234 protein-coding genes, 11 tRNA genes, 3 rRNA genes, 4 pseudogenes and 4 riboswitches (2 of these 256 only partly in view) are annotated in these 230,686 nt (G+C 42.1%); of the genes and pseudogenes, 180 read left to right on the plus strand and 72 right to left on the minus strand.

Annotation, left to right across the window (positions count from 1 at the left end):
* Window positions 1-881: the 5' portion of a DMT family transporter gene (locus ID12_RS06885; protein ID WP_050826938.1), read on the minus strand. It extends 34 nt beyond the left edge of the window; only the first 881 of its 915 coding nucleotides appear in the window; it begins with the start codon at window positions 879-881; its stop codon lies off the left edge, out of view.
* Between the two features lie 131 nt (window positions 882-1,012).
* Between ID12_RS06885 and ID12_RS06890 the strand changes: the two genes are divergently transcribed.
* Window positions 1,013-2,350 carry an aminotransferase-like domain-containing protein gene (locus tag ID12_RS06890; protein WP_050826939.1) on the plus strand — a complete coding sequence of 446 codons (1,338 nt, stop codon included), beginning with the start codon at window positions 1,013-1,015 and terminating at the stop codon, window positions 2,348-2,350.
* On the opposite strand, the gene ID12_RS06895 is transcribed toward ID12_RS06890, so the two are convergent.
* Window positions 2,337-3,038, minus strand: a complete 702-nt coding sequence (locus ID12_RS06895; protein WP_050826940.1) for a 4'-phosphopantetheinyl transferase family protein — start codon at window positions 3,036-3,038, stop codon at window positions 2,337-2,339. The genes ID12_RS06890 and ID12_RS06895 overlap by 14 nt on opposite strands.
* Window positions 3,039-3,181: 143 nt before the next feature.
* On the opposite strand from ID12_RS06895, the gene ID12_RS06900 reads away from it, so the two are divergent.
* Entirely contained in the window at window positions 3,182-4,042 is an 861-nt protein-coding gene (locus ID12_RS06900; protein ID WP_050826941.1) for an effector binding domain-containing protein, read from the plus strand.
* Window positions 4,043-4,067: 25 nt separating this feature from the next.
* On the opposite strand, the gene ID12_RS06905 is transcribed toward ID12_RS06900, so the two are convergent.
* The 5 genes from ID12_RS06905 to tcyA form a co-directional block, all read right to left on the minus strand.
* The gene (locus tag ID12_RS06905; protein WP_050826942.1) at window positions 4,068-4,658 is read right to left on the minus strand and encodes a hypothetical protein; all 591 of its coding nucleotides are present in this window, start codon (window positions 4,656-4,658) and stop codon (window positions 4,068-4,070) included.
* Between the two features lie 85 nt (window positions 4,659-4,743).
* The gene (locus ID12_RS06910) at window positions 4,744-5,388 is read right to left on the minus strand and encodes a YczE/YyaS/YitT family protein (RefSeq protein ID WP_048001285.1); all 645 of its coding nucleotides are present in this window, start codon (window positions 5,386-5,388) and stop codon (window positions 4,744-4,746) included.
* Between the two features lie 142 nt (window positions 5,389-5,530).
* A complete protein-coding gene (locus tag ID12_RS06915) occupies window positions 5,531-6,274 on the minus strand; it encodes an amino acid ABC transporter ATP-binding protein (protein ID WP_007498183.1) in 744 nt (247 codons plus the stop codon).
* A 12-nt stretch (window positions 6,275-6,286) separates the two neighbouring features.
* Window positions 6,287-6,979: an amino acid ABC transporter permease gene (locus ID12_RS06920; protein WP_035703879.1), complete on the minus strand. Its 693-nt coding sequence runs from the start codon at window positions 6,977-6,979 to the stop codon at window positions 6,287-6,289.
* Entirely contained in the window at window positions 6,966-7,781 is an 816-nt protein-coding gene (gene tcyA / locus ID12_RS06925; protein WP_007498178.1) for a cystine ABC transporter substrate-binding lipoprotein TcyA, read from the minus strand. The genes ID12_RS06920 and tcyA overlap by 14 nt, the downstream gene beginning before the upstream one ends.
* A 361-nt stretch (window positions 7,782-8,142) precedes the next feature.
* Here tcyA and ID12_RS06930 point away from each other — a divergent pair, with 361 nt between their 5' ends.
* Entirely contained in the window at window positions 8,143-8,763 is a 621-nt protein-coding gene (locus ID12_RS06930; RefSeq protein WP_050826943.1) for a dienelactone hydrolase family protein, read from the plus strand.
* Window positions 8,764-9,051: 288 nt separating this feature from the next.
* Window positions 9,052-10,485 (plus strand): amino acid permease, encoded by a 1,434-nt coding sequence (locus ID12_RS06935; protein WP_008347282.1) that lies wholly within the window; start codon window positions 9,052-9,054, stop codon window positions 10,483-10,485.
* A gap of 44 nt (window positions 10,486-10,529) precedes the next feature.
* Here ID12_RS06935 and ID12_RS06940 read toward each other — a convergent pair whose 3' ends face one another.
* Window positions 10,530-12,023 carry a peptide MFS transporter gene (locus ID12_RS06940; protein ID WP_008347279.1) on the minus strand — a complete coding sequence of 498 codons (1,494 nt, stop codon included), beginning with the start codon at window positions 12,021-12,023 and terminating at the stop codon, window positions 10,530-10,532.
* A 263-nt stretch (window positions 12,024-12,286) separates the two neighbouring features.
* On the opposite strand from ID12_RS06940, the gene ID12_RS06945 reads away from it, so the two are divergent.
* From ID12_RS06945 to ID12_RS06990, 10 genes are all read left to right on the plus strand, one after another.
* Window positions 12,287-14,071: a right-handed parallel beta-helix repeat-containing protein gene (locus tag ID12_RS06945; protein ID WP_035390468.1), complete on the plus strand. Its 1,785-nt coding sequence runs from the start codon at window positions 12,287-12,289 to the stop codon at window positions 14,069-14,071.
* 198 nt (window positions 14,072-14,269) lie between these two features.
* Window positions 14,270-15,595 (plus strand): LLM class flavin-dependent oxidoreductase, encoded by a 1,326-nt coding sequence (locus tag ID12_RS06950; RefSeq protein ID WP_035390466.1) that lies wholly within the window; start codon window positions 14,270-14,272, stop codon window positions 15,593-15,595.
* Between the two features lie 17 nt (window positions 15,596-15,612).
* Window positions 15,613-16,116 carry a GNAT family N-acetyltransferase gene (locus ID12_RS06955; protein WP_007498165.1) on the plus strand — a complete coding sequence of 168 codons (504 nt, stop codon included), beginning with the start codon at window positions 15,613-15,615 and terminating at the stop codon, window positions 16,114-16,116.
* Window positions 16,117-16,138: 22 nt separating this feature from the next.
* The gene (locus ID12_RS06960; protein WP_008347268.1) at window positions 16,139-16,933 is read left to right on the plus strand and encodes an amino acid ABC transporter substrate-binding protein; all 795 of its coding nucleotides are present in this window, start codon (window positions 16,139-16,141) and stop codon (window positions 16,931-16,933) included.
* Between the two features lie 24 nt (window positions 16,934-16,957).
* Window positions 16,958-17,632, plus strand: coding sequence for an amino acid ABC transporter permease (locus tag ID12_RS06965; protein ID WP_007498163.1), 675 nt, complete (start codon window positions 16,958-16,960; stop codon window positions 17,630-17,632).
* A gap of 12 nt (window positions 17,633-17,644) precedes the next feature.
* Window positions 17,645-18,391, plus strand: coding sequence for an amino acid ABC transporter ATP-binding protein (locus tag ID12_RS06970; protein WP_050826944.1), 747 nt, complete (start codon window positions 17,645-17,647; stop codon window positions 18,389-18,391).
* 33 nt (window positions 18,392-18,424) lie between these two features.
* The gene (locus ID12_RS06975) at window positions 18,425-19,582 is read left to right on the plus strand and encodes an amidohydrolase (protein WP_050826945.1); all 1,158 of its coding nucleotides are present in this window, start codon (window positions 18,425-18,427) and stop codon (window positions 19,580-19,582) included.
* Window positions 19,573-20,907, plus strand: coding sequence for an MmgE/PrpD family protein (locus ID12_RS06980; protein WP_050826946.1), 1,335 nt, complete (start codon window positions 19,573-19,575; stop codon window positions 20,905-20,907). Before ID12_RS06975 ends, ID12_RS06980 begins: the two co-directional genes overlap by 10 nt.
* Before the next feature lie 408 nt (window positions 20,908-21,315).
* Entirely contained in the window at window positions 21,316-22,011 is a 696-nt protein-coding gene (locus ID12_RS06985) for a response regulator transcription factor (RefSeq protein ID WP_050826947.1), read from the plus strand.
* Complete coding sequence (locus ID12_RS06990; protein WP_007498154.1) at window positions 22,001-23,428, plus strand: sensor histidine kinase; 1,428 nt, start codon at window positions 22,001-22,003, stop codon at window positions 23,426-23,428. The genes ID12_RS06985 and ID12_RS06990 overlap by 11 nt, the downstream gene beginning before the upstream one ends.
* A gap of 187 nt (window positions 23,429-23,615) precedes the next feature.
* Here the strand turns inward: ID12_RS06990 and ID12_RS06995 are convergent, their stop codons facing one another.
* The 5 genes from ID12_RS06995 to ID12_RS07015 form a co-directional block, all read right to left on the minus strand.
* Window positions 23,616-24,461 (minus strand): GAF domain-containing protein, encoded by an 846-nt coding sequence (locus ID12_RS06995; RefSeq protein WP_007498153.1) that lies wholly within the window; start codon window positions 24,459-24,461, stop codon window positions 23,616-23,618.
* A 152-nt stretch (window positions 24,462-24,613) separates the two neighbouring features.
* The gene (locus tag ID12_RS07000; protein ID WP_050826948.1) at window positions 24,614-25,990 is read right to left on the minus strand and encodes an aspartate kinase; all 1,377 of its coding nucleotides are present in this window, start codon (window positions 25,988-25,990) and stop codon (window positions 24,614-24,616) included.
* 174 nt (window positions 25,991-26,164) lie between these two features.
* Window positions 26,165-27,598 (minus strand): MDR family MFS transporter, encoded by a 1,434-nt coding sequence (locus tag ID12_RS07005; RefSeq protein WP_017366611.1) that lies wholly within the window; start codon window positions 27,596-27,598, stop codon window positions 26,165-26,167.
* Between the two features lie 16 nt (window positions 27,599-27,614).
* On the minus strand, window positions 27,615-28,481 hold the full coding sequence (locus ID12_RS07010; RefSeq protein ID WP_224562798.1) for a TetR/AcrR family transcriptional regulator: 867 nt from the start codon (window positions 28,479-28,481) through the stop codon (window positions 27,615-27,617).
* A gap of 138 nt (window positions 28,482-28,619) precedes the next feature.
* Window positions 28,620-28,994 carry a hypothetical protein gene (locus ID12_RS07015; protein WP_050826949.1) on the minus strand — a complete coding sequence of 125 codons (375 nt, stop codon included), beginning with the start codon at window positions 28,992-28,994 and terminating at the stop codon, window positions 28,620-28,622.
* 123 nt (window positions 28,995-29,117) lie between these two features.
* Here ID12_RS07015 and ID12_RS07020 point away from each other — a divergent pair, with 123 nt between their 5' ends.
* Window positions 29,118-29,429 (plus strand): ArsR/SmtB family transcription factor, encoded by a 312-nt coding sequence (locus ID12_RS07020; RefSeq protein WP_007498144.1) that lies wholly within the window; start codon window positions 29,118-29,120, stop codon window positions 29,427-29,429.
* Window positions 29,430-29,510: 81 nt separating this feature from the next.
* Here the strand turns inward: ID12_RS07020 and ID12_RS07025 are convergent, their stop codons facing one another.
* The gene (locus tag ID12_RS07025; RefSeq protein WP_050826950.1) at window positions 29,511-30,062 is read right to left on the minus strand and encodes a DUF4865 family protein; all 552 of its coding nucleotides are present in this window, start codon (window positions 30,060-30,062) and stop codon (window positions 29,511-29,513) included.
* Window positions 30,063-30,161: 99 nt separating this feature from the next.
* On the opposite strand from ID12_RS07025, the gene ID12_RS07030 reads away from it, so the two are divergent.
* Window positions 30,162-30,893: a LysR family transcriptional regulator gene (locus ID12_RS07030; protein ID WP_050826951.1), complete on the plus strand. Its 732-nt coding sequence runs from the start codon at window positions 30,162-30,164 to the stop codon at window positions 30,891-30,893.
* Window positions 30,894-30,959: 66 nt separating this feature from the next.
* Here the strand turns inward: ID12_RS07030 and gabR are convergent, their stop codons facing one another.
* Window positions 30,960-32,384, minus strand: coding sequence for a MocR-like transcriptional regulator GabR (gene gabR / locus ID12_RS07035; RefSeq protein WP_050826952.1), 1,425 nt, complete (start codon window positions 32,382-32,384; stop codon window positions 30,960-30,962).
* A gap of 108 nt (window positions 32,385-32,492) precedes the next feature.
* Here gabR and gabT point away from each other — a divergent pair, with 108 nt between their 5' ends.
* From gabT to ID12_RS07050, 3 genes are read left to right on the plus strand one after another with little or no spacing between them, the layout of a single operon-like run.
* A complete protein-coding gene (gene gabT, locus ID12_RS07040) occupies window positions 32,493-33,809 on the plus strand; it encodes a 4-aminobutyrate--2-oxoglutarate transaminase (protein ID WP_050826953.1) in 1,317 nt (438 codons plus the stop codon).
* Between the two features lie 21 nt (window positions 33,810-33,830).
* Window positions 33,831-35,219, plus strand: coding sequence for an APC family permease (locus ID12_RS07045; RefSeq protein ID WP_017358512.1), 1,389 nt, complete (start codon window positions 33,831-33,833; stop codon window positions 35,217-35,219).
* A complete protein-coding gene (locus ID12_RS07050; RefSeq protein WP_008347226.1) occupies window positions 35,194-36,588 on the plus strand; it encodes an NAD-dependent succinate-semialdehyde dehydrogenase in 1,395 nt (464 codons plus the stop codon). The genes ID12_RS07045 and ID12_RS07050 overlap by 26 nt, the downstream gene beginning before the upstream one ends.
* Before the next feature lie 45 nt (window positions 36,589-36,633).
* On the opposite strand, the gene ID12_RS07055 is transcribed toward ID12_RS07050, so the two are convergent.
* The 3 genes from ID12_RS07055 to ID12_RS07065 all read right to left on the minus strand — a co-directional run bounded on the left by ID12_RS07055 (window position 36,634) and on the right by ID12_RS07065 (window position 39,626).
* A complete protein-coding gene (locus ID12_RS07055) occupies window positions 36,634-37,230 on the minus strand; it encodes an NAD(P)H-dependent oxidoreductase (protein WP_050826954.1) in 597 nt (198 codons plus the stop codon).
* Window positions 37,231-37,360: 130 nt separating this feature from the next.
* Window positions 37,361-37,975 (minus strand): YcnI family copper-binding membrane protein, encoded by a 615-nt coding sequence (locus ID12_RS07060; RefSeq protein ID WP_048001278.1) that lies wholly within the window; start codon window positions 37,973-37,975, stop codon window positions 37,361-37,363.
* Window positions 37,976-37,991: 16 nt separating this feature from the next.
* Window positions 37,992-39,626, minus strand: coding sequence for a copper resistance CopC/CopD family protein (locus ID12_RS07065; RefSeq protein WP_050826955.1), 1,635 nt, complete (start codon window positions 39,624-39,626; stop codon window positions 37,992-37,994).
* Between the two features lie 503 nt (window positions 39,627-40,129).
* Here ID12_RS07065 and ID12_RS07070 point away from each other — a divergent pair.
* From ID12_RS07070 to ID12_RS07085, 4 genes are all read left to right on the plus strand, one after another.
* Window positions 40,130-41,572 (plus strand): PTS mannitol transporter subunit IIBC, encoded by a 1,443-nt coding sequence (locus tag ID12_RS07070; protein WP_025206755.1) that lies wholly within the window; start codon window positions 40,130-40,132, stop codon window positions 41,570-41,572.
* Window positions 41,573-41,667: 95 nt separating this feature from the next.
* A complete protein-coding gene (locus tag ID12_RS07075) occupies window positions 41,668-42,102 on the plus strand; it encodes a PTS mannitol transporter subunit IIA (protein WP_046527414.1) in 435 nt (144 codons plus the stop codon).
* A 1-nt stretch (window position 42,103) separates the two neighbouring features.
* Window positions 42,104-43,225: a mannitol-1-phosphate 5-dehydrogenase gene (locus tag ID12_RS07080; RefSeq protein WP_035390447.1), complete on the plus strand. Its 1,122-nt coding sequence runs from the start codon at window positions 42,104-42,106 to the stop codon at window positions 43,223-43,225.
* Window positions 43,226-43,321: 96 nt separating this feature from the next.
* Window positions 43,322-45,070: a methyl-accepting chemotaxis protein gene (locus ID12_RS07085; RefSeq protein ID WP_050826956.1), complete on the plus strand. Its 1,749-nt coding sequence runs from the start codon at window positions 43,322-43,324 to the stop codon at window positions 45,068-45,070.
* Between the two features lie 44 nt (window positions 45,071-45,114).
* Here the strand turns inward: ID12_RS07085 and ID12_RS07090 are convergent, their stop codons facing one another.
* The 3 genes from ID12_RS07090 to ID12_RS07100 are packed head-to-tail and all read right to left on the minus strand — an operon-like array spanning window position 45,115 to window position 47,396.
* Entirely contained in the window at window positions 45,115-45,981 is an 867-nt protein-coding gene (locus ID12_RS07090) for an RnfABCDGE type electron transport complex subunit D (RefSeq protein ID WP_050826957.1), read from the minus strand.
* Window positions 45,939-46,916 (minus strand): FAD:protein FMN transferase, encoded by a 978-nt coding sequence (locus tag ID12_RS07095; protein ID WP_050826958.1) that lies wholly within the window; start codon window positions 46,914-46,916, stop codon window positions 45,939-45,941. Before ID12_RS07095 ends, ID12_RS07090 begins: the two co-directional genes overlap by 43 nt.
* Window positions 46,917-46,931: 15 nt before the next feature.
* The gene (locus tag ID12_RS07100; protein WP_050826959.1) at window positions 46,932-47,396 is read right to left on the minus strand and encodes an FMN-binding protein; all 465 of its coding nucleotides are present in this window, start codon (window positions 47,394-47,396) and stop codon (window positions 46,932-46,934) included.
* A 350-nt stretch (window positions 47,397-47,746) separates the two neighbouring features.
* Between ID12_RS07100 and ID12_RS07105 the strand changes: the two genes are divergently transcribed.
* Window positions 47,747-48,139, plus strand: coding sequence for a RidA family protein (locus tag ID12_RS07105; RefSeq protein ID WP_050826960.1), 393 nt, complete (start codon window positions 47,747-47,749; stop codon window positions 48,137-48,139).
* Window positions 48,140-48,383: 244 nt separating this feature from the next.
* On the opposite strand, the gene ID12_RS07110 is transcribed toward ID12_RS07105, so the two are convergent.
* Genes ID12_RS07110 through ID12_RS07120 form a run of 3 tightly spaced genes read right to left on the minus strand, consistent with a single transcriptional unit; the run spans window position 48,384 to window position 49,354 of the window.
* Entirely contained in the window at window positions 48,384-48,626 is a 243-nt protein-coding gene (locus tag ID12_RS07110) for a DUF2651 family protein (protein ID WP_050826961.1), read from the minus strand.
* Window positions 48,627-48,657: 31 nt separating this feature from the next.
* A complete protein-coding gene (locus ID12_RS07115) occupies window positions 48,658-48,951 on the minus strand; it encodes a DUF5316 family protein (RefSeq protein WP_050826962.1) in 294 nt (97 codons plus the stop codon).
* Window positions 48,952-48,976: 25 nt separating this feature from the next.
* A complete protein-coding gene (locus ID12_RS07120; RefSeq protein ID WP_050826963.1) occupies window positions 48,977-49,354 on the minus strand; it encodes a VOC family protein in 378 nt (125 codons plus the stop codon).
* 184 nt (window positions 49,355-49,538) lie between these two features.
* On the opposite strand from ID12_RS07120, the gene ID12_RS07125 reads away from it, so the two are divergent.
* From ID12_RS07125 to ID12_RS07160, 8 genes are all read left to right on the plus strand, one after another.
* Window positions 49,539-49,805 carry an excalibur calcium-binding domain-containing protein gene (locus ID12_RS07125; protein WP_008347196.1) on the plus strand — a complete coding sequence of 89 codons (267 nt, stop codon included), beginning with the start codon at window positions 49,539-49,541 and terminating at the stop codon, window positions 49,803-49,805.
* A 103-nt stretch (window positions 49,806-49,908) separates the two neighbouring features.
* On the plus strand, window positions 49,909-50,688 hold the full coding sequence (locus ID12_RS07130) for a Cof-type HAD-IIB family hydrolase (protein ID WP_370539173.1): 780 nt from the start codon (window positions 49,909-49,911) through the stop codon (window positions 50,686-50,688).
* Between the two features lie 173 nt (window positions 50,689-50,861).
* Complete coding sequence (locus ID12_RS07135; RefSeq protein WP_008347192.1) at window positions 50,862-51,620, plus strand: LamB/YcsF family protein; 759 nt, start codon at window positions 50,862-50,864, stop codon at window positions 51,618-51,620.
* A gap of 24 nt (window positions 51,621-51,644) precedes the next feature.
* The gene (locus ID12_RS07140) at window positions 51,645-52,862 is read left to right on the plus strand and encodes an NRAMP family divalent metal transporter (RefSeq protein WP_008347191.1); all 1,218 of its coding nucleotides are present in this window, start codon (window positions 51,645-51,647) and stop codon (window positions 52,860-52,862) included.
* A 4-nt stretch (window positions 52,863-52,866) separates the two neighbouring features.
* Window positions 52,867-53,658, plus strand: a complete 792-nt coding sequence (locus ID12_RS07145; RefSeq protein ID WP_050826964.1) for a putative hydro-lyase — start codon at window positions 52,867-52,869, stop codon at window positions 53,656-53,658.
* Between the two features lie 19 nt (window positions 53,659-53,677).
* The gene (pxpB, locus tag ID12_RS07150; protein ID WP_050826965.1) at window positions 53,678-54,424 is read left to right on the plus strand and encodes a 5-oxoprolinase subunit PxpB; all 747 of its coding nucleotides are present in this window, start codon (window positions 53,678-53,680) and stop codon (window positions 54,422-54,424) included.
* The gene (locus ID12_RS07155) at window positions 54,421-55,425 is read left to right on the plus strand and encodes a 5-oxoprolinase subunit C family protein (RefSeq protein WP_048002385.1); all 1,005 of its coding nucleotides are present in this window, start codon (window positions 54,421-54,423) and stop codon (window positions 55,423-55,425) included. Before pxpB ends, ID12_RS07155 begins: the two co-directional genes overlap by 4 nt.
* Before the next feature lie 14 nt (window positions 55,426-55,439).
* The gene (locus ID12_RS07160) at window positions 55,440-56,213 is read left to right on the plus strand and encodes an IclR family transcriptional regulator (RefSeq protein ID WP_007498093.1); all 774 of its coding nucleotides are present in this window, start codon (window positions 55,440-55,442) and stop codon (window positions 56,211-56,213) included.
* A 34-nt stretch (window positions 56,214-56,247) separates the two neighbouring features.
* Here ID12_RS07160 and ID12_RS07165 read toward each other — a convergent pair whose 3' ends face one another.
* Window positions 56,248-56,883, minus strand: a complete 636-nt coding sequence (locus tag ID12_RS07165; RefSeq protein WP_024720223.1) for an FMN-dependent NADH-azoreductase — start codon at window positions 56,881-56,883, stop codon at window positions 56,248-56,250.
* A 414-nt stretch (window positions 56,884-57,297) separates the two neighbouring features.
* Between ID12_RS07165 and ID12_RS07170 the strand changes: the two genes are divergently transcribed.
* From ID12_RS07170 to ID12_RS07180, 3 genes are all read left to right on the plus strand, one after another.
* Window positions 57,298-57,924, plus strand: coding sequence for a GDSL-type esterase/lipase family protein (locus ID12_RS07170; protein ID WP_050826966.1), 627 nt, complete (start codon window positions 57,298-57,300; stop codon window positions 57,922-57,924).
* 92 nt (window positions 57,925-58,016) lie between these two features.
* Window positions 58,017-59,099: a C45 family autoproteolytic acyltransferase/hydrolase gene (locus ID12_RS07175; RefSeq protein ID WP_050826967.1), complete on the plus strand. Its 1,083-nt coding sequence runs from the start codon at window positions 58,017-58,019 to the stop codon at window positions 59,097-59,099.
* Between the two features lie 121 nt (window positions 59,100-59,220).
* Entirely contained in the window at window positions 59,221-61,308 is a 2,088-nt protein-coding gene (locus ID12_RS07180) for a BglG family transcription antiterminator (protein WP_008347174.1), read from the plus strand.
* A gap of 15 nt (window positions 61,309-61,323) precedes the next feature.
* Here ID12_RS07180 and ID12_RS07185 read toward each other — a convergent pair whose 3' ends face one another.
* Window positions 61,324-61,935 carry a class I SAM-dependent methyltransferase gene (locus ID12_RS07185; protein WP_017358489.1) on the minus strand — a complete coding sequence of 204 codons (612 nt, stop codon included), beginning with the start codon at window positions 61,933-61,935 and terminating at the stop codon, window positions 61,324-61,326.
* 155 nt (window positions 61,936-62,090) lie between these two features.
* On the opposite strand from ID12_RS07185, the gene ID12_RS07190 reads away from it, so the two are divergent.
* Window positions 62,091-62,960 carry an SDR family oxidoreductase gene (locus tag ID12_RS07190; protein WP_050826968.1) on the plus strand — a complete coding sequence of 290 codons (870 nt, stop codon included), beginning with the start codon at window positions 62,091-62,093 and terminating at the stop codon, window positions 62,958-62,960.
* Window positions 62,961-63,254: 294 nt separating this feature from the next.
* Window positions 63,255-63,677, plus strand: coding sequence for a pyridoxamine 5'-phosphate oxidase family protein (locus ID12_RS07195; RefSeq protein WP_008347166.1), 423 nt, complete (start codon window positions 63,255-63,257; stop codon window positions 63,675-63,677).
* A gap of 588 nt (window positions 63,678-64,265) precedes the next feature.
* Here the strand turns inward: ID12_RS07195 and ID12_RS07200 are convergent.
* Both ID12_RS07200 and ID12_RS07205 read right to left on the minus strand, forming a co-directional pair.
* On the minus strand, window positions 64,266-64,448 hold the full coding sequence (locus ID12_RS07200) for a hypothetical protein (RefSeq protein ID WP_008347162.1): 183 nt from the start codon (window positions 64,446-64,448) through the stop codon (window positions 64,266-64,268).
* Window positions 64,449-64,461: 13 nt separating this feature from the next.
* Window positions 64,462-64,680, minus strand: a complete 219-nt coding sequence (locus ID12_RS07205; protein ID WP_050826969.1) for a hypothetical protein — start codon at window positions 64,678-64,680, stop codon at window positions 64,462-64,464.
* 160 nt (window positions 64,681-64,840) lie between these two features.
* Between ID12_RS07205 and ID12_RS07210 the strand changes: the two genes are divergently transcribed.
* Entirely contained in the window at window positions 64,841-67,096 is a 2,256-nt protein-coding gene (locus tag ID12_RS07210) for a hypothetical protein (protein WP_234717170.1), read from the plus strand.
* Window positions 67,097-67,153: 57 nt separating this feature from the next.
* On the opposite strand, the gene ID12_RS07215 is transcribed toward ID12_RS07210, so the two are convergent.
* A complete protein-coding gene (locus tag ID12_RS07215) occupies window positions 67,154-67,450 on the minus strand; it encodes a DUF3817 domain-containing protein (protein WP_008347156.1) in 297 nt (98 codons plus the stop codon).
* Window positions 67,451-67,582: 132 nt separating this feature from the next.
* The gene (locus ID12_RS07220; RefSeq protein WP_050827671.1) at window positions 67,583-68,257 is read right to left on the minus strand and encodes a GntR family transcriptional regulator; all 675 of its coding nucleotides are present in this window, start codon (window positions 68,255-68,257) and stop codon (window positions 67,583-67,585) included.
* A 154-nt stretch (window positions 68,258-68,411) separates the two neighbouring features.
* Between ID12_RS07220 and ID12_RS07225 the strand changes: the two are divergent.
* The 18 genes and pseudogenes from ID12_RS07225 (at window position 68,412) to ID12_RS07310 (ending at window position 89,811) form a co-directional block, all read left to right on the plus strand.
* Window positions 68,412-69,232, plus strand: a pseudogene (locus tag ID12_RS07225) (AraC family ligand binding domain-containing protein).
* 32 nt (window positions 69,233-69,264) lie between these two features.
* Window positions 69,265-70,029: pseudogene (locus ID12_RS07230) on the plus strand (DMT family transporter); the annotation flags it as partial.
* Between the two features lie 228 nt (window positions 70,030-70,257).
* A complete protein-coding gene (locus ID12_RS07235) occupies window positions 70,258-71,313 on the plus strand; it encodes a tartrate dehydrogenase (RefSeq protein ID WP_050826971.1) in 1,056 nt (351 codons plus the stop codon).
* A gap of 72 nt (window positions 71,314-71,385) precedes the next feature.
* Window positions 71,386-73,572: a DNA topoisomerase III gene (topB, locus tag ID12_RS07240; RefSeq protein ID WP_050826972.1), complete on the plus strand. Its 2,187-nt coding sequence runs from the start codon at window positions 71,386-71,388 to the stop codon at window positions 73,570-73,572.
* A gap of 197 nt (window positions 73,573-73,769) precedes the next feature.
* Entirely contained in the window at window positions 73,770-74,852 is a 1,083-nt protein-coding gene (locus tag ID12_RS07245; protein WP_050826973.1) for a glycosyl hydrolase family 8, read from the plus strand.
* A complete protein-coding gene (locus ID12_RS07250; RefSeq protein WP_050826974.1) occupies window positions 74,833-75,684 on the plus strand; it encodes a GGDEF domain-containing protein in 852 nt (283 codons plus the stop codon). Before ID12_RS07245 ends, ID12_RS07250 begins: the two co-directional genes overlap by 20 nt.
* Window positions 75,674-77,389, plus strand: coding sequence for a DUF2334 domain-containing protein (locus ID12_RS07255; RefSeq protein WP_050826975.1), 1,716 nt, complete (start codon window positions 75,674-75,676; stop codon window positions 77,387-77,389). The genes ID12_RS07250 and ID12_RS07255 overlap by 11 nt, the downstream gene beginning before the upstream one ends.
* A gap of 37 nt (window positions 77,390-77,426) precedes the next feature.
* Window positions 77,427-78,650, plus strand: a complete 1,224-nt coding sequence (locus ID12_RS07260) for a glycosyltransferase family 2 protein (protein ID WP_407707997.1) — start codon at window positions 77,427-77,429, stop codon at window positions 78,648-78,650.
* A gap of 4 nt (window positions 78,651-78,654) precedes the next feature.
* Entirely contained in the window at window positions 78,655-80,736 is a 2,082-nt protein-coding gene (locus ID12_RS07265; protein ID WP_050826977.1) for a cellulose biosynthesis cyclic di-GMP-binding regulatory protein BcsB, read from the plus strand.
* A 66-nt stretch (window positions 80,737-80,802) separates the two neighbouring features.
* A riboswitch (cyclic di-AMP (ydaO/yuaA leader) is annotated at window positions 80,803-80,950 on the plus strand.
* Between the two features lie 113 nt (window positions 80,951-81,063).
* Window positions 81,064-82,890, plus strand: a complete 1,827-nt coding sequence (locus ID12_RS07270; RefSeq protein ID WP_048002370.1) for an APC family permease — start codon at window positions 81,064-81,066, stop codon at window positions 82,888-82,890.
* A gap of 70 nt (window positions 82,891-82,960) precedes the next feature.
* The gene (locus ID12_RS07275) at window positions 82,961-84,682 is read left to right on the plus strand and encodes a pyruvate oxidase (RefSeq protein ID WP_050826978.1); all 1,722 of its coding nucleotides are present in this window, start codon (window positions 82,961-82,963) and stop codon (window positions 84,680-84,682) included.
* Window positions 84,683-84,914: 232 nt separating this feature from the next.
* Window positions 84,915-86,516 carry a ribonuclease YeeF family protein gene (locus ID12_RS07280; protein ID WP_048002368.1) on the plus strand — a complete coding sequence of 534 codons (1,602 nt, stop codon included), beginning with the start codon at window positions 84,915-84,917 and terminating at the stop codon, window positions 86,514-86,516.
* A gap of 16 nt (window positions 86,517-86,532) precedes the next feature.
* Entirely contained in the window at window positions 86,533-86,832 is a 300-nt protein-coding gene (locus ID12_RS07285) for a contact-dependent growth inhibition system immunity protein (protein ID WP_048002367.1), read from the plus strand.
* Window positions 86,833-87,334: 502 nt separating this feature from the next.
* The gene (locus ID12_RS07290; RefSeq protein WP_048002366.1) at window positions 87,335-87,610 is read left to right on the plus strand and encodes a hypothetical protein; all 276 of its coding nucleotides are present in this window, start codon (window positions 87,335-87,337) and stop codon (window positions 87,608-87,610) included.
* 21 nt (window positions 87,611-87,631) lie between these two features.
* Entirely contained in the window at window positions 87,632-87,937 is a 306-nt protein-coding gene (locus ID12_RS07295; RefSeq protein WP_050826979.1) for a hypothetical protein, read from the plus strand.
* A 235-nt stretch (window positions 87,938-88,172) separates the two neighbouring features.
* Window positions 88,173-89,192: pseudogene (locus ID12_RS18825) on the plus strand (pre-toxin TG domain-containing protein); the annotation flags it as partial.
* Between the two features lie 14 nt (window positions 89,193-89,206).
* Window positions 89,207-89,518: a hypothetical protein gene (locus tag ID12_RS07305; RefSeq protein ID WP_017358411.1), complete on the plus strand. Its 312-nt coding sequence runs from the start codon at window positions 89,207-89,209 to the stop codon at window positions 89,516-89,518.
* Between the two features lie 71 nt (window positions 89,519-89,589).
* A complete protein-coding gene (locus ID12_RS07310; RefSeq protein ID WP_017358410.1) occupies window positions 89,590-89,811 on the plus strand; it encodes a hypothetical protein in 222 nt (73 codons plus the stop codon).
* A gap of 41 nt (window positions 89,812-89,852) precedes the next feature.
* Here the strand turns inward: ID12_RS07310 and ID12_RS07315 are convergent, their stop codons facing one another.
* The 4 genes from ID12_RS07315 to ID12_RS07330 form a co-directional block, all read right to left on the minus strand.
* Window positions 89,853-90,116: a hypothetical protein gene (locus ID12_RS07315; protein ID WP_008346966.1), complete on the minus strand. Its 264-nt coding sequence runs from the start codon at window positions 90,114-90,116 to the stop codon at window positions 89,853-89,855.
* A gap of 99 nt (window positions 90,117-90,215) precedes the next feature.
* Window positions 90,216-90,785, minus strand: coding sequence for a GNAT family N-acetyltransferase (locus ID12_RS07320; protein WP_008346964.1), 570 nt, complete (start codon window positions 90,783-90,785; stop codon window positions 90,216-90,218).
* A gap of 67 nt (window positions 90,786-90,852) precedes the next feature.
* Entirely contained in the window at window positions 90,853-92,130 is a 1,278-nt protein-coding gene (locus tag ID12_RS07325; RefSeq protein WP_008346963.1) for an Nramp family divalent metal transporter, read from the minus strand.
* Between the two features lie 229 nt (window positions 92,131-92,359).
* A complete protein-coding gene (locus ID12_RS07330; protein ID WP_003214275.1) occupies window positions 92,360-92,620 on the minus strand; it encodes a GlsB/YeaQ/YmgE family stress response membrane protein in 261 nt (86 codons plus the stop codon).
* Window positions 92,621-92,776: 156 nt separating this feature from the next.
* On the opposite strand from ID12_RS07330, the gene ID12_RS07335 reads away from it, so the two are divergent.
* The gene (locus tag ID12_RS07335) at window positions 92,777-93,607 is read left to right on the plus strand and encodes an EcsC family protein (protein ID WP_025206785.1); all 831 of its coding nucleotides are present in this window, start codon (window positions 92,777-92,779) and stop codon (window positions 93,605-93,607) included.
* 26 nt (window positions 93,608-93,633) lie between these two features.
* Here ID12_RS07335 and ID12_RS07340 read toward each other — a convergent pair whose 3' ends face one another.
* Window positions 93,634-94,731 carry a TRAP transporter substrate-binding protein gene (locus ID12_RS07340; RefSeq protein WP_050826980.1) on the minus strand — a complete coding sequence of 366 codons (1,098 nt, stop codon included), beginning with the start codon at window positions 94,729-94,731 and terminating at the stop codon, window positions 93,634-93,636.
* Window positions 94,732-94,798: 67 nt separating this feature from the next.
* Between ID12_RS07340 and ID12_RS07345 the strand changes: the two genes are divergently transcribed.
* From ID12_RS07345 to ID12_RS07380, 8 genes are all read left to right on the plus strand, one after another.
* Window positions 94,799-96,418: an ATP-binding protein gene (locus ID12_RS07345; protein ID WP_026050048.1), complete on the plus strand. Its 1,620-nt coding sequence runs from the start codon at window positions 94,799-94,801 to the stop codon at window positions 96,416-96,418.
* The gene (locus ID12_RS07350) at window positions 96,415-97,098 is read left to right on the plus strand and encodes a response regulator (RefSeq protein WP_050826981.1); all 684 of its coding nucleotides are present in this window, start codon (window positions 96,415-96,417) and stop codon (window positions 97,096-97,098) included. Before ID12_RS07345 ends, ID12_RS07350 begins: the two co-directional genes overlap by 4 nt.
* Before the next feature lie 124 nt (window positions 97,099-97,222).
* Complete coding sequence (dctP, locus tag ID12_RS07355; protein WP_007496516.1) at window positions 97,223-98,491, plus strand: C4-dicarboxylate transporter DctP; 1,269 nt, start codon at window positions 97,223-97,225, stop codon at window positions 98,489-98,491.
* A gap of 210 nt (window positions 98,492-98,701) precedes the next feature.
* The gene (locus ID12_RS07360) at window positions 98,702-99,724 is read left to right on the plus strand and encodes an AI-2E family transporter (RefSeq protein ID WP_007496515.1); all 1,023 of its coding nucleotides are present in this window, start codon (window positions 98,702-98,704) and stop codon (window positions 99,722-99,724) included.
* A 63-nt stretch (window positions 99,725-99,787) separates the two neighbouring features.
* Window positions 99,788-99,921, plus strand: a riboswitch (cyclic di-AMP (ydaO/yuaA leader).
* A gap of 77 nt (window positions 99,922-99,998) precedes the next feature.
* The gene (locus ID12_RS07365; RefSeq protein WP_026050049.1) at window positions 99,999-101,240 is read left to right on the plus strand and encodes a dicarboxylate/amino acid:cation symporter; all 1,242 of its coding nucleotides are present in this window, start codon (window positions 99,999-100,001) and stop codon (window positions 101,238-101,240) included.
* 126 nt (window positions 101,241-101,366) lie between these two features.
* A complete protein-coding gene (locus ID12_RS07370; protein ID WP_050826982.1) occupies window positions 101,367-102,293 on the plus strand; it encodes an ABC transporter ATP-binding protein in 927 nt (308 codons plus the stop codon).
* On the plus strand, window positions 102,271-103,038 hold the full coding sequence (locus tag ID12_RS07375; protein WP_050826983.1) for an ABC transporter permease: 768 nt from the start codon (window positions 102,271-102,273) through the stop codon (window positions 103,036-103,038). The genes ID12_RS07370 and ID12_RS07375 overlap by 23 nt, the downstream gene beginning before the upstream one ends.
* A gap of 117 nt (window positions 103,039-103,155) precedes the next feature.
* Window positions 103,156-103,491, plus strand: coding sequence for a hypothetical protein (locus ID12_RS07380; RefSeq protein WP_017366657.1), 336 nt, complete (start codon window positions 103,156-103,158; stop codon window positions 103,489-103,491).
* A gap of 98 nt (window positions 103,492-103,589) precedes the next feature.
* Here ID12_RS07380 and fbpB read toward each other — a convergent pair whose 3' ends face one another.
* Window positions 103,590-103,739: a Fur-regulated basic protein FbpB gene (gene fbpB, locus ID12_RS18830; protein WP_017366658.1), complete on the minus strand. Its 150-nt coding sequence runs from the start codon at window positions 103,737-103,739 to the stop codon at window positions 103,590-103,592.
* A gap of 340 nt (window positions 103,740-104,079) precedes the next feature.
* The gene (locus ID12_RS07385; protein WP_008346934.1) at window positions 104,080-104,400 is read right to left on the minus strand and encodes a thioredoxin family protein; all 321 of its coding nucleotides are present in this window, start codon (window positions 104,398-104,400) and stop codon (window positions 104,080-104,082) included.
* Between the two features lie 193 nt (window positions 104,401-104,593).
* On the opposite strand from ID12_RS07385, the gene ID12_RS07390 reads away from it, so the two are divergent.
* The 7 genes from ID12_RS07390 (at window position 104,594) to ID12_RS07420 (ending at window position 112,039) form a co-directional block, all read left to right on the plus strand.
* Window positions 104,594-105,676, plus strand: a complete 1,083-nt coding sequence (locus ID12_RS07390; RefSeq protein ID WP_050826984.1) for a D-alanine--D-alanine ligase — start codon at window positions 104,594-104,596, stop codon at window positions 105,674-105,676.
* 81 nt (window positions 105,677-105,757) lie between these two features.
* Entirely contained in the window at window positions 105,758-107,122 is a 1,365-nt protein-coding gene (locus ID12_RS07395; RefSeq protein WP_025206792.1) for a UDP-N-acetylmuramoyl-tripeptide--D-alanyl-D-alanine ligase, read from the plus strand.
* 26 nt (window positions 107,123-107,148) lie between these two features.
* Window positions 107,149-107,847, plus strand: a complete 699-nt coding sequence (locus ID12_RS07400) for an alpha/beta hydrolase (RefSeq protein ID WP_017366660.1) — start codon at window positions 107,149-107,151, stop codon at window positions 107,845-107,847.
* A 120-nt stretch (window positions 107,848-107,967) separates the two neighbouring features.
* Complete coding sequence (locus ID12_RS07405) at window positions 107,968-108,306, plus strand: avidin-fold protein (protein ID WP_017366661.1); 339 nt, start codon at window positions 107,968-107,970, stop codon at window positions 108,304-108,306.
* Between the two features lie 166 nt (window positions 108,307-108,472).
* Complete coding sequence (gene cshA / locus ID12_RS07410; RefSeq protein ID WP_017358400.1) at window positions 108,473-109,963, plus strand: degradosome RNA helicase CshA; 1,491 nt, start codon at window positions 108,473-108,475, stop codon at window positions 109,961-109,963.
* 110 nt (window positions 109,964-110,073) lie between these two features.
* The gene (locus ID12_RS07415; protein ID WP_008346922.1) at window positions 110,074-110,553 is read left to right on the plus strand and encodes a PH domain-containing protein; all 480 of its coding nucleotides are present in this window, start codon (window positions 110,074-110,076) and stop codon (window positions 110,551-110,553) included.
* Window positions 110,543-112,039 carry a PH domain-containing protein gene (locus ID12_RS07420; RefSeq protein ID WP_050826985.1) on the plus strand — a complete coding sequence of 499 codons (1,497 nt, stop codon included), beginning with the start codon at window positions 110,543-110,545 and terminating at the stop codon, window positions 112,037-112,039. Before ID12_RS07415 ends, ID12_RS07420 begins: the two co-directional genes overlap by 11 nt.
* A 56-nt stretch (window positions 112,040-112,095) precedes the next feature.
* On the opposite strand, the gene ID12_RS07425 is transcribed toward ID12_RS07420, so the two are convergent.
* On the minus strand, window positions 112,096-112,701 hold the full coding sequence (locus ID12_RS07425; protein WP_007496491.1) for a rhomboid family intramembrane serine protease: 606 nt from the start codon (window positions 112,699-112,701) through the stop codon (window positions 112,096-112,098).
* 93 nt (window positions 112,702-112,794) lie between these two features.
* Between ID12_RS07425 and acpS the strand changes: the two genes are divergently transcribed.
* From acpS to ID12_RS07495, 14 genes are all read left to right on the plus strand, one after another.
* On the plus strand, window positions 112,795-113,160 hold the full coding sequence (gene acpS / locus ID12_RS07430; protein ID WP_017366663.1) for a holo-ACP synthase: 366 nt from the start codon (window positions 112,795-112,797) through the stop codon (window positions 113,158-113,160).
* Between the two features lie 160 nt (window positions 113,161-113,320).
* Window positions 113,321-114,337 carry an outer membrane lipoprotein-sorting protein gene (locus ID12_RS07435; RefSeq protein WP_007496489.1) on the plus strand — a complete coding sequence of 339 codons (1,017 nt, stop codon included), beginning with the start codon at window positions 113,321-113,323 and terminating at the stop codon, window positions 114,335-114,337.
* 128 nt (window positions 114,338-114,465) lie between these two features.
* Window positions 114,466-115,644, plus strand: coding sequence for an alanine racemase (gene alr / locus ID12_RS07440; protein WP_050826986.1), 1,179 nt, complete (start codon window positions 114,466-114,468; stop codon window positions 115,642-115,644).
* A gap of 297 nt (window positions 115,645-115,941) precedes the next feature.
* Entirely contained in the window at window positions 115,942-116,223 is a 282-nt protein-coding gene (locus ID12_RS07445) for a hypothetical protein (RefSeq protein ID WP_012008995.1), read from the plus strand.
* Between the two features lie 4 nt (window positions 116,224-116,227).
* Window positions 116,228-116,578: a type II toxin-antitoxin system endoribonuclease NdoA gene (ndoA, locus tag ID12_RS07450; protein WP_003214169.1), complete on the plus strand. Its 351-nt coding sequence runs from the start codon at window positions 116,228-116,230 to the stop codon at window positions 116,576-116,578.
* A gap of 114 nt (window positions 116,579-116,692) precedes the next feature.
* Window positions 116,693-117,523, plus strand: coding sequence for an RsbT co-antagonist protein RsbRA (locus tag ID12_RS07455; protein WP_007496484.1), 831 nt, complete (start codon window positions 116,693-116,695; stop codon window positions 117,521-117,523).
* Window positions 117,524-117,527: 4 nt separating this feature from the next.
* Window positions 117,528-117,896 (plus strand): RsbT antagonist protein RsbS, encoded by a 369-nt coding sequence (gene rsbS, locus ID12_RS07460; RefSeq protein ID WP_003214235.1) that lies wholly within the window; start codon window positions 117,528-117,530, stop codon window positions 117,894-117,896.
* Window positions 117,897-117,898: 2 nt separating this feature from the next.
* Complete coding sequence (locus ID12_RS07465) at window positions 117,899-118,300, plus strand: anti-sigma regulatory factor (protein ID WP_019744214.1); 402 nt, start codon at window positions 117,899-117,901, stop codon at window positions 118,298-118,300.
* Between the two features lie 10 nt (window positions 118,301-118,310).
* Complete coding sequence (locus ID12_RS07470) at window positions 118,311-119,318, plus strand: PP2C family protein-serine/threonine phosphatase (RefSeq protein ID WP_008346904.1); 1,008 nt, start codon at window positions 118,311-118,313, stop codon at window positions 119,316-119,318.
* Window positions 119,319-119,377: 59 nt separating this feature from the next.
* Window positions 119,378-119,707: an anti-sigma factor antagonist gene (locus ID12_RS07475; RefSeq protein WP_019744215.1), complete on the plus strand. Its 330-nt coding sequence runs from the start codon at window positions 119,378-119,380 to the stop codon at window positions 119,705-119,707.
* Window positions 119,704-120,192 carry an anti-sigma B factor RsbW gene (gene rsbW / locus ID12_RS07480; RefSeq protein ID WP_019744216.1) on the plus strand — a complete coding sequence of 163 codons (489 nt, stop codon included), beginning with the start codon at window positions 119,704-119,706 and terminating at the stop codon, window positions 120,190-120,192. The genes ID12_RS07475 and rsbW overlap by 4 nt, the downstream gene beginning before the upstream one ends.
* Window positions 120,158-120,946: an RNA polymerase sigma factor SigB gene (gene sigB / locus ID12_RS07485; protein WP_012009000.1), complete on the plus strand. Its 789-nt coding sequence runs from the start codon at window positions 120,158-120,160 to the stop codon at window positions 120,944-120,946. Before rsbW ends, sigB begins: the two co-directional genes overlap by 35 nt.
* The gene (locus tag ID12_RS07490; RefSeq protein WP_017358391.1) at window positions 120,946-121,545 is read left to right on the plus strand and encodes a PP2C family serine/threonine-protein phosphatase; all 600 of its coding nucleotides are present in this window, start codon (window positions 120,946-120,948) and stop codon (window positions 121,543-121,545) included. The genes sigB and ID12_RS07490 overlap by 1 nt, the downstream gene beginning before the upstream one ends.
* Window positions 121,546-121,621: 76 nt before the next feature.
* A complete protein-coding gene (locus tag ID12_RS07495; protein WP_050826987.1) occupies window positions 121,622-123,781 on the plus strand; it encodes a Tex family protein in 2,160 nt (719 codons plus the stop codon).
* 19 nt (window positions 123,782-123,800) lie between these two features.
* Here ID12_RS07495 and cmpA read toward each other — a convergent pair whose 3' ends face one another.
* Complete coding sequence (gene cmpA, locus ID12_RS19245; RefSeq protein ID WP_008346893.1) at window positions 123,801-123,935, minus strand: cortex morphogenetic protein CmpA; 135 nt, start codon at window positions 123,933-123,935, stop codon at window positions 123,801-123,803.
* Window positions 123,936-124,034: 99 nt separating this feature from the next.
* Between cmpA and ID12_RS07500 the strand changes: the two genes are divergently transcribed.
* From ID12_RS07500 to ID12_RS19510, 10 genes and pseudogenes are all read left to right on the plus strand, one after another.
* Window positions 124,035-124,502: a SprT family protein gene (locus ID12_RS07500; RefSeq protein ID WP_050826988.1), complete on the plus strand. Its 468-nt coding sequence runs from the start codon at window positions 124,035-124,037 to the stop codon at window positions 124,500-124,502.
* Window positions 124,503-124,619: 117 nt separating this feature from the next.
* Window positions 124,620-124,694 (plus strand) — tRNA-Asn (locus tag ID12_RS07505).
* A 4-nt stretch (window positions 124,695-124,698) separates the two neighbouring features.
* Window positions 124,699-124,789, plus strand: a tRNA-Ser gene (locus ID12_RS07510).
* A gap of 9 nt (window positions 124,790-124,798) precedes the next feature.
* Window positions 124,799-124,870 (plus strand) — tRNA-Glu (locus ID12_RS07515).
* 24 nt (window positions 124,871-124,894) lie between these two features.
* Window positions 124,895-124,969: transfer RNA gene (locus ID12_RS07520), tRNA-Gln, on the plus strand.
* Window positions 124,970-125,001: 32 nt separating this feature from the next.
* Window positions 125,002-125,077, plus strand: a tRNA-Lys gene (locus tag ID12_RS07525).
* A 7-nt stretch (window positions 125,078-125,084) separates the two neighbouring features.
* Window positions 125,085-125,167: transfer RNA gene (locus tag ID12_RS07530), tRNA-Leu, on the plus strand.
* A 48-nt stretch (window positions 125,168-125,215) separates the two neighbouring features.
* Window positions 125,216-125,299: transfer RNA gene (locus ID12_RS07535), tRNA-Leu, on the plus strand.
* A gap of 623 nt (window positions 125,300-125,922) precedes the next feature.
* Window positions 125,923-126,468 (plus strand): HAD-IIIA family hydrolase, encoded by a 546-nt coding sequence (locus tag ID12_RS07540; protein ID WP_050826989.1) that lies wholly within the window; start codon window positions 125,923-125,925, stop codon window positions 126,466-126,468.
* A gap of 273 nt (window positions 126,469-126,741) precedes the next feature.
* Window positions 126,742-126,813, plus strand: a pseudogene (locus ID12_RS19510) (hypothetical protein); the annotation flags it as partial.
* A gap of 193 nt (window positions 126,814-127,006) precedes the next feature.
* Here ID12_RS19510 and ID12_RS07550 read toward each other — a convergent pair.
* Window positions 127,007-127,570 carry a GNAT family N-acetyltransferase gene (locus ID12_RS07550; RefSeq protein ID WP_050826991.1) on the minus strand — a complete coding sequence of 188 codons (564 nt, stop codon included), beginning with the start codon at window positions 127,568-127,570 and terminating at the stop codon, window positions 127,007-127,009.
* Between the two features lie 333 nt (window positions 127,571-127,903).
* Between ID12_RS07550 and ID12_RS07555 the strand changes: the two genes are divergently transcribed.
* The 3 genes from ID12_RS07555 to ID12_RS07565 all read left to right on the plus strand — a co-directional run bounded on the left by ID12_RS07555 (window position 127,904) and on the right by ID12_RS07565 (window position 130,043).
* The gene (locus tag ID12_RS07555; protein ID WP_050826992.1) at window positions 127,904-128,704 is read left to right on the plus strand and encodes an alpha/beta fold hydrolase; all 801 of its coding nucleotides are present in this window, start codon (window positions 127,904-127,906) and stop codon (window positions 128,702-128,704) included.
* Between the two features lie 397 nt (window positions 128,705-129,101).
* A complete protein-coding gene (locus ID12_RS07560; protein WP_050826993.1) occupies window positions 129,102-129,479 on the plus strand; it encodes a hypothetical protein in 378 nt (125 codons plus the stop codon).
* Window positions 129,480-129,839: 360 nt separating this feature from the next.
* On the plus strand, window positions 129,840-130,043 hold the full coding sequence (locus ID12_RS07565; RefSeq protein ID WP_003214229.1) for a cold-shock protein: 204 nt from the start codon (window positions 129,840-129,842) through the stop codon (window positions 130,041-130,043).
* Window positions 130,044-130,331: 288 nt separating this feature from the next.
* Here ID12_RS07565 and ID12_RS07570 read toward each other — a convergent pair whose 3' ends face one another.
* Together ID12_RS07570 and ID12_RS07575 are read right to left on the minus strand one after the other, a co-directional pair.
* A complete protein-coding gene (locus ID12_RS07570) occupies window positions 130,332-130,793 on the minus strand; it encodes a CarD family transcriptional regulator (protein WP_050826994.1) in 462 nt (153 codons plus the stop codon).
* Between the two features lie 250 nt (window positions 130,794-131,043).
* A complete protein-coding gene (locus ID12_RS07575) occupies window positions 131,044-132,093 on the minus strand; it encodes an NAD(P)-dependent alcohol dehydrogenase (RefSeq protein ID WP_050826995.1) in 1,050 nt (349 codons plus the stop codon).
* Between the two features lie 223 nt (window positions 132,094-132,316).
* Here ID12_RS07575 and ID12_RS07580 point away from each other — a divergent pair, with 223 nt between their 5' ends.
* Window positions 132,317-132,718 (plus strand): MerR family transcriptional regulator, encoded by a 402-nt coding sequence (locus tag ID12_RS07580; protein WP_046342750.1) that lies wholly within the window; start codon window positions 132,317-132,319, stop codon window positions 132,716-132,718.
* Window positions 132,719-132,760: 42 nt separating this feature from the next.
* Here the strand turns inward: ID12_RS07580 and bglS are convergent, their stop codons facing one another.
* Window positions 132,761-133,492, minus strand: a complete 732-nt coding sequence (gene bglS, locus ID12_RS07585; protein ID WP_047947368.1) for a beta-glucanase — start codon at window positions 133,490-133,492, stop codon at window positions 132,761-132,763.
* A 267-nt stretch (window positions 133,493-133,759) separates the two neighbouring features.
* Between bglS and ID12_RS07590 the strand changes: the two genes are divergently transcribed.
* The 6 genes from ID12_RS07590 (at window position 133,760) to ID12_RS07620 (ending at window position 140,197) form a co-directional block, all read left to right on the plus strand.
* Window positions 133,760-134,332 carry a TetR/AcrR family transcriptional regulator gene (locus ID12_RS07590; RefSeq protein WP_035390350.1) on the plus strand — a complete coding sequence of 191 codons (573 nt, stop codon included), beginning with the start codon at window positions 133,760-133,762 and terminating at the stop codon, window positions 134,330-134,332.
* A gap of 78 nt (window positions 134,333-134,410) precedes the next feature.
* Window positions 134,411-135,850, plus strand: a complete 1,440-nt coding sequence (locus tag ID12_RS07595) for a DHA2 family efflux MFS transporter permease subunit (protein WP_050826996.1) — start codon at window positions 134,411-134,413, stop codon at window positions 135,848-135,850.
* A 190-nt stretch (window positions 135,851-136,040) separates the two neighbouring features.
* Window positions 136,041-136,934, plus strand: coding sequence for an alpha/beta hydrolase (locus ID12_RS07600; protein ID WP_019743361.1), 894 nt, complete (start codon window positions 136,041-136,043; stop codon window positions 136,932-136,934).
* Window positions 136,935-137,083: 149 nt separating this feature from the next.
* Entirely contained in the window at window positions 137,084-137,464 is a 381-nt protein-coding gene (locus ID12_RS07605; protein WP_025206805.1) for an MmcQ/YjbR family DNA-binding protein, read from the plus strand.
* Between the two features lie 104 nt (window positions 137,465-137,568).
* On the plus strand, window positions 137,569-138,330 hold the full coding sequence (locus tag ID12_RS07610) for an SDR family NAD(P)-dependent oxidoreductase (RefSeq protein ID WP_050826997.1): 762 nt from the start codon (window positions 137,569-137,571) through the stop codon (window positions 138,328-138,330).
* A 718-nt stretch (window positions 138,331-139,048) separates the two neighbouring features.
* Complete coding sequence (locus ID12_RS07620; protein ID WP_046527098.1) at window positions 139,049-140,197, plus strand: type II asparaginase; 1,149 nt, start codon at window positions 139,049-139,051, stop codon at window positions 140,195-140,197.
* Window positions 140,198-140,231: 34 nt separating this feature from the next.
* Here ID12_RS07620 and ID12_RS07625 read toward each other — a convergent pair whose 3' ends face one another.
* Window positions 140,232-141,125 (minus strand): alpha/beta fold hydrolase, encoded by an 894-nt coding sequence (locus ID12_RS07625; protein WP_035390346.1) that lies wholly within the window; start codon window positions 141,123-141,125, stop codon window positions 140,232-140,234.
* A gap of 56 nt (window positions 141,126-141,181) precedes the next feature.
* Window positions 141,182-141,634, minus strand: a complete 453-nt coding sequence (locus ID12_RS07630) for a MarR family winged helix-turn-helix transcriptional regulator (RefSeq protein WP_007496431.1) — start codon at window positions 141,632-141,634, stop codon at window positions 141,182-141,184.
* 321 nt (window positions 141,635-141,955) lie between these two features.
* Here ID12_RS07630 and ID12_RS07635 point away from each other — a divergent pair, with 321 nt between their 5' ends.
* Both ID12_RS07635 and ID12_RS07640 read left to right on the plus strand, forming a co-directional pair.
* A complete protein-coding gene (locus ID12_RS07635; RefSeq protein ID WP_017358446.1) occupies window positions 141,956-142,561 on the plus strand; it encodes a TetR/AcrR family transcriptional regulator in 606 nt (201 codons plus the stop codon).
* Between the two features lie 31 nt (window positions 142,562-142,592).
* Complete coding sequence (locus ID12_RS07640; protein WP_050826998.1) at window positions 142,593-143,795, plus strand: MFS transporter; 1,203 nt, start codon at window positions 142,593-142,595, stop codon at window positions 143,793-143,795.
* A gap of 34 nt (window positions 143,796-143,829) precedes the next feature.
* Here the strand turns inward: ID12_RS07640 and ID12_RS07645 are convergent, their stop codons facing one another.
* The gene (locus ID12_RS07645) at window positions 143,830-144,246 is read right to left on the minus strand and encodes a hypothetical protein (RefSeq protein ID WP_048001232.1); all 417 of its coding nucleotides are present in this window, start codon (window positions 144,244-144,246) and stop codon (window positions 143,830-143,832) included.
* A complete protein-coding gene (locus tag ID12_RS07650; protein ID WP_008346719.1) occupies window positions 144,243-144,683 on the minus strand; it encodes a LytTR family DNA-binding domain-containing protein in 441 nt (146 codons plus the stop codon). The genes ID12_RS07645 and ID12_RS07650 overlap by 4 nt, the downstream gene beginning before the upstream one ends.
* 161 nt (window positions 144,684-144,844) lie before the next feature.
* Between ID12_RS07650 and ID12_RS07655 the strand changes: the two genes are divergently transcribed.
* Window positions 144,845-145,633 (plus strand): GNAT family N-acetyltransferase, encoded by a 789-nt coding sequence (locus tag ID12_RS07655; RefSeq protein WP_046342768.1) that lies wholly within the window; start codon window positions 144,845-144,847, stop codon window positions 145,631-145,633.
* On the opposite strand, the gene ID12_RS07660 is transcribed toward ID12_RS07655, so the two are convergent.
* Window positions 145,625-146,098 carry a GNAT family N-acetyltransferase gene (locus ID12_RS07660; RefSeq protein WP_008346715.1) on the minus strand — a complete coding sequence of 158 codons (474 nt, stop codon included), beginning with the start codon at window positions 146,096-146,098 and terminating at the stop codon, window positions 145,625-145,627. The genes ID12_RS07655 and ID12_RS07660 overlap by 9 nt on opposite strands.
* A gap of 51 nt (window positions 146,099-146,149) precedes the next feature.
* Between ID12_RS07660 and ID12_RS07665 the strand changes: the two genes are divergently transcribed.
* Window positions 146,150-146,419 carry a YesK-like family protein gene (locus ID12_RS07665; protein WP_035390333.1) on the plus strand — a complete coding sequence of 90 codons (270 nt, stop codon included), beginning with the start codon at window positions 146,150-146,152 and terminating at the stop codon, window positions 146,417-146,419.
* Between the two features lie 12 nt (window positions 146,420-146,431).
* Here ID12_RS07665 and ID12_RS07670 read toward each other — a convergent pair whose 3' ends face one another.
* The 3 genes from ID12_RS07670 to ID12_RS07680 form a co-directional block, all read right to left on the minus strand.
* The gene (locus ID12_RS07670) at window positions 146,432-146,956 is read right to left on the minus strand and encodes a GNAT family N-acetyltransferase (RefSeq protein ID WP_008346711.1); all 525 of its coding nucleotides are present in this window, start codon (window positions 146,954-146,956) and stop codon (window positions 146,432-146,434) included.
* Window positions 146,953-147,348: a VOC family protein gene (locus tag ID12_RS07675; protein WP_008346708.1), complete on the minus strand. Its 396-nt coding sequence runs from the start codon at window positions 147,346-147,348 to the stop codon at window positions 146,953-146,955. Before ID12_RS07675 ends, ID12_RS07670 begins: the two co-directional genes overlap by 4 nt.
* Before the next feature lie 68 nt (window positions 147,349-147,416).
* Window positions 147,417-148,040: a GNAT family N-acetyltransferase gene (locus ID12_RS07680; protein ID WP_048001231.1), complete on the minus strand. Its 624-nt coding sequence runs from the start codon at window positions 148,038-148,040 to the stop codon at window positions 147,417-147,419.
* Window positions 148,041-148,190: 150 nt separating this feature from the next.
* Here ID12_RS07680 and ID12_RS07685 point away from each other — a divergent pair, with 150 nt between their 5' ends.
* The 6 genes from ID12_RS07685 (at window position 148,191) to ID12_RS07710 (ending at window position 152,263) form a co-directional block, all read left to right on the plus strand.
* Window positions 148,191-148,742, plus strand: coding sequence for a TetR/AcrR family transcriptional regulator (locus ID12_RS07685; RefSeq protein WP_035704289.1), 552 nt, complete (start codon window positions 148,191-148,193; stop codon window positions 148,740-148,742).
* A gap of 115 nt (window positions 148,743-148,857) precedes the next feature.
* The gene (locus ID12_RS07690) at window positions 148,858-149,361 is read left to right on the plus strand and encodes a dihydrofolate reductase family protein (RefSeq protein ID WP_046344935.1); all 504 of its coding nucleotides are present in this window, start codon (window positions 148,858-148,860) and stop codon (window positions 149,359-149,361) included.
* A gap of 108 nt (window positions 149,362-149,469) precedes the next feature.
* Window positions 149,470-149,943, plus strand: coding sequence for a MarR family winged helix-turn-helix transcriptional regulator (locus ID12_RS07695; RefSeq protein WP_048002344.1), 474 nt, complete (start codon window positions 149,470-149,472; stop codon window positions 149,941-149,943).
* Window positions 149,927-150,550, plus strand: coding sequence for a nitroreductase family protein (locus tag ID12_RS07700; RefSeq protein WP_008346699.1), 624 nt, complete (start codon window positions 149,927-149,929; stop codon window positions 150,548-150,550). Before ID12_RS07695 ends, ID12_RS07700 begins: the two co-directional genes overlap by 17 nt.
* Before the next feature lie 17 nt (window positions 150,551-150,567).
* The gene (locus ID12_RS07705) at window positions 150,568-151,620 is read left to right on the plus strand and encodes an LLM class flavin-dependent oxidoreductase (protein ID WP_024719164.1); all 1,053 of its coding nucleotides are present in this window, start codon (window positions 150,568-150,570) and stop codon (window positions 151,618-151,620) included.
* 349 nt (window positions 151,621-151,969) lie between these two features.
* The gene (locus ID12_RS07710; protein ID WP_008346693.1) at window positions 151,970-152,263 is read left to right on the plus strand and encodes a hypothetical protein; all 294 of its coding nucleotides are present in this window, start codon (window positions 151,970-151,972) and stop codon (window positions 152,261-152,263) included.
* Between the two features lie 43 nt (window positions 152,264-152,306).
* Here the strand turns inward: ID12_RS07710 and ID12_RS07715 are convergent, their stop codons facing one another.
* A complete protein-coding gene (locus ID12_RS07715; protein ID WP_025206820.1) occupies window positions 152,307-152,861 on the minus strand; it encodes a helix-turn-helix domain-containing protein in 555 nt (184 codons plus the stop codon).
* A 114-nt stretch (window positions 152,862-152,975) separates the two neighbouring features.
* Between ID12_RS07715 and ID12_RS07720 the strand changes: the two genes are divergently transcribed.
* A complete protein-coding gene (locus ID12_RS07720; protein ID WP_007496397.1) occupies window positions 152,976-153,563 on the plus strand; it encodes a LysE family transporter in 588 nt (195 codons plus the stop codon).
* Between the two features lie 4 nt (window positions 153,564-153,567).
* Here the strand turns inward: ID12_RS07720 and ID12_RS07725 are convergent, their stop codons facing one another.
* Window positions 153,568-154,119 carry a GNAT family N-acetyltransferase gene (locus ID12_RS07725; RefSeq protein ID WP_017358427.1) on the minus strand — a complete coding sequence of 184 codons (552 nt, stop codon included), beginning with the start codon at window positions 154,117-154,119 and terminating at the stop codon, window positions 153,568-153,570.
* 126 nt (window positions 154,120-154,245) lie between these two features.
* Here ID12_RS07725 and ID12_RS07730 point away from each other — a divergent pair, with 126 nt between their 5' ends.
* Both ID12_RS07730 and ID12_RS07735 read left to right on the plus strand, forming a co-directional pair.
* Entirely contained in the window at window positions 154,246-154,431 is a 186-nt protein-coding gene (locus ID12_RS07730) for a CsbD family protein (RefSeq protein ID WP_008346686.1), read from the plus strand.
* A 149-nt stretch (window positions 154,432-154,580) separates the two neighbouring features.
* The gene (locus tag ID12_RS07735; protein ID WP_025206822.1) at window positions 154,581-155,243 is read left to right on the plus strand and encodes an O-methyltransferase; all 663 of its coding nucleotides are present in this window, start codon (window positions 154,581-154,583) and stop codon (window positions 155,241-155,243) included.
* Between the two features lie 35 nt (window positions 155,244-155,278).
* Here the strand turns inward: ID12_RS07735 and ID12_RS07740 are convergent, their stop codons facing one another.
* Window positions 155,279-155,599: an AzlD domain-containing protein gene (locus ID12_RS07740; protein WP_025206823.1), complete on the minus strand. Its 321-nt coding sequence runs from the start codon at window positions 155,597-155,599 to the stop codon at window positions 155,279-155,281.
* Window positions 155,596-156,321, minus strand: a complete 726-nt coding sequence (locus tag ID12_RS07745) for an AzlC family ABC transporter permease (RefSeq protein WP_025206824.1) — start codon at window positions 156,319-156,321, stop codon at window positions 155,596-155,598. The genes ID12_RS07740 and ID12_RS07745 overlap by 4 nt, the downstream gene beginning before the upstream one ends.
* A 294-nt stretch (window positions 156,322-156,615) precedes the next feature.
* Here ID12_RS07745 and ID12_RS07750 point away from each other — a divergent pair, with 294 nt between their 5' ends.
* A complete protein-coding gene (locus ID12_RS07750) occupies window positions 156,616-157,491 on the plus strand; it encodes a DMT family transporter (protein ID WP_050826999.1) in 876 nt (291 codons plus the stop codon).
* 79 nt (window positions 157,492-157,570) lie between these two features.
* Entirely contained in the window at window positions 157,571-158,590 is a 1,020-nt protein-coding gene (locus ID12_RS07755) for a S66 family peptidase (RefSeq protein WP_050827000.1), read from the plus strand.
* Between the two features lie 38 nt (window positions 158,591-158,628).
* Here the strand turns inward: ID12_RS07755 and gltP are convergent, their stop codons facing one another.
* The gene (gltP, locus tag ID12_RS07760) at window positions 158,629-159,879 is read right to left on the minus strand and encodes a glutamate-aspartate/proton symporter GltP (RefSeq protein WP_024719154.1); all 1,251 of its coding nucleotides are present in this window, start codon (window positions 159,877-159,879) and stop codon (window positions 158,629-158,631) included.
* Between the two features lie 370 nt (window positions 159,880-160,249).
* On the opposite strand from gltP, the gene ID12_RS07765 reads away from it, so the two are divergent.
* From ID12_RS07765 to tsaD, 12 genes are all read left to right on the plus strand, one after another.
* A tRNA-Arg gene (locus tag ID12_RS07765) sits at window positions 160,250-160,326 on the plus strand.
* Window positions 160,327-160,341: 15 nt separating this feature from the next.
* Window positions 160,342-160,415: transfer RNA gene (locus ID12_RS07770), tRNA-Gly, on the plus strand.
* 134 nt (window positions 160,416-160,549) lie between these two features.
* Window positions 160,550-162,098, plus strand: a 16S ribosomal RNA gene (locus ID12_RS07775).
* A gap of 183 nt (window positions 162,099-162,281) precedes the next feature.
* Window positions 162,282-165,212, plus strand: a 23S ribosomal RNA gene (locus ID12_RS07780).
* 61 nt (window positions 165,213-165,273) lie between these two features.
* Window positions 165,274-165,389: ribosomal RNA gene (rrf, locus tag ID12_RS07785) — 5S ribosomal RNA — on the plus strand.
* Together the 16S, 23S and 5S rRNA genes with 4 tRNA genes alongside form the textbook arrangement of a ribosomal RNA operon.
* A gap of 17 nt (window positions 165,390-165,406) precedes the next feature.
* A tRNA-Met gene (locus tag ID12_RS07790) sits at window positions 165,407-165,483 on the plus strand.
* A 49-nt stretch (window positions 165,484-165,532) separates the two neighbouring features.
* Window positions 165,533-165,609: transfer RNA gene (locus ID12_RS07795), tRNA-Asp, on the plus strand.
* Window positions 165,610-165,887: 278 nt separating this feature from the next.
* Entirely contained in the window at window positions 165,888-166,865 is a 978-nt protein-coding gene (gene thiL, locus ID12_RS07800; protein ID WP_035703481.1) for a thiamine-phosphate kinase, read from the plus strand.
* Between the two features lie 12 nt (window positions 166,866-166,877).
* Window positions 166,878-167,354 (plus strand): tRNA (adenosine(37)-N6)-threonylcarbamoyltransferase complex ATPase subunit type 1 TsaE, encoded by a 477-nt coding sequence (gene tsaE / locus ID12_RS07805; RefSeq protein WP_007496038.1) that lies wholly within the window; start codon window positions 166,878-166,880, stop codon window positions 167,352-167,354.
* Window positions 167,335-168,024, plus strand: a complete 690-nt coding sequence (gene tsaB, locus ID12_RS07810; protein ID WP_017366704.1) for a tRNA (adenosine(37)-N6)-threonylcarbamoyltransferase complex dimerization subunit type 1 TsaB — start codon at window positions 167,335-167,337, stop codon at window positions 168,022-168,024. Before tsaE ends, tsaB begins: the two co-directional genes overlap by 20 nt.
* 25 nt (window positions 168,025-168,049) lie before the next feature.
* On the plus strand, window positions 168,050-168,478 hold the full coding sequence (gene rimI / locus ID12_RS07815) for a ribosomal protein S18-alanine N-acetyltransferase (RefSeq protein ID WP_050827001.1): 429 nt from the start codon (window positions 168,050-168,052) through the stop codon (window positions 168,476-168,478).
* Complete coding sequence (tsaD, locus tag ID12_RS07820; RefSeq protein WP_017359857.1) at window positions 168,471-169,499, plus strand: tRNA (adenosine(37)-N6)-threonylcarbamoyltransferase complex transferase subunit TsaD; 1,029 nt, start codon at window positions 168,471-168,473, stop codon at window positions 169,497-169,499. The genes rimI and tsaD overlap by 8 nt, the downstream gene beginning before the upstream one ends.
* 439 nt (window positions 169,500-169,938) lie before the next feature.
* On the opposite strand, the gene ID12_RS07825 is transcribed toward tsaD, so the two are convergent.
* Window positions 169,939-171,861, minus strand: a complete 1,923-nt coding sequence (locus tag ID12_RS07825; protein ID WP_050827002.1) for an ABC-F family ATP-binding cassette domain-containing protein — start codon at window positions 171,859-171,861, stop codon at window positions 169,939-169,941.
* 138 nt (window positions 171,862-171,999) lie between these two features.
* On the opposite strand from ID12_RS07825, the gene moaC reads away from it, so the two are divergent.
* The 4 genes from moaC to tatC are packed head-to-tail and all read left to right on the plus strand — an operon-like array spanning window position 172,000 to window position 174,138.
* Window positions 172,000-172,491 (plus strand): cyclic pyranopterin monophosphate synthase MoaC, encoded by a 492-nt coding sequence (gene moaC / locus ID12_RS07830; protein ID WP_026050052.1) that lies wholly within the window; start codon window positions 172,000-172,002, stop codon window positions 172,489-172,491.
* A 15-nt stretch (window positions 172,492-172,506) separates the two neighbouring features.
* Window positions 172,507-173,160, plus strand: a complete 654-nt coding sequence (locus ID12_RS07835; protein ID WP_008355687.1) for a redox-sensing transcriptional repressor Rex — start codon at window positions 172,507-172,509, stop codon at window positions 173,158-173,160.
* Between the two features lie 27 nt (window positions 173,161-173,187).
* A complete protein-coding gene (locus tag ID12_RS07840; RefSeq protein ID WP_008344374.1) occupies window positions 173,188-173,367 on the plus strand; it encodes a twin-arginine translocase TatA/TatE family subunit in 180 nt (59 codons plus the stop codon).
* Between the two features lie 15 nt (window positions 173,368-173,382).
* Window positions 173,383-174,138: a twin-arginine translocase subunit TatC gene (gene tatC, locus ID12_RS07845; protein ID WP_050827003.1), complete on the plus strand. Its 756-nt coding sequence runs from the start codon at window positions 173,383-173,385 to the stop codon at window positions 174,136-174,138.
* 39 nt (window positions 174,139-174,177) lie between these two features.
* On the opposite strand, the gene ID12_RS07850 is transcribed toward tatC, so the two are convergent.
* The 3 genes from ID12_RS07850 to ID12_RS07860 are packed head-to-tail and all read right to left on the minus strand — an operon-like array spanning window position 174,178 to window position 175,787.
* Complete coding sequence (locus ID12_RS07850) at window positions 174,178-174,804, minus strand: NUDIX hydrolase (protein ID WP_050827004.1); 627 nt, start codon at window positions 174,802-174,804, stop codon at window positions 174,178-174,180.
* A 57-nt stretch (window positions 174,805-174,861) separates the two neighbouring features.
* The gene (locus tag ID12_RS07855) at window positions 174,862-175,056 is read right to left on the minus strand and encodes a YdiK family protein (protein WP_017366710.1); all 195 of its coding nucleotides are present in this window, start codon (window positions 175,054-175,056) and stop codon (window positions 174,862-174,864) included.
* Entirely contained in the window at window positions 175,053-175,787 is a 735-nt protein-coding gene (locus ID12_RS07860; RefSeq protein ID WP_008344365.1) for a CPBP family intramembrane glutamic endopeptidase, read from the minus strand. The genes ID12_RS07855 and ID12_RS07860 overlap by 4 nt, the downstream gene beginning before the upstream one ends.
* 229 nt (window positions 175,788-176,016) lie before the next feature.
* Between ID12_RS07860 and groES the strand changes: the two genes are divergently transcribed.
* From groES to ID12_RS07880, 4 genes are all read left to right on the plus strand, one after another.
* Window positions 176,017-176,301: a co-chaperone GroES gene (gene groES, locus ID12_RS07865; protein WP_003214120.1), complete on the plus strand. Its 285-nt coding sequence runs from the start codon at window positions 176,017-176,019 to the stop codon at window positions 176,299-176,301.
* Window positions 176,302-176,357: 56 nt separating this feature from the next.
* Complete coding sequence (groL, locus tag ID12_RS07870; RefSeq protein WP_007496015.1) at window positions 176,358-177,992, plus strand: chaperonin GroEL; 1,635 nt, start codon at window positions 176,358-176,360, stop codon at window positions 177,990-177,992.
* A gap of 375 nt (window positions 177,993-178,367) precedes the next feature.
* Window positions 178,368-178,820 carry a MarR family winged helix-turn-helix transcriptional regulator gene (locus ID12_RS07875; protein WP_050827005.1) on the plus strand — a complete coding sequence of 151 codons (453 nt, stop codon included), beginning with the start codon at window positions 178,368-178,370 and terminating at the stop codon, window positions 178,818-178,820.
* A gap of 25 nt (window positions 178,821-178,845) precedes the next feature.
* Window positions 178,846-179,457, plus strand: a complete 612-nt coding sequence (locus ID12_RS07880; RefSeq protein ID WP_035391498.1) for an FMN-binding negative transcriptional regulator — start codon at window positions 178,846-178,848, stop codon at window positions 179,455-179,457.
* Window positions 179,458-179,492: 35 nt separating this feature from the next.
* Here the strand turns inward: ID12_RS07880 and ID12_RS07885 are convergent, their stop codons facing one another.
* On the minus strand, window positions 179,493-180,371 hold the full coding sequence (locus ID12_RS07885) for a D-alanyl-D-alanine carboxypeptidase family protein (protein WP_019743784.1): 879 nt from the start codon (window positions 180,369-180,371) through the stop codon (window positions 179,493-179,495).
* A 205-nt stretch (window positions 180,372-180,576) separates the two neighbouring features.
* Here ID12_RS07885 and ID12_RS07890 point away from each other — a divergent pair, with 205 nt between their 5' ends.
* Window positions 180,577-181,002, plus strand: coding sequence for a hypothetical protein (locus ID12_RS07890; protein WP_050827006.1), 426 nt, complete (start codon window positions 180,577-180,579; stop codon window positions 181,000-181,002).
* 46 nt (window positions 181,003-181,048) lie between these two features.
* On the opposite strand, the gene ID12_RS07895 is transcribed toward ID12_RS07890, so the two are convergent.
* The 3 genes from ID12_RS07895 to ID12_RS07905 all read right to left on the minus strand — a co-directional run bounded on the left by ID12_RS07895 (window position 181,049) and on the right by ID12_RS07905 (window position 183,001).
* Complete coding sequence (locus tag ID12_RS07895; RefSeq protein WP_008344359.1) at window positions 181,049-181,399, minus strand: DUF4064 domain-containing protein; 351 nt, start codon at window positions 181,397-181,399, stop codon at window positions 181,049-181,051.
* A 138-nt stretch (window positions 181,400-181,537) separates the two neighbouring features.
* A complete protein-coding gene (locus ID12_RS07900; RefSeq protein WP_050827007.1) occupies window positions 181,538-182,005 on the minus strand; it encodes a hypothetical protein in 468 nt (155 codons plus the stop codon).
* A gap of 321 nt (window positions 182,006-182,326) precedes the next feature.
* Window positions 182,327-183,001, minus strand: a complete 675-nt coding sequence (locus tag ID12_RS07905) for a hypothetical protein (protein ID WP_050827008.1) — start codon at window positions 182,999-183,001, stop codon at window positions 182,327-182,329.
* A 209-nt stretch (window positions 183,002-183,210) separates the two neighbouring features.
* Here ID12_RS07905 and ID12_RS07910 point away from each other — a divergent pair, with 209 nt between their 5' ends.
* Together ID12_RS07910 and ID12_RS07915 are read left to right on the plus strand one after the other, a co-directional pair.
* Window positions 183,211-183,579 (plus strand): RlpA-like double-psi beta-barrel domain-containing protein, encoded by a 369-nt coding sequence (locus tag ID12_RS07910; RefSeq protein ID WP_008344356.1) that lies wholly within the window; start codon window positions 183,211-183,213, stop codon window positions 183,577-183,579.
* A 73-nt stretch (window positions 183,580-183,652) separates the two neighbouring features.
* A complete protein-coding gene (locus ID12_RS07915; RefSeq protein WP_050827009.1) occupies window positions 183,653-184,702 on the plus strand; it encodes a hypothetical protein in 1,050 nt (349 codons plus the stop codon).
* Window positions 184,703-184,920: 218 nt separating this feature from the next.
* Here ID12_RS07915 and ID12_RS07920 read toward each other — a convergent pair whose 3' ends face one another.
* From ID12_RS07920 to gabP, 3 genes are all read right to left on the minus strand, one after another.
* Window positions 184,921-185,295: a carboxymuconolactone decarboxylase family protein gene (locus ID12_RS07920; protein WP_007496965.1), complete on the minus strand. Its 375-nt coding sequence runs from the start codon at window positions 185,293-185,295 to the stop codon at window positions 184,921-184,923.
* 268 nt (window positions 185,296-185,563) lie between these two features.
* Window positions 185,564-187,093, minus strand: a complete 1,530-nt coding sequence (locus tag ID12_RS07925) for a multicopper oxidase family protein (protein WP_046526945.1) — start codon at window positions 187,091-187,093, stop codon at window positions 185,564-185,566.
* 97 nt (window positions 187,094-187,190) lie between these two features.
* Complete coding sequence (gene gabP, locus ID12_RS07930) at window positions 187,191-188,579, minus strand: GABA permease (protein ID WP_050827010.1); 1,389 nt, start codon at window positions 188,577-188,579, stop codon at window positions 187,191-187,193.
* Window positions 188,580-189,061: 482 nt separating this feature from the next.
* On the opposite strand from gabP, the gene ID12_RS07935 reads away from it, so the two are divergent.
* From ID12_RS07935 to ID12_RS07965, 7 genes are all read left to right on the plus strand, one after another.
* The gene (locus ID12_RS07935) at window positions 189,062-189,961 is read left to right on the plus strand and encodes a cation diffusion facilitator family transporter (RefSeq protein WP_008344349.1); all 900 of its coding nucleotides are present in this window, start codon (window positions 189,062-189,064) and stop codon (window positions 189,959-189,961) included.
* A 102-nt stretch (window positions 189,962-190,063) separates the two neighbouring features.
* Window positions 190,064-191,026, plus strand: coding sequence for an AAA family ATPase (locus ID12_RS07940; protein WP_046526943.1), 963 nt, complete (start codon window positions 190,064-190,066; stop codon window positions 191,024-191,026).
* Window positions 191,023-192,213 (plus strand): DUF58 domain-containing protein, encoded by a 1,191-nt coding sequence (locus tag ID12_RS07945; protein ID WP_050827011.1) that lies wholly within the window; start codon window positions 191,023-191,025, stop codon window positions 192,211-192,213. Before ID12_RS07940 ends, ID12_RS07945 begins: the two co-directional genes overlap by 4 nt.
* Window positions 192,214-192,224: 11 nt before the next feature.
* Entirely contained in the window at window positions 192,225-194,423 is a 2,199-nt protein-coding gene (locus ID12_RS07950; RefSeq protein ID WP_050827012.1) for a transglutaminase TgpA family protein, read from the plus strand.
* Between the two features lie 184 nt (window positions 194,424-194,607).
* Window positions 194,608-196,149: a glutamine-hydrolyzing GMP synthase gene (gene guaA, locus ID12_RS07955; protein ID WP_017359841.1), complete on the plus strand. Its 1,542-nt coding sequence runs from the start codon at window positions 194,608-194,610 to the stop codon at window positions 196,147-196,149.
* Between the two features lie 511 nt (window positions 196,150-196,660).
* Complete coding sequence (locus ID12_RS07960; protein ID WP_080987781.1) at window positions 196,661-197,506, plus strand: sce7726 family protein; 846 nt, start codon at window positions 196,661-196,663, stop codon at window positions 197,504-197,506.
* Window positions 197,507-197,516: 10 nt separating this feature from the next.
* On the plus strand, window positions 197,517-198,488 hold the full coding sequence (locus tag ID12_RS07965; protein ID WP_050827014.1) for a sce7725 family protein: 972 nt from the start codon (window positions 197,517-197,519) through the stop codon (window positions 198,486-198,488).
* A 401-nt stretch (window positions 198,489-198,889) separates the two neighbouring features.
* Here the strand turns inward: ID12_RS07965 and ID12_RS07970 are convergent, their stop codons facing one another.
* Window positions 198,890-199,456, minus strand: coding sequence for a GNAT family N-acetyltransferase (locus tag ID12_RS07970; RefSeq protein ID WP_050827015.1), 567 nt, complete (start codon window positions 199,454-199,456; stop codon window positions 198,890-198,892).
* A gap of 139 nt (window positions 199,457-199,595) precedes the next feature.
* On the opposite strand from ID12_RS07970, the gene ID12_RS07975 reads away from it, so the two are divergent.
* Window positions 199,596-200,165: a hypothetical protein gene (locus ID12_RS07975; protein WP_017359832.1), complete on the plus strand. Its 570-nt coding sequence runs from the start codon at window positions 199,596-199,598 to the stop codon at window positions 200,163-200,165.
* 44 nt (window positions 200,166-200,209) lie between these two features.
* Here the strand turns inward: ID12_RS07975 and ID12_RS19520 are convergent, their stop codons facing one another.
* Entirely contained in the window at window positions 200,210-200,383 is a 174-nt protein-coding gene (locus tag ID12_RS19520) for a hypothetical protein (RefSeq protein ID WP_050827016.1), read from the minus strand.
* A gap of 179 nt (window positions 200,384-200,562) precedes the next feature.
* On the opposite strand from ID12_RS19520, the gene ID12_RS07985 reads away from it, so the two are divergent.
* Both ID12_RS07985 and ID12_RS07990 read left to right on the plus strand, forming a co-directional pair.
* Window positions 200,563-201,108, plus strand: a complete 546-nt coding sequence (locus ID12_RS07985; RefSeq protein WP_047946429.1) for a sigma-70 family RNA polymerase sigma factor — start codon at window positions 200,563-200,565, stop codon at window positions 201,106-201,108.
* A complete protein-coding gene (locus tag ID12_RS07990; protein ID WP_050827017.1) occupies window positions 201,077-202,522 on the plus strand; it encodes a DUF4179 domain-containing protein in 1,446 nt (481 codons plus the stop codon). The genes ID12_RS07985 and ID12_RS07990 overlap by 32 nt, the downstream gene beginning before the upstream one ends.
* A gap of 18 nt (window positions 202,523-202,540) precedes the next feature.
* Here the strand turns inward: ID12_RS07990 and ID12_RS07995 are convergent, their stop codons facing one another.
* Window positions 202,541-203,728, minus strand: a complete 1,188-nt coding sequence (locus ID12_RS07995) for an MFS transporter (protein WP_050827018.1) — start codon at window positions 203,726-203,728, stop codon at window positions 202,541-202,543.
* Window positions 203,729-203,828: 100 nt separating this feature from the next.
* Between ID12_RS07995 and ID12_RS08000 the strand changes: the two genes are divergently transcribed.
* The 21 genes from ID12_RS08000 to ablB all read left to right on the plus strand — a co-directional run bounded on the left by ID12_RS08000 (window position 203,829) and on the right by ablB (window position 223,374).
* Complete coding sequence (locus ID12_RS08000) at window positions 203,829-204,707, plus strand: LysR family transcriptional regulator (RefSeq protein ID WP_017359827.1); 879 nt, start codon at window positions 203,829-203,831, stop codon at window positions 204,705-204,707.
* A gap of 126 nt (window positions 204,708-204,833) precedes the next feature.
* A riboswitch (purine riboswitch) is annotated at window positions 204,834-204,935 on the plus strand.
* Between the two features lie 145 nt (window positions 204,936-205,080).
* Entirely contained in the window at window positions 205,081-206,406 is a 1,326-nt protein-coding gene (locus ID12_RS08005; RefSeq protein ID WP_024719393.1) for an NCS2 family permease, read from the plus strand.
* 206 nt (window positions 206,407-206,612) lie between these two features.
* A complete protein-coding gene (locus ID12_RS19340) occupies window positions 206,613-206,774 on the plus strand; it encodes a hypothetical protein (protein ID WP_008344307.1) in 162 nt (53 codons plus the stop codon).
* 18 nt (window positions 206,775-206,792) lie between these two features.
* Window positions 206,793-206,975, plus strand: a complete 183-nt coding sequence (locus ID12_RS08010; protein WP_008344304.1) for a YezD family protein — start codon at window positions 206,793-206,795, stop codon at window positions 206,973-206,975.
* 217 nt (window positions 206,976-207,192) lie between these two features.
* A complete protein-coding gene (locus ID12_RS08015) occupies window positions 207,193-207,990 on the plus strand; it encodes a hypothetical protein (RefSeq protein WP_050827019.1) in 798 nt (265 codons plus the stop codon).
* Window positions 207,991-208,294: 304 nt separating this feature from the next.
* Window positions 208,295-208,849 (plus strand): DUF2179 domain-containing protein, encoded by a 555-nt coding sequence (locus tag ID12_RS08020; RefSeq protein WP_008344300.1) that lies wholly within the window; start codon window positions 208,295-208,297, stop codon window positions 208,847-208,849.
* A complete protein-coding gene (locus ID12_RS08025; RefSeq protein ID WP_008344299.1) occupies window positions 208,846-209,046 on the plus strand; it encodes an NETI motif-containing protein in 201 nt (66 codons plus the stop codon). The genes ID12_RS08020 and ID12_RS08025 overlap by 4 nt, the downstream gene beginning before the upstream one ends.
* 79 nt (window positions 209,047-209,125) lie before the next feature.
* Window positions 209,126-209,227: riboswitch (purine riboswitch) on the plus strand.
* A gap of 169 nt (window positions 209,228-209,396) precedes the next feature.
* Window positions 209,397-209,885 (plus strand): 5-(carboxyamino)imidazole ribonucleotide mutase, encoded by a 489-nt coding sequence (gene purE / locus ID12_RS08030; RefSeq protein WP_050827020.1) that lies wholly within the window; start codon window positions 209,397-209,399, stop codon window positions 209,883-209,885.
* The gene (gene purK / locus ID12_RS08035) at window positions 209,878-211,020 is read left to right on the plus strand and encodes a 5-(carboxyamino)imidazole ribonucleotide synthase (protein WP_050827021.1); all 1,143 of its coding nucleotides are present in this window, start codon (window positions 209,878-209,880) and stop codon (window positions 211,018-211,020) included. The genes purE and purK overlap by 8 nt, the downstream gene beginning before the upstream one ends.
* Window positions 211,017-212,312, plus strand: a complete 1,296-nt coding sequence (gene purB, locus ID12_RS08040; protein ID WP_017359822.1) for an adenylosuccinate lyase — start codon at window positions 211,017-211,019, stop codon at window positions 212,310-212,312. The genes purK and purB overlap by 4 nt, the downstream gene beginning before the upstream one ends.
* Before the next feature lie 72 nt (window positions 212,313-212,384).
* Complete coding sequence (gene purC / locus ID12_RS08045; RefSeq protein WP_007496901.1) at window positions 212,385-213,107, plus strand: phosphoribosylaminoimidazolesuccinocarboxamide synthase; 723 nt, start codon at window positions 212,385-212,387, stop codon at window positions 213,105-213,107.
* A complete protein-coding gene (purS, locus tag ID12_RS08050; protein WP_003214349.1) occupies window positions 213,100-213,354 on the plus strand; it encodes a phosphoribosylformylglycinamidine synthase subunit PurS in 255 nt (84 codons plus the stop codon). The genes purC and purS overlap by 8 nt, the downstream gene beginning before the upstream one ends.
* The gene (gene purQ, locus ID12_RS08055) at window positions 213,351-214,034 is read left to right on the plus strand and encodes a phosphoribosylformylglycinamidine synthase subunit PurQ (protein ID WP_017359821.1); all 684 of its coding nucleotides are present in this window, start codon (window positions 213,351-213,353) and stop codon (window positions 214,032-214,034) included. The genes purS and purQ overlap by 4 nt, the downstream gene beginning before the upstream one ends.
* The gene (purL, locus tag ID12_RS08060) at window positions 214,018-216,249 is read left to right on the plus strand and encodes a phosphoribosylformylglycinamidine synthase subunit PurL (RefSeq protein WP_008344291.1); all 2,232 of its coding nucleotides are present in this window, start codon (window positions 214,018-214,020) and stop codon (window positions 216,247-216,249) included. The genes purQ and purL overlap by 17 nt, the downstream gene beginning before the upstream one ends.
* Window positions 216,225-217,655, plus strand: coding sequence for an amidophosphoribosyltransferase (purF, locus tag ID12_RS08065; protein WP_017359819.1), 1,431 nt, complete (start codon window positions 216,225-216,227; stop codon window positions 217,653-217,655). Before purL ends, purF begins: the two co-directional genes overlap by 25 nt.
* 96 nt (window positions 217,656-217,751) lie before the next feature.
* Complete coding sequence (gene purM, locus ID12_RS08070) at window positions 217,752-218,792, plus strand: phosphoribosylformylglycinamidine cyclo-ligase (RefSeq protein ID WP_017366751.1); 1,041 nt, start codon at window positions 217,752-217,754, stop codon at window positions 218,790-218,792.
* Window positions 218,789-219,358, plus strand: coding sequence for a phosphoribosylglycinamide formyltransferase (gene purN, locus ID12_RS08075; RefSeq protein WP_008344288.1), 570 nt, complete (start codon window positions 218,789-218,791; stop codon window positions 219,356-219,358). The genes purM and purN overlap by 4 nt, the downstream gene beginning before the upstream one ends.
* 15 nt (window positions 219,359-219,373) lie before the next feature.
* Entirely contained in the window at window positions 219,374-220,912 is a 1,539-nt protein-coding gene (purH, locus tag ID12_RS08080) for a bifunctional phosphoribosylaminoimidazolecarboxamide formyltransferase/IMP cyclohydrolase (RefSeq protein WP_008344287.1), read from the plus strand.
* Between the two features lie 12 nt (window positions 220,913-220,924).
* Window positions 220,925-222,199: a phosphoribosylamine--glycine ligase gene (purD, locus tag ID12_RS08085; RefSeq protein WP_050827022.1), complete on the plus strand. Its 1,275-nt coding sequence runs from the start codon at window positions 220,925-220,927 to the stop codon at window positions 222,197-222,199.
* Window positions 222,200-222,318: 119 nt separating this feature from the next.
* Entirely contained in the window at window positions 222,319-222,513 is a 195-nt protein-coding gene (locus tag ID12_RS08090; protein ID WP_050827023.1) for a hypothetical protein, read from the plus strand.
* A gap of 15 nt (window positions 222,514-222,528) precedes the next feature.
* Entirely contained in the window at window positions 222,529-223,374 is an 846-nt protein-coding gene (gene ablB / locus ID12_RS08095; RefSeq protein WP_050827024.1) for a putative beta-lysine N-acetyltransferase, read from the plus strand.
* On the opposite strand, the gene ID12_RS08100 is transcribed toward ablB, so the two are convergent.
* A complete protein-coding gene (locus ID12_RS08100; RefSeq protein WP_050827025.1) occupies window positions 223,369-225,027 on the minus strand; it encodes a PucR family transcriptional regulator in 1,659 nt (552 codons plus the stop codon). The genes ablB and ID12_RS08100 overlap by 6 nt on opposite strands.
* 191 nt (window positions 225,028-225,218) lie before the next feature.
* Between ID12_RS08100 and ID12_RS08105 the strand changes: the two genes are divergently transcribed.
* From ID12_RS08105 to ID12_RS08120, 4 genes are read left to right on the plus strand one after another with little or no spacing between them, the layout of a single operon-like run.
* Window positions 225,219-226,583, plus strand: coding sequence for an aspartate aminotransferase family protein (locus tag ID12_RS08105; RefSeq protein WP_050827026.1), 1,365 nt, complete (start codon window positions 225,219-225,221; stop codon window positions 226,581-226,583).
* A gap of 12 nt (window positions 226,584-226,595) precedes the next feature.
* Window positions 226,596-227,282 carry a CoA transferase subunit A gene (locus ID12_RS08110; RefSeq protein ID WP_008344277.1) on the plus strand — a complete coding sequence of 229 codons (687 nt, stop codon included), beginning with the start codon at window positions 226,596-226,598 and terminating at the stop codon, window positions 227,280-227,282.
* The gene (locus ID12_RS08115) at window positions 227,258-227,923 is read left to right on the plus strand and encodes a 3-oxoacid CoA-transferase subunit B (protein ID WP_025206868.1); all 666 of its coding nucleotides are present in this window, start codon (window positions 227,258-227,260) and stop codon (window positions 227,921-227,923) included. The genes ID12_RS08110 and ID12_RS08115 overlap by 25 nt, the downstream gene beginning before the upstream one ends.
* A 14-nt stretch (window positions 227,924-227,937) precedes the next feature.
* A complete protein-coding gene (locus ID12_RS08120) occupies window positions 227,938-229,203 on the plus strand; it encodes a peptidase (protein ID WP_050827027.1) in 1,266 nt (421 codons plus the stop codon).
* Between the two features lie 25 nt (window positions 229,204-229,228).
* On the opposite strand, the gene ID12_RS08125 is transcribed toward ID12_RS08120, so the two are convergent.
* The gene (locus ID12_RS08125; protein WP_008344274.1) at window positions 229,229-229,450 is read right to left on the minus strand and encodes a YgaP family membrane protein; all 222 of its coding nucleotides are present in this window, start codon (window positions 229,448-229,450) and stop codon (window positions 229,229-229,231) included.
* Between the two features lie 125 nt (window positions 229,451-229,575).
* Here ID12_RS08125 and ID12_RS08130 point away from each other — a divergent pair, with 125 nt between their 5' ends.
* Window positions 229,576-230,686, plus strand: the 5' portion of a protein-coding gene (locus ID12_RS08130) for an adenine deaminase C-terminal domain-containing protein (RefSeq protein WP_007496880.1). The gene runs 632 nt beyond the window's last position; the window shows 1,111 of its 1,743 coding nt (coding positions 1-1,111); its start codon is at window positions 229,576-229,578; the stop codon falls past the right edge of the window.

The following is a 230,686-nucleotide window of genomic DNA, read 5'->3' on the forward strand; positions in this document are numbered from 1 at the left end:
ATCACTCCGCCAATGACGAGGACAGCCCCGATGAGGTGAACCATATCAATCGTTTCATGTAAAATAAGCACGCCAGCGGAAATGGTAATGAAAGCAGAAAGATTGTTAAAGATACTCACCTTTGCTGCTTCAAGGTGGGAAAGAGCATAGTTTGATAAATACGCTGTGAGCAGTGATGAGAGAATGCCTAAAAAGAGCATAGACCATACAAAGGATGGCTGCGTAAACGGACTGAAAAACTGCGGTAGTGTAGCATGTACCGAGTGCCGAATGAGAGCAGCAGCATTAAAGAAGACAAATCCAAAGAATGTCATCACGAAAGTCAGTTCAATGACATGGAATCGCCGTGTCATCACTCTGGCAAATACGCTGTAGGCACTGGATGATAAGGCTGAAAGTAAGATCAGCACATAACCAATGAGATGAGAATGTTTCACATCAATTCCCTTCACCACAAAGAGGAGCATCACCCCGGACACAGAAAGAATGGTAAACAGCACCTGAATCGAGGTAGGGCGTTCCTTTAAACACCATGCTGCAAGCACCATTGTCAAAATAGGGATGGTCGCCTGAATAATGCCGGCCTCTGATGAAGAGGTAAACATCAGCCCCCACACTTGAAATGCAAAAAACAACACAGGATAAAGTAAGGAAAATGGCACAATGTAAATGAGATCACGCCATTGAATGGAAAAACGGTACTTTTTTCGTAAAAATGGAAATAACAAAAGAGCCGCTGCAAAAGAAACAGTAAATCGGTGTGCCAATACATCAATTGGATTCGCTGATGCTAAGGCTACTTTGACAAACAAGAATGAAAAACCAATAATACAGGCGTATGCGATCGAAGCAGCATACGCTTTTTGTTTTGACATATCCATCAGAATTCTCCTTACACGAGCATGCATGCTTCAGTTGAATTGACCGGTTCTGTCTTTTTATCGTAAACGGATCAAGTAAAGTGTACAATAAGAGTTATTGATATCTGTACCGGTACAAGGAGGGTAGTGCTGTGAGGAAATATGATCAGCTTGTGTTGAATATAAAAAACAAAATCGAGAGCGGTGAATACAATGCTGGAATGAAAATCCCATCCATTCGTCACTTAGCGGCTCAATATGCTGTGAGCAAAAGCACTGTCATAAAAGCACTAGATACATTAGAGCGTGAACACTTGCTGTACTCTGTAGAAAGAAGTGGCTATTTTGTCGTGAAAACCAATCAGTCAGCCGTTAAGAAGGGCAGCACATGGATTGATTTTGCTTCCTCTGCGCCTGATCCCATTGTGTTTCCGTATGTCGATTTTCAGCACTGCATCAATCAAGCGATTGATCTGTATCAAAATGATTTATTTATCTATGGCACCACCAATGGATTACCATCTTTACTGCCAATCATTTCAAAGCGTTTAACGGATTATCAAGTGTTTGCCTCTCCAGAACAGATCGTCATGACTTCTGGTATTCAGTTGGCTTTATCGATTTTAAGCACCATCCCGTTTCCAAATGGAAAACAGACCATATTGGTCGAACAGCCAGGCTATCACCTATTCCTCCAATACTTAGAGAAAAACCAGCTGCCTGTCCGGGGGATTCAGCGGACGGAAAACGGACTCGATCTTCAGGAATTGGAGCGTATCTTCAGAGAGGAGGATATTCGCTTTTTCTATACGATGCCAAGGTTTCAAAACCCGCTTGGAACGAGTCTGTCGAAACAAGAAAAAATAGCGATTGCAGCCCTTGCCGAAGCATATGATGTCTACATCGTTGAAGACGATTATTTGGCTGATTTAGAATTCGATACAAAAAGAGACCCGATCTATTCATATGATCAGGCGGGGAAGGTCATTTATTTAAAAAGCTTCTCAAAAATCATTTTTCCGGGGCTTAGAACAGGTGCTGTCGTCTTACCAAACGAGCTGATTGGCCCCTTTAGTGAACATAAACGGCTGATTGATATCGACAGCTCGATGCTCTCGCAGGCTGCTTTAGAAATTTATTTGAAAAGCGGTATGTTTGAGCGTCATAGAGAAAGGATGCAGGCGACCTATAGAGCTCGATCCAAACAACTTGTGGCCTGTTTGAAAAATGATCAAGGCGCTTATGAGCTGGGAGAAGAGGAGCCAGCTACCCATACCCACGTTCGTGTCGACCGGTCCATTCCGATGAATCAGCTCATTCAGCAGCTAAAAAAGGCTTCTGTGATGGTTCAGCCGATCGACCGCCATTTCATTTCTACTTATCATAAGGAGCCTATACTTCAACTGAACATTTGGCATGTAAAAGAAGAGGAAATCGCACGAGGCGTCGATTTGCTAAAGTCATCACTTCAACAAATCACACGTTATTAAGGCGTGACAGCATGTTCTCACAAGTGAGTATCTCGACGTGCTCAGCCGCAGCGGGTTTTCTTGTACAAACCGCCATTTGGTAGGCAGGATCAAGTGAATATGTTTGGACAACGCAAGGGGCTTCGTGATCAGGTAACCTCAAAGTAGCCTGTCCATCCTCTGACAAGCGAGCGGTAAAGGATGAAAGACCATAGGGTATTCCCTTCCCTGTCAGCTTGATAAAAGCCTCCTTCATGGACCATAAATGAAAGAAATAGGCTTCCTGCTGTTCTGCCGGTTGTGAGAGTAAATCTTGATATTCGTCAGCTGAAAAAAATCGCTCGGCAATGGCTAAATCAATCGGTTTAATCTCTTCAATATCAATGCCAACAGGCGCATCATCTACTGCGCCGACGACCCAATCACCAGAGTGAGAAAGATTAAAATGAAAAGAAGGAATTTGCCGGACAACAGGCTTTCCATTCCCTTCTGTTTCAAAAATGATCTGTTCCATAGGCAGTGCGTACATCTCATGAATGATGTGACGAATTAGTACCTCACCCAAAAGCGTTCTTCTTGCATCGATCAAAAATCGAAAGCGCTCAGCGGCGGCGCGTTTTTCAAATGACACAAAAGGCTTCAGCTGTTCTATTTGTTTTCGTGCATTTTTATCATCTAAAGGTTGTAATTGAATAGCGAAAATCTTCATAACGGACCTCAATTTTTTACATTTATTGTACCATTGGATGAACACATGCAAAAGAGAAACAGACATCCTGTTCAATGAAAGCACAAAATGACAGGAAGGTGCGGGCGGTTCTCGATATAGTGGAAAAGGAAGGAGAGGGAAAAATGATTCACTTGATCATGGATAGTATCAATTATATGGAAGAGAGGCTGGATCAGCCTTTGCAGATCGAAGAAGTGGCAGAGGCCGCCTGTATGTCTAAATTTCATTATCAGCGGCTATTCCATATGCTGACGGGAATTGCAGTAGCAGAATATATTCGCAAAAGACGATTAACCCTTGCGGCAGAAGAATTCATGACCAAGCAAGTGAAAGTCATTGATGCGGCGGTGAAGTATGGCTATGAAACCCCAGAGTCGTTTGCGAAAGCCTTCAAGCGGCATCATGGATATACACCGGCAGCAGTGAAAACAGGCGAGTATACAGTGAAAGCCTACCCCCGTCTCTCCTTCGAACTTCAAATAAAAGGAGTCGAACCGATGCATTATCGAATTGTGGAAAAGGATTCATTTTCAATCATAGGCAGAAGACTAAAGACAACAACAAAGAATAGCCAAAACAAACAGGATATTCCCGCCTTTTGGAAGCGTGTCAATCAAGAAGGATGGACGGATTCACTGGCTCATGCAGCTGGAGAACTCGGATATATCGGTGTATGTGCGCATTTTGATGAAACGCTTGAAACATTTGACTATATCATTGGGATTGAGCAAGGTGAGGAACAACCAGATTCGACCATGACAGTCGAGCAGATTCCGGCCAGTACGTGGGCTGTATTTCAGGCAAAGGGGCCTGTCGAAACCGCTGTGCATTCAACATGGACACGTATTTTCACAGAATGGTTTCCTGCCTCAGGATATGAGCATGCTGGGGGAATGGAGATGGAAACGTATCCTTTAGATGGAGAGATACATTCTCCAGATCATGTGACATTGATTTGGATTCCAATCCGTAAACAATCATAAAAAAGGCAGCGTATCTCGCTGCTTTTTATCCTTGTTTGAGGACGTGAACACCGTTTGGATCGGTCGTATTCATCCCATGAGAATCTATCATCTTCACTTCAAGTAAAGAGAGACGTTCTCCCTTTTTCCAATGAATAGGTTGTGTCAAACCGTCCAGCAACTGATCGACCGCAGGTGTATGAGTCAAATCAGGTACTGTGATCGTCATCTCGGCAATTGCTTCTTCACCAGTTTCAATCACATCTGTCCGCCGCTGCAATTCAAGCCTTAAGCGCATCGGTGTAGAAAGAAACGTTCTTCGCTCCCCGGTCTGGATTGCACAGTTTCTCTTTTGTGCTTGTACCAGCAACTGATCATATTCATCGTCAGTCACAAGAAAGCCGATGTGATCAAAAAGGACTTTTTTACTATAACCAAATGTGATATTGATCTGTCCCTTTCTCATCTCAATGATTCGGAAAGAGGGCTTCTTCTCTCTAAAATCATCCCATGTCTGCGGAGGGGGAAAGGAACCTTCCTTTGCGAAACGTCCCTTTACTTCAAAGCCTAATGAGGTGTACGCCTTCTCTGTCTCCTCAACAAATGGTGTCCAGTAATGATAATGGAAAAGCTGCATCAGAGGATCATCTCCTGTTTTAAGAATATTGCGTCTATTTAGTTTAGCACAAAACAAGCCATTCATTTAGTAGAATGGCTTGTTCTTATCGGGTAAGGGTCTGAACAGGTTTCTCCGCTGTTTTTGTAATGAGCAGTTGCAAGAGCCGTGTCGATTGTGGCAATGAAAAGCGAAGGACGAGTCCGGTAAAGATGGCCGTCAGAATCGTTCCAATGCCAATCGGGCCGCCGAGCATCCATGCAAATAGGAGCACGGTTAACTCAATACCATTTCGAACCCACTGCACGTTCAGCCCCGTTTTTGCTGAGATGAGCAACATTAATGAATCCCTTGGCCCAGCGCCAAGGTTGGCTGAGACATAAATGCCAACGCCATACCCAGACACAATCACGCCCGTAATAAACACATATAAAGCAGGTAAATACCCATGTGGTGCAGGTAATACTGCATTAAAGAAATCAATAAACACGCCGATCAGCACCATATTGAGCAGGGCGCCGATCTTTGGAAAAGATTTCGTGAAAACAGATGTCAGTGTCACAATCAGTGCACCAATAATGATCGACCATTGTCCAATGGTTAAACCAAAATGCTGAAACAGTCCATAATGAAAAGCGTCCCACGGACCAATGCCAAGGATCTTTCCCTTCACTGTCAGCGATAGTCCAAAAGCAAGTACAACCAATCCAACAAAATAAAAAAACCAACGTAAAAGATGTTCCCGCTTCAAAAGCTTTCCCTTCTTTCTTAAACACTCGATTTCAATCGTAACATACTCGCACGCCCCTTTAAATGGCTTTGCTTAATGTAATCGCTTACTTTGAAAGAGGTAAAAAAAGGCTGTTCTCACATGATGAGAACAGCCTTTTTGATCACACTGGATTCAAAATCCGGTTTAAGAATTGTTTTGTTCGTTCTTCCTTTGGTCGTTTGAAGATTTCTTCCGGAGGACCTTGTTCGACGATGACGCCGCCATCAATAAAAATCACTTCGTCCGCCACTTCTTGGGCAAACTTGATTTCATGTGTGACAACCGCCATCGTCCAGCCTTCTTTCGCTAAATCCTTCATGACCTTTAAGACTTCCCCGACAAGCTCAGGATCAAGCGCAGAGGTTGGTTCATCAAAAAGCATAAGCTCTGGCTGAATGGCAAGTGCACGGGCAATGCCGACACGCTGCTTTTGACCGCCTGACAGCTGGAAGGGATACAAATCTTTTTTATCCTCAAGTCCTACCTTTTGCAGAAGCTGAATCGCTTCTTTTCGCACCGCTTCTTTCGGACGGCGCTGGACTTGGACTGGACCTTCCATCACATTCTCAAGAACAGTGCGATGTGGGAACAGATGATAATCTTGAAACACCATGCCTGACTTCCGGCGAAGCTTGAGCAAATCAGCTTGTTTATTTTTTTTAGAAAAATCAATCGAGAAATCATCGAAGGTAAAGGAGCCGGCATTTGGAATTTCAAGTGCATTTAAACAGCGAAGCATCGTTGTTTTTCCTGAACCTGATGGACCAAGAATCGCCACAACCTGCCCTTTGTTGATCGTAAAATCAATCGACTTTAAAATCTCATTTTCACCAAAGGATTTGTTTAAGCCTTTGACTGTTAGCATGTCGTTCCCTCCTTACCTTGCGACATATCGATCAAGTCGTTTTTCAATTTGGTTTTGAACGAGCGATAGAATGAAGCAGAATACCCAATAGATCAGGGCTGCTTCCATATAAATAAATAAAATTTGATCCAAGTTCGCCGCAGCAATTTCCTGTGATTTACGGAACATCTCTGCCACGAGGATTTGGGAGGCAAGCGATGTATCTTTCACCAAACTAATGAATGAATTAGACAGCGGCGGAATCGATACACGCACTGCCTGCGGTAAAATCACGCGGATGAGCGTTTTGCGATGGGTCATCCCAATTGAATAACCAGCTTCCCATTGTCCTTTAGGAACAGACAGGACGGATGCACGGATAATCTCTGACGCATACGCACCTACGTTTAATGAAAAAGCAATAATGGCACTTGGATATGGATCCAGTGTGATATTAAATGTCGGAAAGAAATAGAAAATAATAAACAATTGCACAAAAAGCGGCGTTCCGCGAACGGCCGACACATAGATGGAGAAAATCCATCTGAGGGCTTTGATTTTAGACATTCTAGCAAGAGCTGTCACAAGCGCGATAAAAAGACCAATAATGAAGGCAATGATGGCAAGGGGGATTGTATAATAAATCCCCTGCATCACCATTGGCCAAAAAGATTGCTGAAGAAGATCCCAAGGAATGACGACTCCTAGGGTATTACTTTGTAACATCTTCACCAAACCATTTCTTAGAAATCTTAGCGAGTGTACCGTCTTTCTTCATTTCTTTTAGTGCGCCATTCACTTTGTCAACGACTTCGCCGCTGCCTTTTCTGAAGGCAAAATACGTTTCTTGTGGATCTCCTGTTTCAAATGCAACTTTTAGGTTTTTGTTACCGCTTGTTTTCAAGTAATTCAAGACAGCTAATTTATCATTGAACGTCAAATCAGCACGCCCTTGCTGAATCAATTGAATGGATTGTGCAAGACCTTCAACCCCTTCAATTTTAGCGCCAGCATCTGTAGCTAATTTATTGTAGTTACTTGTTAATGATTGTGCTGCTTTTTTGCCTTTCACATCAGAAAGTTTCTTGATGTCATTGTTATCTGATTTTGTCACAACAATGGCTTGAGACGTTGTGTATTTATCAGAGAAATCATATTGATTTTCACGTCCAGTTTTACCAACTTGGTTCGCTACCACATCAAAACGTTTTGAATTCAGACCAGCAAACATGCTGTCCCATTGTGTTTCTTTGAATTCTGGTTTTAAGTCAAGACGTTTTGCGACTTCTGTGATGACCTCGACATCATAGCCAGTTAATTTATCTGTTTTTTTGTCATGGAAGGTGAAAGGAGCATATGTACCTTCTGTACCGATGGTTAATACGCCTTTATCCTGAATGGACTTCCAAAGGTCACCTGATTCCTTAGACCCAGATTGTTTATTTGCGCTGTCGTTTGCAGCTGATCCACATGCTGTGATCAATGCAACACAAGCGCCTAAAATAATGGCAAAGAACATTTTTTTCATTTTATTCCCCACTTTTCTTGTTGGTATTTACAACATATGATCTTACAGAGAAGCAACCTAAAAGTAAAGCATTTGAAACTAGCTTGAGCGAATCTCACCAACTTTATGCCTTGAACTGGTTGAACGGATAAACGATAGAACTATACCCAAAACAAAAGGTGGATAAAACCAAACGCATTCTCAAACGATGATGAAGAGAGTTCGATTGATGAGAATGTGAGATAGACTACTTAATGGTAAAATATGCTATGATTTTCACATCGAAAGAAGTTTATGTGGGTGTTGATCAGTCGACTTAAATGACTTTCTAAAGTACAAGATCCTCCAGTGAACAAACGGAATAAAAGGGAAGTGTGATCATTTGCATACATCGAAACAAAAACCTGTCATGATTTTAGTACACGAAATATACGGAATAAATGATCATATGAAGAGTATGATCGATCATTTTGACAAAGCTGGTTTTGAGGTTTATTGTCCTCATTTATTAGGACAGGCTAAACACTTCCCTTATGCCAGTGAGAATGAGGCATATGACTACTTTATGAATAAAGTTGGTTTTGATGAATCGGTAAAGATCGTATTGAATGTGGCAAAAGAGTTAAAAACGAAAAATGCAGAGAGAGACATATGTCTGATAGGTTTTAGTGTGGGGGCAACAATTGCTTGGCAATGCAGCCAATATGATCAGTTGTTTACCGGAGTCATTGGATTTTATGGTTCAAGGATAAGGGATTTTCTTGATATGACGCCTTCCTGTAAAACGCTGTTATTTTTCCCGGAAGTTGAAGCTTCTTTTAACCCTCGGGAGGTTGCGGATGTTTTGGAGAAAAGGGAAAAGCTTTGCGTGAAAATAGTAAAGGGGCAGCATGGGTTCGCCAATCCAGATTCTGCGACTTTTCACGCTGAATCTAAAAATCGCTGCTTTCAAGAAATCGATGGTTTTATCAAAGAGTGTCTACAAAAGGAAAATGACTCATGACTGTTTGAAATGAGACTCGAATAGAGGGAAATGAAACCAGTGTCTCATGTAAGTTTGCATGCTGGTTTTTTCGTACAATTCTGTTGGATATTAGGCATCCTATCAAATGATCAAAATCACCGTATAGTTGTGCGAACATTACTAAAATAAAGACTTTGTTACAGTGACGATAGAAGGAAGCATATTTATTATAAAAGATGTATAATTAGTAGGTTATTTTGAAAATGGAATAATCACATGGAGACATGTTTTGATAACAGAACATCTTAGAAGAAGGAGGGCATCATTGTGGATGTTGGACAAAATCAGCCCGAACAATTGAAAAGGGCGATGACCTCCCGCCATTTATTTATGATTTCTCTTGGCGGTGTCATTGGGACAGGCTTTTTCCTTGGAACAGGCTATACGATTGGGCAAGCAGGGCCAGTTGGAGCTGTTCTTTCCTATATTGTGGGCGGATTGATTATGTATTTAACCATGCTGTGTCTTGGAGAGCTCTCAGTCGCGCTTCCTGTGTCGGGGTCGTTTCATACGTATGCGACGAAATTTGTGAGTCCTGCAGCAGGATTTGCTGTTGGCTGGATTTATTGGCTTGGCTGGGCAGCCACTGTGGCGCTGGAATTTTTATCAGCAGGGCAGCTGATGAGACGCTGGCTTCCACAAGTGGATGTGTGGATTTGGTGTCTCATATTTGGGCTGTGTTTGTTCTTATTAAATGCCAGGTCAGCGAAAGCGTTCGGGGAGTCGGAGTTTTTCTTTTCAACCATTAAGATTGTTGCCATCTTACTATTTATTGGCGTAGGCGGAGCGGCGATGTTTGGTTTTATTCAAACGACGAGCGGGGAACCAGCTCCTTACTTTAGTCATTTTGTGAGTGACGGTCTGTTTCCGAATGGCTTGCTCGCAGTAGTCGTCACGATGATCACGGTGAATTTTTCGTTTCAAGGAACGGAGCTGATCGGGATTGCGGCAGGAGAAAGTGAAAATCCAGAGAAAACCGTGCCTCGCTCGATTCATCAGACGGTTTGGCGCACCCTTGTCTTTTTCGTTTTATCTATTTTTGTCTTAGCGGGCATGGTGCCTTGGAAGGAAGCAAGTGTGCTGCAAAGCCCATTTGTCACTGTGTTTGAGAGAACGGGCATTCCTTATGCGGCAGATATCATGAACTTTGTCATTATCATTGCTTTATTATCTGTGGCGAACTCTGGCCTATATGCCTCTACGAGAATGCTGTACTCTTTGTCGAAGGAAGGAATGGCAGGGAAGGCGTTTAGACGAGTCAATCAGCGGGGCATCCCGATGAATGCCTTACTGCTCACTTTCCTGTTTACAGGTATTTCGTTATTATCAGGATTCTTTGCAGAGAAAACCGTTTTTGCTTGGATCGTGTCTATTGCAGGCATGAGTGCCCAAACCGGCTGGATTACGATTACATTATCACAGCTGCTTTTCCGCAGAAGATATTTGAAAGCAGGCGGAAAGCTGGAAAACCTAAAATTTAAAACCCCTCTTTATCCGGTACTGCCGATCATTGCGATCACGCTGAACTCGATTGTGCTAATCAGCCTTGCCTTTGATGCCGAGCAGCGGATTGGGCTGTATGTCGGCGTACCGCTCATGATCATTGGATATGTTGTCTATCACCGCTATGTGAAAAAACATCAGGTGAAAAGTGAACCGCTCCAGTTGCAAATCCACGGAGATGATGAGATTCGGTTTTAATTCAAAAAAAGAAGCCTTCCCATTTGGGAGGCTTCTTTTTCAATTTAATGCACGCCTTTCATCGCTTTCTTAATCACCGGTGTAAGCAGAAGCATAACGCCACATAAAACGATAGCGAGCATGCCGATGATCCCGAAATAGACGGTTTCTGGCACTTTATCAAACAGCTTGACCACTTGTGCATTGATCGCCTGTGCCATTGCATTTGAAAGGAACCAAAGGCTCATCGTTTGCGCTGAGAAGGCAGCAGGTGCCAGTTTTGTTGTCGCTGACAGCCCAACTGGTGATAAGCAAAGCTCTCCGATGACGACAAGGAAGAAGCTTAAAACGAGCCATAGTGGGCTTACAAGTGTATGTGGTCCAGACATGTAAGCAGGAATGATCATGATGATAAAGGATAATCCTGCGAACAGAAGACCAAGTGAAAATTTAATCGGGGTAGACGGCTGTTTCTTACCGAGTCTGACCCATAACCAAGCAAATACTGGTGACAGGAGCACAATAAAGATCGGGTTCAATGATTGGAACCAAGAAGAGGCTAATGTCATGCCAAGGAAATTCAAGTTTGTTCGCTGATCTGCATATGTGGCTAAAATATTTGAGCCTTGTTCTTGAATGGCCCAGAACATCACCGCAGCTAGGAACAATGGAATATAAGCGAGGACCCTCGACTGCTCCACTGCACTCGTTTTTTTACTAAAATACATCACAATAAAATAAACAATTGGAATCAGCACACCAAGGACACTGACAAACCAAGTGAATAGATTAATCGTGAGCGCTCCTGTTTGAATGCCGATGACAGCAAAAACAGCAAGTACAATCACGATCAATGTACCGAAAATTTTGAAGTTCTTGCGTTCAGCAGCTGATAGTGGATTTGTGACATAAGTGCCGGCAAGTCCAAGATTCGGCTTTTTCGTGATGACAAACGTAATCAGTCCAACAAGCATACCAACGGCAGCGAGTGAGAAACCAAGGTGGAAATTCACTTTTTGACCGAGTGTTCCGACAATTAATGGGGCGATAAAACCACCCATATTGATCCCCATATAGAAAATACTGAATCCAGAATCCCTGCGAGGGTCTGTTTTTGTATACAGGTCACCGACTATGTTTGATACGTTCGGCTTTAGGAGGCCTGTCCCAATAATAATCAGCCCCATACTAATAAAGAGCGCTGTTGCTCCGCTAGGTAGTGCCAAAATGACATGACCAAGCATAATGAATACCCCGCCATAAAAGACCGTACTGGACGAACCAAATACCCGGTCGGCGAGCCATCCGCCAATAATGCCTGACATATAGACAAGGGCACCGTAGACAGACATGATCGAATTAGCGGTTGTTTGGTCGAAGCCGAGACCGCCTTTTGTCACCTCTGTGTACATATAATAAATAAGCAGTGCACGCATGCCATAATAAGAAAAACGCTCCCAAAATTCAGTAAAAAACAGTGTGTAAAGTCCTTTAGGATGTCCAAAAAACCCTTTTTGAGGAACACTTTTAACAATTTTATCGTGGTCAATTGTAGACATGGCATAGATCCTTTCTTAAAAAAAGAGATATGAGAAAAATGATATTCTTGTATAGTTCTTGTGTCAATATAAAACTATTCTAAAACAGGAAAATGTTAGTTCAATAGGCGTAAAGACTTAAAAAAATGAAAAATTCGCTCAAGTGAAAATCATCGGAAAGTTATTCCAGAAGAATTTATATAAAATTTGAAATATCGTACAAGCAAACCTTTTCCACATGCATAGGATGACAAGAGGACATGTGTAAAAAGGAGGGGTTTTCATTGGGGGATGTAAATGAATCTGATCTGAAGAAACCCATTGTCAATGTATTAGACTTTGGCGTGATTGCTGACGGGAAAACGGACTGTACAGCGAAACTGAACGAATGCCTGGAATGGACAAAAGCACAGGGCTACTCCCACGTCTGGCTGCCGAGTGGAACGTATCTAATAGATGCGGTGTACAGGGGGGATCAATTTTTTCCTTTTCGTAATGCCGGCATACGAGTGCCAAGTCATATTTGTATTGAGATGGCATCAGATGCCGTTATCAAAGTGAAACCAAATGATTCGTGGGGATATGCAGCCTTTTATATTGGAGAGGTAGAGCATGTGACCATTCGGGGCGGGCGGATTGAAGGTGACCGTGATGAGCATGTGTACAAGGCACTCCCGCCAGAAAGAAAAACACATGAATGGGGCTTCGGGGTGTGTATTGAAGGTGCTTCCCATGTGAATATCGATCGTGTTCAAATCAACAATTGTACGGGAGACGGCATCATTGTCAGTCCGCACGGTTTATTGACCCATATCGAATCGTACTCGCCTGCTTCGTCTATTCATATTTCTGGCTGCACCATCACTGACTCAAGGCGAAACAATATGTCTATTACAGGCTGTGATGGTGTCATTGTGGAAGACTGTTTGCTTGAAAGGGCAGGGGTAAATGGGGTCGAGCCAAAAATGGGCATTGATATTGAAGGATACGGAGAAAATGCGGTCAACTTGGAGGAACCGCTGAATATTCAAATTCGAAACAACATAGTCAGAGGCGGCGCAGCCAGCTCTATCTATAATTTCAATGGCTATGGTGTGATCATTGAAGGTAATCAAACGGACAGCAGTATCTCCTATGGCTTCGCCACTGAAATGATCATTGCGAATAATTTGATTCGTGCAGTGGGTGGGGGCGTGACAAAAGCAGGGATTACGAGCTTAGGCGTGCCGCTTGATCAATCGGAAAACAATGTGATCATTATTGGCAATATGATTGAAGGATTTGAAAAGGGGATTGATGTGAGGGGAGACAGCGTGCACATCACAGGTAATAAAATCAGTCTTTTTGAAGATGCGGCTGTGTCTGTCTATATGGCCAATCGTATTTTAATAGAAGGAAATCATATTGAGTCAGGGACAAACACACGGCTTAGAAGTACATCGCTGCGTATTTATCAATCAGACAGCATTGTCTTTTCAAACAATACCGTCTACTCTGTCATCGATGCGGCGATGGTCAGAGGAACGAATATTCTCATTCAGCATAATCAATTCAAGGAATTCAGCCGAGGGATATGGGTGCAGGAGGGAGAAGCGGGGATCAACGGCAATCACTTTATTCAAGAAGGACATTCACAGCTCGCATCTTCGTATACGATCAGCGTGACAGGAAATGCAAAGGCTTTCATATGGCAGAATCGTTTTAAGCACTATCAAAACTATGCCGTCTATAGCAATACGACCGCTCCTTTAGAGATTAAAGACAATTCCTTTGAAGAAACGTCCTTATATGTGGTGATGTATATTAAAAATGGCTCACCCCAAATTGGTGATAACCGCTTTTATTTAAATCGTTCAATCGGACAGCCGACAGCCGTTTTTCTTGATGAGGTTGTCTCAGCACGTGTGCTACGGAATAACATCATTAATCTCTCTCCTCAAAAAGCGATTGCCGTCCGCACCGTATCTTCCACTCATTCGGTGATTGCCCATAACGTACTGGAGCGCAGTCAATTGATGACACACTCCACCGACCGGCTCATCGGAAATATTGAAATTGATCCACCGTAAACGCCTGTAAATCCCTTTTTTTGGAGGTTCAGAAGGCGGTTGACAATCATGTAAAAAGGGCATATAGTAATAATTATTTTTCATTTTTCACAACATTTGCCCTTTTTTTATGGATAAAACCGATTAATTCAATCAGAAAAATGTATCTTGTAAAATAATAACTTGATACAAGGATGATATAGAAAGGATGAAGAACAAGTGTCACAGCCGAAACGGAAGCTCAAGCTAGGCGTATTCATCGCAGGAACTGGACATCATGTCGCCTCTTGGAGACATCCGAAAGCAGTACCAGACGCAGCCATGAATCTTGATTACTTTAAACAATTAGCGAAAAAGGCCGAGGAAGGGAAGCTGGATTTGCTCTTTTTAGCCGACAGCTTATCAATTAATCATACATCTCATCCAAATGTATTAACGAGATTTGAACCGCTCACCCTGCTTTCTTCGATTGCAGAGTCTACCTCAACAATTGGTTTAGCAGCAACAGCATCAACTACATACAGTGAGCCATTCCATATTGCGAGACAGTTTGCCTCACTCGATCATTTATCAGGCGGACGAGCAGCATGGAATGTGGTCACATCTTCTATTGAAGAAACAGCGAAAAATTTTAGCGGAGAAGAGCATTTAGCGCATCACAAACGATACGAACGAGCTGAAGAATTCGTCGATGTCGTCAAAGGTCTGTGGGATTCTTGGGAAGAGGACGCACTTATCAGAAACCAAGAAACAGGAGAATTCTTTGAGTCTAGTAAGCTGCATGAGCTGCAGCACAAAGGTGAATTCTTCTCCGTACGGGGTCCGCTTAACGTATCACGCACCCCTCAAGGACAGCCGGTGATCATTCAAGCAGGGTCTTCTGAAGATGGTCAAAAGCTTGCGGCTAAAACGGCTGAGCTCATTTTCACGGCACAAAACGATCTCGACAAAGCGAAGGAATTTTACCAAAGCTTGAAGGGGAAAGTAGAGGCTACTGGACGAGCGAGAGAAGATGTCAGCATCATGCCGGGCATATTCCCAATCATTGCCGATACAGTAGAAGAGGCAAAAGCGAAGTATGAAGAATTACAAGAGCTGATTGTTCCAGAGATCGGCCTTAGCATTTTACAAAACTACTTAGGGGGTATTGATCTTTCGAAGTATCCACTAGATGGACCGCTTCCAGAGATTGATCCAAGCGCGTCAAATGCCGTGAAAAGCCGCTTTGACCTTGTGATGAATATGGCGAGAAAGGACAACCTGACCATTCGCCAGCTCTACCAATCTGTCGCAGGGTCCCGTGGGCACCATATCTTTATTGGAACACCAGAGCAGCTAGCAGATGTGATGGAGACATGGCTCGTTGAGGAAGCAGCCGACGGTTTTAACGTGATGCCGCCATTATTGCCAGAAGGACTTGATGCCTTCGTAGACCGCGTCGTTCCGATCCTTCAGGAAAGAGGCCTGTTCAAAACAGAATACACAGGACAAACTTTACGAGAAAATCTCGGATTAAAACAGCCAAAAAATCGCTACACGACATAAAGGTGAGGTGACTAACGTTGGGATATACGTTTCGTCTGGCAACTGAGGATGATATAGAAGCGTTGCTTGAACTGACAACAAGAGCCTATGAGCCGATTCGTGAGCTCGGCATCCAGTTCCAAGCAGCACATGCAGATATCGCCCTCGTTCAGAAAAATGTACAAAAGAACCTTTGCTATGTAATGGAAGAAAACGGAGAGCTTCTCTCCACCTTATCACTCCGTATGCCTTGGGGAGAACAGCCAGGACCATTCGGCGTTCCGCATATATGGTGGTTTGCTTCAGAACCAGCGGCAAAAAAAGGCACAGGCTCAGCCTTGCTTGAGTGGGTTGAAACGGAAGTGCTAAGGGACACACTAAAGGTACCGTATGTCTCTCTCGGTACAGCTGATAAGCATCCGTGGCTCATGGACATGTATGAGCGTAAAGGCTATGTCAGAGCAGGTGAAAAGGATCTAGGCAAAGGCCATATCACCATTTATTTTAAAAAACAATTACGATCAGATATTACACAACCATAAGAGGAAAGAAGGGTGTACGAACATGAAAAACAAAAAGTGGCTAGTTGTTTTATTTGCGGCAATGCTTGCGGTGTTAGCGGCATGCGGCGGGGGTAATCAGAGTGAAGGCAAAGATGAGAAAGTGCTTAAAGTGGGCGCTACAGGCCAAAGCTATCCATTTGCTTATAAAGAAAACGGCAAACTAGTAGGATTTGATGTCGAGGTCACAGAAGCCATTGCGAAAAAGCTAGGCTACAAACTAGACTGGCAGCTGAGTGAATTCAGCGGACTGATGGGCCAGCTGACATCTGGTAAGCTGGATACCGTATCAAACCAAGTTGCGATTACAGATGAGCGTAAACAAACGTTCAACTTTACAGATACGTATGCATACGCAGGAACACAAATCATTGTCAAGAAGGACAACAAGGACATTAAAGGACTTGACGACTTAAAAGGAAAAACGGTGGCGGCTGTTCTTGGCTCAAACCATGCCAAAAACCTAGAGAGCAAAGACCCAGACAAGAAAATCAACATCAAAACATATGAAACACAAGACGGTGTCTTAAATGAAGTTGCAAATGGCCGTGTAGATGCTTACGTCAACGGACGCAGTGTCTTGTTAGCTCAAATTGAAAAAACAGGACTTCCACTCAAAATCGTCGGCAACCCAATCGTATATGAAGAAGTCGGCTACCCATTTGCCAAAGATGAAAAGCACGACAAGCTAAGAGAAGAATTCAATAAAGCGATCAAAGAATTAAGAGAAGACGGAACACTGAAGAAATTGTCTGAGAAATATTTCAAAGACGATGTCACAGTGCCGATTAAAAAATAACAACAGCGGCGGTGAAAAGCAGACATGAATCACATTGATTGGCAGTATATGGTGACGGTTTTTCCAACCTTGATTCAATACTTGCCGATAACGATCTTCATGGCGATTGTCTCCATGGTATTTGCCATTATCATTGGTGTGGTATTCGCGCTTATAACGAAAAACCGGATACCTGTCTTATACCAATTTGCCAAGCTGTATATTTCTTTTTTCAGAGCGGTTCCAACTTTGGTTCAGCTCTTTCTCATTTATTTTGGTCTTCCGCAGCTATTCCCTGCGATGACCTCAATGGATGCCTTAACAGCGGTCATTATCGGTTTAAGTATTAAAAACTCAGCGTACTTAGCAGAAATTTTTAGAGCGGCTCTTAATTCAGTGGATGAAGGGCAGCTTGAGGCGTGCCTGTCTGTCGGCATGACAAGATGGCAGTCTTACGTCAGAATTATTTTCCCGCAGGCCGTCAGAAATGCCATTCCAGCGACGGGGAATACCTTTATTGGTCTTTTAAAAGAAACATCGCTTGCCTTTACCATTGGGGTGGCAGAAATGTTTGCGCAAGGGAAAATGATTGCATCGGCCAACTATAAGTACTTTGAAACGTATTTAGCGGTTGGCATTGTGTATTGGGTGCTCACCATCATTTATAGTTTCCTGCAAGACCTATTTGAACGAAAAATCAGCAAACCTTACCGGAATTAAGGAGGTGTGGACATGATCAAGCTCACCAATTTGAAAAAATCATTCGGCGACCTTGTCGTCTTAGACGGAATTAATCTTGACGTGCAAAAAGGGCAGGTTGTGGCCATTATCGGACCTTCTGGCTCCGGTAAATCAACATTGCTGCGCTGTCTAAATCTATTAGAAACGCCAGATGAAGGTACGATTGAAATTGGCGATGCGAAGCTGAATACGTCTAAATATACACGTAAAGAAGCCCATCACCTGCGTCAGCAAACGGCTATGGTGTTTCAAAACTATAATTTATTCAAAAACAAAACAGCCTTGCAAAACATTACAGAGTCACTGCTTGTGACGAAAAAAATGACCAAACAGCAGGCAAATGAAATCGGTATGAAGCTATTGAAACAAGTAGGGCTAGAACAAAAAGCGGACAGCTACCCGGTCACACTATCCGGCGGTCAGCAGCAGCGGATTGGCATTGCCCGTGCGTTAGCGGTCGATCCACATGCGATTCTGCTGGATGAACCAACATCAGCACTCGATCCAGAACTTGTCTCAGGTGTGCTTCAAGTCATTAAATCCATTGCCATTCAAGAAACGACGATGATCATCGTGACACATGAAATGGCGTTTGCAAGAGAAGTAGCAGATCATGTGATTTTTATGGCAGATGGTCATATCATTGAGCAGGGAACGCCAACTGAACTATTTGACGAAACGAAGAATGAACGAACAAAACGATTTATCCAAAAAGAAGCAGCGGCTGAAGAAGCATAAGCTGCTTTTTACTCTTTAGAGGGGTGAGTATCAGTGAAATCATTAGGAAATCAAGCTTTAAACAAACGTTTAATTAACATACGCCGAGCGCTTCATGAGCATCCAGAGCTGGCATTTGAAGAATATGAAACGACCAAAAAACTACGAGGCTGGTTACAAGAGGAAGGGATCACAGTACTCAATTTCCCAGATCTTCAAACAGGAGTCGTTTGTGAAATCAAAGGAGAACAAGAGGGACCAACGATTGCTCTGAGAGCCGATATTGACGCACTTCCGATTGAAGAAGCATCTGGCGAACCATTTTCTTCAAAGATACAAGGGAAAATGCACGCATGCGGCCATGATTTCCATACCGCTTCGATTTTTGGTGCGGCCGTCCTATTAAACGAACGGAAACATGAGCTCAAGGGAACAGTCCGCATTTTGTTCCAGCCGGCTGAGGAAGTGGCGCAAGGAGCGAAACACGTCATAGAGGCAGGCGTCTTAAATGGAGTGGATGCGATATTTGGTATGCACAATAAACCTAACCTGCCAGTTGGCACCATCGGGATAAGAGAAAAAGCATTAATGGCGAGCGTCGATCGCTTTGAAATTGACATTCAAGGAACGGGTGGTCATGCTGGAATTCCAAATCACACAATTGATCCGATTGCCATCAGCGGTCAGATCACAAGCGCCCTACAGCAAATTGTCAGCCGCCGCATTAGTTCTTTGCATCATGCGGTTGTCAGCATCACACGTATTCAAGGTGGCACATCATGGAATGTGATACCTGATCGCGTCGAGATGGAAGGGACCGTTCGGACGTTTGAATCTGAAGTGAGAGCGATGATTCCAGATCTCATGAAACAAATCGTGAGCGGTATCGCAGAAGGGTTTGGCGCAAAGGCAGATGTGAAATGGCATCCGTATTTGCCTTCTGTGATGAATGACGAGCGTTTGACAAAGGTTGTGGAAGAAACGGCAGGAGCACTTGATCTCGCAGTAGTAGAGGCAGAGCAGTCACCAGGCGGAGAAGACTTTGCCCTTTACCAAGAACGCATTCCAGGCTTTTTTGTCTGGATGGGGACAAGCGGTACCGAGGAATGGCATCACCCTGCCTTTACGTTAAATGAAGAGGCACTCCCTGTTGCCGCTGCTTTCTTCTCCGAGCTTGCGGTTCGGGCGTTGGAGTCAAGAACATGGAACTAACGAAACAGCTCGCAGAGGAAGTGCTCTCTGCTGATCCGTTGCAAGATCAACAGGCCATTCAAATGGCTCGAAACGGTCTATTAGACGCTGCGGCAGCAGCGCTTGCTGCAAAAGAGGATGAAGGGATTCAGAAGCTCATGGCGCTGGTGGAACAAGAAGGCGGCGCGGCTCAAATTCCCGTCATTGGACAAGGGAAGAAGGTCAGCCGCCAAGCAGCAGCCATGCTAAATGGCTACTTGATTCACGCCCTTGATTATGATGATGTGCATTCAGATGTGAGAGGACATCCAAGTGCGGTGATCATTCCGGCCTTGCTTTCCCAGCTGACAGACGGTGAGGCATATGGTGATCGATTTTTAGCAGCCTACATTACTGGCGTCGAAGTGATGGCAAGGCTAGGTGAATCCATCGGTAAGTCGCATTATGAGCGGGGCTGGCATAATACCGGAACGCTCGGAGCCATTGCAGCGGTCTGTGCGATTGGTTATTTGAAACAAGTTTCACAGAAAGAGCTGGCGAAAGCGATCGGCTTTGCTGGTGCGCAATCAGCTGGAATGCGAAAGCAGTTTGGGACTGATATGAAACCATTACAAGCTGGACTCGCCGCTCAAACCGCCGTATGGTCCATGGATTTAGCTTGCTCAGGTTTTGGCGGGAGTGAATCGCTTCTAGATGGGGAGCTGGGCTTCTTTTCTCTCTATGGGGATCAGAAACTGGCGGAAAGACGTCTGCTAGAGGAATATGGCACTGCATGGCGTATCGTGTCGCCAGGTCTATGGTTTAAAGTGTATCCGTTCTGTTCAGCGGCGCATCATGCAGCCGATGCGATCGAGTCATTAGTACAAGAATACAATTCCTTACAGGAGAAGATCGAACAGGTCGACGTCATGTTTCCGCCTGGCGGTGATGCCGCACTCACGGAGCGGGCACCTTTGACGGGAGAAGAGGGACGATTTAGTGTCGAGTATGTCATCGCACTAGCGGTGTTTGGACAACCTTTATCACTGGATGCTTTTACGAAAAAAGCCATTTCACCAGAGCTGCGGACATGGATGAAGCGGGTAAATAGAGTATATGATCAAACGATAAAACCCCATCCAGACGCAGTGCCAAAAGGGCGATTTACGATTGTAAAGCTCAACTTATCTGACGGGTCCACCATCAGCAAACGGGTCGATATCCCTCGGGGAGCACCAGGCTGTGCGTTATCGACAGAAGACATCATACAAAAGTTAAGCAGCGTCACCAGCACATCACAGGCAAAGCAGCTTTTACAGGCGGTTGAAGAGGGGAATGACGCTGCTTACTTGCAACTGCTGGCATGACAAGGAAAAGGGCTCATCAATCAGATGAGCTCAGCGTGTAGACAAACCCTCGCATTCGCCCGCAGTCCTGCGTGCTGGTGCTCACGAATGTCAAATTCGCTCCGCGCCGGTACTCGTCCTTCCTAGGCTGCAAAGGTTTTCTATCACGCTGAAAAGAAGACAAAGGGCTAAAATCAAGTTCATTTTAGCCCTTTGTCAACAATTTGGGCTCATCAATAAGATGGGCTTTTTTTCATAACAAAAATCAATGAGGTTCACCTCGACACCCAGCTCCATCAAAAAGTATGAATAAAAGATGACCAAAGCATGATAAGTTCATGAAATCGTATCAATCCAATTGAGATTTGAGAAGGAACATGTAAAATAAAGCTACATAAAGAAAAACAAAGGCAACAGCGGAGGCTGATGATGAAAATATTAATGATTGAAGATAACCAGAGTGTTTGTACAATGACGGATATGTTTTTTCAACGAGAAGGATTTCAAGCGGAATTCGTCCATGATGGATTAGAAGGATTGAATCGATTTAAGCAAGAGGAGGATTGGGATCTGCTCATCTTAGATGTCATGCTTCCTTCAATGGATGGTCTGACCATTTGTCAAAAAGTACGCCAGATCAGTGATGTTCCGATTATTATGCTGACAGCAAAGGAAACGGAATCTGATCAGGTGCTGGGATTCGATCTTGGGGCAGATGATTATGTGACAAAACCCTTTAGTCCGCTCACCTTAATGGCAAGAATCAAAGCAGTGAAACGACGTTTTGCTCAAACAACATCTACTCAAGAAGGAGCGAAAGAGGGTGAACGGCTAGAGACCGAACATTTTCAGTTAGATAAAAAAACGAGAGAAGTGTTTCTAGAGGGGAAACCGATCGAAAATTTAACACCAAAGGAATACGATTTGCTGTGCTTTTTTATACAGCATCCTCGGCAAGTATTTTCACGAGAACAATTGCTTGAGCAAATTTGGGGATACCAATTTTATGGTGATGAACGAACGGTTGATGTTCATATTAAACGATTGCGCCAAAAAATCGGAGACGGGCCTAAGCCCTTTCTGTATACGGTATGGGGCGTAGGGTATAAGTTCGATGAAGATTAAATATTTTTACCAGTTGCTGATTAGTCACCTTGGGTTATTGCTCATTGCCATCATTATTATCAGCACCTTGATGTCTCATTTTGTGAAAGATATTGCTTATCAAAATAGGGTAGACGAAATGAGTTCGTATGGGAATGAAATTTTGGAGAATTTTAAACAATTGTCGAAAGCCGAGATGAACTTCCGTTTGCGTCCATTTGAAGACATTCTCTCTACGAGACAAATCCGTTTTTTCGTCTTTGATGAAAAAGGGACTGTGCTATCTCAGCAGCAAGAGATGCCGCCGCATGAAGCGTTACTCACAAAAGATTTGTGGGCCAAGCTCGCAAAAGGAGAAGAAATTATTGTCAAGCGAAGTGATTCACGCCGGCTTGATCAAGAAGCATCACTTGTGGCACTTCCTGTCATGGAAGACGGAAAGCTGAAGGGCGGGGTGGTGCTCATAGCTCCTATTCAAGGAGCAGAAGAGCTGATTGCTCAAATGAACCGGTATTTATATATCATCGTGTTTGTGGCATTGACGATTACCTTTATTCTCAGTCTGTTTCTGTCGAAGTTCCATGTGAATCGTATCAAAAAACTGAGAGAGGCAACTGAGAAAATTGCGCATGGTGACTACAACATTCATCTTGAAAACAAACACCTTGATGAAATTGGTACACTAGGTGAGGATTTTAATATGATGGCCAATCGTCTTCAACGGTCAAGAGAGGAAATTGACCGGCTCGAAAAGCGTAGGCGACAATTCATCGCAGATGTGTCTCACGAATTGAAAACACCGCTGACGACCATTCGAGGGTTGGTCGAATGGCTGAATACTGCGGATGTGCCGGCAGAAGAGAAAGAGAAATGCTATGCGCTCATCACTGATGAAACAAAACGAATGTTGCGTCTCGTCAATGAAAATATGGATTATGAGAAAATCAGGTCGAATCAAATCACTCTTCAAAAATTTCACTATCCACTCATTGATACGTTTGAAGTGATTAAGGAGCAGCTGAGCCGAATGGCTGAAGAGAAAAACAATCAGCTCATGGTAGAGGTTCACCCTGAACAAAAGGTATACGCAGATTATGACCGGCTCATTCAAATTCTCGTCAACATCACAAAGAACGCCATTCAATTTACAGAAGGCGGCCGTATTTCTTTGAGAGGGAAAGAAGAGAATGGGGAAACGATCATTGAAGTAGAAGACACGGGAATCGGCATTGCACCTGAAGAAGTCAAACACATTTGGGAACGTTTTTATAAAGCGGATATTTCGAGAACGAATACACCATATGGAGAATACGGACTTGGATTGTCGATTGTCAAGCAGCTTGTGGACTTGCATGACGGACAGATTGATTTAAAAAGCGAAAAACATAAAGGAACAACATTTATCATTCGTTTACCGCTACCACAAGAAAAGGGCTAAACTCCGTTTAGCCTCAGCGTGTAGAAAAACCCTCGCATTCGGTGTCAGTCCTGCGTGCCGGTGCTCACGAATGTGAAATTCGCTCCGCGCCGGTACTCGTCTTTCCTAGGGCTGCAAAGGTTTTCTATCACGCTGAAAAGAAGAGAAAGGGCTAAACTCAGTTTAGCCCTTTTTGGTGTATCATCACTTATTCTGTTTTGGAGAACGTTAGGCCGATATGAGCAAGTGCCTGCGGTAAATCCTTACGAATGGTGATGTCTTTAAATGAAATATTCGATTGAATCGCATTTAGCGCAAGGTCTTGCTTTATTCCTGTTAAAACAGCTGAAATGCCTAAAAGTCTTAACGTTTGCGCATAGCTGACCAAGTATTGAATGCTTTGTTCATTGAGTCGTTTTGTCCCTGAAACATCAATGACCAAATGAGAGAGCGACAGCCTGTAGCTTTCCTGCAAAATGGTTTCTAAAATATGCTGCGCACGTGTCTCTTCGATATCACCAAGAAGAGGGAGCACGGCGACACCGTCAACAACAGGTACGATCGGTACAGATAATTGCTGAATCTGCCGATTGGCCTGGTCGAGTTCTAAGACGTAACTCAACAAAGATGCCATCGTTTCAAACATATGAACATGCTCTTCTGTAAATTGCTGCGGCCTTAGATCAAGTCCACAAATGGTTCCATAGTTCGTACCATCAGTAAAATCGATGGGAACCCCAATAAATGATCCGCCTTGCAGCTGTTTCGTGACGTCTAAGTTTTTTGAACGCTCGTCCAAGCGGATATCAGGGATCAACAGCGTATCGCGATGATCGACCGCCAGCTTGCAAAATGTCTTCTCGTAAGGATTTTCTTCCCCTTCTTCAAGAAGCTGCTCGTCGTGATTTAGCACCTTCACAATTTGATTGGTGTTTTGATCATTTTTAGCAATAAACAGTGTATTCACATGAATGAATTGACTCATCATGTTTAAAATACTTGTAGAAGCATCATGAAAATTGCGAAACTGTTTTAATAGTTGTTGACGAGGCATGGATTAGGACTCCTTGTAGCTCCGATCAATGGCCGGAACAATAGTTGATTTGTCTCTATCATACAAAATCAAACGAGAAATAGATATACTTTAATGCGCAAATCGTGCGAGATCAAAAAGACTGCCGATCCGGAGATCTGACAGTCTGCTGATTAAATGGAGACAGGCACCGTGGACATAGAGAAAAATTCCTCATATAAGGCTTGAACGGCTTCTTTTTCTTGAGCCGCTTTGACGCCAAACATCATGCTCACCTCTGAAGAGCCTTGATTGATCATTTCAATATTCACTTTGGCTTTTGACAGCGCTTTTGCCGCTCTTGCTGTTGTACCAACATTATGACGCATCGCTTCTCCTACGACCATAATAAGCGAGAGGTTCCGCTCTAAAACCACTTCATCTGCATCAAGTACAAGCTTTAATCGGTCTAAAAGCTCTTGTTCAATCTGCTGCTCCTCCAGCTGATCCTGCCTTAAAATAATGGTCATATCATCAATGCCAGAAGGGACGTGTTCATACGTAAGTCCATATTCCTCTAACGTTTGCAGCACCTTACGTCCAAAGCCCACTTCTCGGTTCATCAAATACTTACTGATATAAATACTGCAAAATCCATTGTCTGATGCGATTCCCACAACAGGGCCATTCGTATGATCCCGTTGATTCACAATTTTCGTGCCTTTGGCCGCTGGATTATTGGTGTTCTTAATCTGAACAGGAATACCTGCCCGAAAGGCTGGAATAAGTGCTTCATCATGAAATACAGAAAAACCCGCATAGGACAATTCACGCATTTCACGATACGTCAGCTCTGTGATTTCCTTTGGCTCATGAACGATCGTTGGATTGACGGCATAGACTGCATCCACATCCGTAAAGTTTTCATACACATCTGCCTTCAGTCCATTTGCCAAAATGGAACCGGTAATGTCTGATCCACTGCGGGAAAAAGTGACGATATCACCCGCTAGACTAAAACCGAAAAACCCAGGGAACACAATGATGCCAGAGCGTTCTCTTAATTTGTACAAATGATCATACGATTCTGGGAGGACTTGCGCTTGACCAGGCTCGTCGCTGACAAATAGACCGGCTTCTTTTGGATTCACATAGTGCGCTTCGACGCCTTGATGCTGAAAGTAGGCTGCAATCAGCTTTGCATTATTATCTTCACCGCTTGCTTTAATCGCATCAAGATAACGCTCAGGATGAGAAGAATCAGCCTGTAATAACGTGTTTACATCTTGCCGGATGATGTCAATAATGTCATCACCTAACCCCAGCTCATCCGCAATCGAGGCATATCGCTCGATGACAGCTTCTTGTAAATCGTGTGCTTCACCTAAACGTAAATATTGTTCACCGCAACTAATTAATAGATCGGTGACCTTCGTATCCGTTGAATGCCGTTTTCCTGGTGCGGAAACAACGACTGCTTTTCGAGCTGGATCTGCTGTGACAATGTCAAATACCTTTTGCAGCTGCTTGCCAGAAGCAAGAGAACTGCCACCAAATTTAACGACCTTCAATGCATACATCTCCTATAGTAAAAATTTTCTCACAAATTGAATAGTTTCTATTATCAACTCTTTTCTTCAAATTATCAAGGTTTTTCTTCTCTATATGAACAAATGTGTTTTTAGGGAGGACGTTGTGTGTGAATATATGAAAAAAGAGCCGGCGATATGCCGAGCTCTTTGTCTTTATGAAGAAGAGGACGAAGAAGATAGCTCCTGCTTCATCACTTTGTTTTCACGTTTTTCTTTTAAGAAGAAGGAGAGGACGAGTCCAATGACCGCAATAGCACCAGACACGATAAATGACGTATTCATGCCATGAACGGCTGACTTCATTGGATCGGATAATGCTGCATTGGCAGCAGAGCTGCTCATAATGGAGACAAGCACAGCCGTCCCGATAGAGCCGCCCATTTGTCTCATCGTATTATTCATTGCTGTCCCGTGCGGAATCAAATGCGGTGGTAACGAGTTAATACCGGCTGTTGTCAGCGGCATCATGATCATCCCAACCCCGATTAAGCGAAGTGTGTAGGCCACTGTAATGAGGGCAATCGATGAATCAAGGTTCAGCATCATAAATGGCAGGGAAGTGACAGCTAATATCGTAAACCCGCCTAGAGCCAGCCCTTTACCGCCTACTTTGTCAAAAATTCGTCCGATAATCGGTGATAGGAATCCCATAAAGAGAGCCCCTGGCAATAAGATCAGCCCTGTATCAAGGGCAGATAACCCTCTGACATTCTGCGTATAGAGCGGCAGAATCGTCTCTGTTCCAATCAGTAAAGCAAAGACGAGCATACCGAGGAAGGTCGTTAAGCTAAAGATCGCAAACTTAAAGACGCCAAACTCAAGCATCGGTCTTTTCAAATTCGACTGACGCAGGATAAAGAAGAACAAGCTCACAGCGCCGACAATGAGTGAAATCAGAACGGTCGCACTCGTCCAACCATACGTTCCGACACTTGAAAATCCGTACAGCAGTCCACCAAATCCGAAGGAAGACAGGATCACCGATAAGACATCGATACGAGTGTCTCTTTGCTGTGTGACATTTTTCATTAAGAAGAAAGCAAGAATGAGATCAATAATACCGATTGGAAGAACAATATAGAATAAGAACTTCCAGCTAAAGGAATCGACAATCCAGCCGCCAAGTGTTGGTCCAAGCGCCGGTGCGAATGAAATCACTAGTCCGACCATACCCATGGCTTGCCCGCGTTTTTCTTTTGGGAAAATGGTTAAAAAGATCGTTTGCATGAGCGGCATCAAAATCCCTGCACCGGCTGCCTGCACGATACGTGCTGCAAGAAGCACCGGGAAATTCGTGGCGAACGAAGCAAGAATGGTACCTGCTGTAAAAATGCTAAGAGCCGTTAAGACTAAGGAACGGCTTGAAAATTTCTCAATTAAAAAGGCCGTAATTGGGATGAGAATCCCGTTTGTCAGCATAAAGGCTGTGGTCAGCCATTGGCCTTTACTGACATCAATATTGAACTCTTCCATGATATGCGGGATCGCTGGAATGAGAAGCGTTTGGTTTAAGATCGCAACGAACGCCCCAACGAGGAAAATCCCAACAATCACAGACCGGTTATACGATGTTGTTGATTGGTTCATATTATCCCTTCTTTATCTATAAAATAATGCTTTTCAGCTGTGACACGTTTTGAGATAAAACGCTGTGTTTGCCTAAATAATCAAGCAATGAGCTAATTAAAAAGGTTCTCGGTTGGTCCTTTGACAGTTCTTGACTCAGCAGTTCAAACGCAGAGAGGAGATCGTCCTTTTCTTCTCCATTTGAGAGTGTGTGAAGCTCTTGTTTCATCTTTGTTAAGTACGAGATGACAAGCTTTTCTTCATCATATTCTTCCTGTGTGGAAAGCAAATAAGAGTCCATCAGCTGATCTGTTAGCACAGGCTTAATGGAGCAAGGCTTTATTGATACACGGTCCATTACACCGATGATCATTTCGGCGGCATTTTCTAATTGGATGTTCTTGTGCTCAATCGCCAACATCAAGATGAATTCTCTCATTAATCCGTTGAGGACAATCACAAGATCCCACACATAAGGCGCAACAGATTCACCATATGTGCTTAAAATCATGTCTCTGTGCCGCTGCATGATAATGGAGCGTGTCTCACGTAAATGCTTAATGACGATGGGCGAATGCTGTGAAAAAGCTTCAAAGGACAGCATATTCAAAAATTTATGATTCTCTTTAAACTCTTCAAGCTCAAGCTTAATCTTTTTTGTGAATTTTTCCTTTTTGGACAGCGTCGTTTCGGAATGAATGATCTGAGAAATCTCTCTCATTTTGCGCTGATTGTATTTAATCAGTTCCAATAGAAGAGCTTCCTTTGAATCAAACAGTTTATAAATAGACGCTTTTGATATTTTACAGGCATCAGCAATTGACTGCATGGAGACACTCATATAGCCTTTTTGAGAAAATAATTTCTTCGACACCCGCAAAATCTCTTCTTGCTTTTCGTTCATCTTCATAAGTCCTTTCCGAATCGGCAAAACCATATGGTCACAATGGAAACCGAGTGGTCACTTTTGCTATGATAACAAAACCAATGGCACATGACAAGAAAATGAACTTAAAAAAATACCTGCCCCAATGACAGGTATTTATCCTTCCGCATGTGCGGCATATATGTGGATCTGTCCGTTACGTTCGACGATTAAAAGATCTTCCCGCTCCTTGACAGAGTAGATAGCGGTGCCTTTTTTCAACCGAGAAGCTGTTCCATGTTCAAAATGTGTGGCAGCTCTTTTCTGAATGACACCTACTTGCTGGTGTTTTGTTACATTTAATGATTTTGTCCAATCTATGTTTGTTTCATAGATCGTTTCTTCCCATTGAAATAAATCTGCCTGTGGATCGAGAGTTAATAACTCTTCTGCACTAGGTGGTTTTGACTCAAATTGCTGAACAGATTGGCAGGCGCATAAGCTCGTTGCCAATAAGAGCATGAATAAGCAAGTCCATATTGTACGTGTCAAATAAGGTTCTTCCCTTCAAAATAGTGTCTATGAGTCATAGTCGTTTCCATAGGTTGTCGCGTTACAATGTCATAGGCGAGTAACGAGATTGTATGTTAGAACAAAATACGATACATTTATCGTATGAATAATCCAAATCATCCAACCCAAGAAAACATGAGACTCATTTCTGTGCTGCAAGCATTGGCTGACCCTGTTCGGCTGGAGATTGTCCGCTGCTTAGCAGAAGCGGGTGAGAGGACATGTGGTACGTATCATATGAACATTGCCAAATCCACGCTGTCGCATCACTTTAAAGTACTAAGAGAAGCAGGCATCGTGAAAGTGAGAATTGACGGGAAGCACCGTTACTACTCTCTCAGAAAGGACGACATTGATACCGCTTTTCCAGGCCTCTTGTCATCCGTATTAGCTGTAGACAAGGAGCGGTGGTAAGAGAATCTTGCATCAACAAATGACAAATCCCCAAGGCATTGTAACCTTGGGGATTTGTGATGCGTCTCGTGTAAAACGGAATTAGGCCATTGAATGATCCATAGACAGATGGACAATGTCATAAATGTGAATCTGCTGCTCTATATTCTCTGGTAATGAGTCCAGAAAAGAATATTTGACGCATTTCCATTTATCGGGGTTATATACGATGACTTCACCCTTATTATTGTTAAAATGGGAAAAGAGATGGGCGATATCTAGATTTTCAAGGCAATCAGTAGGATGAATCGTCACATACTCTTCAAGAACGAATGTGCTACGATGAAAATCATCTGTTAAATGAACGGAATATGTGATGCCAATATTGATTTGTTTCCAGCCAAAAGAACGTAAAATATGATCAAATGACCCCTTAAACACAAAATCCGTCATGCCCTCAGATTGTTTCCAAATATACAATGGGCAATAGCCATTGTGTAAACTCCTATGTTTGTCTTTTTCAGTGATCAAATAAGCTTTAAATAATAAATCCTGATATCCATCTGTTTTCCATCCATTGTTTCGTACTCTTTTTCTAATGATATTCATATCATAATCCGCAGGCAGATCCACATGATATTGCATGGCATGCATAGAAACACTCCCTTTCAATAGCCATCATAATCGACTTCAAACCAGTTGAATAATACATATTTGTGTTATTGTTATCACAAAAAGTGATAGGTGATCATGATGAATATAAATGATTTGATTATTTTTATAGAGGTGTATCAAAAAGAATCGATTAATCAAGCGGCTAAAGCTTTAGGGTATGCGCAATCCAATATTTCTCAAAGAATCAAAGCGCTTGAAACTTTATATGATGCAACATTTTTTATCCGGCATCATCATGGAATCAGTTCAACAGGACAGGGGGATTTATTTTATCAATACGCTCAAAAAATCGTAAAAGAAACGAAGGACATTCAACAAAAATTGACTTCAAAGAAAAAGACCGTTTTATGCTCTGAACTTCTATTTAACGTTTTATATGAGCAGCATGTTTTAGAGGATATTCAAGCCACTGATTTTATCATTGCTTCATCAAGTACGATCAACAAAAAGTTAACAGAGGATGTGTATGATCAAATTATTTCTTTTAATCAAATGGAAAAAGCGGAATATCAATTAAAAGAGGTAAAGAGCTTGGCATTGAACGTATATGGAAAATCCAAAGAGATATACGATGATGATGTTTCATTGGTCGTGAATCGTGATCAGCTTTGCCCATTAAGACATGAGGCCAGACGTATGCTGGGTGATCGAACCCTATTTGAGTTAGATTCGTTTGAAGGAATGATCAAAATCGTTGAACAGGGAGATGGTATTGCGTTACTGCCAACCAACTTGAAAAGCCTTCAAACACTCGTGAAATTGCTAGAAAAAAATATTCACATCAACTATTACGTTTATGAAAGAATGTGATCGTAACACTCCTCTGTCGGTTTAGTCCCGTCAAAGGAGCGCCACGATTCATCTACATGAGCTGTTTCATTTCCCATAAATCGAGTCATACAGGCGTCTCACCGCTGGCTTAATATCCTCTGGCCGCATATGAGAGAAACCGAGGACGAGTGGGACAAAGCCTTCTTTGTGACCAGGCACATGCTCATCAAGGGTAAAACGGTCCATCCCGTACATTTTCAGCTTTCGGTCTTTGGCACGTTGTAAAATCTCATGCTGCGTCCGATCTGAGCGGAATTCTGCGATAAAATGCAGCCCTGCATTTTCCCCGATAATTCGTACGTTGTCACGAAAGACAGTGTCAAGCTCCCCAATGAGCTGTTTTCGTTTTTCCTCATATAGCCCATTCATTCTTTTAATATGCCGCTGATAGGCGCCATCTTTTATAAAATAAAGAAGGGTGTATTGTGTAAAAAGATTGGCCGTTTGAATAAAAAAGTGCTGTTCTTCTTTATAGCGTCTTAATAAATGCTGCGGCAGCACCATGTAGCTGATCCTCAAGCCGGGCAGCAAAGATTTCGAAAAGGTCCCCATATAAATGACTTTGTCATAGCGATCAAGGCTTTGTAGCGCCGGTATGCTGTCTGTGCCGTACTTAAATTCACTGTCATAATCGTCCTCAATGATATAGCGGTCTGGCTGATCAGCTGCCCAGTTTAATAGCTGTATCCGCCTAGAAATCGGCATGATCACCCCTGTTGGGAACTGATGAGAAGGCGTAATGATCAACACATTTGGCTCTTTCTTCTGGATATCGCTCATCCGCACCCCTTTTTGATCAATGCCAATCGTTTCAATCCGGTGATGATTGTTTTTCAGCATTTGATACAGTCTGCGGTAGCCAGGGTTTTCTAATCCATATATTTGATCAGCTGGAAGGATGCTAGATAACGAATGAATGAGCGACTGTGTACCTGCACTTAAAATGAGCTGTTCAGGGTAGCATTTGACCCCTCGTGCAAGTCCAATCAGCCGGGCAATCGTTTCCCGCAGCTCATAGACGCCTTGTGGGTGCGGCAGCTCACCAAAGGCGTCTTGGTGGAGATGAATCGCTTTTTGCTCACTTTTCAGCCAGCTTTTAAAAGGAAAATTGGCTGTATCAACAGAAATATGTGAAAAGGAATACCAGTCATCTCGCTCAATCGGATTTTCCTTTAAATCTGCTGGAAGGGAAGAGGGTTTCAGTTGACCTGATTCATGAAATGTTTCCAGTGATTCCACAAAAAAGCCTTTCCGTTCAACTGAATATAAATATCCCTCGGCAAGCAGCTGCTGATAGGCGCCATTCACTGAATTGACGCTGACGTTTAAAGTATCTGCTAACTCTCGTTTAGATGGTAATTGATCGTGTGGTTGCAGGTTACGGTTTAAAATTTCCTCTTTAATTTTTGTATAAATTTGATGATAAATAAATCCGTTTTCCCCTGTTTGATCTAGTTGAATTGTCAGCATCTCGTCATTCCATCCTCTCTGGTACCATGAAAAAAATGATATTGGTACTTTCTATCATACCAAAAAATATTCAGAATAATAAAAAAGACATAAAGGGGATGGATGACAATGAGTCAAACGACAACAAACCGTTTTTCAACAGAGGAATGGCAGGGGAAAAGAGATCAATACGTCGCAAGAGGCGTAAGTAATGGCAACCGTCATCTTGCAGCGAAAGGGAAGGGAGCCGAGCTTTTCGATATCGACGGCAATCGTTTTATCGATTTTGCAGGGGCCATCGGTACATTAAATGTAGGACACTCTCATCCAAAGGTTGTGGAAGCAGTCAAAGCGCAGGCAGACAGCCTGATTCACCCAGGATTTAATGTCATGATGTACGAATCCTATATCGAATTAGCAGAAAAGCTATGCCACCTTACACCAGGCGACCATGACAAAAAAGCCATTTTCTTAAATTCAGGTGCAGAAGCGGTTGAGAACGCAGTGAAAATTGCCCGTAAATATACGAAAAGACAAGCGGTTGTCTCATTTACAAGAGGGTTCCACGGAAGAACGAATATGACGATGAGCATGACAAGCAAGGTCAAGCCTTATAAATTTGGATTCGGCCCATTTGCATCAGAGGTCTATCAAGCGCCGTATCCTTATTACTATCAAAAACCTGAAGGATTAAGCGATGCAGCCTACGACGAATACATCATTGATCAGTTCAATCAATTCTTTGTCGCAACCGTTGCACCAGAAACGGTCGCTTGTGTGGTGATGGAGCCAGTCCAAGGGGAGGGCGGATTCATTGTACCATCGAAGCGTTTTGTCCAGCACGTCGCTTCATTCTGTCAGCAGCATGGAATCGTATTCGTGGCAGATGAAATCCAAACAGGATTTGCAAGAACAGGGAAATATTTTGCGATTGAGCACTACGATGTGGTGCCAGACTTAATTACTGTGTCAAAATCACTTGCAGCTGGCCTGCCGCTGAGCGGTGTTGTTGGCAGAAAAGAATTACTTGATGCAGCGGACCCAGGGGAGCTAGGAGGAACGTATGCTGGCAGTCCATTAGGCTGTGTGGCAGCTTTGGCTGTACTTGATATTATTGAAACAGAACAACTGAATGAACGATCTGAATACATTGGACAAGTCATTGAGGACAAAGCGAATGAGTGGAGAAGTAAGTACTCATTCATCGGGGAAGTCCGGCGATTAGGGGCAATGGCGGCCATTGAAATTGTGGAAGATCAAACAACGCGTACACCAGATAAGAAGACAGCCGCAGCGATTGCAGCCTATGCAAACAAGCACGGACTACTCTTATTAACGGCAGGGATCAATGGGAATATTATTCGCTTTTTAACACCACTTGTCATCACAGATGAGCTGCTGCAAGAAGGACTAGGGATTATCGAAGAAGCCTTCACAGCACGCTAAACAACAAAGGGGGATGGTTGTATGCAAAAACAACAAATGGCTAAAACCATGTCGCAGTCAGACGTACTGTTTTTATCCATTGGTGCAATGCTTGGCTGGGGCTGGGTTGTACTTTCGGGAGATTGGATTTTAACAGCTGGATTTTTAGGAAGTGTGATTGCCTTTGTCATAGGGGGCATTCTCGTCATTTTTATTGGGCTAACGTATGCAGAGCTTTCCTCTGCGATTCCAGAAACAGGCGGAGGACTCGTCTTTGTCCAGCGGGCATTTGGGATCAAATCAGCGTTTGTCTCCGCATGGGGCGTATTGTTCGGTTATGTGTCCGTGATTACGTTTGAAGCTGTCGCACTTCCGACAGTCATTGACTATGTCATTCCAACACAGCATGTTGGTTTCCTATGGAATATAGGAGGATGGGATGTTTACTTTACATGGGTATTGATTGGATCTGGCGGTGCACTGTTTTTAACAGCTCTGAACTACATTGGCGCAAAGCCTGCTGCCATTTTTCAATCGGTGTTCACAGTGGCCATTATCCTGACAGGTTTTCTTCTATTAGGCGGAGCTACATTTAATGGAGATTTTGCAAACCTTGAGCCGATGTTTCAGGGCGGGGTTGGCGGTCTGATGGCTGTGTTAGTGATGATTCCCTTTTTATTCGTTGGGTTTGATGTCATCCCGCAGGTAGCGGCGGAGATTAACGCACCTAAGAAGATCATCGGGAGAATTTTGATTATCTCCATTGTGAGTGCGGTTGTATTTTATCTGCTCATTGTCTTTGGAGTAGCGGCAGGATTGTCAAAAGGTCAGCTTGAGGCTTCATCACTGGCAACAGCAGATGCCATGGTACAGCTTCTTGGTCATCAGGCGTTTGGGACTGTGCTTGTCATTGGTGGTGTAGCAGGCATTGTGACGAGCTGGAATGCATTTATCATTGGTGCAAGCCGTATCCTCTATGCAATGGCGGAAAGAGGCATGATTTCCAAATGGTTTGCGTATATTCATCCGAAGTATAAAACACCGACAAATGCCATTTTGTTCTTAGGTGCACTTGCATTTTTTGCACCATTACTAGGCCGACCTGCCCTCGTGTGGATTGTTAATGCAGGCGGTGTGGGCATCATCGTTGGGTATTTGATTGTGTCCATTGCCTTTATGAGACTTCGCAAGACAGAACCTGAGCTTGAGCGACCATACCGCATTAAATATTGGCGGACGACCGGCGTTTTAGCCATTGGACTGAGTTTCCTTTTTCTTTCATTTTATTTTCCAGGGATGCCGGCCTCCTTATCATGGCCAGCTGAATGGATTTTGCTTTTAGGTTGGGCACTCATTGGGTATATACTATATGTAATGAATCCAAGAACGAAGGAGAAGGTAGAGCATGACAAACGAACTCAAAGTGTATAATCCTGCAACCGGAGAAGAAATTGCCTCAGTTGCTCAGCATACAAAAGAACAGATTGAAGATGCGATCACTCGCTCACACAAAGCATTCAAAACATGGGCAAAAACGTCAGCCCATGAACGTGCAAATATCATTCGCAAGTGGTTTGATCTCATGATCGAGCATAAAGAAAGACTTGCAAAAATCATCACAGAAGAAAACGGGAAGCCGTATCAAGAAGCATTAGGGGAAATCGTCTATGCCGCTGGATATATTGAATGGTACGCGGAGGAAGCAAAGCGGATTTACGGCAGAACGATCCCGTCTCATACGACAAACAAGCGCCTATTTGTCACAAAACAGCCAGTCGGTCCTGTTGCCGCGATTACACCGTGGAATTTCCCTGCGGCGATGATTACAAGGAAGGCGGCACCAGCGCTTGCAGCGGGCTGTACGTTTATCGTGAAACCTGCTGAAGACACGCCGCTTACGGCCATTGAGCTTGTCAAATTAGGCCATGAAGCCGGAATTCCAGAAGATGCCTTGCAATGGGTGGTTGGAGATGGAAAAGAAGTGGGGGAAATCTTCACAGATAGTCCATTGATCCGCAAGATCACATTTACTGGCTCAACACCAGTTGGAAAACATCTCATCAAAAACAGTGCGAGCACGGTTAAACACGTTTCTATGGAACTTGGCGGTCATGCCCCGCTGATCGTAGATAAGGACGCCAACCTTGAATTGGCTGTGAAACAAGCAGTGGCATCTAAATTCCGTAATGCAGGTCAGACGTGTGTTTGTGCCAACCGATTAATCGTCCATGAAGAAATTCATGAAGCATTTGCGCAAAGCTTTAGCAAAGAAGTGGAAAAGCTGAAAGTAGGAAATGGGTTTGAGGAAGGAACGTCCATCGGACCAATTATTAATAAGCGAGGCTTTAATAAAATTGTCGACCAAATTCAAGATGCTGTGGATAAAGGGGCGAAAGTTCTTGTCGGCGGCGATACACATTTTGACGATGAGAAGTCGTATTATTTTGTTCAGCCGACGGTGCTAACTCATGTCGACCCTTCCATGAACATTATGCATGAAGAGACGTTTGGTCCAGTTGCACCAATTACGACATTTAGCACTTTAGATGAAGCCATTGAATTAGCAAATGATACACCTTTTGGACTTGCGGCTTATTTCTTTACAGAGAATTACCGCAATGGTCTCTATATATCTGAGAATCTAGATTACGGGATTATTGGCTGGAATGACGGGGGACCATCCGCCGTGCAGGCACCTTTCGGCGGTATGAAAGAGAGCGGTATTGGCCGTGAAGGCGGCATCGAAGGCATCGAGCCTTATTTAGAAACAAAATATGTGTCAATTGGTTTAGACGAATAACATGTGAAAAAGACTGTCCGAGAAGCCTCGACAGTCTTTTTTATGTTAAACAGCCGGTGGGAAAAGTTGATCCACCGTTTCTTTTGTTTCTTTGAGTATCTCGTGGATGTCGTCTGCAGATGCTTGTTCCATGCTGCTGAACAAGAGCCGTTCGACTGGCTCAACGCCGATCAGATCGAAGGCGGCTGTATCTGTCGTCATGTGATGGCTGGGGGTGATGATCATATTTGAATCAAGAAAGGTCCTCGGTGCATCATGCGTATTAATAATGACCCCTTTTTTGTCTCGAAGCAGATTTTTCACCACTCCGTTTTCATTGATCTCATACGCAAACCCCTCTGAAAAAACGCGCTCCACATAACCCTTTAGCATCGCCGGCAAGCCTGTCCACCATATTGGAAAGATAAACGTGAGGACATCAGCTTGTTGAATCAGCTTCTGCTCTCTTTGAATCGGTGCCGGCACATGTCCGTTTCTCATGGCAACCTTTTCTGCTGTTGTCAGCTCTGGCGGAAAGCCAATGCTATACACATCACGAACCGTCACATGATGACCATTGTTCAAAAGAGTGCTTACAACAAGATCTAATAGGGTTTGATTTAAGCTTTGCTGGGGATGAGCAAATATGATTAGATGGTTCATCTCATAGCCTCCTAGGTGGTCATGTGTCTCATTATGGCACGCACAAGTATCCTATTCAATCCTATATTGGAAATGATAGGTTGGGAAAATAAAAAGCGACCGCTTGAAAAAACGATCGCTCATGTAAGGTTTATTTCTTTCTAAAAGTAAGTCCAAGTGCAATCAATGCCACAACTAAGGCTGCAATGGACAGACCAAGAACAAGTGGTGAAGAAGAAGCAGAGGCTGTTTCAGATGCCTTTTCTTCTTTTGGTTTTTCTTGACCATGTGAATCCGTTACGGTATTAGACGCAACAATGTTTGTGATCGAATGAGGCTTATCAGCGTCCTTGTCGCCAGTCCATTCAACAACTGTTCCATCCTTGTAATATTGATAGGCATCCCATGCCGCTTCGCTGGCTTTTTCAGGGTTTTTTGCGACAAACACGAATTGCTGGAACTGCCCAGCAAGAACACCATCGCCAGTTGCTTCCCAAGTGACTCTTGTGACTTTTCCGTTTTTCTCTTCAGTTGTTGTTTTCCAGCCAGGCACTGGTTCGTATTGCTGGAATTCTACGCCTTTAGGCATCGTGATGACAACCTTTGTTGTCGGACTGTCGCTTTCAGAAGGTACTTTTAACGTATAGGTTTCCCAAGCATTCGTTGCGGATGTATCAGGTTTGACTGTCACGTGTGCACTCACAGGAATCGCCAGTAAAAATGAAGCGAGAAGCATTGGTAATAAAGCTTTAACGTATTTTTTCATATGATATGAACTCCTTTTAGTTTCTTCTAATGAATGTCGTATCGATGTTGTCAAAAGAACCAGTTAATGCATGAATCTCAATTTTCCAAGTGCCTTTTTCATTTAGTAAGAGGTTTTCAGCCGAGAAGTGTCCATTCTTTAATCGTTTCAGCTGAAATTCGTTTGGCGTTTCATCACCGAACAAGGAGACTTTGTGGATCTTAGCTGTCACAGATTGAATGTCTGTGATCGTTTGTCCATCCTTCTTCGTAAATGCCACCTCGAACGTGTTTTTACCTGGAGCATTCGGGGTAATGCTCAAAGACACAAGGTCACGATGCTCCACCTGATTGGCTCCAAAGAATGGCTCTGGTGCAGGCGGCGGAGGGCTTGGGATATTGGTGAATACGGCTGTTAATAGTAAAATAGCGATCCCAATGATCCACTCTGCTCGTAAAGATACGTTTCGTTTCTGCTTCTTTTCCCATCTCAGCATCAAATAATGGACGAGCCCAAGGAGACCCATGATGATAAATAAACCAAGTTTGATTAAGAAGGTGCGTCCATAAGCTGATTGGAAAAGGGCATCAAATGATTGCAGAATAAAAATCGCATTCACAAACCCAGAAAACACAATCAGTCCAACTGAGAGCAGTGCCCACGGATGAAAAGCTGTCAGGGTGCTGCGTATGAGCGGCTGATCTTCATTCGGCAGTTTCTTCATCAAAAGAAGGACAATGGCTGTTAAGCCGCCGACCCAAATAGATGCAGAAACGAGATGAATGAAATCAAGTGACGTTGTCAGTATTTTATTATCTGTAGCGGCTGGATGACCGATTTGTGCTTTCAGCCAAAGGAGCACAGTGAAAATGAGCAGCGGGAATAGCCATACTCGAAAGGAAGTGAAGATTCCTTTTTTCATCGCCACAATCGTCCAAATCATCAGAAGAACAAATGACGCCATCAGCATCATCCACAGACTCCCACCCGAAGTCGACGCAATGGTTTCTTGTAAAAGCGATGGTTGAAATGCCCCTAAAAAGGACACGTCTGCCGCTGATTTTGTTTGAATCGGCAGCTGGAACAAGAGTGCTCCGCCCATCATGATCAGTGAAACAGTCAAAAGTCGCTTCATTCGCCGGGCTAAAACGTCGGTTATGGGCGCTTTAAACCATAGAAGCCCAAATAAAATGGTTCCAAGAAATAAGCTAAATGACGTATACAGAAAGGCTTTGTCAATGGTTGAAGCCATATCAATGGATTCACTTGATTGTCCTTGATCTAATTGATCAAATCCTCCATCCGCTTTTCCGATACTAAACGGAATCATGCCAGACACAGAGTGCCCATCGGCTGATACCGCATTCCACTGAATGGTGTAAATGCCTTTTGGTAAATTCTTTTTTAAAGCTGCTTCCATGATCTTTTGCTCTTTGATGACCGTATCTCCTTGATCCACACGATCCCCTTTTGCATTGAACACCTTAATGGCATGAAATCCGCTTTCGATTCCTTCACTAAAGGTGATCGAGACTGCAGGAGGCTGCTGATCCAGCTCTTCATTTGCTACTGGATTTGAGCTCACCACATATGCATGAGCAAATGCTTCTTTTGGCATGAAGAAGGAGAACATGAAGATGAGCAGCAAAAGCCACTTACTATATTTCAACAATGTGAATAACCGCCTTTCTACCTATGAAAATGTCTCATGTATCAGAAAGAAAGCGGCAGTAAACTGTGAGTCACAGAAAAACCGCTCTTTCTATTGTACCGCCCACTCTAAAAGGTAAACGAAACAAATAGCAAGATGGTTCACTTTTTCTGTGTCATGTCTTGTCTGCGCAGACGTTTCTTGAATGTTTGATCAATATAAGCCTATTCGATTTATGTAAAGGAAACAAGAAGTGACCATTTGAAAGTTGTGAAATTCCAATGAATTTTCGAGAAAATGCCGGCTGATTCACCTTTTCAGCCACTATCTTCTATGATCTGAAAGAGAATTCACATCATTTTTCAATTTTGTCACACACTAAGTGACAAAGTGACATTTAGTTTCAATTGAAGGGAAAGTGAAAGCGTTTTACGATAGGTATAAGGGCTTCACTGACTCTTGTTCTTATATCTTTTGACCTATAAAGCCCGAAATAAAGGGAGAGAAGAAAGGGGTTTTCACAGATGCAGGAAAAAAGCGGATTCCGCGTGAAAGTACAGCGCTTTGGAAGCTATTTAAGCGGCATGATTATGCCGAATATTGGTGCATTTATTGCATGGGGACTCATTACAGCTTTGTTCATTCCAAGTGGTTATCTTCCGAATGAACAATTAGCTACACTCGTTGGACCGATGATTAACTACTTACTACCGCTCTTAATTGGTTACACAGGCGGTAAACTCGTCTATGACCATCGAGGCGGAGTGCTCGGTGCTACGGCTACGATTGGCGTCATTGTTGGCTCAGACATTCCAATGTTTTTAGGTGCCATGATCATGGGACCGCTTGGCGGTTATCTCATAAAGAAAATTGACCAGCTGTTCAAAGACCGAATCAAATCTGGCTTTGAAATGCTTGTGAATAACTTTACGGCAGGTATCCTCGGTGCCATTCTCGTTGCCATTGCATTCTATGCCATCGGCCCAGTGGTACTAGGTCTGAATAAAGCCCTTGCGGCAGGTGTAGATATCATTGTCAATGCTCATTTACTACCGCTGGCAAGTATCTTCATTGAACCAGCAAAAGTATTGTTCTTAAACAATGCGATTAACCAAGGTATTTTAGGTCCGTTAGGGGTGGAGCAAGCAGCGAAGACAGGGCAGTCTGTTCTGTTCTTGCTTGAAACAAACCCAGGGCCAGGTTTAGGTGTTCTTCTTGCGTATATGTTCTTTGGAAGAGGAAATGCGAAACAGTCTGCACCAGGTGCCATTGTGATTCAGTTCTTAGGAGGAATCCATGAAATTTACTTCCCGTACATCTTAATGAAACCAAAACTTATTTTGGCTGTCATTGCAGGGGGAGCAAGTGGTGTCCTGACGTTCACATTATTAAATGCAGGATTAAAAGCTGTGCCGTCACCAGGGAGTATTATTGCGCTTATGCTGATGTCGCCAAAAGGCGGTCATCTTGCGGTTTTAGCAGGGGTTGTAGTAGCAGCCATCGTATCGTTCCTTGTTGCATCTGTCATTTTGAAAGCGTCTAAAGAAGTTGACGAAGACTTAACAGCAGCAACAGAAAAGATGCAGGACATGAAAGGCAAGAAAAGTGCAGCGGCCGCTGCTCTTACAGCACAAAATGAAAACGCTGAAGCAAACGAGCAAGCAGCATCTCCAAGTGACGTCAATCCAGATGACGTGAATAAAATCATCTTTGCCTGCGATGCAGGGATGGGCTCAAGTGCAATGGGTGCGTCCATTCTGAAAAACAAAGTGAAAAAGGCAGAGCTTGATATCGATGTGACAAACACATCGATCAGCAACATCCCAGACGATGCGGATGTGGTCTTTACTCATAAAGATTTAACAGACAGAGCCAAGGCAAAGCTGCCAGGCGCTGTGCATATCTCAGTGGATAATTTCTTAAACAGCCCGAAATATGATGAGCTGATTGAGAAATTGAAAAAATAACATGACGAAACGGGTTGAGTCCAATTTTTCCTAATTGAACTCCCCGTTTTGGTTGTTTTCCTGATTTTTATTCTAAAAAAGGTGTGTGATCATGTATGAAACAAGTACTTTCTAAAGACAATATTTTTCTAAACGAACAAGCAGGTTCTAAAGAAGAAGCCATCAAAAAAGCAGGCGAAGTCCTCGTAGCAAACGGCTATGTCACAAGTGATTATGTCGACAAAATGTTTGAAAGAGAAAACATCTCTTCTACATTCATGGGGAACGGCATTGCGATCCCTCATGGAACAGAGGATGCGAAAGCGGCTGTCCTTCATTCAGGGATTTCCATTATCCAAATTCCTGATGGCGTTGAATACGGTGAAGGAAATATGGCCAAAGTCGTCTTTGGGATCGCTGGGAAAAACAACGAGCATCTTGATATTCTTTCTCAAATTGCGATTGTCTGTTCAGAAGAAGAAAATGTAGAACGGATCATTCATGCAAAGGATCAGGATGAACTGATCGCCATCTTTAATGAGGTGAACTAATATGAAGGCACTTCATTTTGGAGCAGGGAATATCGGCAGAGGGTTTATCGGTTCTTTGTTAAAGGCATCAGGCTTTGAGCTTGTCTTTACCGATGTGAATGAAGCGGTCATCAATGAGCTGAATGAAAGAGGAGAATACACGGTTGAACTCGCAGCACCAGGGCAGAAGCAAGAAGTAGTCGGGCCAGTATCAGCGATCAATTCATCGCAAAACCCAGCGGCATTAACAGAGGCCGTTGCCACAGCCAATTTGATTACAACAGCTGTTGGACCAGCCGTATTGAAGATCATTGCCTCATCGATTGCTGAAGGATTAAAACAAAAAAAGCCGGACCATATCATCAACATCGTGGCATGTGAAAATATGATTGGGGGAAGTGCTCATTTAAAAGAAGCGGTGTTCTCTCATTTAACAGCAGATGAGCAAGCAGCGATATCACAAACCGTTGGCTTTCCGAACGCTGCGGTTGACCGCATTGTTCCGATTCAGCACCATGAGGACATTCTCAAAGTGTCGGTTGAACCATTTTTCGAGTGGGTCATTGATGAGACGGGCTTTATTGGAGATGTTCCTCAAATTGACGGAGCGACCTTTGTCCAAGATTTGACGCCGTATATTGAACGGAAGCTCTTCACCGTCAATACAGGACATGCACTAGCGGCTTATGTCGGGTATCAGCAAGGCGTAAAAACCATTAAAGAAGCTGTTGATACACCAGACATTCGTCAGGTTGTCGAAGGTGCCCTTCATGAAACGGGCAGTTATTTAATTGACGCATATGGCTTCCGAAAAGAAGAACATGATGCGTATATTCAAAAAATCATCAAACGATTTGAAAATGCTTTTATTTCCGATGAAGTGACTCGTGTTGCACGCTCTCCTCTTAGAAAGCTGGGAGCAGATGACCGTTTAATCGGTCCAGCGAAAAAGATCAAGCAGCCAGTGTACTTAATCAAAGGGATCGCTGCTGCTTTGGCTTACGACTTTGCAGAAGACGAAGAAGCGGTTCGCTTGCAGGCATTAAGGAAAGAAAAAGGCATTGAAGGTGTGCTTCAAGAGGTATGTGGACTCAAACCTGAAGACGATCTCTATCAAGCCATCCTCAAAGAAACCGAGCGATAATCAAAAAATCCCTTTCTAACGTGAAAGGGATTTTTCTATGACTTTTTTAATACTTTCCCCTGCATGACGATATATGTAGTAAGGGGGAATTAGAACATGAAAAAGAAAGCGTTTGCTTCAAGAAGTGTCTTTTTTCAATTGATGTCAGCCATTATCGTTATTACAATTTTAACAGGCGGACTTGTAGGAACAACGGGTTATTTTTTAGCGAAAAATGTCTTAATTGATGCAGGGAAAGCAGATTTAAAACACATCGTAAATGGAGCGATGGCCACTCTTGAACAATTGAACGACCGTGTGGAGAACAAAGAACTGACGCTTGAACAGGCGCAGGAACAAGCCCGTATTTACTTGAACGGGCCGAAGAATGACAACGGGAAAGGGTATCAATTTCAAAAATCAGATTTCATCTATAAAAATAAAGGCTACCTTGTCGCATATGGAGCCGATTATTCATCACAGGTTCATCCGGTTAACGACATCGGCGTCATCCCAGATAACACGACAAATCGTCAAAAAATGGTCGCTGGAGCCACAGCAAAAGGCGAGGATGCACACTATATCACCTATATGGATAAAGACGATGCCACGGGGGAAGAAAAGCAAAAACTCGCTTATATGAACCAGTTTACACCGTGGAATTGGAGTATAGGAATCGCCGTATTTCAGGATGAATTTTATAAAGAACTAGAGCAGATGAAGCTCTATATTATTCTCATTACAGCAGGTGTTGCTCTTTTAAGTATGGGTGTCTTTTATTTGGCAGCCCGAGGTAAAGTGAGACTGCTCAAGCAAGTCACGGCTGCTTCAAAAGAAATTGCGGCGGGCAATATTGAACGCACCAGCTTAAAAGAAACCTCGGATGAAATTGGACAGCTGGCAAAAGGCTTTAATCATATGTCAGGAGAGCTCAGAGCACTTGTGAGCGGTTTGCAGGAAACGAGCAGCCAGCTCGTCGAATCTGCGACAGATTTGTCCGCCATCTCTGAAGAAACATCCGCCAGCAGTGAAGAAATTGGCCGAGCAATTGGAGATATCTCAACTGGGACCCTTCATCAGGCATCAGACCTTGAGGTAGCCAATCAACAAATGACTCAGTTCAATCAATCCATTGAAAACGTCAAAGAACAAAGCGACCAGATCAAACGAATTTCAGACCAGTCGAACCAATCTTCCCAGCAGGGTCAGCAAATTGTCCAGCAATTAAAACAATCAAATGAGCAATCCATTCAGGCATCTCAAGGCATTCGATCAGGGATTGAGCAGTTAAGTACAAAAGTACAAGGTATTTCTCAAATCACAGATACCATTGAAAGCATTTCAAACGAAACGAACTTACTCGCCCTGAATGCGAGCATTGAAGCAGCTCGTGCAGGAGAGCATGGCAAAGGATTCTCGGTTGTGGCGAGTGAAGTGCGGAATTTAGCTGAACAGACAAAGCAATCAGCTGTTCAAATACAGCAGATGATTCAAGGCATTAAAGAAGAAACGACGTCTACAGCTGGCATGATGTCAAAAACAATGGATCGTTTTGCCGAGCTTGATGAAGCGGTTCACGCAACAGAACAAGAATTCAATTCCATCTCTACATCGATTTCACAAACCATCGTTGAAACGAATGCGATGGCAAAAGAGCTGAACACCTTACTAGAACAAAACGACCTCATCACAAAAGCGATGCATGGTGCAGCGCATATTTCTCAAGAAAATGCCGCAGCGATTGAAGAAATCACTGCATCTACAGACGAACAAGTCACCGCCATCTCCAATGTGGCGAAGGCAGCAGAAAGGCTCAATGAGCTAAGCATGCGATTGAATCAAGATATTGCACGTTATCGTTTATAAGGTATGGTCAAACGGACGTCGAAAAGTCGATGTCCGTTTTTTATTTAGACGACTTTCGTCCGTATTGCCCGTCGCTTTTGATTTGTTTGGTACGTTCGATAGGCTTTCCAAGCATTGGCACATAAAAGCCCTGTGAGTAAGTAAGATAAGCTGTTAAATAAATAGAAGTCCACACATGAAACGACAGCACACAGGATACCAAAGATGATTTGATCACGATTCTTTGCTGGTGAAGTAGGTGGATCAGTCAACATAAAGAACGCAAGGAACAAGACGGCATTTAAGTAGGGCGTCATAAAAGCAGATGAAGCATCCATTAAGCCAATGAATCCCAATATGAGGTGGATGAGTCCGTATGCGGCTAGAAAGGCGAAAACTTGCGGGAATTTTTGTACGCGGCTTGTCACCAAATAACCGCCGACCACCACAAGGATTATGGTCCACCAAGGTAGAAGAGACATACCGCCCCACCAGCTTTGATTGGAAGAAAATAAAATGACTGAGAGCCATAAACCAAATGCGGCTGGATTCAAAATTGGTTTCTTTTGATAAGTGATGACATGCTTAGATAAAATGGCCGCTGTGGCTGTGAAAACAGATACAGCAAAAGAAATGGCTGGACTTAGAACAATGCCAATAATCAGCCCTGTGAGCAGAGCTCCATCAGGGAATGTGTGTTTATTGTTTTTCAAAATCACTCTTGAAATAAAAACGTCAAGAATCAGTGCTGTCCCAATGCTGGTGGCAACTGTAGTGAGACCACTAAGAAATCCAGTGTGCAGACTCCCGGCGGCTAGAAGAATCAAAAGAATGGCGATGGCATACCGTTTCGGCGTCCGAATGTAAGTTTTTAGTGAGGCCGATGGTTTCAAAAGTGTTTGGTCTGTGGTCGGTGCTGGTTGTAATTCCATGATGGAACCTCCTTCATCTCCGGTGTTATGGTCATATCAGCATCTTGATCCACCATCACGGCAGGTATTTCATGTTCGGCTAAAAATGAATAACCCTCTTCTCGACCTAATAAAAAAGCAGCTGTAGAGAGACTATCGGCGAGCATACCGAGTGGTGCAATGACGGTACAGCTTAACAAACTTTGTTCAGACTGTTTCGTTTGAGGGTGAATCAAATGGTGCGTATGAGGATCATTACGGCTGATCCGTTCATAGCTTCCAGATGTACAAATCGCACAATTAGTCGTTTGAATGACCGAGATGTTGGTCTGTTTTTGAATGGGATGCCGAATCCCAATTGTCCACTCTTCTTGTTGTTCGTTAAATCCAGATACCAACACATCCCCACCAGCATTCATCATAAAGCCCTCCCATGCTTCAAGTTCTTTTGCTGCAAGATCGCATGCGAATCCCTTTGCAATAGAACCAAAATCCAAGATAAGCGGTTTGTTTAAATAAATCGTCCGATTCATCTCGTTTAACTGGACGTCACGGTAATGAACAGCTGTATGTGGTACGTCATCTGATGAAAAAGTCTGTCCTGTCGTGTACAACCGATTGAATCCTTTTTGTTCCATGACTTTCCCGATGGTTGGATCATACTTGCCATTTGTTAATTCAGCTAACTCTAACGCATAGGCTGTTAAATCGAAAAGCATTTCACTGACTAATACCTCTTGATTTGAGCGATTGGCTAACTTCATGACTTCCGAATCAGAGCGAAAACGGCTAAACCGATGTTCGATATCGTAAAAAATGGAAAAAGCGCGATTGATGTCTTCTAAAACAGCTCGTCGATCTTCTTCATAGGCAACCACTTGAATATTGATAACAGTTCCCATAGCCAGCATGGATTTTTGAAAAGTAATGAGTTTTTGTTGTCCTAACCATTTCATCACGGTGTCTCCTCTCTATGCCTTTGCCTGCTCTAAAGCCTGAGCAACGGCTGTTTCAAAATCCTGAGTACTTAATGTTGCACCGCTCACCGTATCTACATCAGCACTTTGTCTGATAACCACTTCATTAGGTAATGATGAAATGGAGCTTTGCCCGTATCTTGTGTTATCACTCGTAATCTCGACAGAAGTGATATTTCCTTGTTTGATGGTAACAGATACACTGATAGAGCCAATTTCATTTGATCCAGTACCAGAGAAAGTACCATCCTTGAGTTCAGTTTCTGAAGTGGTATCTTCTGTTTGAGTGGCGGTAGTATCTGATGTGAGAGATGTATCGTTTGAAGAAGCGTCTGCTTGTGTAGTTGATTGTGCTGTCTGAACGGCTTGCGCGTGATGGGTAGTTGCATAACCAGTGATGTATAAGCTGCTGATAGCTGCGGTGCAAAGACTAATCATTTTCTTATTTATTTTTGCCATGATGTATCCCACCTCCTATTACGATCTACTATATAGAAGAAATTTGAACAAACCATGAACAAGAAAAGAACGATTTTAGATAATGGGTATGAAGAATCATGATATTGCACGTTATCGTTTATCATTTATTTTTGACTGTGGTTCATTTATCAGGTAGGATGAAATGAATCTAAACCTTGCTCACGCAATCAAAAAGGAGTGTTTCGGCCATGAAAAAGAAAATATTGATGTTCTTACCTTGTGGCTACGGATACTCCACTGCTGTTTTCTTTTAGAATAGACAAAAATTGGTGAAGTCTGTCTACAGGAAGAAAAACACGCAGAAAAATCATAGTGAGTGAGGGATTTACATGGGAAAAATCACGAGAAAAAACCCAGAAAGTATGCCAAAACCCGTTGGCAACTACAGTCATATCACAAGGGTGCCAAAGGGTGCGGGGTTATTTGTGACATCAGGTCAAGTAGGGACAGGAGCGGATGGACAGATCCCATCAAGCTTAAACGACCAAGTCACCAATACGTTTGAAAATATAAAAAAAATCCTTGCATCAGAAGGATTGAATGAAGAACACGTCATCAAAGTCAATATTTGGGCAACAGAAGAAATTGATTGGGATCATCTATATCCACAGTGGGATGCAATCTTCAAAACCGCATATCCATCAATGACCGTTGCCTATGTGACGGCATTAGGGTGGCCAGAGCTGAAAATCGAAATAGAGCTATGGTGTGCGGATATTTAATCAAAAAAAGAACAGTGCAAACTGTTCTTTCAGCGTGTAGACAAACCCTCGCATTCGCCCGCAGTCCTGCGTGCTGGTGCTCACGAATGTCAAATTCGCTCCGCGCCAGTACTTGTCCTTCCTAGGGCTGCAAAGGTTTTCTATCACGCTGAAAAGAAGACAAAGGGCTAAAATAAAGAATCATTTTAGCCCTTTGTCAACAATCTGAAAGAACAGTGCAAACTGTTCTTTTTTTGATGAGTATTTATGAAACAACTTGGAATCGCTTTGTAATGAATGCACCGAGAAATGCACAGGCTGTGTAGATGATGACCCAAATGAGAAAGGTTTTATTTCCACCAATAGAGGTGAACATTAGAATCACACTCGCTACCAGCACAATCAATGTAGGAAACCAAATGTTCTTTAAAAACAATGTGCCGAAAATGCCAATCAGCACAGAGATCATAGGTAAACCAAATACAACGAATAAGACAAAAACAGCCATGTTAATTACTCCTTTGAACCAAATCAACTATTTACATAAAAACATATAATAGTGCAGCACCCATATGCGGAAGGGCAAAGATGATGAAAAGAAACGCCGTATCAAGACGCCACATCCTGTGTTCTTTTGTTTCAGAGTGATAGGCTGCTCGCGCCTCTTCCCCGTTGGTCCATGCACCCATAAGAAATCCAGACACGACGAACGCAATAATAGAGATTCCACCACTGACAAACCCAATCCATTCATGGTGCTGTAATATGAGCGCCGCACTGCAAATCACCAGCATGGAGCAAACACCAACAAAAAAAGCATGTTTCTTTCTCATTACGCTTCACTCCTTCGGACAGCTATTAGGAGACCGCATCACATATTTCAATGAAATGTCCATCAGGATCAGCCACATAACTGACCGTTTGTCCCCACGGCTTCTTAGCAGGTTCCTTGATGACAGGTACCCCTTTTTCCTTCAAAGACGCAATGGTTTCATTCACATCATCCACAACAAAGCCAATCTCAAACGTTTGTGATGAGCTGACTGCCTCTGGAACAGGCAGCCCAAGTGCCTCTTTCACATCTTGGCGTGAATTAATCGATAGGGTGACTTCTCCTGTATCAAACTCAACATAGGATTCAACCCTCAATTTAATCGGGAAACCGAGGATATGATGGTAGAACTGAATACTTGCTTCAACATCGTTTACATATAGAATGGTATATTTCATTTTCATGTGGAAAGCTCCTCTCTTCATATACGTGTCAAAACCGGAAAGGTTTCCCACTCATTTTACCACATAGGTCATAAGATTCATTGAATTCCAAAAAAACCAATATTTTCACCTCAATCGTCTTGAAAAACAAAATGTGGTGACATATGATAAAAATGTAAAATGAGAAAAAATAGGGGGAACTTACATGTTAAAAAAAATCATGGTCGCTGTCTTGTCTTTCGGTCTTTTACTTAGCTTTACACAAGTTGACACACACACAGCGGATGCAAAGACAGTCAAGTACAAAAACTGCAAAGCACTCAACAAAGTATATAAAGGCGGCGTGGCAAAAAGCAAAAATACGAAAAACAAAGGTGGAAAAACGAAGTACAAGCCTTATGCATCAAAAGCACTTTACTTAAAAAATAAACACCTTGACCGTGATAAAGACGGCATTGCGTGTGAACGTTAAGAAGAAGTAAAAAGACCTGTCACAAGGTCTTTTTTCTATGGGATCAAACTCGTCCCTTTGTGCCATCTTCATCTTTATATTAAAATAAAGATAGATTCAAAAAATGATACAAAGTGGGGTACTCAATTTGTCAACACAAGCTGATAAGAAAGACATCCGATTGATTGCCATTGATATGGATGGCACGCTGTTAAACAGTGAGCACGTCATTCCTGAGGAAAATAAACAAGCCATTAAAGAAGCAGAAGCCAAAGGGGTCCATGTGGTGATTAGCACAGGACGTACGCTGATGACATGCCGAGAGCTGGTCGAGCCGCTGAAACTCTCTTCCTATCTTGTCACAGCGAACGGAAGTGAAATTTGGGATTCAAACTTCCAGTTGATCGAACGAGAACTACTGCATCCCGATCACGTTCAGATGATGTGGGATCTAAAAAACAGATACGAAACCGATTACTGGGCATCTACTGTGGATAAAGTGTGGAGAGGAGAATTCCCAGAACGCATTCATGACCACGAATGGCTGAAATTTGGTTTTGATATTCATGACGATGCTGTTCGTGAGGAAGTCCTCCATACATTGAAAACAAATGGACAGCTAGAAATCACGAATTCCAGTCCAACCAATATCGAAGTCAATGCAGCAGGCATTAACAAAGCGGCAGCTCTTGCAAAAGTTGCAGAACGCATTGGCTGTACAATGGACAACGTCATGTCACTTGGCGACAGCCTGAATGATATGGCGATGATTCAAGAAGCCGGATTAGGCATCGCAATGGGCAATGCACAAGAAGTTGTGAAAGAAGCGGCTGATTGGATTACGGCTCCTAATACAGAGCATGGGGTAGCAAAAGCCATCCAGCATTGGGTGCTGTCTAAATAAATGAGTAGAAAAAGTGAGAGGATATGACCTCTCACTTTTTTTGTTTTCTACTAGTTCTATTGTTATATTTTCTGACAATTTCATGTGCAGTCTATCCAAAGTTGGTATAATCAATATAAATTCGAATATTCGGACTTTCTATTCCGTAATTCGGAACGACAAGGAGGGGTCCTATGTATCAAGTGGATATTAACTGTGATTTGGGAGAAAGTTTTGGTCAATACACCATCGGTTCAGATGAACAAATTCTTGAATATGTTACCTCAGCCAATATTGCATGCGGTTTTCATGCGGGAGATCCAACTGTGATGAGAAAGACGGTTAAAATGGCACTGGATAAAGGGGTTCAAATTGGTGCACATCCAGGTCTGCAAGATTTAGTCGGTTTTGGCAGACGTCCAATCGCTATCTCAGCAGAGGAAGCCTATGATCTTGTGATCTATCAAATTGGTGCACTATCAGCCTTTCTGAAAGCAGAAGGCGGTACGATGCAGCACGTTAAACCACATGGCGCCCTTTACAACATGGCGGCTAAAAATACTGAATTATCTGAATCAATTGCGAAGGCTGTGTATGATATTGATCCTAACCTTGTGTTATTTGCGCTGTCAGGCAGTGAACTTGCGTCAGCAGGGGAAAGAATCGGTCTTCAAGTGGCACATGAAGTTTTTTCTGATCGGACGTATCAACCAGACGGAACACTGACATCCCGGCGTGAACCTCATGCACTCATTGAAGAGGATGAAAGGGCGGTTCAGCAGGTCATCCGTATGGTAAGAGAGGGGAAAGTGCGGACAGTGCAAGGGGAAGATGTTCAGCTCAAAGCAGATACGGTGTGCATCCACGGGGATGGCAGTCACGCGCTTCAATTTGCAAAAACCATTACAGCGAAGTTAAAAGAAGCCACTATTCAACTCAAGGCCTTTCGATAAATCGTCATCAAAGGGGGAAACAGCATGAAAAGAGAGAAAGCCAAACAGATGAAAGCTCCAAAAGGGAACCGTTCTATGCTGATGGGCGCAGCCTTTTTAATGGCAACGTCCGCCATTGGACCGGGATTTTTAACACAAACAACGGTGTTCACACAGCAGCTCGCAGCTAGCTTTGGGTTTGTCATCTTGATTTCTATTTTGCTAGACATTTTTGCGCAAACAAATGTATGGCGTATCATTGCCGTCTCGGAAAAAAGAGGACAGGACATTGCCAATATGGTTCTGCCGGGGCTCGGATATGTGTTAGCCTGTTTGATTGTCATTGGGGGTCTTGCCTTTAATATTGGAAATATCGCTGGTGCGGGTCTCGGTTTTCAGGTCATATTCGGCGTCGATCCCCGCATAGGGGCTGGGGTCAGTGCAGTCATTGCGATTCTCATTTTTGTCATCAAAGAGGCTGGAAAAGCGATGGACCGATTCACACAAATTGCTGGTTTTGTCATGATTGGTCTGATGCTGTATGTGGCTATTTCCACAGCACCGCCAGTTGGAGAAGCGGTCATGAGAACTTTCGTGCCAGAGAAAATTGACATGTTATCGATTGTGACACTTGTCGGCGGAACGGTTGGCGGCTATATCGTTTTTGCTGGTGGTCATCGTCTGCTGGATGCTGGCATTAAGGGGAAGGATGCATTGCCACAAGTGACGAAAAGTTCCATTTTCGGTATTTTGATCACATCCGTGATGCGTGTGGCTTTATTTTTAGCCGTTCTAGGAGTTGTCTCAAAAGGCTTACAGATTGATCCATCGAACCCGCCTGCGTCTGTTTTTCAATTAGCATCTGGAAATGTTGGATATAAAATGTTCGGGATTATTATGTGGGCTGCCGCCATTACCTCAGTCATTGGAGCAGCATACACCTCCGTTTCCTTCTTTAAAACCTTCTCACCAAAAATCGAGAAAAATCAACGAGGCATTATCGTTGGATTCATTGCGCTCTCGACCATTTGTTTTATCACGATTGGAAGACCTGTGAACATATTGATTTTGGTTGGGGCCATCAATGCATTGATCTTGCCGCTTGCACTCGGAACATTGCTGATTGCTGCCTATAAAAAAGAAATTGTCGGTGATTATCGCCATCCATTCTTTTTGACAGCAACAGGTGCGTTTGTTGTTGTCATCATGGCAATCATGGGCGGATATACCATCATGAATGAAATTCCAAAACTATGGAGCTGATCACATGAAAGCATATCAAACCTATGAGCCGTCACAAATAAGGGAATTGATTCGTAAGCAGAAGATCACAGGACCAACGGCTGGCTTTGCTGAGGGATTTGCGCAAGCCAACTTAATGATCGTCAAAAAAGAGCTAGCCTTCGATTTTCTTTTATTTTGTCAGCGGAATCCGGCTTCGTGCCCTTTGCTTGATGTGCTCGACCCAGGTGATCCAGTGCCAAGGCGTTCAGCACCTGATGCGGATATTCGAACGGATTTCCCTAAATATCGTATTTACAAAAAAGGGGTTCTTCAAGAAGAGGTAACAGATATTTCTTCCTATTGGGAGGATGATATGGTGGGCTTTCTCATCGGATGCAGCTTTACGTTTGAGCATGCACTGATGCTGAATGACATTCCTGTCCGCCATATTGAAGACGGTCATAATGTACCAATGTATCAAACGAACATTCCATGTGAAAGGGCAGGTGTATTCCATGGTCCGATGGTTGTCAGTATGAGGCCGATCCCAGCGCATCAAGTCACAAGAAGTGTTCAGGTGACATCTAGATTCCCATCGGTACATGGCGGTCCTATCCATATAGGTGATCCAGCTGTGATTGGCATTGAACATGTAGATCAACCAGACTTTGGAGAACCATCTGTGATCAAAGAAGGGGAAGTCCCGGTGTTTTGGGCATGTGGTGTGACGCCGCAAGCCATTGTCATGCACACTAAGCCAGACATTGCGATCACCCATGCACCCGGTCATATGTTTATCACAGATGTAAGAGATCAAAAGCTCGGTGTCCTGTAGAAAGAGAGGTGTCATAAGAGTGGCATTTTCAACGATAAAAGATACGATCACGTTCCATCCGCTAGGAGACGCAGCCATTGTCATTCAAGCCGGGACTGACATAAGTGAAGACATTCATGAGCGTGTGAAGCAGCTGTTTTCATGTATTGAACAGCATCCATTTGACGGATATGTGGAAGCTGTTCAAGCCTTTACAAACGTGACCGTCTTTTATGAGCCCTATAAGGTGTATCAATCTGCTCAGCTTAAGCAACGTGCAATCTCTCCGTATGAATGGGTCAAAGACTATATTGAAAACCTCCTTGAAGACAACTGGCAGGAGGGGAATCAGGCAAAGCGCCGGATCGTCGACATTCCTGTATGTTATGGAGGAGAGCTCGGTCCTGACTTAGAAGAAGTCGCCCGTATCAATGGTTTGACGCCTGAAGAAGTTGTACGTATTCACACATCCGGGACGTATCTTGTCTATATGATTGGGTTTGCTCCTGGGTTCCCGTTTTTAGGCGGACTTTCTGAAAAAATTGCAGCTCCGCGTAGAGAAACACCAAGAATGTCGATTCCGAAAGGGTCTGTGGGTATTGCGGGGAAGCAGACAGGGGTTTATCCGATATCTACACCCGGAGGCTGGCAGCTCATTGGACAAACCCCTTTGTCCTTATTTCGGCCGAATGCTGAGAGACCTAGTCTACTAAAGGCAGGGGACGAGGTTCGATTTGTTCAACTGTCTGAAAAGGAATTTTTCAGCATGAAGGAGGAAGATCGTTGAGTATGCATGTCATCAAGCCAGGAATGTTCACCACCATTCAAGATAAAGGGAGAATAGGCTATCAGAAGTACGGTGTTTTAACGAGCGGCGGCATGGACTCGCTCTCGCTCCGAATCGCCAACATCCTCACCGGGAATCAAGAAAACGAAGCGGTGCTGGAAATCACATTAATGGGACCCGGCCCAGTGTTTACATGTCAGAAGGATCAGCTGATCGCTTTGACCGGTGCTGATGTGGAGGTTGAGATTGACGGGGAACAAGTGCCTCTATGGAAACCGCTCTTCATTCGAGCAGGAAGCACGATCACCTTTGGCCCTTGTAAGAGGGGATGCCGCTCCTACCTCGCTGTAGCCGGTGGATTTGATGTTGAGCCGGTGATGAAAAGTAAAAGTACGTACGTCAGAGCGAAGATAGGCGGGGTAGAAGGGCGTCCGCTAGAAAAAGGAGACGTCCTGCCGATTGGAGAACCGTCACCACTGGCGGTGAGCCTCGTTCACATGTTAAAAAGCAAAGGGGAACGTGCGCCAGACTGGACAGTCAATCATGCTCATTTTTTGCCTCTCGGGAAATCACCAGTCATTCGGGTGCTGGCAGGGAGACATCTGTCTCATTTTCAGGAAGAATCGCAGCAAGCTTTTTTCGAACGGTCTTATCAGGTCACTCCCCAATCTGATCGTATGGGATGCAGATTGAAAGGAGAACCGATACGTTTAAAGCAAAAGCTTGAATTGATTTCAGAAGCGGTTGCTTTTGGCTCTATTCAAATTCCTCCTGACGGCCAGCCGATTATTCTGCTCGCAGATCGCCAGACGACAGGTGGATATCCCCGTATTGGTGAGGTGGCAACAGTCGATTTGCCGCTCATTGCGCAGGCGATGCCTGGAGCGAATCTCACGTTTCAACAAATTGACCGCCAAGAAGCAGAGCAAGCCTTATTCACACAAGAAGCAGAAATGAAGGACCTGACGGCAAGATTAAAACTCGAAGCATTTTCGTTTTAGAAAAGGTGAGAAACATGCAGAACACAAATAAAACCGTTGTGAAATCAATGGAGATATTACGGCTTTTTATCACACACGAACAATTAACGTTAAATGACATGATTGAGCTCTCGAGCATGCCCAAAACATCTGTACACCGAATGGCCAACTCGTTAGCCGATATGGGATTATTAGAAAAGCATCCTTCAGGTGTTTACCGATTAGGATTGATGTTCCTTGAATACGGTCAGCTTGTCGCCGATCGCCTCGATATCCGTAGAATTGCAAGGCCCTTTATGGAAAACTTGCGTGATGAGGTAGGTGAGGCTGTTCAGCTCATTATTCGTGAAGGAGATGAAGCCATTTATGTGGAGAAAATGGAAGGAACGCAGCCTGTCCGGCTCTATACCGCCGTCGGAAGAAGATCCCCATTATATGCGGGAGCTTGTGCGAGAAGTATTCTTTCCTTTTTGCCAGAGGAAGAGAGACTTGCCTATATTGATTCGGTAGAGCTCGGGAAAATTGGGATCGGAACCATTACCGATAAAGATGTCCTGCGAAACATGATCGAAGAATCAAACAGGCGCGGATATACGTTAAGCTATTCAGAGCTTGAAAACTATACTGCCGCTATTGGAGCGCCCATTTTCAATCATCACGGAGAAGTGGCAGCAGGCATTAGTATTGCAGGGTTTGAGGCCGGCTATCAAAAGGAACGGCTTCCTTATTTAATTGAGCAGGTCAAAAAAGCGGCCAGCGGCATTTCAAAAGAATTAGGTTTTGCATCTGAACAAATAAAAAGCCAATGACCGTTAAGATCATTGGCTTTTTGCGTGTTCATGATTAGAAAGTTTTACCTAAAGCTTTTGCACGTTCGATCGCATCTGCTTTAATTTGTTCTGCTTTTGCAGGCTCAGCATTGTGACCTTCAACAATAAGACCTTCGAAAGAAGGAATACCGAAGAAGTTTGCAATTGTTCCAAGGTAACGGTGACCTGCTTCTAGTTCAGCAGCAGGACCTTCAGTGTAATATCCGCCACGTGCTTGGATGTGTAGCGCTTTTTTGTCTGTTAGTAATCCAACAGGACCTTGCTCAGTGTATTTGAATGTTTTACCAGCTACAGCAACAGAGTCGATGTATGCTTTAAGAACTGGTGGGAATGAGAAGTTCCAAAGTGGTGAAACAAATACGTATTTGTCAGCAGAAACGAATTGATCGCTTAATTCGTTTAGGCGAGCAACTTTCGCTTGCTCTTCAGCTGAAAGTGTATCGAAGCCAGCACCAGATTGAAGCTTGCCCCATCCAGCGAATACATCTGCATCAATGTGAGGAATGTTTTCTTTGTACAAATCGATATGTACAACCTCGTCACTTGGATTTGCTTCCTTATAAGATTCGATAAATGCTTTAGCAGTAGCCATACTGTAAGAAACTGTTTCATCATGCGGATGTGCAGTGATGTATAAAACTTTTGCCATGTTCATTCAATCCTTCCTGTTTCAATGATTTTTTTAGCGTATCCCAAAGATACACTGAATATGTGGCATCTTTAATCATATTGGAATGCTATGAAAAAGATGTAACAAGCACAGTTACATAAAAACTGATATTTTCATTGTAATCACTATATAGTTTGAAGTCAAGGTATAAAGTCTTGAAATCAAGATAAAAAGTTTGTAAATTTTTCTGAAACGCTTCAAAGCTGCGATTTAAGCAAAAAAACCCTACTCCCATTGAACAAAAAATGGATCGATATCGCAAGTAAAGTGTTTGTAAATGCGCTCATCCTGCGTCTTTGAAAAAAAGGTGGATGCCTTTAAGCCATCTGCTACAAGCATTTGTTCTTCTTTTTCGTATATATAAGAGAAGGCAGGAGAGAGTGAGGGATAAGAGTGGGACGATCCTATGTTGCGATTGGAGATTCCTTAACGGTTGGGGTGGGGGCACGTTTATTTGGCGGCGGTTTTACGGAGCGATATGCGGCGAAGCTTGAAAAGAAGCTGCATATACCGGTGAAACTGTCCGTATTTGCGAAATCAGGGTTAACAACGGAAGAGATCTTGCAGCTTTTTCAGCGGTCTGATGTAAGACGGGCGATTGCTCATGCTGACATCATCACCATCACAGGCTGCGGGAATGATCTTGTTCAAGCTGTTCTGCAGTATGAAAAAGGTGAAGATGAAAAGACACTGCTGCAAGCGTCTATGCATTGTCAGGCGAATTTTAGCAAAATGGTTCAAGAAATCGCTCTGATAAAAAGAGGGCAGCATCAACCATACTGCGTATATTTATTGAATTTATATAATCCTTTTCCTGAGATTCCGATCGCCGAGAGATGGCTGAAGCAATACAACCATCACCTTCGCCAGCTTGCTGCGAATCCACATGTAGAAGTGGTGGATATTTACGGTGTATTTGAAGGTCATCAAAGCGCATACTTATCAATTGATCAATTTCATCCGAACCACAAAGGATATGAAGTAATGGCAGAAGCGCTGTTTCAACAATCCTTTAAGTAACTGTGATCCCGCGGGATTACAGTTTTTTCATTCTTTTAAATAAAGGGCTGTTTCGATATGATAAAAGAAACAAAGACAAAAGAGGTGGATACATGCAGGAGATGAGCGCGTATTTTCATGAATTGAAAGGAACAGCTTATGAGGTAGGAAAGCAGCAGGCTATTTGGCTGAAGGAGCGCCCTTTGCTTAAGAAACAATACATTCAAACAGAACCGTTATCAAAAGAGGCTGTGAAGGAAACAAAGCAGCTGATTCGACCATTTCTTCCTCAGTTAGAAGAAGAACTCTCGGGATTTTGTGATGAAATGCAAATAGATGAAAGCGATTTGACCTTTTTCTATTCTTCGCATCTTCAGCCAGGCTGTTCCCATTGTGTGATGCAGGGGAATGAGGCTGCCAATCAACAGACGGTGATGCTGCGCAACTATGATTTTTCTCCGCTGTTTGATGATATGCGTCTTGTATCTACGCATGTGAAGGGCTCAGCAGTCCATACAGGCTCATCATTAATCTTATTTGGTCGATCGGATGGGATGAATGAGCATGGTCTATCGGTAACATTTTCTGCATGCGGTCCGCCTATTGGCAACGAACCAGGCTTAAAGACGCCGGCTGTTGCTGGCTTGCAAGTATATCATGTCATTCGTGCTGTGCTAGAGTCCTGTAAAACGGTGGAGGATGCCGTCCGTTTTGTACAGGAAATGCCCGTCGCGTCAAATGTTCACCTAATGCTTGCCGACCGGCAGGGAGAGGCGGCTGTGATTGAAATGATTGATGGGCAAAAAAAGGTGAGAAGGCCGGAGCGTGGATTTATTGCGGCTACGAACCATCCGCTCGCTGATCACACGGCAAAAGGGTTGACGAAACATCATTCTGTTGTCAGGTACGACATGTTAATTCAAGCTTTAGAAGAACAGCCGTCAAGCGAGTCTCTTACGGAACTATTTCAGGCAGAATACCCTGCTGGTCTGACTGTGCACAATTATGAAGAGCTGTTTGGGACGATGCGAACCGTCATGTTTCGGCCGGAGGAAGGGACGATGGAGTATTGCTTTGGCTCTCCCGTCTATCATCCTACCTATTCATTAAAGGTCGGGGGCACACTGCCATTTCATGAACAAACGATTCAATTTCATCAAAAGGATTATGGACCATCATTTTGGAGAAACGTGTGAGTCTTTCATTTTGTCACAGCCTGTGTGCCAAATTTAGATCAACTTCAGGTTGCATCGATCAGTGAAAGCGTTTTATATTAAAGTGTGATAATAGACCTATTTAAGCAGAAGGAGGCATTTCATGTACATAACGGCACGAGAACAGAAAGTGATCAAATATATGATTCAGCAAAATCGTTATGTCACCATTCGTGAGATCGCCGATTCTGTTCAGGTAAGTACAAGAACCATTCATAGAGAACTTAAATCCATTAAACCTATTTTGAAGAATTACAACCTATCACTTGATAAACAGCCGGGGAAGGGCTTGAAGGCGGTCGGTGAACAGGAAGACAAACAGCGGCTTCTGTCTCATATCTCAAATGAAGATCAAATTGAATATAGTTCTGATGAACGGAAGCTCTTAATCCTGTGTGCCCTGCTCGAAGCAAAGGAACCGGTGAAATTATATACACTTGCAGCCGACTTGCAGGTCACAAATGCGACCATCAGCTACGACTTAGATGAACTGACGGACTGGATCGCTCCTTACGGTTTACTGCTTATCCGCAAGCGTGGGTACGGCATTGAATTAAAAGGGCCTGAGGAAGCCAAACGAAAAATTGTCGGCAACCTGATCGTTGACCGTCTCGACATTCAATTATTTCTCGAAACGATTGAGATGAATATTAAACATCGAACGAAAGCGACTGAAAAGGTGTTTGGGGTAGTCAGTCGAGGACAGCTGCTCAAGGTAGAAAGGCTGCTCTTTCATTTGAAAAACAGACTCTCTCTCTCGTTGTCAGATAGTGCCTATATTGCACTTGTCGTTCACTTAACCTATGCCATTGAACGCATTCAAATCGGTGAAACCATTCGGATGGAAGAGGAAGAATTGCTTGAATTAAAGCGGACGAAGGAATTTGAATCTTCACTCAGAATCGCACGAGCATTAGAACGCATGTTTAATGTAGAGATTCCTGAAGCGGAGGTCGGCTACATGACCATCCATTTGCGCAGTGCAAATCGAAGCTTTACGGCAGAATACCGCATTGATGAGATTGAGTTAGATATTGCGCTGAGAACGAAGAAACTCATTGACTTTATTTCTCATAAAACAGGCTACCATTTAAATGAAAACGATTCATTGTATGAGGGACTCGTGTCTCATCTTGAACCAGCTATGAACCGATTAAAAGAAAAGATGCGGATTTACAATCCGCTCACACAACAAATAAAAAAAGACTACTTCTTGCTGTTCATGGCGATTGAAGAAGGTGTGGAGCGCTTCTTTCCTGAGATCGAATTTCCAGAGGATGAAATTGCCTTTATCGTGCTTCATTTTGGTTCGGTGCTTGAAATTAAAAAAGAAGAAACAAAGATTCATGCATTGGTCGTTTGCTCAAGCGGCATCGGTTCGTCCAAAATGCTCGCATCACGATTGAAAAAAGAATTGCCTGAGATCGCCAAATTCGATCTATCTTCCTTAATGGAGTTAAAGGAAATCGACGCTGCGAGCTATGACATGATCGTATCAACCGTTCCGATCCCATATGAGCATATTGATTACATTATGGTCAGCCCGCTCTTAAACGAGGATGACGCGGTGCGGGTCAAGTCTCATATTAAACGAAAAATTCCTTATCTGATTGAGAAAAAAAGAGCGCAGGAATCTGCAAAAGAATCGGTGGAGGAAACGGTTGATATGATAGGGATGGCAGAGCAAATCACGAATTATATGTCAGTGATTCGCAGCATCTTGTCCCATTTTACAATCGAAAAAAAGAAGACGACGGAGCAGCATGAGTCAACAATGAGAGAGCTGATGCGTCAGGTTGAAAGTCAAGGCTATTTAGAACGTGCAGACGAAGTGACAGCCGGTTTACTTGAGCGTGAGCAGCAAGGTGGTTTAGGCATTCCAGGAACCGAGTTTGCTCTTTTTCACTTAAAGCATGATCTCATTAAGAAACCGGTCTTTCATATCTATGATCTTGATGAGGCATACGAGATCAAAAGCATGGATGGCGGGCAGCAGCTCATGTCCAGAATGCTCCTCATGCTGGCCCCGCTAGAGCTTGGCAAAGAAGGGTCTGAAATGTTTAGCCTGATCAGTTCATCCATCATTGAAAGCGAAGAAAGCATGGCACTTTATGGACAAGGAACAAAGGAAGAGATTGAACAGAAATTACATCAACTTTTTTATCAATTTGTCAAAGAGGCAAAATGGTAAGAAAAAGCCGAGAGCTTATTCGCTTCTCGGCTTTTTTGCTGTGACACAGACAGCGAGGGTGGGACGAATCTCCTCATATTCAACAGAAAACTGATCAAATCCAGCAAATTCTAAGTCATTGAGGATGCTTTCGCCCATTTCTTTTGTTCGATTGGCGTCCGCTCCTTTTTCTCTTGGCTGCATCACAATGACGAGTTTTCCGCCAGGTTTCAAGGTGTGATAAAGGTTGAGTGCGCCAGCCTTTGGGTCATCCCAAATCGTATAATTGTTAACAGAAAGTACTTTGTCATACTGATCTGCCGGGAGGCGCGTTTTTTCAATTTTCCCGACATAAAGCCGGACCTGCTTCTCTTTGGATCGTTTCTTTATACGCGAATGCGCCTGTTCCTTCATAGTTGAAGAAGCATCTAGTCCATCAATGTGAAGATCGTCATAATGCTTGAGCATATGTTTGATGCTATAGCCGGGGCCGTAGCCTATTTCCAAAATGTTTTCACCATCTGATAAATCTAAATGCTGGATCGCCCATTGATTCAGTGCCTTGTTTTCATTTGCCATAATAAAACCTGCGATGCTTCCGAGCCAGCCTTTTGGTCTGCTAAAGGTTTTAGAAATGGTTGATAGCATGTGAGAACGCTCCTTTTTCATGTTTATGTAACCGATTTTTCCCACCCTGAAACCTGTCAGTTTTCAAAACGCATTGATGGCGCATGGGGATGTTTGAGTAAAAAAATGAAGTGGTAATGAAAGGATACATCAACAAATCAAGGAGGAGCTTACACATGGATTTACGTGAATACTTAACAAATGGCATTCCGCGCCAAACGCAGGATCAGCAGCCAGGCAGTGAAAGAGAAATGAATCCTGCGCCGATCTATGAGGATGAATCGTATAAAGGGTCTGGTAAGCTAAAAGGAAAAGTAGCGCTGATTACAGGTGGAGACAGCGGAATTGGACGTGCCGTTTCTGTCGCGTATGCCAAAGAAGGAGCTCATGTCGCGATCGTATACTTAAATGAACATGAGGATGCAGAGGATACGCAAAAACGTGTAGAACAGGAAGGCGTCAAATGTTTAACGATTGCAGGGGATGTCGGGGACGAAGCCTTTTGTGAGAAAGCGGTAGAAAAGACAGTTGAAGCCTTTGGGAAGCTGGACATATTAGTCAATAATGCGGCCGAACAGCATCCGAAAGAACGTATTCAAGATATTTCTAGTGAACAGCTTCACCAAACCTTTAGAACCAATTTCTATTCTTATTTTTATTTTACGAAGAAGGCACTCGATTACTTAAAACCGGGAAGTTCCATTATTAATACAACATCTATTAACCCGTATCGAGGCAACAAAGTGCTCATTGATTATACGGCGACAAAAGGGGCCATCAACGGCTTTACTCGTTCTATGGCACAGTCGCTTGTGAAAGATGGAATTCGGGTAAACGGTGTAGCGCCCGGCCCAATTTGGACGCCGCTCATTCCATCTACATTTGATGAAGGCAGTGTCGAAAACTTCGGGGCCGAGACCCCAATGGGAAGACCAGGACAGCCTGTGGAGCATGTAGGCTGCTATGTACTGCTTGCTTCAGACGAATCGTCTTATATGACGGGACAGACACTTCACGTCAACGGCGGTTCCTTTATGAATACATGATCAATAAACACGCCGCCCAGCTTTGATTGGGCGGTGTATTTAGTATTTCTTCCGATTCTTCTGTACAGATGAGACAGACCATATGATAATGCCCACAACAACCGCTGCAATAACAAGTGAACTCAAATGGAACATCGTTTCATGATGCATGTTCAACTTCCCCTTTCAATGTATCCGTTTTTTATAGCATCAGCTAGAAGATGTCTTTTTATGAAAAACACATTTCTTTGTTTAATGAATGGATTGTCGTGGAAACCTAAGAGTACGGATGACATTTTGAAGGAGTGAAGATACATGTCACAAGAAGAGTTAAAACAAAAGGTAATGAATTTATTAGACGAACAAAAAGTCGGAACATTGGCGACTGTTGAACAAGATAAGCCGCATACCCGCTATATGACTTTTTTTCATGAAGGGCTGACATTATATACACCAACAAGCAAAGAAACACATAAAGCTGATGAGATTGAAAAAAATCCGAATGTTCATATTCTCATTGGTTATTCAGGTGAAGGATTTGGGGACACATATGCAGAAATTGCAGGTAAAGCCACATTAACTGATGATCCAGAACTGATCGACCGCCTTTGGTCTGATGAGATGGAGAAATGGTTTAAAGGAAAAGATGATCCAAACCTAGTGATCCTTAAGATTGACCCAACCTCCATTCGTTATATGAACGAAGGAAACCGGACACCAGCAGAATTATCACTTTAACACTTGCGTAAGTTGGGGGAACGTGTTATAGTTTTATATTAAGTGTTGAAATAGCAAATAAATAAAGAAAGTAAACTTTCTTTTTTCTATGACATAATGAGAAGCAATAGAGCTTCTACTTGATAAGAACGAGACGCTGTCAAAGCGAACAAACTTATTCTTTTCCTTCTGCAACCGCCCCCTATAAAAGCGGAAGAATGGAAAAAAGACGTTTTGATTTACAATTCACACTGGCACGGCTTCGGAGCCGTAAGGACGAATGAGAGGTAGGGCTTTCGTTGTCTTGTTATCCAGAACTTCCATGGCGTTTACTTTCAAACGTAGGTTCACTCGGAACACATATGACACACTGATATGATCGAATCTTAATTCATACACTCCGTGACGGAGATTAAACATTGATTATTTATTTGCATGAAAAGAGTAAGAAACGGGCTGCCATCTATTTGGCAGCCTTTTTACGTTTTAAACAATAAAATAGGAAAAAGGAAGAAAAAAAGCGGATACCGTCCGCATGACATCCCCTTTAACAGGATTCTCCGCTCACAATAGAACTGCTCACTGACAGAAAGAGGAAATGCTTCATCATCACTCACTTCGCCCTTTCTTCTGATACCTCCAAATCCGGCCAATAAAAAAGAACATCACCGTAAACAAAATAGAAAAGATCAACATGTCCAGCAGTGTCACGCCTCTATCTGGATGCACAACCCCAAACCAAACCCATTGAAGAACAAAAGAGATAGCAAAATAAAAGATGGATTCTTTCATGAAATTCTCCTTTTTACTTGTTTTTTTGATTGTTTAGCCACACCATCCAGATGAGAAAGGAACAAATGGCGCATGCGAGCAAAGTGACAGGCGGCAAGGTGTACCAGCCAGTCAGCCCCTTTACAAAGCACATATAAAAAAAGAAAATGGTAATAGATACGAGCACCCCTTGCTTGAACCAACGGGGAACACGCAGCCAAGCCGCTAGAATGATCGATGATAGCTTATCCATTGAGATAACATCCTTTTTTTGAATCTGATTGGATTTTATCGTAAACAATCAAATATGTAAAATATGGATTTAGAAAGTTGGAATGGTATTCTTCTAGCATGAAACATTCTCGCTGCACTGACGTATAAGAAAAAGGAACTCCATGAAAGGAAGCGATCAAGTGAAAAGAATACCAGTGATTTTCCTCAGGTATATAGTCTTCTTTATTCCAGCGATCATTCTTAGTGTCTTGGTGTGGAACCATTACCAAGATGATTTGTCCGCAGGGAAAGTAACAGAGTATGACATCAAACGAATGTTTACATTCGATGAAGGAAAACGAGTGGTGAGTGCTGTATCAAAAAACCAGCAGCTCCATTTTGCAATGTATGATCCTCAATCAGGAAAAAGAATCAGTGAATGGACCACAGCAAGCGATTCGTTTAATGAAATGCTGCCATCCATTCAAGGGAACCATCTCTTAGTTGCTTTAAAAAATAAAGACGAGCAGCTGTTGATCGAAAAACTGTCTCCAAGCGGAGCAAAGAAAGAACTCGTCAAGCAAAACTTACAGATTCCTTCATTTTTAAAAACGAATACATATCAATGGAATGGACGTCTCGTGTTTACAGGAGAAATGGAAGGCGCTGCTGCGGTCCTCGGTGAGCTAAAGAATGGTCAGTTTCATGTCCACAATCTCAACGAGCTGAAGCTGCCAGCAAGACCTGTTTCCATCGATGTCGTCATGAATTCTTTTAGAGGGCAGACCCCATTCCCTATGTTTGAATTGACTTTGAAAAATGACCAGAAGGCATATGTCAGCGGAATCTCAAACGAGAAGCATCAGCTTGGGGTCTATGTCTCCAAAAGTGCAGAACCGTTTAGCCTCATTGAAGATAAAGTCGTGCAGCAGCTGCAAAAAACGATCGGATCATCACAAAACGTGGCTGTCGCTGTCGCTGTCGAATCCAACTATCCAAAAAGACCAAGGAAAGTGAATGCAGAGGGAAGGCTTGGGGAAGTCGTCCCAACACCAAAACCAATTTACCAAACCTTTATCTACCAGCTGAATGAAGAAGAAGTTCTTCTTTTAGGCTCGACAGCAAAGGATGAAGCAAAAGGCAAGCTGACTGGTTATATTTATAATCATCGCACGAATAAGGCGACGTCTGCCAGCAAGCTGTCTCAGTCGTTGTCATATGAATCTTTACAAAAAGAAGATCTCTCTTTTCATAAAAATGTGAAGAGCAATTGGCTCTATTATTCACTTGGCAACCAATTAACGGGGGCATTTGAGACGAAAAGCAAACAGCTAAAGGAATTTCCTTTGCAAAAGGTCATCTCAATCGAAAATGCCAGTCCAGCCCACCAAACGTCTGTTGACACCTTTATGCAATATGTCATGAAGGGCGGACCACTCATTCTCAACTGGGCGATATGGCTCTTTATCCCACTGCTGTTATTTGTGCTAGCGATCTTCCTGCCACCGATTTTGAGACTGGTGAGAAAGAACAAGATAAAAGACAGTGTCACATTAGAAGCCAATATTGTATCAGTCAAAGAAACGGGTACCTACATCAACGAACAGCCGCTGGTCAACATGCAGCTTCAATTTCAATATGATGGGAGAAATATCGAGAAGGCGGTTAAAACGGTTGTATCCTATACTCAGATACCGCAGCCGGGTCAGCGTATCGCCATTCTCTACAATCCGAAAAAGAAAAAAGCGATGCTCTTAAAAGAGGGTGACTTCTCGCAGCCAAGCGAGCCAAAGTTCATCAAAGGCGCTATTTTAAGAAACATAGAATCATATGGAACCGTAGGACGAGGCACCGTCTTATCACTTACATTTGAAGCAAATCAGGAAAGGTATATCATTCCGATGGTTCAAGCGGCTGGTTTTGAATTTAGAACAGGAGAAAAAGCCGATCTCGTCGACATCAGTGGTCAGCTGAAAATGGCAGCTTATGGCCATGAAGTGCGGAATCGATCGGGGAAAGACGTGACATTGACAGGAACGATCCAACGGGTGAAGCAATATCCAGTCACAATTCATGATCAGAAGCCTATTATGCTGGATGTGACGGTTTCTAGCGGAGATCAATCCATCACAAAAACGGTCAGTCAATTCATACCTGACCATATGGAGGTCGCGCCAGGAACTCAAATCACGATGCAGACAAAACAAGAAGAGCTGGATAAAGAAATCAGTCTTATGCAAGAGAAACAAGGAAGTGCAAAAGTGACCCATGTCACATTTTCCGGTGTCATCGGCAACCAGCCGTTAGCGATCATTCAGATTGAGAGAGAAGGCGTGATGTATGAAGTGAAACAGCCAATCGATCCGATCACTAGCGTACTGCCAGGTGATGAATTATGGGTGGCATATCACGAAATGACACGTCAAGCAGCCATTGTGAAATATGCATCGATTTAAAAAATACGTCAGCGTGTAGAAAAAGGGCTAAAACGAATGTCGTTTTAGCCCTTTTGATTAAGCTTTTGTATCATACTGGCGAAGCACCTTGTCATAGGCGAAGTTGCCGAAAGGAATGAATGCCGCAAAGAATCCGGCGATGGACCATTTCAAATGCCAGCGAACTTTAAATGTTACATATGCCAAAATGAGCATATAGATCACAAACAATGCGCCATGAAGAGAGCCCACAATGGTGACCGCCATCGGAATATCCGCAAAATATTTTAGAGGCATGGCAATTAAAAGAAGGGTTAAAAGAGACATACCCTCAATAAAACCCGCCTGTCTCAGACGGCTGATACTTGTATGCATATACAAATCCTCCTGTATAAAAGCTAGTTTCTCATCTTCTAATATAAACGAAAGATCGCCTGAACATGCGATAATCTACGAAAAATTCAAAATATGTTCAACGAATGCTTAAAAAATGGGAAATGACACGCGTTACTTTTCGGTTGTTTCATAGAGTACTTGCTTTAAATGCGCCACATCATGTATTAGGTGGTCTGTCATCGCCTGAACGGCTGCCGCAGCCCGGCGTTCTTTTATTTGAGTGAAAATGGCCGTATGCTCTTTTTGAATCGTCTCAGCCCGAGGCCCGCCGCTAAAATGAAAGATGCGGCAATAATGAATGAGCGCATTCACGTGATTTAATTGTTTAGATAAACGGTGATTGTGACTGGCTTGTATGATTGTTTGATGAAACGCTTCGTTTAACTGAACGATATCCTGAGATGGCAGCTGCTGTTTGATTGCTTCGTCTGCCTTCGTGAGCACCTGTTCAATGTCATCTATCTCTCTATCTGTGGCTTCTTTGCAGGCAAGCTTAACGGCAAGCGTTTCTAAAGCCATTCGGACTTGATAGAGTTCCTCGACATCCCGCTCTGTTAACGTATAGACAGAATAGCCTGATTTAGGATCAGCGATTAAAAGTTCGTCCTTTTCTAAAAGCCTCATCGCCTCTCTGACCGGTGATCGGCTTACGCCAAATTGTTTGGCAAGCTGTGTTTCATTGATGCGCTCTCCTGGCTGAAACTGGCCATCAAAAATCATTTGCTTCAGCTGTTCATAAAATTGCATGTGATACGGTGCTGGTCTTTCCATCTCGAATGAATTCATCCCATCATTCCCTCTTTTGTACATCATCTTTTGTCTCATGTTATCCAAGTTCTTCCCTCTAGGCAAGCCTGCATCGAAAAGTCAATATCGTACAATCCAAGAGAAAAAGGGTGTGCTACACTAATGATCAGCTCAGTGAAAAGAGGGGATCGACATGAGAATACTAGAGGAACGAACAGTCCATTTTGACCAGGACTTGCAAATAGAGGCGTATCGCTTTCATGCCATCATCAAAAAGTTCCCAAAACATTTTCATCCATACTATGTGATAGGATTTATTGAAGGCGGTCAAAGACGTATGTTCTGCCAAAATCAAGAATACATCATTGAAAAAGGAGATATCCTTCTTTTCAATCCGTACGATAACCACGCATGTGAACAATTTGATCACATGCCGCTAGATTATCGCAGCTTAAATATTGAACCAGAGGTGCTGGAGAAGGTCTTTCAGCACAAGCCGCATTTTAAAGCCCCTGTGGTTTCACAAAGTGAACTAGCAAAGCAATTATATGATCTTCATCAAATGATCACAGAAGAAGCTCCTGCTTTGAATAAACAGGAAGCCTTTTACTTTTGATGAAGCAGTTGATCGAAACCTATTCTGATACACTAGAGGAAAAAGCATCAGCAGCCAATGCCAATGAACAAAAAGTCCAAGACGTACAGCAATATATTGAAACACATCTCACGGAAAATATATCGTTAGATGACTTAGGTGAGCTTGTGTCCATGAACAAATATTCATTGCTGCGTGCTTTTACAAAGTTCAGAGGAATTACGCCGTATCGTTATTTACAGACAATCAGGGTGAACTATGCGAAGGAACTTCTCGCCCAAGGAATGAAGCCAATAGATGTAGCTGCTGCCGCTGGATTTTCTGATCAAAGTCATTTGACTCATTTCTTTTCGGAATTTATTGGGCTTACGCCAGGGCAGTATCAGCAAATTTTTGCAAAGCAGGTAATAGCAAAATGAAAAATAAACAGCTTCTTGGTCATCTAGCAGCCATGCTCACCATTTTTTTATGGGGATCTACTTTTATATCAACCAAAATATTATTAACGGCTTTTTCTCCAACAGAGATTTTATTTTTTCGTTTTTTCCTTGGGTACCTTGCCCTGATGATCATTTATCCAGTCACCATGAAGGTGCAGCATAGAAAGCATGAAGGGATGTTTGCGCTCGCAGGGTTATGCGGTGTGGTCTTATACTATTTTTTAGAAAATGTTGCACTTACCTATACGTTCGCTTCGAATGCAGGTGTTATCAGCTCCGTTGTCCCATTTTTCTCTTTTCTATTGTCTTATTTTTTATTAAAAGATGAGCCGCTACATAGCCGGTTTTTTATCGGTTTTTTCATTGCGATGACGGGAATTGTGCTGATTAGCTTGAACGGGATGACGACATTCCAATTGAATCCACTCGGCGATGCTTTAGCATTTATGGCTACCATTGTCTGGGCATTTTATTCCATTTTATCGAAAATGATCAATCAATATGGCTACCATATTATTCAGGTGACAAGACGTGTTTTCTTTTACGGGCTTTTATGGATGATTCCACTGATCTGGCATTTTAAGATTCGTTTAGACTGGGAGCGGTTGACGAATCCATCGTTTACCTTCCACTTGCTGTTTTTAGGCGTCTTTGCATCTGCTATTTGTTTTCTAACATGGAGCTTTTCCGTGAAGACGATCGGTGTGGTGAAATCGAGTATCTACATTTATGGCGTTCCAATCATCACGATGGTCATTTCAATGATCGTTCTCCATGAGAGATTGACCTTCATGTCACTGCTCGGAACAGCTCTGACTTTGGGAGGATTGCTTCTTTCAGATAAAAAAGGAGCAGGTAGAAAAAACAGTCAGTCCCATTACAGTTGCAGAACAAAAAGGCGCTTTGATCAAAAAGCGTCTTTTTGTTTATTGAAAGAACATAAACTCTTTAGTAAACTCAACTTAATCGGTCGACGGTCGACCATTCATAAGGGGGAGAATACAATGAAACACTTTTCGATTGCGACGATACCTGGTGATGGGGTAGGAAAAGAAGTTGTACCAGAAGCAGTACGTGTTTTGAAAGCGATATCAGAGGTGCATGGCGGTCTGACTTTTTCTTTTCAGCATTTTCCGTGGAGCTGCGAATACTATTTAGAGCATGGCGAGATGATGCCAAAGGATGGATTGGAACAACTGAAAGCCTTTGACAGTATTTTCTTAGGGGCTGTCGGTGATGCCAACTTAGTGCCTGATCATATCTCGCTTTGGGGACTGCTCATTAAAATTAGACGGGAATTTGAACAGGTGATTAACGTAAGACCGGCAAAACAGCTAAAGGGCATCCGTTCTCCGCTTGCTCAGCCAAAAGATTTCGATCTACTAGTTGTAAGAGAAAATGGAGAAGGCGAATATAGTGAAATTGGGGGTCGGATTTATCAAGGGGAGGATCAGCTTGCGATTCAAAATGCCGTCTTCTCTAGAAAAGGGACAGAACGTGCGATGCGTTTTGCTTTTCAATTAGCAGAAAAGAGACGAAAGCATGTAACAAGTGCAACAAAGTCAAACGGCATCGTGCATACCATGCCATTTTGGGATGAAGTGTTTCAAGACGTCAAAAAGGACTACCCTAATGTGGCGGCAGATTCTCAGCACATTGATGCGCTCTCAGCCTTCTTTGTCACAAGACCAGAGAAATTCGATGTCATCGTAGCCAGCAATTTATTTGGTGACATTTTGACGGATCTTGGTGCCGCCATAATGGGTAGTATTGGCGTCGCACCAGCAGCCAATATCAATGTAAATGGTAAATATCCATCCATGTTTGAGCCAGTACATGGATCAGCACCAGATATCGCTGGAAAAGGGATCGCAAACCCTATCGGACAAATCTGGACCGCTAAACTCATGCTTGATCATTTCGGAGAGGAAGAATTAGGCACACACCTTCTCGATACGATTGAATCTGTCACAGCAGACGGCTTTTTAACGGCAGATATCGGCGGAGCTTATCAAACACAAGAGGTCACAAACGAAATCATTAAACGATTGAAGAAATAATCCGTCATTAGAACCGCATCTCCACGTCTGCTATAATAAAAGGATGGATAGAAGAAAGAGATGTGAAATCTAGTGTCAAAAACAGTTGTATTAGCAGAGAAACCTTCGGTAGGACGTGACCTTGCACGTGTGCTGAAGTGTCATAAAAAAGGAAATGGTTTCTTAGAAGGAGATCAATACATTGTCACGTGGGCGCTTGGCCACTTGGTGACACTGGCTGATCCAGAAGGCTACGGGAAAGAATTTCAATCCTGGCGTCTAGAGGATTTACCAATTATTCCAGAACCACTCAAGCTTGTCGTGATGAAAAAGACAGGGAAACAGTTCCAAGCGGTCAAAGCGCAGCTGGCGAGAAAAGATGTAAAAGACATTGTCATCGCAACAGATGCAGGACGCGAAGGGGAGCTTGTGGCAAGGTGGATTCTTGAAAAAGCCCATGTGAAAAAGCCTCTAAAACGTCTATGGATTTCGTCTGTTACAGACAAAGCCATTCAAGAAGGGTTCAAACGATTAAAAGACGGCAGAGAGTATGATAACCTGTATCGCTCGGCGGTTGCGCGTGCAGAGGCCGACTGGATTGTAGGGATCAACGCAACAAGAGCGCTGACAACGAAGTTCAATGCGCAGTTATCCTGTGGACGTGTGCAAACGCCAACGATTGCTATGATCGCCAAGCGAGAGGAAGACATTCAGCAATTCCAGCCGAAGCCGTTCTTTGGGCTGACTGCACAAGTAGACGGACTGACGCTGACTTGGCAGGATGCAAAGACAAAACAAAACCGTACATTCCAAGAGGATGTAGTGAAGGAGCGCTTGGCAGCCTGTAAAGGAAAACCTGCAGTGATTGATGCACTGAAAAAAACAGCGAAAAAATCCTTTGCTCCAGGATTATATGACCTGACAGAATTGCAGCGTGATGCCCATAAACGCTACGGTTTTTCAGCAAAAGAAACACTGTCTACACTTCAGCGTCTGTATGAACAGCATAAGCTTGTGACGTACCCGCGTACAGATTCACGTTTTATTTCGGCAGATATCGTTCCCACATTAAAAGATCGACTCAAAGGAATGAACGTTAGACCTTACGCGCAGCATGTGAATCGCATTCTACAATCAGGCATTAAAGCACATAAAGGATTCGTCAACGATGCCAAAGTGTCAGATCACCATGCGATCATTCCAACCGAGGAAGAGCTGTATCCGGGTGCATTAAGTGATAAAGAGCGTAAATTATATGACCTCATTGCCAAACGATTCCTCGCTGTACTGATGACCCCTTTTGAATATGAGGAAACAACAGTGATCGCCAAGATCGGCAGTGAGACATTCACAGCGAAAGGAAAAATTGTGCAATCAGCCGGTTGGAAAGCCGTGTACGATGATTCCTATGAAGACGAGGAATCAGCCGAAGCAGATCAGCACTTGCCGGCATTAACAGAGGGGCAGTCACTTGACGTACGCCAATTAAAAGAGACAAAAGGCGAAACGAAACCTCCTGCTCGTTTTAACGAAGCGACCCTTTTATCTGCCATGGAGAACCCGTCTGCATTTATGCAGAACAAGGAAAAGGACTTAGTGAAAACCCTTGGCGAAACGGGTGGATTGGGGACAGTGGCAACTCGAGCTGATATCATTGAGAAACTGTTTAACAGCTTCTTAATTGAGAAAAAAGGCAAAGACATCTTCATCACATCGAAAGGGAAGCAGCTGCTTTCTTTAGTACCTGAAGATTTAAAGTCACCTGCGTTAACAGCGGAATGGGAACAAAAGCTTTCTAAAATTGCGAAAGGCCAATTGAAAGCTTCTCAATTCATGAGTGAAATGAAGTCATATGCAAAACAAGCCGTATCTGAAATCAAACAAACGAACCAAACCTTTAAGCATGACAACATGACAGGCACACATTGTCCTGACTGCGGAAAACTCATGTTAAAAGTGAACGGGAAAAACGGCACCATGCTTGTTTGTCAGGATAGAGAATGCGGACATCGAAAAAATGTGGCAAAGAAAACAAATGCACGCTGCCCGAACTGTCATAAAAAGCTTGAGCTGCGCGGGGAAGGCGATGGCAAAATATTTGCCTGTGTTTGTGGTCATAGAGAGAAACTGTCTGTCTTCGAAAAACGTAAATCACAATCCAATCAAAAACGAGCCAGTAAGCACGATGTGTCTAAATATATGAAGAAACAAAAGAAAGTGGAAGAACCAATCAATAACGCACTTGCAGAACAATTGAAGAAACTAAAATTAGATCAATAGTTGTGTAAAAACCCATGTAAATTCGCATGGGTTTTTTGTTTGTTCGAGTATTTTGACATGTTGTTTTTCTGTAAATGGGAATATGTAAGCGAAAAGACTCGTAATTTGGTATAAAATATTTATTTTCATTTAAACAGAAACGCTCTATAATAAATCGTTAGATGCTTAGAGAGAACAGGGATTGAAAGGGGACACGAATGGATAAACCCATACATCGTACAGCTATCGCTATACTCATTGTCATTCTACTAGGCGGATGTACCTGGAAACAGCAGCAACATTCAGCTCAACCAGAACCTGCAAAGCCAGTATTGTCAGGAGAGTACTTTATGACTCACCACTTAATGACAAACCAAGGCATGATTCAGACCTCGCTTGCGGAACAGCCTACTTACTTATCAGAATCGCTCGGACTTTGGATGGATTATCTTGTTAGAAAAAAAGATCAAACATCTTTTGATCAACAGGTAGACGTCCTGCGCACTCAATTCTTACTGGAACATGATCTTCTTAGCTGGCAAATCGAATCTCATCAAAAAAGCCAAGTCAATGCTTTAGTTGATGACTTACGTGTAGTAACAGCGCTTCAAAAAGCAGATCAATTGTGGCAGAAGTCAGTGTATCAAACCACAGCCAAAAAAATCGCAAAAGCGTTAAAAGACAAAAACATGTTCAAGGGTATGTTGACCGACTATTATGATGCATCGACAAAGCAAACTTCACATACAATCACACTTTCATATCTTGACCCAAAAGCAATCAAAGAACTAGTATCCCTCCACCTATTCACAGAACAAATGATGAACAACCAATTGGCCATTCTAAAAAATGCACCGAGACAAAAAGGGTTTTTTCCAAAATCCTATGACATAGTGAAGAAAGTCTACTCATTTGATCAGGAAATCAACTTGATCGACCAGCTTTATACGGCTCTTTATGCTGAACGTGCACAGGTTGATACATCCGTCATCATGAAATGGCTGAAAACCAACTTCCAAAAGGAAGGAAAACTGTACGGACGATATAAGCTGAGCACATTGCAGCCAGCAGTGACGTATGAATCGCCTTCAGTCTATGCACTGGTGATCTTATATGCACTCAAACAAGGAGAAGATGATTTTGCAAAAGACGTCTATCACCGAATGAAAGAGCTGCAAATCCAAGATCCTCTCAAGCCTTATTACGGAGGCTATATGAACGAAAAAGATACACACTCATTTGATAATTTATTGCCTCTAATTGCAGAAAGGGAGCTTCTAAATGAAAAGGTTATTCAGTAACACCTATCGCACGTATTTTACGCTGCTCCTCACGTTTGCGGGACTCATTTTATTTATGGGCTACTTGAATGGACGTGATGCGGAGAGTGTCATGATCATCACACTCACATTTGTCGTGATAGGATGCGGCATTTTATTTGGTATTTTGCCAGCATTGGTTTTTACTTTGTTGATTTTGTTCTTTATAGGAAGCGGGATGTTCTTTACAGAGCTTGGTCACACAAATTCACTCTTTTCTAATCAAACGTTGCAAGATGTCGTGATATGGGGCGTGGCGCTTCTCTTTTTTGCTATTTCTGCTGGAAACGTGCATGAGCGAATAAAAATGATGCGTTACACCATTGACCAACAAAAGAGGGCCATCAAACAATTTGTAGCGATTGACTCAACCACAGGCTTTGACAATGCAGAGCGGATGAGGCTCGAATTGTCTGAGGAAATGAAACGAGCAGAACGATACAAACAGCCATTCGTCTTTATCCTTCTTCATATGCACTACTCAGCGGAATTCAAAACATTATATGGAGAAAAAGAAATGCAGCATCTTTTCCAGCAACTCAGTATGAAGATTCGCGAAAGTGTGAGAGAAACCGATAAGAAATTTCGATTATCCGAAGAACGAATCGGGCTGCTTCTCACTCACACACCTGCAGAAAACGTCTCGATCGTTCTTGAAAAGCTAAAGGATAAACTGCAAACGCATGTCCTGCTAAATGGTCGTAAAGTGACCTTAACTTTTCATGTCTGTCATTTAACAAGCAGCTCGGATTATCGGACACCAGAGCAATTTTTAGAAGAACTAGAAAACGAGATGATGATGAATGAACTTTAATGTTTTGACGAAATGTTGTTTGTTATTCGTTCTTTTCTCTATGCTTTCGATCAAAGACAGTACATCAGCTGGTGCACTTGAGAAAGAGTTCAGGACCCTCATCGTCTATTCCACACAATCAGGTGAGGCAACTCCAACTGTTCATATGCTTGATGTACTTGTGGGGCATTTTTCCACACGAACGACCATTTTATCTGATGAACAAATCACTGAAAAGAACCTCAATGACTTTCAGCAAGTTATCTATATAGGTGAAGAAAAGAGAACGTTGAAAGCACAAACCGTACGTCTCATAAACGAATCAAAACGTTTAATCGCAATAGGATACAATGCGGAACAGCTTCGTCCATTCTCGAAGCTTACTTTTCACAAACAAGATCACATCAGTCAAATCAAAGATACTGATGATCAAGAATACCGTCAGCTAGAGAGAGGAATCACAGCTCAGACGGTTCAAGGGACAGATCTGCAACGTACATTCTTATTGAAGAAAAATCAAGCTGAACAGCCATTTGTGATTCAAACAAAAGAAGGTGCGGCATATGTCGGAATGCTAAATATGTTTCAGCACGACAAGCTACTTGCAGAGGTGCTTGAAAGTCTCCTGCCGGCTTCTAGTCAGACGAAGACAAAGTACTTACAGCTTGGGAAGATTAACCCCGTCACGGATGAGAAGAAGTTACTTGAACTTGGACGATACGTAACAGCTCGCCATATCCCTTTTCTGCTGGCGGTGACCCCTATATGGATTGATCCAGCAACAGGGGATGAAGTGACGCTCAGTGACCGACCTAAACTTGTCCACGTGTTAAAACAATTGCAAAGCAATGGAGCTAGTGTCGTTCTTCATGGGTTTAGCCGTACGTATCGAACGGAGGAGTCGGGTAAAGGCTTTGAATTTTGGGATGTAAAGTACGATCAGCCCGTTACGTCAAATGAACCAGAGAAAGCTGATCAGCAGCTGAACAAAAGCTTTTTTCCGAATGAAAAAGATTTTAATGCGTATATCAAATCCAATCAACATCAAGAAGCCATCTATACAGAAGAAAAGCTGACAAAAGGCATTGAATTGCTCACGCAGCAGGGGTTATATCCACTAGCATTTGAAGTGCCAAATGACGCCATTTCCCTGCAAGGCTATGAAGTGATTTCCCGCCATGTGTCCAGTCTATTTGGACAGGTGCAGCTCTCAGACCGTACATGGAAAACAAGAAGTGCATCACCGTTTTTGTCGACACCCGCCATGCTTCATGGCATGACTTTATATCCTGAACTGTCTATAGATACAGCGTCGGACCAAGAAGGTGCAAACATACTGGCTGAGCAGACAATTCAATCCATGCAGCATATCCAATCCGCCGCCATTGGGTTGTCCTATGATGTGGAAGCGGGGATAGATGGGCTGCAAGAGTTAATCACACAAATGGATGCGATCCCTTCTAGTGAATGGCTAGATTTAAAGAAAACAAAACAGACTGTTGAAACCCCGCATGTCCAGATCAAAACAACAGGAAATGGACATATTCAAATAGAGCAATCCAATATAGCTGAACCAAAAACAAACAAACGAAGCGGGATGGAAAATATGCTTCGAATGCTCACAATGGTGGTGCTGCTCTTTATTGTGGCATTTGCTTTTTACACATTGTATTTAAGGCTGACGATGAAAAAACGGATCTTTAAGGAGAGAAAATCAGGTGGCTGATATCTTATTTTACCTATCATTAATACTGATTTGGATCATGCTCCTATATCATATGTTTCTGATGCAGGGAGGCTTTCAGCACTATTTAACTTACGAAAAAGTGCTGCCTAAATGGACGAAACAAGGGAAAGATCTGCCGACCGTCAGCATTCTCATTCCAGCACATAATGAAGAAGTGGTCATTCGGCAGACGCTAAAAGCCATGGTCCAGTTATCCTATCCCAAACACCTTCTTGAAATCATTGTGATTAATGACAATTCCTCTGATTGTACAGGGGAGATTGTGCAATCATTTAGTGAGCAATACGATCATGTCCATCTGATTGAAACAAAGCCGCCATTTGCAGGGAAGGGGAAATCTACTGCACTGAATGAAGGCTTGAAGGCTTCGACAGGAGACGTTATTTGTGTATACGATGCAGATAATATGCCTGAAAAGAAAGCCGTCTACCATTTGGTTCTTGGATTATTGAATGATCCTAAAGCAGGTGCTGTTGTCGGGAAATTCAGGGTCATCAATGCAGCCAAAAACCTCCTGACAAAATTCATTAACATAGAAACGATCTGCTTCCAGTGGATGGCGCAAGGCGGGAGATGGAAATGGTTTGGCATTGCGACAATACCAGGCACCAACTTTGCGATCCGTCGGCACATTTTAGAAGAGCTTGGCGGCTGGGATGTCCATGCACTAGCTGAAGACACTGAATTAACGATTCGTGTGTATAACCTGGGCTATGTGATTCGGTTCTTTCCTGCTGCGATTACATGGGAACAAGAGCCTGAAACATGGAAAGTCTGGTGGCGGCAACGAACACGCTGGGCTAGAGGCAACCAATATGTTGTGCTCAAATTTTTAAGACAGTTTATGAAATTAAAACGAAAACGAATGATTTTCGATTTATTTTATTTTTTCTTTACGTATTTCTTATTTTTCTTTGGTGTACTGCTCTCCAACGGCATTTTTATCTTAAACTTATTCGTTGATCTTCACTTATCTGTGGGAGCTGTGGCACTCATCCTATGGGGGTTAGCCTTCTTCCTCTTTTTAACAGAAGTGATGATTACGTTAAGCATAGAGAAAACAGAGCTGACCAAACAAAACATTCTCATTGTGATTCTCATGTACTTTACCTATTCCCAAGTATGGATTGCGCTTGTTGTGTACTCCTTATGTGTAGAGGCGAAAAGCCGATTATTGAAACAAGAAGTGAAATGGTACAAAACCGAGCGTTACAATCAACAACAAAAGAAAAGCGGGTGACATATTGAAATCGTTAAAATGGTTGATTTATATATTAGGATTATCCTTAGCGATCCAGCCTTTTTTCATGGCAGGTCAAGCAATGGCGCAATCCAACCGAGTTCAAGTCAAAGATGAGTGGATTCATTCTTCAAAAGAAAATAAAACAAAAACGCAGCATCTATCAGAAGACGTAGTGACCTTATATGGACAAGAAGACCGCACTGAATTTACCTATCAAGTGGATCAGGAAAAAACAGAGTCAAGCACATTGACGTTAAATATAGAGGCTTCACCATTATTGATTTCACCTTCTTCATTCACTGTTATGATTGATGGAGAGATCGAAAAGACCATCCCTGTATCAGGGAAAAACCAGAAGAAGTCGATTCAAATCAAGTTGAACAAAGCACAATTGAAAAAAGGTGCTCACCACATTCAGGTCACATTTTATGGTGTCTTAAAAGAAGGCGTGTGTATCAACCAAGAGACACCTGCTAATTGGCTAAAAGTGTATCCTGAAAGTGAACTTGTATTCAAAGGAATTCAAAAGAAAGACCTCGCATTAGACAACTTTCCATCACCTTTTATTCAAACGGGTGATCAGAAAGAACAGACAGACATTGTCATTCCTAATTCACCGGATGGAGCTGAATTAGAAGCAGCCATCAAAGTATACCGTACGTTGAAAAACAAAGATCGCCAAAAAGAGATCAAACTTATCCAAGAAAAGGACATCAAGCAAGTGACGCACCCAACGATTGCTGTGGGAGCTAAAGGAAGCTGGGATGGACGGATGAAAACGATTGAACAAGGTGCAGGAATTAAAACGAAAAGCAGTCATCTTACGTTAGCGATGAGAACTTTGACAGCAAAGAAAACAGAACAGCCCATTTTATTTGTGACAGCGGAAAAACCTGTGACAATTGCTGAAAAAATCAACGTTCTAACTCAGTCAGCATTAACGGGTCAACTGACTGGAACGGACTTACTGATTCAAAAGACTGCAGCTCAAACGTCTAAACCATCTCACAAGATTCGTTTGAAAGATTTTGGCGGAGATGATGTCACGGTTGGGACCAACAAGACGGCATCCGACCACTACTATTATCCGAAAGCGCTACTGGCTAACCAAAAATCTGGTGCAAAGCTCAATCTTTCATTCAAAAAATCTGATACAGCAGCAAGCAAAACAGAACGGTTAACTGTTATGATCAATGACGAACCGCACGACGTACCCTTAACAAAACTAGGCAACAAAGATACGAATGGATTCTATCATGTCTCGATTCCAGTAGATTCAAAGATACTTCAAAAAAATGAATATATTGATTTGCAATTTGTCACAAGTGGTTTTAAAAACATGGAATCCTGCAGACATACGGATGAAGAAGGCTGGATATTCATTGACAAAAATAGTTCTCTTCAAATACCAGAAGGAACAATGAGTGAAAAGCCAGATTTAGCCGCATGGCCGCTCCCGTTCAGTTCGAAAAATACATTGATCATCATACCAGATCAAATCAAACGTGAAACAATCAATCAAATGACCATGTTGACGGAATCTTTTAGTCAGCCAGAAGTAGCTCAATATCATTTAATGAAAGCTTCTCAAGTCACAAATGAACAATTGAAAAATCACCCTCTCATTTTCATCGGAGGCATTCAAACATTCTCTCTTCTGAAAGAAAACGCAGCCGATCTCGTTGTTCCGGTGAAAAAGGATCAGTATGATGTATCTTCTTTCGGCATGATCAACGAAACAACGGCTCGAATTGTATGGACACAGCCATCTGTTTGGAATAAAGAACAGACAATGACAGTCTTTTCAGGAATGACTGCAGCTGAAGCTAACGTGTCAAATGAAGTGATGCAATTTCTTCAAACAAATACAGAAAAAGCAACAGTTGCAATAGAGAGTAAAAACAAAGGCGTGTTTTCTAATCATCAATCCGTCAGCAGCACATCGAGCAGTCTGAAAACAAGTGAAAAACAAAGCAGCAGCGAGTCTTGGATTTACTTTGCGTGTATCGCTGCACTCATCCTTTTTGTGCTTGTGATGATTGTCTATTTCGTACGAAAAAACCGTAAAAAGACTGAGTTCTAAACGATCAAAAGACCTTGAAAAAATCTCTTTACTTTGGTGTCAAACGGGAGTATGATCTCTTTTATAAAAGACCAATCGCTGAATCATTTCGATGAGCGGGGGAACCAATTGTGGTGGTATAAAACACCACGTGGGGTGAATCCTTTTAAGGTAGGGCAAAATCTCATGCGCCCGAATCCGTCAGCTAACCTCGTAAGCGTTAAAGAGAGCAAAGACCAACCTGTGATCTAAACAATAGGCACAGGGGCATTCTATTGCCTCTGTGTCTTTTTGGCGATCCAAAATTTTGTAACTCAAATCGTTTGACACTAAAGGAGCGGGCAACACATGTACAGTTTGATGAAGCGTATTTTAATTGGTAAACCATTAAAATCACAGGCAGCAGGAGAACAAAAACTATCAAAAATCAAAGCTTTGGCATTATTGTCATCAGACGCATTGTCGTCAGTCGCATACGGTACAGAACAAATCTTGATTGTTCTATCAGTTGTCAGTGCGGCAGCGTTTTGGTACTCACTCCCGATTGCAGGTTGTGTATTAATTCTTTTAATGGCGTTAATTCTATCTTACCGCCAGATTATTTATGCTTATCCAGAAGGCGGCGGGGCGTATGTCGTCTCCAGCAGAAACTTAGGTGAAAAACCAGGGCTGGTTGCTGGTGGATCATTACTCGTCGATTACATTTTAACCGTAGCAGTGAGCATTTCTGCTGGGACCGATGCGATCACATCGGCTTTTCAAGCTCTATATCCATATCATGTCATGATTTCAATCGTATTAGTTCTAGTGATTATGGTGTTAAACCTTCGTGGACTGACAGAGTCGGCATCTATTTTGGCTTATCCTGTGTACCTATTTGTCTTTTCATTGCTCATTTTAATTGGAGTGGGCGGGTTTAAACTATTAACAGGGCAAGTGCCGCCAGCACCTGAACATACAGCATTTGGCACACATGTATCAGGCATCACGTTATTTCTTTTATTAAAGGCATTTTCGTCTGGCTGTTCTGCTTTAACTGGTGTTGAAGCGATTTCTAATACAATTCCATCCTTTAAAAAACCAGCTGCACAAAATGCAGCGAGAACTTTATTGATGATGGGGGGATTACTGGCCGTTCTATTTGTAGGAGTGACATTGCTTGCGTTTGGTTTTGGCATCTCGCCAAAGCCAGAAGAAACGGTTGTGTCACAAATTGCATCAGACACATTTGGACGGACATTTTTCTACTATGTCATTCAGGCTGTCACAGCTTTAATTTTAATATTAGCGGCAAACACAGGCTTTTCAGCTTTTCCATTATTGGCTGTCAACTTAGCAAAAGATAAATATATGCCGCGCATGTTTACAGTGAGAGGAGATCGGCTTGGTTATTCCAATGGTATTATCTTTTTAGGTGTAGCTTCTATGCTGCTCATTTGGCTATTTGATGGGAAAACGGAACACCTCATTCCACTTTATGCTGTCGGTGTGTTTATTCCATTTACCTTGTCTCAGACAGGTATGTGTGTAAAGTGGATTCGTGAAAAACCACAGGGATGGAAAGTGAAAATGCCTATCAATATCGTGGGAGCACTTATTTCATTTACGGTTTTCATGATTCTCATTTTGACCAAGTTTCACCTTGTATGGCCAGTATTTGTTTTCATGCCAATTGTTCTATTTATTTTTCATTCTATTAAGAAACATTATCTGTCTGTTGGAGAACAATTGCGTTTATTGAATGAAACCGAGCCTGTCGAAATCAAAGGAAATGTGGTCATCGTCCCAATAGCAGGTGTCACACGTGTCGTCGAACAATCTGTGCAATATGCAAAATCCTTATCAGACCAGGTCATAGCGGTTCATGTATCGTTTGATAAAGAGAAAGACAAGAAAATTGAAGCTGATTGGGAAAAGCTGAATAGTGATGTGCGTCTTGTGATTTTACATTCGTCTTATCGAAGTCTCATTCACCCGCTTGATAAATTTCTTGAAACGATTGAAGCGAAAGCAAATGCACATCAATATAGAGTGATGGTGCTCGTCCCTCAATTTATTCCGAAAAAAAGATGGCACACCATTTTGCATAATCAATCTGCTTTCTTATTAAGATTCCGTTTATTATGGAAACGGGATATTGTTGTCGCCACTCTTCCATATCACTTTAAAAAGTAGCAAGAGCAAGTTGAAACGTTTGATCAAAAGGGTGCGGTGGTATGGAGTAAGAAAAAAGGAGTTTTCTCACATGCCGCAAAGAACCGCAGGAAAAGAAGTAACAGCGCTACTGGAAGAGTGGGGCGTGAAACATATTTATGGAATGCCCGGCGACAGTATTAACGAATTAATCGAAGAACTAAGGCATGAATCAAGCAAAATTCAATTTATACAAACAAGACATGAAGAAGTGGCAGCACTTTCAGCAGCAGCTGATGCGAAACTAACAGGCAAACTTGGTGTTTGTTTATCAATTGCTGGGCCAGGTGCTGTCCACTTATTAAATGGACTATACGATGCAAAAGCGGATGGTGCACCTGTATTAGCGATAGCAGGGCAGGTTGCCTCAACTGAAGTAGGCAGAGATGCATTTCAAGAAATCAAATTAGAGCGGATGTTTGACGATGTTGCTGTCTTTAATCAGCAAGTACAAACAGCAGAAGCTCTGCCTGACTTATTGAATCAAGCCATCAAAGCTGCTTATACCCATAAAGGGGTGGCGGTTCTCACTGTCTCAGATGATTTATTTTCTCAGAAAATTAAGCGGAGTCCCGTTTATACATCTCCTCTTTATGTAGAGGGAGATGTGCGGCCGAAGAAAGATCAACTGCTAAAGGCTGCTCAACTCATTAACAATGCGAAGAAGCCAGTCATCTTAGCAGGAAAAGGATTAAGAAATGCTAAAGAAGAGCTTCTTTCGTTTGCAGAAAAGGCAGCTGCACCAATCGTCATTACACTTCCTGCAAAAGGTGTTGTTCCAGACAGGCATCCATACTTTTTAGGGAACCTAGGTCAGATCGGGACGAAGCCTGCATATGAAGCGATGGAAGAGTGCGATTTATTAATCATGCTTGGAACCTCCTTCCCATATAGGGATTACTTACCGGAAGACACACCTGCCATTCAATTGGATATCAAATCGGATCAGATCGGTAAAAGGTATCCAGTAGAAGTGGGGATTGTAAGTGACAGTAAAAATGGTCTTCATGAACTAACCTCTTATATTGAATATAAAGAGCAGCGCGGTTTCCTTGAAGCTTGTACAGAGCATATGATGAAGTGGCGAGAAGAAATGGATAAGGAAAAATCTATTGCCACATCACCGCTTAAACCGCAGCAAGTCATCGCTAGATTAGAAGAAGCGGTAGATGATGATGCCATTCTTTCAGTTGATGTCGGTAATGTGACGGTATGGATGGCACGTCATTTCGAAATGAAACAGCAGGATTTCATTATTTCCAGCTGGCTTGCCACAATGGGCTGTGGTTTACCTGGCGCAATATCAGCTAAATTAAACGAACCAAACCGCCAAGTCATTGCTGTCTGTGGTGACGGAGGCTTCACAATGGTGATGCAAGATTTTGTGACGGCGGTAAAATATAAACTGCCAATTGTCGTTGTGATCTTAAACAACAACAACCTTGGTATGATTGAATATGAACAACAGGTAAAAGGCAACATCAACTATGGTATAGAGCTGGAAGATATTGATTTTGCAAAATTTGCAGAAGCATGCGGTGGTAAAGGAATCTCGGTGTCATCACATGAAGAACTAGCACCAGCCTTTGATCAAGCACTTCAAGCTGAGAAACCTGTGATCATTGATGTTGCGGTGTCCAATGAACCACCGTTACCTGGTAAAATCACTTACACACAAGCAGCGGGCTTTAGTAAATATTTATTGAAAAAATTCTTTGAAAAAGGTGAGCTGGATATCCCTCCACTTAAGAAAAGCCTTAAACGTTTTTTCTAAACAGCAGGTAGTCGGTCCTCCAATTAGGGGGACTGACTTTTTTGTTGAACAAGGAAAAACATTTCAATTGTCACTTGTTTTCTTTTGTATAAAAATATACAGACTGGATTTTTGTAACTTAAAGCCTATTTTTCCAATTCGATGAGAAAGGTAAAATAGACTTTATGATCAATAATGGAGGGAGTGGATTTTTCTGGGTAAGATACTTGATGCAAAAGCACTAACCAGTGCCATGGATACAAGGGCGAAACACTATCAGGCACTCCGTGAAGAAATGGTTGATTTAAAAAAAGCGCTACAGGGCGTGGCGAATCTAGGTGATGACTTCACTGGAAAAGGTGCCGATAATATTAAAAGCTTCTACAAAGAGCTCGCAGGAAATGTGGACATGTTCATCAGCTTTATTGATAAGCAAAAAGCCTTTCATGAAGGTGTTTCTGGAACGCTTGATGATACAAACTTTGGCGGCGATACCTTTGTAGAAGAACACTTTTTAGACAACGCTGTACATATGGGAATCAAGAATGCGAAAAGCATCGTGAAGGATCAAAAAAAGGCACTCAAAACGATTTTTCAAGATATTGATGACCTCATTTCTCTGGAGGTATTTGATAGTAAAACCTTTGACGAAAAGATTGCAGATGCGGAAGATGAACGCAAGAAAACGGTTAAAGATTTAATAGAACTTGATCAAAATCTAAAAGATGAATATGCTTTGTCAGAAACGGAGCAGCAAGCTACAATGGCATTGTACGCTGAAATGATGAATGCGACAAATGACGGAAAATCCATTTCGCCTATGAATTTTGACAAGAGAGCGTATCAAAATAGCGAAATCTACAAGGCAAAAAGCGATATTGAGAAGCAAACTTCTGAATATCTAAAAATCAAAAAAGATCAAGAAGAAGCCCGCGAGATCGCAAAGGAACAGGAAGCGCTCGCCAACCGTCCTTGGTATGAAAAAGCCCTTGATTACGGTGGGAATATCGTTAATGAGCTGACAGGCGTGAACGATGCAAAACGTGCCGCAACAGGTGTCGATCCGATCACAGGTGAAGAACTCACCGCAGGACAGCGAGTCGCCGCAGGCGGCATGGCAGCAGCAGGCTACATCCCGATTGTCGGCTGGGCAGGACGTATTTTCAAAGGCGGAAAAGCCGTCTATAAAACGACTCAAGCCACGTCTGCCGCAGTTAGAGCAGTCGACATTTACAAGACATCACAGAAGTCTTTCGATGCGTTGAAAACATCACAAAAAGGCTTATACGGTCTTACTGCGACCAACGGCTTCAGCGAAGCGATTACGGGTCGAGACATGTTTGGAAATAAAGTCTCGAAAGAACAGCAGGAAGCGAGTATGAATGCGGCTCTGGGGATGCTTTTACCGTTTGGTGCAAAAGGGTTTCATGGTAAGATGGGAATCAAGAAAGGTGAGAAAAATCCTTTATCTCCAGGTAATGGATTAGCTACACATGAATCCAGAGGTGGGCACTTAATAGAGAGGCATGTTGGGAAAACAGATGAAGAACTATTAGAAAGGCTGAAAAGTAATCCTAAAATCACGGGTTCTTCTACTTTTAACGATAGAATGACAGCAGAAAGAGTTGCTGATTCAGTTCTGGGTGATCCTAAGAGTGTTGATAAAATACAAAAGTGGTTATCCGACCCCAACAGTAGACCTACATTACCATTAAAATATAAGGGTGATGGAGAGGTAATTGGAAGAAGTGTTTCGAGAAATTCAGAAGTAGTTGAGAATGTTACAAATGCAAAAATTATACTGAAAAAAGATGAGAATGGTGGTTTTATTTTAACAGGATACCCTGTTAAATAGAAAGAAGGATGATAAAATGAATGAGAGTTACAGTTATTTAGAGGAGTTAGAAGATTTTTTAGGTGGGACATTTCATCAGGATATCGATTCACCAGAAGAAGCGTTAGAGGAGTTTATTCATGAAGCTACTAAAGAATGTCTGCTATCTACTATAAAGGATTGTCAGGATTTTTTGAATGGTACTTTAACAATTGAAGAAAAAGAAAGTTTTATCGAAAATAATGCAGAAATCTATTTTCCGGCGATCTCATTAAACCCTATACAGTGGTTTAATAAAATAATAGAGGAAATGAAAGAAGCAGTGAAAGTGAAGTAACAAAATGATCCTTGATCGGCCAATGCCTTTCAAGGATCATTTTGTGTATATTGGCCTTCATACCGAGAAAAAGCCGACAAAAAGGGGGATAAAATGGGGACCTTTTTTCCTGTGTGAATCATTGTATGCTTAAGACAAGCAAAACGAATATTTTGTCCAGAAGGAAGAACCTGCGGACGCTGATCATTGAGCACTTTAAGTGCCTTGATTGGTGTCCGCTTTTTTTATTGGGAGACGCGCCTTTCCCGTATCAATGGCGTATCTGGATACGGAACAAAGGTGTTGAGGATTGTGGCCATACGAGAGGGACATTCTGAGCCCGGATAGCAGCTATCTGCGGCGGCCATATCGAGGACAGTTTTTCATTATATTTGATGATTGACTGTACTTGGCATCCTCTCGGAGTGTAGTCATCATTGCAAAATCTATTTAAGTGAATAGCGTAAGTTGGTGTTAAATGTAAATAAGTGGAAAGAATTATTCTCAGCATGCTTTGGAAAGAATGGCACCTGATAGTCCTGAAGTAAAAGCTACTTTAACAAGTAGAGCAATTAAAAAAGCTGAAGAATTAGGGTTTAAACCACAAACAAAAGAATTTAGTGATTTCATCAAAAAATATGTTGATTCAAGAAATATTCCACCTTCAGTTATTGAAGACGCTATAATGAATACGAAAAAGATACCTGGTAATAGAAGTGGAACGTTTGTTCATGAAACACTGGATGTTAAAGTTATTATAAATGAAGCAGGCGATGTTATCACAGTTATACCGAAATAATTAATAAAAGGATGAATACGAATGTTTATTAAGTATGATGAATATGATCTATTAGAACTTTTTCAAAGTGAGCCGGTGAGTATAACAGGCAATATAGATGATGGAGAATTAATTTATACTTACAAAGATGACCAAAATTTCAAGGTGATTTTAACTTTAGATGTATATAAGCAAACGAGTAGTCTAAGTATTACATTTAATGATTCTATTGATTTTAATAATGTAACAAGTATAAAAAAAGATGAAAAAGCTATGGTAATGAACGTGGACGAAGAAGAGAGGTTAAAAGTTAAATTTTATAAACAAGTTGGAGTGGAGTTACTTTAAAATAGCCTTATTGTATTAGAAAGAAATATAAAACAATTATGATATTCTCTCAGATAAATCAGTAGGTGAAGTAGTTGTTACTTCTAAATATAATGTTATTGTTATCATACTTTGACTGGCTATATGCCTTTCAAGGTTTTTGTGTTTATTGGCCTTCATACCGAGAAAAAACCGATAAAATGGGGATTTTTTTTCCTGAGTGGATCATCGTATGATAGAGACAAGCAAAACGAACGCATTGAGCACTATTGAGAAGCAAACTTCTGAATATCTAAAAATCAAAAAAGATCAAGAAGAAGCCCGCAAGATCGCAAAGGAACAAGAAGCGCTCGCCAACCGTCCTTGGTATGAAAAAGCCCTTGATTACGGAGGAAATATCGTCAATGAACTGACAGGCGTGAACGATGCAAAACGCGCCGCAACGGGCGTTGATCCGATCACAGGTGAAGAACTCACCGCAGGACAGCGAGTCGCCGCAGGTGGCATGGCAGCAGCAGGCTACATCCCGATTGTCGGCTGGGCAGGACGCATTTTCAAAGGCGGAAAGGCTGTCTATAAAACGACTCAAGCCACGTCTGCCGCAGTTAGAGCAGTCGACATTTACAAGACATCACAGAAGTCTTTTGACGCCCTGAAAACATCTCAAAAAGGCTTATATGGACTCACCGCAACAAACGGCTTCAGCGAAGCGATTACGGGTCGAGATATGTTTGGAAATAAAGTCTCGAAAGAACAGCAGGAAGCGAGTATGAATGCGGCGCTAGGGATGCTTTTACCGTTTGGGGCGAAAGGGTTTCATGGGAAGATGGGGATTAAAAAAACAAGTGGTTTAAGTAAAATACCTGAAAATAGCATTAAACATTCTAATAAAGGAGATTTCACAACAAACCCTAAAACAGGGGATATTTCAAAAATGAAGGGTGGAGGACACGGACAACACAATATAAAATTCTTACAAGAAAATAATATAGAATATAATATAAATAAAGTATATGAGAACGGTGTTAGGATAGGGAATGTGCCTGGTCATAAGGTGAAAGCAAAACGAACAGGTTCTAACCAATCTTGGTTCCCAGAAAACTGGACAGAATCTGATATTGCGGCAGCGGGTGCCAAAATTGTTGAGTCACCTGATTTTTCTAAAGTGGAAAATGGAGTGGCTATCTTTGGTGAATATAAAGGAGTAAGAGTTGGAGTTATTAAAACCAATGGAGAAGTAGGAACTATTTTTCCGGATGCTACAAAACAACCTTAATGTGGAGGATCAAGATGGACATTGAAAATACATTAAATAGAGTATTAGATAAAAGAAAAAAATTAGATTTAAATGATGATTACGGTATACAGAAGAGTTGGGATGAAATAATAGAAATTCTCGGAGAAAACGAAGAGAGAACGTTGGAATATTTAGATCGTTGCAGTAAAGAAGATTTATATTGGATAAGTGAAGTGTTTGAAGACATATCAGAAGTTTTACAAAGTAAGGAATTAATTAAATGTTTGCGTAGGTTGGATAAAAAATATCCTGAATTAGAGATGAAACAAGATATTGATCTAGCAGAAAGCTATATTGAAGATTAAATTTTATGATCTATTTAACTAATAATAATATGTTAATCTAATCCAATCACCACAAAAAAGGAGAATCAGCCATGCTATGGATTTTCACACAAAACCAGCAAAGTCTGGTCCACGTCAATGAAGTCACAGTACAGGGTAAAAAAATTGAAGGGATCATGGGAAATGATTCTTGGACAAAAACTCTCGGCAAGTATGACTCAAGCGATCGAGCAGCAGAGATTCTGCAAGACATTGTGAAGACGGTTGAAGAAAATCAAGGTGCATCTATTACATACCGAATGCCTCATCAATAAAAAAGAAACCACCTTTTCCTAATGGAAAGGTGGTTTCTTTTTTATGAAGGTGTTTTGGTAAAGGCTAAAAATAACGGAATGCCTGTGCCGACAAGTGTTGTGGCAAATAGAAACATACCGCAAATGAATAGAAAGTGACTGGCTGAAAAGACGAGTGCCAGAATGAGAAATACGATGCTGAGTCCTGCCATGCTATAGGATGGGACAAAGCGGCGTTTGTATGTGGCTTTCTTTGTTAGGAATGAGAAGAAAATGCCAAATAATAAAGGGACAATCCATAAGTAAAATAAAATAATAAGAGACATACATCATACCTCGATTTTTTCCTTCTATTTTATCAGATGCCAATCACAACGGATACTACAAAGCTTCACTTTGTAAAATAGTTCATCCAATCGACACAATTAAGTAGGCTGATTGATCGAATTCGTTTTTTGTTTCATATATTCAGGCTGTAAAAGTGCGTACACACAGTGATCGGCAAAGTGGTCGCCCAGCCATTCACATTGTCTTAATATGCCTTCAAGTGAAAAAGATAAACGCTCTGCGATGCGTCTGCTTTTTTGATTATCAACAGCGGCCCTTATTTCAATGCGGTGCAGACCGCACTCTTCAAATAAATAGTGAATGACCGCTTTGCATGCTTTTGTCATGATGCCTTTTCCTTGATAGCCTTCCCCGAGCCAATAGCCAATGGAAACCGTCCGATTAATCCAATGAATTTGGTGGGTGCCAATGATACCAACGAGTTCTCCATGTGACCAGATTCCAGCTTGAAAACCATTGTTTTGCAAAGCTTGCTGCATGGCACCTTGAATAAACGCCATGCTATCTTCTTCTGTCTGCGTCGAATCGACCCATAGCATCCATTCACGTAAGTGCTCTCTTGAGCGTTGGATGAGCAGATACAGACTTCTCGCGTCTCTTGGTTCAAGTAGCCGCATGGATAGATCTTGATCCTGATAAAAAAACATGTGATCACATCCTCTCAAGGGAAATTCTACCACAACCCGATATAAAAGACAGCCTGATCACTGTCTTTTACATAAACGTATCCACAATTAAAAACAGATTAAGTGCGACAACAAGAGCTGCTATCACCCAAGATATTCCGGTCACCCAGCGAGCATTCGTCAAATCGCCCATAATTCGTTTTTTACTTGTAAACAAAATGAGCGGAATTAAAGCAAACGCAATGCCAAAGGATAAGACCACTTGACTCATCACAAGCGCAGATGTCGGATTGACCCCAGATGCAATGATCGCAATAGGGGGAATGATGGTAATCAGCCGGCGGACATACAGCGGAATTCGGTACTGAATAAAACCTTGCATGATAATATCGCCTGACAGTGTACCGACAGAAGAACTGGAAAGTCCGGCTACAAGCAGACCTACACCAAATAAGATCGCTGATACAGGACCTGCGAGAGTGCCAAAATGCTGAAATGCTACATCTAAATCCTCAACAAAAAGACCATTTTTAAAAAATAAAGCAGCTGCTACAATCAACATGCTGGCATTGATAGCGCCAGCAACTACCATCGCAATGAGGATGTCTAAAAACTCAAAACGAAAAATCAGCTTTTTCTCTTTTTCCGTTCTGCCGACAACTCTTCTTTGCGTTAAGGCTGAATGGAGATAGATCGCATGCGGCATCACCGTAGCGCCTAAAATACCAGCGGCAAGCAGTACGCTGTCTGTCCCTTCAAACCTTGGAATGAACAGTCCACCGGCGACACTTGCAAGATCAGGTTTAGCCACAAAGGTTTGTACAGCGAAAGCAATCACGACAACAAACAGCATGCCGGTAATTCCTGCTTCTAACGCTCGATAACCTCGTCTTTGGAGTTCTAAAATGGCAAAAGAACCGATCGCTGCAATAATCGATGCTTCAAGCAGCGGGATACGAAAGAGTAAGTATAAACCAAGGGCAGCCCCGATAAATTCGGCTAAATCTGTGGCGATAATGACGAGTTCGCCCTGAATCCATAAACCAATCGAGACTGGTTTTGGAAACTCTTCTCGAGCAATTTCAGGTAAATTTTTCCCTGTTGCGATTCCAAGCTTTGCAGACAAAGACTGGATGAGTAAGGCCATGAGATTGGATATGAGAATGACCCATAACAGAAGGTAGCCATATTTCGAGCCAGCCGCAATGTTGGTCGCAAAGTTTCCTGGATCAATATAGGCAATGGCTGCGATAAAAGCAGGCCCGAGAAAAGGAAGGAGCCTTCTAAATCCCTTCACCTTTCCTTCAAGTGCACGCTCCGCTGCCACTGACATGTGGGCCTGTGCCTCGATGTATTTGTTTGTCATATGTCATCACCTAGATTCTACAAAGTTTTGCTTTGGCACAAAAAGTTTCCTCGATGCAATTTTTAATCATCATATGCCCATCTTTATGAAAAGTCAACTATCTGAACTAATAGGTTTGTTTATCATATGTAAGTGAAAAAAATAGATACCTTGTCAATCAACACATAAAAAACACCGCCTCTTATCTTAGGCGGTGCATCCTCTGCTTCCTCTTCTTTTGTATCGTTTTTTAAGAAACCCTTGATCCAACGCTGCGGAAGATCAAGCTTAAAATAATGACAAAAATGGCTGCTCCTAAGATCGCTGGAATGATCGCAAATCCTGCCAGACTAGGACCCCACGTTCCAAGTAATCCATGACCAATCCAAGCACCTGCAAGCCCGGCAATCATTGAACCGATCCAGCCTCCTGGTACACTGCCTCCAGCGAGTGCACTCCCAATGAGACCAATGACAATCGCCACAACTAATGAAATCAGAAATCCTAACATGTTGATCACTCCTCTTTTGTTTGTTTACTAAGCAATAACCGTTTTAAAAGAGATTAAAACCTTTCGGAACCACTTCAATGTTCGATACGTATGATGGACAAGGATTGTGTATAATAACAGACATATACTTGAACGGCATCTAAGGAGGCAAATGGCATGGAGGAAAGAGAGTGGCTAAAAGCACAATTAAAAGAGATTGAAAAGTGGGAGAAAGACCAGCAAAAGGTATGGTTTTGGGAGAAACTCAGCCGGCTTCCATTTCAAATGCTGGACAAGCTGACCCCTGCCTTTATTCAAAAGAAAATCGGTGTGTTATTAGATGAGATGGGGCACTACATTCAATCAGGCGGTGTCTATTTGACGTCAGAGAAAGGCATTATTCATCAATTTCAAAAGAAATGTGCCGATGAATCGATTTCGCGTATTGAAGATATTGAGGCGGCTCCGATCGAGGTCATGGATGCCATTAGTGATCAGATGGGGAAAAACCGAACAAACCTCGCCACTGTGCAAGGTGCGACGACAGGTGTCGGAGGTATGTTTACATTAGCGGCAGATATTCCGGCTGTCCTCGGTCTCTCTTTAAAAACATTACAGGATATCGCCGTCACCTATGGCTATGATCCGAAAAATAAAGAAGAACGAGTCTTTATCATTAAATGTTTACAGTTGAATTCTGCTGACGTTGTTGGGAAAAAATCAATATTAAAAGAGCTGAAGAGCTATCATGCATCAGAAGGGAAGCACGAAAACATGATCTCTCAAATTCAAGGATGGCGTGAGGTCGTATATAACTACCGTGATTCGTTTGGCTGGAAGAAGCTGTTTCAACTTGTCCCAATTGCGGGGATTTTGTTTGGTGCAGCGTCCAACCGCTCACAGTTAAAAGGAATTGCCGAAACAGGCATCATGCAATATCGAAAGCGCAGAATATTAACAAGATTAGAGGAGCTCGCTCAGCAAGAACAGCGTGACTCCGGCGCATAAAAAAATCCCTTTCTCGAAGGGATTTTTTATTTGGTCTCAGCATCTTCATCAAACGCTTGAATCGGAGAATATTCATAGCGTGCCCGGAGCTCGCGGATTTGTTTGATCAAGGTGGAACCGATGATCCTTTCTGCTTCATCATACAAAGGATCGAGCGCTTTCATCCATTTTTGCCGCTCTGCTGGTGTTAATTCGTGTATGGCAATTGGAGATTCGCGTTTAATTTCCTCCAGTTGATCCTTGTTCATTTGTTCGGCATGTTTTTCGTTCCATGCCGTTGTTTCTTCCATCGCTTCGAGTAAAATTCGCTTCGTCTCAGGTGTTTGACGATCAAAAAAGGATTGATCTGTTAAGACGACATACCCTAAATACCCGTGATTACTGATCGTCATATAGTCTTGTATATGATAGAATTTTTTTGAATAAATATTTGAAATTGTATTTTCTTCACCGTCTACTTTTTTTGTTTCTAGCAGCTGAAACGTTGAATTAAACGATTCCTGATAGGGTTTTGCACCAAGAAGCTTGAATTGCTTTTCAATCATGTCACTTTGCATAATACGGAGAGATTGCTTTTTTAAATCACTAGGCTGCTTGATTGGGCCTTTATTCGAAGTGATTTGCTTAAAGCCATTTGTCCAGTAGGCCATTCCCTTTAGTCCGTCTTTTTGCAGTGTGCCGAACAGTCTCTGTCCAATCGCACCATGTAACCCTTCTTGGACAGCATCGTAGTTAGAAAAGGCAAAGGGCAGATCAAGTGCCAGCCATTCAGGGGACAGCATGCCGAGCTTTGACGTAGACGGAGCAATAAATTGAACTTGATTCTCTTTTAGTGCATTAATTTCTTCGATATCAGAATAAAGACTCCCGTTTGAAAAGATTTGAATGCTGATCCTGCCGTCGGATTTTTCATGAACAAGCTCAGCAAATTTCTTTGCAGCCAGCCCTTTTGGGGTATTATCTGCGACAACATGGCTGAATTTGAACACAAGCTGATCCTTCAGCCCAGTCTGTTCATCGTCGAAGGTCGTCGCTGATTTAGGCATCATATGATAAAAACCAAAGTATAAAGCGGTTACAAAACCGATGATGAGCAATAGCGTATAGGCGAGTAAATTCTTCATGCGTCAGATCCCCCTTATGTCAAGGATACTTGACAGAGGAAGAATTCGTAAAGATACAGGTGAAAAAATGATGAGAAATCGACTGAAATTACAACAATTATCTATTAGATGGAAGCTCACCATCCTCACATATTTCGTTGTCATTTTTGCCCTTTTAATCGGAGGAATTGTTCTGGTCGGGGGAATTCAGCAAACAGAGGAACGAGAACTTCGAAAAAGGCTCATGAACACGGCAAGAACAGTAGCTGAGATGAATGAGGTAAAGCAGGCGTTGGATGATCAGACAAAGGAGCGTGCGCGGTTGCAGCATGCCATTGAAGAGATTCGGATTATCCAAGATGCTGACTACATTGTTGTCATGGATATGGATCACGTGCGATTGACACATCCAGTGAAAACAAGGATTGGCCAGCGCTCTGAGGGGACAGATGAAGAACCTGCCTTTGCAGAGCATATCTATTTCTCAGAAGCACAGGGAGAGCTTGGCACAGCCATTAGAGCTTTTTATCCAGTAAAGGATGAAAAATTTAACCAAACAGGGGTTGTACTAGTCGGAAGAACATTGCCGAGTATGGCAGATATATTAGGAGAAATGAAGCAGGATATCCTCATGATCCTTCTGCTCACGCTCAGCTTCGGGCTTGTCGGTTCATTTTTGCTCGCCCGTCATATTAAACAGCAAATGTTTAAGCTGGAGCCGCATGAGATTGTCAGAATGCTAGAGGAACGCACCGCTACTTTTCATTCCATTAATGAAGGGGTCATTGCCATTGATAACCAGCACATGATCACCATTTTTAATGAAAAAGCAAAGCAAATTTTCAGCGTGACAGGTGATGTCGTGGGCCGAAATATTTGGGATGTGCTGTCAGATACAAGGCTTCCAGAAATCATTGACCGTGCAGAACCCGTCTACAATGAAGAAATTCATATGAGCGGAAAGCGGATCATGAGCAGCCGAATCCCAATTGTGATGAAAAAGAAAATCATCGGAGCGGTTGCTATTTTTCAGGACCGGACAGAGGCGGCCAAATTGGCGGAGGAATTAACCGGGGTGAAGAACTTCGTTGATGGCCTGCGGGTGCAAAATCATGAACATATGAATAAGCTTCATACAATTGCGGGATTAATTCAGCTGGGGAAAGCCGATCAAGCACTCGATTTAGCGTTTCAAACGACCGAAGAGCAGGAGCATGTGACGGACTTTCTCCACCGTGTGATACAGCATGATGCAGTTGCTGGTTTATTGATGAGCAAGATAAGAAGGGGCAAGGAGCTTGGAATCAAGGTTGAAGTAGATGAAAACAGCAGTCTGCGCGATTTCCCAGAGCGGCTGGATCAGCATGATATGACGAAGCTGCTTGGCAATCTGATCGAGAACGCCTTTGCCGCGTATGATACTGTAGAAAGAGACACAAAACTCATTTCTATTAGTATTGATCAAACAGAGGATGTCCTCGCGATCTTAATTGAAGATTATGGATCTGGAATAGAAGAGGACATGATTCCTCATATTTTCGACAAAGGCTTTACTCACGGTAAAGAAGGCGGAACAGGCTACGGGCTGTATATTGTAAAAACGATTATCGACAAAGGAATGGGAAATGTAGAAGTCACATCAAGCATCGGCATTGGTACCACCTTCTCAATCGAATTCCCAATGACAATAGAGGAGAGAGACAGATGACTCAGATTAAGGTGCTATTAATTGAAGATGACCCGATGGTGCAAGAAGTCAATAGAGAGTTCATTAAGAGTGTCCCTGGCTTTCAAGTTGCGGCTGTAGCAGGAAATGGCGAGCAGGGCATCCAGCTCATCAAAGACATTCGCCCAGATCTTGTGGTGCTCGATGTGTATATGCCTAAAAAAGATGGCGTCAAAACACTGCAAGACATCAGAAAGCAAAAGATGCAGGTGGATGTGATTGTGATTTCGGCAGCAAAGGACAAAGAGACGATCGGCACCATGCTTCAAAATGGTGCCCGAGATTATATCATTAAGCCATTTAAGTTTGAACGGATGAAAGAATCTCTTGAAAGCTATAAAGCGTTCAAATCAAAAATTCGTACCGCAGCAGAATTTTCTCAAGAGATGCTCGATGATATCATACGAAAGCCTGCAGTTAAGCAGGAAGACACATGGCTTCCTAAGGGGCTGAATGTGCATACGATGAATGAAATTAAAGCCTATATGCGTCTGCAAGAAGGAGCGCAGTCTGCAGAGGAAGTCGCCAATGCACTTGGGATTGCACGTGTCACGGCACGCCGTTATTTAGACTTCCTTGTAAAAGAAGGCGAGCTGAAATTAGATATGCAATATGGCGGGGTCGGACGCCCTGTGAATAAATATATCGTACATTCTGACTAAGAGACCAAAAAGACCAAAATGTACGATATGTCCATAAGCTTCACAGCCTTTGATGAAATCGCTATCATTTACCTACAGATAACAGTTAAGCGTTTACATCAAAGGGTGAGGGAGTTGATTTTTTATGAAGAGGCTATTGAAGAACCTGACATTTCAGGTCATTGCAGCTGTCATTATCGGGATCATTGTTGGGATGGTTTGGCCAAACGTCGGGAAAGAAATGAAGCCGCTTGGTGACACATTTATTAATGCAGTGAAAATGGTCATTGCACCCATTATTTTCTTAACCATTGTTCTTGGAATTGCCAAGATGGGGGACATGAAAAAGGTTGGAAAAGTTGGGGGAAAAGCTTTTATCTATTTTGAAGTTGTGACGACACTTGCGCTTGTCATCGGACTGTTTGTGGTCAATATCATGAAGCCGGGAGCAGGTCTTGACTATAGTAAGCTTGAAAAAGGGGATGTCTCGCAATATACCCAAAATGGGGGACAGGGTATCGACTGGATGGAGTTTGTCACACACATTGTGCCATCTAACATGGTAGATGCCTTTGCAAAGGGAGATATTTTACAGGTCTTATTCTTCTCTATTTTATTCGGTGTTGCGCTCGCTGCACTTGGCGAGAAGGGGAAAGGCATCATCGAATGGCTTGATAAGCTGTCGCTTGTCTTCTTTAAAATCATTGGTTACATTATGCGTGCCGCGCCATTAGGGGCATTTGGAGCAATGGCTTATACAATTGGACACTTCGGTTTAGCTTCGATTAAACCACTGGCTAGTCTGATGCTTTCCGTTTATATGACGATGTTCCTGTTTATTTTCGTCGTGCTGAACATCATTTGTAAAATGTATGGCTTCAGCCTGTTCGGTTACCTCCGTTTTATCAAAGATGAAATTTTAATTGTTCTTGGCACAAGTTCTTCAGAATCTGTCCTGCCAAGAATGATGGATAAAATGGAACGCTACGGGTGCTCTAAGTCGGTTGTTGGACTTGTCATTCCGACAGGCTATTCCTTTAACTTAGATGGAACCTCAATCTACTTGTCCATGGCCGTGGTCTTCTTAGCGCAAGTGTTTGGGGTGGACCTATCCATCGGACAGCAGATCACGATTATCCTTGTTCTGATGCTCACATCAAAAGGAGCAGCTGGAGTCACAGGAAGCGGATTTATCGTGCTAGCTTCTACACTTGCTGCACTTCAGGTTATCCCGCTAGAAGGTCTTGCACTGCTGCTAGGGGTCGACCGTTTCATGAGTGAAGGAAGAGCAATTACGAACCTGATTGGAAATGGAATTGCTACAATTGTTGTAGCGAAAAGTGAAGGGGAATTTGACGAAGCGAAGAGTAAAACAGCGCTACAGGAAATGCGAAATATCAAGCAGGCTGTTTAGTATAAAAACAACCAAAAACCGAAACCTTATGTTCTACATGGGGTTCGGTTTTTTCTTGTGTAAAAAAAGAAAAAACATAAAAGCTTGATAAATTTAGGACGAATCGTAAGACCTCATTGACCTTTTGTTATATAATTTACAGAAAGATCCGATATAATGAATATGAGATCCAACGAAAAATAGACTTTAGTCCTGGCAGGTGTGTAACGTATGGCGGCATTTTTTAAATTGTTCGAAAAACCTGGTGTCAAGAGGTTTTCAGTATTTGTAGTATTAGCCACAGCATTATATCTATTAAGAGGAATGATGAATTTAATTCTCCTGACCTTCATTTTCACCTTTTTAATGAACCGGTTAGAAGAGGTCATAAGAGGCTTTTTAAATCGCTTCCTGAAAATAGGACAGAAATCAGTCATCACCATTTTGTACATCCTTCTAGCTGGTGGATTGACGTTTGGCGGCTTTGTGTTTGTGCCCATCATCGCTAAACAGGTGGAACAGTTATTTCATTTAGGGAAAAAGATTGCAGATCATCCACAAGATTTACCCTTCTTTGACGTCGTCACCAATGTGTTCGGAGATTTCAAAATATCTTCTTTCTTCGAGAAAGGGTTTAATTTCCTCTATACATACTTAACAGATTTCAGCACGTTCAGTATCCAGGTCATTATGTCCTTAATATTAAGCATGTTCTTCCTGTTCGAAAAGGAACGCCTCATTCAATTCATGAATAAGTTCAAAACGAGTAAAATCTCCGTGTTCTATCATGAAATTGCCTTCTTTGGACGTAAGTTTTCCAGAACATTTGGTAAGGTACTTGAAGCACAGTTCATCATTGCAACAGTTAACTGTGTCTTAACGACAATTGCGCTTGGCATTATGGGCTTCCCGCAATTATTTGGATTAGCGGTCATGGTCTTCTTGTTAGGTTTAATTCCGGTAGCGGGTGTGGTCATCTCCCTCGTTCCACTCAGCATCATTGCGTATACACTTGGAGGCGGAATGTACGTCCTATATATTGTGCTGGTGATCGTGATCATCCATGCCATTGAAGCCTACTTCTTAAATCCGAAGCTCATGTCAGCTAAAACAGAGCTCCCTATTTTCTTCACGTTTATTGTCCTGATCTTTTCTGAACACTATATTGGCATTTGGGGACTGATTATCGGCATCCCAATCTTTGTGTTTATCTTAGATATCTTGGAGGTCACGAATAAGGAAGAAAGTAATTAAAAAGTTCATATGAACCTGTTTACAATTTTCTAAAAATAAGGTATAAATAGTATGAAAATATCATATTACCACACGCTTAATCCTTCTAAAGGAATGGGGGACCCAAGTTTTTGGGGTGAATTTTTCTTATTTAAGAAAAAAGGACATCTCTTCGTCCTAACCCGTCAGCTAACCTCATCAGCGTGAAGAGAGTAGACAGTGGTACACGTATGGACACGCAGGCCCACGAGAAGACTCTCTCGTGGGCCTTTTTGACGAGGAAGGGGAGATTTTATTGAAGCTTGCGACGAAAATTATTATTGCTTTAATTGTAGGTGCAATCACAGGACTACTGCTCAACATTTTTGCTCCAAATGTATTCAAAGTGTTAGACCCTTATCTATTTACACCTCTAGGTCAAATCTTCTTAAACCTGATTAAAATGTTAGTTGTACCGATTGTCTTCTTTTCGATCACACTTGGTGTAGCAGGCCTTGGCGATCCGAAAAAACTTGGCAGAATCGGCGTAAAAACCATTACTTACTTTCTACTCACTACGACTTTTGCCATCATTATTGGCATTTCATTGGCCTTACTTATTAAGCCAGGCACATTTGGCAATTTTGATACGAAAGCGGCAGAATATTCCGCTGAGGAAGCCCCATCAATGGCAGACACACTACTCAATATTATTCCAACCAATCCAGTCCAATCTCTAGTTGAAGGAAATATGCTTCAAATTATCGTCTTCTGTGTATTTTTAGGTCTTGGCATTGCCTTGCTCGGTAAAAAAACAGAAGGTTTGCTGAAGCTGTTTGAACAAGGAAATGAATTAATGATGTATCTTGTCGGTGTTGTGATGAAATTCGCACCGTACGGGACATTCGGTTTGATCGCAACGGCAATTGGCAGTCAGGGGCTCGATGCCATGAAAGCGATGGGACTTTACTTCTCAGTCGTCTTAATTGCGCTGATCTTGCATTTCTTCCTGACCTATGGGTCAACCGTTGCCCTATTAGCTAAACGAAATCCAATGGCATTCTTCAAAGGATTTTCTCCAGCGATGGTTGTGGCATTTAGTACATCAAGCAGTAACGCAGTACTGCCAGTATCAATGGAAACAGCTCAAAAGCGTTTGAAGGTGCCAGAACCTATTTCAAGCTTTGTGCAGCCGCTAGGTGCGACCATTAATATGGATGGTACAGCGATCATGCAAGGGGTTGCGACTATTTTTATCGCACAAGTGTATGGAGTTGAATTAACCCTTGTTCAAATGCTGACAGTTGTCTTAACGGCAGTACTAGCAAGTATTGGCACAGCAGGTGTCCCAGGGGTAGGGCTCATCATGCTAGCCATGGTTTTAAATTCCGTGAATCTTCCTGTTGAGGGCATTGCGCTGATCCTTGGCATAGACCGCTTATTAGACATGGCAAGAACCGTGGTCAATATTACAGGTGACGCAGCATGTGCGGTGATTGTTTCTGAAACCGAGAAGAAACATGAGAAGGAAGCACCAACACCTAATTTATCACTGTAACAACAAAAAGGGCTGACTGGATCAGCCCTTTTTTTCGTGGAACGGCTTGTCTAGCGTGATATACTTTTTACAGGATGAGCGGCCGTAACTGCCGCCATAGGTTTTACATCAGAAGGAGGAACCACTTTGCAGTCTGCTGTTCTACACATAGAGAACGTCGATAAACAAATTGGCCGGCATCAAATTTTACAACATATTTCGATGGACATTAGGCAAGGGGAAATTGTCGGTTTACTTGGACCAAATGGGTCTGGAAAAACGACCTTGATTCGATTGATTGTTGGCTTGATGAAAAAAAACAACGGCCGGATCATCATTAATGGATATTCTCAAGATGATGATCATCTAAAGGCGATGTCATCTGTTGGGGCGATCATAGAAAATCCGGAATTTTATTCATATTTAACAGGTTTTGAAAACCTTGAGCTGTATGCGTCTATGCATGATGGAGTTTCAGAAGAGCGCATTTTTGAAGTGGTAAAAAGAGTTCGTCTGGAGCACGCCATTCACCAGAAGGTCAAAACGTATTCACTAGGGATGAAACAAAGGCTCGGGATTGCACAAGCCATTTTGCATAAGCCCAATCTGCTCATTTTAGATGAACCAACAAATGGGCTTGATCCCGCAGGAATGAAGGAGTTTCGAGAGCACTTGCAAATGCTTGTACAAGAAGAAGGTGTCTCTGTGTTATTTGCTACACATCTTTTGCATGAAGTAGAAGAGCTTTGTGACCGCATGATCATCATCCAAAAAGGACAAATCAAAGCCAATACAAACCTTCGAGACATGGAAGGAAAAGAGCAGGTGTTGATGGATATTCAGCCAGTAGAAAAGGCAGTTTCATGGCTAGATACGCAAGGATATACATATGAACAAAGGGATCAGCATGTGCTGGTTCAACTGAATAAAGACCGTGTGCCGGAGCTGAATAAACAGCTTGTCTTAGCAGAATTTGATGTACTTGAAATGACGCCTCAAAAACAATCAATTGAAGAGGCCTTTATGAAATGGACGGAAGGTGGGACGGCAGATGCTTCAACTCATCAAGAATGAACATAAAAAAATCACGAGACAAAAGATCACATTCATTGCACTTGGACTGATTGTTGTCTTTCAATTGACGATGGCTCTAGCATTGAAACGAGTCATTTCCGGGCTTGGCGGGCAAGATACAGTCGCGAACTATTTTGCTTATTCCACGAATGTTGTGTTTATTTTACAAGTGTTCGCTGTCGTGATTGGCGCCACATTGATCTCAACAGAGTTTCAAAAAAGAACCATCAAGTTCTTGTTGATCCGGCCAAAGACAAGGCTTCATATTTTCTTGGCAAAATACATCACTCTTGTGCTGATGGTCCTTTACCTGTTTGTTTTTTATTATGTGTTCGCTTTTCTTTTTGGCCTTATTTTCTTTGGTACTGATTTTGATGAAAGCACTGGGCGATTATTTCTGCACACATTTGCTGTGATTGGATCACAGTGGGTGGAAGTGGTCATGATGGCAAGCTTTGCTTTTCTGTGCTCAAGTTTGTTTAGAAACAGTCTGATTGCACTTGTGACTTCATTTTTCGTCTTATACGCGACGAAATCATTAGTGTCGATCATGTCTCTGTTAGAAAATCAGTGGGGGAAGATTCTACTTTTCGCTAATACGGACTTTACACAATACAGTTTTCAAGGTCCGCCGCTCTTTCAGGGCATGAGCCCTCTGTTTTCACTATTCATTGTAGGGGCGCATTTCGTTTTCTTTGTTGGTGCTGCTTGGCTCCTTTTTTGGAAGCGTGATGTAAATGTGTAAAAATTGTGTCAAATAACAAGAAAAATTCGTGACATCTTTGTGAAAACGAGTCTGTATTTCACGATAACCGGCTGATTTTGTCTTATAATAAGACAGAGTCATGGAGGTGGCACTATCGTGAAAAATTTTATTACGGCTTTACCTATTTTGTTGCTGTTGTCGTTTTCGTTTGTGTCTTTTGCCTTCCAGTTTGATCATCTTGTTTATTTCAGACTAGCGCTAGGGATCTTTTCATTAGCGGGTCTTTTCTTTCTGTATACACTTAAAAGAAACATGAAATGGTTCATGGTCTATTTATATGCGAGCTGGATCGTTCTTGCTGCCGTTACGACATTTGAAGAACCCGTGTTTTCACAATTCTTCTTCGGTGGTTTAACGATGACAATGGGTTATCTAACATATATGCTCATCTATTTAGGAATGAAACAAGACCGTGTAGCGAAATCACATTAAAACAAAAGCCGATAAAATCGAAGAATAGATTTTATCGGCTTTTTCTTTTCTTCAGGCAAATAAAAAAGCAGCCATCTATTTGACTGCTCTTCTTGTGTTTATGATTCACGTCCAGCAGCGGCAAGCTGCTTCTGGTGCTTTTTGTCGATGGTTGCGTATATACTTTCCATCATCTTAGGGTCTCGCATGATCGCTTCCTTGTTTTCTTCAATCAATTGCTGATACGTTTTGATTTTCTTCTTAGACATGTAACTCAACGCTCCTTTGGTAGAATGGATTCTATAAGATTTCACACAGATGAAATTGATAATCATTTTCAATTAGCAACTCCATTATACAAAGCAGAATGTCATAAGTAAAGATTCAATTCAGAAAATTCACGTAACCGACATATTCCCATCCATATCGACGATGAATTCTTTCCCAGGAAATAATCCGCTGTCAAACCTTGTCATGAAATCAGATCAAACATTCCCTGCCGATGTTGAAACGTTTTAGCCGCACATCTCGTCTTATGAAGAGATTTGATTTAAAAGGATATAAAAAAAGACACCAGCATGAGTTGGCTGATGTCTCCATTCAAATGAGTTATGAAACGTGTTCTTGAAGAAACTCTGTTACTTCTTCAGGTGATTTAGCGTTGGCACTGTGTAAATGACCTGTTTTTTCGCCATTTTTGAAAATTAACAGGCTAGGAATTCCCATGACCTGATACGTTTCCGCTAACTCAGGAAAGTCGTCTTTGTTTATTTCAAACCATTCATTCTGAGCATAAGCCTCTAAGATGTCTGGAATGAACATGTCCATTCTAGTGCAATCAGGGCACCATGTCGCAAAGAATTTAACGATGACCTCTTTGTCTGATTGAATGATTTCGTTGAATTGTTCAGTGCTTGTAATTTTTTTCAATTTGTCACAACTCCTTTTCAATGTCATTTTGTCATTTTAATATAAAATAAAGGCGAATGACATACAAATGCTCGGGGGGGCGCTTACAATCTTTACAAATCATTTCAATTCCGTAACAACAAAAATTAATTAGAGCATTTTTGCTTGAAAGTGATAAGATAGTAAAGATGAATTTTAGTGGGGGGAGTATCCATTGAAAATAAGTTTAGGATTGGTTTACGGCGGAAAGTCAGCCGAACATAATGTATCACTGCAAACAGCCCTTGCAGTTACAAAAGCACTTAACACTGAGAAGTTCGATATACATCCAATTTATATTACAGAAGAGGGCGAATGGCTAAGAGGAGAAAAACTCACTGAACCAGTATCAAACGTCAAAATGCTTCAATTTGAACAAAATGCAAAGACGTTTTTACCAACTTCTTTAAATGAAAGCATGTTTCCACAGCCTGCAGCAGCTGATGAAAAGATTGATGTTGTCTTTCCATTGCTACATGGGCCAAATGGTGAAGATGGGACCATGCAAGGGTTACTTGAACTATTGAATATCCCGTATGTTGGTAACGGCGTTCTCGCGTCTGCTGCGGGTATGGATAAAGTCATGATGAAAGATGTGTTTGCTCAAGCTGGACTTGCGCAGGCAAAGCACCTTTCCTTCAATAAAAAGGATTATGAGAAAGCCATATCAGACAGTCTAGAACAGGTAGAAGCAATTCTCGGGTATCCTTGTTTTGTGAAACCTGCCAACATGGGATCAAGTGTCGGAATTAGTAAATGCCGCAGCAAAGAAGAGCTGCAAACAGCATTTGATTTGGCTTTCCAATATGATCGTCGTGTTGTTGTGGAAGAAGGCGTTGTAGGACGAGAAATTGAAATTGGTGTATTAGGAAATGACGAGCCGAAATGCTCAGTTGTTGGTGAAATTGCACCTAAAACAGATTTTTATGACTACAAAGCAAAATATGAAGATGGCGATACAGATTTGATCATTCCTGCGAGTGTGTCAGAGGAAGAGTACAAGACGATTCATGATATGGCGATTAAGGCATTTAAAGCCATTGATGGATCTGGCCTCGTACGTGCAGATTTCTTCCTAACAGAAGAAGGCGAAGTGCTGATCAATGAAGTGAATACAATGCCAGGGTTCACACCTTTTAGTATGTTCCCGCTGCTTTGGAAACATACTGGTGTAGAGTATCCTGAGCTGATTGAGAAGCTGGTGTCACTTGCAATTGAGCGCCATCAAGAAAAACAAACCATTAAAACCACTTTTTAATGTAAGAAGCAAGCAGACACTATCCTACAGGTAGTGTCTCTTTTCCTTCAAACGTGAAATGAGAAAGAGAGGCGAAAAAACATGATCAAACGTACAGTGAAACAAGTCGCCCAAATGGCTGGTGGCACATTATCGAATGAAGCTTTTGGCGAAGAACAGATACACGGAGTGACAACAGATACACGAAAAGTATCAAAAGGCGCACTATTTATCCCGCTTATCGGGGAACATTTTAACGGTCACACTTTTGCTTCAAAAGCAGTGGAGCTTGGAGCGGCAGCGGTTCTTTGGAATGAAACAGAAGCGAACCCACCATCCGGTGTACCTGTCATTCTTGTAGAGGATACTCTGACAGCACTCCAACAGCTTGCGAAATCATACTTAAAAGAGGAAAACCCTCGAGTTGTCGGTATTACTGGAAGTAATGGCAAAACAACGACGAAAGACATGATCCATTCTGTCCTACAAACGACATACAGAGTCCATAAAACAGATGGCAACTTTAATAATCATATTGGACTTCCACTGACCATCCTTGCAATGCCAGAAAAAACAGAGATTGCTGTATTAGAGATGGGCATGAGTGCAAAAGGAGAAATCGAATTTTTATCTAATCTCGCTGAACCTGATGCAGCTGTCATCACCAATATTGGAGAATCTCATATGCAGGATCTAGGATCAAGAGAAGCCATTGCAGATGCAAAATGTGAGATCACAAAAGGGTTAAAAGAGGATGGGACTTTTTATTATTTAGGAGACGAGCCTTTACTCCGCCAAAGAGCAAATGCCCTTGCACGTAGCGTAAAAACATTTGGGGAATCAGAGGACTGTGATATCAAGGTGATTCACATCCACCAACTCGCTGAAGGCACTGAATTTCAAGTGGAGGGATATGCTCAAGGGTTTCTCATTCCTGTATTAGGGAAACACAATGTAAAGAATGCTCTTGCAGCTATTGCAATCGGCCAGCATTTCGGTCTGAATGAAAGGCAAATTGCCCAAGGGCTAATGCAAACGAAATTGACAGGCATGCGTTTAGAACTGTTTAAAACAGATAAGGGCATCACGGTTATCAACGATGCGTATAATGCGAGTCCTACGTCGATGAAGGCAGCGATTGATCTTGTAGGAGATATGGATGGCTTTGCTAACCGCATACTCGTTCTCGGAGATATGCTGGAGATGGGCAGTGAAGAAGAAACCTATCATTTTGAAGTAGGGGAGTACATCAAGCCTGAGTTTATTGATCATGTTTTAACGTTTGGCCGTCTTGGCGCATTCATTGCTGAAGGAGCAAAGAAAGCATTTGGAGACGACCGTGTATCTTCTTATATGGACAAAGAAGAACTGAAGAAAAAACTAGCGGATGTGGCAGGACCTGACGATGTCGTTCTGGTCAAAGCTTCCCGTGGCATGAGATTGGAAGACGTGATTACTGCACTATAAATCAGATCGGCAAAGAAGGTGACAGGGTGATTGGCTGTCTATGTATACACGGTTTTACTGGTGCCCCGTATGAAGTAGAGCCGCTTGCGGAATATTTAAAGCAGACGACAGATTGGACGGTACAATCTGTCACGCTTCCGGGGCATGGGGAGGAACTTCAGCTCAAAGGCATTCTCTATCAGGAGTGGATTGCCACCGCTGAATTAGAACTCTTATCCCTTTACCGAACATGTGACACCATTTATTTGGTCGGCTTTTCTATGGGCGGGATGATTGCCTCATATTTAGCAGCGAAGTATCCAGTGGCCCGTCTTGTTCTGTTAAGTGCTGCTGCTAAATATGTTAACCCAAAACAAATGATTCAAGACACAAGGCAGATGGTGAAGGAATCCTTGTCTGGTTTGATTGATACGAACCCATTGTATGATCGATATCGTCATAAGCTGAAGAGTACACCGCTATCAGCTGCTGTAGAATTTATGAAATTGGTGAAGCAAACGAAAGGTTCTCTTGAAAAGCTTCATCTACCTGTCTTGATCGTTCAAGGTGAAAGCGATGGGATCGTCCCCGCTTCTAGTGCAGAATTCATTTATCATAAAATCCCGTCCCGTCAGAAAGAAATGTTCTATTTACCGGATTGTAAACATCACGTTTGTCATGAGCCTTGTGCACAGCAATTGTTTGAGAAAGTCGAACAATTTCTAAAAAAACAATTTAATCTATAGAAAAGCTAAAATGTGGCTAAACTAATATAAATTGAATCCCACTTGTTAAAATTTGCATCATTTTTGTCGAATGAGTGACAGGCCTATGTTACAATAGGTAAGAAAAGGTGGTCGATTCGGTTGTTTCAATATGACGGAAAAACCTTTGTCCCGCAGTCTAATTCGAGCAATGGGGAAGTATCGGAAGGAACCATATTTCAATATCGTCAGGACGGGAATATTTTAACGGGCACATATCAAGGCGGCAGTATTCAATCTGGCGTACTTGTAGGAACTGTGAATAAAGACGGAGCACTTCATTTTAGATATCATCATGTAAGTAAGGATGGCAGCATGAGAAGCGGTTCATGTCATTCCACCCCTAAGCAGCTGGATAACGGGAAAATCCAACTGTTTGAAAAGTGGAAATGGATGGACGGAGATCAAAGTGAAGGTGAATCAGTCATTGTCGAGCAGTAGATATATCCATTTCTGTCTTGTTGAAAAACAAATAGTGTAATGGTAAGATATAATGTAGGGTAATTCGGGCTTTGTATATAATGGACCTGTCCTTTCATACAAAGGGCAGTTTTTAATGATCATTCACGAGATTACTGAAACAGCAATTAGAAGGAGTTTGAATAAATTGACTATAACGTTTCAAGATTTTCAATTAAGCGAAAGTCTCATGAAAGCTATTAACCGCATGGGATTTGAAGAAGCAACACCGATTCAAGCAGAAACGATTCCTCTCGGTCTTCAGAATAAAGATGTCATCGGACAAGCACAAACAGGAACAGGAAAAACTGCAGCATTTGGTATTCCTCTTGTAGAAAAAATCGATCCAGCGTCTCCTAACATCCAAGCGATCATCATTGCGCCAACAAGAGAATTAGCGATTCAAGTATCTGAAGAGCTATACAAAATCGGCCAAGACAAGCGTGCACGTGTACTTCCAATTTACGGTGGACAAGATATCGGCCGTCAAATCCGTTCGCTCAAGAAAAATCCTCATATCATTGTAGGAACTCCAGGACGTTTACTTGATCACATTAATCGTCGCACAATGCGTCTTCAAAATGTTGAAACAGTCGTGCTTGATGAAGCAGACGAAATGCTCAACATGGGTTTCATCGAAGACATTGAAGCGATCCTTTCAAATGTACCAAGTGAACACCAAACACTTTTATTCTCTGCGACAATGCCTGCACCAATTAAGCGTATTGCAGAGCGTTTCATGACAAACCCAGAACATGTAAAAGTAAAAGCGAAAGAAATGACTGTATCTAACATCCAGCAGTTCTACTTGGATATTCACGAGCGTAAGAAGTTCGATACATTGACTCGTCTTCTTGACATTCAATCACCAGAGCTTTCAATTGTTTTCGGCCGTACAAAGCGCCGCGTTGACGAATTGACTGAAGCATTAAACCTTAGAGGTTATACAGCTGAAGGAATTCATGGTGACTTGACTCAGGCGAAACGTATGGTTGCGCTTCGTAAATTTAAAGAAGGTTCAATCGATGTGCTTGTCGCAACAGACGTTGCAGCACGTGGACTTGATATCTCAGGTGTTACACATGTGTATAACTTCGACGTACCACAAGATCCAGAAAGCTATGTACACCGTATTGGACGTACAGGCCGTGCTGGACGTACAGGTATGGCGATGACATTCATCACACCACGTGAAAAAGATATGCTTCGTGCGATTGAGCAAACGACTAAGCGTAAAATGGATCGTATGAAAGAACCAACTCTAGACGAGGCAATTGAAGGACAACAACAAGTCACAGTTGACCGTCTACGCACAATCATTAGTGAAAACAACTTGAACTTCTACATGACAGCAGCTGCTGAATTGTTAGAAGATCATGATTCTGTTACAGTGGTTGCGGCTGCCATCAAAATGATGACAAAAGAGCCGGATGCAACGCCTGTTCGTTTGACAGATGAAGCACCAATGATTTCAAAACGCAATCGTAACAACCGCAGCTCTTCTAAACGCAGAGACGGCGGCGGTGGTGGCGGCTATCGCGGAAAAAGCCGTTCATCTTACGGTGATAAAAAGCGTTCTTCAAATGACCGCAATCGTTCTTCTAACGATCGTCGTCAAAAGAAATCTTATAACAACTAATTCAAAAGCGAATCCTTTGCAGGGTTCGCTTTTTTTAACAGTCCTAATGAAACTTTTTAGGCTTTCTTTCGTAATATATTGATAGAAAAGTAAGAGAATGGGGGAAGAATGTGAGAAAACAGCCGCAACGTCAAATCAGCTTAAATGGATTAAAAGTATGGCGTCTTCAAAATGGAATTATCTCATTGATTTTCTTATTCATCATCATTGGGGTATTTGTAGCTAGTTATTATTTTCAATGGCCATATTGGATTGGAGCCATCCTCATCGGTTTGTGGATTTTACAGGTCATCTTCGGAATCTGGCTCATACCGAAAATCCGCCATCACATCTGGCGCTATGAAGTATTTGAGAACGAAATTGAAATACAGCACGGATTGATTCGTGTCACACGTGTCATTGTGCCAATGGTACGTGTTCAGCATGTGGATACATCTCAAGGGCCGCTTTTAAGGCGCTACCGGTTGGCATCTGTTCAAATTTCTACTGCTGCGACAGTGCATGATATTCCGGCACTGGAATTAGAAGAGGCAGATGAGCTTCGCGATTACATATCTCGATTAGCAAGGGTGACGGAAGATGATGTCTGAACCAAAACGTGTACATCCAATTTCGATGTTCATTGATTTTATATCAGATGCCGTATCCATGATCAAAAACTTTATTATCCCTTTTTTCGTGCTTATTTTTGTGAACTCGAATTCAAGTATTCGTTTTTATGCGTTCATCATTCTTGGTGTGCTTCTTTTATGGAAAGCTGTTTCAACCGTTTTAGCATGGAGACGATTCACCTACCGAATGGAAGACGATGAATTTCGAGTGGAATCAGGTGTCATCACCAAAAAGAAAAAGTATATCTCATTAGAACGAATTCAAACGGTGAATACAAGTGAAGGCATCTTCCAGCGGATTTTTGGTTTGGTTCGGGTGCAAATCGAAACGGCAGGCGGGACGGATGGACCTGAAGTGAGCCTGACGGCCATTACAAAAGCAGAAGCTGAGCAACTAAAGCAATCGATTTTCAACCGGAAGAAAAGCTTGCAACAAGAAGAAATGAATGATGAAAATTTAGATCTCCCTGATCCTCTGACAGCGCAACAGCCTGTAGAAAAAGAAATCAGTGTTTCCTACCGAATGGGTATACCAGAGCTGCTTTTGGCTGCGACCACTTCAAGCGGAATCGGCGTCATTATTTCTGGGTGTCTTGCCATCTACACACAAATAGATGAAATTCTGCCTTTGGACGGCTTCGTCAAGCAATTCTCTTTTTTAAGTCATGCGAGTGTTGAGATTTATGCGATTCTCATATTTATTGCCGTATTGATTGCGTGGATTCTTAGTGTTGGGGTAACAGCCCTTCAATATGCGAATTTTACCGCAAAACGAAAAGGGAAAGACATCATCATCACAAGAGGACTCATCGAAAGGCATCAAATGACCCTTCCGCTTGCGAGAATTCAAGCAGTGAAAATCAAAGAAAATATTCTGCGTGAACCATTTGGTTTTGCGACGGTCATGCTTGTCAGCGCAGGAGGTTCCATTACAGAAAAAGAGACCTCTTCTGTCTTATTTCCACTCATACGGAAGAAAAAGATCAATGAATTGTTAACGCAATTTACAGATCAATATCAGCTGGCACCAGAAAGTGAATTGAAAAAAGTGCCGAAGCGTTCACTAAAACGTTATCTGATATCTTACGGATTTGTTCCATTACTTGTAGGTATAATCCTTTCTGTACGTTTTCCACCATGGGGGTATTTGGCGCTGATTCCATTACCATTTGCCTTGTTTTTTGGGTATTTAGCCTATAAACAATCAGGATATGTGATCAAAGATCAACTGATTCAATTAACGACAAGAGGTATCGGCAAGACCACTGGAATTGTTTTAAGAAAACGAATGCAAAACTATACGATGACCCAATCCTATTTTCAAAAGAAAGGGCGGGTGGCAAGTATTCACACCTTTGTGAAGTCCTCTGCCTTGCTTGATTCCTTTGGTGTGCATCACCTTGAAGAGGAAGATGCTGCACGTGTATGCGATTGGTATTCCTATGAAACGAATCAATCATCTTAAACCAAAAAATGTCGATCAGCTCTCATTAAACGGAGTGATCGACATTTTTTATGAGCTTAATAGCGTCGTTTTTTTGAATGGAAGAATAGAGTGATCGGTGCTAGGATCATGCCGCCTATCAATCCAAATAAGTGGGCCATGATGTTGATGTTCGAGTTGACGAACGTCATAATAACAGAGACGCCGAGAATCGTTAAGATCACCTGAGAATTACCACGGTCCATCATATGCGGTTTAAATAGGACAAGATAAAGATAGACGCCAAATAAACCAAATATCGCACCAGAAGCCCCGACATGTACGTACTCTAAAGGCTCCACCCAATAGGTTCCGAGATTGCCAATGAATCCAGCACCCAGATAAATCACAAGAAATCGAACCTTTCCAAGCAAATACTCAAGTGCTGGAGCGAATAGGAAGAGCGACATGGAATTGAACAGAATATGTGTCAGACTTCCGTGAAGAAAAATAGGCGTTAAAAGCCGCCACCATTCTCCTGCTGCAACACCATAATTAAAACCAACGAGATGGTCCTGCCCAAGCTGGATCATTGGAATAGGGATTGCAAATAAAAGCCATAGGCCGATTTGCAAAGCAAGGATCGCTGTTACGATTGGATACGATCTAATAAATTGTTGAAAGCTCTCCGTTCGAATAAACATAACAAACCCCTTTTGACTAGATAATGGTAAGTTTATAGTAACACGTTTATGAAGCGAACATCCAAATTAGTACGAGTATATAGGAGGTACCTTATGATTAAAGGAATCGGTATGGATATTGTAGAGATCGGCCGGCTGTCACGAGTTCTTAGCAGGCAGCCCCGTTTACCAGAAAGAATTTTGACTTTACGTGAACAAGAAGTCTTTCGCACACTAAGTGAAAAGAGACAGCTGGAGTTTCTGGCAGGGCGTTTTGCGGCGAAGGAAGCATTCGCAAAAGCATACGGTACGGGAATTGGTCAGTATGTAAGCTTTCACGACATCGAGATACAAAAAGATGCAAACGGAAAACCTCTCATCAAAAGTGAGAAAACAAAAGAAGACTACGTTCATGTATCCATTACACACACAAAAGAATATGCTGCAGCACAAGTTTTAATTGAAAGGTTGTCAAGCTAGTCTGCATATTGTTTGTCCCCCCTTCATATATTGGGTAGTGCGATAAGGAAGGGCGAGTTGCTAACAGGCTTTGATGGTTCGCGGTACGCAGTTAACTCTTGAGGCGTACTGTTAAAGTCAAACAAGCGGTTTCTTCCTTTTAACACAATTAACGAAGGGGTTGAAAAGGGTGAGAAAAAGCTTTGTTTTGCTTGTAACGGGGATCCTTTTTGTATTGATTCTCTCCGCATGCGGTCAAAAATCTCAACAAGATATCGTTGGAGATTTGAACAAAAAGGCAGAGGAAATGACATCATACAAAGCCAAAGCAAAAATGACCATTGAGACAGGAAATGATCCGCAGGAATACCATGTGGAAATTTGGTACAAGAAGCCGGAGCTTTACCGTGTCTATTTAGAAAATCCTAAGAAGGATCAGAGTCAAGTCATTTTAAGAAATGGCAATGGTGTATTTGTGCTGACACCTTCATTAAACAAAAGCTTCCGCTTCCATAGTGATTGGCCGAACAACAGCAGTCAGGTGTATTTATTTGAATCACTTGTGAAAGACATTAAAAATGACAGTGCAGCTCAGTTCAAAGCAAAAGAGTCGAAGTACGTTTTTGAAACAAAAACCAACTATCAGCACAACCAAATGCTGCCGACCCAAGAGATTACCTTTCATAAAAAAACAATGGCGCCTGCTAGTGTGAAAGTACTGGATAGCGATAAAAAGCCAATGGTGAAAGTAGAATTCTCTCACTTTGAATTCAACAAATCCTTTGACAAAGACGCCTTTGATGAGAAGAAAAATATGACACTTTCTCAAATGGATGTTGCCACAAGTGCAGATCCATCTGACAGCTTTGCTGTGAAAACGCCTGTGGATATGCCAGAGGGCGTGAAGAAAATGGAAGAGAAAGAAATGACAACAGATGCTGGGAAGCGGTATGTAATGACGTATGGCGGAAAGAAATCCTTCACGCTCATTCAGGAAAAAGCGCGGGTAGCAGAAGCGTCTACGCCTGTGACGATGAATGGCGAGCCAGTCGATCTTGGCATGACAGTGGGTGTTCTGACAGACAAATCTCTTTCTTGGACATCTGATGGAGTTGACTACTTAATTTCTTCAAGTGATTTATCGAAAGAAGAACTCTTAATGGTCGCCAAAAGTGTAGAAGGACAGTCAGCGAAATAGGCGAGATTCTTAACATAACAACAAATCAGCCCTGTACAGGGGCTGATTTTCTTTGAGTTGTTTCACATTATTCTGGATTTTTAGTATCATAATGAAGTATTGAATCATTCAATAGGGAAGTGTGATGAATGGACACAAATGCCTTTTATAGAGACACATGGGCAGAAATTGATTTAACAGCAATCAAGCATAATGTTTCACATATGAAAGACCATATTGGTCAAAGCGTCCAACTAATGGCTGTTGTGAAAGCCAATGCATATGGACATGGAGATATAGAAGTGGCAAAAGCTGCCCTCGAAGCAGGAGCAGACCTATTAGCCGTCGCTTTTTTAGATGAAGCCATTTCTTTAAGAAATAAAGGCATCAAAGCCCCGATTCTTGTGCTCGGCGCTGTACCTGCTGAATATGTCAAAGTCGCCGTTCGATACAATGTCATCATGACTGCATACTCCATCGATTGGCTGAGAGACGTCACCAACATGATGAAAGGGCAGATGGGACAGCCTATACGATTTCATTTGAAAATAGACAGCGGAATGAACCGATTAGGTGTGAAAACGATTGAGCAAGTGAACGAAGTGAAAAAACTTGTCAGCGAGCACTCTTATTTACAGCTGGAAGGCGTATTTACTCACTTTGCGACAGCAGATGAAAAGGATGAGGCCTACTTTGATCGGCAGGTCGACACCTTTCAAACACTGCTTGAGCCGCTTCATACGGACAAGCTGCTCGTTCATTGCGCCAACAGTGCGGCGGGTCTAAGGTTTAAAGACGTCTTGTTTACTATGGTTCGCTTCGGTATCAGTATGTACGGGCTGTCACCGTCAGAAGAAATCAAGGATGAACTGCCTTTCAAGCTCGAAGAAGCTATGTCTCTTCATACAAAACTTGCCCATGTGAAGCACATTCAAAAGGGTGAGAGTGTCAGCTACGGAGCAACGTATACAGCCAATCAAGATACGTGGATCGGCACGGTTCCAGTTGGCTATGCAGATGGATGGATCCGGAAGCTGGCAGGAACGGAAGTACTTGTTGGCGGAAAGCGCCGGAAGATCGCCGGAAGGGTTTGTATGGATCAATTCATGGTTGAACTGAAAGACAAGCTTCCAGTAGGGGAACCGGTCGTTTTAATTGGTAAGCAAGGAGAAGACATGGTACCAGTCGATGAAATCGCTAAAAGACTTGAAACCATTAACTATGAAGTCACGTGCTCGATTGGCCACCGTGTTCCAAGAGTATATATAGAAGACGGCAAAAGAGTGCAAGTGCGGAATCCACTCCTTCAAGGCGGGTCAAGTTTTTAATAAACAACATTCAAAAAGAACGATAGTCAAACTGACTTCGTTCTTTTTTATTCGACAAAAATAGGGTAAACATTCTCCCTTTTTTAGAGATTTTGGAAATACCGTATGATTTTCGGAAAAAAGCGTATAATGGGAAAGAGGAACTCCATTATCATCTTGATTTACGGGTGGCGAGCCGCTTCATGTTCTAATAAGAAATCATGAAAAAACAGCTTTGCTTGTGCATTGAATAATGGTATGATTAGTCTTGGAATGGATCGATACGGTATCCGTAAGTTTTGTGGAGGTGTATGTTTTTTGTCTGAATCCAGCGCAACAAACGAAATGAAGATTCGACTGCCGGAGACTTTGATGTCTGAGATCGAACGAGTAGCAGAGCAGGATAAGGTAACAAGAAATGAATTGATCTACCGAGCGACAAAAACGTATATTCGTGAACGTAATATTCGACAAAATCGTGAATCGATGAGACGCGGCTACATGGAGATGGCGAAAATTAATCTGAATATCTCTTCAGAGGCACAATACGCAGAATTTGAGGCTGAGAATACAGTTGAGCGATTAGTCAGCGGGGGTTAAACATTTGATTGTTAAACGCGGTGATGTTTACTTTGCTGATTTATCTCCTGTTGTTGGCTCCGAGCAGGGCGGGGTTCGCCCGGTATTGGTGATTCAAAATGACATTGGAAATCGCTTCAGCCCGACTGCTATCGTTGCAGCCATAACAGCCCAAATACAAAAAGCGAAATTACCGACTCACGTCGAAATTAATGCAAAGCGCTACGGCTTTGAACGAGATTCTGTCATTCTTTTGGAACAAATTCGTACAATCGATAAACAAAGATTGACAGATAAAATCACACATCTTGATGATGAGATGATGGAGAAGGTTGATGAAGCCTTACAAGTTAGTTTGGCTCTTATTGATTTTTAATATGGTGATACTTGGTTGCTCTACTGGGAGCAACTTTTTTTGTGTTCAATTTTTTTTAACGTTATAATGAAGAAAGACTAGAGAAGAGCTTTAAATGTAAGTAGGGGGTAAAACATGTCGAATCATATCGTGTTAGCTTTTGCAAGAAAGCACCAAAAGGAATTAGAAAAAGAGTGGACGGACATTTTAAAACGACTCGGAGAAAAAGAAACGGACATGATGCTGAACGACAAAATGTATGAAACCATCTGTTCGGAATATGTTCAACTCATCATTACATCTCTTTCAGAGGGGGATCATGAGGATTTTGAAGAAAAAGTGCAAAATTTTGCTTTAAAAATTGTTCAAATGGGTATATCACTTAAGTTACTGGCAAACGGTCTAACAGAAATCCGTACACATTTATATGAAAAAATGAACGATGACAAAGATACAACACAAGAAAGTCATGACCTCATCTGGCAAATCGATCGATTCATCACACCCATCCATAATGAGATCTTAAACCAGTATTCCATCTCATGGGAAAAAACCGTCAGCCTTCAAAAAATTGCGCTGCAGGAACTTTCTGCCCCGCTAATCCCTGTATTTGAGCACATCACCGTCATGCCACTTGTTGGAACAATTGATACAGATCGTGCGAAAAAAATTATGGAGAACCTGCTTAATGGTGTCGTCAAACATCGCTCACAGGTCGTCTTGATTGATATCACGGGTGTACCTGTCGTGGACACAATGGTGGCCCACCATATCATTCAAGCGTCAGAGGCTGTGAGATTAGTAGGAGCGAAGTGTTTACTTGTCGGTATTCGCCCAGAAATAGCCCAAACGATCGTTAACCTTGGAATTGATTTATCTCAGGTTACAACAAAGAATACCCTTCAAAAAGGAATTCAAACTGCTTTGGAAATGACAAATCGAAAAATTGTTTCATTGGAGGGATAACCTAGTGAGAAATCACCCGAAGATTCCAATCTTAAAACTATATAACTGTCTTCTGATTTCGATTCAGTGGGAGCTTGATGATCAAACAGCTCTTCACTTTCAAGAAGACTTGCTGAATAAAATTCATGAAACAGGAGCAAACGGTGTTGTCATCGATCTAACGTCCGTCGATATGATTGATTCATTTATCGCCAAGGTATTAGGTGATGTCATTACCATGTCTAAGCTCATGGGGGCAAAAGTTGTATTAACAGGAATACAGCCGGCAGTTGCTGTGACGCTCATTGAACTTGGCATTTCGCTGGAAGAAATTCAGACAGCACTAGATCTTGAACAAGGGCTTGAGACACTGAAGCGGGAATTGGGGGAATAGATATGAAAGACCAATCCTGTGTAAAAATATTGACGGAATGGGACATAGTCGCAGCAAGACAATTGGGGCGCAATGTTGCAAAAGAACTTGGTTTTGGAACAGTTGACCAAGCAAGAATTACGACGGCCATTTCAGAATTAGCTCGTAACATCTATTTATACGCTGGTAAAGGTCAGATTTGTATAGAAGAAGTAATGGAGCGTGGAAAGCGTGGACTCAAAGTCATCGCAGCCGATGAGGGGCCTGGTATTACGGATATACGCAAAGTGATGGAAGATGGATTCTCAACATCAGGCGGACTCGGAGCAGGTCTTCCGGGAGTCAGAAGGCTGATGGATGATTTCACATTAGATTCTGCACCAGAACAAGGAACTGAGATACAAGCTGTCAAGTGGCTTCGCTAGGAGGGAAACCATGGATTTTAAGGAGGTAATGGAGCAGCGGTATCATCAGCTGCTCAGTCGTTATATCAGTGATTTAACTGAAACATCGCTTTATCAAGCTCAAAAATTTAGCCGTAAAACCATTGAGCATCAAATACCTCCTGAAGAAATAGTGAGTGTTCACCGAAAAGTGATTCAGGAGCTTTACCCTGATTTGCCGGAAGATGTCTTTCATTCACTAGACTTCTTAATTGAAGTGATGATTGGATATGGCCTTGCCTACCAGGAGCATTTAACACTAAGAGGCATCCAGCAAGAAATTAAGTCGGAAATTGAAATTGCTGCAAATGTTCAGCAAACCCTTCTGGAAACGAAAATTCCAGAAGGAGACACATTTGATATCGGAGCCATCAGTGTGCCGGCAAAACAGATGAGTGGGGATTATTACCATTTCGTAACAGATCACGATACAATCAATATCGCGATTGCAGACGTCATTGGGAAAGGAATACCAGCTGCGCTCTGTATGTCGATGATTAAGTATGCGATGGATTCCTTGCCAGAGTCAGGTAGCGGCCCAACGAAAGTGCTCAAAACCCTTAATCGTGTGGTCGAGCAAAACGTAGACCCAAGCATGTTTATCACCATGTTTTATGGCAGCTATAATAAAGAAACACATGAATTTAAGTACGCATCGGCTGGACATGAGCCGGGCTTTTTCTATTGCAAAAAAGAGAATCAATTTTACGATTTAGATGCAAAGGGTCTTGTCCTTGGAATCGCACCAGACTTTGATTACAGGGAATATGAGCAGCATTTGGACGTAGGAGATATGGTGATCTTATTTTCAGATGGGGTCACCGAATCCAAGTCAGAGGACGGCTTCTTAGAGCGCGAAGATATCAAAGCGCTCATAGCAGAGCATCTTTCCTATTCAGCGCAGGAAATGGTCGACGCTATCTATGCAAGCTTACTCAAATTACAAGATTTTCAGCTTCACGATGACTTTACTTTACTTGTCCTTAAAAGAAAGGTTTAGAAAGTGAATATGCGGGTATATAAAACTTTAGGAAACAAGAATTTCGAGGTGAATGCATAATGAATATGTCTGTAAAAGAGCATCAAATAGATCATAAGACGAAAATTAGTGTCAGCGGAGAAATCGATGTGTACTCTGCTCCTGAGCTGAGAGAAACCCTTATGCCCAAAGCAGAGCAAGGAGAGCATCTTGACATTTGTCTGAAGGATGTTACTTACATGGATAGTACAGGTTTAGGTGTGTTTGTTGGGCTGTTCAAAGCGGCTCAAAAAGCAGGAGGATCATTAAAGCTTGAGAACTTGTCGGATCGGCTTGTCAGATTGTTTGAAATCACTGGACTAAAGGACATCATTGACATTTCTGCAAAGTCAGAGGGTGGGGTACAATGAACGAATCAGTAGATCTAATCGAGATGAAAATACCGGCGAAACCAGAATACGTAGGCATCATTCGTCTGACTCTTTCAGGCGTTGCAAGCCGGATGGGCTATGCCTACGAAGAGATTGAGGACTTGAAAATTGCCGTCAGTGAGGCGTGTACCAATGCAGTTCAGCATGCCTATAAAGGTGCAGATGGCGAAGATGGAGAGGTAGCGGTTCGCTTTCTTGTCTATGAAGATCGTCTAGAAATTATTGTCGCTGATAAAGGCGGTAGCTTTGACTTTAAGCAAAAGCAGGAAGACCTAGGGCCGTACACAGCTGCTCATACGGTGGATCAATTGGCAGAAGGAGGTCTTGGTTTATACTTAATGCAAACATTGATGGATGAAGTCGAGGTGCAAGCAAACTCCGGAGTTACCGTGGCAATGACAAAGTTTTTAAACAGGGAGCGAGTTGACCATGACACAACCATCCAAAACTATGAAACTAACTAAAGATGAAGTGGATCGCCTCATTCAAAGCTATCAATCCAACCAAGACGAGCAGGCGCAGCTGACACTAGTTGAGTGTTATACAAACCTTGTGGATATGCTCGCAAAGAAATACTCCAAAGGAAAAAGCTTTCATGAGGATTTAAGACAAGTTGGAATGATTGGTCTACTCGGCGCAATTAAGCGTTATGATCCACTTGTCGGTAAATCATTTGAGGCATTTGCCATTCCAACCATTATCGGGGAAATCAAACGCTTTTTACGTGATAAAACATGGAGTGTCCATGTACCAAGACGAATTAAAGAGCTTGGACCAAGAATCAAGATGGCAGTTGATCACCTGACAACGGAAACGCAAAAGTCACCTAAAGTACAAGAAATTGCAGAATATCTAGATGTAACAGAAGAAGAAGTTCTTGAAACAATGGAGATGGGCAAAAGCTATCAAGCGCTGTCTGTTGACCAAGGCGTAGAGGCTGATTCTGAAGGAAGCACTGTGACGATTTTAGACGTCGTCGGCTCACAAGAAGAAGGGTACGAACGTGTAAACCAAAAAATGATGCTTGAAAGTGTGCTTCACGTTCTGACAGATAGAGAAAAAGAAATTATCAATCTCACGTATTTGCAAAATAAAAGCCAGAAAGAAACAGGCGATTTACTCGGCATATCTCAAATGCATGTATCAAGGCTGCAGCGGAAGGCAGTTAAAAAGCTACGAGATGCATTGTCAGAAGATGCGTCTATGGAGCTAGGGTAATGAAGCAGATCGAACAGCATGAGCATGTAAACGCCATTATCTATCAATCGAACAAAGAAGGAAAATCATGCTGCGGGGACAGTTTTTTTATTAAAGCAGATGATGAAGAACTAATTTGTGCTGTAGCAGACGGATTAGGCAGCGGCCAGTTCGCCAATGAATCATCTTCTTTAGTCAGCGAAATTGTCGAAGAATATGGACATGAGGATGTAACAACCCTCATTGATAGATGCAATCAGGCCATGAAAAATAAACGTGGGGCCACTGTGGCCATATTAAAGGTGAATTTTTCTCAGCAGCAGTTTACCTATTGTTCGGTTGGCAATATTCGATTTATCTTGAATGCACCTTCTGGCGACTATATTTATCCACTTCCGACATCAGGATATCTATCAGGTAAACCTAGAAAATACAAAACATACACCTATTCCTACGAAAAAGGATCGACATTCATTATGTATTCAGACGGACTGAATGTGCCAAACATGCGAATGTGTTTAAAGCATAGCCATTCAGTTGCAGACATCGCAAAAGAACTTGAAACATACACACAAGACAAGAAAGACGATCTCACCTATGTACTTGGTCAGCTTACATGAAATAGCTGACCTTTTTTCTGTTTTGCCGGTTTTTTTGATACACTAAAAGAGAAGATACAGTGAGAGGATGCAAAGTATGAAGACATCTGACTTTTTATTAAAACAAATTGCGACAGAATTAGAGCTTTCAACAAAACAAATTGGAAGTGTGATCCAGCTATTAGAGGATGGCAACACCGTCCCGTTTATTGCACGTTACCGGAAAGAGCAGACAGGCTCACTAGACGAGGTGCAAATTCAAACCATTTCTGAACGCTATACATATATCCAAAATGTGACGAATCGAAAAGAAGAAGTGATTCGCTTAATCGCTGAACAAGACAAATTAACAGATGAATTAAAACAGAAGATCGAACAGGCGCATAAGCTGCAAGAGGTCGAAGATTTATATCGACCATTTAAACAAAAGCGAAAAACAAAGGCAAATGTAGCCAAAGCAAAAGGGCTTGAGCCGCTAGCGGAATATTTACTGAAGCTGCCAAACGATGATATTGAAAAGAAAGCATCGGCTTTTATCAATGAAGAAAAAGAAGTCACAACAGCAGAAGAAGCACTAGAGGGTGCCCAGCACATCATTGCTGAACAGCTTGCGGATGATCCTGATATGCGGAAATGGATTCGCAGTGAGACGTACCAAAAGGGAAGTCTTGTCACATCAGGAAAAGACGTTGAAAACGACGAGAAAAACGTCTATGAAATGTATTACGACTATCAAGAGCCGATTAAAAAAATTGTGCCTCATCGTGTACTCGCGGTCAACCGAGGCGAGAAAGAAGGGATTTTGAAAGCAGCCATCGAACCGCCTGCTGAAAATATTCGTTTCTACCTCGATAAACAAGTCTTAAAAGGCAAGCAAACGACGGCGAGGCCTTACATTGAAGCGGCCATTGATGATGCATACAAGCGCTTGATTCAGCCTTCAATTGAACGGGAAATACGAAAAGAGCTGACAGAAAAAGCAGAGGAACAAGCCATTCATATTTTCGCTGAAAACTTAAGAAAGCTCCTACTTCAACCGCCGATGAAAGGGAAACGTGTACTTGGAGTCGATCCCGCATTTCGGACAGGCTGTAAATTAGCTGTCGTGGATGATACAGGCAAAGTCCATCATATTGGCGTCATTTACCCGCATCCGCCCGTGCAGAAAAAAGCGGAAGCGAAACAAAAAGTGAAAGAGATCATTCAATCATCAAACATCGAAGTCATTGCGATTGGAAACGGAACAGCCTCAAGAGAGACAGAACAATTCATTGCAGACTTGATTCAAGAACTGGATCAGCCGGTGTCTTATTTGATCGTGAATGAAGCTGGAGCAAGTGTTTACTCCGCATCAGCGCTGGCGCGAGAAGAGTTTCCAGATCTGCAAGTCGAAGAGCGAAGCGCCATCTCAATTGCTAGAAGATTACAAGATCCTTTAGCAGAGCTCGTGAAAATTGATCCGAAGTCTGTCGGTGTGGGCCAATACCAGCATGATGTCAGCCAGAAGCAATTAAACAGCTCGTTAACCTTTGTGGTAGAAACAGTCGTCAACCAAGTTGGTGTAAACGTCAATACAGCCTCACAGGCGCTGCTGCAATATGTATCAGGCCTTTCAAAAGCCGTCGCAGGAAACATCGTCAAGCGCCGTGAAGAGATTGGGAGATTCACAAGCAGAAAAGAGCTGAAGGATATCCCTAGGCTTGGTGCAAAGACTTATGAGCAGTGTATCGGCTTCCTGCGCATCACAGATGGACAAGATCCACTTGATCGCACGGGTATTCACCCTGAAAGCTATAAAGAAACAAAACAGTTCTTACGCATGATCAACATGACGCCAGACGATCTTGGAACAGTACAGTTAAAAGAGAAAATTGCAGGGGTGAAGCTGGACGAAGCAGCAGAACAGCTTGAAATTGGTTCAATCACCCTTCAAGATATCATTGATCAGCTGACAAGACCTGAGCGTGATCCGCGTGATGAAGTACCAAAACCTCTTTTGAAAACAGACGTGTTGAAATTGGAGGACTTGAAGCAAGGGATGGAGCTACAAGGAACGGTGAGAAACGTCGTTGACTTCGGCGCATTCGTTGATATTGGTGTCAAGCAGGATGGACTTGTCCACATTTCCAAGCTAAGCAATCGATTTGTGAAACATCCGCTCGACGTGGTATCAGTTGGTGACATTGTGACCGTATGGGTAGACTCCGTTGACCAGGCAAAAGGCCGGGTAGCTCTATCGATGCTAAAACCAGAGTAAACAAAAAACGAGGCGCACCTTAGGATGGGGTGTGCCTTGATGTGACTGAATGTTTTTTTCTATAGAAGTACCAGCATTGATTGAGCAATTTGATTTGATAATGATTTTTCTCATAAAATGCTTTCTGCATCTGATTTTTCAGCCAGTTGGGCATCGCCCATTCCTCCTTTGATCAAAACAGTGGGTGTACCTTCAATGTATGCAAAGAGGAAATTGTCCCGTTCGAGGTTTTTATAGAAAGGAACGATCTTGATTGAACGAAAGAGAGTTACAGCAGATAACAGAAGACATTTCAGAGCAGTTCTTTGGTAAGGCGTTTCGCCATCAGGCTGTTTTCAACCCCCGTTTAAAAACGACAGGCGGGAGATATTTACTTGCAACACACCATATTGAGCTAAATCGCCGATATCTTGAGGAGCATGGCAGAGACGAATTGATCGGTATCATTAAGCATGAACTATGTCATTATCACCTGCACCTTGAAGGAAAGGGTTATCAGCATCGGGACAGGGATTTTCGTGAACTCTTGCAGCAAGTAGGAGCCCCGCGCTTTTGTACCCCGCTGAAGACCGTTCAAAAGAAAAAAAGAGCGGTGACGCTTCATTACTATGTGTGCACAGGTTGTGGAAGACATTATACGAGGAAGCGCCGATTTGACACAACGCGATATGTCTGCGGGATTTGTCATGGTAAGTTAAAAAAGGAAGGGGAAAAGGCTTGACTGTTATATTAGTATATGTTAAATTATAAAAGCCGTCGCAAATGGAGCAGGAACGAAACGTTTAAAAATTCTTGACACATTTTTCTGGCATAGATATAATGAAACATGTCTTATTATTCCGCAGTAGCTCAGTGGTAGAGCTATCGGCTGTTAACCGATCGGTCGTAGGTTCGAGTCCTACCTGCGGAGCCATAATGGAGAAGTACTCAAGTGGCTGAAGAGGCGCCCCTGCTAAGGGTGTAGGTCGCGCGAGCGGCGCGAGGGTTCAAATCCCTCCTTCTCCGCCATTATGATATGGCCCGTTGGTCAAGCGGTTAAGACACCGCCCTTTCACGGCGGTAACACGGGTTCGAATCCCGTACGGGTCATGTTTTCTTTTTATGTTGATTCGTTGGGCTATAGCCAAGCGGTAAGGCAACGGACTTTGACTCCGTCATGCGTTGGTTCGAATCCAGCTAGCCCAGCCATTTTTTTATATATGTTTTTCTGCATAGCAGATGAGCCATTAGCTCAGTTGGTAGAGCATCTGACTTTTAATCAGAGGGTCGAAGGTTCGAGTCCTTCATGGCTCACCATTGTCACGCGGGTGTGGCGGAATTGGCAGACGCGCTAGACTTAGGATCTAGTGTCTTTATGACGTGGGGGTTCAAGTCCCTTCACCCGCATTGTTTTTTCAAACAGTGCACTTATGAATATATGAGCACATCATACACGCGGTCGTGGCGGAATGGCAGACGCGCTAGGTTGAGGGCCTAGTGGGTGAATAACCCGTGGAGGTTCAAGTCCTCTCGGCCGCATCTAAGAAACCAAAGGTTGTAGACCTTTGGTTTTTTTGTTTTTTATAACTTTTAAATGAATTTGTCCACTTATCTTAAGTAAATGGATTTTTTTGTTTGAGTTTGATATTTTATATATTGTCGTCTAATTCTCAGCCGTAGCCTTTTTTAGAAAATAAATGACCTTATACATTCTTCTCCTTGTTCAATTAATAGAGCGATATGAGAGTGTTTAAGATAGTGAAGATTTTTGAAGTTTTTGTTTGTAGATAGTCGCAGTACACGGAAGTACACAACACAATATTAAAGATATGTTTTTAGCTTCTTTCAATTAATGAGAGGTTAACAGAGCCTTCCTTAATAATTAAGTTGAATGGTTGGTGAGTATGAAACAAATGTAATTTACAAAGACACCACGTAGAAACTTATTATGTAAATTCATTTGGCAAGTCTGTAACATGAACATCCTTTTTCTCTTTCTTGGAAAGAATGAAACAAATTGAAAAGAAAGACATTTGAAAAGATTTTAATTTTTATTAGGGGATATTGATAATAAATATTTATGATAAACTGATGTCATCAAAATTTTCTAATGGAATAATAAATCTTAACGCAGGATCAGTTGCTAGATAATGGGGGATAACATGAAACAGATAGAAGCAATTTTTTTAGATAGAGATGGAACAATTGGTGGTGATGACACTATTCATTATCCCGGAAAATTCGAACTCTTTCCTTATACAGCAATTCAAATTAATAAACTAAAAAAAGATAATGTGAAAATATTCTCTTTTACAAATCAACCTGGCATATCAAGTGGACTAGCTAAGGTAGAAGATTTTAAAGAGGAATTGAAAGGTTTTGGTTTTGATGAAGTATATATATGTCCACACGGTCATAATGACGGATGCTCTTGTAGGAAGCCCGGCATAGGAATGTTAATGGAAGCTCAACAAAAACACGATTTAACTCTCGAAAATTGTGTCGTAATCGGGGACCGTTGGAGTGATATTGTTGCAGCTGATAAAGTAGGAAGTATTAAAATTTTGGTTAGAACTGGGGCTGGTGAATATTCGCTTAGTGAACACTTTGATAAATTAAGTGGGATTAAAATAGACTATATAGCCAATGACCTTAATGATGCTATAAACTGGTTGTATAAAAATTCTTTTTTAAATAATCAAGTGTAATATTACCCTGCTAATGAGAGCTGTCAATACAAAAAAGGTGTTTCAACATGTAGCATCTTTTTTGTTTTTTTAAAACAGGTTACGAGTCCTTTCATGAACAGAGTGTTGAGGTCGTTGAAATTAAGTTAAACCAGTGGAAATGATGGTGACGGAGTTAAAACAGACCGAACTATGAAAAAATGGCAAGAAACATGAAAGCTAATCAGGAGGAAAGTCTTTAGAAATCTGTGAATGGAGAGTGAATCCAATTGCTCTATAAAAGAAATTGACTCGGATAAAAAAGTACCTCGTGACAGGTCGAAGCTGATTGCAGTTACATTGTGGTCTTGTGTTGAGAGCCTGCTGCTGAAAACTTTCTGTCAGGGTTTATCAAAGAAAACATCAGATTATGAAGAAGTAAAGGCAATAAGGACAATGTTAGAGGAGTAGACCCACTTATCAAGGCCAAAATTAAAAAACATAGCATATTATATAATGTGCTATGTTTTTTCTTGTTCCACTAATGCACCCATTACTTTAATTGCTGATGTTCATTAGGTTACTTTATTATGGAATAAAAACAAGTGTCAGTCAGCTTGCTGCCATCTGCGGATAAATCATCATTTCTTAAAGTGCCTTCAAATACAAAGCCAAGTTTTTCTGGGATAGCCCGACTTTTGAGGTTTGTTGATTCACACCTTATTTCAATCCTTCTAAATTTGACATTGTTTAATCCAAAGTCAGCTAATTTCTCCACTGCTTCTGTCATATATCCATTCCCACTAAACTTTGTATTTATCCAGTACCCAATCTCACATTTAGGAATGGTCCAGTCAATCCTCTGAAGGCTAGTTGTCCCAATGAAGTGATTGCTGTTTTTATCAAAAATAAGAAAACGGAAACTCTCCCTTTTTAAAAAATTGATATGAGCATTTCTTAAATTGATCTCTGTTTCTTCAGCAGTAGGAAGTTCATGAGCAAATGGCAGCCACGCTTTTAATTCAGAAAAGGAATCCTTTATTGCTTGGTTTACAATTTTCCCGTCTCCTGTTTGGTGTGGTGCTCGAAGAATGAGTCTTTCTGTTTCTAACTGTAAAGGAATATCTAACAATAAAGGGTTCATTTCATTTCTCCTCTCAATTTTATATTTTAGCGTGTATGGAGAGTATGTGGTTCAAACTGTTCGTTGTCAATTTATTGTAGCAAGAAACTGATCAATTCATTAGAAGAGCTTTGGAACAATTTTCAATTCTTTAAAATTTGAAGTAACATAAAGCATTTCAATGTCACACATGAATATGGGGATTTGTTATGATGAAGTGAAAGAATATAAACAGGCTGCACAATATTTTTTGTTAGAAGTTTTTTGGGGTTATCGCAACATAGTTTCCTAACAAGCAAAACAACAAAAACCTTGAGATTACTAGGGAAGCGCTAGAAAAGGGGATGCAAATACATGTCAATTTACCATAAAGTCATTGGAGAAGGATTTCCGATCGTGATATTGCATGGTTGGACACTTGACCATCAAGTGATATTACATGCATTGGAACCGGTATTTGAAAAACAAAGCGGTTGGAAAAGAATATACATAGACTTACCGGGTATGGGACGTTCCCAGCCTCACCCATCTATTCAGAACTCTGACGATATGTTAGAAGCGGTATTGCGTCTTTTGGACGAGATTATTCCTGATGAACAGTTTATTGTTTGTGGTTATTCGTATGGAGGGTACATAGCTAGAGGGATTGTTCATTCACGCAGGGAAACCGTTCGTGGATTACTACTTGTGGCACCAATGACGATACCTACATTCGATGAAAGAGTCGTACCAGAGAAGACAGTTCTAAAAAGTGACAGCCACTTGATATCGCATTTGTCTTCAGAGGAGGCGGATGCATTTTGCTCCATGGCGGTTGTGCAAGGAAAAACGGAATGGGAGAGGTTTCGCGATGAAATTTACCTTCCTTCTAAACAAACAAATCATGAATTCATCAATAACATTCTTCAAAATGGGTATGGCTATACCTTCGACATTTCAGCTGAATTTCAATATCCCACGCTCATGATCACAGGGCGTCAAGACGATGTAGTCGGATATCAAGATGCGTGGCGGCTGATCGAAGACTATCCAAGGGCCACTTTTGCAGTGCTTGATATGGCTGGTCACAACCTGCAGATTGAACAACCCGATGTGTTTCATTCATTAGTCCATAACTGGTTAAACAGACTTGAGTCGGAAAATGTGAAGAAATAGATTAGATCTTGTGCAAAATTTGTGCAAATCGGAGTCAGGGGTGAATAACCCATGGAGGTTTAAGTCCTCTCGATCACCTCTAAAAAATACCGAGGGTAGTGTACCTTTGGTATTTTTTTATGTGCTCTTTTATTAGAAAGAGATCACAAGATACATCGATTGTATGCAGGGTGGAAACGTGCCCAAGTCGATTTTAATATCAGTTTCTCTTTGAACAAACGACTCCACTTCAAATTAACTTAGCTGTGAAATCTTAATGACTATCCTCTAGAGAATAGTTGTTAGTCATGATGGGATGGTTTTCTAATCACCTTTTATATTGTTAAATAAAGGTGATAATGAGATAATTTGATAAAAATAAATTAAGTCGCATAAGATCGACCAAAGGAGTTATAACATGATAAAAAGGTTTTCTCTAGTTTTACTTACTCTCATGATGTCTATAGTTGTTTTGCTAGTGGCAGCCAAAAATTCCCCTGGGGATCATGTCATTTCATTTGATCAGCCTCACATCTTAATAATATCAATTGGAATAATGTTATGTTTATTCATTCCTCCGTTAGTGATGTCCTTTTTCAGTCACTTGATTGTGAGAACTATATCTAGTGTATATCAATGTTTTATTGTTCTATCTTTTCTTGGGCTTATTCCGATAGGATTTTTTATTCCAGATTTTTTAACAATTGTTGTTTCTGTTGCAGGAACTTTAGCCAGCGTAGCTAGTCTTATAGTTACTTTAAGAATTGATAGGAATAGAGATGCTAACCTTAACTAAAATAAAAATGACATCAATTTTCTAAGAGTAAAGTAATGTTTCTTATTCTTTACTTTTAAATAAAACTGACAGATGTCTGAAAAAAAGGTTTGCGTTATGAACTTATTTATTCCTTTCATGATTGAACGCCCATTTTGTAGAAAAAATATCTTAAAGTCAGAGAAGAACAAAATTGAATATGATCGTTGATTTTACTCTTTTAAATCCTAAATTGCAATAATTTCCGATTCATGTTACAATAAGAATAATTATTTTTGTTCGGCGTAAAGGATAGCATGAAGAAAGACTTTTCGTCTTGAGGATACTTTGGGCAAGGATAGTATAATACATTGTGTGGTAACGCACTAGGAGGCAACAAACATGGAACAAGGTACAGTAAAATGGTTTAACGCAGAAAAAGGTTTTGGATTTATCGAACGTGAAGAAGGCGACGATGTATTCGTACATTTCTCAGCTATCCAAGGTGACGGATTTAAATCTTTAGACGAAGGTCAAAAAGTAACTTTTGACGTAGAGCAAGGTTCTCGTGGAGCTCAAGCTGCTAACGTTCAAAAAACTGCTTAATCTTCATTTTTAAAACAGGTTCTCTGTAGAGAGCCTGTTTTTTTGTGTTTTCATTTATTTCTGCAATATTTCTGCAATAAAAAACCCTACTCAACGTACAAGTAGGGAGATGTTACAAGGTAATCGTAAAAAAATTCATGCTTCAAAGGTTTATCAACAGTATAGCATATTGGATTTACAATATGCGGAATTTGCCTAAATAAATTCTTTTTTCTTTACTGGTCGAAGATAGAGGGATTTGTTCGTAGAGAAAATGTATTCAAAAAATGGGGAAGCAGGTAGACAATATTAGCAGAAACTCTTGATTTGTTTTTCAGTGATTCCTTTGATGACTTCTAGCTCACTAAGCAAATAACCATGAGCATCGTCAAGCATTTTCTTTTCGCTTGCATTCAGTTTTTTTTCTTTCTTCATCCGCATGAGATCACGTACCACTTCAGCGCCTTCTAGTATGTGGCCCGTTTTTATTTTGTCTGTGTTGATTTTATATCTCTCTTTCCATGGCAATAACTTATCTGATGTTCCATTTTGGAAAGTGTGTATGATGTTCTTTAAGGCAAGTATATCTGTAACAGGTCTTATCTTTGACCTTGACATCTTCCTTGTAGGAATCATCACTTTCATATGGCTAACGGCCATCTTAATGACATAATACGATTGTTTTTCATCAGAGAATTCTTTTTCTTCTATGGCTTCAATTATACCTGCTCCGTGCATTGGATAAACAATATTATCACCAATTTGAAACATATCATCCGCCTCCATATCATGTATCTACTTTAAGGGTACCACATTTAGAGGTAAAATAATCAAATTTTTAATAATAACATGTTTATTTATTTTCTGTCAATAAATTTGGTTCTAAAAAAGTGAGATTTTTTCATGATAATTTCGGGTGGTTTTTGATCATATCCTCAAGAATCCTTGCTACAAGAAAAACAGAATATCCATCATTAAAAAAAGACCAGACATTGAGCTGGTCTTTCCAAATAGAATCCGATCATAATGTTGAAATATCAATCACAAATCGATAACGCACATCACTATTTAGCACACGTTCATATGCTTCATCGACTTGGTTTGCGTTGATCACTTCAATTTGTGGTGCGATATTGTGAGCAGCTGCGAAATCGAGCATTTCTTGTGTTTCTTGGATGCCGCCAACGAGTGAGCCGGCGATGCTGCGACGCCCCGTAATTAATGAAAACACATGGAAGTTGTCTGGCTTTGGTGGTGCACCGACGTTCACTAATGTTCCGTCAACACGAAGTAAGGACAAATAGGCATCCACGTTGATATTGGCAGAGACGGTATTGAGAATGAGATCATATTGACCGGCTAGTGTCTTAAACGTATCAGGGTCACTTGTAGCAAAATAGTCTTTTGCACCAAATGACAGTGCCTCTTCTTTTTTATTCAAAGAGCGGCTTAATACAGTCACTTCAGCGCCAAGTGCGCGTGCAAATTGAATGGCGACATGACCTAGACCGCCCATTCCGACAATCGCCACTTTTTTGCCAGGCCCAGCCTTCCAGTGTTTTAACGGAGAATACGTTGTGATGCCGGCACAGAGAAGAGGGCTGGCGACATCGAGGGAGAGCTGGTCAGGAATATTGACAACAAATCGTTCTGTCACAACAATTTTCTGACTGTAGCCGCCGTAAGTTGGTTCTCCATCATAATCGAGGTTATTATAAGTTTGAACGACTCCTTTCTTGCAATATTGCTCATCTCCATTTTGGCAATATTCACATGTACCGCAAGAATCGACAAAACAACCGACGCCTACACGATCACCAATGTTGAATTTCGTGACAGCATCCCCTACAGCTGAAACAACTCCAGTAATCTCATGACCCGGAACCATTGGGAAAATACCGCCGCCCCATTCATCAAAGGCACTGTGGATATCTGAATGACAGATCCCGCTAAACTGAATATCAATTAAAATATCATGTGGACGAAGTGCTCTTCGTTCAATGGTTGTCCGTTCAAAGTTTGCTTTTGCATGGGAAACACTTAAAACATTTGATTGGTGCGTCTGACACATTCTGGATCATCCTTTCAAAAGTAAGATTCGGTCCTTCCTCTATACTGTACGTCTTAAAGTGAACTTTAAGTCAACATAGAACCCTGTGATCGCCTCAATTCAGGCTTTAGCATCAACCTTGAATCAAGATTTGAGCCAAAAGTATCTTGTCTTCTCGATAAAAATGGAGATGATGGGAAAAGGGAGATCGTCAAGTAAGAGAAAGAAGAGAAGGGTGAAAACAATGAAAATAGCACAAGCCGCCAAGCAGCTCGATTTATCTACTGCTACGCTCAGGTATTATGAGAATATAGGTTTAATTAGACCGATCAGGCGTGATGAAAATGGTGTTCGTGATTATACAGAAGAAGATATTCAGTGGATAGAATTTATTAAATGTATGAGAAATGCGGGTCTGTCAATTGATGCTCTTAGAGAATATACGGCTTTATTTATCGAGGGAGAGGATCGTACATTGTCCTCAAGGAAGCGTATTTTGGTCAATGAGAGAGAAAGACTTGTAGACAAACAAAAGGAAATCGAAGAAACGATTAAACGGTTAGATTACAAGATTGAAAGTTATGAAGATATTATCCACAGTTATGAACAAAAACTAGTTCATCAATTAAAAACGAACTCTATTTAAATGAAGAAAAACCTGTGACTTGTCACAGGTTTTGTGATGTGGTTATCTTTTTGTGTAACGCACCCAATTGTAATGAGCGTAAAGTGGAGTAACACCGTTGTAGGAGCCGAGCCATTCATCGACACCTGCACCATTCCATAAGTTCATCATAATCTTTCCAGGTGTTTGAGGGATTTGAGTAGTAGCCGTATGTTTTAATTGACCGTCCACATACCATTTAATCGAGTTAGGCTGCCAGTCGAACGCATATGTGTGATAAGAGTTTGCTGCATCAAAACCAAGGTTGACGATTTTTTCATGATTTCCGACACCATTGGTATAATAATTAAACTGAACCTTTGTCGTATCTTTTCCTAGAAATTCGATGTCGATTTCATCCCAAGGCGTACCATCAGTCGGTCCCGTATAAGTAAAGAACGAAGACACGATCCCAACATTTTTGGCTGGTTTCATGTTGACTTCATAAAGTCCATAGCCATATGTTTGAACGGAGCGGTTTTCTCCACAGTCAAACTTATTATACGAAGGACTAGTGAGCGATAATCGCATTTCCCCTAACGACGTCATGGAGACATTGTTTGCGCGCCACGTACAGTTAAACATATTTCCGTTCGAGTACCCATCGGCTTTTTGCCATAACCCCGTATTATAGTTGTTGAACGGTTCATAAAACGACCCGCCCGTTTGTGCCGAGGCACTTGCAGCAAATGTGGACAAACTTAAGAATAATCCAGTGACAAGCAGCATCAACATTCGTTTTACACGGTAAGACATGAAGGCATTCCCCTCTCTTTTTTGAAAGCGTTTTCTTTTTGATCATACATGATTCTCTCAAAATGGAAAATCGGTCTAAATAATGATAAACAGTGTGTTTTTTTAATAGAATGAAAAGAAAATTGATAGGTAAAAAATAATGATTGACAAAGCGGACAGTTGTCCGTAAGATAATACCGGTACAATTGTCCTAATGAAAATGAAAGAAATTTGATTTACACATAGAGATATATGCAAGGTGGATGAAGGTGAAGAAGGTGAAGCATCATGGAAAAGGATATTGGAAAGGAAATTGAAGAGGTCGCTTTTTCTTTGTTTCAAGAGTTTGGTGTAGAGAATGTCAGTATGCATAAAATTGCTAAAACAGCTGGTGTTGGACAGGGTACTCTTTACCGCCGATATGCCAATAAAAGTGATTTATGCCTTTCGATCCTTGGAGAAAAATTTGAACAACTGATCCCTGCTTTGCATCTTTACTTAAATAAAATAAGTGATCAGCCGGTTCAAGATCGTTTGCAATATGTTCTCGAGGAGATCCATCTCATCGTTGGTCATCACTTAGACTGGATTCGGATGCTGACGATCTCTGGAAATTTAGAGCAGACAAGTAAAGTATATGATTGTCATTACAGTCAATCACTCAAACAAATCATTCGTGATTTGCTCGAGGAAGCGAAAGTAAAAGGAGAAGCGAACATACAAGACATTGAGTTGACGACATTATGTATGTCCTCTCCAATGACGCCTGAACTCATGTTTTATATTCATGAATCCGGCTACTCAATTGAAAAAATTGCACAATTCGCTGCGGAAAGACAGGTTTTGTCTGTCTTTTCCTAGACATGAAGTGGCTCATTTCTGTCCAGCCTAACTACTTATGGTTTATCAAAATTGAAAAAGAAAAGGAGCCAACTTAATATGAACAAACAGCAAACAGCAGCTTCCGACATTCGAACGCTGCCCATTATTATTTCATTTATCACAGCTGGATTTATTGGACTGTTTAGTGAAACGGCACTCAACATGGCGCTGAGAAGTTTAACATTAGACTTTGGTATTGAAGCAACGACTGCTCAGTGGCTTACAACCGGCTATTTATTAACACTAGGGATTCTTGTTCCAATTTCAGGCCTCATTCTTCAATGGTTTACAACAAGACAGCTTTTCATTACCTCACTGGTCTTTTCGATCATCGGTACATTTATTGCGGCCGTTGCACCAGTCTTCAGTATTTTAATGGTGGCACGTGTGGTGCAGGCAGTAGGAACAGCCTTGCTCCTTCCATTGATGTTTAATACGATTTTGGTCATCATTCCGCCTCATAAAAGAGGTAGATCAATGGGGATTATCGGTCTTGTCATTATGTTTGCCCCAGCAGTTGGTCCAACGGTCTCTGGTCTTATTCTTAAATCGTTAACATGGCATTGGATTTTTTGGATTTCGCTTCCGTTATTAGTTGCTGCACTCGTATTTGGGTATATTTTTATGCAAAATATTACGGTACCCACAAGACCGAAAATCGACATTTTATCGATTGTGTTATCAACCATCGGTTTCGGTGGAATTGTGTATGGCTTTAGCAGTGCTGGTGAAGGCGGCGGCTGGAGCAGTATGCATGTGATTGTGGCGATTGTTGTAGGTGTCATTGGCATTCTTGTGTTCTCCCTAAGACAGTTAAACATGAAAGAACCGATGTTGAATTTAAGCCCATTTAAATATCCAATGTTTGTGATCGGGTTACTTCTGATCTTAGTGTGTATGATGGTGATGCTGTCTGCTATGATGATTTTGCCATTATATCTGCAAACGTCCTTGGCACTTTCTACATTTACAGCAGGTTTAATGCTATTACCAGGTGGAATTATCAATGGACTGCTATCGCCAATCATGGGTGGGCTTTTTGATAAATTTGGACCGAAATGGCTTGTCATCCCAGGTCTTGTCATCGTTGCAGCGACCATGTTTGGCTTCACGAACTTAAGTGTGAATACGTCCATCGGTTATATTGTGACGCTTCATATTACGTTAATGGTTGGGATTGCGATGATCATGATGCCTGCTCAAACAAATGGATTAAATCAGCTGCCGCCAGAGCTATATCCGCACGGTACAGCGATTATGAATACATTGCAGCAAGTATCAGGAGCGATTGGGACTGCAGTTGGTATCTCGATCCTTTCATCAGGAGCTCGCAGCTTTATGGAAAATGTGGCTGATCCCGCAAATCCAGTCAATCAGCTGCTCGCCTTTACAAATGGCGTCCAGCATGCCTTTATCTTTGCTGTCATTATGACAGTGATTGGCTTGGTGATTGCTTTCTTTATTAAACGAGTGAAAGTCGAACAACAAGTATCATAATATATGAAAAGCACTGAGGACTTGGCGCCGCAGTGCTTTTTTTATTTATTCATAGGGGTGAATGTTTGTTTCAAAGGAGCTGAAAATGGGGAGATAGATAAAAAGCAACGACTCTCTGACGACATTGAAGGAAAAGACGAAATTCGTAACGAATGGATAGAGATAAAAGAATAAGATAGGAGCTGAGATCATGAACTTAGACGAACAAATCAAAATGGCTGAGTCATTACGTCAACCAGCTGAAGATTCATTAGCTGGTCAATCAGAACTAAAGCCAGTCCACCCTCCTGAAGTGAACAAAATGGAATATGATATCCCAACAGGTGCTGGTGAAACAAAGGTGTGGGTATTTAAACCTGTGAAAACATTGAAACAACCCCTACCTGTTTTTGTGAATTTGCATGGGGGCGGTTTTATCCTTGGAAGTGCTGAAATGGATAATCATTGGTGTCCGGTCATAGCAGATCGTGCGGAGTGTATCGTTGTCAATGTGGAATATCAGCTGGCACCGGAACACCCTTTTCCGGCCGCTCTTCATGAATGCTACGATGTGATGAAATGGTTATATGAACATCCTGATGAACTACAAATAGACCCAAATCGATTAGCCATTGGTGGACATAGTGCAGGTGGGAATTTGGCAACAGCGGTTTGTTTGCTTGATATCCAAAAAGGGAACAAACTTCCGATTGTCTATCAAGTGCTTGACTATCCGCCGCTTGATTTAGCTACTGATCCAGCACAAAAGCCAGCGTTTGAAGAAGCAATTCCAGTTGAAATGGCGAGACTGTTTAATGCCTTCTACCTGCAAGGTCAAGATCCGCACAATCCGCTCGTTTCTCCGGTCTTTGCAGAGAGAGAAGTGTTAGCACAAATGCCTCCAGCTCTTGTTATCACAGCTGAGAAGGATTCACTAGCTGAAGAAGCTGAGCATTATGCGGACAAGTTAAAAGAAGCAGGGGTAGATGTCACATACAAACAATTTAAAGGAGTCCCACATGCGTTCACTCATGCCGGAGATTTAGAGATAGCTGAAGAGGCTTGGCATCTGATGAGCGATCAGCTTAAGAAGGCGTTTGAATAAGAAATATTCGGATATCAGTAAAAAGCACAGACTTTTTTTCTGTGCTTTTTTTGTGTTCTTGCTGACGTCTTGAAAAGAAGTGTAGATACAACAATCGCAGCTGTCGATATAATAGAAAGATAGAAGACATCTAAAAAGGAGCTAATAGAATGAAAAAAGAGACACTACAGGCATTTTGTCTTTCTTTACAAGGAGCAACCCACGACTATCAACCTGAGTGGCAGGCAGATCGTTATCATATAGGTGGAAAGATGTTTGCCATGATGGGGGGAGACGTCGATCGCAAACCAGTCATCACTTTAAAATGTGATCCGCAACGCGCTGAAGAATTAAGAGAAATGCATGAAGGAATTATTCCCGGCTATTACATGAATAAGACGCATTGGAATTCTATTTATCTTGATGCAGATATTCCATCTTCATTTGTCGAAGAGCTAATTGAACATTCCTATCAACTGGTTTTTCACAAATTAACAAAAAAAGCTCAGCAGGCTATCCTCCAACATGATTCAAAAGAAACTAAAAGCTGAACGTTCAGTTGTTCATGACTCTTTGAATCTCTTCAAAATTGACTAGAGTCACATGCTCTCGCTATACTTTAAACAGCTAGAAGATACGAATTGGGGGATATACAATGGGCTATACAGTCATTACAGGGGCAAGTTCAGGTATTGGATATGAAACGGCTTTGGCCTTTGCAGCAAGAGGAAAAAATCTGATCTTAGCTGCACGCCGGCTTGATAAACTCCAAGAACTGAAAGAAAAGATTCTAGAAACATATCCCGATATTCAAGCGAAAGTCCAGTCTGTTGATTTAACAGACAGAGAGCAAGTGTATTCTTTCTATGAGTCATTAGCTGGTGATGAGCTGGATACGTTCATTAATAATGCTGGGTTTGGCCATTTTGGTTCAATAGGAGAGCAGGATGTGAAAAAAATCGGGGACATGCTTCATCTCAATATTGAAGCGTTAACAATTTTATCCACTCTGTATGTCCGTGATTATGAGCAAAAAGAGGGGACGCAGCTAATCAATATCTCTTCAAGAGCGGGTTATACCGTCGTCGGAAATGCTGTCACTTATTCAGCCACGAAATTTTATGTGAGCGCCTTTACAGAAGGGCTGGCCCTAGAATTGAAAGAAAAAGGAGCCAAATTACAGGCAAAAGTATTAGCGCCTGCTGCGACAGAGTCGGAATTTGCAAAGCGTTCATTAGATGTCGATCAATTCGAATATGAAGGCACTATCAAGAAATATCACACATCAAAAGAAATGGCAGCGTGCTTGCTTGAACTTTACGACAGTTCAAAAACAGTTGGTATCGTTGATGGGAAGACATTTGATTTTGAATTGAAGGACCCCATTTTTTCACACGCTGGCACAAGCATGAAATAAAAAGTTCCAATCACTGAGGATAGATTCTCTTAGTGATCAGCAGGTCACCGAGCTGAAAGATGTCTTGGATAATGTGGAGCACTGTCAACACATACTAGAATAGATAAAAACACCTACACATTAGGTGTTTTTTTTATGCATTCTTTGATGAATGAAAGAATCGCAGGTCCAGTAGATGAGACTGCTGACAATTATGATCGGGAGGGATGTTGAGCTCTCAATTCCATCCATAACAAAAAGCATGACAATCATTGCTATCAGTAAGTAAGCCGCTAAATAAAGAGGATGAAAAGCCTTGGGCTGTAAAGAAAACAACAACTGTAAAGGTACCGCAAAGATGAAATAATAAACAAAAAAGATGGGAGTGTAAAACATCATAAACGCAGGCTCGCCCTGAATCGGTGGATATAAACATACGAACAAGCTGAGTAAAATGGAACTGAAGAATAGTGTGAGTAGGATTTTGTAAAATGGTTGAACGGAACGCACTGTATGTACTCCTTTTTTGTAAGATTTCCTATATTTTATCATAAATGGGTCGAGAACAATTTCTGAAGTCAATTTAGGTATTAAGATATAAATAAATTTTGATAATAGTGTCCTTTTTCCTTTATTTGGTTCTGTGACTTTCACCTCATGCTGATGAATGAAGGAATGGTATAAAGTAAACCCTATAGACAGATAATTATTCATCACATTTAAGAAAAGAGATGATCTTATGAACGTAACAAAATGGTTTGGTGCTGCCCTTCTTACTGTTTCACTATTGGTGACCGCAGCTTGTGCGAACGATAGCACTCAAGAGAATAATCAAAGTAATCAAGAAAGCACTACCAGTGAAACAAAAGAAAAAAACACGGCTGTTGAGACAGGGAACAAGTCTTTATCCAATATTAAGGTGCTGGCAACAGGCGGAACGATTGCCGGTAGTTCAGACAGTAATACAGATACGACTGGATATAAATCTGGTGCACTTGGAATCGATAAAGTCATTGCTTCCGTACCACAGCTGAAGGATATTGCAAATGTCACGGGTGAGCAAGTAGCGAACGTCGGCAGTGAAAATGTGGATAACGCTCTGCTTTTAAAATTAGCGAAACGAGTCAATCAGCTTTTAAATGATGATCAAGTGGATGGCATTGTGGTGACACATGGTACAGATACATTAGAAGAAACGGCCTATTTTTTACATTTGGTTGTAAAAAGTGATAAGCCAGTGGTGGTTGTGGGTTCCATGAGGCCAGCATCTGCCATTAGTGCGGATGGCCCGCTTAACTTGTATCATGCAGTGAAAATTGCTTCGACAAAAGAAGCCAAAGGCAAAGGTGTAATGGTGACATTAAATGACCGAATTGCCTCTGCTCGCTTTATTACGAAGACAAATACCACCACAACCGATTCGTTCAAGTCTCTTGAGCAAGGGTACATTGGAGAAGTGGCGGGTGAAGTTGTCTCTTTTTATAACGAACCGACAAGAAAACATACAACTGACAGTGAATTCGATATTTCAAAGCTAAAAGAACTGCCGCAAGTGGATATCTTATACGGCTATCAAAATGATCAAAAGTATGTGTATGATGCTGCGGTTAAAGAAGGAGCGAAGGGCATTGTCGTTGCCGCCGCAGGAAATGGAACGATGTCAACAGAAGCGATCAATGGGGCAACAGATGCTGTGAAAAAAGACGTGGTGATTGTGAGGTCAAGCCGTGCAGGAAATGGCATTGTCACACATGAAAAAATGGATGATGAACATCATTTTGTCTCATCGGATTCATTAAATCCACAAAAAGCACGCATTCTACTCATGCTGGCTCTGACGAAAACAAAAGATCCAGATAAAATTCAATCCTATTACGAGCAGTATTAAAAAGAAAAAGACCCGACGTATCATTGGGTCTTTTTTATATGTGTACCTGATGTTCAGCCCGTTTTTTTAAAGAGAGTAAAATGTCTCTCCAAACATCATCTATATCAGTCAGAAAATGTCCTGCTTGCTCGATATAGTGCGTTTTGGCGTTTGGAATGTTGGGAGCAATGCTTTCTATCTCTGCAAAAGGGGCCATCTGATCCTCTTTTCCATGCCAGACATCCACAGGGATTTGTATATCTTTCATATCGAATGCCCATGACCGTGAGAGTAAATCTGGTTCATGAATACATTCATCAACCGATTGACGAGTAGCTTCGTATAAATGCCGCATCATCAGCTCCAGTTGCTCATCGGTTTGAAGAAATTGCCGATCCGAAGGATGTAAATGTTTGTTCCCTTTTTTCGTTAGTTTCTTGAATTTCTCTGGTTTCTTTTCAATGAGTTTTTTCTGAGCGCGATAGCTTGCCTTTAAGAGCCAAGGCATTCTTTTACTGAGGAAAAAGGCAATCTTGTTCTCCTTTAGCATACTTTTAGGCGGTTTACCATCCTGAAATGGGGTGGTACTTGAGACGAGAGCAGCTGAAAGAATGCGGTCTGGCAATTGATAGGCACAACCAGCAGCGAATGCCCCGCCTCCAGAGACACCAATCACTGAAAAATGGGAGATATCAAGATGATCGGCCACTTCCTGTACGTCTTTTGCCCAGTCTAAAATGGTGCGGTCAGGTTGCGGATCAGATAAACCAAAACCAGGTCTGTCTAAAGAAATAAGACGAATGCCAAGCTCTTTTGAGATTGGATCATCATCTAAAAACATCACTCTCGATCCAGGTGTCCCATGAAAAAAGAATACTGGGAATCCTTCAAGATCACCGTATTGAGACAAACCAATATGACGTCCATCTTGCAAATGAATCCTGTCCATTTGATCATCCCTTTCATCGTTTATCTAACTTACATATTCATGCATGAAACGCCGGGTTAAGGCGTTTCTTTCGCAATTTGATAGATTTTTTCGTAAAGCGATAATAATGTTTTTAGATCTTCTTTTGAAAGCTGGGCATAGTATTTTTGAATAAGATGCAGCTGAATTTTTTCAATATCTTTATGATAGTCATGGCCCTTTTGAGCAAAATCAACAATGATTTCTCTACGGTTATGTGGATTAATCTCTCTTTTCACATATCCAAGCTGTTCAAGCTTTGATATGAGCTGGCTAGCGGCACTAGATGAAATGGAGAAATAATCAGCCAGTTCATTGATTGTTCTCGTCTTCGACCGCAGCAATTCAAGGGTCAGTTCTTGTTTGCTTGTTAAATCTGCATACTCATTTTTTAAGAATCGTTGATACTCTTCTACATAGATAGAACCTAGTGCGTTTGAGTACTCAATGATTTTTTTGCTGTAATGAATGATATCCTCATCCAATGACATCACCTCTTTTCTCCTATATTATATGCGATCTTAATATTTAAGTGAAGTTAAATGTTAAGGAAAATTAAATAAAAAGAGAATAGACTTGATGAGAAAATGACCTCTATCTCCACTTTTCATCAACAATGGACAAAGAATACTTCCTGTTTGGTGATGGCAAAAATGATCGTTTTGTTTGTTTTCACTTAGATTTACTCCTTTGGAAGTCGGGACTTTTTCATTGAATTATGGGCGATCTCCATTTATAATAAAAAAATAAACCAACTGGTCGGTTTTATTTGTCCGTGTGAAGAAAAGCAAGGTAGAAGGGATTGTTCATAGATGACAAGTGCACAGAGCGGGGCTGGAAAAAGTGAAAAGACGAAGCAGAAAATTGTCACCGCTTCACGTGATTTATTTGCGAAAAAAGGATATTCGGAAACATCCGTGCGAGATATTCTAGAGGCGGCTGAGATTAGTAAAGGCAACCTCTATCATCATTTTAAAGGAAAAGAGTTTTTGTTCCTTCATATTATGGAAGAGGATCATCGATTCATGATGGAGACGTGGCATGAAGAGAAACAAACGCTGCACCGGGCCATTGATAAGCTCGCAGGGTTTGCAGAGCTACTTAGTCAAATGGGGATTAACTATCCTTTAATGAGAGCAAGTGAAGAATTCTGTGCCAGTGCATTTACATCAGATGAAGTCATGGAGCGGCTGAACAAGATTGATGTAGACTTTGATGATGTGATGAGAGACATCCTGCTTGAAGGAAACGAAGATGGCAGCTGGTCGATTCAGCATGTTGAATCAAAAGTGAAAATATTACTTTCTGTATTCTATGGATTAGACGTGTTATATAAAAATGACACGATGCAGCAGAAAAAGGAATTACAAAAAGAGGCGATCTCATTGTTTATTCACGGAATCAACCATCATGAGTAACAAGTGAGTCAGTAAAGGGGAAACAAACATCATGCAAAAACCGATTCGTGAGCAAAAAGCCGTACTTGTTATTTTATTAAGTAATATATTTATTGCGTTTTTAGGTATCGGTCTGATTATACCTGTCATGCCGCTCTTTATGAATGTCATGCATTTAACGGGCAGTACGATGGGATATCTTGTGGCGGCGTTTGCCGTTGCACAGCTTATCGCATCACCTATTGCGGGAAGATGGGTAGACCGATACGGAAGAAAGATCATGATTGTGTCAGGCCTTTTTCTATTTGCGTTATCAGAACTCGTTTTTGGCTTAGGAACACACGTATATGTTCTGTATTTTGCAAGGGTTCTTGGCGGTATTAGTGCAGCATTTATCATGCCGGCTGTCACCGCTTATGTCGCCGATATCACGACTGTTCAAGAAAGATCAAAGGCAATGGGGTATGTATCCGCTGCTATTAGTACCGGATTTATCATCGGCCCAGGAATTGGCGGATTTATTGCAGAATATGGCGTTCGCCTGCCGTTTTTCTTTGCAGCAGGGATTGCATTTATTGCTGTGATTTCATCTATGTTTATGCTGAAGGAACCATTAACAAAAGAAGAGCGAGAGAAACAAATGGATCAAGTGAAAGAATCGACCTTCTTTAAAGACTTGAAAAAATCGATTCATCCAAGCTATCTCATTGCTTTCATCATTGTCTTTGTGCTGGCGTTTGGACTATCTGCATATGAAACGGTCTTTAGCTTGTTTACAAATCACAAGTTTGGATTTGGTCCGAAGGATATTGCGATTATCATTACCGTCAGTTCAATTGTAGCCGTCATCATCCAAGTCCTCGTGTTTGGTAAAATGGTGAATGCGCTTGGGGAGAAACGAGTTATTCAACTATGCTTGATTGTTGGAGCAGTTCTCGCTTTTGTTTCTACAGTCGTGTCAGGCTTTATGGTTGTGCTGATCGTGACGTGTGTGATTTTCCTTGCGTTCGATTTATTGCGCCCTGCACTCACGACCTTCTTATCAAAAATCGCTGGCAATCAGCAAGGATTTGTCGCAGGGATGAACTCTACCTACACAAGTCTTGGTACGATTTTTGGCCCGGCACTTGGCGGTATTTTATTCGATCAAAATATTCATTTCCCATTCCTGTTTGCAGGTGTTGTCTTATTTCTTGGATTAGGCTTAACCCTTATTTGGAAGGGGAAGGCGACAGAAGAGGCATCAGCAGAATAATAGAAAAGAGACCTTTCAAATAAGGTCTCTTTTTTTAAGGCTGCGGCTTCAGGTGATTCAGTGCCTGCGCCATTTTTTGATTTTGCTGCTTTTTGTAAAATAGAAAGGCGATGATATGGCCTACTAATGTGAGAAAGGCTATACCGATAAAATAAGGCATGATCCATTCGAGCAGTGTAGTCGAATATAAAGCGACCGCTCCTACTTGAAACCCTAAATTGACGACAGTGGAGATGAGAATGTTGATGGGTGCTGGGAAGGTAAAGTAGTTCCATAGTAAAGGATACATGACCCCAAAGACGATGCCTGCCAAAGTCCCGATGGCAATGATGTGCCACACGTAATGAAAAGAGATAGAGGATGACCATTGAGTGATGGACAGGATGAGTGTCAGCCATACGATAGAGACAAAAGCTGTTTGCATAAATTGATGTTTTAGTTCCTTGATCATTTGAATCGCTCCTTTATATATTTGGCGTAATGACGACTGACGGTGTAGCTGTTTTTCGAGATGGTTTCGACCTCTAAGCGAGCGTACGTACCAGCGACAAAGCTGTCGACTTGCGCTAAATTGAGAATGACTGCATTGTTGATACGATAGAAATGTTCACGCTCTAACGACTTCAGATCCTTCAGCCGTTTACTGAGAAAATACGTCGTACCTTGAGTCGTGATCACCTTTGACAGATGTCCAAGCGCAGAGATCGCTTCAATTTGTTCTAATGGTAAAAGAGACTGCCGATCATTTTTTGGATCTTTGACCGTTAGAGATGTACTAGTCTCCAGCATTGTTGCCATCTTTTGTAAACGTTCTTGATTATGTGGATGGCTGATGACGTCTACTTCCGTCACATCCTTTTCTTGATTCCAGATCAAACGAAATTTCATCCATAAACCTCCTCTCACAATGAGCATAGCAATAGATGAAAGCGAATGCGATGGAATGTTGCTTTGATGCAGAAGAATTCTTTTTGTTGCAAAGATTCACTGCGAGTCTACGGCTTTCCTTTATAATGAAAAGATACTCGTTCGTGAATGGAGGAATGATGTTGTATCTTGTAGATCAACAAAGGACAGGAGCGGTAAAAGAGGAAATTCGGCGGATTGATCCTGCCTATCCAGTGTTCGTAGATGCGATACTCGATGGGGTGATACAAGGAGATTTATATGTGGATCACCGAGATCACCCGTGTGTCTATTTTGCAGGGACAACAACCGGCATTTATTATGTCGCAGGCAAGACAGAAGCAGCACTCTCATTATGTTCAACGTTCATTGTGGATGTTTATAAAAAGCAGAAAAGAGAGAACAGACGGTTCACTTTGTTTTCAGCAAATCCTGCATCAGATGAGATGATGAAAAAATGCTTCGGTTCAAAACTGAATGAAATGCAAAGACATGCGTATTCTTATGATTTGACCTCTCCTGATCTGATTGTGCCTGATCAAGACGAAATGATTAAACGCACGAATGAACAAGTCATTGCCGCAAGCAAAGTATTCCCATCCAGCTATTATGAAGCATATTGGGGAGGAGTAGATCACTTTTTATCTAATGGCGTCGGAGTTGCCATCTTAAACGGTGAAGACGTGGTCAGTGAATGTATCTCTATTTTTTCAAGTGAAAAACGTGTGGAGATCGATATTTGGACAGATGAAGCCTGCCGTGGAAAAGGGTTGGCTTTGTTAGCAGCTCAGCAAATGATCAGCATCTGTGTTGAAAAAGGGAAGACACCGCATTGGGATTGCGATGTCCATCATGCAACCTCGGCCAAATTGGCAGAGAAGCTAGGTTTTCAGTGGACAAAGACGTATCGCTTATTTTATGCCTCACGCTGAAAAGGTTTTGAGATACCAAGCATCCATGGCAGAATGCTCTGAGCCTTCAATCGGTGCAGGAAGAAGAGAAAAGTCATACCGTTGATAAAGGCCAGTAGCAGCTGTTAATTCACTGCGGGTTTCTAAATAACAAGCATCGTAGTATGTAGCAGCATATTGCAGGGCCGTATCCATCAGTTTCTTGCCCGCACCTTTGCCTTGTGCTTTTGGGCTTAAATAAAGCTTTTGTAGCTCACAAATGCCATCTGTGAAAGGGGCAATGCCAACGCCACCAACAATTTCACCATGTTCTTCGGCAATCCAATAGGCTGCATGAGTCAATGATTGATAGTATTCGAAAAGCTGATCAAGGTGTGGGTCTGTGTAGGCTGTACCTTCAATCGCAAGATTCGCTGATTCTAATGACTGGCGGATAATGGCCGCGATAAAAGGATTGTCCTGCTTTTGAATTGGTCTAATATTCATTGTAAAAACCTCCGTTGTCATAGGATAAAAAAGAAAAGGAGTTGATGCGATATGTTCTGGCTACAAACCGCTATTTTTACTGTCATTGTGCTCTGTCTCTCGTGGTGGGCAGGAAAAAGACGCAGGCATCGCCATGCCGGGCTGATTGTTCCGGTATGTATCACTTTGTTTGGATTGCTGTTATTGATCGGCAGTTTCTTCATTGGCAGATGGGAAGGGATGGCGCTCAGCATATCAAGCGTCTCTATCGTTCTCTCTTCTATCATTTGTTTGATCATCGTTACAGGGGTTCATTTGTTTAAAAAAGATGACCCTTCGTAGGCTGGGACATCTTTATGATTTGATTCTATCGTATTCCTCACGAAGGATGCCCATCATGATGACATCCGAATAAGCACCGTTGAAATAGAGCGCTTGACGTCTTTTTCCTTCATATTGAAATCCGGCTTTCTCATAGCTTCGAAAGGCTCGTGGGTTATGGGAAAAAACTTCAAGCTCAAGCCGATTGAGTTCTAACGTCTCAAAGGCAAATGTTTGAACCATCCGAACAGCCTCAGTGCCATATCCTTTGTGAAAATGCTCTGGACCATGTAGCGCAATGCGGAAACTTGCCGTATGGTTTATCGGATCAATATCCACAATCGCCGCATCCCCGATCATTTCTTTCGTGTCTAGCAGACAAATAGCAAAGTCTCGTCTACTGTCATCCTGCAGAAAACGGGTATAGGCTGAACGAATTTCTTCTAGTGTGAACGTTTTGCGTGTGCCAGTCATATAAAGTGTTTCTGCATGCTGGCATCCTCTATGAATACCAGGATAATCTTTTTCTTCAATCGGTCTCAAAAATAATCGAGTCATGATGGATCAGCCTCCTCTATATATCGGGAGATTTCAATTAAGTTCATATCAGGATCACGGATATAAATGGATTCAATCGGACCTAATGCACCAGAACGTCTGACCGGACCTTCTTCAATTGGAACAACCTGCTTTCGAAGATGAAGCAATAAACTGTCTATATCTAAATCGGTGATAAAACACAAGTCAGCAGATCCAGGCTGGGGATGAGCAGCTTTTGGTTCAAATTCATGACCCGCTTCATGAAGGTTGATCTTTTGTAAGCCAAAACGAAGGGCTTTACGGCCTTCTCCAAAAGTTTCTTCCTTCATTCCTAATACGTTTGTATAAAAGCGAATGGTTTCCTCCATATGTTGTACAGTCAACACGATATGATCAAGTCGTCGTATCATCAGTCTCTCCTCCAAGTATGATCATTGTTTGAACTGCTTCTATTATATCATCCCTTGAAGAAGATACCTTATTTGATCACGGTTTTATAACTCCAGCTTTCTAGGGACATGTTTTCTCCGTGCAGTACTCTCTCATCAAACTCCGTCCACCCATTTTTTCGATAGAAATGACGATTGGCCTCGTTGTGTGTAATCAGTGTGAACAGTCCGCCGCCTTGCCGGGCGATAAAGGGGAAAAGACATTGCTTTAGCATACGGCTTCCAAGTTTTTTTCCTTGTTGGTCTTTTGCAACGACAAGAGCTTCTAAATACCAGTAAGGTTTCTTTAAGGAAGAACACGCTTTTTTTGCCTCCTTTAACATACGGAACACATGCTGAATCGCCGATATGCCACCAGTAAAGAGTAGCTTTAACCCACCAGATAACACATAATCCATGAGTCCTGGTTCAGGAAGACGGGGATGTTTTAACAGGGCGGCAGACACAATTTTCTCGTTCTCAACCCCGACCAAACAGATTTGATGCTGAAAATATACCTTTGTATTGATCAAATGCAACTGACGGGCGAAAGCAGAACGATTGGTCACCTTTTCGCATAATAAATCAAAAAATGAATAGTTCTGAAATGAATCATCTAACAACGCTGCCACTTGAGGCAGTTCATCCTCTCTAGCAAGTCTGAATTGAAACATATGATGGTCCTCCTTTTTTTGAACAGATATAGATTATTGAACATGTGTACATTATAATAAGAGGAAAATAAACCGAACATCGGCAATGAATGATCTCTTGTTCATAAATAGACAGGTATAGCCAGATTGTTCAAAAATGGAGGGTGTTTGATGAAGGACAGACGAACAATCAAAACCAAAAAGGCGATACGGGAAAGCTTTCTTGAGCTTTTAAAGGAAAAAGATGTTCAACAAATTACAGTATCAGAGCTATCTAGAAGAGCGGATTTAGGAAGAGGGACCTTTTATTTGCACTACCAAGATGTATTTGATTTGCATGAACAGCTTGAGAAGGAACTATTTAATCAGCTTGGCGGACTATACGATGAATCGTTTCCAAGCCAGGACCCGCTTGATATGCTGTCCTTTTTAAACAAAACAACTGAGTATTTAAAAGAAAAACAATTCATGATGACGTTATTTGTCAAACCGAATAGCCCAACGACGAATCAATTTAAAGCGTTTTTTAAAGAAAAAATCATGAAAGAGTGGCAACTTGATCAGCGTCAGATTACGGAACGTGAACAGATTGAGGCTTCATTTGTTGTGTCTGGTGTTGTTGGTGTACTGGAGGAATGGATTCATGAAGGGATGACAGTCGAAGCGGGGCAGCTTGCGCACATCTTGTACAAGCTTCTTATGAAGGTAGAACAGGAATCGTAAGAAACGAATTGATCATATATCATTTTTCTATTCATTCTGTTAAAATGGGAATATACGTTCTTATTTGAGGCGGGGAGTGGTGAGATTGAAAAGGAAATTACTATTTTATGGGGCAATGAGCATTGATGGATATTTAGCAAGGGATGATCACCGTTTAGATTGGCTCATAGGCACAGAGGGCGAAGAGGATACGAGATATGAGGAATTTTATGCAACAGTCGATACGCTGATCATGGGACGGAACACATACGAACAGGTTCTCAAACTTTCACCTGATGAGTTTCCTTATGAAGACAAGACGTGTTATATCGTTTCTCGCACTTTACAAGACAGTCATACAGGAACCCACATCGTTCGTGAAGATGTTCTCTCGTTTATCAAAAATTTAAAAAATGAAAAAGGCCAGCATATCTGGATAGTAGGAGGCGGGGAACTGCTTCAAGCATTATTAAAAGAAAAATTAGTCGATGAGCTGTATCTCCAAATCGCACCTGTCATGATTGGAAAAGGAATCCCTCTTTTCCCTCCAACTGAACAGGAATCTAGATTTTCATTACAACAAGTGAATCAATACAAACAAATTGCTGAAATGCATTTTGTGTTAAAAGAAGACCACTAAGTCACAGGGGTCTTTTTTTAATCAAACAAACACGTTGACAAGAAAATATCCTAGTGTTAGGATAAATTTATCCTAGTTTTAGGATTTATTGAAAAAGGAGTAGTTGCCATGGTGCAGCAAGATCAAGAATTAGACTTAAGGCTTTTCCGAGTGTGGATGAAAGCCTATCATGCCCTTTTTGCAAATATCCAAAAAGACATTGAACGTTATGATATCGGATTTGAAAACTTTCAAATTCTTGAATTACTGTATAGTAAGGGACCACATCCCGTTCAAAAAATTAGTGAGATTTTATCCATTCCAAGTGGGAGCATCACCTATGTGGTCAACAAATTAGAAAAACAAGAATTAGTCAAAAGACAATGTGCACCTTCTGATAAACGTGTATTCCATGTATTACTGACAGATAAAGGGAAGCAGCTATTTGACGATATTTTTCCAAAACATACAGATGTCATATCACAAAATCTGTCCTTTATCGAAACAGAGGAAAAAGAGCAGCTCATCGAATGGTTGAAAAAAATTGGTTTAGGTGCAAAACAACTTCACGAAAAGGGGAAACAAGATGACACGCAGTTTTGATACATTGGTACGTGAAAGACGATCAGCATCAAATTTTTTGCCGAATATCTCGATTTCGAGAGAAGAGCTTAATAGTATCTTTGAAGAAGTGAAGCTGGCACCTTCAGCCTTTAATTTACAGCATACGCAATATGTCGTCGTCCAATCAGAAGCGCTTAAAGAGCAAGTAAGAGATGCTGCATTTGGACAATATAAGGTGCATTCCGCTTCAGCAGCGATCATTGTGCTCGGCGATCCGAAAGCTTATGAGCAAGCAGGAAACATTTATGAAGGCCTAAAAATGCTCGGCATCTTAAATGCGCAACAATATGAGGAAATGGTCAGAGAGACGATGAGTTTTTATGTGCAGAGAGGATCAGACTTTCAGAAAGAAGAGGCGATTCGAAATGCTTCATTATCTGCCATGCTATTTATGCTTGCCGCCAAAAACAAGGGATGGGATACTTGCCCAATGATCGGCTTTGACCCCGAAGCAATGAAAAAGGTGTTAAACATCGAATCAGATTTGGTTCCTGTATTAATGATTACACTCGGAAAAGAAAAAGTAGAGAGCAGACAAGCGAGAGGCTACCGCAAGCCGGTCTCTGAATTTGTGACATATTTATAAGATAGGGGGTTCCATTCATGGAACTAGGAATTAGTACATTTGTAGAAACAACACCTGATTTTCAAACAGGAAAAACAGTCAGCCACGCACAGCGCATTCGTGAAGTAGTAGAAGAAATTATTTTAGCAGATCAAGTGGGTCTCGACGTTTTTGGTGTAGGAGAGCATCATCGTGAAGATTTCGCCGCATCAAATCCAGCAGTCGTATTAGCAGCTGCGGCAACGCAAACAAAGAATATTCGTCTGACAAGTGCCGTAACTGTTCTTTCATCGGCAGATCCTGTTCGTGTGTTTCAAGATTTTGCGACATTAGATGGCCTTTCTAACGGGCGTGCAGAGATCATGGCTGGCCGTGGATCATTTATTGAATCGTTCCCGCTTTTTGGCTATGACTTAGATGATTATGAAGAATTATTTGAAGAAAAACTAGATTTACTGTTGAAATTACAGCAGTCAGAGCGTGTGACGTGGAGCGGTAAGCATCGTCCTTCCATTCAGGATGTCGGCGTATACCCAAGACCTGTTCAAGATCCGCTTCCGATCTGGATTGGCAGTGGAGGAAACAGAGAATCTGTCGTACGTGCTGGATTATTAGGATTACCACTTGTCCTTGCCATTATTGGCGGCAGCCCTAGACAGTTCGCACCGCTCGTGCAGCTCTACAAGCAAGCTGCGATTCACGCTGGACATGACCCTGAGAAATTAACGGTGGCATCCCATTCACATGGATTTGTTGCGGAGGAAACAGAATTGGCAGCAGATCAATTCTTCCCTTCTACACAGCATGTCATGAATACATTAGCAAGAGAACGAGGCTGGGGACCTTATACCCGTTCTACATTCGATGCAGCAAGAACATTAGAAGGTGCATTGTATGTAGGAGATCCAGATGCCGTGGCAGAGAAAGTGATACATCTGCGAAAAAATGTAGGCATTACGCGCTTCATGCTGCACGTACCGGTCGGTTCGATGCCGCATGATCAAGTGCTGAAAGCTATTGAGTTATTTGGAAAAGAAGTGGCTCCTAAAGTAAGAGAAGAGGTTGCCCGCTGGGAAGCCGAACAAGCATAACAAAAAAGTCGATCAAGTGAATAGGCTTGATCGACTTTTTCTTATGCTTAAGGATCAATAACACATGGTTTCACTGTAGGGCATGAAGCAGCAGAAGCAAATGGTGTGGCCGTCAAGGTGAAGAGGAAAACAAGTTGAAAACAGATAAGCCATTTTTTCATGAAATCACCTCCGTTATCAATTGTTTCACTAGAACGAGGTGAGGATAAAAGCATAGAAGTATGTAACACCCTCTATCCAGCATAAGACAATCATATCATAATTTTCAAAAAAATGAAAAAATAACTTACGAAAGTTCTAAATTATGGTATGGTTAATATGTTCAACAAAAAAAGGGAGGGATTTTTGTATGAAAAAGGTCATAACTTCTGTTTTGGTTGGAGCAATTGTTTTAACGGGTGCGGGTGTCACCGCTGTCCCGGTAGAAGCGAAGGGGAAAGTAAACAGTGAAGTTACGGTACAAGCAAGTCGAACCGTCTCGGAAACGAGAACATATACGACGTCAAACATCCCATCAAGTATTACATATGCAAAGGATGGATGGGTCGGTATTCTCTATCAATCGTCAATTGAAGAGTTAGGTTTAGGAAAATATAGAGTTACCTTTACTGGAACGGTTGTACGCGATCCAGGATTTAATTAAATAAAATGTAAAGCTGACAGGTGGACAAGCCTGTCAGCTTTTTTTAATGGGGATAATAAAGAATCATTTGCATCCGTACCATCTGTTCTCCTGATTGTTTATACTCATGGGCACGGTCAGCTTTAAACCGAATCGAGTCGCCAGCTTGTAATGTGTATTGCTCATCACCGATTGATAAATCAAGTGCTCCCTCAAATACGGTAATCAATTCCTCTGTACCGCCGATATGTTCTTCCGCACTTAACGACCCATGAGGATCAATTTCTACCTGATAGACTTCAAATTTTCTCAGGTCATCAAATGGGAACGTCGTATATACCCGATACCTTCCCTCGTCCTCTGTTAAAACTTGTCCTTCTTCTTTTCGCACAAACTTAATCTCAGGCTGCGGTGCGTATATGAGTTCACTAAAAGACACCTTCAACCCATTGGCGATTTTCCACAGAGTGGTGATGGTTGGTGTGGATTCTCCTCTTTCGATTTGCCCAATCATCGTTTTACTCACACTTGTTACCTCAGCCATCTTTTCTAGGCTTAATTTCTTTTGCTCTCTTAACAGTTTGACATTTCTAGCAATAATCGATTGTACATCCTCCATCAAAAAAACTCCTTTCTGGATTTACTTTATAACGACTGAATAGTACAATAAAACGTAATATATACACAATAAAGACTTTTAAGTCTAAATAACGTATGAGAAGGAGGTAACAGTTTGATTGTTTCCATGTTGATTTATGCTTTTGTTACCAGCTTTACCCCTGGACCGAATAATATCATGGCGATGGTCTTTACGAATAAATATGGGGTCAAGCAAACATTTCGATTTTGTTTAGGGGTTGGGATCGGATTTTTGGTCATTTTATGTTTGAGCGGTTTTTTCAATATGATTCTTTATCAAGTCATGCCGAAAATCGGCTGGGTCATGGCTTTCATCGGAGCCGGTTACATGATCTATTTAGCTGTCAAAATCATGAGAAGTAAAGGCGGAGATGACGAAACACTAGACCGCTATAATCATTTTATCCCGGGGATGCTGCTGCAATTTATTAATCCGAAAGCCATCTTGTATGGGTTAACCGTCATTTCCACTTTTGTTCTGCCGTATGGACAGTCCAATATGCAATACATGTTGTTGACGTTGATTCTCGCCATCATTGGTTTTTTAGGCACATTTAGCTGGAGTTTATTTGGCTCTGTATTCAAGCGTTTTTTGACTCTTTATCAGCGGCCGTTCCAGTTCGTCATGGGGCTGCTGCTTATGTATAGTGCGATTTCGATGATCTGGAGTTATGTCATGTAAGCGGTCAGGAGACTGGCCGCTGCCTGCCCATCACAACCGTATCATAATACATGCCGTCCGCCAGCCGTTTATCTTTTTTTAACAAGCCTTCAATCTCAAAGCCATAGTGTTCATATAAACGAATGGCTTTTTGATTGGTTTCCATTACTTGAAGTGACATCTTTTGAATGCCTTGCTGATCTGCCCAGTCGATCGATGCAGCTAAAAGTTCTTTCCCGATGTGATAGCCCCAAGCGGCCTTCTGTACGGCGACGCCAAACGTTACTTTGTGAGCAGAGCGCTTAAGAGAATGCCCTTCGCATCTTGAAAAACCGACAATGTCTCCTTCAATATCTGCAACTAAAAAGAGATGACGGCATTCCTTGGAATCCTCTTGAATCAACGCCTCGAACCCTTTCTCATCAATAAAAGCTTCACCCGGTTCACGATCTAAATATTCGGTTTCACCATCGATTTTCAGTCTGAGAGCTGATAACTGTTTGGCATCTGCTAATGCAGCAGAGCGAATACGATAAGTCACACCACGTACAGTGAACATACTTTCAGAAATGATCATTGAACAAACCACCAACCTTTCATTCCATTATGTCTATCATACCTGAAACGCGCACACAGAACACTCAGATGTTTTGTCATGTGCAAAAAGGCTAAATAAACAGTATCAAACGTGGAGGTGGAACAAATGAGTGAACAAAATGGACATATGGATAAAGCGAAAGGAAAAACAAATCAAGTCAAAGGTCAAGTGAAAGAAAAACTTGGCGAAGCGACAGATCATGAAAACCTGAAAGCAGAAGGAAAGAAAGATCAAGTAAAAGGAAAGCTTCAAGATAAAAAAGGTGACGTGAAAAATAAGCTGAATCAGTAGTTTGCGTATACTTGCACTCGCCCCATGTATCCATCATCACATTCCTTTCATCAATAAAATGAATAGGTGTGTGAAAAGAATTGATTATAAATTCTCGCTTCCATCATGTAGAATTTAAATAGAAGACATGAACAAGGGAGATGGATGACTTGGAGCAAGTATGGGGGAAAGTTGACGAGTATATCAAAGACAAATTGATGGCCAAAGATGACGTATTGGAGCAAACTCTTATCAAGAATAAGCAAGCCGGGTTACCAGAAATAGATGTGTCGCCGGCCCAAGGAAAACTGCTTTATTTGTTAGCAAAAACCAAGGGTGCAAAGCGCATTTTAGAAATCGGTACACTTGGCGGTTATAGTACCATTTGGCTTGCCCGTGCACTTGAAGAAGATGGAGAACTTTTGACATTAGAGGCTGTCAGTCATCATGCAGAAACAGCACAGCAGAACATAGACAGAGCAGGCCTAGCAGAACGTGTCACCATTTTACAAGGAAAAGCGTTAGATACTTTATCTCAGTTAAAAGAGCAGGATACGCTTCCGTTCGATTTGATTTTCATTGATGCAGACAAACCAAACAACCCGCAATATTTGAAGTGGGCGTTACATTTCTCAAAAAAGGGAACAGTCATTATTGCAGACAATGTGGTCAGAAATGGGGCAGTTCTCCATGCCTCTGATCAAGATGAGCGAGTGAAGGGAACGCGTGAATTTTTCGATTTACTCAAACAAGAGTCGAGAATTGAAGCAACCGCTATTCAAACTGTTGGCGAAAAAGGCTATGACGGCTTTATATACGGTATCGTAAAATGAAAAAAGCTTAACCGCATCCGGTTAAGCTTTTTCTATTAGAAAAGCCATCTAGCTGTGCCCATCAGCATGACGCCTACTAGAACGGTGAGGGACAAGCTTTTTGTCCAAACAGCGATTAACACAGTTGGAACCAAGACAGCAAGGTACATCCAGTGAATGGTGACGCTTGCTGTAGTATGTATGAATAGATGCTCTGCAATCAAAGCAGTAAATATACAAATGGGGATAAATGATAACCATTTGAGCACCACTTCTGGCATCTGGATACTCCTCACAAATAAAAATGGAACGACTCTTGGGATGATGGTCACAATCATACAGCCAAGAATGAGCCATAACATAAAACTACTAATCATTTATCTGTCACCACCCCAATAGTGGCAACAAGCACAGTCGCCAACAAAACAGCCACGTGTGAAGGAACAAAATGAAGCAGCACAAACATCGCAACAAACATATATAAAACAAGTGATAAGCGATGGGTTAGCTTATTTTTTGGCACCGTCTGTAAAGAAAGAATGAGCAGCGCAGCAAACATCGCGGATAGGGCAAAATCAAGACCAAGCGCCTCTGGATTTGAAATCCAGTGTCCGAATATTCCGCCAAGTGTACACGCAGCAATCCAGCATAAATAAGCTGTAATATTCAGTCCATGCATCCATCTGTTATTCAATTTTCCTTGCTGTGCTAATTTATTCATCGCTACGCCAAAGGATTCATCAGTAAGCAGAAGGCCAAACCCGATGTTCTGCTTTACAGAGTAGCGTGTAAAATGAGGGGCAAGCGTAAGACTGAGTAACAAATGCCGTAAATTGACAATGAACGTGGTGAAAATAATAGCGGAAAGGGGGCTTCCTGTCACAAGTAATGCACAGATGATAAACTGTGAAGCGCCAGCATAAATAAAGATAGATAGCAGCGCGATTTCCCATATACTTAAGTGCGAACTAATGCCAACAATTCCAAAGGCAAACCCAATGCTCATATAACCAAGCAAGGTTGGCACACAATCTTTTATTCCCTCAAGAAACGGTTCGTTTCCGGCAGTGGGAATGTGTTTCCTAGCTTCAACATCCAAAGACCTCTACTCCTTTTCTGTGTAAACATCAATTGTTTTACTTACTATAAGAAAACGAATTCATCATGTCAATCCTATTGAACTTCTATTATATGAAGAAACATGGCGATAAAAAGGATTGAAGTGAACCAGATTTTGTTATAAAGTAATCAGAAAATAAACACAATTGGGGTGACTGATATGCAATGGAAGCCTTTATTTGAACATGATGTACCAAATCACCTCCGTCCATAACGGAGAGTGATCTCCGTTTGTGGATATCGCAGTGAATATATCCGTAACGGAGGGGAAAAAATGAATGAAAAATATATAGGAGCCCTCTACTTAGCGTTAGCTGCTAGTATTTGGGGCGGTATGTATGTAGTGGTCAAAGTAACAGTTGCGGTTGTCCCGCCACTTGAGCTCGTCTGGATGAGATATGCAGTAGCTGGAGTCGTTCTTGTGTTCACGATTTGGCGTTTGGGCTACTCTTTTCGGTTAGACAAAAAGGATATCCCGCTGATTGTGTCGATTGGATTGATTGGCAACTTTCTATCGATCGTGACCCAAGAAATTGGCACAATGTATACGTCTGCACAAATGGGTGCCGTCATCACATCGGCCACACCTGCTTTTATGGTGCTTTTCGCTTTCTTTCTATTAAAAGAATCATTCACAGTGAGAAAGTGTATCTCCATTCTGCTTGCTACAGTAGGTGTGCTGACGATGATTGGGCCTGTCGCTGTTCAAACGAATGAGTTTGTTGGCGGTCTTTCACTGGTTATTGCTGCATTAACATGGGCGCTCATGTCTGTTCTTTTGAAACGAGTTCCAGGAAAGTATCCTCAAGTAGTGACGACAACATATGCGATCATTGTGGCTTTTATCGTATTAACACCACCTGTCTTGTTTCGTTTGCCTCATCTTGATGTGCATCAAATGGCAAGACCGGAAATATGGGGTGGCATTCTGTATCTAGGTATCATCTCAACGGCCCTTGCTTTCTTTTTGTGGAATAGAGGGCTTCAACTGATGGACGCTTCAAGCGGTGGTCTGTTTTTCTTCTTTCAACCAATCGTTGGTACGGTCCTTGGATGGCTGCTTCTAGGTGAAGAGATGGGCTTACGTTCGTTTGTTGGGATTTTGTGTATTTTCGCAGGTGTATATACTGTCCTGCGTCAGAGAGAGTAAGACGAGATTCCCCTTGGAGAAGGGGAATTTTCTTTACAATGAATAGATGAGAGATTCATAGAAGGTGGAGGTGAGCAGGATGATCCAGTATCCATTTTTGCAAAAAGGACAAACGATTGGGGTGACAGCACCGTCCTCAGGTGTGCAACCCTCTTTGCATGAGATGTTTCAACTGTCTTGCGATCGGATGAAAAAAAGAGGCTATGAAGTCATATGTGGAGAGACAGTATGGCAGCAGGAAAAAGCGAAATCAGCCCCTGCAATCAAGCGAGCAAATGAGTTACAGCGGATGATGACTTGTCATGAGATTGACCACATCATCCCGCCATGGGGCGGACAGCTGCTTATTGAAGTGTTAGAGCATCTTGATTTCTCAGTGATGCAAAAAAAGTGGATTCTTGGTTACTCAGATACAAGTCTCCTTCTATTAGCTTTGACATTAAACACAGGCATTGCGACAGCGCATGGACCGAACCTGGTGGATCTTCAGGGGGAAGAGCTTGATCAGGTGACGGCTATGTGGGAACAAATACTTTCCACTCCAGAGAAAAAGGACGTTACTCAATTTTCTTCTGATATGTATCAAAAGGAATGGCAGTATGACCATCCAAGCATACATGTCTTTCATTTAACCGAACCAACCGCATGGCGTACTGTTGATCACTTAGAGACGACGATCAAGGGAAGACTGATGGGTGGCTGTATTGATGTGATTCGGCACTTAGCTGGCACGCCTTTTGGAGATGTCAAAGCTTTTCAAGAAACATACCTGAAAGGTGAACCCATTCTATGGTATTTTGAAAACTGTGAATTAAATGCTGCGAGTATGAAGAGGTCTCTTGTTCAATTAAAACTAGCAGGCTGGTTTGATTATTGCTCTGGCATCATGTTTGGCAGGAGTGCAGTGGACACTCCTGTGGAAGGATATGAATATACGGATCTATATGAAGAATTGCATAAGGAATTACAAATACCGATTGTTTACGATATTGATTGTGGACACGTACCGCCTCAAATGACCCTCATTAACGGAGCATATGCGGAGGTGCAGTTGCAACAAGAAGGTAAAGCCGTGCTGAAGCAGACATTTTTGCCATGAAAAAAGGAAAGGGCGACCCCTTTCCTTCATAAATAACATTACATTCCTTTTGTTTCTTCACCTGCTTTTGGAACTTCCCATGCAGACTCTCGGAATACTTTTTCCCATTTAGAAACGACAATACAGGCAACCGCATGTCCAGGAACATTCACGCCTGTTCGAGCCATATCCATAATCCGGTCAACCCCGGCGATAATAGCGACACCTTCTGCTGGCAGACCTACTGCATGAGCTGTTGCCAAAAGAACGACAAGTGACCCAGACGGGACAGCTGCAATGCCTTTGCTTGTTAAAACAAGGACAAGCATCATGAGGAGCTGCTGTGATAAACTCATATCGACACCAAACGCTTGTGCAAGAAACACACAGGAAACCGATAAATATAAACTTGAACCATCGCAATTAAGAGAAAGACCTGACGGGATGACGAAGGAAACGATTCTTTTTGGACAGCCGTATTTCTCCATCCGTGACATGAGCTGTGGAAGAACAGTTTCTGTACTTGTAGTAGAAAAGGCAACCAAAAACAAATCCCAAATCATTTTCAACACTTCGAAGTAGTTAAAACGGAAGATCAGTGCGACAAGAGGGAACAAAACAAATAGAATAATAAACAATCCTAAGAAGACAGTGCCAACAAGTTTCATCATAGGAATTAGTAAAACAATGCCGTATTGTCCGACAGAAGCTGCCATTAATGCTAAAACTCCAATAGGAGCTGTCACCATGACCATTTGTGTGAGCTTAAACATAATTTGTGCTACTGATTCAAAGAAGGTAAGGACAGGAGCGGAAGCCTTCCCAATGCCGCTTGCGGCTACACCGAATAAAATAGCGAAGAAAATCACTGCTAGTAAATCATTCTGAGCCATGACATCGATGATATTGGTTGGAATGATGTCTAAAACCATCTGTTTAAAATCGACGACCTTTTGAGTATAACCATCGAGTTCCCCAATATCTTTCTTAGCTAATTGAGAGAAATCGAGTCCAACGCCTGGCTTTAACACGTTGGCCAATAAAAGTCCGATTCCAAGAACGATGGTCGTAATGACCTCAAACCAAATGATTGTCTTTAATCCGAGACTGCCCATTTTCTTCATTCCACCGCTGCCAGCTGCGCCGATGACAATCGTAGAGAAAACAATAGGGACTACAATCATTTTAATCAATCGGATAAAGCCATCCCCAATGGGCCGCAGTGCCATTCCGAAATCAGGGAAGAAGTGGCCGATAAGAGCTCCTATCACCAAAGCGATCATGATTTGAAAAGCGACAAACTTTTTCATCATCTCCTACCTCCTTTAAATGCATGGAAAAAAATTAAGAATTTTCCAATAAATAAAAATTCTAGGTGACCATGTTTTGTCCTCCTTTGGATTTAGAAAGATTTTATTTAAGAATCATTAGAATTATGAAGAAAGAAATGAAATTAGGGCGATTGAAACTCTATTTATCTAACAAAAGAGCACTTCTTAAAAAACATGAAACTTTTTTAGAAAAATGTATTGACCCTTTTGTGTGATCCATGGTATATTTTTATTCGTCGCTGATGACGCATCTGAAACACTGATGCTCAGACAGATACGACAAACAAACTTCAAAAAGATGTTGACTTAATAAAAACGATATGTTAAGATAATTAAGTCGCCTGATTAAGCGCCCGTAGCTCAATTGGATAGAGCGTTTGACTACGGATCAAAAGGTTAGGGGTTCGACTCCTCTCGGGCGCGCCAATAACATTTAACCACGCGGGTGTAGTTTAGTGGTAAAACCTCAGCCTTCCAAGCTGATGTCGTGAGTTCGATTCTCATCACCCGCTCCATTTTTAAAAATGATCTTTGAAAACTAAACAAGACAAAACGTACCTGTTAATTCGAGTTTTTACAAAAAAATCCTATGATATTTCATAGGTAGTCAGTCAAACGCTGACGAAAAACAAAACTTCGGTTTTGTACTTTTTCGGAGAGTTTGATCCTGGCTCAGGACGAACGCTGGCGGCGTGCCTAATACATGCAAGTCGAGCGGACAGAAGGGAGCTTGCTCCCGGATGTTAGCGGCGGACGGGTGAGTAACACGTGGGTAACCTGCCTGTAAGACTGGGATAACTCCGGGAAACCGGAGCTAATACCGGATAGTTCCTTGAACCGCATGGTTCAAGGATGAAAGACGGTTTCGGCTGTCACTTACAGATGGACCCGCGGCGCATTAGCTAGTTGGTGAGGTAACGGCTCACCAAGGCGACGATGCGTAGCCGACCTGAGAGGGTGATCGGCCACACTGGGACTGAGACACGGCCCAGACTCCTACGGGAGGCAGCAGTAGGGAATCTTCCGCAATGGACGAAAGTCTGACGGAGCAACGCCGCGTGAGTGATGAAGGTTTTCGGATCGTAAAGCTCTGTTGTTAGGGAAGAACAAGTGCAAGAGTAACTGCTTGCACCTTGACGGTACCTAACCAGAAAGCCACGGCTAACTACGTGCCAGCAGCCGCGGTAATACGTAGGTGGCAAGCGTTGTCCGGAATTATTGGGCGTAAAGGGCTCGCAGGCGGTTTCTTAAGTCTGATGTGAAAGCCCCCGGCTCAACCGGGGAGGGTCATTGGAAACTGGGAAACTTGAGTGCAGAAGAGGAGAGTGGAATTCCACGTGTAGCGGTGAAATGCGTAGAGATGTGGAGGAACACCAGTGGCGAAGGCGACTCTCTGGTCTGTAACTGACGCTGAGGAGCGAAAGCGTGGGGAGCGAACAGGATTAGATACCCTGGTAGTCCACGCCGTAAACGATGAGTGCTAAGTGTTAGGGGGTTTCCGCCCCTTAGTGCTGCAGCTAACGCATTAAGCACTCCGCCTGGGGAGTACGGTCGCAAGACTGAAACTCAAAGGAATTGACGGGGGCCCGCACAAGCGGTGGAGCATGTGGTTTAATTCGAAGCAACGCGAAGAACCTTACCAGGTCTTGACATCCTCTGACAACCCTAGAGATAGGGATTTCCCTTCGGGGACAGAGTGACAGGTGGTGCATGGTTGTCGTCAGCTCGTGTCGTGAGATGTTGGGTTAAGTCCCGCAACGAGCGCAACCCTTGATCTTAGTTGCCAGCATTCAGTTGGGCACTCTAAGGTGACTGCCGGTGACAAACCGGAGGAAGGTGGGGATGACGTCAAATCATCATGCCCCTTATGACCTGGGCTACACACGTGCTACAATGGACAGAACAAAGGGCTGCGAGACCGCAAGGTTTAGCCAATCCCACAAATCTGTTCTCAGTTCGGATCGCAGTCTGCAACTCGACTGCGTGAAGCTGGAATCGCTAGTAATCGCGGATCAGCATGCCGCGGTGAATACGTTCCCGGGCCTTGTACACACCGCCCGTCACACCACGAGAGTTTGCAACACCCGAAGTCGGTGAGGTAACCTTTATGGAGCCAGCCGCCGAAGGTGGGGCAGATGATTGGGGTGAAGTCGTAACAAGGTAGCCGTATCGGAAGGTGCGGCTGGATCACCTCCTTTCTAAGGATATATGGAGCAGCGTACGTTTTTCGTCTTGTTTAGTTTTGAAGGATCATTCCTTCAAAACATGTCTCTAGCGAGACAGGATTGTTCTTTGAAAACTAGATAACAATAAGTAATACATTCACATTGAATGCAATGCAAAGTTCATCACACATAGTGATTCTTTCTAAAGTAAGAAATGGTTAAGTTAGAAAGGGCGCACGGTGGATGCCTTGGCACTAGGAGCCGATGAAGGACGGGACGAACACCGATATGCTTCGGGGAGCTGTAAGCAAGCTTTGATCCGGAGATTTCCGAATGGGGAAACCCACTGCTCGTAATGGAGTAGTATCCATACTTGAATACATAGAGTATGAGAAGGCATACCCGGGGAACTGAAACATCTAAGTACCCGGAGGAAGAGAAAGCAAATGCGATTCCCTGAGTAGCGGCGAGCGAAACGGGAACAGCCCAAACCAAGAGGCTTGCCTCTTGGGGTTGTAGGACACTCTATACGGAGTTACAAAGGAACGATATAAGCGAAGAGGTCTGGAAAGGCCCGCCAAAGAAGGTAACAGCCCTGTAACTGAAATGTTGTTCTCTCCAGAGTGGATCCTGAGTACGGCGGAACACGTGAAATTCCGTCGGAATCCGGGAGGACCATCTCCCAAGGCTAAATACTCCCTAGTGACCGATAGTGAACCAGTACCGTGAGGGAAAGGTGAAAAGCACCCCGGAAGGGGAGTGAAATAGATCCTGAAACCGTGTGCCTACAAGTAGTCAGAGCCCGTTAACGGGTGATGGCGTGCCTTTTGTAGAATGAACCGGCGAGTTACGATCCCGTGCAAGGTTAAGCAGAAGATGCGGAGCCGCAGCGAAAGCGAGTCTGAATAGGGCGCATGAGTACGTGGTCGTAGACCCGAAACCAGGTGATCTACCCATGTCCAGGGTGAAGTTCAGGTAACACTGAATGGAGGCCCGAACCCACGCACGTTGAAAAGTGCGGGGATGAGGTGTGGGTAGGGGTGAAATGCCAATCGAACCTGGAGATAGCTGGTTCTCTCCGAAATAGCTTTAGGGCTAGCCTCAAGGTAAGAGTCTCGGAGGTAGAGCACTGATTGGACTAGGGGCCCCTACCGGGTTACCGAATTCAGTCAAACTCCGAATGCCGATGACTTATCCTTGGGAGTCAGACTGCGAGTGATAAGATCCGTAGTCGAAAGGGAAACAGCCCAGACCGCCAGCTAAGGTCCCAAAGTATACGTTAAGTGGAAAAGGATGTGGAGTTGCTTAGACAACCAGGATGTTGGCTTAGAAGCAGCCACCATTTAAAGAGTGCGTAATAGCTCACTGGTCGAGTGACTCTGCGCCGAAAATGTACCGGGGCTAAACGTATCACCGAAGCTGCGGACTGTTCTTACGAACAGTGGTAGGAGAGCGTTCTAAGTGCAGTGAAGTCAGACCGGAAGGACTGGTGGAGCGCTTAGAAGTGAGAATGCCGGTATGAGTAGCGAAAGACGGGTGAGAATCCCGTCCACCGAATGCCTAAGGTTTCCTGAGGAAGGCTCGTCCGCTCAGGGTTAGTCGGGACCTAAGCCGAGGCCGAAAGGCGTAGGCGATGGACAACAGGTTGATATTCCTGTACCACCTCCTCACCATTTGAGCAATGGGGGGACGCAGGAGGATAGGGTAAGCGCGGTATTGGATATCCGCGTCCAAGCAGTTAGGCTGGGAAATAGGCAAATCCGTTTCCCGTGAAGGCTGAGCTGTGATGGCGAGCGAAATTTAGTAGCGAAGTTCCTGATTCCACACTGCCAAGAAAAGCCTCTAGCGAGGTGAGAGGTGCCCGTACCGCAAACCGACACAGGTAGGCGAGGAGAGAATCCTAAGGTGATCGAGAGAACTCTCGTTAAGGAACTCGGCAAAATGACCCCGTAACTTCGGGAGAAGGGGTGCTTCTTAGGGTGTTAAAGCCCCGAGAAGCCGCAGTGAATAGGCCCAGGCGACTGTTTAGCAAAAACACAGGTCTCTGCGAAGCCGTAAGGCGAAGTATAGGGGCTGACGCCTGCCCGGTGCTGGAAGGTTAAGAGGAGCGCTTAGCGTAAGCGAAGGTGCGAATTGAAGCCCCAGTAAACGGCGGCCGTAACTATAACGGTCCTAAGGTAGCGAAATTCCTTGTCGGGTAAGTTCCGACCCGCACGAAAGGCGCAACGATCTGGGCACTGTCTCAACGAGAGACTCGGTGAAATTATAGTACCTGTGAAGATGCAGGTTACCCGCGACAGGACGGAAAGACCCCGTGGAGCTTTACTGCAGCCTGATATTGAATGTTGGTACAGCTTGTACAGGATAGGTAGGAGCCTTGGAAACCGGAGCGCTAGCTTCGGTGGAGGCATCGGTGGGATACTACCCTGGCTGTATTGACCTTCTAACCCGCTGCCCTTATCGGGCAGGGAGACAGTGTCAGGTGGGCAGTTTGACTGGGGCGGTCGCCTCCTAAAATGTAACGGAGGCGCCCAAAGGTTCCCTCAGAATGGTTGGAAATCATTCGCAGAGTGTAAAGGCACAAGGGAGCTTGACTGCGAGACCTACAAGTCGAGCAGGGACGAAAGTCGGGCTTAGTGATCCGGTGGTTCCGCATGGAAGGGCCATCGCTCAACGGATAAAAGCTACCCCGGGGATAACAGGCTTATCTCCCCCAAGAGTCCACATCGACGGGGAGGTTTGGCACCTCGATGTCGGCTCATCGCATCCTGGGGCTGTAGTCGGTCCCAAGGGTTGGGCTGTTCGCCCATTAAAGCGGTACGCGAGCTGGGTTCAGAACGTCGTGAGACAGTTCGGTCCCTATCCGTCGCGGGCGCAGGAAATTTGAGAGGAGCTGTCCTTAGTACGAGAGGACCGGGATGGACGCACCGCTGGTGTACCAGTTGTTCTGCCAAGGGCATCGCTGGGTAGCTATGTGCGGACGGGATAAGTGCTGAAAGCATCTAAGCATGAAGCCCCCCTCAAGATGAGATTTCCCATTCCGCAAGGAAGTAAGATCCCTGAAAGATGATCAGGTTGATAGGTCTGAGGTGGAAGCGTGGTGACACGTGGAGCTGACAGATACTAATAGATCGAGGACTTAACCTATATTCTAATGTGAAAAATGAACATTGTTATCTAGTTTTGAGAGAACATTCTCTCCATCAGGTTTGGTGGCGATAGCGAAGAGGTCACACCCGTTCCCATACCGAACACGGAAGTTAAGCTCTTCAGCGCCGATGGTAGTTGGGGGTTTCCCCCTGTGAGAGTAGGACGCCGCCAAGCTTGTTATTTTATATCGTCGCGGGGTGGAGCAGTTCGGTAGCTCGTCGGGCTCATAACCCGAAGGTCGCAGGTTCAAATCCTGCCCCCGCAACCAAATTATTTTACCTATTAAATAGGGAGTACTCATTGAGTACAGCCAAAATGGTCCGGTAGTTCAGTTGGTTAGAATGCCTGCCTGTCACGCAGGAGGTCGCGGGTTCGAGTCCCGTCCGGACCGCCATTTTTATAACTTGTAAACGAAAACGTATAGTTTCGTTTTTTTTTATGTCTTTTTCTTTCTATAAGTATCCTAGATGCAATGAAACTCCTTGTGTTTGGCTACACTAAATGTGATAAGAAAAGATCATGACTTCAACAAACAACGCCTGGTTTTTTTATACCAGGCTTTCTTTATATCATTTTTAGTTGGAACCGAGGCTCATATTCGCTACACTAATACTAACTGTGTCTGACATCATGTTTGCTCAATCAGTTGATTGTATGAAGGGGCTGTCTTTTATGGATGAATTTGATCTTATTCGCCGAATTACACCAAAAGAAACGCATCAGCGTTCTTTGGTCATGGGCATCGGTGATGATGCTAGTGTTTATCAACCTCATTCACATTGTGAAGAGGTCGTTTGTGTTGATACAATGGTAGAGCATGTCCATTTTCGATTTGATTTTTCCACACCCTTTGAGGTTGGATTTAAAGCGCTGGCAGTGAATATCAGTGATATTGCAGCCATGGGAGGAACCCCTAAGTATTATCTTGTATCAATTGCGATCCCGCCTCATGGGGATGAAGCAATTGTTGCAGCTTTTTACGAGGGAATGAAAGCATTGGCTGACAGATATCATATGGATTTAATCGGTGGAGATACAGTAGCCACCCGCAGTGACTTTGTCATCACAGTAACGGTCATTGGTGAGATTCCAAAGGGAACAGCCTGTTACCGTCATAGTGCTCAGACAGGAGACGTTGTCTTTGTCACAGGTGAACTAGGTTCATCAGCTGCTGGGCTATCCCTTTTAATGAATGAAGTAAATGCTGCACATTCGATTGACACTGCTTTTTTTCTAGAGCGACACAAAATGCCGCAGCCGCATATTGCTGCTGGCCTTATTTGTTCAAGCTTCCCCCGGGTGACCTTGAATGATGTAAGTGACGGATTAGCGAGTGAGTTAAACGAAATAGCGGAAGCGAGTCGTGTGACTATTGAAATTGAAGCTGATCAGCTCCCAAAACATCCACATCTACCGTTGTTACATAAAGAATGGCTTGAATGGGTCTTGTTCGGTGGAGAGGATTTTGTCTTAACTGGTACGATCCCTGAAACGGATTGGAAGCGATTTGAGACGCAATGTAAAAAAGAACACATTCAGGTCACGCGTATTGGACAAGTCAAAGATGATCGAGCGTCCAGCGTTATTTTAAAAGACCATGATCAACAAACAATTTTAATGAAAAAAGGATATAATCATTTTAAGAAATGAGGTGACTCCACCATGAAGTTAACGTGGACAACAAAAGGTGCGGATGAGACGAAACGAATTGCTGCTGCCTTGGCTACACTTGTGATGCCCGGCGATGTCTTAACATTAGAAGGAGACTTAGGCGCAGGTAAAACGACTTTTTCAAAAGGTTTTGCAGAAGGCTTAGGTATTACCCGTATCGTCAACAGCCCTACTTTTACAATTATTAAAGAATATACGGATGGCAGACTGCCACTTTATCATATGGATGTGTATCGTATGGAAGATGCGGAAGAAGATATTGGACTGGGCGAATATTTTGAGGGGGAAGGTGTATGTTTGGTTGAATGGGCACATCTCATTGAACCTCAATTGCCTTCATCGTATTTAAAAATTGAAATGCTGAGAACAGAACGTGAAGAAGAACGTCATCTTACGTTTTATGCAAAAGGGGAGCGCTATGAGGCCCTTTGTAAGGAGATGAAAGACATTGACCATACTGGCAATTGATACGTCAAACCATACACTCGGAATAGCTCTTGTCCGTGATGACACTGTGGTTGGGGAAAGTATTACGTACTTAAAGAAGAATCATTCAGTCCGTGCAATGCCGACAGTTGAAGCACTGATGAAAGAATGCGGCGTAGCACCGAACGAATTAAGCAAAATTGTTGTAGCCAAAGGACCCGGCTCTTACACTGGCGTTAGAATCGGTGTGACCATTGCAAAAACACTTGCTTGGACGCTGTCTATCCCGATAGCTGCTGTTTCAAGTTTAGAAACGCTGGCGGCAAATGCTCGATATTTTGATGGAATGATTTCTCCTATATTTGATGCAAGAAGAGGACAAGTTTATACAGGGTTATATACATTTGAAGGTGGAAAGATAAAAGAAGTGAAACCAGATCAAAATATCCTGCTCACTGATTGGCTTCAAGAGCTGAAAAAGGAAGGGAACCCTGTTTTATTTCTTGGACATGATGTGCATCTTCATCAAGAGAATATACTCTCCATACTTGGAGAAACCGCCGTTTTAGCAGACGAGGCATTTCACAACCCAAGACCTTCAGTGCTCGCATTTTTGGGGGCAGACCGCCCTGCTGAAGATGTCCATCAGCTTGTTCCTAATTATATTCGTTTGGCAGAAGCGGAAGTGAAATGGCTTGAAGGACAAAAATAATCTCAACACAGTAGAGATGCGAAGAATGACAGTAGAGGACATCCCAGAGGTATATACGATTGAAGTGCATTCGTTTACAGCGCCTTGGAAAAAAGAGTCGTTTGTCTATGAAATTCTCCATAACCAATACAGCCATTATTTCCTCATTGAAGAAGATGGTCAGCCTGTTGGGTATTGCGGCGTTTGGATTGTCATGGGTGATGCACAAATTACGAATATTGCGATTCTCCCTGAGCACCGGGGAAAAGGATACGGGGAAGCGCTGCTTCGATATGTCATGGAATTTTGCAAAGAAAAAAAGACAGATCATCTTTCACTAGAAGTGCGGGTATCAAATACGCCAGCACAATCCCTTTATGAAAAGCTAGGTTTTAAACCAGCTTCTATTCGAAAGAATTATTATACGGATAACGGGGAAGATGCATTAGTCATGTGGGTGAAGATAAATGAGTGAAAAAAAAGATCGATTCATATTAGGTATAGAAACAAGCTGTGACGAAACAGCTGCGTCAATTGTGAAAAATGGGAAAGAGATCGTAGCGAATGTTGTCGCCTCACAAATAGAAAGCCATAAACGATTTGGCGGAGTGGTACCAGAAATCGCTTCAAGGCATCATGTGGAACAAATGACGATCGTATTAGAAGAAGTCATGACGCAGGCCAATATGACCTTTCAGGATTTAGATGCCATTGCTGTGACAGAAGGTCCAGGCTTAGTTGGTGCACTTTTGATAGGTGTCAATGCAGCCAAAGCACTGAGTTTCGCACATCAAATTCCGCTTGTAGGTGTTCATCATATTGCTGGACACATTTATGCGAACCAGCTCGTTGGTGAACTGGTGTTTCCTTGTTTAGCTCTAGTCGTCTCTGGTGGGCATACTGAGCTTGTTTTGATGAAAGAGCATGGGTCTTTTGAGGTCATTGGCGAAACGTTGGATGATGCGGCTGGAGAAGCGTATGACAAAGTAGCTCGGACAATGGGTCTGCCATATCCAGGGGGACCTCACATTGATCGATTGGCACATGAAGGGGAGCCAACGATTAAGCTTCCTCGTGCATGGCTTGAAGAAGGATCCTATCATTTTAGTTTCAGCGGTTTAAAATCAGCGGTCATCAACACATTACACAATGCGTCTCAAAAGGGCGAAACCATTGCGCCTGAGGATTTGGCTGCAAGTTTCCAAGAAAGCGTGATTGAGGTGCTAGTCGGAAAGACATTAAAAGCGGCTGAAGCGTATGGTGTGAAACAAGTCGTTCTAGCTGGCGGGGTTGCTGCCAATAAAGGTCTTAGAGAAGCCCTTACTTCAGCATTTGCGAAGCTACCTGAAGTGAATGTCATGATTCCGCCATTGTCTCTTTGTACAGACAATGCAGCCATGATTGCTGCTGCGGGAACCATTGCATTTGAAAAGGGAATAAGAGGCGACATGGCAATGAACGGTCAACCTGGACTGCCGCTTGTCTCCTATGAATAAGATCTTCTGTGGATACAGGAGTTTCAGCGTGTAGACAAACCCTCGCATTCTTTGTCAGTCCTGCGTGCTGGTGCTCACGAATGTGAAATTCGCTCCGCGCCAGTAATCGTCCTTCCTAGACTGCAAAGGTTTTCTATCACGCTGAAAAGAAGACAAAGGGCTAAAATTTGGAACTCCTGTGGATATACAGGAGTTTTTTCTAGTGAAATGAAAGCGATTTATTCACATGTAAACGTTATATATCCACAATTGTTAGAAAATTCGTTTTAAAATGAAGAGAATGTGTATAAATGTGATCTTTTATGTGGATATGTGATTAAAATACTGTGGATAAAGTGGATAACTTTAAAATATTTAAGAATAATCAAGATGTTATTGTGGGTATCATTGTGGATAAAGATTCTCACCTTAAAAAAAAGAGCACCCGTTAGGGCACTCTTTATGCATCTGATAGATCTTCCCATTCCGCAAAAAGTGATTCCATCTCTTGATTGAGCGCATCATTTTCTGTTTGAATGGCTTGTACTTTCTCGTGATCTTGGAAAATAGCAGGATCACATAGAAGCTCTTCGTTTTCACCAAGCTTGTCTTCGATGACAGCGATACGCTCTTCAATTTCTTCAATTCGGCGCTGCTTTTGTCTTTCTTTCTTTTTGAGTTCTTTTTCTTCTGCATAGGAAAGTTTTGCTGTTTCTACTGGTTTTTCTGCTTGTTTTTTATGCGTCTCCTGAGTTTGGAGTGCTTCAAGCTCTAATTGTTCGTTTTTCTTTTCAAGATAGTAGTCGTAGTCACCGAGGTATTCTTTTGTTTCATCTGGCGAAAGCTCAAGTACTTTTGTTGCCAAGCGATTGATAAAGTAACGGTCATGCGAAACAAACAAGATGGTGCCTGGATAATCAATCAGTGCATTCTCTAAAATTTCCTTACTGTCTAAATCAAGATGGTTCGTCGGCTCATCAAGAATCAGGAAATTGGCTTTTTGGAGCATCAGCTTTGCCAGCGCAAGTCGTGCTTTTTCTCCACCGCTTAATGCATGTACAGGCTTTAAGACGTCATCACCTGAAAAAAGGAAGTTTCCTAAACAAGTCCGAATGTCTTTTTCAGTCATATGGGGATAATCATCCCAAAGTTCATTTAACACTTTCTTGGAGGATGTCAGCTTGGCTTGTTCCTGATCATAGTAGCCAATCGTCACATGAGAACCAAAGCTGATCTCGCCTTTTACTGGTTTTAACGTATCCGTTAAGGTTTTTAAAAGAGTTGATTTCCCGATACCGTTAGGACCGATGAGTGCCACGCTATCCTCCCGTTTAATATGAAAAGAGAGGGAGGAGAGGAGCGGCGTTTTTTCATCGTAACTAATATCGAGATCATGCACCTTCAGCACGTCATTTCCGCTTTGCCTCATAATATCGAAATGGAAGTTTGCGGATTTTTCATCTCCTAACGGCTTATCTAAACGATCCATTCGTTCCAGCTGTTTCCGCCTGCTTTGAGCACGCTTTGTGGTGGAGGCTCTTGCTAAGTTCCGATCCACGAAATCTTGAAGCTTCGAAATTTCTTCTTGCTGTTTTTCATACAGCTTCATATCACGCTCTAGCTGCTCAGCTTTTTGGTCAAGATACTTACTATAGTTCCCTGCGAACTTTTTCATCGCTGTTCTTGACACTTCATATACATGGTTCACGACTTTGTCTAAGAAGTATCGGTCATGGGAAACGATGAGAATGGCTCCTGTATAATTTTGCAAATACTGCTCAAGCCATGATAAGGTATCAATATCTAGATGGTTGGTTGGCTCATCCAAAATCAAGAGTTCTGGTTTCATCAATAATAGCTTTCCAAGCGCTAGACGAGTTTTCTGACCGCCGCTTAAGGATTGGACGGTTGTATGATCTTCAAAATGACTAAAGCCGAGTCCGTGTAAAATGGAGCGGACATCTGCTTCATATTGGTAGCCGCCTTGATCTTTAAATGCTTGCTGCAGCCTGTCATAGGTTTTCATTAGAGAATCTAATTCTGTTCCTGTGGAAGAAGCCATTTTCTCTTCTATGGTTCTCATCTCTTGTTCCATTTCTTTTAAATGATCGAAAACGGATAGTAGTTCGTCTTTTAGCGTACGTGTAGACGTCACATCTGTATGTTGTGCTCGATATCCAATGGATAGGTCTTTCGGTTTGATGATCTCACCTTGTTCGTAAGACATTTGACCGGCAATGATTTTTAAAAGCGTGGATTTTCCTGCACCGTTACGACCGACAATGGCAATACGATCCCTCGCTTTGACTTCCAATTTTATATTCGTTAAAACGGTATCAGCGCCAAACGATTTGGACAGCTGATTCACTTGTAGAATCATCATGTAACTTCACCTCTGCTATAATATGTTAAGTGTAGCTTATCAGCAGTAAACCGGCAAATCTTACATACGGCTGCCATGTTCAAATGAAAGACAGATAGGAAAAAATAGTGTATGATTTGAGTGAGGGAGCGTTGAAAGATGAGTCAATTTAGCCACTTTAACGAACAAGGAAGAGCAAAGATGGTCGACATTAGTGACAAATCGTCTACAGTGAGAACTGCCGTTGCTGTTTCAAGCGTTCGTATGATAAAAGAAGTATTTCATCAAATACAAAAGCATGACATTGGAAAAGGGGATGTGCTGTCTGTCGCACAGGTAGCTGGCATCATGGCAGCAAAGCAAACGTCCAGCATCATTCCAATGTGTCATCCGCTTGCATTAAAAGGTGTCGATATCTCCTTTGATTGGGAGGAAGACGGAAATGCGTACATTCTGAACATACAAGTACAGGTGAAAACAAAAGGAAGTACGGGTGTGGAGATGGAAGCGCTCACTTCTGCCTCAGTATGTGCACTGACCGTTTATGACATGTGCAAAGCAATAGACAAAGGGATGATCATCGGCCCGACCTATCTAGTAGAAAAAACAGGCGGGAAAAACGGTGATTTTCACAGAGCATCTGATATTTAAGTTGGAGGATCTTATATGAATATAGACCAGTCAAAAATTCCACAAGCGACAGCCAAACGTTTGCCGCTTTACTACCGTTTTTTAAAAAATCTGCATGCATCAGGAAAACAAAGGGTGTCATCGGCAGAGCTTAGTGATGCAGTCAAAGTGGATTCTGCCACCATTCGCCGAGATTTTTCTTACTTTGGTGCACTTGGGAAGAAAGGGTATGGCTATAACGTCGATTACCTCTTGACCTTCTTTAGAAAGACCCTTGACCAAGATGAAATGACGAATGTCATGCTCATCGGTGTCGGGAATTTAGGGACTGCTTTTTTACACTATAATTTCATTAAAAATAATAATACAAAAATTTCAATGGCTTTTGACGTCAATGAGAGTAAAATAGGAAGTGAGATAGGCGGCGTGCCTGTCTATGATTTGGATAAGCTTGAAGAGCATGTGCAAGAGGTAGGAGATATTCCTGTTGCGATTTTGACAGTGCCTGCCGTAGCAGCTCAATCCATTACAGATCGTTTGATTGCCCTTGGCATCAAAGGAATCCTTAACTTTACGCCGGCTCGATTGAATGTGCCGGAACACATTCGAATTCATCATATAGATTTGGCGGTTGAACTTCAGTCTCTTGTGTATTTCTTAAAGCATTACTCTGTTACACAGGAGGACTGACGAAAAGGGGTAAAGGGGGTGGAGCAAATGGGTCCGATCGGTCCTGGAAGTTTGGTTCTGATTGCGGTTGTTGCGCTCATTATTTTTGGGCCGAAAAAGCTTCCTGAATTAGGAAGAGCAGCAGGAGATACATTACGTGAATTCAAAAATGCCACAAAAGGTTTAGCTGATGATCAGGAAGAAAAAAAGAAAAAAGAAGATCAGTAGAATAGGATGAGCTTCATGAATGTCAAAGATATGCCGCTTATGGAGCATATTGTGGAACTGCGAAAACGTTTAGTGATCATTGCGATGTTTTTTGTCACCTTTATGGTGGCAGGTTTTTTTCTCGCTAAGCCGGTCATTGTGTATTTACAAAATACCGATGAAGCGGCCACACTGACATTGAACGCATTTAAGCTCACAGATCCACTGTACGTGTTTATGCAGTTCGCTTTTGTCATCGCTCTTGTTTTGACGTGTCCCGTGATTTTATACCAGCTTTGGGCGTTTGTGAGTCCTGGCTTATATGAAAAAGAAAGAAAGGTGACACTTGCTTATATTCCGATTGCACTGCTTTTATTTCTGAGCGGTGTGGCTTTCTCTTATTTTATTTTGTTTCCATTTGTCGTCGATTTTATGATACGGATGTCAAATGATTTACATGTGGAGCAAGTGATTGGGATTCATGAGTATTTTACATTTCTGATGCAGTTAACACTTCCATTTGGCTTTTTGTTTCAGATGCCTGTCGTGTTGATGTTTCTCACAAGACTTGGCATCATTACACCGATGTTTTTATCAAAAATACGGAAGTATGCCTATTTTGTCCTCCTTGTCATTGCCGCACTGATTACACCGCCAGAGCTCGTTTCTCACCTCATGGTTACCTTGCCAATGCTCGTTTTGTATGAAGTGAGTATTGTCATTTCAAGAGTGACCTATCGCAAAATGCAGCAAACAGAGACAGAGGAGAAAGAAAAAGGTGTTGTCTCATAAAAAAGCACCGTGATCCTAATAGGGGTCACGATGCTTTTTCTATTGTGAAAGAAATTGATTAATTGCTTGAAAGAGATGCTCATAATAGGAAGGTTCATGCGGGACAAAATCATGTATACGGACCTCTCTCTTTTCCTCACGTCGCTTGCCGTCTGCATCCACTTCAAAGCCCTCGATGTTCATTTTTTCGCATTCTCTATTTAAAAGCTGCTGTGCATCCATCAGCCTTGCTCTATAAAGTCCAGCAACTTCTTCTTTCTGTAGATGGACATCCATGTGCTCTTTTTGATCCATATAAAGATACACATGGCAAAACTCACGATCGGTAAACGAAGGCAGATGGATTTCATCTTTAATGACACCAGCAAAGGTAAGGTTCTCAAACGAGATGGAGAGACCAAGCTCTTCTTCGACTTCTCTGATGCCATCAGAAGGCTGTTCATCTGCGAGAAGGTGGCCTGCTGCTGTGATATCAAATAGAGAAGGGAAATCCTTTTTGGAGGGACTCCTCAGCTGAAAATAGAGAAACACTGTGTCATCTTCCTTTTTTAAAAGCCAGAAATGAAAGGTTTCATGCCAAAGGCCCTCAGCATGGATATCAGATCGAGCGGCTGTACCAATCGTTTCATGCTGATTGTTCATGATGTTCAGTTTTTCGTGTTCCATGAAAACATGACCTCCATAAAAAAACCATTTTCCAAACGGCGGAAAATGGTTTCTGCTTTATTTTTGCTGTTGTTTTTTCATTTTGACAGAAAAAGCAAACATTTTTAACGCGATATTAATATTATAGGCCGCAAACACCATCAGCAAAATGCTGTAAAATGACCACATGTCACCTGGATTTTGAATGGCCATATAGGTGAACGCCACACCTACGGCAAAATAAATAATGCCCCATACGACAGGGTTTCTCATGAGAAAAAGCCTCCAATAATCATTTGCATTGTTTGAGATTGTTCTTCAATCATTTTTCTTACTGGCTCAATCTGCACAAGGATAACGAGCGAATTCATCAGCATATGAGCACCGATTGGCACAATGATTCGTTTTGTTTTCGCATATAAAAAGGCAAAGGTAAAGCCCATTGCGGTATAGAGCAAGATATGTGGGAAATCATTGTGTACAGCAGCAAAAACCACTGAACTGACAAGTGCGCCAATGAAAAAATTCGTTTTTTCATAAACCACACCAAAAATGATTTTTCGAAAAATGATTTCTTCTAATATCGGTCCAATCAGAGCGATGACGATTACAAGCCATGGAACTGCATCCATAATGGCTAAAATATTTTGAGTATTTTCGGATTCTCGGCTAATGCCAAATGCATATTGTTCAATCGCCCCCGCAATGGATTGTGCAAAGAGGGAAAGAAAGAAACCGCCAATGATCCAAGCGATTGCCGCGCCGACTGAAGCCGGTGCTTCATTTCGAAGTGAAGCTTTTGGCACAGTCCGAAGAATGAGCAGAATAATGATTAATCCGATACAGAAGCTAATGATTGTCCATGTTCCTGACAATTTAGAGAGCTCTGCTTGTGTCATCGGTGTCTGAATGTAACCTAACCACTTCATGATGAACACATACGGAAACGCAGAAACCTGCACCAATATATACGTTAAGATGATGTACCAATATTGTTTTTTCAAGTAACGAAAACCCCTTTACTAAAAGAACTAGATTTATTGTAACACAAGTCTTCTTTTTCGTTGAAAAGGAAAGAATTTGAGTTGAAAAAAGATCATGAAAGCGTAAAAATTTTTAAAGGTTTTTACTTGAAATTGCAGAAGACATTCTTTATTATAATAAATGTGTTAGCACTCGTTGATGATGAGTGCTAAAAAAGACTACATATAAAAATTGAGGAGGTTGTTTCTTATGTTAAAGCCATTAGGCGATCGCGTAATCATTGAACTCGTTGAATCTGAGGAAAAAACCGCTAGCGGTATTGTCTTACCGGATTCTGCAAAAGAAAAACCGCAAGAAGGTAAAATTGTTGCAGCAGGTTCAGGTCGTGTACTTGAAAGTGGTGAGCGCGTTGCGTTAGAAGTAAACACAGGCGACCGCATTATCTTCTCAAAATATGCAGGCACTGAAGTGAAATATGAAGGAAAAGAATATTTAATCCTTCGTGAAAGCGACATTTTAGCTGTTATTGGTTAATCACATAAACAAAGATTGAGATATATTTCTAAAAAGACTGAGGAGGTTTCGTTATTATGGCAAAAGATATTAAGTTCAGTGAAGAAGCACGTCGTGCGATGTTACGTGGTGTAGATGCACTTGCAGATGCTGTAAAAGTAACTTTAGGACCTAAAGGACGTAACGTGGTTCTTGAGAAAAAATTCGGTTCTCCACTTATCACAAATGATGGTGTAACGATTGCAAAAGAAATCGAATTAGAAGATGCATTTGAAAACATGGGTGCAAAACTTGTGGCTGAAGTTGCAAGCAAAACAAACGATGTAGCTGGTGACGGTACAACGACTGCAACAGTTCTAGCTCAAGCGATGATCCGTGAAGGTCTTAAAAACGTAACAGCTGGTGCAAACCCTGTTGGCGTTCGTAAAGGCATCGAAGAAGCAGTGAAAGTAGCACTTGAAGGCTTGCACGAGATTTCTAAACCAATCGAAGGTAAAGAATCAATTGCTCAAGTTGCGTCTATTTCTGCAGCAGATGAAGAAGTCGGCAGCCTAATTGCTGAAGCGATGGAGCGTGTAGGAAACGACGGCGTCATCACAATTGAAGAATCTAAAGGTTTCACAACTGAGCTTGAAGTGGTTGAAGGAATGCAGTTTGACCGTGGATACGCTTCACCATACATGGTAACTGATTCTGATAAGATGGAAGCGGTTCTTGAAAATCCTTACATCTTAATCACTGATAAAAAGATCACAAACATTCAAGAAATCCTTCCTGTACTTGAGCAAGTCGTACAACAAGGAAAACCATTATTGATCATTGCTGAAGATGTAGAAGGCGAAGCACTTGCAACACTTGTTGTGAACAAACTTCGTGGAACATTCAACGCAGTGGCAGTAAAAGCACCTGGATTCGGTGATCGTCGTAAAGCAATGCTTGAAGACATCTCTGTTCTAACTGGCGGAGAACTCATCACTGAAGACCTAGGACTTGACCTGAAATCAACTGAAATTGGTCAGCTTGGCCGTGCGTCTAAAGTGGTTGTTACAAAAGAAAACACAACCATCGTAGAAGGCTCAGGAGATTCTGCTCAAATCGCAGCACGCGTAAACCAAATCCGTGCGCAAGTAGAAGAAACAACTTCTGAATTCGATAAAGAAAAATTACAAGAACGTCTTGCAAAACTAGCTGGCGGCGTTGCTGTCATCAAAGTTGGTGCTGCAACTGAAACAGAACTAAAAGAACGTAAACTACGCATCGAGGATGCACTGAACTCAACTCGTGCAGCAGTTGAAGAAGGTATCGTATCTGGTGGTGGTACAGCACTTGTGAATGTATACAACAAAGTCGCTTCCATCGAAGCTGATGGTGACGTTCAAACAGGTGTCAACATCGTGCTACGTTCTCTTGAAGAGCCAATTCGTCAAATCGCTCACAACGCAGGTCTTGAAGGATCAGTCATCGTTGAGCGCTTGAAAAACGAAGAAATTGGCGTAGGCTTCAACGCAGCAACAAACGAATGGGTAAACATGATCGAAAAAGGAATCGTTGACCCAACAAAAGTCACTCGCTCTGCACTTCAAAACGCAGCTTCTGTAGCAGCTATGCTTCTTACAACTGAAGCAGTCGTAGCTGACAAACCAGAAGAAGGCGGCTCAGGCGGCGGAATGCCGGATATGGGCGGCATGGGTGGCATGGGTGGAATGATGTAACACCCCTCGAAAACCCCTTGAAATATAGGGGTTTTTGTTTTGTCTATTTTTTGGTTAAGAGCGTTAAATGAATTGAAACTTTCACCGCTTTACATCCGTTAACTAAAGAGACAGTGATTTTTTGGTTTTATCTAACATAAAGAGATGAGATGATTTTAAAAAGAAAAGCGGTGATCATATGGGCTTTACGACTTGGGTGGCGATTATTGTTGCACTGGCTGTCGTGTTTGGATTGTTTGGATCGAAGAGGCGTGATAAATAAGAGGTTGAACCCACTTCCAGAGAGGAAGTGGGCTTTTTATTGCATATACAATATTCATGAGCTATACTAATTTTTAAAATTTATGTAAATACAATAAAAAAGAGGCGTGATAAATGAGAGAAATTTTGCGGGAGATTGGCGTGATTGCTCGGGCGCTTGATTCCATTAGTAATATTGAATTTAAAGAGTATGATTTAACGAAGGGGCAGTATTTGTATCTTGTGCGTATTTGTGAGAAGCCTGGCATCATTCAGGAAAAACTAGCGGAGATGATCAAGGTAGACCGAACAACGGCGGCCCGGGCTATTCAAAAATTAGAGCTGCATGGTTTTATTGAGAAAAAAGATGACACAGTGAATAGGAAAATCAAGAAGCTGTTTCCAACTGAGAAAGGAAAAGCCGTCTATCCAATGATCAAACGAGAACATGATCATTCAAATCGGGTAGCGCTGGATGGATTTTCTGAAGAGGAAGCGGAACAGATTTATGAGTATCTTCTAAGGGTGCGAAAGAATATCGAAAAAGATTGGGAAGATGTGAAAAAAGGCAAAAAGAGAAGCTACTAAATAAATAAGGGGGGGGGAAGGGAACATGCATGTACCATCATTTTTTCAAGTGAAAGATATGGAGAAAATCAAATCATTTATTCAATCTCATTCATTTGCTACAGTTGTGACGACAACGAATGAAAAGCCCATTGCGACCCATATTCCAGTGAGTTTTCATCAAATTGGCGATTCGTATGTGATCTCAGGGCATATGGCGATTGGAAATCCTCAGTGGAAAACGTTTGAAGAAAATGAGAAGGTGCTCGTCATTTTTCAAGGGCCGCATGCTTACATATCCTCTTCATGGTATGAGAAAGAAGCCGTACCGACGTGGAATTATCAAGCTGTACATGTATATGGAAAGGCTGCACTGCTCGAAAAATCAGAACTGGTCAAGGAATTAACAGCGATGCTGGAGACATATGAAAGTCATAGAGATCAGCCAGTGCTGTGGGATACGTTGTCTGAGGAACTGCTAGAGAAACAAATGAAAGGGATTGTGGGCTTCAAAATCATCATTGATGAAGTTCAAGCTGCTTTTAAGTTAAGCCAAAATCGCCATGAAAGAGATTATGCTCGCATTATTGAACAGCTGGAAGCAGAGGGTGAAGTGGAAATGGCGGCTGCGATGAAAAAGAGAGAAGAGAATATATGAAAAGAGCACTCTGAAGAAAAAGAGTGCTTTTGTTGTTATCCTTTTATGTTCAAATATTCTTCAAGGGTTTTGCCGCTCTTTTTCACTTTTTTCGCATTTTTTGATCCGAGGTATCTGAGGTGCCATGGTTCATATTGATAGCCTGTCACTTTTTCTTTACCTTTCGGATAACGGATGATAAAACCAAATTCATGGGCATGTTTGGCCAGCCATTTCGCTTCTTTTGTATTGGCAAAAGAATCTTCAGCCCAATGTTTTGAATTGGCACCGCCGATATCAAAAGCAAGGCCGGTTTGATGTTCGGAATAGCCTGGTCTTGCGCTAAATCGATCTGCTTGTTTTTTGCCATGAGAGGCGACGTAATTGTTGTACAAGACACGCTGACGGTCGTATGAACGGAAGGTACTAAAAGCGGTGAGTCGGATGTTTGCTTTTTTTGCTTTCGCGATCATAGCGTTTACTGCTTTTCTCGCTTGTTTGTTTTCTCCGGGATTGTATGAAGATGGGAGTCTATGTTTCTTATTCACAACCAATATCCCTTTTACATACGTACCTGGCGTTTTAGTGGAAGGAGCAGCATATGAAGCTGGTGAGCTTTTGCCTGCTTTTTTGATATATTGAGAGCTGACGTAACCCGTCTTTCCTTTATACTTTGTTTGAATCCATGAACCATTCTTTTTAAGATAAGGAATCCTTTTCCCTTTTGGAATGGTCAATATCACTGAATATTTTGTTCCAGGTCCCTTGCGAAGATGAACATTCGCTGTTGTCACGTATTTCGGTGCGGCTGCTTTTGCGACTGGTGTCGCATGAGTCATGTGTAAAAAGGGCAGCTGGACAGGAAAGATTCCAAGCCCAAGTACGAGAACCACACTGACAATAATTCCTTTGATCCACGGGTGTTTCATCTTCATTTCTCTCATCCCTTTCAATCTACTAACATACATATATTGAGATAGATTGAAATAAAGTGCAATGGTTTTTTTATGTCAATTGAGATTGAATCATATCATTTGGTTCTTTTTTTGTTTAAAATTACATAAAAAAATCCACTATTTCCATAAAAAATCAGATGAATTCCTTATAATAAAAGTATCTGAGAACGGGGAGTGAGTCGAGATGGACCAAAACGTGCTGCAAATGGATCAAGACAGATCAGAGAATGAATTCGCGGTTCTTAATATATCTTCTAAAGAGATTGGTGCTCTATCAAAGGGAGCAGCGGAGCAGATTTTACAAACGGGAGATACGGACCGTATTCATCAGCTGATGTACGTTCCGATTGAAAAGAAAGAAGATTTGAATTGGCTGATCCAATGTGTTGGGGAGGCGCTAAAGAATGAAGTTGGTGATGACGTTGCACTAGAAGTAGCTGATTTGCTCTATTTCTTTGTCATTCCGTATTATGGGGAGTATATGTTGAAAGATCGTCATTTGTATGAGGATATCGATCATTTGCTGGTACGATTAGCATCTAGAGCTCACTCGGATATTGACACACTGATTGATATCATAAGAGAAGATTTAAATGAAAATATACAATAAAAGAAGCTTGTAGAGCGATCCTCTACAAGCTTCTTTTATGTGAACGTTATTCAGCAGGAACTGTTTTGACAGGCTCTTTTCTAAACACACCCATGCATCCTGCGATTAGGATTAATACAGCTGGAAGGATAAAGAACATAGAAATAGAAATAATACCACCAACAGCAGATACTAATAATAAAATCCCGCCAAGCTTTGCTTTTTTCTTCACGATAACAGATGCCACAATCGCAAGAATAGAGAAAAGCATCGCTGCCCAGCCTAATCCTGTGATTTGACTCGTACCTGATTCACTAAATGCGGCATCGAGTCCTCCAAAGGCAATGGCAAACATTGCACCGAAAAATCCAAAAATACCTCCAATTAAGCCTAAAACAAATTCCGTTGTTCTTTTCATGATACTTTCCTCCGATATGTAAATAAGAATTATTGGTACTTAAGAACCAACACAATCTTACTCATCGGCATTCTTTTCACAATGTTAATAGTTTTGTTAAAAAAAACAAGAAAATCCACAAAGGATTTTATTGTCCAATTACTGGGCTCTCTCCCAGGTAATCTTTGTTTCGTTTGTTGTTTTCTTTCCTTTTGCCAGTACTTTTCCATTTTCCTGTTTCATGGTAATGTTTAGGTCATAAAAGGAGTAGAGGGCGCCGAGGCTGTCATTTTCCGGTTTATGCAGATTGTTTTCCTTTTCAGTGGATGCACCAATAGCTAGTGTTTTGGCAAAGTTCAAACCAATGACTTCAGCGTAATCACTATTGGTCTCAGATGAAGCCGTCACGTTTAAGGAAATGACTTTTTTCTTTTGATCAACGGTGATCGCTGTGTCTTTTACGAGCTTAGACTGCTCCATGACCTCTTTCGTTTCATTTTGAATGCGTTCATTAATCGTTGGAAGTGCCGTAGATTCTGTTTTTTCTTCTTTTGCCGTATTTGAGCAAGCTGCTAGGATAGAGAAGGTTGCAACAAGACTCATGAAAACAAGTAGACTTTTTCTCACGTTCTTTCTCCTTTGTTCTTCAAAGTATGTATGCTTATGTTACCACGAATAGATGTTTTGATTAAAAGAGAAGTGTTGATAAGCTGTGAACAATCAAAAGCACCCAAAGTTGGGTGCTCCAGCGTGTAGACAAACCCTCGCATTCGGTGTCAGGCCTGCGCGCCGGTGCTCACGAATGTCAAATTCGCTCCGCGCCGGTGCTCGCCCTTCCTAGACTGCAAAGGTTTTCTTGCACGCTGAAAAGAAGACAAAGAGCTAAAATAAAATCATTTTAGCTCTTTGTCAGCAATTTTGAAGCACCCAAAGTTGGGTGCTCGTGTTTTATTGTGCTGAAAGGGTTGTACTAAGTGGGATAGACGAAATGACCGTGAATTTTGGAGCCGGAGCACCAGATTCTAGATTTTTGCGTAAAAGAGATGATTTGACGGTGCCGTCCCATTTTTTATAGACACTTCCAGATGTATTTGCACGGAGCTGTACATTAGAGAAACTTGCTTGCGAGTAGCTGTTTGTTCCATTATCCTGTACGCCATGTACCATTTTGACAACATCAAGGTTTTTCAGACGGCTAGGGTTGAAAACAGGCTGTTTATAACGCAGTTTCTCGTTGACGTATAGTGACACTGTGCCATCACCGTTGTTGATGAGCTTTAAGTTGACACGTGCACCATCTTTAATACTTGAATCGTATTCACTGTTCCAATATTGACTGCCGCCTTGGGAGCCGCTGCCTAAAAAGACCTTATAGCCAGAAGATGTTTTTGAAATTCCGCTTTCAACAACGGCAGAACCGAGACCAAGATACCAGTCAGCATAACCATTTTTAATGGTGGCTGTTTTTGGCAGCACAATATCAGCCGAGATACCTGACCATTTGGCTTCATCCGTTTGTGTCACGATGGCGCCGTGACGAGGACCAGCCGCAGAGGCGTGAATACTTGAAAGCATCAAAACGAAGGTCAAACTTACACTCAAAACGATGAACCACTTTTTCATGAAAATTCCTCCTTATCTTTGATTCATTTCTATTATATAAAACGAAAGGGGAGGTCTACTTACGATGTTCTGGCTGTTTTTGGTGAAATTTATGAACAAAATCGGTCATTAAGTGGTCAACTTGTATTCGAATTGTAATGTGACTGTAAAATAACTGGGTGCATCTTCATGTATAATAGGGTCAGAAACCAAATACGGAGGATTTTTTAATGAATAAAAAGCTTATCGCGACAATCGTAACAGTAGCTAGTTTATTTTTAGCGTTTAGTTTCTCACATGGAGCAAGTGCAAAAAAAGTAAGCGGCAATATTACTTGGTATAATGGTGTCGGTAAAAAAGGCGCAGATGGAAAAAAACTCGGTCATTGGGATGCAGCAACAAAAATGGGATTTGACGTACCGAAAAAAGGTACAAAACTAAGAGTGACAACAAAAGCGAAACCACATAAAGTGATTACAGTATATAAATATGATGTAGGTAGAATGCCAAACGCAGTATTAGACGTAAGTCCGAAAGCATTCAAAGCACTTGGGTATTCAACAAGTAAAGGTGTCGTCAAAGGGCATTACACTTATTAATACATAGGCATGCAAAGAAGCGGGAAAATTTCATTTTCTGGCTTCTTTTCTTGTGGAGAGGGTCTGAAAGTCAATGAAAAAATCAACATGGTGGATCATCACAGTGATTGGAGTCGCAGTGATTGCGGCCGTTATTTTCTTCATGATGAAGCCTGGGCAAGAGGCGAAACAGGAAGGAAATGTGAAAACAAATCAAGATGCAAAAGACGAATTGCTTGTTTCTTTTACGGATCAAAAGTTAAACAATACTTATTACTTGCATGACAAGGCGCTTCATACAGAGAAACTGACAGCATATCCTTCAATTGCTTATGATCAGGCGAAACAGCTTTTATACTACACGTATACAAATGAAGACACACAAAAAGTAAGTATACGGGAATTGAATGTGAAAACGGATAAAGAAAAAACGCTCTTTACGAGTGACGATTCAATCGACAGTATGAGACTTTCTGGTGACGGAAAACAGTTATATCTAAGGTATAACAAGGATTCAGGTGAGCAATTTTATGTAGCGTCTTTTGATTTGAAAACACAGAAAGTGAAAGTGTTATATCCAGAAAAAAGTGATGATGATACGGTGAGTTCTTTTGCTTATGATCCAGCATCAAATCTGTTGGCCATTCAGCATTATTCGTTAAAAGAGGATTATAAAAAGACGGATGAGGCAAATGAAAAAGGAATGGATCCTGAACCAACGACCATGAAAATTACCCTTCAAACAGGTGAGAAGGGTAAGCGAATTGCACGTATTTCTCAAACCATCAATGATATTTCTTTTTCGCCAGATCATAAAAAACTCATTTATACAGAAGTGAAGGTTCGAAATGAAAAAGAAGTATCATCTATTAAGGTGATGGATGTAGATACAGGAAAAACGAAGACACTCGTTAAAAACAGCCAAGATGTGCGTATTTTAAGTGCTGCCCAGCCGCAATTTTCTGCGGATGGTACATCTGTTTATTTCTTAGGTGTTGCAAAGAACGCAAAGGAATTAAAGGATGACACAGGACGAAAGGCGAAGGTCAGAACCATTTTTGAATACGATATTAAGAAGAAAACAGTAGAAACCGCTTGGGAGAAAGAAGGCGGGATTGTTAACAATTTCACTGTCAATTGGTAAAAGATGCGCGTTCAGTTATTTCATATAACTGGACGTTTTTTTATTTTGTTATGGGATGTGTCGGTGAAAAATGCGGATTTGTGAAATGAACATCACTTTTTAAATAAGGAAATGAGTGGTATTTTGATATTTTGCTGCTGTGACAGAATCAGCGTAAGAGAGTAAAGTAAGTGGAAATAAAAAAACGAGAGGACAGAAGACTTCTCGTTTTCTCTTATTTATTTATTGTTTTCATCTAGTAAGTTTTGAAAAATAAACAAGGCATTAATGGAATGAGGGAATCCTGCAACCTTTGTACAGTGCTTAATGATCTCCATAATCTCTATAACAGAGAGCCCGATATGTAATGCTTGTACAAAATGAGCTTTTAACTCTTCATCACAATCACCTTTTGCAATGAGAGCCGATAATGTGCTGATGGCCTTCTGTTTTTCATCTAATATGAAGTGATTGAATTCTTTTTGTTCACCGAGTTCAATTGTTAGTTGTTCAATGTTTGATCGAATGCTCTCATTTTCATGAATTGAAAGCTTCTCCCTGTTACCTGCCACTGTTTCTTGCTTGACCTGGCAAGTCTCTTTTTCTTCATTCAAATTGAACTCCTCCGTTTTTTATGACGATTTTCTATTTGTTTGTGCATGGTTTCTTAAGTGCCTTTTGATAGAGGTAATGGGTATATAGTAGTATTATCGGTTTACTTCGTCAACTTTTTAAGTGTGGAATGTTCAAATAAATGCCATTCATGCGATACATTGTTCGTTTTTTCTCATGGAGATTGAAAAGAAAATAGAGGGCTAATATATAGAAGCTGTTAGCCCTTTTTCATATTACGCAATTAACAGAGAGGAGGTTTCATATTTACTAAATGATATCCATCGGCCGCATCATGTCATAATCCTCATGTTCTAAAATGTGACAATGCCACACATATCGTCCGCTATATGGGACAAACCGAGCGATGATTCGAATGACTTCACCGGCATGCGCCTGAATTGTATCCTTGTAGCCTTGTTCATGCAAAGGAGGCGCTTCATTTGGTCCCGTGTACACGATTTCACCTGTTGATTGATAGATGTCTGTATCGAATGGTCTTCTATCAATCACCCGAAATTGAACAAGATGTAAATGAATAGGGTGTGTGCCCCTTGTTGGGTTGACAATGTTCCATACCTCTACACTACCAAGTCGAGGATTTTCCGTGACAGGATCATTCCAAAACTGGTTATCTAGTAATAAAATCGGGCGCCCATATTTATCTTGTGTGCCAGTAAGCGTTAGCGTCCGCTCGTTATCAGCTCGGCTCGGCCGGAGCGGTGGCAGTGGTTTGAAGATCGGACGTAATGTTTTAGCTGCTCTTCCTTTGAGCGGACGAGTGACTTTAAATTGCATAATGTTTGCATCTGTTTCTGGATTGACTTCCTGACCGCAGCCTGCCGTATTTTTTAAAACAATCGTTTTGTTTTCGTAAGCTGAGAAGTCGATGATGACATCAAAACGTTCAGCAGGTGCAATGCTAAAAGATTGGTGATGAACAGGTCTTGGCAAAAAGCCGCCATCAGATCCAATTTGTAAGATTGTGGCGTCGTTATCTAGATGAAGCTCGTAAGTTCTTGTGTTGGATGCGTTTAAGATACGAAAACGATATTTTCGCGGCTCTACTTCTAAATACGGCCATACTTTTCCATTGACTAAAATCGTTTCCCCGCAAAAAAATGGCACGATAGAGGGATCTGGAAGGTCACTATCTTCTGGTGTGTTATTTGGTCTACTTGGGTAAAACAGTGCGCCATCTTCCTGAAATGTCCGGTCCATGATCATTAAAGGGATATCATATTCATCTTTCGGTAATTCGAGTGATTTTTCAAACGCATCTGAGATCAAATAAAAGCCAGCTAATCCGGCGTATACATTTAATCGTGTTAATGCCATGGCATGATCGTGATACCACAATGTGCATGCTTGCTGGTGATTAGGGTATTCGTAAACCTCTCGTTCAAAGAAGGGGCCGGTCGCTTCAAAGTCTCGCGAAAACCAAGCCTCTGGATAACCGTCACTGCTTGCAGGTGTCACGCCCCCATGCAGGTGAACGACTGTTTTGACTTCGGGTTCATCATGATGTCCAGCGTGAATGGTATGATCGACAGGCAGGAAGTGTTTCAGCGGCAATTTGTTCATCCATTTCACTTTGACCTTTTCATTTCGATTCGCTTTAATGGTTGGACCAGGCAAACTGCCATTATAGGTCCATAACTTGGTTGGGGGCAGATCTCTATGAACTTTTAGGAACACCTCCTCCATAGCGATTTCATAATACGTTTGTCTTGGGTTTTTTTTGACGGGCTCTGCGACTTCTGGAATTGGCAGCTCGTCAACAAACTTTTCTAGGTTCATGTTGACTAATCCTCACTTAAAATCAATTTGATACATTATAAGTGCGGACATCCAAATAGGTGAATAAAATAAAAAAACCCGCTTTTCAGCGGGAGAATTAAGGGTGTTTATTTTCAAGCGCTGCACTTGCAGGCACTTTTTTATTTGGTTTAAAGATGAAGTAGGCGGCTAGTACACTGATGGTAATGATGCTTGTCAGTATGAGCTGAGGTCTCATCGATTCGATAAACAGCATAGAGGCCAAGATGGCGCAGATGACCAAAATGGTAAAGTACGTAAGGTATGGGAACAGCCACATTTTGATTTTAAGTTGTTCTGGATTTTCTTTTTCAATTTTACGACGCATTCTTAATTGTGAAACGGCAATGACCAAGTAGACAAGAAGTGCAATGGCACCAGAGGCATTGACTAGAAATAGAAAGATGGTTTCAGGGTAAAAGTAGTTCATCATGACGGCAATATAGGAAAAGAAGGTACCAGCGACTGTAGCTGCTACAGGGACACCGCGTTTGCTGATTTTCATAAAACGTTTTGGTGCTTCGCCTCTTTCAGCTAATGAATAAAGCATTCTGGACGTTGTGTATAGGCCGGAGTTTAAACAAGAAAGAACGGCTGTTAAAACAATGACGTTCATGACTTGAGCGGCTGATGGGACACCGATGTATTCTAATACTGCAACGAACGGACTTGTTAAAATACTCGCTGAATTCCATGGGAGTAACGTGACAACGACAGCGATCGACCCGACGTAGAAAACAATAATACGCCATACAACTGAACGAGTAGCTGTTGTCACAGATTTGACAGGGTCTGCTGACTCACCTGCGGCAATTGCTACAATCTCGGTTCCCATGAATGAAAAGATGACAACGACAATCCCGAGGAGCACAGAGCCGAACCCGTTTGGAAGGAAACCGCCATTCCCCGTTAAATTGGCAAGACCTGCAGTATGATGACCGCCAAAACCAAAGATAAATGCAAAACCAATGAGTAGGAATAGAATAATGCTGACGACTTTAATCAATGAAAACCAATATTCAAATTCGCCAAAAGATTTAACAGAAAAGATATTTGTCAAAGTTAAGAGGATTGTGAGGATAAGACTTGTGAGCCAAACAGGTGCATCTCCATACCAATATTGAATAATGGCAGCACCGGCAATGGCTTCAATGGCGATGACGATGACCCAGAAGAACCAGTAAAGCCAGCCGATTGTAAACCCAGCCCACGGGCCGATGGCGTCGCTCGCATATTGTGAGAAAGAGCCGCTTGTCGGATAGGCACATGCCATTTCTCCAAGCATTCTCATAATAAAGATGACCAGAAGTCCGGCAAATGAATAGGAAAGAATCGATCCAGGCCCTGCAGAATGAATGACAGCACCACTACCAACAAATAGCCCTGCCCCAATGACCCCGGCAATGGAGATCATTGAAATATGTCTTGTCTTAAGGTTTTTTTGAAGACCGTTTGTCATGTTGGACATTTCTTTACCTCCAAACATTTCTCTTTTATTCGAGAGTTTGTTTTTAGAATATTTTAAATTTTATCATACTGAATTGTCATTCAGCATTGGACAGGTTATCAAACTGACATTTCAAACCTCTTAACATGATGTTAAAAAGTATAAAGGATTTGAGAGATTATGTTCCCTCATTTTCCTCTGCCCATTCTTAAAAATAGCATAAGAAGGAAGAAAGAAAAGTTGTGTTTTAAAATAAAACTATTCTGACAATTGTACAGTAGAGTGATTTTGTTCTTTTTCATTTTTCGGGGTGGTTTTGAAAAACGTTGATGGGAGTAGGTCTTGAGGTCAATTGACCTTATAAAAATAAGTTTGCTTAGGTCAACACATTTCTATGTATCCTATTTTGCTGATTCAAGCGAATCATGTTGCTGTAGACCCACACGGGCTTGGCTTTGTAAGATAAATATAGAAAAGTAATGTGTGAGGAGGCGCTGTTCGGTATGGAGCGCTACAACGAATTAAGACAAGGTGAAACAGGTGCTTGGGTCAGCATTATAGCCTATGTGATCTTATCTGCTGTCAAACTGATCATTGGGTATGTGTTTCATTCAGAAGCCCTTTCCGCAGATGGCTTGAATAATACGACAGATATCATTGCTTCGCTTGCCGTATTAATTGGGCTGCGTATTTCTCAGAAGCCACCTGATGAGGATCATCCATACGGTCATTTTAGAGCTGAAAATATTGCGTCACTTGTGGCTTCCTTTATTATGATGCTTGTCGGGCTTCAGGTTTTGCTGAGTGCAGGCCAGTCGCTTTTCTCATCAGAGCATCAAACGCCTGATATGATTGCAGCTTGGACGGCAGCAGGAAGTGCTGTTGTGATGTATGGCGTGTATATGTATAACCGTAAACTGTCTAAACGAATTAATAGCCAGGCCCTATATGCGGCAGCGGCTGATAATAAATCAGATGCTTATGTGAGTATCGGGACGTTTGTCGGAATTATCGCCTCTCAATTTCAGCTGGCATGGGTTGATACGCTTGCTGCGTTTGTGATTGGCTTAATTATCTGTAAAACGGCGTGGGAGATTTTCAGAGATGCGTCTCATTCGTTAACGGACGGTTTTCATATAAAAGATATGTCTAAATATAAAGAGACGATTGAAGCGACACCAGGAGTGGGCGATTTGAAAGACATTAAAGCTCGTTATCTTGGAAGCACCGTCCATGTGGATGTGGTCGTTGAAGTAGAACCGCATTTAAACATCGCAGAAAGCCATGATATTGCAGATGAAATTGAACGCAGAATGAAGCAGGAACATGATATTCTACACTCTCATGTTCATATGGAACCAGCAAGTGAGCCTAAAGAGGAGCAGAAGTCTTTTCCGTCGTGAGAAGGCTTCTTTTTTCTACGTGTTGATGTTTCATGCAAATGCGTGTTGTATGGTAAAGTTAGACTATATGAAAATTGACGGAAACGTGATAGGAGGATCAGGATGGCATTTGATGAACCAATGCATTCAGATTTACAAAAAATCGTAGATAACATCAATAAAGTGATGGTAGGGAAAAAAGATATTGCGATATTAAGCCTTGTTGCGATTTTGGCGAAGGGGCATGTGCTATTAGAGGATGTGCCTGGCGTTGGGAAGACCATGATGGTTCGTGCTCTGGCAAAATCCATTGGGTGTGAGTTTAAGCGAATTCAATTTACGCCTGACCTTTTGCCTTCAGATGTAACAGGTGTGTCGATTTATAATAAAAAGACAAACGAGTTTGAATTTAGACAAGGACCGATTATGGGGCAGATTATTTTGGCTGATGAAATCAACCGAACCTCTCCTAAAACACAATCAGCCCTTCTTGAAGCGATGGAAGAAGGCAGTGTGACAGTGGACGGAGAAACGATGCCGCTGGCAGATCCTTTCTTTGTGATGGCAACGCAAAATCCAGTGGAGTATGAGGGAACCTATCCACTTCCAGAAGCGCAAATGGACCGTTTCTTATTTAAGCTGCAGATGGGGTATCCAACCATGCTGGAGGAGCTTGAGGTGCTGAATTTGCAGGAGAAACAATCGCCAATTGACACGCTTCAGGCAGTCATGACAAAAGATCATATCCATGCTTTGCAACAAGCGGTTCAGACCGTACATGTGGATGCGTCGATTAAAGAATATATTGTCGAAATCGCCCAAGCGACGCGAAATCATCCGTCTGTCTATTTAGGCGTGAGCCCAAGGGGTTCAATTGCATTGATGAAAGCGGCTCAGGCGTATGCGCTGATGAACAGGCGGGATTATGTGATTCCTGATGATGTACAGTATTTGGCGCCTTACACATTGCCGCATCGCATGATTTTGACATCAGAAGCAACATATGAAGGGAAGAAGGCGGAGACACTGTTGCGACAGATGATTGAGCATATTGGCGTACCAGTTCAAAAGTCGATGACTCAATGAAGTCACGTAATCGTTTAGCCGTTTCATTATGGTTACGGGTGATGATGCTCGTCATTCTCACGGCAGCAGTCTTTTGCTATGCCATGTTTCAGGGCGGCTTTGTGAGCTGGTTCCTTTTTTATGCATTTTCACCATATGCTTTGTATGCTTTGCTGTTTGCCCTTGTTCCACTTCGTGCAACAGCCAAAAGGACATTACAGCATACCCGGTTAAAGGCAGGGGAAGTGCTGTCTGTGGACCTTGAAATCAAGCGGACGAATCTATTTCCGTACGTGTACGTCATACTTGAGGATGAACCGCCGGATACCTTCCATTTACAGGAACAGATTGAAATGAAGCGAATGATCTTTCCATGGTTTCGGAAAACGTGGCGATTTTCGTATCAATTCAATGACATCATGCGGGGAGAGCATCAATTGACGGCGATTAGAATCAAAACGGGTGATATGTTTGGGTTTGTGGAAAAAGAAGTGATTCTTCCACTAGAGAAAAAATTGCTTGTGTATCCGAAAATGTTGGATATTCCTGTTGAATCTGCTGCATCGGTGAATGAAAATGGAGGCAAAGCGTTGCACTCTTGGTTAAATGAACCGACAAATGTGACGACAGGTGTGCGTGAATACCAGCAAGGAGACCGTTTCGCTTGGGTGGACTGGAAGACAACAGCTAGAAGAGGTCAGCTTATGACGAAGGAGTTTGAACAGAATCAGACAAAGGATCTGGTGGTGTTTGCTGATTTTACAGATGAAGCCGCTTTTGAAACGATTGTGTCTATGTCCGCATCGGTTCTGCAAACGGCTGTGAAAAAAGGGGTGCCAGTAGGTCTTGTCCCGCTTGGGGGTCAGCACTTATTTCGAGTGGATCAAGGAGAGTGGCATTTACAGGACATGCTCTACTATTTAACAAAGGTGCAGTATCAGCCTTCTCGTGCACCTGATTATCAATCATTAACATCGAGTGAGCACCAGCAGACAGGTAAGTATGTGGTGACAGGTCATCTGCAAGAAGAGCTTGCTACCATTTTACTTGGGAATCGAAACAGAAAGAACATCACCGTTCTTTTAGTGAAGAGAGCCGTTGATCGATTGACGGCAAAAGAAAAACAGCTTGTGGACCGGCTTAAAGCTTCTGGGATACACACGACCCTTTTATTTGAGGACCGGCTGCACGAAAGAACTGTGAGGTGACAAACATTTATATGCATCAGCGGCAAAGCCGTTTTGAGTTGTTCATCTATTATGCTGTCGCATTTCTGCTGCTTTGGGAGTGGCTTCGTCCGCTTCAAGATTTTACAGAGACGAGTCATACGTCTTATTTCATCATTTTTATAGGGCTTACGTGTTTGTTTACGTTCTTTCGATTGAAGTGGTATGTGACGTTTCCTATTTGTGCTGGATTGATCTTGCTCGCATTATATTTGATTTTTTATCAATCAGAGCCAAGTTATCTGCCTGCGCTGTTTGCTGATATTAAAGATAATATTTCTTTAATGAGCATGGGCATGTGGAGTGACATGTATCCGTCTTTCCGTACATTGTTGTTTTATATTTTGCTTTGGCTACTTGTTTATTTGCTTCATTATTGGGTTGTGTATCAGCAGCGTATCTTTTTCTTTTTACTGATGACGATTGTATATGTCACGATTCTTGATACGTTTACACCTTATGATGCGACTTTTGCGATCGTTCGAATTATGGTATTTGGCTTTTGTTTGCTTGGCCTGCTCTATTTCGACCGGCTTCGTTCGGCTGAAGGTGTGCGGGTGTCACAGAAAGCGCGTCTCAATTGGTTCTTACCCATGCTGGCGCTTGTTCTTGTATCAGCATCACTCGGTGCGTCTTTGCCAAAATCTGATCCGAAATGGCCTGACCCTGTCCCGTTTTTTAAAGCGGTCACGAATCAAGATGGTTCTGCCGGACAGAATAAGGTGGGATATAGTGCGGATGATTCGTCGCTTGGGGGACCGTTTAGTGAGGACCGTACACCGGTATTTAAATGGAGCGGAAAAGAGCCGTCTTATTTTCGTGTAGAAACAAAAAGTATTTACACGGGGAAAGGCTGGGAGGATGCTTCAAATGATACGAAACCTACTCGGTTAAAAGGGAATGAAGTGCCGAACCGGTGGTTTACCAATCGCGTGAAAACAGAGGAGCATGAAACAAGAGTCGATATGGAATCAAATTATCGATTTAATCATGCTGTTTATCCGATTGGTACGGTTATGCTGACGCCAATGGAAAACATTCCACTGCAAATGATGGGCAAAACGGAGAAAATTGTCCCGTCTACTCAAAACCCGCCCAAAAATTTAGGGAACTATCGAGTCAGCTTCTTATCACCTACATTTATCCTAGAGGACTTACAGCGAATCAAAGTGCCAACCAAGCAGCAAGTGAATCAGCAGGTCGGACGTGAATACTTGCAGCTCCCATCCTCGCTGCCAGAGCGTGTGAAAACATTGGCGAACAGCTTAACGGAAACGAAGGATAATATGTATGATAAAGCAAAAGCGATCGAGGATTATTTAGGATCTGCGAAGTTTTCATATGAAACCCAACATGTCGCTGTGCCTGGGCGTAACGAAGACTATGTGGATCAGTTCTTATTTGATACGATGATTGGCTATTGTGATAACTTTTCAACCTCGATGATTGTCATGCTTCGCTCGATTGGAATTCCGGCGAGATGGGTGAAAGGATATACGTCTGGTCAGTTATATGAAACACAGATGGATGGAAACAATGTGTATGAAGTGACCAATAACAATGCCCATTCATGGGTAGAGGTGTATTTTCCAAACCGTGGTTGGGTGACTTTTGAACCGACAAAAGGGTTCACGAACCCAGAGACATTTACGAATGAAACCACGGCTAACAACGACCAAGCAGATGATCAAGAGGATGAAAAAGATCAGCCCGCATCTGATCAACAAGAAAACGAGCAGACACAGCAGCCGCAGCAACAAGAACCAGAACAGGCGGCAAAACAAGAGGAACAAGCAGCTAAAGCAAAGCCAAGTATGGTTCATGTTGGTTCAATCTTGGGCTACGCAGCAGGTGTGATTGTCTTTCTTGGTTTCATAGGCTGGATGCTTTACCGGTTCAGAGCAAGGTGGCTGCCAATCTTTATTGTGAGAAAGGTAAAACGTCTGCCAGATGAGGAAGCTTTTTTCTACGCGTATGCTGCTCTATTAAAACAGCTAAGGCGCAGAGGGATCGAGAAAAAGCCAGGCATGACGCTAAGAGAATTTGCTTCTTTGATCGATGACAAGGAAGGGAATCATCACATGTCTGAACTAACGCAGTTCTATGAGCGGGCGCTCTACAGGCGAGAAGATGCGTCGGCGCTTTGGCGGCAGTCGGTGAAGTTATGGGAAAATTTAATAAACAGGAGATAGTCTTGACCACGTACCTTCCTGTTGTTAGAATAGGTGAATATTAAAACCTTCTAAAATACATGAAATTGAAGCGTTCGGATGTGAGTCTGGGCGCTTCAAAAGCGTGATTTACACTGAGAGAGGTTTTCTCCTCTCATTTTTTCTGTGCGTTTATAAAAACTATATTGGACATAGAGGTGACACCATGACAAATTTAGTAAATGAAATGATTTTGGTTCTCGATTTCGGTAGTCAGTACAATCAGCTGATCACTCGCCGTATTCGTGAATTTGGTGTGTACAGTGAGCTTCATCCGCACACTTTAACTGCTGAAGAAATTAAAGAAATGGCGCCGAAAGGAATCATCCTTTCTGGTGGACCAAACAGTGTATATGATGAAGGATCTTTCCGCTGTGACGAAAAGATTTTTGATCTAGGCATTCCGGTTCTAGGCATTTGCTACGGCATGCAGCTGATGACTCACTATTTAGGTGGGAAAGTAGAAGCGGCAAGCCAGCGTGAATATGGAAAAGCAGACATTCATATTAACGGAACACCTGCTCTATTCAAAGACCTTCCAACGGATCAAGTCGTTTGGATGAGCCATGGTGACCTTGTCGTTGAAGTACCAGAAGGCTTTACAGTTGATGCAACAAGTGCACATTGTCCAAACTCAGCGATGAGCTTAGCTGAGAAGAATTTCTATGGCGTTCAGTTCCACCCAGAGGTACGTCACTCTGAGTACGGAAATGATCTATTGAAGAACTTTGTCTTCGGCGTATGTGAGTGCGATGGCAAATGGTCAATGGAGAACTTCATTGAAATCGAAATGCAGAAAATCCGTGAAACAGTAGGCGACAAACAAGTATTGTGCGCACTAAGCGGCGGTGTAGATTCATCTGTTGTGGCGGTATTGATCCACAAAGCCATCGGCGATCAGCTGACATGTATTTTCGTTGACCACGGTCTTCTTCGCAAAGGCGAAGCAGAAGGGGTAATGAAAACATTTAGCGAAGGTTTCAACATGAACGTGATTAAAGTAGATGCGAAAGATCGCTTCTTAAACAAGCTAAAAGGTGTGTCTGATCCTGAGCAAAAACGTAAAATCATCGGTAACGAATTCATCTATGTATTCGATGACGAGGCGGACAAGTTAAAAGGAATCGACTACTTAGCACAAGGAACGCTTTACACTGACATCATTGAGAGTGGTACAGCAACGGCACAAACAATCAAATCTCACCACAACGTTGGCGGTCTTCCAGAAGACATGCAGTTTGAATTGATTGAGCCACTTAATACGCTATTCAAGGATGAAGTCCGTGCTCTAGGGTCAGAGCTAGGTATTCCAGACGACATCGTATGGAGACAGCCATTCCCAGGTCCAGGACTAGGAATCCGTGTACTAGGTGAAATTTCTGAAGAAAAACTAGAAATCGTCCGTGAATCTGATGCGATTCTACGAGAAGAAATTGCCAACTTCGGCCTTGAGCGCGACATCTGGCAATACTTCACAGTCCTCCCAGACATCCGCAGCGTAGGTGTCATGGGTGACGCAAGAACATACGATTACACAATCGGTATCCGTGCTGTTACGTCTATTGATGGTATGACGAGTGACTGGGCAAGAATCCCTTGGGACGTGCTTGAGAAGATCTCGACTCGTATCGTGAATGAAGTGAAGCATATTAACCGCGTGGTGTATGATATTACGAGTAAGCCGCCTGCTACGATTGAGTGGGAATAAAAGTAATATATAAATTTTTAAAATAACTTGATTTAACGGTATTCGGTGGAGAATACAGCTGTTTTGATCAGTTAAAACAAGTTCGAAATGTCTACAAGATTGTTTTTTTAAATTCCCGATATTTTGGATTTCTGAAAAGCTCCAGTTTTTGAGTGACAACCTCACTATACTGGGCTTTTTTGCTTATTTTTAGAGTAATTGTATACAGGACACTATTTTTTATCTTAAGAAAAATCAAAGAGTGTAAATTCTAGGGTTTAAAATAACTTCTCTTTAAATATAATAAAGGGATGTTTCTGTTACTTCAAAATTTAGAAGTTCTTCTTTGATTATGAAAAAGTTTCTTTGTCTTTTAAAAAAATTCAAAGAGTATCCAGCTAGAAAAATACCTTGGTGATATTTAAAAACAGAAAAAAGTTGTTAAAATTATACATATTTGTTACACTTATTTTAATTGCATTTTTCTTAATGGAAAACAATAAAGTTATCAATGCAATTTGGAGTGAGAAGCTTGCGAGAAAAAGATTATTCATTATTAACAAGAGTTTTTACAAGAAAAATTTTAAATGAATTAACAAATACCACTGTTAAAATTAGTAGTACCTTTGATGAAGCTAGAAAAAAATTTATTCACTCTGATAACAATATTGAGTCAATAGCAAGTGCCTTCGAAAAGTTGTACTCTATTTTGCATCAAAACTATAGAAATGAATACTATTATAAAAACACTTTATTGAATAAGCTCTTGTTAGGAGTTCATAGTATCAATACAACTACAGCTTTAACGGAATTACCGATTGGTGATGCAAAGGCAGACTTTGTTCTAATTAATGGAAAAGCTGTAGTTTATGAAATTAAAACTGAACTAGATAATTTTGAAAGACTAGATAACCAAATTAAAAATTATTATAAAGCTTTTGACCATGTAACTATATTGACAAGCGAGTCACATGTTGAAAAAGTATCTAAAATATATAAAGATTCTTCTGTCGGGGTTTCTTTGTTGACTAGAAGAGGGACTATAAGCCCTATTTGTCCTCCAATTAAATCAAACGATAGTATTGAATTAGGAATAATGTTTGATATCCTTAGAAAAGGTGAATATGAAGACATTATTTTTAATTATTATGGGTATCTACCTAAAGTGTCGCAATTTGAATACTATAATACGTGTAAAGCTCTATTTTTAAATATAGAGCAAGACAGAGCTTATAACTATTTTATAAAAAAGTTAAAGCAACGAAACAAGGTCTCTAACCCAATTTTTTTTGATTTACCAAAATCATTAAAATCGCTAGCGTATTTCAGTAACTTAACAGACAATCAATTTACACGTCTGAAAAGAAATATATTCTAGGAGGAAAAAAATGTACTATCCATTTTTGAGGGGGAAACAGGAAGAATTATTAGCAATAAAAGAGTTACTTTTAGCTGGGAAGTTGGGAGATAGAGTAACCCCCGTAATAGAATTAGTTAAACTATCCTCTACTTTAGTAAGTACCTTAGCTGAATTTGTAAAAGCCGAAAGAAATATTTATCTCGTTATGAACCCAATTGTTGGAGAATTTGAGAATAACATGAGTGAAACTTTATTAGGAAATGAAGATGAAGATGAGGTTCGTAGAATAAAACGGTTAAATTTAATTAAAGAAAAATTCAATGTTCTACTGACTTCTGAATTTGTAAAAATAGCTCTTTATTACTGTAATGATTTCAATGGATACTTCAATAATTCTAAACTTAAATCTGAAAATGAGATCGCTATCTTACTTAAAGATGCTGGAGAGAATATGGCATTTATGCAAAGTTCTTTCATTGAAAACAATAGAATCAAATTATGTTTCACGACTGAAATTGAAGACGTTATTAATTTTACTGGTAGAGCAGTATTATGGAGAGATAGGTTTAACAAAAGAGAAAGAAATTCTGATTATCCTGAGGATGAATTTTTCTCAAAAGATCATTCAATTTATTCAACTCAAGGGTGTGTAGGTTTTTCTGACTATAGCATAGTTGACTCTGAATATGTTGATAATGGGTTTAGCCCTTACGCTATTGCTATTCATATGGTATACGAAGGAAATGAAAATAAGCACCTTAGAATTCGTCATTTCATATCTGATACAAATAATAGCCCTAAGAATCCATCACAAAAATATAAGGAAGCAACAAAAAAATTAGTTGCGTGGTGTGAACCAAATATAAGTTTAAAAACATTAGGCTATTCAAAAATAAAGGATACACATGACAAAGAGGCTTACCCAGGTCTTGGAAGTGTGAAGCGTTTTTCAATAATGCATCACCTTGAAATTACAGGAGAAGTTTTAGAAACATTGTAACCGCACTACATACAACGAACTTTATGAATGAATTTCCTTTTTTTGAAATACCTTTCGCCTCTTGAAAGGTATTTTTTGAAATTTCAGTTTCTGATTTAGAAAATGTTCAAGGAATATTTGATATTTGTTGATTGATTTTCAGGTGTGTGTTTATAAGAAAGAACCTGAGAATAAAGTGAAAGAAATATATTACATACGTTGTTCTATTAACATTGGGGGGGCTTCTGTATACCATTTCTAGACTTTACGAATTTTATTAATTACTTTCATAAGCCCCTTTATAAAAAATATCCCATTTGAAGTATACAAGAACGATCTTTTATCGACACTTTCTATAATGTGAAAAGAAACATATTCTGATTGCGGTTTTTGAATGAAATGAATATCCGTTTTCATTTGTTTTATTCATAATCTCTCTTCAAAATCGAATACATATACACATCATCGAATCCCTTTTGACCCAATTCATAATCTCTTAATAAACCCTCTCGCACAAAATCAATCTTCTCTAATAGTTGAACAGAGGATGTATTTGCTGGATCAATAATGGCTTCAATCCGGTTCAAATTCATCTCCTGAAATCCATATCTCAATACAGCAGTAATCGCTTCCTTCATGATGCCTTTTCTCCAATGATCGTGGTGTAATTCATAGCCAATTTCCGTACGGTGGTGCTGTTTTTCTAGATTGAGAAAGCCGCAGCTGCCGATGATCGCAGGGTTGTCTTTTAAAGAAATGCCCCAGCGGATGCCTGTTTGTTCATTGAAGATATTGTCATACCACTTGATTTCACCTTTTGTGTCTTCGATGGTTTCATGTGCATCAATGCCCATATAGCGGCACACGCTTTCATTGGATAAGTAGACGTGCATATCCTCGGCATCTGCGATCGTCGCTTGTTTTAAGATTAGTCTTTCGGTCTGTATCGTTGGAAATGATTGTGGAAATATCAACTTATGTCTAGTCATATGTATCTCCTATAGTTTATTTTATTTAAATTATACCTGTATTGGTACAATTTGTGGAATGCTCTGATATAATATGAATTTAACATTGGGGTAATCATGTACATTCGAATTTTACTAAAAAAAAAAGAGGATAAAAGAAATGGGCATTTTTCTGATCATGATTTGTATCATGATGATCACCGTATCTTTAATGATTTATTTATTTAAAAAGGGAGCCTTTCGTTCTAAGGTGTTAGTGATAATAGGTTCTGTTTTAGGTGGAGCCATACTAGTTGTCTGGATAGCTATGTTTTTTAATTTTCACTCTATCACTTTAACAGATGAATCGATAGGTCATTTTAAGATCGGTCAAACATTTAAGGGAGATCATCATTTTGTTGAGAATTCTCAATTCTCTCATCAAAAACAGACGGTCTACATGGAAAAAGAAAATGAAGATTTTGTCGTATCAGTTGATCAACATCATCGAGTAACATCTATTTACAATCAGTCAACTCAAAAAAGTTTTCAAACATCTAAGGGTGTTACAATTGGTGCAGATTATTCATCTGTGATACAAATGTATGGAAATCAATTCAAGCAGCTTTGGTTTGTCGAAGGGTATAGCAAAGGTATACAATACCAAGATCAATCAAATGGCATCATTTTGGAGTTCTTTTTCAATGACGAGACACTAGCACTCATTGAACTTCGCAGTAAGCGGGAGTGAAATAGTAGAAAGTAAAAACGAGCATTCTATTGAAGTGCTCGTCTTTATGTTGTTTTTTCATAACATGCCTTACAATAAAAAACCCCTTCATTTCTCAGCCAAGCCTTCACCTCTGTCATCCCTCGTCTCTTTGGATAGACCAGCTTAACGTACACTTCTTCGTTACCTTCTATTTTTTTCTGACAGCTAGCACACGTGGGTTCTTCAAATAAAAACAATCAATATCCTCCTCTTTGTAGATATTTCTTCCATTATATCAAAAGTTCAATACGATCTTTGCGGCCTATCCTTCACTTTCTCTATTTTTGTCCGACATATGTTGAGTAAAAGAAATTTCTGTTTGTTGAAACCGTTTGTGAGAAAGTGTGCTCTAACAGGTGTAGGAGGTGTGGATGAGATGAAGCAAGTGCGTCTAATTAAAAAAGCACAAAAAGGGAATGTCCCGGCATTTGAGACATTAATGCTGATGTATCAAGAGCGTTTATATAAAACGGCTTTTCTCTATACAAGAAATAAAGAGGATTCGTTAGATGCTGTTCAGGAGACGGTCATTAAAGCATTTAAACATTTATCTGGATTAAAAGAACCGGCTTATTTTTCTACATGGCTGACTAGGATTTTGATTCATACGATTTTTGCGATGAAGAAAAAGCAGCAAGATGTTGTTCCGTTTGAACAGCAGCATGAGAGCGTTGAGCGGCATGATTTTTTGGAAGACAAGCTCGATTTAAAAAATGCACTAGATGTATTAGATGAGCAATATCAGCTCGTGATTCAGCTATTTTATTTTCAAGATTATTCGATTTCAATGATTTCTGAACAGATGGGTGTGCCCGAAGGAACGGTCAAAACTCATTTGTATCGAGCAAGAAAGTTATTAAAGCAAACATTGGAGAAGGAGGAGAGTGTCGATGGAACGAAAAGAAATGAAAAAGCATTATGAAGAGATTGATGTACCAAAAGTTGAATTGACCTCTGCAATTCGTCAAGCAATGGGAGATGTGAAAGCGGAAAAGAAAAGACGGTGGTTCACATGGAATTGGAGAACGCCAATATATTCTGCCATCGTACTAATCGTTCTTTATTTTTCATCAGGCTTCATTTTTCCTTCTCTTAATACAGCGATGGCTCGAGTGCCACTTGTTGGACAGTTATATATGATGTTTCACGATAAAGTAGGAATGTCTCTTTTTCAGAGTGAGTTGGTGAAGCATGTCAATGAGGGAGCTGAATCAAGAGGGGTTACTGTGAAAGTGAACAGTGTGTATTATGATGCCGGGCGGCTTGTTTATACGTTTACTGTGGAGAACTTCCATACAAATGAAGATTTTATACCGATCAAAATTGATTCAGATCAGATCAATGAAAATTTCCAACCAGATACAAGTGGTCCAGAGTTGAAAAAACTAAAAGATGGTCGATATGCTGGACGAATAGAATTCTATACAAATGGACAAATGATTAAGCAAGGTCAAAAAGCACAACTCGTGATATCGAAAATTGGAGATATTGTAGGGAATTGGCGCTTTGAGTTACCTGTGGTTAAGCAAAAAACCACCTTATTAGCAGGACAAAAAGAAGCATCTATTCTAAATGGACGTTATCAAGTGAAAGATATCAAGGTGGAAAATGGAGTGAATTCCTCTGTGATTCAATATGCGATTGATTACAATGGTGTCGCAAAAGATGATGATATCACTCTAGATAGCATGAGAGATAATTTGGGAAATGAGTACAGGCTTATGAATGGAGCAACATTAAAGGAAAAACAACTTTCAACTAAAAAAACTAGACAAAATGCTTTGACCATTTTGGATAAGCCAATTGCTTCAAACACTACTGAACTGACATTTTATATTAATGGGATATATGAACATGAAGAAAGCAAAATCATTTCACTCCAGAATCAGCTGCCTGTTCAGTTCAGAACAAAGCACCATGGAATTGGGATTAAAATCAATAAAATAAAGCAAAAAGGGCGTTCTTTAACAGTTGATTATCAATTTACTGGAGTAGACCAGGAAAAATTAGATGAGGCTGATATGAAGAGTGTTGGTGGAGCAATTGGATTAGGCGATGTGAAAAAAATGCAATCATGGTCCAATCCTGAAGTAAATTACGAAAACGGATATTATTTGAAGGGGAACAATGCGAAGGTGACCAATTTAAAGACAGCTTCTATGCAATCCACTTTTGATTTTGATGTGAAGGAGTTAGACAAACTATCATTAAACCATTTTTCATTTAAGGATTATGGGCTTTATCTTAATTTGTCAGATCTGAATCTGTTGGCATCACAAAAAGAAATAAAGGTAACCATTCCAGTCAAAAAAGAAACATCAAAAGCTAGTCAATAAGTAAGAAAGCGAACATGATTACACATGTTCGCTTTTTATCTGTTGATGTGCCAGTCGATTGCGATTGAACGAGTACCGAATCAACATCAACGCAACAAAACTGGCTAGCCCGCCAATCCAACTTAAATTCGTTACATTTGTATATTGAATAATCAGACCGCCCATTGATGATCCGAGCATCATGCCGATATTCATAATCGCTGTATTAAAGCTCAGCACGGTTTCAGATGTTTCGGGTTTTAGGGAGATGAGATAAAATTGCTTCGCTGGTGTTGTTGTCCATGTGGCGGTGCCCCAAATGGCGAGCGTGATGAAGACGCCAACTACCGAAAATTGTGTAAAGGATAATGCAAAGAGCATGAGCATCTGAACCGTGATGCTGATTGAAATGGTTCGGTTTGGTCCCCATTGATCGACAGCGTATCCACCAAAGCGCGAGCCAATAAAAGCGGAGATGCCTAAGACAAGCAAGGCAATGCTTGTCAGTTCAAGCGTAAATCCGGATGTTTGCCGCAATAATGGCGAAATGTAAGCAAATACCATCGTGTAACCTAAGATCCAAAAGGCTGTCGTGGCTAATCCGCTTAACACCCTGCGGTCTTGAAGAATTTGCATTTGCTGCTTAAATGGCACATAGGAATGTCCCTCCATAGGCGGTAATAATCGATACAGAAGAAACAAGAGACATGTGGTCCCTATTGCAATGATGAGAAAAATGGCATGCCAATCTACATATCCTGCTAAAAATGTTCCAATCGGTACACCGAGTACTAGTGAAACAGTAAATCCAGTGATTACTGTTGCCATCGCACTCCCCTTTTTTTCTGGCGGGGCGAGCTGCGCTGCGTAATTTGTTGCGAGCACAATATATAAGCCGCCACTCATGGCCATGATGACTCGCGAGAGCATGAGCAGCATAAAGTGATGGCTAAAAAAGGCAAGCACATTACCTGCTATAAACATGGAAATCGCCGATAAAAGAACCTTTTTTCGATTCAATTTCGATGTGGCCATGACTAAAAAGAGGGCACCCACCGCATAAAAAAGAGAATAGATGGTGATGAGCTGTCCTGCAACCGGGATGGAGATGTGCAGATCGTCAGAAATGATGTCCAGTATGCCTGATACGACGAATTCTGAAGTACCTGTGACGAAAGAACCGACGGCTAAAAGAAATATGAGCAATGGATAAGATGTACTTTTCATTTTGAACCCTTCCTTTATGTTGAAACGTTGTATTCATTTTAAATTCCGTGCTAACATAAGTAAAATTGATGTTTTTCATGAAAGGGATGAGTGAATACTCATGAGCTTTGTTCGATTCGAGACGATGGCTAAGGTGGTCGAGCTAGGCAGTTTTACAGCTGCAGCTGAAGCATTAAATATGACACAGTCTGCCGTGAGTCATGCGGTGGCAAGTTTAGAGACGGAGTGGGGTGTGTCTTTATTCGTGCGTGACCGAAAAAAGGGCATTACGCTGACAGACACCGGTGAAACCCTTCTTCCGCATATAAGAGAAGTGCTAAATCGAGTAGAGAAAATTCAGCAGGAAATTGCGCTCACCAAAAATATTGAATCTGGCTTGATTCGGATTGGAACATTTGCCAGTGCATCCGCTTGTTTATTGCCAAAACTGCTTGTGAGCTATCAGAAAAAGCATCCAAATATTGAATTTAAGTTCTATGAGGGGACATATGAAGAGATCTTGGAGTGGCTCGATTCTGGCATTATTGATGTTGGTTTTGTTGTAAAAGGTAAAGCGGATGAATCGTTTGATCTATTGCCACTTATGAAAGATAAAATGGTGGTCGCCTATCACGAAAATCATCGTTTTGAGCAGCAGCCAATTGTAGACATGGAAGAATTAGCAGATGAACCATTTATTATGCCAACTGGCATGTATCAATCCCATGTAGAGGATATTTTTTCAGAGGCGCAAATCAAGCCGTCTATTTTATTTGAAGTGCATGATTGTACGACCATTGCCCGCATGGTTGGGGAAGGACTTGGTGTGACGATAGGTCCTGAGTTATTCCTGAAAACGCAGCAACTTGTGCAGATCAGTCACCTGAATGTATCGCATCATCGTGAGGTGGCGCTTGCCTGTCCATCGCTCACGCAAGCTTCTCCTGCTGTGAAGGCATTTTTCGATGTAGCAGAAACGGTTTTTGCCAGAATTCAGTGATGGGTGTATAAAGAACTAGATGTGATTTTCCAAATTCGTGTAATAAGACGAATGAAGCGGACATTTCTTTGAAAAATGTTCGCTTTTTGTATTGTGTTTTAAAAATGAAGTTGGTACAATAGACACAGAAATCAAATAGATAGAAGTCGTATAATGGCGGGGATATGGCCCGCAAGTTTCTACCAAGCTACCGTAAATGGCTTGACTACGTCAATTCACACTCGTTTGATATAAATCATGCATTGTTCTTGTTTGATGTCACGGTCTGAATTCACATTGTAGTCAAGCGTCCCAAAAACTGTTGGGGCGTTTTTTATTTGACTTGTGAATGGGACAGACTAAAGCAAAAGGACATGAAGGGAGTCAGTTGGCTTTGAAACAGTTTTTTCAGTTTGATGAGTTAGGTACGAATTATCGCAGAGAGATCATCGGCGGTTTAACGACATTTTTGTCGATGGCTTACATCTTGTTTGTTAATCCGATCACACTTGCTTTAGTAGCAGTACCGGATTTTCCAGATAAATTACGAATTGATCAGGGGGCTGTCTTTACAGCTACGGCGTTAGCTTCTGCGGCAGGTTGTTTCCTGATGGGATTGATCGCCAGGTACCCGATTGCGATTGCACCAGGTATGGGACTGAATGCGTTCTTCGCTTTCTCAGTTGTTCTTGGTATGGGAATCTCATGGCAGGCAGCACTTTCCGGTGTGTTTGTTTCAGGATTGATTTTCGTTGCCCTTTCTTTAACAGGTTTCCGTGAAAAAATCATCAATGCTATTCCGAGTGAGCTGAAGCTGGCTGTTGGTGCAGGGATTGGTTTGTTCATTACATTTGTGGGTCTTCAAGGCTCTGGCATTATTGCAAATAACGATAATACGCTCGTTTCGATTGGAAACATTCATAGTGGTCCTGTCCTGTTGACGGTATTTGGAATCGTTGTGACTGTCATTTTAATGGTTCTTCGAGTGAATGCAGGTGTCTTCATTGGGATGCTTGTGACAGCCATTGCTGGAATGATCTTTGGTCTTGTGCCAGTTCCATCTCAAATTATCGGAAGCATTCCAAGTTTGTCTCCAACCTTTGGTCAAGCTTTGATTCACTTGCCAGACATCTTCTCCATTCAAATGCTTGTGGTCATTTTAACGTTCCTATTCGTTGGGTTCTTTGATACAGCTGGTACACTTGTGGCTGTGGCGACACAAGCTGGTTTAATGAAAAATAATGAGCTGCCTCGCGCAGGAAGAGCGCTTCTGGCGGATTCTTCTTCTATCGTCGTCGGTTCTGTTCTTGGTACATCAACGACGACGTCTTATGTTGAATCTAGTTCAGGTGTTGCTGCGGGTGCTCGCTCTGGTTTTGCAGCCGTCGTGACAGGTATTTTCTTCTTACTTGCGATGTTCTTCTCGCCGCTATTATCTGTCGTGACATCAAATGTAACGGCACCTGCTTTAATCATTGTCGGTGCACTGATGGTAGCACCTCTTGCAAAGATCGCATGGGATCGTTTTGAAATTGCGGTACCGGCCTTCTTAACCATGATTATGATGCCACTCACATATAGTATTGCAACAGGGATTGCGATTGGTTTCATTTTCTACCCGATCACCATGATCTTTAAAGGAAAAGCAAAAGAAGTGCATCCAATTATGTACGGCCTGTTTGTCATCTTTATTCTATATTTTGCTTTCTTAAATCATTAATCGTTTGTCTGAAACAGCAGCTCATGGAGGCTGCTGTTTTTTGTAGGGAAATTTTAAAAACATAGTTGACTTATAGGAATTATGTGTTTATGATAAAAAGACATAATTCGCTGATTGGATCACCAAAGGCGCTTTGATTTCCTTTTTTCTATAGAAGGGTTCAGAGTGCCTTTTTTCTTGCATTCATCATAACGGGAGGGGATGACTTGTCACGCTGGCTTAGGCAGGTGATTGAGCGGAAAAAGCAGGTATTGATTGAGCAGCTCCTTTTATGGGGGCATGAAGAAAAACATGAAGCGCTCATGCACTATACGATTCATGAGCTGGAAAATGAGGTTCTCTATTTAAAAGAGCGCAAGCAAAATTAGTGGGATGGGGGATGAGCGATGGATGAACAAAAGCTGAATTTTATTTTATCTGCCTTAAAAGGGATTGAATACGGGTCGGTGGTGATCACCATTCATAATGGACAAATTACACAAGTCGATACGACAGAAAAGACTCGTTTCCCGGCACACCAGGAGAATCTTCGGATTCAGAAAGCAAAGCAGGGGCGCTATCGTTCATGAAAAGTGATGAAAGATGATGAAAAGCTGATCCAGTCATCAGCTTTTTTGTTTTGTCTTATTTTCTCTCCATTTAAAACCTCTTCATTCTTTTATCCGTCTATTCGTATGAACGTCAAGGAATCTTGACTGAATAGAGAGACTCCGCTACTTTAATAGGAGTCATTCGGACAGGTCACTTGAGCCTGTGCGGATTGTCTGAGATAGGAGTTGATATGGGATGTTAGAGAAAGATCAAGAGCAGGTCACATCTGAAACGAAAAACGAAAACGAAGAGCCATCAATAGATCAAGAAACAAGGCAGTCCCGCCTCAGCCGCAGTGCTGCAAAACGAGGAAGAACGGCTAAGCCAGCTGATGAAGAGGGTTCAGCCATTCAGCGCATCGCAAGAGGTGTTGGAGGTGCGTTTAAGCGCTACGGCTCGTATGGGCTCGCAATGTTAAAATCACCGAGTCGTGCGATCCATCAAGCGGACACTTTACGCATGAAGTACGCCTGGATTTCAATTGTGTTATTCAGTGTGTTTTTTGCTTTAGGCAACTACGTTCAATTAAAGGCGTCAAAGACCCGTTTATTAGGTTTTGGTATTCATTATTCTTTTGGTGACGCCTTTTTAAAGGTAGCGGTCTTTACACTCATTTTGTTGACACTGATGATGCTGACGGTTTGGGTGCTCGGTAAGTACATGCTGAAAGGAAACATATCGCTGAAAGAAGTGATCATGAAGTTCGGTGCCGTGCTTGTGCCGGTTTTGGTTTTATCTATCCTTTGGCTTGTATTTGCCATGCTGAATATTCCATATGTAACGGTGATTTTATCCGTCATGATGTTTTTTGGTCTTCAGCTGATTGCCATTGTGCTCTTCCGCTCCATTCAATCAGAGCAAGATGTTGTACGGGGAGACTTGATGTATGCCGGCTGGGTCTTTTTGTTGATTGAGCTCGTTATCATTGCCCTTTTATGGGGCATTGTCGGAGAGTATTTGATCCCATCACTTGTTCCAGTTCGGTTTGGATAAAACACGTTTCAGCGTGTACTCGGTCTTTTTAAAATTCAAAGGCTTTCTATCACGCTGAAAAAAGACAAAGGGTTAAAATAAAGTTCATTTTAGCCCTTTATCAACCATTTAAAGCCTCCTTTTGAAAAAGGAGGCTTTAAATGTTGAGAAGAGGAAAAAACGGGTAAACTCTTGGTAACAAAGACCACCCCTTGTTGTCGAAAGATATATGTGTTTTTCTCGCGCAAATTTGATTGTATCAAGGTTTGTTCTCTAGTAGAATATGGGGTGCTTTATTTGATTTTTAGTGCAGGGGGTTCGAATCGTGCTTCAACAACTTTTATCCAATGCGTTCACCATGGTTTTGATTATTTTAGTGATTAACATTGTTTATGTCTCTTTTTCCACTATGCGTTTAATTTTAACAATGAAAGGCAGAAGGTATGCAGCCGCTTTTGCTGGTACTGTCGAGATGCTGATTTATGTCATTGGTTTGAGTATCGTATTAGATAACTTAGATCAAGTACAAAATGTCATTGCGTATGCGCTAGGTTATGGAATTGGAATCATTGTAGGGATGAAAATTGAAGAGAAGCTGGCACTTGGCTACATTACTGTGAACGTGATTACAAAAGAAATCGATCTAGATCTCCCAAAACAATTGAGAGAAAAAGGATATGGCGTCACCAACTGGGTAGTAGGAGGTCTTGAAGGAGACCGGTCAGCGATGCAAATTTTAACACCGAGAAAATATGAACTGCAATTATATGAAACGATTAAAACGCTTGATTCAAAGGCGTTTATCATTTCGTATGAGCCCAAAACGATTCATGGCGGCTTCTGGGTGAAGGCTGTGAAGAAAAGGAGAATTAAAGAATGACCGCAAAACCAAAGAAAAAGAAATTCTATGTGGAAGACAACATGACGATTGATCAAGTGTTGTCCCAGATGGCGGAGGAAGGCTACTCACCTGTCCGACGAATGGAGGAACCGATCTTTCAGGAAAAGAAGGAAAATGGGTCGATTCAGATCATTCCGATTGGGAAAAAAATCGTATTTGAGGGAAAAATACTCTAAATCCGAACATTAAAACGACGACTTCATAGATTGTTCGATAAATCCGTTGACATCATGAACATCCGTTGTTAAGATAAACATGAAATCAAAACACGAGCCTCATATAATCTTGGGAATATGGCCCATAAGTTTCTACCCAGTTACCGTAAATGACTGGACTATGCAGGATAGTGAACAAAACTGACATGGCGTTTTAAAAGCGAACAGCGCTTACCATGGCCCGGTTTGTGTTGCTTCCTAACAATGCAATACAAACCGGGTCTTTTTGTTCGGCGTTTGACAAGCTACTTAGGTTTGGGAAGCGTGTCAAACGATACAAAATCGAATAATAGCTTAAAGGTGGGGACAAAATGAAGCCGCTTGTAGGTGTCATCATGGGAAGTACATCTGATTGGGAAACAATGAAACATGCGTGCGATATCTTAGAGGAATTGAACATTCCGTATGAAAAACAGGTTGTATCCGCACATCGGACACCTGATTTGATGTTTGAATATGCGACTGAAGCAAGAGGTAAAGGACTCAAGGTCATTATTGCCGGTGCTGGAGGCGCAGCACATTTACCGGGGATGGTCGCAGCAAAAACGACACTGCCGGTCATTGGTGTGCCCGTACAATCAAAAGCATTAAACGGGCTAGATTCCTTATTATCCATTGTTCAAATGCCAGGCGGTGTACCTGTTGCCACAGTGGCAATCGGCAAAGCCGGTGCAACAAATGCAGGCCTTTTAGCTGCACAAATGATTTCAGCATTCGATGAAGCCGTTGGAACACGCCTTGAAGAAAGAAGAGAGCAAACAAAACAAACTGTATTAGAAAGCAGTGATCAGCTTGGCTAAGCAGACCATTTTTCCAAACGCAACCATTGGTATCATCGGCGGCGGACAGCTTGGCAGATACATGGCCGTCAGTGCAAAGCAAATGGGTTACCGTGCAGCAGTTCTTGACCCCGTCACACATTCACCTTGTGGACAGGTTGCTGATACAGAAATCACAGCCGCATACAGTGACCTTAAAGCGATCAGGCAGCTGGCGGACATCAGTGATGTGGTCACATATGAATTTGAAAACATTGATTATGATGCACTCAATCAACTGAAGGAAGAGGCGTATTTACCGCAAGGAAGCGAACTCCTTCTTTTAACCCAAAACCGTGAAACGGAGAAAAAAGGGATTGTAGATGCAGGCTGTGAAGTCGCCCCTTATCGCATCGTTCATGATGAGAAGGAGCTGAAAGATGCAGTAAATGCGCTTGGTTTGCCAGCTGTGCTGAAAACATGCAGAGGTGGTTACGACGGTAAAGGACAGTACGTCATTAAAGAGAAGGATCAGCTTCATGAAGCTGTTGCACTTCTCACTCATGGGACATGTATTTTAGAAAGCTGGGTTCCTTTCCAAATGGAACTGTCCGTGATTGTGACGCGGTCTGTTCATGGAGAAATTGCGACATTCCCAGTCGCTGAGAACATTCATAAGCACAATATTTTATTCCAAAGCATCGTGCCTGCACGGGTAGATGGCAGCATTCAGGAGAAAGCAAAAGAACTGGCAACAACGCTTGCTGAAAAGCTAGGGCTAGTCGGTACGCTTGCTGTTGAACTGTTCTTGACAAATGAAGGGAAGCTGCTCGTCAATGAACTGGCACCGCGCCCACATAACTCTGGACATTACACATTGGATTTATGTGAGACGAGTCAGTTTGAACAGCACATTCGCGCCATATGCGGTTTGCCGCTTGGCGGAACAGCTCTTTTATCAGAGGGCATGATGGTGAATTTGCTGGGCGATGAAGTGGACATCCCAAAAGAACATCCTGAGCTTTTAAAGGAAGCGAAGCTTTATCTATATGGCAAACATGAAGTAAAAGCCGGCCGCAAAATGGGGCATATGACATTTATGAAACAGCTTGATGATGACTGGATGGCAAACATCACAAAGATATGGACTGAAAGAGATGGAGGAAACGGGAAATGATCGAACGTTACGCACGACCAGAAATGTCAGCAATCTGGACAGAGGAAAACAAATTTAATGCATGGCTTGAAGTAGAAATTCTCGCTTGTGAAGCTTGGGCAGAACTTGGCATCATTCCGAAAGAAGACGTTGTGACTATGCGTAAGAATGCAAGCTTTGATATTGATCGTATTCTAGAGATTGAACAAGACACGCGCCACGACGTGGTTGCCTTTACGCGTGCTGTATCTGAATCTCTAGGAGAAGAAAGAAAGTGGGTTCATTACGGGTTAACCTCGACAGACGTAGTGGATACGGCGCTTTCATATCTATTAAAACAGGCGAACGATATTTTGCTCAAGGACATTGAGAGATTTGTTGACATACTAAAAGAAAAAGCAAAAGAGCACAAATATACCGTCATGATGGGCCGTACACACGGTGTACACGCTGAACCGACAACATTTGGCCTAAAGCTTGGTCTTTGGTACGAGGAAATGAAGCGTAACTTAGAACGTTTTAAACAAGCAAAAGCCGGCATCGAATACGGCAAAATCTCTGGTGCTGTTGGCACATATGCGAACATCGACCCGTTTGTTGAGCAATATGTATGTGAGAAACTTGGCATCAAAGCTGCACCAATTTCAACCCAAACCTTGCAGCGTGACCGTCATGCAGATTACATGGCAACCCTTGCTTTAGTTGCAACAAGCATTGAGAAATTTGCTGTTGAAATTCGTGGTCTTCAAAAGAGTGAAACACGTGAAGTAGAAGAGTTCTTTGCAAAAGGACAAAAAGGATCATCAGCGATGCCTCATAAACGAAACCCGATCGGTTCTGAAAATATGACGGGAATTGCCCGCGTCATCCGTGGTTATATGCTGACTGCTTATGAAAATGTACCGCTTTGGCATGAACGTGATATTTCTCATTCATCTGCTGAACGCATCATTTTACCAGATGCAACGATTGCCCTGAACTACATGCTCAACCGTTTCTCAAACATCGTGAAAAACTTAACGGTTTTCCCTGAAAACATGAAGCGCAACATGGACCGCACACTCGGCTTAATTTACTCACAGCGTGTTCTGCTTGCACTCATTGATACAGGTATGGCACGAGAAGAAGCATATGACACGGTTCAGCCAAAGGCGATGGAAGCTTGGGAGAAACAAGTACCATTCCGTACATTAGTAGAAGCAGAAGAGAAAATCACTTCACGCTTAACACCTGAACAAATCGCTGACTGCTTCGATTACAACTATCACTTGAAAAATGTCGATATGATTTTCGAACGTCTAGGTCTTGCGTAAGAAATGGGCCGCCTGCTAGTCAGGCGCCTAATCCTGAAAATTGCCAACATTCAAATTAGGAGGCCAATCTGAATGACTGTGAAACAAGAACTTCTCTACGAAGGCAAAGCGAAAAGAATCTATCAGACCGATGACGAGCATATTTTATATGTTGAATATAAAGACTCAGCTACAGCATTTAACGGTGAGAAGAAAGCGGAAATTGAAGGCAAAGGCAGACTGAATAACGAAATTTCTAGCTTGATTTTTCAAATGCTACATGAGAAAGGGATCAACAATCACTTTGTGAAACGCCTATCTGAAACAGAACAGCTCATTCAAAAGGTAGACATCGTACCGCTTGAAGTCGTTGTGCGAAACGTGGTGGCAGGCAGTATGTCAAAACGTCTTGGGATTCCAGAGGGAACGAAACTGGACACACCTTTGATCGAGTTTTACTACAAAGATGATGCACTCGGCGATCCGCTCATTACAGAAGATCATATTCGCATTTTACATGCAGCGACACCTGAGCAGGTGGAGGAAATGAAACAAATCACAAGACAAGTGAATGAAGAATTGAAGCAAATCTTCTCAGATTGCCATGTGAATTTAATTGATTTCAAGCTTGAATTCGGAATAGATCACGAGAATCGTATTTTGCTAGCTGATGAGATTTCACCTGATACGTGCAGGCTTTGGGACAAAGACACAAACGAAAAGCTTGATAAAGACGTGTTCAGACGAAACCTGGGCGGCTTAACAAATGCATACGAAGAAATTTTCAAAAGACTTGGAGGCCATAAACATGTATAAAGTGAAAATTTTTGTCAGCTTAAAAGAGAGCGTTCTTGATCCACAAGGAAGTGCCGTGCAGCACGCTTTGCACAGTATGTCTTATCAGGAAGTAAAGGATGTCCGTATCGGGAAATATATGGAGCTAGTCATTGAGAAATCAGATCGTGACTTAGACACAGTGGTCAAAGAAATGTGTGAAAAATTGCTTGCCAACACGGTGATTGAAGATTACCGCTATGAGGTGGAGGAGGTTGTCGCACAGTGAAGTTTGCAGTGATCGTCTTGCCTGGCTCTAACTGTGATATCGATATGTATCATGCGATTCAAGATGAGTTAGGTGAACAAGTTGAATATGTATGGCACGACGAAACGAGTCTTGATGGTTTTGACGGTGTACTCGTACCAGGCGGTTTCTCTTATGGGGATTACTTAAGATGCGGTGCGATTGCTCGTTTTTCTAACATCATGCCGGCTGTGAAAAAAGCAGCTGCGGAAGGAAAACCTGTTCTTGGTGTTTGTAACGGGTTCCAAATTCTTCAGGAGCTTGGCATTTTGCCAGGTGCAATGAGACGGAATAAAGATCTAAAATTTATCTGTCGTCCAGTTGAACTCATTGTAGAGAACAACGAAACGCAATTTACAAGCGGTTATCAAAAAGGTGAATCGATTACGATTCCTGTAGCACACGGTGAAGGCAACTTCTACTGTGACGAAGACACGTTAGCGAAGCTGATTGAACAAGGCCAAATCGCTTTCACTTACGGTGACGATATTAACGGCAGTGTCAATCGAATTGCAGGTGTAACGAATGAACAGGGCAATGTACTCGGCATGATGCCGCACCCTGAGCGCGCGGTTGACTCATTACTAGGCAGCGCAGACGGACTTAAATTGTTTCAATCTATCGTGAAAAATTGGAGGGACACTCATGTCACTACTGCTTGAACCAAGTCACAAGCAAATTAAAGAAGAGAAATTGTATCAGCAAATGGGATTGAGTGATGAAGAATTCGCTTTAATCGAATCCATTATTGGCAGGCTGCCAAACTACACAGAAACGGGTATCTTTTCTGTCATGTGGTCAGAGCATTGCAGTTATAAAAACTCAAAGCCTGTTTTAAGCAAATTCCCGACAAAAGGAGAGCATGTTCTGCAAGGTCCTGGGGAAGGCGCTGGAATCGTTGATATTGGAGACAACCAAGCGGTTGTATTTAAAATCGAATCACATAACCATCCATCTGCAATTGAACCGTATCAAGGAGCGGCAACAGGTGTCGGCGGAATCATCCGTGATGTATTCTCCATGGGTGCTCGTCCAATTGCGGTATTAAACTCTCTTCGTTTTGGTGAACTGACTTCACCGCGCGTGAAGTACTTGTTTGAAGAAGTAGTGGCAGGGATTGCAGGCTATGGAAACTGTATCGGTATTCCAACAGTCGGCGGAGAAGTTCATTTTGATCAAAGCTATGAAGGCAATCCGCTCGTTAACGCGATGTGTGTAGGGTTAATCAACCATGAAGACATCAAGAAAGGGCAGGCAAAAGGTGTTGGCAATACGGTCATGTACGTTGGTGCTAAAACGGGACGTGACGGGATTCACGGTGCAACATTTGCGTCTGAAGAATTTTCTGATGAATCAGAAGAAAAACGTTCAGCGGTTCAAGTCGGCGATCCGTTCATGGAAAAGCTTTTGCTTGAAGCATGTCTTGAAGTCATCAAAAATGATGCGCTTGTGGGCATTCAAGATATGGGAGCGGCTGGCTTAACTAGCTCAAGTGCAGAGATGGCAAGTAAAGCCGGTTCAGGTATCGAAATGAACCTAGACCTGATCCCTCAGCGTGAAACAGGCATGTCAGCGTATGAAATGATGCTGTCTGAATCCCAAGAGAGAATGCTGTTGGTCATTGAAAAAGGCCGTGAGCAAGAAATCATTGATATTTTTGAAAAATATGATCTTGAAGCAGTCTCAGTCGGTCATGTGACAGACGATAAAATGCTTCGTTTACTCCATCAAGGAGAAGTAGTGTGTGAGCTTCCAGTTGATGCACTTGCAGAAGAAGCACCGGTTTATCACAAGCCGTCAAGTGAGCCTGCATACTATCGCGAGTTTTTAGAAACAAAAGTGGAAGCTCCAGCGATCACAGATGCAGCAGATACATTGAAACAGCTGTTAAAACAGCCAACAATTGCAAGTAAAGAATGGGTTTATGATCAATATGACTACATGGTTCGGACAAATACAGTCGTTGCACCAGGCTCTGATGCGGGCGTGCTCAGAATCCGTGGGACGAAAAAAGCTCTTGCGATGACAACAGATTGTAACGCACGTTATCTCTACCTTGATCCAGAGGTTGGCGGGAAGATCGCCGTCGCAGAAGCCGCACGTAACATTGTCTGCTCAGGCGCTCGTCCGCTTGCAGTAACAGATAACTTGAACTTCGGTAACCCGGAGAAACCAGAAATCTTCTGGCAGATTGAAAAGTCTGCTGATGGCATTAGCGAAGCTTGCCGTACATTAAGCACACCGGTCATCGGCGGTAACGTCTCTTTATATAACGAATCAAATGGAACAGCCATTTACCCAACGCCAGTCATTGGCATGGTTGGTTTGATTGAAGATACAGCTCATATTACGACTCAATCGTTCCAGCAGGCAGGCGATGTGATTTTCGTCATTGGTGAAACGAAGGAAGAATTCGCAGGCAGTGAGCTTCAAAAAATGACAGAAGGCCGTATCTACGGAAAAGCACCAGAAATTGATTTGGATGTAGAGCTGGCGCGTCAAGAAGCCCTATTAGCAGCAATTCAAAACGGACTTGTTCAGTCAGCACATGATGTGTCTGAAGGCGGTCTTGGTGTAGCTCTAGCTGAAAGTACATTTGGAACAGATGGTCTTGGCGCTGATATCCAGATCGATCTAAACAGCGCAGCATCACTATTTAGTGAATCACAGTCACGTTTTGTCGTCACAGTGAAACCAGAAAACCGCGAAGCATTTGCTGCGGCTGTGCAAGATGCAAAAGAAGTCGGAACGGTCACAAATGATGGTGTATTCACTGTCAAAAATCAAGAAGGACAACAATGGATTCATGCGGCAGTCAACGAGCTTGAACGCGCATGGAAAGGAGCGATCCCATGCTTGCTGAAATCAGAGGCTTAAACGAAGAATGTGGCGTCTTTGGGGTTTGGGGACACGAAGAAGCCCCGCAAATCACCTATTACGGATTGCATAGCCTTCAGCACCGAGGACAAGAAGGTGCGGGAATTATTGCAACAGACGGTGAAAACCTGACGTCACACAAAGGCCTTGGACTGATTACGGAAGTGTTCCAAAATGGTGAGCTTAAGGATTTAAAGGGAAAAGGTGCGATCGGACACGTTCGGTATGCGACAGCAGGCGGAGGCGGCTTTGAGAATGTGCAGCCCCTCTTCTTCCGCTCACAAAACAATGGCAGCCTTGCCCTTGCTCATAATGGAAACTTGGTCAATGCAACGCAATTAAAACAGCAGCTAGAGAACCAAGGAAGTATTTTTCAAACGTCTTCTGATACCGAAGTGCTCGCTCACTTAATTAAGCGTAGCGGATATATGGATTTGAAGGATCAAATCAAAAATGCTCTGTCCATGCTAAAAGGAGCTTATGCTTTCTTAATCATGACGGAAACAGAAATGATCGTAGCGCTTGATCCGAACGGATTACGCCCACTTTCACTTGGTATGCTTGGGGATGCTTATGTTGTCGCTTCTGAAACATGTGCCTTTGATGTCGTTGGTGCTACCTATTTACGAGATGTAGAGCCTGGCGAAATGCTGATCATTAATGATGAAGGCTTAAAATCTGAGCGCTTCTCGATGAACATTAACCGCAGCATGTGCAGCATGGAATACATTTATTTCTCAAGACCGGACAGCAATATCAATGGTATCAACGTGCATAGTGCGAGAAAGAATCTTGGCAAGAAGCTTGCAGAAGAAGCACATGTCGAAGCAGATGTCGTGACAGGTGTGCCAGACTCCAGTATTTCTGCAGCGATTGGCTATGCCGAAGCAACAGGTATTCCATATGAGCTAGGTTTAATTAAAAACCGATATGTCGGCCGGACATTTATTCAGCCGTCTCAAGCATTGCGTGAGCAGGGCGTGCGAATGAAGCTGTCTGCTGTGCGTGGGGTGGTCGAAGGCAAACGTGTCGTCATGGTGGATGATTCCATCGTACGCGGAACCACAAGCCGCCGAATTGTGACGATGCTAAGAGAAGCGGGAGCGACGGAAGTGCATGTACGCATTAGTTCACCGCCAATCGCTCATCCATGTTTTTATGGAATTGATACGTCTACACACGAAGAGCTGATTGCATCATCTCATTCAGTGGAAGAAATTAGACAGGAAATCGGTGCAGACACCATTGCATTTTTATCTGTAGACGGTTTAATGGACGGGATTGGCAGAAAGTATGATGATCCGCAGCGCGGTCAGTGTTTAGCATGCTTTACTGGAAAATACCCGACCGAAATTTATGAAGATACTGTCCTTCCTCATGTGAAGGAAACAGTCCTGACGAAATAATCGAATAATGGAGCAGCAGTCAACGTGATTTGATATGCTGCTCTTTCATTCTGCCGAAAATACATGGAAGACAAGCAGATAAAAGGAGTGAATGGGATGTCAGAAGCATATAAAAACGCCGGTGTCGACATCGAAGCAGGATACGAAGCCGTTAAACGAATGAAAACACACGTAGAACGTACAAAAAGAGCAGGTGTCATGGGTGCTCTAGGCGGATTTGGTGGGATGTTTGATTTATCTGAACTGCCATACAAAAAGCCCGTTCTTGTCTCAGGAACAGATGGTGTTGGTACGAAATTAAAGCTAGCATTTTTAATGGATCAACACGATACGATCGGTGTAGATGCTGTCGCTATGTGTGTGAACGATGTACTTGCACAAGGGGCAGAGCCGCTCTTTTTCTTAGATTACTTAGCAGTTGGAAAAGCAGATCCTTTGAAAATTGAATCCATTGTCAAAGGTGTAGCTGACGGATGCGAGCAGTCTGGTTCAGCGCTTGTCGGCGGAGAGACAGCAGAAATGCCGGGTCTTTACACAGAAGAAGAATATGATATTGCTGGATTTTCTGTAGGTGTCGTTGAAAAGGATGAAATCGTCACAGGTGAGAACATCAAGGAAGGACATTTGCTGATTGGACTCAGCTCTAGCGGCATTCATAGCAATGGCTATTCTCTTGTAAGAAAAGTATTGCTTGAAGATGCGGGTCTAGATCTTCACCAAACGTATGAACCTTTTACAAGACCACTTGGAGAAGAGCTGCTTGAACCGACGAAGATTTATGTCAAGCCTGTTCTTAAACAAGTGAAAGCTGGCAAAGTTGACGGTATGGCACATGTGACAGGCGGCGGCTTTATTGAGAATTTACCACGTATGTTGCCTGAAGGACTTGGTGTTGAGATTGATAACGGCTCATGGCCAGTTCCGCCTATTTTCTCCTTTATTCAAGAAAAAGGGCAATTGAAAGCAGAAGAGATGTTCAATGTATTTAATATGGGTATCGGCTTTGTCCTAGCCGTCAAAGAGGATGATCTCGTCGATGTGATTAGCGGACTTGAACAAGACGGAGAAAAAGCCTTCCTTATCGGACGAGTTCAAAAAGGAGAAGGCGTCACTTTCGGTGGTGGAAGCCTCTCATGAAAAAGTTTGCGATCTTCGCCTCTGGCAGCGGGACAAATTTTCAAGCCATTATTGATACGTTAAAAGAAGAACAGTGGCCGGCAAAAGCCGCCATTGTGATCTGTGATAAACCGGGTGCGAAGGTGCTGGAGCGGGCAGAGAAAGAGGGTATTCCGTCCTTTTCTTTTACGCCGAAGGCTTTCCCGAGTAAAGCCGCTTTTGAGCAAACCATCATTGAACAGCTGAAGCTGCATGAAGTGGAATGGATTTTCCTCGCTGGGTATATGCGACTGATCGGTCCGACATTGCTTGATGCATTTAGAGGGAAAATCGTGAATATCCACCCTTCTTTACTGCCAGCATTTCCTGGACTCGATGCGATTGGACAAGCCTATCAAGCAGGAGTCAAAGTGGCAGGCATCACGGTACATTATGTCGACGAAGGCATGGATACCGGCCCGATTATTGACCAAGCAGCCATTCATATTGAACAAGGGGAAGACCTTGAATCCATTGAAAAAAGAATGCATGAATTAGAACATACACTATATCCAAAAGTGATCAAATCACTTTTAGAATTATCTTAATGAGGTGACAAAGGCATGACGATCAAACGCGCATTAATCAGTGTTTCCGATAAAACAAATCTTGTACCTTTTGTGAAAGAACTAACAGAACTTGGCGTTGAAGTGATTTCAACTGGTGGTACACACAAACTTCTTCAAGAGAACGGCATTGATGTCATTGGTATTTCTGAAGTGACTGGCTTCCCAGAAATCATGGACGGACGACTCAAAACGCTTCATCCGAACATTCATGGTGGACTGTTAGCAGTGAGAGAAAACGATGAGCATATGGCACAGATTGAAAAACACGGCATTCAGCCGATTGATCTTGTCGTTGTGAATCTATATCCATTCAAAGAGACCATTTCAAAAGACGATGTCACGTATGAAGAAGCGATTGAAAACATTGATATTGGCGGACCGGGTATGCTTCGTGCTGCTTCTAAAAACCATCAGGACGTCACGGTGATTGTAGACCCGCGTGATTATGATTCTGTCGTTCAACAAATCAAAGAAGGCGGCGTCTCACTAGAGAAAAAACGTGAGCTTGCAGCAAAAGTATTCCGTCATACAGCTGCTTACGATGCCCTGATTGCGGATTATTTAACGAACTTTGTTGGCGAAACAGAGCCAGAACAGTTCACAGTTACATTTGAGAAAAAACAATCTCTTCGTTATGGAGAAAACCCGCACCAAGCGGCGACGTTCTATGAAAATGCACTTCCAAGCAAAGGCTCTTTAGCTACTGCAACGCAATTACATGGAAAAGAACTTTCCTACAACAACATTAAAGATGCAGATGCAGCGCTTCAAATTGTACGTGAATTTACGGAGCCAGCGGCTGTGGCTGTAAAGCATATGAACCCATGTGGTGTTGGGACAGGTGAAACGATTGCAGAAGCATTTGACCGTGCATTTAAAGCAGATGAAACATCTATTTTCGGCGGCATTGTGGCGCTTAATCGTGAAGTAGACAAGCAAACGGCTGAGGTGCTCCATACGATTTTCTTAGAAATCGTCATCGCACCATCGTTCAGCCAAGAAGCACTTGACGTGTTAACAGCGAAAAAGAATCTTCGTCTACTAACATTAGATGTAGAAGCAGATCTTGGGAAAAAAGAAAAGCAGCTCACAAGTGTTCATGGTGGATTGCTCGTTCAGGATATCGACACATACGGCTTAGAGGAAGCAACGATCTCTATTCCAACGAAGAGAGAGCCAACTGAAGACGAATGGAAAGACTTAAAGCTCGCTTGGAAAGTCGTCAAGCATGTGAAATCAAATGCTATCGTTCTAGCGAAGGATCAAATGACAGCAGGCATCGGCGCTGGTCAAATGAACCGTGTTGGCTCGGCTAACATTGCGATTGAGCAAGCAGGTGAAAAGGCAAAAGGCAGTGCACTAGGTTCTGATGCATTTTTCCCAATGGGCGATACAGTAGAAGCTGCTGCAAAGGCAGGCGTTACAGCGATCATCCAGCCAGGTGGTTCCATTCGTGATGAAGAATCGATCCAAAAAGCAGATGAATACGGCATCGCCATGGTCTTCACTGGCGTTAGACATTTCAAACATTAAGGGGATGACAGTGTGAACGTATTAATTATCGGCAGAGGCGGAAGAGAGCATACCATCGCATGGAAAGTGAATCAAAGTGAACTTGTCAGCCAAGTATTTGTCGCACCCGGCAATGATGGAATGACAGACGCTGCGAAGCTTGTACCGATCGACGAGGGCGATCATGAGGCGTTAATTCGTTTTGCAAAAGACAATAACATCGGTTTAACAATTGTCGGTCCAGAGGTTCCTTTAATTGCAGGTGTCGTCGATGCATTTGAACAAGCAGGTCTCAAGGTATTTGGACCGAATGCAAAAGCCGCAGTCATTGAAGGCTCAAAAGAATTTGCAAAAGACTTAATGAAAAATTATGATATCCCGACAGCCGCTTATGCCACTTTTACATCGTTTGAAGAAGCGAAGGCATATGTGGAAGAAAAGGGTGCTCCAATTGTCATTAAAGCAGATGGACTTGCCGCAGGAAAAGGTGTGACTGTGGCAATGACACTTGAAGAGGCGATCAACTGCCTGCATGACTTTTTAGAGGATGAAAAGTTTGGCGATGCGAGTGCATCGGTTGTCATTGAAGAATTTTTAACAGGTGAAGAGTTTTCTCTGATGGCCTTTGTCAATGGAGAAAAGGTGTATCCGATGGTGATCGCACAGGATCATAAACGGGCATTTGAAGATGACAAAGGACCAAACACCGGCGGGATGGGTGCTTATTCACCGGTTCCACAAATTTCTGATGAAGTCGTACAAAAAGCGGTGGAAGACGTCGTCAAACCAGCAGCTCGCGCGATGGTGCAGGAAGAGCGTTCGTTTACAGGCATTTTATATGCAGGCTTAATGCTGACACCAGAAGGCTCAAAAGTCATTGAGTTCAATGCACGCTTTGGCGACCCTGAAACGCAAGTAGTGCTCCCTCGTCTTGAATCAGATCTAGTCCAAGTATTCCTCGACATTCTAGATGGAAAAGATGTGGACTTGCAGTGGAAAGACACAGCCGCTGTCAGTGTCGTTCTTGCATCAGAAGGATACCCGGAAGACTACGCAAAAGGCACGCCAATCGGTGCTTTGCAAACAACGGTCTCTAATGTCGTGACCTTCCACGCAGGAACAAAAAAAGAAAACGATCAATTTGTCACAAATGGCGGCCGAGTAGCAAATGTGACCGCATTTGACGACACATTTGAAGCGGCAAGATCAAGAGTGTATGAAGCGGTTGAAGAAATCATTCAGCCAGGTTTATTCTATCGCCGTGACATTGGCGCCCGTGCGCTGAAGGCTGCGGGGAAAAACGTTTAATCAAAACACCTTTCTATCTGACGAGATGGAAAGGTGTTTTTTCTTCTTCTGTTCATAGAGGGATGCGGGCAGGTTATGAAGAAGTAGTATGGGATTACGAATGAATTTGGGGAGGCAACATGGAAATCAAAGCATTTATCATCTTTGCAAACGTCATGCTTGTTTTATATCTCATAACTATAAATAACATCATGGTGACTGCCATTAAGCAGAATAAATTGAAAAAAGGCTTTGCCATTAGTTATATGATCCTATCCGTTTTTTCTGGCATTGCTATTTCTTCATTTTTAATTTGGAAGTTTTTCATTAGCTAAGAGGGGAATGAGTGTATGGTGCAATTGAAGAAACTTGCAAACGAGCGTTTTTCTGCTTTGATCTGTATGGATTCATTTAACGAGAGAATTCGTTTGGATGATTATAGCGGCAGGGTGCGTGATGTGATTCAGTCCGTGCTTCAGGAAGCGGCGGACTGCAAGGCGTCTAAGGTCATTGTAAAAGTAAGGCGTGAGCATATGCCTCTTTTTTTAGAAAAAGGCTTTCGGCTTGAAGGGGTGTTTTCTCATTATTTTCTCGGAAGTGATGCATGCGGCATGTCGCTCTTTCTGACCGAAGATCGAATGAACAGCCCATTTTGGCTGAAGGAAGATGAAATCGTTGCGTCTATTCAAGAAAAGCCAATTAAAAAAGACCAAGGCGTGTGGCAGGATGAGTATGTGATGAGGAAAGCCGGTCCAGAGGATGTGCACAAGCTGGCAGCGCTCTATGATACGGTCTTTGAAACGTACCCCACGCCAATGAACGAGCCAGATTACATCCGAAAGGTAATGGAGGAAGGGACGGTTTTTTATGCCGTTGAACATGACGGTCAACTTGTAAGTGCCGCTTCTGCTGAAATCAATGTACCGTATGGTCATGCAGAACTAACAGATTGTGCAACCCTTCCCACATACAGAAAACTAGGATTCATGCATCATTTGATTCTAGCCCTCGAACAAGAGCTTCAATCCATGCACATTTATGTCTTTTATTCTCTTGCCCGTGCACTGTCCTATGGAATGAATCAAGTATTTTATCAGCTCGGGTATACATACACCGGACGCTTTCAAAACAACTGCTATATTTTTGACAAAATTGAAGATATGAATCTATGGGTCAAAACGCCAAATGAATCATGAAATGGTTCTCATCTGATCAAGCAGACCAGATAGGCGGTACGCCATAATACTTAGCTGCAGCTTCATCCGATCATCAGTGGATTTGAGGCTGCAGCCTGTTCTCGTTTCAATTTGTTTCAACCGGTAGCTTAACGTATGCCGGTGAATAAACAATTCCCCCGCTGACTTTTGAATATTTTCATTGTGTGCCAAATACACTTCGAGTGTATGAATGAGGTCAGCTCCTTGTTTTTTTGTATAAAGCAGCGGGCTTAACAGCTCCACGTAAAAGTCATGCAAATTCATTCCGGCTTCGTTCATTTCAAGCAACATCCCATATAGACCGAGCTTCTGATAATGAATGATGCTGTCATCTGTTTTCAAAAGAGGAAGAAGCCTTGCTGCATACTGGGCTTCTTTTGCACTTTTGGAAAAGAGACTGATCTGGTCGTAGGCTCTTCCAATGCCAATCACAATGGGATGGACGGGGAAAAAATAAGACCAAGTACTGCGGCATTCTTCTGATGCGCGATACCAATTTGTTTCTTGATACGTGCTTTTCCCTGCAGGCGTCAAGACGAAAATGGAATCAAGCCTTGCCTTTAATAAAAAAGGAATTTGTCTGCGTTCAAAAATGGATGTGAGCAATTGGGATAGGCGCTGCACCATTTGATGATCGAGCTGTGTGTGCTGATGCTGAAATTGAAAGTAGATGACGACTTGTTCTTCGCTCATATCATATTGTAGCTTTCTTGCTTGTTCGATGACATAGCTTTCTTCTGTGTATTGCTGCTGCAACATATCATCCAATAAATGCCCCTGCATTTGGTTTTCTGTATCTTGAATGGCTTTTTGTTTCAACCATTCAATCGCATACACCGCACCAGCATGCTCAATGGCGATGGCATCGAGATGGTGCCACGTCTCTTTTTTCTTTAACGCCACAATGAACCCGAAAATATCCCCCATTGCAATCACAGGGCATGCGGCTAGAACAAACGCACCATATGTGTCATAGACGAGCCGGCCTTTTTCCTCTGCCTGCTTGAGCAGAGAAGAGGTTTCAATCGGTTCGTCATCTGTTAGAAAGCCAAAAGCATGAGAATAGGTCACTTCGTCTGTTTCGAGATGAGTGGCTGTTTGGTGCAAAAACACATCCAGTACGACGATATTTGCCGCTGTGAGATGTGCCAGTTCATCCGTAATTTGCGTGACATTTTTATTGCTCACATTTAAATGGGTCAGTCTTTGATGAATCGCGGAAGAATATTTGAGCTGATGGAGCTGACTGCTGACGATTTGTTCTAAAACGGCTTTTGTGATGTCTGAAAAATTGACATGGGGCGGAATCTCGATGAGCGGAATACCGCTATTTTCGGCGGCTTCAATGAGTGATGCGGGAATTTCCGTTAAGTACACGCCTTTATAGATGGCAATGGCTGAAAGACGATGAGATTGAATCAATTTTTCAAGCCGGATGCGTCTTTCTTTATTTTCTGTCAGTCCAAACCCAGTTGTAACAAGTAATTCTCCTTCTGAAAGTCTAGACGTGTCCTCAATAATTTCCACAATGGTCACCCACTGGATAAGACGATCCAGTCCATTTTCTCCAGCAAGCAGTTTGGTTTCTTTCATCATATCGAGCGAGAGTGCATCTTTGACGAGAATCGCCATAGACTCATGACCTCCTTTTGAACACTCTTATACACCATGTATAAAAAACACGTGTGAAATTCGGGCATATGGCGAATGGAGGATGACTGCCCTCTTGATTAAGCTAATCTTATACCAAGTATACAAAATTTTCTTGCGATTCATGTAAAAAGAAAAGTGCAGCTGCTGACAAGAGAGGGAGGAATGACAAAGTGGAGACCCGGGATTACTTAATCAAACCGATGTTAAATCAGCAATATCCTGTGGCTGTGAGAGGAGAGGGGATTTATTTATATGATCGGGACGGAAAAAAATATATAGATGGCTCATCAGGGGCAGTCACGGCAAGTATTGGACATGGCATACAAGAGATTATTGATGCAATGACGGAGCAAGCGAAAAAGGTGAGCTTTACGTACAGGTCACAATTTACGAATGAACCAGCGGAAGAACTAGCGTATGAATTGAGTACACTTTGCCCAGGTGATCTGAACTGGTCTTTTTTTGTAGGGAGCGGTTCAGAGGCAACGGAAACTGCTATGAAAATGGCGATTCAGCATTGGCAGGAGCAGGGGAAGACGGAAAAAAATCATATCATCTCAAGATGGATGAGTTACCACGGCATTACATTAGGGGCGTTGTCGATGTCAGGTCATATTGCAAGGAGAGAGCGTTTTGAACCACTGCTTGAAAAGCACCCAGTGCTGTCTCCGCCCTATAGCTACAGGTCATGGCTGCCAAAGGAAGACAGCAAGCAGGTCGAGTGGTATGTTCAGGAATTTAAGACCGTCATCCAGCGTATAGGAAAAGAGAGGATCGCCGCATTGATTGCTGAACCGATTGTTGGCGCAGCGGGAGCGGCGCTCCTGCCGCCAGACGGATATTACGAAGCGATGAAGCGTGTCTGTGAAGAAAACGACATTTTAATGATCGCAGATGAAGTCATGACGGGCTTTGGACGAACTGGGAAAATGTTTGCGATGGAACACTGGGGCACGGTACCAGATATCATGGTTCTTGGAAAGGGCATGAGCGCAGGTTATTCTCCAATCGCAGCAGTTGTCTCAACGGATCGTGTGATGGCACCGATTATCAGTGGGTCCGGCTCTGTCATGGCAGGGCACACATATAGTGCCAATCCGCTTTCAGCAGCTGTTTCATTAGCGGTCATTCGATATATGAAAAAGCATCAGCTTCCCGATCGGGCTGACCTTTCTGGGCGATATCTAATGAATGCTTTAAAAGATCTGCAAGTCAATCATTCCATCATAGGAGATGTGAGAGGGAAGGGATTGCTGATTGGCATTGAGTTTGTCGCAGATCGTTTATCCAAAACGCCATTTCCTGCACATGCTCAGATAACCAATCTCGTCGTTGAAACGGCAAAACAAAAGGGACTGCTGGTGTATCCAGCAAGCGCTGGAGAGGATGGAGTCGGAGGCGCAGCGGTTATGATCGCACCGCCGCTTTCCATCACACAGCAGGAAATGGATGAACTCATTGATTTATTCGGGCAGACCATCACACAAGTCGAACAAGAAGTGATCAATCGAGGGTTTTTCCCATCTGCTATGTAAGGAGGAACGAACATGAACAAAACTGTGGGTTTGGATGAAGTGATGACGCGATTAAAAGATGGCATGACCATCATGTTTGGCGGATTTGGCGGCGTGGGTTCACCACCATCGTTGATTGATGCCATTTTGGAAGCAAATATTCAAGATCTGACATTGATCGGAAATGATGCAGGTTTCCCGCAAATTGGTGTGGGCAGGCTCATCACAGAAGGAAGAGTGAAAAAAATCATCGCCTCTCATATCGGCTCAAATCCCATTGCCGGACAGAAAATGCAGGCTGGTACATTAGACGTTCATTTTTATCCGCAGGGCATTCTTGCAGAAAAAATCAGAGCAGGCGGAATGGGGCTGGCGGGCATTGTGACAGATGTTGGGATGGATAGCCTGAATCTCGATGAGAAACAATTGGTTGAGCTGAATGGGAAGAATTATATGTTAGAGCCTGCGCTCACAGCGGATATTGCCATCGTCAATGCCTACAAAGCAGATGAAGTGGGAAACCTGATTTTTGATAAAAGCGCACGGAATACAAACCCGATTGTGGCGATGGCAGGAGACTGGACCATTGCGGAGGCAGAAGAAATTGTGGCAGCGGGGCAGCTCGATCCAGAAGAAATCGTGACGCCAGGCGTATTTGTGAATCAAATCGTGCAATCAAAAGGAGTGAACTGGACATGGGCATGGGAGACATCGATTTAAGACACCGCATTGCCAAAAGAGCAGCACAAGAAATTGAAGATGGCATGATTGTGAATCTTGGGATCGGCATTCCGACCCTAGCAGCAGATTACATTCCATCACATTACGAGGTGTGGCTGCATGCAGAAAACGGCATTATGGGTGCAGGAGCCTCGCCTTTGCAAGGGGAAGAAGATCCGAATTTATGCAATGCGGGCGGTTTTCCCATTACGTTAACAAAGGGCGGCTCGTACATGGACAGTACGACTGCTTTTGGCATCATCCGAAAAGGAATGCTGGATATGACGATTTTGGGTGCACTTGAAGTAAGCAGCCAAGGGGATCTTGCCAATTGGATTGTACCGGGGAAAAGAGTACCGGGTATGGGCGGAGCGATTGAGCTGGCGCAAAAAGCGAAAAAAGTGGTAGTGGTGATGAGCCATCTGGATAAACACGGTCGATCTAAAGTGAAAACGGCTTGTACATTGCCATTAACCGCTAAAGCGTGTGTCGATTTGATTATTACGGATATGGCGGTCATTGAGGTCAAGTCTCAGCTGCTCATTTTACGTGAAGTCATGCCGCCATTTCAGCCGGAAGATGTCATCAGGGCGACTGAAGCGCCATTAATTTTAGCGCCTGATGTCAAATCTGTTGTGTAGAAAGGATGAACGACTTGCAGCCAATGACACGTATCAGAAACTGGATGAAAGAGCATCAGGATGAAGCCATTACGCTTCTTCAGCAAATGGTGCAATGTGACAGCACCCAAGGAAATGAAGAAGAGGTTCAGCAGATCGTGGCCAATAAACTGTCCGCCATTGGCTTTGATGTAGACGTTTGGGAAATTGGCGGCGATGAATTACTAGAGCATCCTTATTTTTATTCCCCGCGCCGATCTTTTCAAGGGAGTCCCAACGTTGCTGGGCGATTGAAAGGAAAAGGTGGCGGCAAATCAATTTTATTAAACGGGCACGTAGATGTGGTTCCGGCAGGAGATAAGAATCAATGGACATATCCACCTTACAGCGGGCATATCATAAACGGGAGACTTTATGGACGCGGGGCAACAGATATGAAAGGTGGAAACGTTTCTTTACTCTTTGCGCTTGAGGCACTGCATACGCTTCAGATTCCCCTGAAAGGAGATGTGGTGTTTCATAGTGTCGTCGAAGAGGAAAGCGGCGGAGCAGGCACACTTGCAGCAATATTGAAAGGGTACACAGCGGATGCTGCCATCATTCCAGAGCCAAGTCATATGAACATTTTTCCGATTCAGCAAGGATCAAAGTGGTTCAGGCTGCATATTAAAGGAAGGGCAGCTCATGGCGGAACAAGGTATCACGGTGTTTCGGCTATTGAAAAGAGCACGGTGGTCCTTTCTCATATAGCGGCACTAGAAAAAGAAAGAAATCAGCGAGTGACGGAGCCTCTGTTTCAGCACATCCCGATTCCAATTCCAATCAACATTGGGAAAATTCAAGGCGGTGATTGGCCGTCCTCTGTCGCAGATCTTGTCACAATGGAAGGCAGGCTTGGTGTGATGCCAGGTGAGACAGTTGAGCAGGCAGAGAAGGAATTAGAAAATTGGATGACTGGACTCGCTGAAAAAGATGATTGGTTTCAAGAACATCCAGTGGAGGTGGAGTGGTTTGGTGCTAGGTGGCTTCCAGGGTCAATCGACTCTGATCACCCGCTTTTAGGTCTATTGAAGGAACAATATGAAGAGGTCATGCAGCACCCGCCAAAGGTAGAAGCCGCCCCTTGGGGGACAGACGGCGGATTACTGTCACAAGCAGCGGATATCCCAATCATTGTGTTTGGACCTGGAACGACAGAGCTTGCCCATTTCCCGAATGAATCCATTGAGATCAAACATGTCATTGAAGCAGCAGAAATCATTGCTGGTACGTTGGTCAAATGGTGCGAAGCAGCGGAGTGATTCACACACAAAAAAAGAAGGCTGTCTACTCAGCCTTCTCTTTATGTGTATTCTGCTGTTCACACATATAGGTCACTGGACAAAAACGAAGAATACCAGAGCCCAATTTTAATCCGCCGAGCATGATGCCAAAAAGCAGCATTTTACTCCATGGTTTTCGAGCATATAAGGATCCAGCTACAGTACATATCGTCATTCCGCAGGCAATTCTCATGAGCGCTTCCATTAAGCCAAGATTAGGTTTCATTGCAAGTGATTCTCCTTTTTTAAATTATTTTAAGTGTGATTTCAAGAAATTGTAACGTTTCATTAATGCGTAACGTGGTTCGTTATGTTACGATAGGGCTAATACAAATGAAGGAGAGTATGTGAATGTCCGAACGTACTTTTAATTGGAGAAACAATGACATCCGCACACAAATCGATGTAGTCGACTCAAAAATAGTTCCAACACTCCTTTTAACGAATGGACTCGTGCTAAACCCGTTTTTGAAGCAATGGGTGAAGGCAAATATTTGGATACATGATGATCGAATTGTTTATGTCGGAGCAGAGCTTCCTCAAAATAAATCAGCTAAACGTGTGATTGATTGTGAAGGTAAATACATTGTGCCGGGGTATATTGAACCTCACGCGCATCCGTTCCATATTTATAATCCCCAATCACTTGCAGAATATGTGTCTCAATTTGGCACAACAACGATGGTCAGCGATAACTTATTTCTTCTTTTGCAAAGCAATGAAAAGAAAGCGCTTTCCACTCTATGCGAATTAAAAAAGCAGCCATTTCAGTACTTCTGGTGGTCCAGATACGATCTTCAAACCGAGGTCAGGTATGAAGATGAGATGCTCCCTATTAACTATCGGAAAGAATGGATTGATCATCCCGACGTCCTACAAGGCGGCGAATTAACGAGCTGGCCAAGATTAATGGACGGTGATGATCTCATTTTATATTGCATGCAAGAAACGAAGAAGCAGAGAAAACGAATTGAAGGGCATTTCCCTGGGGCTTCTGAGAAAACGCTAACAAAAATGAAGCTGTTTGGAGCGGACAGTGATCATGAAGCAATGAATGCAGACGATGTGCTCAAACGCTTGTCTCTTGGCTATCATGTGTCGTTGCGTCATTCTTCCATCCGCCCAGATTTAGTGAACATTTTAAGGGAATTGCATGAGCGTGACTTTAGGCACTACGATCACTTTTTCTATACAACAGATGGATCAGCGCCTCACTTTTATGAAGAAGGCATGATCAATCGTCTCATTTCCATTGCCCTTGAAGAAGGCGTGCCTACTATTGATGCGTACAATATGGCGACTTTTAACATTGCGAAATACTATCAAATTGATGACTTATTAGGCGTGGTCGGTCCTGGTCGATTGGCTTCTTTGAATATTTTAGATGATCCGATGAATCCAAATCCAGAAACGGTGATTTCTAAAGGGGTGATCCTTAAATTAGAGGGGGAGAACCAGCATC

Source organism: Bacillus altitudinis, from assembly GCF_001191605.1.
Classification (GTDB): domain Bacteria; phylum Bacillota; class Bacilli; order Bacillales; family Bacillaceae; genus Bacillus; species Bacillus altitudinis.

What these genes read in the sequence shown, in the direction of transcription:
- ID12_RS06895 (WP_050826940.1), bottom strand. Translation starts at nt 3,038, where the DNA reads ATGAAGATTTTCGCTATTCAATTACAACCTTTAGATGATAAAAATGCA.
- ID12_RS06900 (WP_050826941.1), top strand. Translation starts at nt 3,182, where the DNA reads ATGATTCACTTGATCATGGATAGTATCAATTATATGGAAGAGAGGCTG.
- ID12_RS06905 (WP_050826942.1), bottom strand. Translation starts at nt 4,658, where the DNA reads ATGCAGCTTTTCCATTATCATTACTGGACACCATTTGTTGAGGAGACA.
- ID12_RS06915 (WP_007498183.1), bottom strand. Translation starts at nt 6,274, where the DNA reads ATGCTAACAGTCAAAGGCTTAAACAAATCCTTTGGTGAAAATGAGATT.
- ID12_RS06920 (WP_035703879.1), bottom strand. Translation starts at nt 6,979, where the DNA reads ATGTTACAAAGTAATACCCTAGGAGTCGTCATTCCTTGGGATCTTCTT.
- tcyA (WP_007498178.1), bottom strand. Translation starts at nt 7,781, where the DNA reads ATGAAAAAAATGTTCTTTGCCATTATTTTAGGCGCTTGTGTTGCATTG.
- ID12_RS06940 (WP_008347279.1), bottom strand. Translation starts at nt 12,023, where the DNA reads ATGTCTACAATTGACCACGATAAAATTGTTAAAAGTGTTCCTCAAAAA.
- ID12_RS06960 (WP_008347268.1), top strand. Translation starts at nt 16,139, where the DNA reads ATGAAAAACAAAAAGTGGCTAGTTGTTTTATTTGCGGCAATGCTTGCG.
- ID12_RS06965 (WP_007498163.1), top strand. Translation starts at nt 16,958, where the DNA reads ATGAATCACATTGATTGGCAGTATATGGTGACGGTTTTTCCAACCTTG.
- ID12_RS06970 (WP_050826944.1), top strand. Translation starts at nt 17,645, where the DNA reads ATGATCAAGCTCACCAATTTGAAAAAATCATTCGGCGACCTTGTCGTC.
- ID12_RS06980 (WP_050826946.1), top strand. Translation starts at nt 19,573, where the DNA reads ATGGAACTAACGAAACAGCTCGCAGAGGAAGTGCTCTCTGCTGATCCG.
- ID12_RS06985 (WP_050826947.1), top strand. Translation starts at nt 21,316, where the DNA reads ATGAAAATATTAATGATTGAAGATAACCAGAGTGTTTGTACAATGACG.
- ID12_RS06990 (WP_007498154.1), top strand. Translation starts at nt 22,001, where the DNA reads ATGAAGATTAAATATTTTTACCAGTTGCTGATTAGTCACCTTGGGTTA.
- ID12_RS06995 (WP_007498153.1), bottom strand. Translation starts at nt 24,461, where the DNA reads ATGCCTCGTCAACAACTATTAAAACAGTTTCGCAATTTTCATGATGCT.
- ID12_RS07005 (WP_017366611.1), bottom strand. Translation starts at nt 27,598, where the DNA reads ATGAACCAATCAACAACATCGTATAACCGGTCTGTGATTGTTGGGATT.
- ID12_RS07010 (WP_224562798.1), bottom strand. Translation starts at nt 28,481, where the DNA reads ATGAACGAAAAGCAAGAAGAGATTTTGCGGGTGTCGAAGAAATTATTT.
- ID12_RS07020 (WP_007498144.1), top strand. Translation starts at nt 29,118, where the DNA reads ATGAATAATCCAAATCATCCAACCCAAGAAAACATGAGACTCATTTCT.
- ID12_RS07025 (WP_050826950.1), bottom strand. Translation starts at nt 30,062, where the DNA reads ATGCATGCCATGCAATATCATGTGGATCTGCCTGCGGATTATGATATG.
- ID12_RS07030 (WP_050826951.1), top strand. Translation starts at nt 30,162, where the DNA reads ATGAATATAAATGATTTGATTATTTTTATAGAGGTGTATCAAAAAGAA.
- gabR (WP_050826952.1), bottom strand. Translation starts at nt 32,384, where the DNA reads ATGCTGACAATTCAACTAGATCAAACAGGGGAAAACGGATTTATTTAT.
- gabT (WP_050826953.1), top strand. Translation starts at nt 32,493, where the DNA reads ATGAGTCAAACGACAACAAACCGTTTTTCAACAGAGGAATGGCAGGGG.
- ID12_RS07045 (WP_017358512.1), top strand. Translation starts at nt 33,831, where the DNA reads ATGCAAAAACAACAAATGGCTAAAACCATGTCGCAGTCAGACGTACTG.
- ID12_RS07050 (WP_008347226.1), top strand. Translation starts at nt 35,194, where the DNA reads ATGACAAACGAACTCAAAGTGTATAATCCTGCAACCGGAGAAGAAATT.
- ID12_RS07055 (WP_050826954.1), bottom strand. Translation starts at nt 37,230, where the DNA reads ATGAACCATCTAATCATATTTGCTCATCCCCAGCAAAGCTTAAATCAA.
- ID12_RS07060 (WP_048001278.1), bottom strand. Translation starts at nt 37,975, where the DNA reads ATGAAAAAATACGTTAAAGCTTTATTACCAATGCTTCTCGCTTCATTT.
- ID12_RS07070 (WP_025206755.1), top strand. Translation starts at nt 40,130, where the DNA reads ATGCAGGAAAAAAGCGGATTCCGCGTGAAAGTACAGCGCTTTGGAAGC.
- ID12_RS07075 (WP_046527414.1), top strand. Translation starts at nt 41,668, where the DNA reads ATGAAACAAGTACTTTCTAAAGACAATATTTTTCTAAACGAACAAGCA.
- ID12_RS07080 (WP_035390447.1), top strand. Translation starts at nt 42,104, where the DNA reads ATGAAGGCACTTCATTTTGGAGCAGGGAATATCGGCAGAGGGTTTATC.
- ID12_RS07085 (WP_050826956.1), top strand. Translation starts at nt 43,322, where the DNA reads ATGAAAAAGAAAGCGTTTGCTTCAAGAAGTGTCTTTTTTCAATTGATG.
- ID12_RS07090 (WP_050826957.1), bottom strand. Translation starts at nt 45,981, where the DNA reads ATGGAATTACAACCAGCACCGACCACAGACCAAACACTTTTGAAACCA.
- ID12_RS07095 (WP_050826958.1), bottom strand. Translation starts at nt 46,916, where the DNA reads ATGAAATGGTTAGGACAACAAAAACTCATTACTTTTCAAAAATCCATG.
- ID12_RS07100 (WP_050826959.1), bottom strand. Translation starts at nt 47,396, where the DNA reads ATGGCAAAAATAAATAAGAAAATGATTAGTCTTTGCACCGCAGCTATC.
- ID12_RS07105 (WP_050826960.1), top strand. Translation starts at nt 47,747, where the DNA reads ATGGGAAAAATCACGAGAAAAAACCCAGAAAGTATGCCAAAACCCGTT.
- ID12_RS07110 (WP_050826961.1), bottom strand. Translation starts at nt 48,626, where the DNA reads ATGGCTGTTTTTGTCTTATTCGTTGTATTTGGTTTACCTATGATCTCT.
- ID12_RS07115 (WP_050826962.1), bottom strand. Translation starts at nt 48,951, where the DNA reads ATGAGAAAGAAACATGCTTTTTTTGTTGGTGTTTGCTCCATGCTGGTG.
- ID12_RS07120 (WP_050826963.1), bottom strand. Translation starts at nt 49,354, where the DNA reads ATGAAAATGAAATATACCATTCTATATGTAAACGATGTTGAAGCAAGT.
- ID12_RS07125 (WP_008347196.1), top strand. Translation starts at nt 49,539, where the DNA reads ATGTTAAAAAAAATCATGGTCGCTGTCTTGTCTTTCGGTCTTTTACTT.
- ID12_RS07130 (WP_370539173.1), top strand. Translation starts at nt 49,909, where the DNA reads ATGATACAAAGTGGGGTACTCAATTTGTCAACACAAGCTGATAAGAAA.
- ID12_RS07135 (WP_008347192.1), top strand. Translation starts at nt 50,862, where the DNA reads ATGTATCAAGTGGATATTAACTGTGATTTGGGAGAAAGTTTTGGTCAA.
- ID12_RS07140 (WP_008347191.1), top strand. Translation starts at nt 51,645, where the DNA reads ATGAAAAGAGAGAAAGCCAAACAGATGAAAGCTCCAAAAGGGAACCGT.
- ID12_RS07145 (WP_050826964.1), top strand. Translation starts at nt 52,867, where the DNA reads ATGAAAGCATATCAAACCTATGAGCCGTCACAAATAAGGGAATTGATT.
- ID12_RS07160 (WP_007498093.1), top strand. Translation starts at nt 55,440, where the DNA reads ATGCAGAACACAAATAAAACCGTTGTGAAATCAATGGAGATATTACGG.
- ID12_RS07165 (WP_024720223.1), bottom strand. Translation starts at nt 56,883, where the DNA reads ATGGCAAAAGTTTTATACATCACTGCACATCCGCATGATGAAACAGTT.
- ID12_RS07175 (WP_050826967.1), top strand. Translation starts at nt 58,017, where the DNA reads ATGCAGGAGATGAGCGCGTATTTTCATGAATTGAAAGGAACAGCTTAT.
- ID12_RS07180 (WP_008347174.1), top strand. Translation starts at nt 59,221, where the DNA reads ATGTACATAACGGCACGAGAACAGAAAGTGATCAAATATATGATTCAG.
- ID12_RS07185 (WP_017358489.1), bottom strand. Translation starts at nt 61,935, where the DNA reads ATGCTATCAACCATTTCTAAAACCTTTAGCAGACCAAAAGGCTGGCTC.
- ID12_RS07190 (WP_050826968.1), top strand. Translation starts at nt 62,091, where the DNA reads ATGGATTTACGTGAATACTTAACAAATGGCATTCCGCGCCAAACGCAG.
- ID12_RS07195 (WP_008347166.1), top strand. Translation starts at nt 63,255, where the DNA reads ATGTCACAAGAAGAGTTAAAACAAAAGGTAATGAATTTATTAGACGAA.
- ID12_RS07200 (WP_008347162.1), bottom strand. Translation starts at nt 64,448, where the DNA reads ATGAAAGAATCCATCTTTTATTTTGCTATCTCTTTTGTTCTTCAATGG.
- ID12_RS07205 (WP_050826969.1), bottom strand. Translation starts at nt 64,680, where the DNA reads ATGGATAAGCTATCATCGATCATTCTAGCGGCTTGGCTGCGTGTTCCC.
- ID12_RS07215 (WP_008347156.1), bottom strand. Translation starts at nt 67,450, where the DNA reads ATGCATACAAGTATCAGCCGTCTGAGACAGGCGGGTTTTATTGAGGGT.
- ID12_RS07220 (WP_050827671.1), bottom strand. Translation starts at nt 68,257, where the DNA reads ATGAATTCATTCGAGATGGAAAGACCAGCACCGTATCACATGCAATTT.
- ID12_RS07235 (WP_050826971.1), top strand. Translation starts at nt 70,258, where the DNA reads ATGAAACACTTTTCGATTGCGACGATACCTGGTGATGGGGTAGGAAAA.
- ID12_RS07245 (WP_050826973.1), top strand. Translation starts at nt 73,770, where the DNA reads ATGGATAAACCCATACATCGTACAGCTATCGCTATACTCATTGTCATT.
- ID12_RS07250 (WP_050826974.1), top strand. Translation starts at nt 74,833, where the DNA reads ATGAAAAGGTTATTCAGTAACACCTATCGCACGTATTTTACGCTGCTC.
- ID12_RS07255 (WP_050826975.1), top strand. Translation starts at nt 75,674, where the DNA reads ATGAACTTTAATGTTTTGACGAAATGTTGTTTGTTATTCGTTCTTTTC.
- ID12_RS07260 (WP_407707997.1), top strand. Translation starts at nt 77,427, where the DNA reads ATGCTCCTATATCATATGTTTCTGATGCAGGGAGGCTTTCAGCACTAT.
- ID12_RS07270 (WP_048002370.1), top strand. Translation starts at nt 81,064, where the DNA reads ATGTACAGTTTGATGAAGCGTATTTTAATTGGTAAACCATTAAAATCA.
- ID12_RS07275 (WP_050826978.1), top strand. Translation starts at nt 82,961, where the DNA reads ATGCCGCAAAGAACCGCAGGAAAAGAAGTAACAGCGCTACTGGAAGAG.
- ID12_RS07280 (WP_048002368.1), top strand. Translation starts at nt 84,915, where the DNA reads ATGGATACAAGGGCGAAACACTATCAGGCACTCCGTGAAGAAATGGTT.
- ID12_RS07285 (WP_048002367.1), top strand. Translation starts at nt 86,533, where the DNA reads ATGAATGAGAGTTACAGTTATTTAGAGGAGTTAGAAGATTTTTTAGGT.
- ID12_RS07290 (WP_048002366.1), top strand. Translation starts at nt 87,335, where the DNA reads ATGGCACCTGATAGTCCTGAAGTAAAAGCTACTTTAACAAGTAGAGCA.
- ID12_RS07295 (WP_050826979.1), top strand. Translation starts at nt 87,632, where the DNA reads ATGTTTATTAAGTATGATGAATATGATCTATTAGAACTTTTTCAAAGT.
- ID12_RS07305 (WP_017358411.1), top strand. Translation starts at nt 89,207, where the DNA reads ATGGACATTGAAAATACATTAAATAGAGTATTAGATAAAAGAAAAAAA.
- ID12_RS07310 (WP_017358410.1), top strand. Translation starts at nt 89,590, where the DNA reads ATGCTATGGATTTTCACACAAAACCAGCAAAGTCTGGTCCACGTCAAT.
- ID12_RS07315 (WP_008346966.1), bottom strand. Translation starts at nt 90,116, where the DNA reads ATGTCTCTTATTATTTTATTTTACTTATGGATTGTCCCTTTATTATTT.
- ID12_RS07320 (WP_008346964.1), bottom strand. Translation starts at nt 90,785, where the DNA reads ATGTTTTTTTATCAGGATCAAGATCTATCCATGCGGCTACTTGAACCA.
- ID12_RS07325 (WP_008346963.1), bottom strand. Translation starts at nt 92,130, where the DNA reads ATGACAAACAAATACATCGAGGCACAGGCCCACATGTCAGTGGCAGCG.
- ID12_RS07330 (WP_003214275.1), bottom strand. Translation starts at nt 92,620, where the DNA reads ATGTTAGGATTTCTGATTTCATTAGTTGTGGCGATTGTCATTGGTCTC.
- ID12_RS07335 (WP_025206785.1), top strand. Translation starts at nt 92,777, where the DNA reads ATGGAGGAAAGAGAGTGGCTAAAAGCACAATTAAAAGAGATTGAAAAG.
- ID12_RS07340 (WP_050826980.1), bottom strand. Translation starts at nt 94,731, where the DNA reads ATGAAGAATTTACTCGCCTATACGCTATTGCTCATCATCGGTTTTGTA.
- ID12_RS07345 (WP_026050048.1), top strand. Translation starts at nt 94,799, where the DNA reads ATGATGAGAAATCGACTGAAATTACAACAATTATCTATTAGATGGAAG.
- ID12_RS07350 (WP_050826981.1), top strand. Translation starts at nt 96,415, where the DNA reads ATGACTCAGATTAAGGTGCTATTAATTGAAGATGACCCGATGGTGCAA.
- dctP (WP_007496516.1), top strand. Translation starts at nt 97,223, where the DNA reads ATGAAGAGGCTATTGAAGAACCTGACATTTCAGGTCATTGCAGCTGTC.
- ID12_RS07360 (WP_007496515.1), top strand. Translation starts at nt 98,702, where the DNA reads ATGGCGGCATTTTTTAAATTGTTCGAAAAACCTGGTGTCAAGAGGTTT.
- ID12_RS07375 (WP_050826983.1), top strand. Translation starts at nt 102,271, where the DNA reads ATGCTTCAACTCATCAAGAATGAACATAAAAAAATCACGAGACAAAAG.
- fbpB (WP_017366658.1), bottom strand. Translation starts at nt 103,739, where the DNA reads ATGTCTAAGAAGAAAATCAAAACGTATCAGCAATTGATTGAAGAAAAC.
- ID12_RS07395 (WP_025206792.1), top strand. Translation starts at nt 105,758, where the DNA reads ATGATCAAACGTACAGTGAAACAAGTCGCCCAAATGGCTGGTGGCACA.
- ID12_RS07420 (WP_050826985.1), top strand. Translation starts at nt 110,543, where the DNA reads ATGATGTCTGAACCAAAACGTGTACATCCAATTTCGATGTTCATTGAT.
- ID12_RS07425 (WP_007496491.1), bottom strand. Translation starts at nt 112,701, where the DNA reads ATGTTTATTCGAACGGAGAGCTTTCAACAATTTATTAGATCGTATCCA.
- acpS (WP_017366663.1), top strand. Translation starts at nt 112,795, where the DNA reads ATGATTAAAGGAATCGGTATGGATATTGTAGAGATCGGCCGGCTGTCA.
- alr (WP_050826986.1), top strand. Translation starts at nt 114,466, where the DNA reads ATGGACACAAATGCCTTTTATAGAGACACATGGGCAGAAATTGATTTA.
- ID12_RS07455 (WP_007496484.1), top strand. Translation starts at nt 116,693, where the DNA reads ATGTCGAATCATATCGTGTTAGCTTTTGCAAGAAAGCACCAAAAGGAA.
- ID12_RS07465 (WP_019744214.1), top strand. Translation starts at nt 117,899, where the DNA reads ATGAAAGACCAATCCTGTGTAAAAATATTGACGGAATGGGACATAGTC.
- ID12_RS07470 (WP_008346904.1), top strand. Translation starts at nt 118,311, where the DNA reads ATGGATTTTAAGGAGGTAATGGAGCAGCGGTATCATCAGCTGCTCAGT.
- ID12_RS07475 (WP_019744215.1), top strand. Translation starts at nt 119,378, where the DNA reads ATGAATATGTCTGTAAAAGAGCATCAAATAGATCATAAGACGAAAATT.
- rsbW (WP_019744216.1), top strand. Translation starts at nt 119,704, where the DNA reads ATGAACGAATCAGTAGATCTAATCGAGATGAAAATACCGGCGAAACCA.
- sigB (WP_012009000.1), top strand. Translation starts at nt 120,158, where the DNA reads ATGACACAACCATCCAAAACTATGAAACTAACTAAAGATGAAGTGGAT.
- ID12_RS07490 (WP_017358391.1), top strand. Translation starts at nt 120,946, where the DNA reads ATGAAGCAGATCGAACAGCATGAGCATGTAAACGCCATTATCTATCAA.
- ID12_RS07495 (WP_050826987.1), top strand. Translation starts at nt 121,622, where the DNA reads ATGAAGACATCTGACTTTTTATTAAAACAAATTGCGACAGAATTAGAG.
- cmpA (WP_008346893.1), bottom strand. Translation starts at nt 123,935, where the DNA reads ATGCCCAACTGGCTGAAAAATCAGATGCAGAAAGCATTTTATGAGAAA.
- ID12_RS07540 (WP_050826989.1), top strand. Translation starts at nt 125,923, where the DNA reads ATGAAACAGATAGAAGCAATTTTTTTAGATAGAGATGGAACAATTGGT.
- ID12_RS07550 (WP_050826991.1), bottom strand. Translation starts at nt 127,570, where the DNA reads ATGAACCCTTTATTGTTAGATATTCCTTTACAGTTAGAAACAGAAAGA.
- ID12_RS07555 (WP_050826992.1), top strand. Translation starts at nt 127,904, where the DNA reads ATGTCAATTTACCATAAAGTCATTGGAGAAGGATTTCCGATCGTGATA.
- ID12_RS07560 (WP_050826993.1), top strand. Translation starts at nt 129,102, where the DNA reads ATGATAAAAAGGTTTTCTCTAGTTTTACTTACTCTCATGATGTCTATA.
- ID12_RS07565 (WP_003214229.1), top strand. Translation starts at nt 129,840, where the DNA reads ATGGAACAAGGTACAGTAAAATGGTTTAACGCAGAAAAAGGTTTTGGA.
- ID12_RS07570 (WP_050826994.1), bottom strand. Translation starts at nt 130,793, where the DNA reads ATGTTTCAAATTGGTGATAATATTGTTTATCCAATGCACGGAGCAGGT.
- ID12_RS07575 (WP_050826995.1), bottom strand. Translation starts at nt 132,093, where the DNA reads ATGTGTCAGACGCACCAATCAAATGTTTTAAGTGTTTCCCATGCAAAA.
- ID12_RS07580 (WP_046342750.1), top strand. Translation starts at nt 132,317, where the DNA reads ATGAAAATAGCACAAGCCGCCAAGCAGCTCGATTTATCTACTGCTACG.
- bglS (WP_047947368.1), bottom strand. Translation starts at nt 133,492, where the DNA reads ATGTCTTACCGTGTAAAACGAATGTTGATGCTGCTTGTCACTGGATTA.
- ID12_RS07590 (WP_035390350.1), top strand. Translation starts at nt 133,760, where the DNA reads ATGGAAAAGGATATTGGAAAGGAAATTGAAGAGGTCGCTTTTTCTTTG.
- ID12_RS07595 (WP_050826996.1), top strand. Translation starts at nt 134,411, where the DNA reads ATGAACAAACAGCAAACAGCAGCTTCCGACATTCGAACGCTGCCCATT.
- ID12_RS07600 (WP_019743361.1), top strand. Translation starts at nt 136,041, where the DNA reads ATGAACTTAGACGAACAAATCAAAATGGCTGAGTCATTACGTCAACCA.
- ID12_RS07605 (WP_025206805.1), top strand. Translation starts at nt 137,084, where the DNA reads ATGAAAAAAGAGACACTACAGGCATTTTGTCTTTCTTTACAAGGAGCA.
- ID12_RS07610 (WP_050826997.1), top strand. Translation starts at nt 137,569, where the DNA reads ATGGGCTATACAGTCATTACAGGGGCAAGTTCAGGTATTGGATATGAA.
- ID12_RS07620 (WP_046527098.1), top strand. Translation starts at nt 139,049, where the DNA reads ATGAACGTAACAAAATGGTTTGGTGCTGCCCTTCTTACTGTTTCACTA.
- ID12_RS07625 (WP_035390346.1), bottom strand. Translation starts at nt 141,125, where the DNA reads ATGGACAGGATTCATTTGCAAGATGGACGTCATATTGGTTTGTCTCAA.
- ID12_RS07630 (WP_007496431.1), bottom strand. Translation starts at nt 141,634, where the DNA reads ATGTCATTGGATGAGGATATCATTCATTACAGCAAAAAAATCATTGAG.
- ID12_RS07635 (WP_017358446.1), top strand. Translation starts at nt 141,956, where the DNA reads ATGACAAGTGCACAGAGCGGGGCTGGAAAAAGTGAAAAGACGAAGCAG.
- ID12_RS07640 (WP_050826998.1), top strand. Translation starts at nt 142,593, where the DNA reads ATGCAAAAACCGATTCGTGAGCAAAAAGCCGTACTTGTTATTTTATTA.
- ID12_RS07645 (WP_048001232.1), bottom strand. Translation starts at nt 144,246, where the DNA reads ATGATCAAGGAACTAAAACATCAATTTATGCAAACAGCTTTTGTCTCT.
- ID12_RS07650 (WP_008346719.1), bottom strand. Translation starts at nt 144,683, where the DNA reads ATGAAATTTCGTTTGATCTGGAATCAAGAAAAGGATGTGACGGAAGTA.
- ID12_RS07660 (WP_008346715.1), bottom strand. Translation starts at nt 146,098, where the DNA reads ATGAATATTAGACCAATTCAAAAGCAGGACAATCCTTTTATCGCGGCC.
- ID12_RS07665 (WP_035390333.1), top strand. Translation starts at nt 146,150, where the DNA reads ATGTTCTGGCTACAAACCGCTATTTTTACTGTCATTGTGCTCTGTCTC.
- ID12_RS07670 (WP_008346711.1), bottom strand. Translation starts at nt 146,956, where the DNA reads ATGACTCGATTATTTTTGAGACCGATTGAAGAAAAAGATTATCCTGGT.
- ID12_RS07675 (WP_008346708.1), bottom strand. Translation starts at nt 147,348, where the DNA reads ATGATACGACGACTTGATCATATCGTGTTGACTGTACAACATATGGAG.
- ID12_RS07680 (WP_048001231.1), bottom strand. Translation starts at nt 148,040, where the DNA reads ATGTTTCAATTCAGACTTGCTAGAGAGGATGAACTGCCTCAAGTGGCA.
- ID12_RS07685 (WP_035704289.1), top strand. Translation starts at nt 148,191, where the DNA reads ATGAAGGACAGACGAACAATCAAAACCAAAAAGGCGATACGGGAAAGC.
- ID12_RS07690 (WP_046344935.1), top strand. Translation starts at nt 148,858, where the DNA reads ATGAGCATTGATGGATATTTAGCAAGGGATGATCACCGTTTAGATTGG.
- ID12_RS07695 (WP_048002344.1), top strand. Translation starts at nt 149,470, where the DNA reads ATGGTGCAGCAAGATCAAGAATTAGACTTAAGGCTTTTCCGAGTGTGG.
- ID12_RS07700 (WP_008346699.1), top strand. Translation starts at nt 149,927, where the DNA reads ATGACACGCAGTTTTGATACATTGGTACGTGAAAGACGATCAGCATCA.
- ID12_RS07705 (WP_024719164.1), top strand. Translation starts at nt 150,568, where the DNA reads ATGGAACTAGGAATTAGTACATTTGTAGAAACAACACCTGATTTTCAA.
- ID12_RS07710 (WP_008346693.1), top strand. Translation starts at nt 151,970, where the DNA reads ATGAAAAAGGTCATAACTTCTGTTTTGGTTGGAGCAATTGTTTTAACG.
- ID12_RS07715 (WP_025206820.1), bottom strand. Translation starts at nt 152,861, where the DNA reads ATGGAGGATGTACAATCGATTATTGCTAGAAATGTCAAACTGTTAAGA.
- ID12_RS07725 (WP_017358427.1), bottom strand. Translation starts at nt 154,119, where the DNA reads ATGATCATTTCTGAAAGTATGTTCACTGTACGTGGTGTGACTTATCGT.
- ID12_RS07730 (WP_008346686.1), top strand. Translation starts at nt 154,246, where the DNA reads ATGAGTGAACAAAATGGACATATGGATAAAGCGAAAGGAAAAACAAAT.
- ID12_RS07740 (WP_025206823.1), bottom strand. Translation starts at nt 155,599, where the DNA reads ATGATTAGTAGTTTTATGTTATGGCTCATTCTTGGCTGTATGATTGTG.
- ID12_RS07750 (WP_050826999.1), top strand. Translation starts at nt 156,616, where the DNA reads ATGAATGAAAAATATATAGGAGCCCTCTACTTAGCGTTAGCTGCTAGT.
- ID12_RS07755 (WP_050827000.1), top strand. Translation starts at nt 157,571, where the DNA reads ATGATCCAGTATCCATTTTTGCAAAAAGGACAAACGATTGGGGTGACA.
- gltP (WP_024719154.1), bottom strand. Translation starts at nt 159,879, where the DNA reads ATGAAAAAGTTTGTCGCTTTTCAAATCATGATCGCTTTGGTGATAGGA.
- thiL (WP_035703481.1), top strand. Translation starts at nt 165,888, where the DNA reads ATGGATGAATTTGATCTTATTCGCCGAATTACACCAAAAGAAACGCAT.
- tsaE (WP_007496038.1), top strand. Translation starts at nt 166,878, where the DNA reads ATGAAGTTAACGTGGACAACAAAAGGTGCGGATGAGACGAAACGAATT.
- rimI (WP_050827001.1), top strand. Translation starts at nt 168,050, where the DNA reads ATGACAGTAGAGGACATCCCAGAGGTATATACGATTGAAGTGCATTCG.
- tsaD (WP_017359857.1), top strand. Translation starts at nt 168,471, where the DNA reads ATGAGTGAAAAAAAAGATCGATTCATATTAGGTATAGAAACAAGCTGT.
- ID12_RS07825 (WP_050827002.1), bottom strand. Translation starts at nt 171,861, where the DNA reads ATGATGATTCTACAAGTGAATCAGCTGTCCAAATCGTTTGGCGCTGAT.
- moaC (WP_026050052.1), top strand. Translation starts at nt 172,000, where the DNA reads ATGAGTCAATTTAGCCACTTTAACGAACAAGGAAGAGCAAAGATGGTC.
- ID12_RS07835 (WP_008355687.1), top strand. Translation starts at nt 172,507, where the DNA reads ATGAATATAGACCAGTCAAAAATTCCACAAGCGACAGCCAAACGTTTG.
- ID12_RS07840 (WP_008344374.1), top strand. Translation starts at nt 173,188, where the DNA reads ATGGGTCCGATCGGTCCTGGAAGTTTGGTTCTGATTGCGGTTGTTGCG.
- tatC (WP_050827003.1), top strand. Translation starts at nt 173,383, where the DNA reads ATGAATGTCAAAGATATGCCGCTTATGGAGCATATTGTGGAACTGCGA.
- ID12_RS07850 (WP_050827004.1), bottom strand. Translation starts at nt 174,804, where the DNA reads ATGGAACACGAAAAACTGAACATCATGAACAATCAGCATGAAACGATT.
- ID12_RS07855 (WP_017366710.1), bottom strand. Translation starts at nt 175,056, where the DNA reads ATGAGAAACCCTGTCGTATGGGGCATTATTTATTTTGCCGTAGGTGTG.
- groES (WP_003214120.1), top strand. Translation starts at nt 176,017, where the DNA reads ATGTTAAAGCCATTAGGCGATCGCGTAATCATTGAACTCGTTGAATCT.
- groL (WP_007496015.1), top strand. Translation starts at nt 176,358, where the DNA reads ATGGCAAAAGATATTAAGTTCAGTGAAGAAGCACGTCGTGCGATGTTA.
- ID12_RS07875 (WP_050827005.1), top strand. Translation starts at nt 178,368, where the DNA reads ATGAGAGAAATTTTGCGGGAGATTGGCGTGATTGCTCGGGCGCTTGAT.
- ID12_RS07880 (WP_035391498.1), top strand. Translation starts at nt 178,846, where the DNA reads ATGCATGTACCATCATTTTTTCAAGTGAAAGATATGGAGAAAATCAAA.
- ID12_RS07885 (WP_019743784.1), bottom strand. Translation starts at nt 180,371, where the DNA reads ATGAAGATGAAACACCCGTGGATCAAAGGAATTATTGTCAGTGTGGTT.
- ID12_RS07890 (WP_050827006.1), top strand. Translation starts at nt 180,577, where the DNA reads ATGGACCAAAACGTGCTGCAAATGGATCAAGACAGATCAGAGAATGAA.
- ID12_RS07895 (WP_008344359.1), bottom strand. Translation starts at nt 181,399, where the DNA reads ATGAAAAGAACAACGGAATTTGTTTTAGGCTTAATTGGAGGTATTTTT.
- ID12_RS07905 (WP_050827008.1), bottom strand. Translation starts at nt 183,001, where the DNA reads ATGAAAAAGTGGTTCATCGTTTTGAGTGTAAGTTTGACCTTCGTTTTG.
- ID12_RS07910 (WP_008344356.1), top strand. Translation starts at nt 183,211, where the DNA reads ATGAATAAAAAGCTTATCGCGACAATCGTAACAGTAGCTAGTTTATTT.
- ID12_RS07915 (WP_050827009.1), top strand. Translation starts at nt 183,653, where the DNA reads ATGAAAAAATCAACATGGTGGATCATCACAGTGATTGGAGTCGCAGTG.
- ID12_RS07925 (WP_046526945.1), bottom strand. Translation starts at nt 187,093, where the DNA reads ATGAACCTAGAAAAGTTTGTTGACGAGCTGCCAATTCCAGAAGTCGCA.
- gabP (WP_050827010.1), bottom strand. Translation starts at nt 188,579, where the DNA reads ATGTCCAACATGACAAACGGTCTTCAAAAAAACCTTAAGACAAGACAT.
- ID12_RS07935 (WP_008344349.1), top strand. Translation starts at nt 189,062, where the DNA reads ATGGAGCGCTACAACGAATTAAGACAAGGTGAAACAGGTGCTTGGGTC.
- ID12_RS07940 (WP_046526943.1), top strand. Translation starts at nt 190,064, where the DNA reads ATGGCATTTGATGAACCAATGCATTCAGATTTACAAAAAATCGTAGAT.
- ID12_RS07945 (WP_050827011.1), top strand. Translation starts at nt 191,023, where the DNA reads ATGAAGTCACGTAATCGTTTAGCCGTTTCATTATGGTTACGGGTGATG.
- ID12_RS07950 (WP_050827012.1), top strand. Translation starts at nt 192,225, where the DNA reads ATGCATCAGCGGCAAAGCCGTTTTGAGTTGTTCATCTATTATGCTGTC.
- guaA (WP_017359841.1), top strand. Translation starts at nt 194,608, where the DNA reads ATGACAAATTTAGTAAATGAAATGATTTTGGTTCTCGATTTCGGTAGT.
- ID12_RS07965 (WP_050827014.1), top strand. Translation starts at nt 197,517, where the DNA reads ATGTACTATCCATTTTTGAGGGGGAAACAGGAAGAATTATTAGCAATA.
- ID12_RS07970 (WP_050827015.1), bottom strand. Translation starts at nt 199,456, where the DNA reads ATGACTAGACATAAGTTGATATTTCCACAATCATTTCCAACGATACAG.
- ID12_RS07975 (WP_017359832.1), top strand. Translation starts at nt 199,596, where the DNA reads ATGGGCATTTTTCTGATCATGATTTGTATCATGATGATCACCGTATCT.
- ID12_RS07985 (WP_047946429.1), top strand. Translation starts at nt 200,563, where the DNA reads ATGAAGCAAGTGCGTCTAATTAAAAAAGCACAAAAAGGGAATGTCCCG.
- ID12_RS07990 (WP_050827017.1), top strand. Translation starts at nt 201,077, where the DNA reads ATGGAACGAAAAGAAATGAAAAAGCATTATGAAGAGATTGATGTACCA.
- ID12_RS07995 (WP_050827018.1), bottom strand. Translation starts at nt 203,728, where the DNA reads ATGAAAAGTACATCTTATCCATTGCTCATATTTCTTTTAGCCGTCGGT.
- ID12_RS08000 (WP_017359827.1), top strand. Translation starts at nt 203,829, where the DNA reads ATGAGCTTTGTTCGATTCGAGACGATGGCTAAGGTGGTCGAGCTAGGC.
- ID12_RS08010 (WP_008344304.1), top strand. Translation starts at nt 206,793, where the DNA reads ATGGATGAACAAAAGCTGAATTTTATTTTATCTGCCTTAAAAGGGATT.
- ID12_RS08015 (WP_050827019.1), top strand. Translation starts at nt 207,193, where the DNA reads ATGTTAGAGAAAGATCAAGAGCAGGTCACATCTGAAACGAAAAACGAA.
- ID12_RS08025 (WP_008344299.1), top strand. Translation starts at nt 208,846, where the DNA reads ATGACCGCAAAACCAAAGAAAAAGAAATTCTATGTGGAAGACAACATG.
- purE (WP_050827020.1), top strand. Translation starts at nt 209,397, where the DNA reads ATGAAGCCGCTTGTAGGTGTCATCATGGGAAGTACATCTGATTGGGAA.
- purB (WP_017359822.1), top strand. Translation starts at nt 211,017, where the DNA reads ATGATCGAACGTTACGCACGACCAGAAATGTCAGCAATCTGGACAGAG.
- purC (WP_007496901.1), top strand. Translation starts at nt 212,385, where the DNA reads ATGACTGTGAAACAAGAACTTCTCTACGAAGGCAAAGCGAAAAGAATC.
- purS (WP_003214349.1), top strand. Translation starts at nt 213,100, where the DNA reads ATGTATAAAGTGAAAATTTTTGTCAGCTTAAAAGAGAGCGTTCTTGAT.
- purL (WP_008344291.1), top strand. Translation starts at nt 214,018, where the DNA reads ATGTCACTACTGCTTGAACCAAGTCACAAGCAAATTAAAGAAGAGAAA.
- purF (WP_017359819.1), top strand. Translation starts at nt 216,225, where the DNA reads ATGCTTGCTGAAATCAGAGGCTTAAACGAAGAATGTGGCGTCTTTGGG.
- purM (WP_017366751.1), top strand. Translation starts at nt 217,752, where the DNA reads ATGTCAGAAGCATATAAAAACGCCGGTGTCGACATCGAAGCAGGATAC.
- purN (WP_008344288.1), top strand. Translation starts at nt 218,789, where the DNA reads ATGAAAAAGTTTGCGATCTTCGCCTCTGGCAGCGGGACAAATTTTCAA.
- purH (WP_008344287.1), top strand. Translation starts at nt 219,374, where the DNA reads ATGACGATCAAACGCGCATTAATCAGTGTTTCCGATAAAACAAATCTT.
- ID12_RS08090 (WP_050827023.1), top strand. Translation starts at nt 222,319, where the DNA reads ATGGAAATCAAAGCATTTATCATCTTTGCAAACGTCATGCTTGTTTTA.
- ablB (WP_050827024.1), top strand. Translation starts at nt 222,529, where the DNA reads ATGGTGCAATTGAAGAAACTTGCAAACGAGCGTTTTTCTGCTTTGATC.
- ID12_RS08100 (WP_050827025.1), bottom strand. Translation starts at nt 225,027, where the DNA reads ATGGCGATTCTCGTCAAAGATGCACTCTCGCTCGATATGATGAAAGAA.
- ID12_RS08110 (WP_008344277.1), top strand. Translation starts at nt 226,596, where the DNA reads ATGAACAAAACTGTGGGTTTGGATGAAGTGATGACGCGATTAAAAGAT.
- ID12_RS08115 (WP_025206868.1), top strand. Translation starts at nt 227,258, where the DNA reads ATGGGCATGGGAGACATCGATTTAAGACACCGCATTGCCAAAAGAGCA.
- ID12_RS08125 (WP_008344274.1), bottom strand. Translation starts at nt 229,450, where the DNA reads ATGAAACCTAATCTTGGCTTAATGGAAGCGCTCATGAGAATTGCCTGC.